Below are 221,953 nucleotides of genomic sequence, written 5' to 3' on the forward strand. Positions count from 1 at the left end.
CCCGAAACGCACAGCGGCGGCTTCGACCTCACCGGCCTCGCGCGCCTGGACGACGCGCTGAAGCGCGCCGACGTCGTGCTCATCGGCCCCGGCATGCAGGACGAAGACGCCGCCATCGCCTTCGCCCAGGCGCTGCGCAAGCGCCACCCCGACGTGCCCACGCTGCTCGACGCGGCGGCGATGGGCGCCGCCACGCGCGAGCCCATCGCCGGCCCTCCGGTGCTCCTCACGCCGCATGCCGGCGAGATGGCGCACCTGAACGGCCAGTCGAAGGACTCGGTGCTGGCCGACGCCGAAGGCGCCGCACGCGAAGCCGCGCGGTGGTGGAACTCGATCGTCGCCCTCAAGGGCGCCACCACCGTGATCGCCGAGCCGCAGGGCGACCTCTGGGTGCACGAAGGTGGCAACCCGGGCCTCGCGACCGCCGGCTCGGGCGACGTGCTGGCCGGGCTCATCGCCGGCTTCGCCGCGCGCGGCGCCTCGCTCGTGCAGGCCGCCGCCTGGGGCGTGGCGGTGCATGCCCGCGCGGGCGATCGCCTGGTCGGCCGCATGGGCGGCATGGGCTTTCTCGCGAGCGAGCTGCTCGCCGAAGTGCCGGCGCTGGTGCAAGGCCTCGCGCCCGCCGGGGCCGGGCGCTCTACGTGGGTCGACCTGCCGGGCGCAATGCCGGCAGCACCCGCTCGCCGAACTGCCGGATGAAGTCGGCCTGGTCGCCCGCGACCTGGTGCAGGTCGAGGGTGTCGATGCCGAGGCTGGCCCACTGACGCAGGTGCTCGACGTGCGCGTCGAGGTCGTGCGAGATGAATACGTGCCGGCGCATGTCCTCCGGCGTGAGCTGCTGCGTCAGCAGGTTGAAGTCTTCCGGATGGCGCGCCTCTTCGTCGGCATCGCCCGGCGCGGCGTTGAAGCGCCACTGCGCATGCGCGGCGTGCAGCGCCTCGTCGTCGCTCGCCGCCCAGCAGACGTCGACCTTCACGTGCACCGGCTTGCCCTCGCCGCCGCCCTCGCGAAACGCCTGCACGATGGCCTGCAGATCGTCGAAGCGCGAAGCCACGGTGAGCAGGCCGTCGGCCCAACTGGCGACCCAGCGTGCGGTGTCGGGGCTCGTGGCCGCGCCGACGAGCGGCACCGGGGCGTCGGGCCGCGTCCACAAGCGGGCGCGGTCGATGGGCAGCGGCGGCGGTTGCGACACCTGCTCGCCCGCCATCAGCGCGCGCATCGCGAGCGCCGCCTTCTGCAAACGCTGCTGCCGCTCCGACTTCACCGGCCAGCCGCTGCCGATGCAGGCCTCGTTGAGCGCCTCGCCGCTGCCGAGCGCCACCCAGGGCAGGCGCCCCGGGTACATCTGCGCCAGCGTGGCGATGGCCTGCGCCAGCACCACCGGGTGGTATCGCCAGCCGCCCGGCACCGTGATGGCCGAGAAACGCAGCCGCTGCGTGGCTTGCAGCGCCGCGCCGAGCCACGACCAAGTGAAGCCGGAGTGGCCCTGCGCCGGGCCCCAGGGCTGCAGGTGGTCGGAGCTGAAGGCGGCATCGAAGCCGGCAGCTTCGGCGAGCTGCACGAGGCGCAGCAGGTCGCGCGGCGAATGCTGCTCGTGCGAGACGTGGTAGCTGAAGCGGGTCATGGCTGCGTGGCGGCAAGCGCCGTTCCTTGCGGTGGCGTGTGACGGCGGCATGAGCCTTGCCGCAATGGCGCAGCACCACCGCACCCGAGGAGCCGCGCATGGCCGAGCACTGGTACAAGAACGCGCTGATCTACTGCCTGGACGTGAAGACCTTCGCCGACGGTAATGGCGACGGCATCGGCGACTTCATCGGCCTGCGCAACAAGCTGCAGTACCTCGCCGGCTTCAACATCGACTGCGTGTGGCTGCAGCCGTTCTTCCCGTCGCCGATGCGCGACAACGGCTACGACATCACCGACTACTACAACGTCGACCCCCGCTTCGGCACGCTGGGCGACTTCGTCGAGTTCTCGCGCACCGCGCGCGACAAGGGCCTGCGCGTCATGATCGACCTCGTGGTCAACCACACCTCGGTCGACCACCCGTGGTTCCAGGCCGCGCGGCGCGATCCGAAGTCGCCCTATCGCGACTACTACGTGTGGTCGGACACGCAGCCCGAGGACGCCGCCGAAGGCACCGTCTTCCCCGGCGAGCAGAACACCACCTGGACCTGGGACCGCGAGGCCAAGGCCTACTACTTCCACCGCTTCTACCCGCACCAGGCCGAGCTCAACATCGCCAACCCGGCGGTGCGCCGCGAGATCGAGAAGATCACCGGCTACTGGCTGCAACTCGGCGTGACGGGCTTCCGCATCGATGCGCTGCCCTTCCTCATCGAGCTGAAGAACCTGCCGACCGAAGGCCAGACCGACCCCCACGATTACCTGCGCGAGCTGCGCCACCACGCGCAGACGCTGTGCGGCGACGTCTGCCTGATGGCCGAGGCCAACCTGCCGCCCGAGGAGGTGCCCGACTACTTCGGCGATGGCGACAAGATCCACATGTCGTTCAACTTCTGGCTCAACCAGCACCTCTTCCTCGCGCTCGCGCGCGGCGAAGCCACGCCGGTGCGCGAGGCGTGGGAGCAGCTGCCGCCCCTGCCCGGCCTGTGCCAGTGGAACAACTTCCTGCGCAGCCATGACGAGGCCGACTTCGGCCGCCTCACCGACGCGCAGCGCGAGGAGGTGTTCCGCGCCTTCGGCCCCGAGCCCGACATGCAGCTCTACGAGCGCGGCGTGCGGCGGCGGCTCGCGCCCATGCTCGGCAACGATCGCCGCAAGCTCGAACTCGCGCACAGCCTGTTGCTCACCCTGCCGGGCACGCCGGTGCTGCGCTACGGCGACGAGATCGGCATGGGCGACGACCTCACGCTGCCGCACCGCGAGGCGGTGCGCACCCCGATGCAGTGGAGTGCGCAACCCAATGCGGGCTTCTCGGCGGCGGCGCGCGAGGCGCTGGTGTTGCCGGTCATCGACGAGGGTGAGTACGGCTACGAGAGGGTCAACGTCGAGCAGCAGCGGCACGACGCCGAGTCGCTGCTCAACTGGCTCGAGCGCATGCTGCGGCGGCGCAAGGAGTGCCCGGCCATTGGCCTCGGCGACTGTGCGTTCTTCGACAGCGGCGCGAAGGAGGTGCTGGCGCACCGCTGCGTGCACGAGAACATCGCGGTGATCGCGGTGCACAACTTCAGCGCCCGGCGCATTGCGCTGCGCCTGCCGGTGCTGGCCGAGGGCATCGAAGGCGCGTGCGTGCACGACATCCTCGCCGGCCGCCGCGACGACCTGCGCGACGACGGCCGCTACGACATCGAGCTGCCGCCGTATGGCTACCGCTGGTTCATGGTCGGTGCCGACGGCGCGTCGGTCACGCTCTGTTGACCGCGGCGCGCTAGCCGTAGCGGGCCGCGATCAGCACGATCACCATCACCGCGAGCACACCCGACACCACCTTCCAGAAGAGAACCGGGTGCCGCTCCACCAGCGGCGCGCGGGTGCGGCTCAGGAAGGCCTGGGTCGGCTGCCGCAAGTCGTGCACGAACTCCGAGAGCGCTTCGTAGCGCTTGTCCGGGTCGGGGTGCACCGCCTTGCGCAGCACGTCGTCGATCCACGCCGGGATCTCGCGGTCGGCCGCCAGCACGCTGTCGTAGCGCAGCTGGCGTTGGGCGCTGGCGCTGCGGGCGCGCGCGACGGTGGCGCCATACGGCAGGCGGCCCGAGAGCATCTGGTAGGCGATCACGCCCAGCGAGAACTGGTCGCTCTGCGCCGTGCCGGCCTCGCCGAGGAAGTATTCCGGCGCGGTGTACTGCGCGGTGCCGAGGATGTCGCCCCGCTCCAGCGGCGTGCCCATTTCGGTGATGCCGGCCACGCGCGTGGCGCCGAAGTCGATGATCTTCACCGTGCCGGTCCGGTCGATCATCACGTTCTCGGGGCGCAGGTCCTGGTGCAGCATCTCCAGCCGGTGGAAGGCCTGCAGCCCGCGCGCGATCTGCTCGACGATGCCGCGCACGGTTTCGACATCAAGCTTCGGGTGGTCGGTCATCCACTGCGCTAGCGTCTGGCCCTCGATGTACTCGGTGACGAGGTAGAGGCAACTGCGCGGGCGCTCGGGCGGGCAGGGCTTGAGCACGTGCGGGCTGTTCACACGCCGGGCCACCCATTCTTCGAGCAGGAAGCGCTCGAGCAGCGCAGGCTCGGCGTGCAGGTCGACCGACGGGGTCTTGAGCACGACGGTGGTGTCGGTCGCCACGTCGACGGCGAGGTAGGTGTGGCTGCGGTGACTCGCGTGCAGCTCGCGCACGATGCGGTAGCCGTCGACCACCGCACGGGCTTCGAAGATCGGGGCCAGTGGCAGCTGCGAGAGCTGCTGCGTCAGCTCGCGTGCGCCGTGCCGGGGCAGCGAGTCGACCGCGACGATCTGCACCGTGAGGTTGTCGGGGCTGCCCTGCTCGAAGGCGAGGCGCACGATCTCGTGCGCCGCGAGGTCGAGGTCGTGGCGGTGCGCAGCGAGCGTCTGCGCCATCGTCGCCGCATCGACATGGCCGTGCACGCCATCGGTGGCGAGCACGAAGACGTCGCCGGCGTCGAGCGGCAGCGCCTGGTAGTCGATGTCGAGCCGCGCGTTGAAGCCCATCGCGCGGCTGAGGTAGCTCTGCTGGCTGGAGACCTGCACGCGGTGGTCGGTGGTCAGCTGCTCCAGGGTGCCGCCCTGCCAACGGTAGACACGCGCGTCGCCCACATGGAACACATGTGCGGTGTGCGCCTTGAGCACCAGCGCGCTCAGGGTGCACACGTAGCCGCGGTCCATGTTGTCGCGGTAGGGGCTCTGCTGCGTGCGCGAGTGCAGCCACGAGTTGGTGGCGGCGAGCACACGTTCCACCGAGCGCTTGACCGACCATGCCTCCGAGGTGCAGTAGTAGTCGTCGAGGAAGCCCATCACGGTGAACTCGGCCGCGACCTGGCTCACCTCGCTGCTGCTGATGCCGTCGGCCAGCGCGATGGCGATGCCCTTCGCGCTCAACTGGGGCTCCTGCGGCGCCGAGACGCCGTAGAAGTCCTGGTTGATGTTTTTTCGGCCCTTGTCGGAATGCTGGCCGACGGTGATCTTCACGCCGGCTTGCGCTTCGCCCCGGTGCGCACGTGGGTCGAGTAGAGCGTGAGGCCGGTGAAGGCGAGGCCGCCCACGACGTTGCCGAGCACGGTGGGGATCTCGTTCCAGATCAGGTAGTCGACGATCGAGAACTTCGCACCCAGCAGCAGGCCCGAGGGGAAGAGGAACATGTTGACGATCGAGTGTTCGAAGGTCATGTAGAAGAACAGCATGATCGGCATCCACATCGCGATCACCTTGCCGGTGACCGAGGTCGACACCATCGCGCCCACCACGCCGGCCGACACCATCCAGTTGCACAGCACGCCGCGGATGAAGAGCGTGAGCATGCCGGCCGCGCCGTACTTCGCATAGCCGAGCGTGCGGTTCTCGCCGATCACGCCGATGGCGTGGCCCACCGCGTTGGGCTCGGTCGAGAAGCCGAAGGTGGTGACGATCGCCATGAAGACGGCCACGGTGAACGCGCCGCCGAAGTTGCCCACGAAGACCAGGCCCCAGTTGCGCAGCACGCCGCCCACGGTGACGCCGGGCCGCTTGTCGAGCAGCGCAAGGGGGCACAGCACGAACACCCCGGTGAGCAGGTCGAAGCCGAAGAGGTACAGCATGCAGAAGCCCACCGGGAACAGCAGCGCGCCGAGCAGCGGCTGGCCGGTGTTGACGGTGATCGTGACCGCGAACCACGCTGCCAGCGCGAGGATCGCGCCGGCCATGTAGGCGCGGATCAGCGTGTCGCGCGTCGACATGAAGATCTTGGATTCGCCCGCGTCGACCATCTTGGTGACGAACTCCTGGGGCACGAGATAGGCCATTTCACATTCCTCGAAAAGGTGCACACGGTTTTGGAAACGGTGCGGTTTCGCAAGAAGTGGGCCAATGATGTGCGTGCTGAGGCTGCGCCTGTGAAGCGCGTGGCCAACGCCTGATTGAAGCGTTGCGGGGTGGCACGCATGGGGTGCAATCCTTGAGCGGCCTTGGTGCCAATGGCACTGCAATGGCGCTTGCAGCACCGAAGTGGGAGCGAGCGCGCCTCAGAGCTCGAAGGGCGCCGGTTGCCGTCCGTCCACGTCGGTGAAGCCGTAGGTGCGGGCCAGGTCGCCCACGCGCAGCGCCTCGCCCGTGCGCTCCATCACCCGCGGGTCGGCGGCCAGCGCCGCCACGGCGCGGCCGAGGTAGCGGGGGGATTCGGTCCGCGCGAGGGGCGGCCGCTCGTGCCAGTGCGCCTCGTCGGTTTCATGGCCGAGCAACACGAACTCGGTGCGCATCCACCCCGGCGACAGCGCGACCGACGCCACGCCGTGCGGCTTGAGCTCCTGCGCAATGTCGAAGGCGAGCCTGACCATCGCCGATTTCGCGAGGTCGTAGAAGAGGTTGCCCTTGAGGTAGTGCCCGCGGTCCCAGTAGGTGGTGGTGACGATGAGGCCGCGCTGCCGTTCGACGAAGCGTGGCGCTGCGCAGCGGCTCGCGATCAGGTGGTTGCGCACGCCGCGGTCCATCATCGAATCCCAGTGCGAGAGCGGGTGCTGCCAGAAGGGGGCGTCGAACACGCCGTTGAAAGTCTCGTGGCCGCCCCAGGCGTTGTTGACGAGCAGGTCGAGCCGGCCCTGCTGCTCGCGCGCGACACGCTCGAAGAGCGCCTCGACCTCGTCTTCGCGCGTGTGGTCGCAGCGCACGGCGATGCCGCGGCCACCGGCACGCGTGACCTCCTCGGCGGTGTCGTCGATGCTGCCGGGCAGCGCCTCGGTCTTCGACAGCGCGAGGATCTGCCCGTAGCCCGCGGCGGCCTGCGTGCGGGTGCTGCGGCCCGTGACATAGACCGTGGCGCCGGCGGCGCCGAGTTCGAGGGCGATGCCACGGCCGGCACCGCGGCTGGCGCCGGTGACCACGGCCACATGGCCCGAGAGGGGCTTGTTCGACATGAAGGACTCCGATCCGAATGAGGTGTTGCCACCTTAGTCCCGGCCCGGGCCTCCTGTATTGGAAGAACCCGCAATCGCGCTGCGCCAGTAGTCGGCCGGGGTCATGCCGCACAAGGCCTGGAACTCGTTGATGAGGTGCGACTGGTCGTAGAAGCCGCATTCGTCGGCCAGTGCCGCCCACGCCGGTGCGCCGCCCGCGCTGCGCAGCCGGCGCAGGCATGCGTGCAGGCGCAGCAGACGGCGCCAGGTGCGGGGTGGCAGGCCCACGTGGGCATGGAAGAGCTGCTGCAGCCTTCGCTCGCTGTAGCCCGCTGCTGCGGCAAGGTCGCGCAGCCGCCCGCCGCCTGCGTGGCGTGCGGCGAGGTCGTGCAGGTGCGTGACCTGCGGTGTGGGCGGCGGCGCAGCCGACAGCCGGGCGAGCAGCTCGGCCTGCAGCAGCGCGGCGCGTGTGCTGTCGTCGGGTGCGCTCGCGAGGCGGTCGAGCAGCAACTCGCCAGCGTGTCCCCAGAGCTCGTGGACGCTCACGCCCTCTGCCGAGAACTCGCCGGCCGGTGCGCCGAGCAGGGCCTGCGCCGCGCCGGGCTTCAGGCCGATGGAGAAGGCGTGCACCCGCCCTTGCAGGCGCACCCGGGCCGGGGCGGCCGAAGCCCCGAGCACGCCGGCCACGAGGCCGGGTGCGTCGTCGCGGGTCGACGGCGCGTCGCCGAGGTTGACGACCAGGCGCATCGCGCCATCGGGCAGCACGTGCTCCACCACCGCCTCGGCGAAGCTCTCGCGGTAGAGCAGCAGGCTGCCGACGAAGGGCCGCAGCGCCTCGCAGGGTTCGAACGCGCGCAGCGTGCCCGCAGGCAGGTCGGCCTCGGGGCCGTGCAGCGGGTCTTCGTCCAGGCGCAGGAACAGGCGCTCGCTCATGCGGCGATCTTCGCTCAGCGTGCGGTGTAGCCCCCGTCCACCGCGTAGAAGGCACCGGTGCAGAACGCCGCCTTGTCGGAGAGCAGGAAGGCCGCCAGCTCCGCCACGTCGTCGCGGCTGGCGAGCCGGCCGAGCGGGTGGGCTGCGGCCAGGCCGTCCAAGGCCTCCTGCGGCATCTGCAGCATGCGAGGCGTGGCCACGTAGCCGGGGCCGATGCAGTTCACGCGGATGCCGTGCTGGGCGTACTCCAGCGCGGCACTGCGCGTGAGGCCCAGCACGCCATGCTTGGCTGCGGTGTAGGCCGAGATGCCCGCCACGCCGACGATGCCGTTCGCCGACGACAGGTTGAGGATGGCACCGCGCCCGGCCTTCAGCATCTGCTGCAGCTCGACCTGGAGGCAGATGAACATGCCGGTGAGGTCGGTGTCGATGACGGTCTTCCAGTCGTCCAGCGACAGCCGGTCGATGGGGGTCTCGTGCGGGCCGGTGAGGCCGGCGTTGTTGACCGCCAGGTGCAGCCCGCCGAAGGCCCGAACGGCCGTGGCCACGGCGCGCTCCATCGCGGCCGGGTCCCGCACGTCGGCCTCCACGGCCTGGCTGCGCTCCCCATGCGGATCGATTTCCTTCAGCAAATTCTTCAGGCCCTGCAGGTCGTGCCCACAGGCCACGAGGCGCGCACCGCCGGCGAAGAGACGCCGTGCGATGGCTTCGCCGATGCCGGTTGCTGCACCGGTGACGAGGGCGGTCTGGTCCTTGAATTCCTGCTGCTGCATGCGACACCTCCGAGTTGGAAAGGGATGTCCTGGCGAGGCAAGGTGTGTTCCGGCTTGCTGTCATCTCCCGCCAGCCGGATTCATGGCAAGCTCGCGCCCCCATGCGTTTCCTTGCCCACCGCTTCCACCGCCAGGCCGCGGTCGGTTTCATCCTCGTGAGCGCAGCGCTCGACATCGTGGCGCTCGGCATCATCATCCCGGTGCTGCCCAAGCTCATCGAGCAATTCGTCGGCTCCAACGCGCGGGCCGGCGTGCTCAACGGGCTCTTCATCGCGCTGTGGGCGCTGATGCAGTTCGTGGCCTCGCCGATCATCGGCTCGCTGTCGGATCGGTATGGCCGGCGGCCGGTGCTGCTGCTCTCGTCGCTGGGCCTCGCGGCCGACTACGTGCTGATGGCGCTCGCGCCCAACCTCTGGTGGCTCGCCGTGGGGCGGCTCATCGCCGGCATCACGACCTCGAGCTTCACGACCGCCTTCGCCTACCTCGCCGACATCACGCCGCCCGAGAAACGCGCGCGGGTCTACGGGCTCGTGGGCGCGGCATTCAGCGGCGGCTTCGTGGCCGGGCCGCTGCTCGGCGGCTTGCTCGGCGAGTGGTCGCCGCGGGCGCCGTTCTGGGCCGCGGCGGCGCTGGGCGGGCTCACCTTTCTCTATGGCCTTTTCGTGTTGCCCGAATCGCTGCCGCGCGAGAAGCGCATGGCCTTCAGCTGGAAGCGCGCCAACCCCTTCGGGGCACTCACGCTGCTGCGATCGCACCCCGAGCTCGCGGGCCTGGCGGGGGTCAACTTCCTGCTGCACTTCGCGCACCACCTGTTCTCCGCGGTGTTCGTGCTCTATGCCGGCTACCGCTACGGCTGGGGCGCGGCGCAGGTGGGTGGCCTGCTCGCCTTCGTGGGCATCCTCGACATGCTGATGCAAGGCGTGATCGTCGGCCCGGTGGTCAAACGCCTGGGCGACGGGCCGACGATGGTGCTCGGCCTCGCGTTCGGTGCAGTGGGCATCGCCTGCATGGGGCTCGCCCCCACGGGCTGGCTCTTCGTGGCGGCGATGCTGCCCAACGGGCTCTGGGGCCTGGCGATGCCCACGCTGCAATCGCTGATGACGCGGCGTGTCTCGGAGTCGGAGCAGGGCCAGTTGCAGGGGGCGAACAACAGCGTGGCGAGCATCGCGGGCGTGCTGTCGCCGCTCTTCTTCGGCGGGGTCTACTCGGTGTCGGTGGGCGAGGCGGCGTGGATGCACCTGCCGGGCCTCGCCTTCCTGCTCGCGGCGGCGGTGTTGGCCTCGGCCGCGCTGCTGGGCTGGCGCACTTCGGGGCGCGCGGCGCGTCATCTCCCTTAGGGATGGCTCCCACCGGGGAGCAGCGCTACACCGTGGGTGTCCCTGCCTACAAGGAGCGCACATGAAAGTCTGCATCGACCCCGGCCACGGCATGAGCAACCGCCAGATGGGGATCTTCGACCCCGGCGCGACCCATGTGGAGAACGGCTTCCTCTTCCGCGAGGCCGACATCGCGCTGCGCTACGGTCTGGCGCTCAAGGACGCGCTGCGCGCAAGCGGCGTCGAGGTGTTCATGACACGCGACGACGCGACCGACCACGCCCCCGTCGGCCGACGCGCCACGATGGCCCGGAACGCGGGCTGCACGGTGCTCGTCTCGCTGCACCTGAACGACTTCGACGACGACAGCGCGAACGGTCTCGAAGTGCTGTTCCGCGATGCCGACGACCGCAGCCTCGCGCAGCGGCTGCAAAGCGAGTTGCTGGAGGTGACCGGCCTGCGCGACCGCAAGATCAAGCAGCGCAACGACCTCGCGGTGCTCAAGTTCGATGGCACGGCGGTGCTGATCGAACTCGGCTTCATCGCCAACGACGGCGACCGCGCCAAGCTGCTCGACGCGCAGATCCGAGACGCCGCGGTGCACCGCATCGCCGCGGTGGTGATGGCGCACGCCGCGGCGCCGGCCTGAGGCCTAGGGCCTTGGCAGGCCCTAGTTCAGCATCGAGCGCGCTCGCTCGAGCAGGAACTCGCGCTCGCGTGCATTGCCCGCCAGCGCCGCGGCGCGCTCGAACTCGGCGCGCGCTTCCTCGCGCCGGTCGAGCTTGGCCAGGAGGTCGCCGCGCACGCTGGGTAGCCACTGGTAGGACCTGAGCGCCGGGTTGTCGCGCATCGTGTCGACGATGGCGAGCGCCTCGGCCGGCCCGTAGGCCATGCTCACCGCGACGGCACGGTTGAGCTCGACCACCGGCGAGGGCTGCACCTGCGCCAGCGCGTCGTAGAGCGCGGCGATCTGCAGCCAGTCGGTCTCGTCGGCCACGTGGGCGCGGGCGTGGCAGGCGGCGATGGCGGCCTGCAGCACGTAGGGGCCGGGCGTGCCCGAGGCGAGCGCCTCGGCGCGCTCGAGCGCCGAGAGGCCGCGGCGGATGAGGAGCTGGTCCCAGCGGCTGCGCTCCTGCGCCATCAGCAGCACCGGCTTGCCTTCGGCGTCGGTGCGGGCAGCGGTGCGCGAGGCCTGCAGCTCCATCAGCGCGATGAGGCCGTGCACCTCGGGCTCGTTCGGTGCCAGGCCCGCGAGGATGCGGCCGAGGCGCACCGCTTCGTCGCACAGGGCCGGGCGCATCCAGTCGTCGCCGGCGGTGGCGGTGTAGCCCTCGTTGAAGACGAGGTAGATCACCTCCAGCACCGAGGCCATGCGCGGGGCGAGCGTGTCGCCGCGCGGCAGCTCGAAGGGCACCTTGGCCGCGCTGAGGGTGCGCTTGGCGCGCACGATGCGCTGCGCGATGGTGGGCTCGGGCACGAGGAACGCGCGCGCGATCTCGGCGGTGGACAGGCCGCCCAGCATCTTGAGCGTGAGTGCCACGCGCGCCTCGGTGCTGAGCACGGGGTGGCAGGCGGTGAAGATCAGGCGCAGCATGTCGTCGCCGATCTCGTCGGCGCGGGCGGCGTCGAGGGCGTCGACGAAGTCCGGCACGATCAGGGCCTCCTGCGCTTCGAGCTCGTGGCCGATCTGCTCATGCTTCTCGGCCGCGAGCTTGTGGTGGCGAAGCTGGTCGAGCGCGCGGCGCTTGGCAGCGGTCATGAGCCAGGCGGCGGGGTTGTCGGGTACGCCGTCCTTCGGCCAGTGCTCCAGCGCGCTCACCAGCGCGTCCTGCGCCAGCTCTTCGGCCAGGCCCACGTCGCGCACCATGCGCGCGACGCTGGCGATGATCTTGGCCGCTTCGATGCGCCAGACGGCCGTGATGGCTTGGTGGGTCGTCTCGGTGGTCATGGCGCAGTGTTGCACGCGCCATCAGGCGTTGGGCGTGGCGCCGGGGACCATGTAGACGAGCCCCCAGCCGTGGCCGTCGAGGTCGTGGAAGCCGTGCGAGTACATGAAGCCGTAGTCCTGCTTCGCGTCGGCCACGCCACCCGCGGCCACGGCCTTGGCCACGATCTCGTCGACCTGCTCGCGGCTCGTGCACGAGAGCGAGATGAGCGTCTCGATGCTCGTGTTCGCATCGGCGATCTGCTTCTTGGTGAAGGTCTTGAAGAAGGGCTCGGTGAGCAGCATCGCGTAGATGTGCTCACTGATCACGCAGCAGGCGCCTTCGCTGTTGCTGAACTCGGGGTTGAAGTGGTAGCCCAGGGCCTCGAAGAAGGCGCGCGAGCGCGGCAGGTCCTTGACGGGCAGGTTGACGAAGATCATGTCGTGGGTCATGGAGGTGCTCCGATGCGGGTGGAAGGGGTCAGGCGCGCCAATCACGCACGTTCAGCCAGCGTCTTCAGGTCGGCCAGGCCCGCCTCGAAATCGGTGCCGAGCATCTTGTCCATGTCGAAGATCGTGTGCATCACCTTCGCGAGGAAGGGCGTGGGCCCGTGCATGGCCCAGGTGACCTGGGTGCCGCTGCCTTGCGGGCGCAGCGTGAAGTCGATCAGGTTGTGGCCTTCCATCGGGGCCAGCATGTCGAGCTTCATCGACACGGTGTTCGGGGCCGAGGGTTCGATGATCGAGATCGTGCCCTTGCCGACGTTGCCGTTGCCGTCGAAGTCGTAGGCCGCGCCCGGGCCGGCCTGCGGGCCGCGGTAGGCGGTCTTCATCGCGGGGTCCTTCTTGTTGTACGGGTTCCAGCTGTTGAAGCGCTGGAGGTCGTTGATCAGCGGGTGGATCTTCTCGGGGCTTGCCGCGATGGTGATCGAGCGTTCGAAGCGGAAGGTGTCGGGCTTGCGCGCGGCGACGGCGAGCAAGGTGCCGAGGGCCAGCACGAGAAGGACGCCGAGGGTGATGAGGATCTTGGCCATGAGAGGGCTCCTGTGGTGCGGGGGCAGTGGTGCGTCAGTGGTGTGTGGTGCGGGCGAGCACGTCGATGGCCTTGAAGCGCTCGACCGCGTCGCCGGGTGTGAAGTCCTCGGCCTCGAAGAGCTGGCGCACTTCGATGTGGCAGTCATGGCCGGGGAAGGGAGACGGGAAGCGGCGCGACCATTCCAGCGCCTCTTCGGCCGAGCGCACCTGGATCAGCGTGTAGCCGGCCACGTGCTCCTTGGTCTCGGCGAAGGGGCCGTCGAGGACCCGCTTGCGGCCCTGTGCGTCGTAGCCCACGCGCCAGCCGCGGGCGGTGGGGTGCAGGCCGGCCGCGTCGAGCAGCACACCGGCCTTCGCCAGCTGCTCGTGGTAGTCGGCCATCGTCGCCATCTCGGCCTCGGTGGGCATCGCGGCCGCGGCGTCGGCCTCCGGTGTGGCCTTGACGATGATCATGAATCGCATGTCGGCTCTCCTGGTTCGGGGAAGGAGCCGCGTGCTTGGCGGCTCTCATTCCCACGACGCCGGAGCCGGCGCGAATTCGACAGGGGTCGGCTAAGTGAAAACCCTAGGCCGCCGTGCCAGAGGCCAGGTCACTCGTAGCAGGGGGCGATGCCGCGCACTTCGACCGTGGCCCACTCGGCGGCGGGGCAGGTGCGGGCGATGGCGAGCGCTTCGTCGCGCGTCGCGACATTCAGCAGGAAGAAGCCGCCGATCATTTCCTTCGCTTCGGCGAAGGGGCCGTCGAGCACCGAGGCCTTGCCGTTGCGCACCTGCAGGCGCGCCGCGCTTTCGTCCAGCGACTTGAGCGACTCGCTCGCGACGAGCACACCGCGCTCCTTGAGCGCAACGCCCCACTTCAGCATGCGGTCGTAGACGATGCGGCCTTCGGCCTCGCCACGCTCCGCGCGCTGGCCGATGGGTTCGTGGATGAGGAGCAAGTAGGACATGGCGGCGAGGTCGTGTGCTGCGAGGCCCCGAAGAATACGGGAAGGCACCTCGCCATGCACACGGCCCGGCCGCCGTTTTGTCCTCACTTCAGCAGCAGGCCGGGGGCGGGCAGCATCGGTCGTCGATGCAGGGCTCGCAGCACTGGCGTGGCGGCTTCGGTGGCTCGCACGGCTTGTCATCGCAAGGCGGCTTGTCGTCGCAGCGCTGGTCGTCATTGCAGGGCTCGGGCTGCGGGCGGCAGCAGTCCTTGGCCGGTGGCCGCTCGCGGGCTGGCGCGTCGAGCTCGGGGTCGAGCCGGTAGCTCATGCCACCGACGACGATGCCGTTGGCCAGCACGAGCACGGTGATCGTGGCCGGGCCTTCGTCGGCCAACTCGCCGGGGCTGAAATCGCGACCGCTCACGAGCACCGGGCGGATCTCCCGTTCGCCGCGTGGGCCGAGCGTGAAGTGGCTGCCGCCGGGGTTGTGGAAGTGCATCGTCCAGCCGCGCGATTCGAGCAGCGCTGGCAGCACCGCGCGGACCTCCATGCGGGCCGTCTTCGCAAACGGGTTGTGCGCCCAGAACTTGCGATTGCAGAACGCCGCTTCGAGCGCACAGCGCCCACCGCCGCCGGGCACCGGGACCAGCGCGCGCATCGCGATGTTGTTGTCGGTGGGCACGAGGCGCCACGCCGGGGTGGGGCCCTTGGCCGCCGGCAGGCCGGTGAGCCGGTCGTTGTTGGCGCGGTCCTGCGGCGCGGTGACGCTCATGAACATCACTTCATGGCCGGGGTGGATCGGTGTCCATTCGAGCGGGCCGATCACCACCTCTTCACCCGGCTTGAGCGGCGGCAGGCTGAGCGAGGCGGTGGTCATCGGCTCGAAGTCGTCGGGCCACACCAGGCCGGCACCGGGGCGTGCATGCCAGCCGTGCACACGCCCGCCCTTGCTGGGCTTCGTGCCGCGGTTCTTCACGCGCACGTAGGCATGGTTCGGGCGGCAGACGATGGGCGTCTGGTGCCTGGTCTCGCCGTCCGTGTCGTGGCGGTTCCAGATGTCGCGCGTCTCCCAGAAGTGCTCTTGGAACTGATATTCGCCGTGGCGGCCGTCGTCGATGTAGAGGTCGACCTCGGGCGGTGGGCCTTCGGTGACCACCGGCTTCGGAGCGCCGGGCGGCTGGTAGGCGCCCTGCTTCTCGAAGGCCCAGCGCACCACCTTGCCGTAGACGCCGCCCACCATGTCTTCGCTCGTCCAGTTGCCGCGCTCGGCGGCGACCATGGCGGTGGCATACGCCTCGGCGTTCGACGGGTTGGTGGCCTGCGTCAGCGAGCCGATGGTGCGCAGCATCAGGTAGGCGGTGTAGCGCGAGGCGTACTCGCGCTGCTTCAGCTCGGCGCCGTCGCCCCCCACCGCGCGGTAGAGGCGGAAGTGGGTGGTGCAGAGGATCTCTTCCGACGAATAGCCGCCGACATCGAACACACCGCCCCAAGCCCAGCCGGCGGTCACGTCGCGGTCGTGTCGGCGGCCGATCACGTTGTAGACCCAGGGGAAGGTCTCGAAGCGGTCGGGCGCGCGCGAGTCGGGGTCGTTGAGCACCGCGGCGAAGCTGTCGCCCGCGCTGTGCGCGAAGCCGAAGTTGGGCGAGTTCACATGGTTGTAGAGGATGCCGTGGCCGCCCAGCTCGTGCAGCACCACGCGCCAGTCGCAGGCCAGGCCGATCGGGTTGGCCACGTCGCCCAGGTCGGCCAGCATGAAGGCGGTGCGCAGGATGCCGTAGCTGCCGTTGCCCGCGCAGTAGGCGTTGATGGTGTTGGTGCTGCCCCAGATGTTGCCGCGGTGGTCCACCGGCGAGGGGAAGGGCGTGCCGGTGAAATAGGTGGGCAGGTCGAAGCCGAGGTCGCGCACCAGGTGGAAGAAGCGGTCGCAGTGGTAGTAGGCGTTGACGGCGGCGAAGTGGTTGCTGCGGGCGTCGTAGCTGAACGGCGAGCCGGCCGGGCGTGTGGGCGGGGCGGCGGCCAGGGCTTCGAGGTCTTGCACCGCGACGTGCGGGCCGGTGAGCGACACGGTGCCCGCCACCGACACCAGCTCGGGCAGCTGCACGGTGGAGCGCAGCGGGTTGAGCTGCGCGCTGGTGGCGCTGGGGAGCGGGCCGCCGTTGAGCGTGATGGGATCGGTCTCGAACACCAGGCCGTTCACGTCGTCGATGAAGGCGCGCAGGTAGAGCACCGAGAGCGTGTCGACGTCGAGCAGCGCGACCCAGGCGAGATCGGCAATGCCGTTCCAGGTGACCGAGAAGGTGAGCTCGATCACCACCTGGTGGCGGCCGGCGCGCACACGCTCGCTGACCGGCGGCAGCGGCAGCGTGGCGTGCAGGTGGCGAGTGGGCGCCGTGACCTGCGCCGCCTGCGCGGTCTGCGCTGCCGTGGGCGCGGGGTCATGGTGCTCGCGGGCGAGCCGCTCGGCGGGGTCGTAGCGGTAGACCATCAGCCGCTGGCGCAGCACCTTGAACGTCGACGGGTCGCAGGCCTTGTCCTGGTCGATGCCGAGCTCCTTGGTGAGCCGCTTCTTGTCGAGCTTGGTGGCGCTCTTGAGCGCATCGGCGCTCGGCATGTCGGCGTCGACCTGCGCATGCCGCTTCGACTGCGCTGCCACCACGACGAAGGGGTCGCGCTGCAGGTGCACCGACACACCGGCCTGCCAGATCGGCAGGCCGAAGAGCGTCTGGTCGAAGACGACGGTGGTCGTGTCGAACTGTGGCTTCTCCTCGCTGTAGCGCAGCTCCACGCCGAGCGCACGCGGCTCGGCCTCGGGCGCTTCACTGAAGTGCGCCAGCTCGGCCGGGCTCACGCCCAGCAGCGCGCCGTGGCGCAGCAGGTACTCGTGCGCCGCGAGCAGCGGGCTGCCCGCGGTGCTGACGAACACCTCTTCGACATGCTGCACGTCGCGCACCGTGCCGTGGGCGTCGCGGGTGACCATCGCCTTCGCGGCGGTGTTGAACTCTTGTGACATGGAACCTCCACTGAACCTGCCGGCACACGCTTGTGCACGGCTTGCAATTCAGTCTAGGAACCGATGTCGGGATTGCCGCCCCCTAAGGTTTGGCTTCTTCCCTAACTCGAAGGCGGCCGCGTGCTATACCGCCAGCCGGGGTACACGGGTTCTGTGGAGTGAGCGGCATGTCCAGTCTGACGCCTTCGGAAATAGCGTTCTTGATGCTCGCGATGGTGCAGGCCGTCGCCGCGGTGATGTGGGGCCTGGGTGCCTGGTGGATCCGAGAGACGCGGGCCGCCGCGTTGCACTGGTCGGGCTACGCGGCGTGCAGCGCCATCGCCTTCGTCTACCTCGGCACCCACCTCGCGGCGCTGCCGATGGCCGGCGTGCTGCTCGCCATCACCGGGCTCGTGCTGCTGCAGCACGGCGTGTGGCACTTCACCGGGCAGAAGCGCCGCTACCTGCCGCATGCCGCGCTGCTGGCCGCCGCCGCGCTGGCCTCGTGGATCGGCGCCGACCCGGCCTGGCGCCGCGAGCAGGCGGTGGTGCACTACACCATCACCATGGTGCTCTACCTCTGGACGGCGTGGGACCTCTACCGCTACGCGCGCCACACGCTCGGCCTGCGCTTCCCGTGGGTGCTGGCCGTGCCGCTGCTGCTGGCGGGCCTGAACTCGGCCGGCCGTGCGCTGCGCACCGCGCTCAAGCCCGATGCGCTGGCCACCGAGATCGCCTCGCACAGCTCGCTCAACGTGGGCACCGCGATGGCGGTGGTGGCGGTGATCGCGATGCTGCACGCCATGCTGATGGCGCTGGTGGTGGCGCGCCTGATTCAGCAGCTGCGCTGGCGTGCGCGGCACGACGGCCTCACCGGCCTCTTGAACCGCCGCGCGATGCAGGAGGCCATCGACGAGCAGCTGCACCGCAGCCGCCGCGTGGGCGACACCTTCGCCGTGGTGATGGTCGACCTCGACCACTTCAAGTCGATCAACGACCGCCACGGCCACGCGGCCGGCGACCAGGCCCTGAAGCACACCGCCGCGCTCTTGCAGACCCATGTGCGCGAGGTTGACCGCGTGGGCCGCTTCGGCGGCGAGGAGTTCATCGTGCTGCTGCCCGGCGTGGGCCTCGCCCAGGCCGCGCAGACCGCCGAGGCGCTGCGCGCGCACTTGGCTGCGCAGCAGGTGCCGCGCGAGGGCGAGCCGCTCGCGCTCTCGGCCAGCTTCGGCGTGGCCGAATGGAAGGGGCCGAGCGAAGAGCCCTCGCGCCTCTTGATGCGCGCCGACGAAGCGCTCTACCGCGCCAAGCGCGCGGGCCGCAACCAGGTGCAGGCGACCAACGACGAGATGCCCAACGTCTTCCACGACGACACCGGCGCGGCGCCGTTCGACCCCGTCGCCGCATGACTTGACGGCTTATCAGTCGACCAGGCCCAGCGCCTTGCGCGCCAGCGCCACGAAGGTGGCCTGCTCGCGCGCGCTGAGCGGCGCGAGGATCTCGGCCTGCAGGCTCTCGATCACCGGCCGCACGGCGGCCAGCAGCTGCTTGCCTTCGCGGGTGAGCCGCAGCAGGCGCGCGCGGCGGTCGTGCGGGCTCACCTCGCGCTGCACCAGGCCCTTCTGCTCCAGGCGATCGACCACGCCGCCGATGGTGGCGCGGTCGAAGCTGATGGTCGCCGCCAGGCTCGCCTGGTCGATGCCAGGCTGCTGCGAGATCGCGTCGAGCGAGGCGAACTGCACCGAGGTCAGGTCGAAGCCCGCGGCCTGCGTCTGCGCCTGAAACACCTGCATCGATTGCTGGTGCAGGCGGCGGATCAGATGCCCCGCCATCTCAATTCGTTCCACCTGGGCCCCCTTGCGTCTTGATCGGCTCGATCGTCTTGGTGATCATCTTGACCAAGATAATATGTATACATATCATATGTGAACTTACAAAGTGGAAGGACACGGCATGCAATTCCACCGCAATGGCTTCCGCCCCGGCGACCCCGATGTTCACCCAGCTGCGGCAGGCCATCGCCGCGCGGGCGACCCGCTGCCCGAGACCGTCGACGTGCTGATCGCCGGCGCTGGACCGGCGGGCCTGTGTCTCGCGGCGCAGCTCGCGCAGGTGCCGCAGATCCGCACGCTGGTGGTCGAGCCCAAGCCGGGGCCGATGGAGAAGGGCCAGGCCGACGGCATCAGCGTACGCACCATGGAGATGTTCCAGGCCTTCGGCTTTGCCGAGAAGGTGCTGCGCGAATCGGTGTGGATCAACGAGACCACGTTCTGGTCGCCTGGCGACGAGGGGCGCCTCACGCGCGTGGCGCGCGTCGACGACGTGCCCGAGGGCACTTCCGAGATGCCGCACGTGCTCATCAACCAGGCGCGCGTGCACGACATGTTCCTCGACCGCATGCGCAACGCCCCCACGCGCCTTGCGCCCGACTACGGCCTGAAAGTGCTCGACCTGCACGTCGACCCGACGGCGCACGACCACCCGGTGCACGTGACGCTCGCGCACACCGCGCCCGAGCGCGAAGGCGAGACGGTGCAGCTGCGCGCCAACTACGTGATCGGCTGCGACGGCGCGCGCTCCAGCGTGCGCCGCGCCATCGGCGGTGCGCTGCACGGCGACGCCGCCCACCAGGCCTGGGGCGTGATGGACCTGCTGGCGGTGACCGACTTCCCCGACTGGCGGAAGAAGTCCTTCGTGCGCTCGCAGGGCGAGGGCACGCTCATGGTGCTGCCGCGCGAAGGCGGCCATCTGGTGCGGCTCTACGTCGAGCTCGACCGCCTCGGCGACGACGAGCGTGTGGCCAGCCGCGGACTGGGTGCCGAGCACATCGTCGCCAAGGCGCAGCGCATCTTCCGCCCCTTCGAGCTCGACGTGAAGGAGGTGGTGTGGTGGTCGATCTACGAGATCGGCCACCGCCTCACCGACAAGTTCGACGACGTGCCCGAGCACGAGGTGGCCACCCGCGCACCGCGCGTCTTGCTGGCGGGCGATGCCTGCCACACCCACAGCCCCAAGGCGGGCCAGGGCATGAACGTCTCGATGGGCGACACCTTCAACCTCGGCTGGAAGCTGATCTCGGTGCTCACCGGCCGCGCGGCGCCGGCGCTGCTGCACAGCTACTCGGGCGAGCGCCGTGCCGCGGCGCAGGCGCTGGTGGCGTTCGACCACACCTGGTCGCGCGTGGTGGGCGAGCGCGCCGAGCCGTGCGCCGCCGGCAGCCTGCCGCGCGTGGCGCGCGAGTTCGTCCACAACCTGCCCTTCACCTGCGGCCTGACGGTCCAGTATCCGGCCGGGGCGCTCACCGGCGCGCCGGCGCACCAGCAGCTCGCGGCAGGCTTCGAGCTGGGCAAGCGCTTCCATTCGGCGCCGGTGGTGCGCCTCGCCGATGCGCGGCCGATGCAGCTCGGCCATTGCATCGACGCCGATGCGCGCTTCCGTGTGTTCATCTTTGCGCCTGCCTCCGACACCGGCGCGCCGGGTGGGCCCGTCGCCTCGCTGTGCCGCTGGCTCGAGCGCGATGCGGCCTCGCCGCTGCGCCGCCACGGCGCGCCGGGCGAAGACCTCGACGCGGTGATCGACACGCGTGCGGTGTTCCCGCACGGCCACCGTGCACTCGAGCACAGTGCCATGCCGCCGCTCCTGCGCCCGCCGGTGGGCCGCCATGGCCTGTGCGACTACGAGAAGGTCTTCTGCGCCGACCCTCGGCCCGGGCAGGACGTCTTCGAGCTGCGCGGCATCGACCGGGCCGAGGGTTGCATGGTGGTCGTGCGGCCGGACCAGTACGTGGGCCACGTGCTGCCGCTGTCGGCGCGCGACGAGCTCGCGGCCTACTTCGCCGGCATCCTGCGCACCCGCGCCTGAGCGTGTCGCGCGACCTCAGGGCCGCGCGAACTCGGGAATGCGGAAGCGCTTGCGATACGCCCCCGGCGCCATGCCGGTGGTGCGCTTGAAGAGGCGGCGGAAGAAGGCCGCGTCTTCGTAGCCCACGCGCCAGCTGATCTCGTCGACCGAGGCATCGGTGCGCTCCAGCCGGCGCTTGGCGTCTTCGATGCGCAGGCGCTGCACGTAGGCGATGGGCGCCACGCCGGTGGCGGCGGTGAAGCGGCGCTTGAAGGTGCGCTCGGCGAGCTTCGAGCGCTTGATCATTTCCTCGACCGGGCTGGCCACCGAGAAGTGCTGCGCGAGCCAGCGCTGCGCGGCTTCGATCTCCGCGTCGCCGTGGTCGCTCTTGCCTTCGAAGGTGATGTAGGGCGTGAGGCCGTCCTGGTGCCACTGCAGCGCGTACATGCGCGCGAGCTCCTGCGCGTCGGTCGCACCGGCGAAGCGCGCGACGAGGTAGAGCACCATGTCGTGCCAGGTGGTCGAGGCGCCCGAGCTGATCAGCTCTTCGCGCCCGCCCGAGATCACGAGAACACGCTCCGGGTGGATGGGCACGCGCGGGTGCGCCTCGGCGAAGTCGCGCGCGTAGCCGAAATGCACCGTCGCGTCCTTGCCGTCGAAGAGGCCGGTCTCGGCGAGCAGGAAGATGCCCGAGCAGGCTGAGCACAGCACCGCGCCGCGCGCGTGCATGCGCTGGATCCATGCCACGAGCGCGGGGTAGCGGCCGAGGGCCCAGCCGCCGTCGCGCAAGAGCACCGAGGGCACGATGACGATGTCGGTGCTGTCGATGTCGGCGATGGCGCGCTGCACCGGCATCGGCACGCCGCTCGCAAGCGTGAGCGGGCCGGTGGCCTCGCCCACGATCTCCACCTGGAAGGGCGCACGCACCGAGTCGCTGGGCGTGCCCATCAGCGAGCGTGCGTTCATCACGTCGTAGATGCCGGCGAGCGTCGACACCACCGCATCGGGCAGCGCCACGAGCGAGACGTGGCGTGCGCCGGGTGTGCGCTGGGTGGGCGGTGCAGCTTTCGGCATGGCGCGCATCTTCGCTGAAGCGCTTGGTGTGTTGCAGCGGGTTGGCACAAACGGACCGTTTTCGGGCGAGGTCGGCACTGCCGCAAAATGCGGCATGCCAAGACGATGGGAACCCTCATCAACAGCTCCAACACGAGCTTGCAAGGAACCCGTCATGAAGCATTTCGACTCGCAGCGCCGCTCGTTTGCCATGCGCCTCGTCAGCACCGCGGTGCTGGTGGGCGCGGCCGCCTCGCTGACCGCCAACCCCCGCCCGGCCGAGGCCCACGCGCCGCAGCAACCCGCCCCTGCCAACGCGGTGCTGCAGTGGAACGCCGTCGCCGAAGCGGCCTTCACGCCCAGCCAGGGCACCAACCCGATGTCGCAGTCGCGCACGCTGGCGATCCTGCATGCCTCGGTGCACGACGCGCTGAACGCGATCGACCGGCGTTACGCGTCATACACGCCGGGCCTGCCCAAGTCACCGAAGGCGATGCCCGAAGCGGCGGTGGCCGCCGCCTCGCGCGAGGTGCTGGTGCGCTTGCTGCCTGAGCAGGCAGCGCTGGTGGAGACGGCCTACGGCCAGGCGCTGAAGGCCCTGCCCGACGGCGCGGCCAAGACCGCCGGCATCGGCCTCGGCCAGGCCGCCGCATGGGCCATGATGAACCGACGCCAGAACGATGGCGCCGACAGCGCGTTCATCCCCTACGTGCCGCGCCCCGGGGCCGGCGAGTACCAGTTCACCGCGCCCTTCGACTTCGCCGGCGCGCCCGGCTGGGGCAAGGTGACGCCTTTCGTCATCAAGCTGCAGGACCATGCACTCGACGGCCCGTTGCCGCTCACCAGCAGCCACTACGCGAAAGACCTGGCCCTCGTGCGCGAGATCGGCGACGTGAACAGCCGCACCCGCACGGCCGAGCAGACCGAGATCGCGAAGTTCTGGTACGAAGACTCGCCGCTCGGCTGGAACCGCATCGCCCACCAGGTGATGCGCGAGCGTCGCGTCGACGCATGGGAGGCCGCGCGTGCCTTCACGCTGCTGCACTTCGCCATGGCCGATGGCTTCATCGCCGGCTTCCACGAGAAGTACGAGCACCGCTTCTGGCGGCCCGTGACCGCGATCCACGCCGCCGAGACCGACGGCAACCCGCAGACGCAGCCCGATGCGAGCTGGCAGCCCCTGCTCGTGACGCCGCCGGTGCCCGACTACCCGTCCACGCACACGGTGCTGGGCTGGAGTGCCGCCGAGGTGCTGATCGAACTCTTCGGCGACCGCCAGCGCTACAGCCTGACCAGCCTCACGCTGCCAAACGTCACACGCCACTTCCGCGGCTTCTCGCAGGCCGCGCATGAGAACGGCAACTCGCGCCTCTACGCCGGCATCCACTTCCCGCATGCCATCAAGGAAGGGCGCCGCCAGGGCCGCAGCATCGGCCAAGCGGTCGCCGAAGCGCTGCCGCGCGTTCGCTGAGGAGCATGGACATGGACACCCCCGTGATCGATCAGGCCAGGCTCGAAGCCTTCGTCGGCCGCGCCATCGCCGACCTCACCACCGGCTACACCGGCGTGATGGTGAGCCTGGGCGCCAAGCTCGGGCTGTACAAGGCGATGGCCGGCGCCGGCCCGATGAGCGCGAAAGAGGTGGCGCAGCGTGCCGGCTGCGCCGAGCGTTACGTGCGCGAGTGGCTCAACGCGCAGGCGGCCGGCGGCTACCTGGCCTACCACCCGCGAAGCGACACCTACGAGCTGCCACCCGAGCATGCGATGGTGCTGGCCGACGACGAGAGCCCCGTCTACGTGCCGCCCGCCTGGGAGGTGCCGGCGGCGATGTGGGCCGACGAGCCCAAGGCGGTCGACGCCTTCCGCACCGGCCGCGGCGTGGCCTGGGGCGAGCACGATGCACGGCTGGCCTGCGGTGTGGCCGCCTTCTACCGCAACGGCTACCGCGCCGCGCTCGTGCCGCAATGGCTGCCCGCGCTCGACGGCGTGGTGGAGCAATTGCGCAACGGCATCGCGGTGGCCGACGTGGGCTGCGGCCACGGGCACTCGACGCTCCTGATGTCGCAGGCGTTTCCGAACTCGCGCTTCTACGGCTTCGACACGCACGCCGAGTCGCTCGCGCAGGCGCAGCACAACGCCGTGGTGGCCGGCGTGGCCGAGCGCACGCGCTACGCCGTCGCCCGCGCCACCGACTACCCCGACGAGCGCTACGGCCTCATCTGCTTCTTCGACACGCTGCACGACCTGGGCGACCCGGTGGCCGCGGCGCGCCACGCCGCCGAGGTGCTGGCGCCGGGCGGCACGGTGCTGCTGGTCGAGCCGTACGCGGCCGACAAGGTGGAAGACAACTTGAACCCCGTCGGCCAGCTCTACTACGCGGGCTCCTCGCTCATCTGCTGCGCGCACGCCATCTCCGAAGGCGGCAAGCTGGTGCTGGGCGCGCAGGCGGGGCCAAAGCGCCTGGCCGACGTGTTCCGCAAGGCAGGCTTCTCGCACTTCCGGCAGGTGGCGCAGACGGCGTTCAACCTCGTCTTCGAGGTGCGGCGCTGATGGCCACGGCGTGCCGCGTCGGGAAGGCTCCCACACAGGAGCCCGCCCGCCTCCTACAGACGACGCCCATCGCCACTTCTAGCCTTGAGCGCTCTGCAACCCCAGGAGCGAGACATGGCTGCACACGCGATACGGCTTTCGAAAGCGCGCCAGGCAGGCGGAGCCCGCTGACGTGTTCGACGCCATCACCACGCCGGTCTCGCTGCCGGCCATCGCGCTGCTCGGGCTGATGCTGCTGCCCGTGCTGCTGGGCCTGGTGATCTGGTCGATCCGCAGCCACCGCGACCCCAGCCTCTCGGTTGACTGCGACAACGCGGTGACCGAGTTGCTGCCGTCGATGGCCGGCCTGAGCCAGGGCACCGTCTACGAAGGCAACTCGGTGGAGTTGTTCGAGAACGGCGCCTTCTTCGACGCGATGTTCGACGAGATCGCCCGCGCCCTCGCCTCGGTCCACTTCGAGACCTTCCTGTGGAAGGAAGGCCGGCTCGGCGCGCGGCTGGTCGACGCCCTCGTCGAACGCCGGCGTGCCGGTGTCGCCGTGCGTGTGATGGTCGACGGCAACGGCGGCAAGAAGATGGGCGACGAGGCGAAGCGGCGCCTGCGCGAGGCCGGCTGCCGGCTGGTCTTCCATCACCCGACCAAGCTGCGGCACATCGGCGTGGTCAACGACCGCGACCACCGCAAGCTGGTCGTGGTGGATGGCCGGGTGGCGCTCGTCGGCGGGCATTGCATCGTCGACGGCTGGCTGGGCAATGCGGAAGACCGCGAGCATGTGCACGACCTCGCCGTGCGCCTGCGTGGCCCGGTGGTGCATGGCGTGCAGGCGGCCTTCAGCGAGAACTGGGTCGAAGACACCGGCGAGCTCTTCGTGGGCGATGCCTTCTTCCCGCCGCTCGAGCGCTGCGGCGAGGTGGCCGCGCATGTGGCGAGCGTGAAGGCCGAGGGCTCGCCGCCGGCGGTGAAGATCCTGCACCACCTCGCCGTGTGCGTGGCGCGGCGCCGCATCCGCATCCAGAACCCGTACTTCCTGCCCGACGACGAAGCCATCGAGGCGCTGTGCACGGCGGTGGCGCGCGGGGTCGACGTGCGGGTGATGGTGCCCTCGACGGATGCGAGCGACATGCCGCTCGTGCAGCACGCCGCTCACCGCAACTTCCACAAGCTGCTGCAGGGCGGCGTGCGCATCTTCGAGTACCAGACCTGCCTCCTGCACCAGAAGGTGATGACCGTGGACGGGAGTTGGTGCGCCATCGGCTCCAGCAACTTCGACGACCGCTCGCTGGAGACCAACGACGAGATCACGCTGAGCCTGTGCGACGAGCGGCTGGCGCGCCAGCTGGAAGAGGTCTTCGAGCGCGACGTGCGCCGATGTGTCGAACTCGATGCCGAGAGCTGGTCACGCCGCGGCCTGTGGCCACGGTGTCGCGACAACGTGCTGCATGTGTTCAACGAAGTGCTGTGACCCCCCGGAACGACGCTTGCCGGTGCCGGGCATGACCACTCGCCTCATTGCCCCATGGCCACCACACCCGAAGTGAACCCGATGCCTCGGCCCGGCCCCGACGTGGTGCCGACGCCTGTCGAGCCCGATGCCACGCCGCCGCACGGCCTGCCCGAAACCGAACCGGGACGCCGCCCGGACGAGGTGCTGGAGCCGGCCGCACCACCCGAGATCCAGCCGACGACACCCGGGCCCGAGGTGGACCCGGGCCGGGTGCACCAGCTCTGATCAGCCTTGCCGCAGGGCGCTGCCGCGCAGGCCGGGCAGCCCGCGTCGGTGGCTGCGTGTCGGGCCTGCGAAGGTCTCGATCTCTTGTTGCAGACGCTGCCGCAGCCCCAGCGCAAAGGCCGCCTCGGCCACGAGAAACAGCGGCCCGATCAGGAAGCCCATCAGGTCGTCGACGAACGCCGGCTTCCGGCCTTCGAAGCGGTGGCCGATGAGCTGGGCGATGAAGCCGAGCACGAGGCTTGCGATGGCGAGCACGAGCCACAGCGGGGTGGAGAGCGCCGCGGCCCAGGCGCCGGCGGCGAGCGATGCCGTCATCACGACCGCCATCGCGAGGCCGAAGCGCAGGTCGAGCACGAGGTAGTAGAGGACGATGCCTGCCGCAATCGGCACGGCGGGCGACAGCGGCCACCCGTCGACCGGAATCGCGGGCCGTGAGAGCAGGGCCGTGACCCCCAGCAGGATGAGCGGGATGCCCAGATAGTGCGTGGCGATGTTAAGCCGGTCGCGGTGGCAGGTGGCGTAGCCCGACAGTTGCTCGGTGAGCGTCTTCATGCGGATCTCCTGACGGCGTGGACGGGGTCGCGCACGCTGCGTGCGAGGCTGCCGGTGGTGTAGCGGCCCTCGAAATCGCGCCAGCGGTGCGTCTCGTAGTCGTAGAGCTTGCAGCGGCGGAACACGCTGCGGATGTTGCCGAGCGTGGGCTTGAGGATGACGGCGCGCGGGCCGATCAGGAGGTTCAGCTCGGCCTGCGCCGCGCGGGCGTGGTAGCAAGGGATGGTGGGCACGATGTGGTGCACCGGGTGCTCGAGCGAGTAGTGCATCACCGAGCCGATCCAGTTCGGCAGCGGCACGTGGGCCACCAGTTCCTCCTGGCCGAAGGCCTGCTCGACCGGGTCGTCTCGCGTGAACCAGGGAATGCGCGGGTGCGTGTGCTGCAGGAAGAGCACGATGGAGGTGAGCGCATGGAACACCAGCAGCGGCAGCACCATCACCAGGAAGACGTCGACGAGCGTGTCGGCCCATTCGAACTGGCGGCGCCAGCCGAGCAGCGCCGCCGTGCCGCCGAGGTAGGCGAGCGTGAGCAGCGTGTAGGGCACGGCCTGGCGCCGCACCGCCGCTGGGTAGACGCGCGAGAAGATCGTGACGCGCGTGAGCCGGTCGTAGATGAAGTAGATCGATTGCGCGAGCAGGCTGGGCGAGCGCGACGCGCGCACGCACAGTCGCTGCCAGGCGGGCATCGCGCGGTACTGCTGCAAGGTGAAAGGCTTGTGGATGTCGGGTGGGGCGCCGTTGGTCCAGGTGTGGTGCAGCGCGTGGTGGGCGTGCAGCCACAGGCGGTAGTTGAAGAGGCAGGGCGTGAACACCGCCACCGCGATCAGCTTGTTGAGGGCGCGCGAGCGGGTGAGCATGTTGTGCGCCGCGTCGTGGCCCAGCACCGAGAAGCCGCAGAGCTTGAGGCCGGCGAGCAGCGCGCCGGCGATGCGCAGCGCGGGGTGGGTGGCCAGTGCGGCGAGCGTCAGGCCGAGCAGGAAGAGCGTGTAGTCGGCCAGGGCGAGGCGCACGCCGGTGGCCGTGTCGGACCGCACATGGCGCGAGAGCGCCCGCACGAGGTTGCGCTGCCGTGCGCGGGCCTCGCCCGAGCGGGCGCGGTCGCGCGGGCCGGTGAAGCTCGTGACGGCGGTCGCGTCGACCGAGCGGGTGGGCGCGACGGCGCCGAGCACGGCAGAGGCCTTCATGCGCGGCGCCTTTCGTCGAGTTGCGTCACGTTCTGCGGCGATGTCTCGTGCCGCTCCGGCAGCGCGGCGAACCAGTCGAGCGCGTCCTGCCACAGCGACTCGGCCCCGGGGCGGAAGTAGCCCATGTGTCCGATGTGGCGCACGCGCAGATCCTGCGGCGTGATGTCGCGGCCCGTCCACGGTGCGTTTACGTAGCCGGCGCTCATGAAGGCGTCGCGCGAGGCGGGTGGCGCCCAGGCGTCGTCGGTCGCGTTGGCGGCGACGATGGGCGTGCGCACGTCCTTGAAGCGCGCGACCGTCTGCGCCATCTGCGGGTCGTCGAAGAAGTAGCGGGGGTTCTGGCACCAGCGGCGCCACTGGCGGTAGACCATCAGCGGCAGGTCTTCGCCCATGCCGATCGCGCTCCAGCCAAGGTAGCCTTTCCAGGCGGCGAGCAGCGGGGCGACGGTGTTCCACATCACGATGGCCTTGAGGCGCTCGACCGGGGTCATCCACCCGTGCCAGCCGGCGCCGGTGGCGAAGGTGTAGACGCCGCTCACCTTGTGGTGATTGGGCAGCAGGCCGAAGGCGTGCCCGCCGAGCGAGTGGCCCACCACGTAGAGCGGCACGCTGCCGTCGCCCATGTGTTCGACACCGGCGGCGAGGTCGCTCACCCAGTCCATCTGGTCGGCCGGGAAGCCCTTGAGCGTGGGCGGCTTCGAGAGGCCGATGCCGCGGTAGTCGAGCGTGAGCACGCTCACGCCGCGCCGCGCCATGTAGTCCGCCATGCGGCGGTAGAAGCGCTGCGGCACGCCGGTCGCGCCGGCCACGACGATGCGGGCCTGCTCGTTGCGGGTGGCGGCATAACGCAGCGCCGTGATGGCGTGGTCGTCGGCGGCGCGCAGGCGCAGGGTCTCGGGCGTGGTCTCGCTCATCGTCGCCTCAGCTGGGTTGGAGCTCGGCCATCTCGAAGCTCGCCTTGCTCACGCCGCAGTCGGGGCAGAGCCAGTCGGCGGGCACGTCGGCCCAGCGGGTGCCGGGCGGGATGCCGTGTTCGGGCATGCCGGCCGCTTCGTCGTAGATCCAGCCGCAGATGGCGCACTGCCAGGTTTTCATGGTCGTTTCCGTGTGGAGAGTGAGGGGTTCAGGCGATGGCGGTTTCGCGCGGCGCCTGGAAGCAGGCGAGGGCTTCGACGTCGCGCAGGCGCATGGGGCGGCCGGTGGCCTTGCTGATGAAGCTCACGCGCACCGAGCCGGTGACGGCGGGGGTGTCGCTGTCGGGCACGAAAACCGATTGCTGGAACTCGGCGGTGTATTGCTTGAGTTCGGCGAGCACGGTCTGCACGCGGATCTGGGTGAGGAAGAGCTCGCGCCGGTAGTTCACCTCGATGCGGGCGACCACGGGTGTCCAGCGCTCGTCGAGCGGGAAGCGGTTTTGCGTGAGCCAGTCAAAGCGGCCGAGCTCGAAATAGTCGATGGGCTTGGCGTGGTTGACGTGGCCGAACATGTCGAGGTCGGACGGGCGCACGTGGTGCGTCATCTCGGTGATGCGGTAGTGCGTGGCCGGCAGCAGGGTCATGCCGGCTCCTCCGCGCTCGCCTCGGCGTGCTCGACGTCGTAGCTGCCCGCCAGGTACTCGCCACGCGCCTTGGCCCGCTGCACCTTGCCGCTCGTCGTCTTGGGAATGCGGCCGGAGGGCAGCACCCGCACGTCGTGCAACGTGAGGCCCATCTCCTCGGCAAGCCGCTCGCGGATGCGCTCTTCGAGGCCGCGCTCCTGACCGCGCGCTTCGAGCAGCACCACCACCTGCTCCGTGGCCGCGCCCGGCACTGCAAACGCGGCGACCGCGCCGCTGCGCACGCCGGGCAGCGTTTCGACCAGCCATTCCACGTCTTGCGGGCAGACGTTGCGGCCGTTGACGATGATGAGGTCCTTCACCCGCCCGCAGATGTAGACCTCGCCGCCGTGCAGGAAGCCCAGGTCACCCGTGCGCAGCCAGCCGTCGACGAAGTTCCCGGCGCTGGCCTCGGGGTTGCGGAAATAGCCGCGGCTAACGCTCGGGCCGCGCACCGCGATCTCACCGATGGCCTCGGCGTCGAGGTGCTGGCCCTGTGCGTCGAGCACGGTGATCGCATGCTCGGGGAAGGCCGGGCCGCAGGAGACGAGGCGCAGCGCGCCGGCCGCCTCGCACGGGAGGGCGCGGCGTTGCGCCTCGCATGCGTGGCGGTCGATGGCCAGCGTGTGCCAGCGGCGGCTGAACGAGACGGCGAGCGTGGCCTCGGCCATGCCGTAGCTCGGCGCGATCACGCCGTCACGCAGGCCGAGCGGCGCGAAGCAGCGGCTGAACTCGGCCAGCACCTCGGGGTTGATCGGCTCGGCACCGCAGCCCAGCACGCGCAGGCTGCCCAGGTGCAGCGGCACCGGGCGGCGCAGATAGTGTTTGGCGACGTAGGCGAAGGCGAAGTTGGGCGCGAAGCTGATCGTGCCGCCGTGGCGCGAGATGGCGTCGAGCCAGAGGTTGGGGTTCTTGATGAAGGCCGAGGTGGAGAGATAGACCATCTCGGTGCGGTGGGCGAGCGGCGCCAGCACCTTGCCGATGAGCCCCATGTCGTGGTGCAGCGGCAGCCAGCTCACGCCCACGTCGCGCGGCGTGATCTGCAGGCCGTGTTCCATGATGGCCCGCGTGTTGGCGGCGAGGTTGCGGTAGCTGACGATCACGCCCTTGGGCGTGCCGGTGGAGCCCGAGGTGAACTGCAGGAAGCAGGTGTCGTCGGGTGTGAGTTCGGCCGGTGCGGGTGTGGGCTGGCCGGTGGGGGTGTGCAGTTCGTCATAGCCGAGCAGCGGCACGCCGGGCATGGCCTCGGCCACCAGGGTATGCAGGCTCTCGGGCGCGACGATCGCGTGCAGCTCGGCCACGCCGGCGATCTGACGCAGCAGCGCGGCGTAGCTCTGCTGGCGCCCGCCGAGGGGGGGCGGCGCGAGCGGCACCAGCACCAAGCCTGCGCGCACGCCGGCCACGAAGGTGGGGATGAAGCTCGACGCGTCGGCCGCGATCACCGCGAGCCGCTGGCCGGCACGCAGGCCACGTGCGTTCAGCTGGCCGTGCACCGTGAGGGCGGTGGCCATCAGCTCGGCGTAGCTGCGCTGGCGGCTCACGCCGCCCGAGGCCAGGTAGGTGTGGCCGCGCTCTTCGCAGCGCTCGATGGCGTCGAGCAATGCGTAGAGCGGCGTCGGCTCGGTGTGTTTCACCGCGCCGATCCCACGGCGCCCACCGCCACCGCAGCCGCTTGTGGCACGCCGCGTTCATCGCTGGAAGCCGGCGCCTGCGGAAGCTCGAAGGGGTCGAAGTCGTCGCCCTTGGCCGTGGGGGCATAGACCTGGAACAGCGGCTTGAAGGACTTGAAGAAGCCGCGCTCCACCGGCACCGGCACCGCCTCGAACACACCCTTCTCGCGCAGGATGCGGTGCACCTGCGGCAGCCGGTAGCAGGGGATGCCGGGGTAGGCGTGGTGCTCGTTGTGGTAGTTCGCGCCGAAGAAGAGGATCGTCATCAGCGGCGAGGTGCGGCTCCACGAATTGCGGAAGAGCCGGTCGTCGTCGAGGCCGCCGTGGTCGATGAAAATCTGGCAGGCGGCGATGAACTTCACGGCGAGCGTGGGGAGCGCCACCACGAAGACACCGGCGCGCCAGTCGATGGTGAAGATCGCGGCGTAGAGCGCGATCCACATCGCGGCAAAGAGGAAGTTGAGCCGCGCGAAGAGGATCTGGTCGGCCTCGGTGAACGCCACCTTGTACTTGAAGGCCGGAATCTTCCCCATCGCCATCGAGAAGGTGTCCTTCAGGTAGACGAGGTTGTAGTTGATGCGAGACATCAGGAGCCGCGACCACCAGGTCTTGAGGTTCTCCACCGGGTAGACGTTGGGGTCGTCCTTCTGGTTGGTGAAGCGGTGGTGGTTCCAGTGGCTGAGCGCGAAGCCCATCTCCATGTAGCTCACCACGGCCGAGGCGCTGAAGATGCCGATCACGGCCGAGAGCCGCCGGTTCTTCACGAAGTTGCCGTGCGTGCCTTCGTGGCCGATCACGCCGAGCAGGTTGAGCCCGTAGCCCGCGAGGATGGTGAGGAGGGCGATGGCCGGGATCTGCGCCCACAGCGGCAGCTCCGAGAGCGCCACCTGGTAGCTCAGGTACCCCGGCACGAAGAAGAGGGCGAGGGCGTAGACGAAGTGGGCCAGGGCCCACAGGTGAGACGGCTCGTACAGCGAACGGTCGAGCGCGGGACGCTGGATGTTGTTCATCGTGGGGCTCCTCAGGCAGCGGCAAGTTCCAGATCGGGCTGGGCGTGGGGGGTGACCACCGGTGGCGTCTGCTTGCGCATCGCGCGCACCATGTCGCGGCGAGTGAGGCCGATGGACTTGAGCGTGGGCATGATCCCGTGCAGCAGGAAGTCCTGCGACGAGATCGCCACGCCCTCGACCTGCAGGCGGCGCTCGAACTCGGGCACGAGCTTCTCGCCCGGCATCTCGAAGTTGGAGATGACGTAGGCGAGGTCTTGCGCGGTGCCCTCGGGGTCTTCTTCGTACTCGAAGCGCATGAAGTTGCGATAGAAGGCCGCGTGCGCTGCTTCGTCGCGCGCCACGAAGTCGAAGAGCTTGGCAAGCACCTCGTTGCCCATCTGCCGGTAGGCGTTGCGCTGCTGGATGTAGATCATGAAGGTGGCGATCTCCTGCAGCGCGCCGTAGCAGGCCATCTGCCGGTTCGACGCGAAGGGCAGCGTCCACTCGGTCTTGAGCACCTCTTCCTCGTAGTCCATGTACTGGTCGAGCGTGCGCAGGCCGGAGCGCAACAGGTACTCGCGGAAGACGAGGGCGTGCTTGCTCTCTTCATAGCCCCACGCGAGGTGGAACCAGGCCTGGCCGAAGATGTCGCGGCTCAAGTTCAAGCCGTTCTTCGTGTAGTCGGGGATGAAGAGCTCGACGCCGCAGAAGGTCTCGAGGCAGGTGGCCAGGCGCGCCTTGGCCTCCGCGCCCATCCTCTGGTCGACCTCGTCGTGGAAGCGCTGCGATTCGAGCTGCTCCCAGGGGATGTCGTGCATCGGGTTCCAGCGGCGGTGCTTCTCGGCGTGCTCGAAGAACGTCATGTATTCGCGGTACATGCGCTCTCGGCGGCGCAGGCGCGGCGATGCGGATTGCAGGGCGGTGGGTGTCATGGCGGTGACTCCTTTGCAGCGTCAATGGCGCCGGTCGAGGTGCTTGCGCATCAGCGTGGCGAGGTCGCGCATGCTGCGGATGGCGACGAGCTCGTCGTCCTGGAAGTGCAGGTCGAGCTCTTCTTCCACGAAGCCCGACATCTCGAGCGCGGCGAGCGAGTCGATGCCCAGCGACTCGACGGTGGAGTCGAGCGTGAGGCGGCCCGCCGCGTCGGCCTGCTCGGGCTTGGCGAATTGATAGGCGCGCTTGAGCAGCGCGACGATGGCCTCGTCGCTGAGCGCTTTGTCGATGACTTGTTCCATGGTGATTCCTTTTGATGCAGTGAAGAGAATTTGGGAGAGGGCTCAGTCGTCGAGCCGGCGCAGCGCGAATTGCGCGAGGGACTGGTAGCCCTCTTCGAAGGCCATCACGCAGGCGCGCAGGTAGCGCTGGTAGTCGATGAAGACCTGCTCGCCGAAGCGCTGGCAGATCGTGTCCTTGTTCTTCTCCAGGCGCAGCAGCCACTCGGCCGTGGTGCGGGCGTAGTGGTCGCGGCGGGTGTGCAGCTCCATCACCTCCCAGTAGGGCGACGCGGCGGCGAAGATGGCCTCGGGCCGCGGCGAGATGGCGCCCGGGAAGATGTGCGTGGTGGTCCACGCGATTTCCTTCAACGCGGTGCCGCGCGGGATGCGCGCGCCGATCACCGACTGCAGGCTGAACCAGGCGCCCGGGCGTGTCCACTCCCAGGCACGACGGAAGTATTCGCGGTAGATGCCGATGTGGTCGCCGCGTTGCGTCTGCTGCGGCGTGGCCACGTGCTCGAACATGCCGATGCTGATGACGGCGTCGAACTTCTTCTCGGGGGCGTAGTCGCGGTAGTCGACGAGCTTGACGGTGGTGTTGGGGATCTTGCGCGCGAGGATCGCGTCGTACTGGTCCTGCGACAGCGTGATGCCCACCGCCTCGCGCACGCCTTTGTGCACGGTGAGGTACTCGAGGTTGGCCCCCCAGCCGCAGCCGATGTCGAGCACGCGCGACTCCGGGCGCACGCGGGCGGCGCGGAAGTGGTGCTCGTGCTTGTTGAGCTGCGCCTGCTCGAGCGTCTCGTCGCCGGTCTGGAAGAGGGCGCAGGTGTAGGCCATCGATTCGTCCAGCCAGAGGCGGAAGAAGTCGTTGTCCACGCCGTAGGTCACATCGATCTCGTCTTTGGTCGACACGGTGGAGTCCTCAGGGTTCGTTGTTGCAGTGCAAGGTCGCGTGCATGATCCCGGCGGCGCGCCGGCAGCGGCAACCCCCTAGACCCCACGTTTGCGATTAGTGCGAAATGGCCCGCCAGCCCGCTCCGGTATGGGGGCTTTCAGAGCGAGTGGCACACTGCGCGACCGATCACCACAGGGGGTTCACATGACTGCGACGACGACGTCTGGCGAGTTGACCGAGGTGCTGGGCCAGCTGATGCAACGTGCCAAACCGGGCCAGCAACAGCTGCTGATGGCCACGGCCGAGCGCATGGCCGCCGCACGCTACCGCGCCTGGGCGGATAACGAGTCAGGCGAGCGTCGCATCGCGCTGCTGGCCTGTGCTGCGCGCGAGGAAGAAGTGGCGCGGCGCATCGAGGGCCTGCACACCGATGCTGACGCGGTGCAGGCACAGATCCGTGAGCAGAACCCCGACCTGGGCACGCTGGCCGGTGAGTTCTTTGCCCGCTTTCCCGTGGAAGAGCAGTACCGCCTGCAGGCGCAGGCCGAGCGCCTGGGCGCGGCCACCTGGCGCTCGCTCGCCAAGCGCGCCGAAGGTGGCGCGCTGCGCGATGTGTTCCTCACCTGCGCCGCGCTCGAGGAAGAGAGCGCGGTGGTGCTGGAGTCGTTCTAAGGCCGCTCGGCCGGCGCCAGCGCCGCATACGACGGCAGGCGGCTGTCGCGGTTGGCCTGCTGGGCCAGTTCGCGCTCGGCGGGCGAGGCGAGTTCGGCGTCCCACCTCGCCAGGCGCGGCGCGGCGAAGCGGCGCCACAGCGGCGGCGCCATCGACAGCAGGATGTGCGCCACGTAGCCGTAGGGCAGGTCGGGCGCTTCCGCGGTGGGCTTCAAGGCCGAGTAGGGCAGGCGTGCGTCGAGGTGGTGGTGCGCGTGCCGCGGCAGGTTGTACATGATGTGCGAGGCGGCACGGCTGCTGCATTCCCAGCTGTGGTGCGACTCGATCTTGCCGCCCGGCGTGCGCACCAGGCCGTAGTGCTGGATGTACTCCACCGCTTCGAGCAGGAACTTCGAGGTGGCGGCCACCATCGCGAACGCCGCCACGCCCCGCCACCCGGCCGCCGCGTAGAAGGCGAGCGCGATCAGGCCGCTCATCGCGACGCCGGTCGTCACCTTGTTCGTCAGCGCCCGCAGCAGCCAGGGCCGCTCGCGCAGGCGACGCATCTCGATCTGCCACGCATCGCGGTACTGGCCGCGCACGCTGCGAAGCGCGAAGGCATAGAGGTTCTCGCCACGCTTGGCGGTCGATGGGTCGTGGGGCGTGCCCACGTGCAGGTGGTGCACGTACACATGCGTGATCGAGTACTGCGCGTCGCCCACGGTGGCGAGGATCCAGCGGCCCAGCCACACGGCGAAGGGGCTCGCGGTGCGGTGCACGAGCTCGTGCGCGGCGATGGTGTTGGTCGACATCACGAAGCCGAGCGTCACCGCCGCGGCCACGAGCGAGCCCCAACCGGCCGGCTCGCTGCGGGTGGCGAGCGAGGCGCCGAGCAGACTGTCGAGCCCCAGGCCATCGAGCAGCTGCCCGATGCCGAGCAGGTCGCCCGGTGCGGCCATCCACGCCAGCATCAGCAGCGCGAACGCCGAGGTCGGGATGTGCACATACGGCACGGCGTTGATGAGCCAGGGGTGTCGGTACTCGGGCACCGCCAGCTCGCGCGGCGTGGCCACGTCGACGGCGATCTGGTAAGCGACCAGAGCCAGCGCGCCGGCCAGGCCCCACATCGGCACCACGGTGGCGAGGATCGCGAACGTGGGCATCACCACGAGGATGAGCGAGTGCTTGAGGTAGTGGGTCATGTCGTCTCCTCGGAGGGCGATTGGTAGCGGTCGAAGCGGATGCGCTCGGCACCGAAGCCCATGTCGTGCAGCACCGGCAGGCAGGCGTCGACGAAGCCGCTGGGTCCGTAGAGCAGCACGCGTGCGTCGTGGGTGGCTTGCGAGGGCGTGTGCGACCACGAGGCGGCCCAGGCGCCGATGGCGTCGAGCCCGAAGGGCGCACGGCCACGTGCGGTGCCGCTCGCGGCGGTGGGCGCGTGTTCGGCCCAGGCGAGGCTCAGGTGGCGTGCGCCGTGTCGCCGCGCGCTGGCGGCGAGCGCGTCGGCGCCGTAGAGGTCTTGCAGTTGCGCGCCGTAGGCGAGCAGCAGGGTGGGGCGCGAGGGCTGCCGGGCGTGGCTTTCCATCAAGGCGCCGCAGGCGGCGCCGATGCCGCTGCCCGCGCCGGCCGCGGCGAGCGGCGCGGCGTCGCTGCCCGCCACGCAGTCGCCGAAGGGGCCGGCGAGCTGCACCGCTTGGCCGATGGCGTCGGCGCTGGTGAGCCAGGTCGACATGCGCCCGCCGGCGTGGCGTGCGACGTCGAGGTGCAGCAGGCTGCCGTCGAGGTGCGGTGCGAGGCTCACGATCGAATAGGGCCGCAGCCACGCCGGGTTCTCGCCCTGCGGCACGCGCACGCCCACGTACTGGCCGGGAGAGGCCTGCAAGGCGCGGGCGGTGATGAGCGAGACGCGCCACACGCGTGGCGTGAGCTGCGCCTGACCGCTCACCTTGGCGGTTATGCCGCTTTCGGGCCGGTGGCCCATCTCCCAGCGCAGCACGAGGTCGGACAAGGGCTGCGTCTGGCACGCGAGGTAGGCGCCGCGCTGCAGGTCGTGCGGCTCGAGCACGTAGGCGCGGTCGACCAGCGAATTCGCCTTGCCTTCCACTACCTCACAGCGGCAGGTGCGGCAAGCACCGACCCGGCAGTTGTAAGGGGCATCGAGGCCCGCGGCGAGCGCGGCGTCCAGCAGTGTTTCCCCGGGGCGCACACGAAAGCGCGTGCCGTCGTGAAGGCGGACTTCGCACTCGGTGCGAGAGCGCGTTTTGAACAGCGACAGCAGCATGCGAAGGGCCGGTCCGGAGGTCGAAAGAGTGGCGGCCATGATCGGCGGCGACGCTCTCGCGCATCAACCCTTCGTGCAGCGCACTTGTATTAGTGACAAGCCATCGTGGCGTGGGGCCCACCATGAGTCGACAAAGTTAGGGGGGCAATGCGCATTAGGGATTTTTTTGCACGACCATTCACCCAATAGTGATGCTTCGGGTGGGGTGGGTCTCGTCCGCGCTCTTGTCCGCATCGAGCTCAAGCTGTACGGGTGTGCCTCATGGATATGTCGATTGCTCCTCTTCCGGCCGAGACTGCCTCGCAGTCGGCCCAAGGGCCCATCGTCACCAAAGGAACGTTCTGCGGCCAGCGCTACCGCGTGCGCTCGCTCGACCTCTCGGCCATTGAGGTGCCGCATGCCGACGACGGCTTCGTCGACACACTCGGGGTGGTGGCCGACCGGCTGCGCACGCGCAAGCTGGCGCCCATCCTCACCGAGCTGGCGCGCCAGCACGGCTTCGACTGCATCAGCTACACCTGCTGGATGCCGCGGCTCGGCGGCGAGTCCACCTACTGGGTCTACGGCCCGCTGCCCAACGAGACGCGCGTGGCCTACCACTCGCGCAACCTGCTCGAAACCGACGAGGTCGTGCGCCACTGCAAGACCTCGCACGTGCCGGCGGTCTGGCGTGTCGACCAGGCGGGCCTGAAGACGCAGGCCCCCGACCTGCACCTGGCCCTGTCCGACAGCTACCGCAGCCGCATCAGCTTCCCGGTGCATGGTCCTTATCGCGAGTGGGGCGCGGTGTCGTTCAACAGCCGCCTGCCCGACGTGTGGGCTGCGTTGCAGGCGCGCCGTTACCAGGTGCTGTGCGAAGGGCAACTGCTCGCGCAGTACATTCACCAGTGGGTCACCGCGAGTGGCCTGCTGTGGGACTTGTCGGAGCTGGGCGCGGTGACGCTCAAGGACAAGGAAAAGGAAGTCCTGCGCCTGGGGGCGCTCGGCTTCGAGTCGCACGAGATCGGGCCGCTGGTGGGCCTGTCCAAACGCTCGGTCGACTATGTGTTCCAGCAGATCTCGCGCAAGCTGCAGGTGACGAACCGGCAGGAATCGATCACCACGGCGCTGGAACTCGGGCTAATTGCCCTCTGACGGTCCTGCGGCGGGATGCCGCTCGGACGAACCCCCTGACCTTTGCTCGCTAACCCGAACCGCCTCGGCCGAGAGCGGCCGGGAAGCTCAGGCATCGCTTTCACTGCCCCTCGCAAGTCCTTATTTCATAAGCAGTTTTTCACACAGTTTCACCCTTTCAACTTCCGTCGCTAAGTCCTTGATTCCATTGATTTTTCTTTGGAATTGCCGTTGACCCTGGCTCTTCTGATGAGCTACAGTGCAGATAAGTGCACTTCAGTGGGTTTTTGTGGCAAACATTGTGTTCCAGGGTCCAGCCGCGCTGACGCTGGACGGCAAAGGGCGTATCGCCATGCCGTCGCGTCATCGCGAGGTCCTGTCCGCGATGGGCGTCAACCAGCTCACCATCACCAAGAACCCCCACGGGGGCTTGCTGGTGTTCCCGCGGCCCACGTGGGAGATCTTTCGCGACAAGCTCGCCGCGCTGCCGATGGAGGCCGCAGGCTGGAAGCGTGTCTATCTCGGCAACGCGATGGACGTGGAAATCGATGGCTCGTCGCGCGTCCTCATTGCACCTGAACTGCGTGCGGCCGCCGGCCTGACGCGCGACGTGATGCTGCTCGGGATGGGCAGCCACTTCGAGCTGTGGGACACGGCCCGCTACGCCGAGCACGAGGCCGAGGTGATGCAGTCACCGATGCCCGAGTCGCTGAAGAGCTTCAGCTTCTGAGCGAGACCTTCATGCCCGCCCCGGCCGCCTCTGCGTTTGAACACACGACGGTGCTTCTTCATGAAGCCGTGGATGCGCTCGTCACCGACACGAGCGGCACCTACCTCGACGGCACCTTCGGCCGCGGCGGCCACTCGCGGCTGCTGCTGTCGCGGCTTTCCGACAAGGGGAGGGTCGTCGCCATCGACAGGGACCTGCAGGCCGTTGCCGCCGCCACGACAGGAGCAACGCGGGTCGAGGACCCGCGTTTTTCCATCCATCACACGAGCTTTGCGCACATGGCCGACGCCTTGGCCGCGCAGGGCATCTCCAAGGTCAATGGGCTCCTGCTCGATCTGGGTGTGTCTTCCCCACAGATCGACGACCCGGATCGCGGGTTCAGCTTCCGCCACGACGGCCCGCTGGACATGCGCATGGACACATCGCGGGGTGAGAGCGCCGCGGATTTCCTGGCCCGCGCCGACGAGCGCCTGATTGCGGAGGTGATCAAGAACTATGGGGAAGAACGGTTTGCTCTACAGGTTGCAAAGGCGCTTGTTGCTCGGCGCCAAAGCGGGAATCCAGTTCGAACCACTCGCGACCTTTCCGAAGTCGTGGCTGGTGCGGTCAAAACCCGCGAGCCGGGCCAGAACCCTGCAACGCGCACATTTCAGGCTCTTCGGATTTTCGTCAACGCCGAGCTTGAGGAACTCGAACAAGCTCTGAACGTGGCGATCGACCTCCTGCTGCCCGGTGGGCGGCTGGTGGTCATCAGCTTCCACTCGCTCGAAGACCGCATCGTGAAGACCTTCATCGCCAAGGAGAGCAAGGAGGTCTACGACCGCCGGGCTCCGTTTGCGGCGCCGAAGGCGATGCGTCTGAAATCGCTCGGACGTGTGAAGCCGTCCGATGAAGAAGTGAACGCCAATCCGCGTGCCCGCTCGGCGGTCATGCGCGTTGCTGAAAGAACGGAGGTCGCAGCATGAAGATCGTGCTGTGGAACAGGAAGGCGGCATGACCCGCCTGAACGTCATCCTGCTGGTGGCGCTGGTGTTGAGCAGCGTCTATCTTGTACGCGTGTCCTACGACTCGCGGCGCCTCTTCGCGCAGCTGGACCGCGCGCAGAGCGAGGCTCGCCAGCTGGAGATCGAACACGAGCGGCTGATCGCCGAGAAGCAGTCGCAGGCCACGCCGCTGCGGGTGGAGAAGGTCGCGCGCGAGCGGCTGGCCATGCGTGGCGCCACGCCCGCGGTGACGCAGTACGTGCCGTATTCGCCGCCGGCGTCGGCCCCTGGGAGCGCGCAATGAAGCTGCCGGGTAGCAAGTCGCAGAAGAACCCGAAGGCCGGCGCCGTCAACGTACGCAGCGTCATGTATTCGACGAGCCCGCTGCTCGCCTCGAAGACGCCGCCGTGGCGCTCGAAATTCCTGGTCGGCCTGGTCGGGCTGGGCTTCTGCGTGCTCGCCGGCCGTGCGGTCTATGTGCAGATCGTCGGCAACGACTTCTTCCTGAAGCAGGGCGAGATCCGCTACGCGCGCACGCTGGAGCTGGCCGCCAGCCGCGGGCGCATCACCGACCGCAGCGGGCTCATCCTCGCCTCCAGCGTGCCTGCACCGTCGCTGTGGGTCATCCCCAAGGACTTCGAGGCCGACAAGCACCAGCGTGCCAACCTCGCCAAGCTCTTGGGCATGACGACCACCGAGCTGGCCAACCGGCTCGACGACAGCCCCAACTTCGTGTGGCTGCGCCGCCAGGTCGACGACGCCGTGGCGAAGAAGGCGCTCTCGCTCGGCATCAAGGGCCTGTATCAGGTGCGCGAGTTCAAGCGCAAATATCCCGAGGGCGAGGCCGCCGCGCATGTGGTTGGCTTCACCAACGTCGAAGAGCGCGGCCAGGAAGGCATCGAGCTCGCGTTCCAGAAGGACCTGCAGGGCCGCAACGGCACGCGCCGTGTGGTGAAGGACCGCCTCGGCCGCGTGGTCGAAGACATCGGCGAGAGCGTGCAGCCGGTCGACGGCCGTGACATCCAGCTCTCCATCGACTCCAAGGTCCAGTTCTACGCCTACCAGCGCATCCGCGACGCGGTGGCGCAGCACAAGGCCAAGGCCGGCAGCGTGGTGGTGCTCGACGTGCAGAGCGGCGAGGTGCTGGCGCTGGCCAACTTCCCGAGCTACTCGCCCAACGACCGGCAGAACCTGACCGGCGGCCAGCTGCGCAACCGCGCGTTGACCGACACCTTCGAGCCCGGCTCGACGATGAAGCCCTTCATCGTGTCGCTCGCGATGGAGACTGGGCGTGTGTCGCCCAAGACCGTGATCGCCACCGCCCCCGGCTCGATCAACATCACCGGCTCCACCATCCGCGATGCCCACCCGCACGGCGACCTGACGGTGGAAGAGGTGATCCAGAAATCGAGCAACGTGGGCACCGTCAAGATGGCGATGCAGATGCAGCCGCGCGAGATGTGGGAGCTGTACACCCAGGTGGGCCTGGGGCAGCGCCCGCAGATCGACTTCCCCGGCGCGGTGAGCGGGCGTCTGCGCCCCTACAAGACCTGGCGGCCGGTCGAGCAGGCGACCATGAGCTACGGCTATGGCCTGTCGGCCAGCCTCTTCCAGCTCGCGCGTGCGTACACCGTGTTCGCGCGCGATGGCGAGCTCGTGCCGACCTCCATCCTCAAGAACCACAACGTGCCGAGCGACGTGCTGGCGCCCGGCGTGCGCGTGATGTCGCCCAAGACGGCGCAGGCCGTGCGCCACATGCTGCAGATGGCGGCCGGCCCCGGCGGCACCGCGCCCAAGGCGCAGACCATCGGCTACTCGGTGGGCGGCAAGTCGGGCACTGCGCACAAGCAGGAAGGCAAGGGCTACGCCGACAAGAAATACCGCTCGTGGTTCGTCGGCATGGCGCCCATCGACAAGCCGCGCATCGTGGTCGCGGTGATGGTCGACGAGCCGAGCGACGGCAAGTATTTCGGTGGCGACGTGGCCGCGCCGGTGTTCAGCGAAGTCGTGCAGCAGACGCTGCGCTCGATGAGCGTGCCGCCCGACATCGAAGTGAAGCAGCAGATCGTGACCAACAAGCTGCCGACGGTGGAGGAGAGCTTCTGATGACGCTCACCACCTTGCATGACGTCGGCAGCGCCATCGCGTGGCTGAAGAGCCGCGGCGTGAAGCAGCTGCGCACCGACAGCCGCCGTGTGCAGCCGGGCGACGCGTTCATCGCATGGCCGGGCTATGCGAACGATGGCCGGCAGTTCGTGCCCGCCGCGCTGGCCAAGGGTGCGGTGGCGTGCCTGGTCGAAGCCAAGGGCGCAGAGGCCTTCCGTTTCGAGGGCGCGAATGTCGGCGCGCTGGCAGGCCTCAAGGCAGCGACCGGGCCGCTCGCGAGCAACTGGTACGAGCAGCCCAGCAAACGCCTCGACGTGGTGGCCGTCACCGGCACCAACGGCAAGACCTCCACTGCCTGGTGGGTGGCGCAGGCGCTGTCACTGCTGGGCAAGCGCTGCGGCGTGGTCGGCACGCTGGGCGTGGGCGAGCCGCCCTCGGCGGCGGCGGCACCGGGGTCGTCGATCCAGTCGACCGGGCTCACCACGCCCGACCCCGTCACGCTTCAGGCAGGCTTCAAGGGCTTCGTCGACCAGGGTTTCAAGGCGTGTGCCATCGAGGCCTCGTCGATCGGCATCGTGGAGCACCGCATGGCGGGCACGCAGGTGGCGGTGGCGCTCTTCACCAACTTCACCCGCGACCACATCGACTACCACGGCAGCATGGAGGCCTACTGGGCCGCCAAGGCCGAACTTTTCAAGTGGCCCGGCCTGCGCGCCGCCGTGCTCAACGTGGACGACGAGCGTGGCGCCACGCTGGCGCCCGGCTTGCAGGCTGCGCTCGACGTGTGGACCTACAGCACCCGCGGCCCGGCGCGCCTGCGCGCGAGCGACATCGCCTACCGCGACGGCGGGCTGATGTTCACCGTGCACGAGGGCGAGTCATCGACCGGCGTGCGCACCGGGCTCATCGGCGACTACAACGTCTCGAACCTGCTGGCCATGATCGGCGGCCTGCGGGCGCTGGGGCTTGCGCTGGCAGACATCGCGCGTGTCTGCGCCCAGCTCACGCCCGTGCCCGGCCGCATGCAGCAGGTGGGCGGCGGCGAGCAGCCGGTGGTGGTGGTCGACTACGCCCACACGCCCGATGCACTGGAAAAAGCACTGCAAGCCGTGCGCCCCTTCGCGCAGGAACGACAGGGCACGCTCTGGTGCGTGTTCGGCTGCGGCGGCAACCGCGACGCGACCAAGCGCCCGCTGATGGGCGCCATCGCCGAGCGCGAGGCCGACCAGGTGGTGGTGACCAGCGACAACCCGCGCCTGGAGCCGCCCGCGCAGATCCTCACGCAGATCACCGCCGGCATGGCGCGCCCCGATCGGGCGCTCGTGATCGAAGACCGCCGCGCGGCCATCGTGCACGCCGTGACGAACGCGAAGCCGCAGGACGTGATCCTCGTGGCCGGTAAGGGCCACGAGGCCGAGCAGGACATCGGCGGTGTGAAGCATCCCTTCTCCGATGTCGACGAGTCGCGCACGGCGCTTGCCGCGAGGGTGTCGACATGATGATGACGCTCGCCCAGGCCCACGCGCTGCTCCCCGGCTCCACGCTGGTGGGCAATGGCGCGCTCGCGCTCGGCCGTGTGCATTCCGACACCCGCTCGCTGCAGGCGGGCGACTTCTTCGTCGCGCTGCGCGGTGAGCGTTTCGACGCGCATGATTTCCTCGCGCAGGCCAAGGCGGCCGGTGCGGTGGCGGCGCTCGCCGAGCGCGGCCTCATCGAAGCCGGTATGCCCGGCCTGCAGGTCGCCGACAGCAAGCAGGCGCTCGGTGCGCTGGCCGCCGCGTGGCGCGCGCGCTTCAACCTGCCGCTGATCGCCATCACCGGCAGCAACGGCAAGACCACCTGCACGCAGATGACCGCTTCGGTGCTGCGCGCCTGGCAAGGCGAGGCTGCGTTCTGGACCGAAGGCAACTTCAACAACGACATCGGCGTGCCGCTCACGCTGCTGCGGCTGCGCGATGCCCACCACGCGGCCGTGATCGAACTCGGCATGAACCACCCGGGCGAGATCGCCGGGCTGGCGACAATGGCCGGCCCCACGGTTGCACTCGTCAACAACGCCCAGCGCGAGCACCAGGAATTCATGGCGACGGTGGAAGCCGTGGCACGCGAGAACGCCACCGTGTTCGACGCGCTCGGCCCGACCGGCACGGCCGTCTTCCCGGCCGACGATGCGTATGCGCCCTTGTGGCACCAGCTCGCCGGCTCGCGCCCCACGCTGACCTTCGCGCTCAAGGGCGCCGCCGACGTGACCGCCGATGCCGAGTGGGCGGTGGACCACTGGTCGCTGATGCTGCACACACCGGCCGGTTTCGCCGCTGTGCAACTGCGCATGCCTGGTTGGCACAACGTGAAGAACGCGTTGGCCGTCACCGCCTGCGCACTCGCCGCCGGCGCGCCGCTCGATGCGATCGTGCGCGGCCTCGAAGCCTTCGAGCCGGTGAAGGGCCGCTCGCAGCTCAAGCGCGCGCAGGTGCAGGGCGTGCCGGTGGCACTCGTCGACGACACCTACAACGCCAACCCCGACTCGGTGCGTGCCGCGGTCGAGGTGCTGTCGCAACTGCCCAGGCCGCATTGGCTGGTGCTGGGCGACATGGGTGAAGTCGGTGACCAGGGCCCGGCCTTCCACCGCGAGGTGGGCGCCTATGCGCGCACCCACGGCATCGATGCGCTGTGGACGGCCGGCGCGCTGTGCCGCTACGCCGCCGATGCCTATGGCCCCGGCGCACGCCACTTCGACACCGTGGCCGAGCTGCTGACCGCGCTGCCCGCCGCGCCCGACTGCGCCTCGGTGCTGGTGAAGGGCTCGCGCTTCATGAAGATGGAACAGGTGGTGGCGGCCTTGACGGCAGCCACTCCTTCAAAACAACAAGGACACTGACCCACCATGCTGCTGAGTCTCACCCAGTGGCTGCAGAGCCTCTACCCGGAACAACTGGGTTTCCTGCGCGTCTTCCAGTACCTCACCTTCCGTGCGGTGCTGGCGGCGATGACCGCCTTGCTGATCGGCCTGGCCTTCGGGCCGTGGGTGATCCGCCGCCTCACCGCGCTCAAGATCGGCCAGCCCATCCGCGAATACGGCGTGCAGCAGCACATCGCCAAGAGCGGCACGCCCACCATGGGCGGCGTGCTGACCCTGATCGGCATCGGTGTCAGCACGCTGCTCTGGTTCGACTGGAGCAACCGCTTCGTCTGGATCGTGATGATCGTGACCATGGGCTTCGGCGCCATCGGCTGGGTCGACGACTGGCGCAAGGTCGTCAAGAAAGACCCGGAAGGCATGCGCTCGCGCGAGAAGTTCTTCTGGCAGTCGCTGATCGGCCTGGTGGCCGCGATCTACCTCGCGTTCAGCGTGTCGGAGACCTCCAACCTGCGCGTGCTCGAGCTCTTCATCCGCTGGGTGCAGAGCGGCTTCTCGAACGACCTGCCGCCCAAGGCCGACCTGATGATCCCGTTCGTCAAGACGATCAGCTACCCGCTGGGTGTCTTCGGTTTCATCATCCTCAGCTACCTCGTGATCGTGGGCGCGAGCAACGCGGTGAACCTGACCGACGGGCTCGATGGCCTCGCGATCATGCCGGTGGTGATGGTGGGCTCGGCGCTCGGTGTGTTCGCCTACGTGGTGGGCAGCTCGGTGTATTCGAAGTACCTGCTGTTCCCGTACATCCCGGGTGCCGGCGAGCTGCTGATCTTCTGCGCCGCGATGGCCGGCGCAGGCCTCGCCTTCCTCTGGTTCAACGCGCACCCGGCGCAGGTCTTCATGGGCGACGTGGGCGCGCTCTCGCTCGGCGGTGCGCTCGGGACGATCGCAGTCATCACCCGCCAGGAGATCGTGCTCGGGATCATGGGCGGCATCTTCGTCGTCGAAGCGCTGTCGGTGATGCTGCAGGTGAGCTGGTTCAAGTACACGAAGAAGAAGACCGGCACCGGCCGGCGCATCCTGAAGATGGCGCCGCTGCACCACCACTTCGAGAAATCGGGATGGAAGGAAACGCAGGTCGTCGTGCGCTTCTGGATCATCACGATGCTGTTGTGCCTGGTCGGTCTGGCCAGCCTGAAGTTGCGTTAGAGAAGAAATGAACCATCTGAAAGACGCTCATGTGCTGGTGCTCGGACTCGGTGAGTCCGGCCTCGCCATGGCGCGCTGGTGTGCGGACCACGGCGCGCGTGTGCGCGTGTGGGATTCGCGCGAAACCGCTCCGCAAGACGCGGCGCTGAAAGAGCAGGTGCCGTCGGCCGAACGCCTGAGCGGCACGCTCGACGCCGCGCTGCTGCGCGAGGGTGTGCAACTGGTGCTGAAGAGCCCGGGCCTGGCGCCGGGCGACGAGCGCATCGCGCCGCTGCTCACGCTCGCGCGCGAGACCGGCGTGCCGGTGCAGGGCGAACTCGACCTTTTTGCGCGCGCGCTGGCCGACCTGAAAGCCGAGCGTGGCTACTCGCCCAAGGTGATCGCCATCACCGGCACCAATGGCAAGACGACCACCACCTCGATGACCGGCCAGCTGGTCGAGCGCACCGGCAAGCGGGTGGCCGTGGCCGGCAACATCGGGCCGACGATGCTGCAGACGCTCGCCGATGCGCTGGCGCTGGAGCCGGCGCCGGCGGCGCCTGTGGCGGAGTCAACCGACGTCGTGCCCAACGAGCCGGTGACCGAGCCCCCCGCGCCGGTGGACGACGACGTGATCGCCGCAGAAACGGAAGCCCTGGGGGCGCAGGAAATCTCGGCCGAGACCGAAGCGGCTGCGATGGCGGCCGAGCCTGCTGCGGCCGCGGCCGAAGTGCCGCCTGCCGACGACGAACCCACCGGCGGCGGCCCGCCGCCCCACCTGATTCCCCCGCCGCCGCCCGGCCCGGTGTTCGAGCACCTGCCTGACGTGTGGGTGCTGGAGTTGTCGAGCTTCCAGCTCGACGGCGTGCAGGGCTTCGAGCCCACCGCCGCCACCGTGCTCAACGTCACGCAAGACCACCTCGACTGGCACGGCTGCCTCGAGTCGTATGCCGCCGCGAAGGCGCGCATCTTCGGCAAGGAAGCGGTGATGGTCATCAACCGTGACGACCCGCTGGTCGAGAAAATGATCCCGCCGCCCGTGCCGGGCAAGGGCCGCTTCGCGAAGCCCGTCGAGCGCCACGTGGTTCGCTTCGGGCTCGATGCGCCGCAGCGCCCGGGTGACTTTGGCCTGATGGTCGAGAACGGCATCGCCTGGCTGGTGCGTGCACTGGAGCCCGATGAATCCGGCGTGAAGAAGCCCAAGAAGGGCGCCGCGGTCGAAGAGGAAGACCTGATGATCCAGCGCCTCATGCCGGCCGATGCGCTGCGCGTGCGGGGCCGCCACAACGCCGCCAACGCCCTGGCCGCACTCGCATTGGCGACGGCTGCAGGTTGCCCGCTGGCACCCATGCTGCACGGCCTGCGCGAGTACGCGGGCGAGCCGCATCGCGTGGAGTTCGTCGCCGCCGTCAACGGCGTGGAGGCCTACGACGACAGCAAGGGCACCAACGTCGGCGCCACCGTAGCCGCGTTGAACGGCCTGGGCGAAGACAAGTCGCCGAGCAAGCTCGTCGTCATCCTCGGCGGTGACGGCAAGGGGCAGGACTTCACCCCGCTCGCCATCCCCGTGCAGCGCCATGTGCGCGCGGTGGCCACCCTCGGCCGCGATGCCGAGGCCATCGAGCAGGTGTTGCTTCATAGCGGCGTGCCAGTGCAGCGGCACGCGTCGCTCGAAGAGGCCACGCGCTGGGCCTTCCAGCGCGCGCATGCAGGCGATGCGGTGCTCTTGAGCCCGGCCTGCGCGAGCCTCGACATGTTCCGCAACTATGCGCACCGCGCCGAGGTCTTCGTGGCCGAAGTGCAGGCCATCGCATCCGCCAGTGGGGAGGTGGTGTGACGACGCTTGCCGGACGCTTCGCCTTCGTCGGTTCGCTGAAAGAGCGGCTGCTGTCGCTCGTCAAGCGCGACGGCAGCAGCAGCGTGCCCATCCGCGACTGGACCGGTGCATCCGGCCAGCCCACCAAGCTGCATGGCTTCGACCTGCAGCTGATCTGGGTCGTGCTGGCCTTGATGGCGCTCGGCCTCGTGATGGTCTATTCGGCCTCGGTCGCGCTGCCAGACAACCCGAAGTTCGCGCGCTATGCGCCCACGCACTTCCTCGTGCGGCATGCGCTGTCCATCCTCGTGGCATTTGTCGCAGCGGTGATCGTGATCCAGGTGCCGGTGAACGTGTGGGAGAAATTCGCGCCCTGGGTGTTCGTGGCGGCACTCCTGCTGCTGGTGCTGGTGCTGATCCCCGGCATCGGCAAGGGCGTGAACGGCGCGCGCCGCTGGATCCCGCTGGGCTTCACCAACTTCCAGCCGTCCGAGCTCGCCAAGCTCGCGATTGCGCTCTACGCCGCCAACTACATGGTGCGCAAGATGGAGGTGAAGGAGAACTTCTTCCGGGCCGTGATGCCGATGGCGGTGAGCGTGGCGGTGGTGGGCCTCCTGCTGCTCGCCGAGCCCGACATGGGCGCCTTCATGGTGATCGCGGCCATCGCGATGGGCATCCTCTTCCTCGGCGGCGTGAACGGGCGCATGTTCTTCCTGATCACCGCCGTGCTGGTGGGCGCCTTCGTGCTGATGATCACCTTCAGCGAATGGCGGCGCGAGCGCATCTTTGCCTACCTCAACCCGTGGGACGAGAAGTACACGCTCGGCAAGGCCTACCAGCTCTCGCACTCGCTGATCGCCTTCGGCCGCGGCGAGATCTTCGGCCAGGGGCTGGGCGGCAGCGTCGAGAAGCTGCACTACCTGCCCGAGGCGCACACCGACTTCCTGCTCGCCGTGATCGGCGAGGAGCTGGGCTTCATCGGCGTGGCGGCCGTGATCTGCGCCTTCTTCTGGCTCGCACGGCGCATCTTCCACATCGGCCGCCAGGCGGTGGCACTCGACCGGGTGTTCGCCGGGCTCTTCGCGCAAGGCATCGGCATCTGGATCGGCGGCCAGGCCTTCATCAACATGGGTGTGAACCTGGGCGTGCTGCCGACCAAGGGGCTGACGCTGCCGCTGATGAGCTTCGGCGGCTCGGGCATCCTGATGAACCTGGTGACGCTTGCGATCGTCTTGCGCATCGACATTGAGAACCGGCAGCTGATGAGAGGGGGCCGCGCATGAGCGCCAAGCACCTCGTCATCATGGCGGCGGGTACGGGGGGGCACGTGATTCCCGGCCTCGCGGTCGCGACCGAAATGCAGAAGCGCGGCTGGACCGTCAGCTGGCTCGGCACCACGCATGGCATGGAGAACAAGCTCGTGCCGCCCTCGGGCATCCCGATGGACAACATCGCCTTCAGCGGCCTGCGCGGCAAGGGCCTGCTGCACACCGCGACCGGCGGCTTCCGGTTGCTGCTGGCGTTCTGGAGCTGCCTGCAGATCCTGCGCAAGCGAAAGGCCAGCGCGGTGCTCGGCATGGGCGGCTACGTGTGCTTCCCGGGCGGCCTGATGGCCTCGCTGCTGAGCAAGCCGCTGATGCTGGTGAACGCCGACGCGTCGCTGCTGATGAGCAACAAGAGCCTGCTGCCGGTGGCCGACAAGGTGGCCTTCGGCTTCGACGGTGAAGCGGCGCACAAGTTCAAGCAGGGCATCGTCACCGGGAACCCGGTGCGACCCGAGATCGAGAGCCTGCCGCCGCCGCTGGAGCGCTTCGAAGGCCGCATCGGCGCGCTGCGCGTGCTGGTGGTGGGCGGCAGCCTCGGCGCGAGCGCGCTCAACGACGCGCTGCCGCGTGCCATCGCGCTGCTGCCGTTGCGCGAGCGGCCGGTGGTGACGCACCAGACCGGCACGGCGAACTTCGAGAAGGCGCGCGCCGACTACGCCGCGCTGCATGTCGATGCCGAGGTGCTGCCCTTCATCCACAACATGAGCGAGCGCCTGGCCGAGTGCGACGTGATCATCTGCCGTGCCGGCGCGGTGACGGTGAGCGAGCTGTGTGCGGCTGGCGTGGCGAGCGTGCTGGTGCCGCTGGTCGTGAGCACGACCAGCCACCAGCGTGACAACGCCGAATGGATGGCGCGGCAAGGCGCCGCGATCCACCTGCCGCAGAGCGAGCTGACGCCGCAGCGATTGGCAGACCTCTTGAAGGGCCTCACGCGCGAAGCGCTGATGAGCATGGCGACCAAGGCGCGTGCCCTGGCGCGTGTGCACGCGGCGGCCCGGGTGGCCGATGAACTTGAAAGATTGGTGGCCGCATGAAGCACGCGGTGAAACACATTCACTTCGTCGGCATCGGTGGTGCCGGCATGAGCGGGATCGCGGAGATCCTGCACAACCTCGGCTACACGGTGTCGGGCTCGGACCAGAGCGACAGCCCGGTCTCGCGCCGGCTCGCGTCACTCGGCATCAAGGTGTTCGTCGGTCACGACGCCAAGAACATCGAAGGCTCGCAGGCCGTGGTGACCTCCACCGCCGTGAAGGGCGACAACCCCGAGGTGCTGGCCGCCCGCGCCAAGCGTGTGCCGCTGGTGCCGCGCGCGGTGATGCTGGCCGAGCTGATGCGCCTGAAGCAGGGCATCGCCATCGCCGGCACGCACGGCAAGACGACGACCACCTCGCTCGTGACGAGCGTGCTGGCCGAAGCGGGCGTCGACCCGACCTTCGTGATCGGCGGGCGGCTCAACGCGGCCGGTGCCAACTCGCGCCTGGGCTCGGGCGACTACATCGTGGTGGAGGCCGACGAGTCGGATGCCTCATTCCTCAACCTGCTGCCGGTGATCAGCGTCGTGACCAACATCGACGCCGACCACATGGACACCTACGGGCACGACCTGACCAAGCTCAAGGGCGCGTTCGTCGAGTTCCTGCACCGCATGCCGTTCTACGGCGCGGCCATCCTGTGTGGCGATGACCCCGGGGTGAAGTCGATCATCCCGATGGTGTCGCGGCCGGTGGTGACCTACGGCTTCGGGCCTGACAACCAGGTGCGTGCGGTCAACGTGAAGGCGCTCGAAGGCGGCCAGATGCGCTTCACCGCGCAGCGCCGCAACGGCGTGGTGATGCCGGATCTCGACATCACGCTCAACCTGCCGGGCGAGCACAACGTGCTGAACGCCTTGGCCGCGGTGGCGGTGGCGACCGAACTGGAATTGCCCGATGCACCGCTGGTGAAGGCACTCGGCGAGTTCCACGGCGTGGGCCGGCGCTTCCAGCGCTATGGCGATTGGCCGGCGAAGGACGGCGGCAAGTTCACGCTGATCGACGACTACGGCCACCACCCGGTCGAGATGGCGGCGGTGATCGCGGCGGCGCGCGGCGCCTTTCCCGGTCGGCGCCTCGTGATCGCCTTCCAGCCGCATCGGTATACGCGCACACGGGATTGCTTCGAAGACTTCGTGAAGGTGATGGGCACGGCCGACGCGGTGCTGCTGGGCGAGGTCTATGCCGCCGGTGAGGCGTCCATCGTCGCGGCCGACGGCCGCTCGCTGGCGCGCGCGCTTCGCGTGGCCGGCAAGGTCGATCCGATCTTCGTCGACGAGATCTCGCAAATGCCGGCGGTGATCGCCGAGCAGGCCAAGGGTGGCGACGTGGTGATCGCGATGGGTGCCGGCACGATCGGTGCGGTCGCAGGGCAGGTGGCGGAGATGTTGAAGGAGGCCACATGAGCAGCATCAACGTGAAGGCGCTGGGGAAGGTCGCGGTGCTGATGGGCGGGACGTCGGCCGAGCGCGACGTGTCGCTGATGTCGGGCGAGGGCGTGTTGCAGGCGCTGCAATCGCAAGGCGTGAACGCGCATGCCTTCGACCCGGCCAAGCAGGACCTCGTCGAACTGAAGAAGCAAGGCTTCGACCGCTGCTTCATCGCGCTGCATGGCCGCCATGGTGAAGACGGCACGGTGCAGGGTGCGCTCGAACTGCTGGGCATCCCCTACACCGGCTCGGGCGTGATGGCCTCGAGCATCGCGATGGACAAGGTGATGACCAAGCGCATCTGGCTGGCCGAAGGCCTGCCGACGCCGCGCTATGTGGTGCTGCCGGCGAACCGCCAATCGCGCGAGGACGTGCGCGCCGTGCCCGACGAGCTGGGCCTGCCGCTCTTCGTGAAGCCGCCGCATGAAGGCTCGTCGATCGGCGTCAGCAAGGTGAGCGGCTATTCCGAGATGGCCGATGCGGTGGCGTTGGCGGCCAAGTACGACCACGAAGTGCTCTGCGAAGAGTTCATCGATGGCGACGAGGTGACCTGCCCGGTGCTGGGCCAGGGTGCAAATGCGGTGGCGCTGCCGGTGGTGCGCATCGCCGCGCCGGAAGGCGACTACGACTACCAGAACAAGTACTTCACCGACGTCGTGAAGTACCACGTGCCGAGCGGCCTACCGGAAGCGGAAGAGCGCGAGATCCAGCGCATCGTCGTCGAGGCCTACCGCACGCTGAACTGCCGCGGCTGGGGCCGTGCCGATCTGATGATCCGCAAGAGCGACCGCAAGCCGTACCTCTTGGAGATGAACACCTCGCCGGGCATGACCTCGCACTCGCTGGTGCCGAAGTCGGCCGCGGCGAACGGCATGCCCTACGAGCAGCTGTGCCTGCACCTGATCGCCAACGCGTCACTCGACAGCAGCAAGACCTGAACATGCGCGCCCAAGCCGCCACGCCTCGCTTCAACCCGGCCGCCGTCGAGCTGCCGGGCGAGGTGCGCCTGGTCAACATCACCGCCTCGATGCTCTTCATCGTGGGCGGCGTGTTGATGGCGGCGCTGGCGCTGATGTGGCTGATCCGCCAGCCGGTGTTCAACATCAAGTCGGTGAAGGTGGAGGGTGAGGTCACGCGCAACAGCGTGTCGACCATCCGCGCCAATGCGCTGCCGCAACTGGCGGGCAACTACTTCACGCTCGACCTGTCTCGCGGCAAGCAGGCCTTCGAGGCGGTGCCATGGGTGAGGCAAGCCATCGTGCAGCGCGTGTGGCCCAACCGCCTGCGCGTGCTGCTCGAAGAGCACCATGCGGTGGCGCTGTGGGCCATGAAGGACGGCGACGACCAGCTCGTGAACCAGCAGGGTGAGGTCTTCCAGGCCAACCTCGGTGACGTGGAAGACGAAGCACTGCCCACGCTCAAGGGACCAGATGGCAGCTCGGCCGAAGTGCTCGCGATGTACCAGCGGCTGGTGCCGGTGTTCGAGACGCTCGAGATGCACATCGACCAACTCTCGATGAGCGGGCGCGGCTCGTGGCATGCCGAGTTCGACAACGGCGCCGAGATCGAACTCGGCCGGGGCACACAAGACGAACTGGTGGCACGCAGCGTTCGCTTCGTCGCCACCGTCACGCAGGTGATCGAGCGCTACCAGCGTCCGCTGGTCTACGCCGATCTGCGACACAACGAAGGTTATGCCGTGCGCTTGAAGGGGATCACCACCACGACGGTGGCCACTCCGCCCGGCAGGAGAAATTGAGGGAACACATGGCCAAGGAATACAAGGACCTGGTCGTCGGCCTGGACATCGGCACCGCGAAGGTGATGGCGGTGGTGGCCGAAGTCTTGCCCGATGGCGAGCTGAGAGTCGCCGGCCTCGGCATCGCGGCGGCACACGGGCTCAAGCGCGGCGTGGTGGTCAACATCGACGCCACGGTGCAGAGCATCCAGCAGGCCTTGAAGGAGGCCGAGATGATGGCCGACTGCAAGATCACGCGCGTCTACACCGGCATCACCGGCAGCCACATCCGCGGGCAGAACTCGACGGGCATGGTGATCGTGCGCGACAAGGAAGTGACGCCGGTCGACGTGACGCGCGTGGTCGAGACGGCCAAGGCGATCAACATCCCGAACGACCAGCGCCTGCTCTTGGTGGAGCCGCAGGAGTTCGTGATCGACGGCCACGAGGTCAAGGAGCCGATCGGCATGAGCGGCGGGCGCCTGGAGGTGAAGGTGCACATCGTGACCGGCGCGCAGAGTGCCGCCGAGAACATCGTGAAGTGCGTGCGCCGCTGCGGGCTCGAAGTCGACCAGCTGGTGCTCAACCCGAGCGCCAGCAGCCATGCGGTGCTGACCGAAGACGAGAAGGACCTGGGCGTGGCCCTCGTCGACATCGGCGCGGGCACGACCGATGTGGCCATCTTCACCGACGGCGCGATCCGCCACACGGCGGTGATCCCGATTGCCGGCGACCTGATCACGAGCGACATCGCGATGGCGCTGCGCACGCCGACGAAAGACGCGGAAGAGATCAAGGTGGAGTACGGCGTGGCCAAGCAACTGCTGGCCGACCCGAGCGAGCAACTCGAAGTGCCGGGCCTGGGCGACCGCGCGCCGCGCATGCTGAGCCGCCAGGCGCTCGCGGGTGTGATCGAGCCGCGTGTGGAAGAGATCTTCTCGCTGGTGCACCAGGTGATCCGTGACAGCGGCTACGAAGAGCTGCTGTCGAGCGGGATCGTGCTCACCGGTGGCGCGGCGGTGATGCCGGGCATGGTGGAACTCGGGGAAGACATCTTCCTGAAGCCGGTGCGCAAGGGCCTCCCCACCTACCACGGCTCGCTCCACGACATGGTGGCCAACCCTCGCTCGGCCACCGTCATGGGCCTGCTCGAAGAAGCGCGCCTCGGCCGTGCGCGTGGCATCAAGGCCGCGCAGCAGGCGGGGTCCGTCAAAACACTGTTCGGCCGGGCCAAAGACTGGTTCCTCGGCAATTTCTAAAGACTGAATCTGGAATACAGGGAGTTCACATGACACGCCATCCACATCTCAACGATCGTCTCCAGCGGGCGCACCACCTGGGCCATGACCCACCAGGCGCTTGGCCACCTCAGACCGCGGGCCCACCCGCAGCACAGCAAGAAGAGAAGACGAGTTTTTCAACACACACGGCAACTGCAAAGAATTGGAGTCAGACATGGCAATCGAAATGATCGAAGAGTTCGACCTGGGCACCCAGATCAAGGTGATCGGCGTGGGCGGCGGCGGCGGCAACGCGGTCGACCACATGATTGCGCAGGGTGTGCAAGGCGTGGAGTTCGTCTGCGCCAACACCGACGCGCAGGCGCTCAACCGCTCGAGCGCGCACCACCTAATCCAGCTCGGCACCACGGGCCTGGGCGCCGGCGCCAAGCCGGAAGCCGGCCGCGCAGCCGCTGAAGAGGCGGTGGACCGCATCCGCGAATCGATCAAGGGCAGCAACATGCTCTTCATCACCGCCGGCATGGGCGGCGGCACCGGCACCGGTGCGGCTCCCGTGATCGCACGTGTGGCGAAGGAGATGGGCATCCTGACGGTGGGCGTGGTCACCAAGCCCTTCGACTTCGAAGGCAACCGCCGCATGAAGGCCGCCGACAACGGCGTGGCCGAGCTCGAAGCCAACGTCGACTCGCTGATCGTGATCCTCAACGACAAGCTGCTCGACGTGCTGGGTGACGACGTGACGCAGGACCAGGCCTTCGCGCACGCCAACGACGTGCTGAAGAACGCCGTGGGCGGCATCAGCGACATCATCCACGTGCCGGGTCTCGTGAACGTCGACTTCGAAGACGTGAAGACGGTGATGAGCGAGCCCGGCAAGGCGATGATGGGCACTGCGATTGCGAGCGGCCCCGACCGTGCGACCAAGGCGGCCGAATCGGCCGTGGCCTGCCCGCTGCTCGAAGGCATCGACCTCTCGGGCGCGCGTGGCGTGCTGGTGCTGATCGCCGCTGGCCGCAGCACCTTCAAGCTGTCGGAAAGCCGCAATGCGATGAACACCATCCGCCGTTACGCGGCCGACGATGCGCACGTGATCTACGGCACCGCCTACGACGAGAGCCTGGGCGACCAGCTGCGCGTGACGGTGATCGCCACCGGCCTGTCGCCCGCCAAGCGCCAGCAACAGGCGCCGATGACCGTCGTGCACAACACCGTGGCGCAACGCACCGGCACCGACAACATCCCGGTGCTGACCCAGCCGGTGCACACCACGCAGACGGCGCACGACTACAGCAGCCTGTCGGTGCCGAGCGTGTGGCGCAACGGCCGCACGGCGGCGGCGAAGGTGGACGCGCTGGCCTCGAACGGGATGGACGAGATCGAGATCCCCGCTTTCCTCCGTAAGCAGGCGGACTGAGTCGCGACGCGAGGGCCGGTGTGAGCCGGCCCTCGCTATCGCCGTGGTAGGCATCCTCAAGCCTGGGGAAAACCCAGGCCACCTAAAATCATGGCCATGCTCGCCCAACGCACTCTCAAGTCCATCACCCGCGCCGTCGGCGTGGGTGTGCACGGCGGCCAGCGGGTCGAGTTGACCCTGCGGCCGGCCGCTGCCGACAGCGGGATCATGTTTCGCCGCGTCGACCTGCCATCGCCGGTCGACATCCCGGTGAAGGTCGAAGCCGTGTGCGACACGCGCATGGCCACGACCATCTCGCCCGCCGGCGACCCGGGTGCGCCCAAGGTCAACACCATCGAGCACCTGCTGTCGGCCTGCGCCGGCCTCGGGCTCGACAACCTGGTGGTGGACATCACCAACGAAGAGGTGCCGATCCTCGACGGCTCGGCCGCCTCGTTCGTGTTCCTGCTGCAGAGCGCCGGCATCGAGGTGCAGAAGGCGCCGAAGCGCTTCCTGCGCATCAGGAAGCCGGTGGAAGTGCGCGAAGGCGAGGGCAACACGCTCAAGTGGGCGCGGCTCGACCCCTACGACGGCTACAAGCTCACCTTCGAGATCGAGTTCAAGCACCCGGCGGTCGACCAGACCGGCCAGCAGTTCACCTTCGACATGGGCTCGGGCCAGTACAAGCGCGACATCGCCCGCGCGCGCACCTTCGGCTTCACGAAGGACGTGGAGATGATGCGCTCGCGCGGCCTGGGTCTGGGCGGCAGCATGGACAACGTGATCGTCGTCGACGACTACCGCGTGCTCAACAGCGAAGGCCTGCGCTACGACGACGAGTTCGTGAAGCACAAGATCCTCGATGCGATCGGCGACATGCACGTGCTCGGCCACCCGCTGATCGCCGCCTACACCGGCTACAAGTCGGGCCACGCGCTCAACAACAAGCTCTTGCGCGCCGTGCTGGCCGATGCCTCGGCCTACGAGATCGTCACCTTCGAAGACGAGCGCCAGGCGCCCGCCGGCCTCGCCGAACTGGCCCCCGCCTGGTGACCGTGCCGCCGGGCGCCTACCAGACATCTGGTAGTTCGTAGAAGTTAGGGGGTGCCCCGGTCTTGGGCTGCCATCCGCCGATGGTATGGTTCGGGGGTCGTCAACCCCCCAATCGCATGGTTATCTTTGGCTGGATCATTGCCGGCATCGTCGGCTTGTTGCTCGCGTTCAGCGCGGTTTGCTGGGGCATCTTCATCGCAGCCGACAACAGCGACTGGAAGCGCCTTGGCGTCAAGGTCTTCCGGATCGCGATGGTTTTCGTGCTGCTGTACATCAACGTGTACGTATACGCCCACATCTTCGGCGTGATGAGCGGCACGCAGAAGCCGGTCACCGAGGTCGTCGCCGAGGAATAGCGGCTGTCAGGGCTGGACCCAGCGGGCGCGGCCGCCTTCGAAGATCGCCCGGCGTTGGCCGTCGGGGTGAAGCTCCAGCCAGTCGAGGGCCTGCACTTGCGCGTCGACCACGGCGAAGTGGGCCAGTGCCTCGGGGTCGCGAGGCGGTGCTTGTTCGCATTCGTCGAGCTCCGTGCCCGGGGGCAGGGGGGAGAGGTAGTCCTGTGCCGCCGGCGAAAGCTTGATCCGCGCCCACCGCGAGGTGACCGACAAGCCCGAGGTGTCCAGGCTCAGCGCCACCCGGCAGCGCAACTGCCAGCCAAGCGCCGGCGACCACATCACGAGCGTGCCCCACGGGTGCAAGGCCAGCTGGGCCGCCTTGGCGCTGCGCCGGTCGGTGTAGACCAGCACACGCTGCTGTTCCGGCACCACCTCGCGCAGCACGACGATGCGGCCATCGCCCAGCTCGCCGTCGGTCGTGGCCAGCACCGGGGTGCGCCAGGGGTGCGCTTGTCGCGTACGCAGGCCGCGAGTTCACGCCACACCGCCGCCTCGATCTCCGTCAAGGACTCGAGCCGCGGCGTGCCCATCTCAGCCTTCCTTGCGCAGCGACGGGAACAGGATCACGTCGCGGATGCTGGGGCTGTCGGTGATCAGCATCATCAGGCGGTCGATGCCGATGCCGCAGCCGCCGGTGGGGGGCATGCCGTACTCGAGCGCGCGGATGAAGTCGGCGTCGTAGTACATCGCCTCTTCGTCGCCCGCTTCCTTGTTGGCGGCCTGCGCCTGGAAGCGCGCGGCCTGGTCTTCGGCGTCGTTCAGCTCGGAGAAGCCATTGGCGTATTCACGGCCGGTGATGAACAGCTCGAAGCGCTCGGTGATCGACGGGTCGGTGTCGGAGGCGCGGGCGAGCGGCGACACCTCGACCGGGTAGTCGATGATGAAGGTCGGGTCCCAGAGCTTTTCTTCCACCGCGGCTTCGAAGAGGCCGAACTGCAGTTCCGGCAGCTTCCAGTGGGCCGGGGCTTCCTCGCCCAGGTGCTTGAGCTTGTCGCGCAGCACCTTCGCATCGCCCGCTTCGGCCTCGCTCAGGCCGGCGAATTCGACCAGCGAATCGCGCACCGTCAGGCGCTTGAAGGGCTTGTCGAGGTCGACCGTCTTGCCGCCGTAGGTGACGACCGCCGAGCCGGTCGCATGGCGCGCGGCATGGCGCAGCACCTGCTCGGTGTAGTCCATCAGGTCGTGGTGGTTCCAGTAGGCCGCGTAGAACTCCATCATCGTGAACTCCGGGTTGTGCCGGACGCTGATGCCTTCGTTGCGGAAGCTGCGGTTGATCTCGAACACACGCTCGAAGCCGCCCACGATCAGGCGCTTGAGGTACAGCTCGGGCGCGATGCGCAGGAACATGTCCTGGTCGAGTGCGTTGTGGTGGGTGACGAAGGGCTTGGCGTTCGCGCCACCGGGGATGGGGTGCAGCATCGGCGTCTCCACTTCCATGAAGTGGTGCTCGACCATGAACTGTCGGATCGACGCGAGCGCACGGCTGCGCGCGGCGAAGCGGGCGCGGGCGTCGTCGTCGGTGATGAGGTCGACATAGCGCTGGCGGTACTTCTGCTCCTGGTCGGTCATGCCGTGGAATTTGTCGGGCAGCGGACGCAGGCTCTTGGTGAGCAGGCGCAGCGTGGTTACGCGCACCGAGAGCTCGCCGGTCTTGGTCTTGAAGAGCGTGCCTTCGGCGCCGAGGATGTCGCCCAGATCCCAGTGCTTGAAGGCGTTGTAGACCTCCTCGCCCAGCGCGTCTTTCGTGACGAAGAGCTGGATGCGCGCGGTGCTGTCTTGCAGCGTGCCGAAGCTCGCCTTGCCCATCACGCGCTTGAGCATCAGCCGGCCGGCCACGCTCACCTGGATGTTCTGCGGCTCCAGCGTTTCGTTGTCGAGGTCGCCGTGCTTGCGCGCCAGGTCCAGCGCGTGGTCCTTGGGCTTGAAGTCGTTGGGGAAGGCCACGCCCTGTTTGCGGATCGCCGCGAGCTTTTCACGTCGTTCGGCGATGAGCTGGTTGTCGTCTTGTTCCATGGCGGGGCGGGGAAATGAAGCGGTTGAGCGAACCGGCAATTCTAAGTGGGCCACCCCTAGAATCGCGGCCCTATGAGGCATGTGGCCGATCAGCTCTATTTCATCGCCTTGGCGCTGATCAACACCGTGCACGGCTGGCTGCCTTTTTTTGCGCGTCCGGTGCTCTACCGCCTGTGCGGTTTTCGCATCCACCGCAGCGCCACGCTGCAGGGCGGCATCCGCTTCTTTCACGTGGGCCGGCTCACGGTGGGGGAAGGGTCGCTCGTCAACCGCGGGGTGTACCTCGACAACCGCGGCGGCATCACCATCGGGCGGCATGTGTCGATTGCCCATGACGCAAAGCTCTACACCATGGGGCACGACCCGCACGACCCGACGTTTGCGACCAAGGCTGCGCCGATCCGTCTCGACGACCACGCCGTGGTGTTTGCCGGTGCCATGCTGATGCCCGGCGTGCACGTGGGGCAGGGCGCGGTGGTGATGGCCGGTGCCGTCGTGACCAAGGATGTGCCGCCCGGGCGCATGGTCGGCGGCAACCCCGCGGTCGACATCGGCGAGCGGGGCTGCGTGCCCGCGTACACGCTCAAGCGCCGCTTCTGGTTCGCGCATTGAAACGCATTGCCATCGTCGACCCGGGCTCCTTCGTGCTGCCCTACGACTTTCACTTGGTGAAGGCCTTGGCGGCGAACGGGCGGCTGGTCGATTTCTATGGCTCGACCACTCGCTACAACGGTGAGTTTCTGGAGGCGATGCGTGCGCTGCCCGGGGTGCAGGTGGTAGCGCGGGCGATCTCCAGCTCGGTCGCGTCCCGCCTCGGGGGCGCGTGGGCCTACGCGCTTCAGCTTGCCAGCGTGCTGCTGCGCGCCGGCCGGTACGGCACGGTGAACCTGCAGTTCAGCGGCTTCTGGCCGTTGGAATGGCTGGTGTTCGCGCTGATGCGCGGCAGGTTCGTCTTCACCGTGCACAACGCAGTGCCGCATGGTTTCAGCGGTGCGCAGCATGCGCCGACGCGGCGCTTGGCGGACATCGCGCGCGAGCTTGTCTTCGTCAGCGAAGCGACGCGCGACGACTTCCTGCAGCGCTACGGCGAGCGTTACCGAGCCAAGTCGACGGTGCTGCCGCATGGACTGTTGCCGGTGACGCCGCAGGCCGAGGCCGTTCCTTACGACCGCCCGCTCCATGCCGAGGCGCTTGTGTTCTGGGGGCGGGTGCAGCCCTACAAGGGCGTGGAGCTGTTCCGTGCGCTGGCGCAGTCCACCGAGATCCGGCGCCGCGGCCTGACGCTGGCGGTCTACGGGGCCTGGTCACCGGAACTGCATGAACTGCAGGCGGAGCTGCGCGGCGCGGGCGTGGCCCTGCACGACGGCTACCTCGACGACGCACAGCTTCTCGCGCTGCTGGCGCAGGACGCCGTCTTCCTCCTCCCCTACCAGCGTGCCTCGCAGTCCGGCGTGCTGTACGCGCTGCTCAACCACGGCCGTGTCTTCTTCTGCACCGACACCGGCGACCTGGGTGCCTTCATGCGCCGCCACGGCCTCGAAGGCTTGCTGCTGCGCGACCGCACGCCCGAAGCCGTGCTCGCCTGCCTCGATTTCCTCGCGGCGCACGGCGACGAGGTGCGGCAGAAACTGGCCGCCGCCCAGGCCGCTTTGCGCTGGGAGCGGCTGGTGGCCGAAGCCGGGCAGGCCTACCGCGTCTAGCGCCAGCCGGGTGCGACAATCCGCCGCTTCGATCCGCGGCCCCTTGCCGCCCTGATCGACCCGCTCACATCCCATGAAAAGACTCCTCAAAGCCGCCCTGGCGCGCGCCGGTTGGGAACTGGCCCGCACCGGCGACCGCGACGCCCAGGCCTTGGCCGACCTGACGCCGGCCGACCGCCAGATCATCCAGCGTGTCTCTCCTTTCACGATGACGAGCCTGGAGCGCCGCGCCAGCCTCATCGGTGCCGTCGACCACATCGTGAAGCACCGCATCGCCGGCGACGTCGTCGAGTGCGGCGTGTGGCGCGGCGGCAGCATGATGGCCATTGCCCTCGCGCTGATGGCGCGCGGCGACACCTCGCGCCACCTCTATCTGTATGACACCTTCGAGGGCATGAGCGAGCCCACCGAGCACGACAAGGCCTTGAGCGGCGAGCTGGCGCAAACCCAGCTGCAGCGCACCGACCGCGAGCACCCGCTGTGGGCCGTGGCCGGGCTGGACGACGTGAAGGCCAACCTTGCCTCCACCGGCTACCCAGCCGAGCGCATCCACTACGTGCAGGGCAAGGTCGAAGACACCATCCCCGCGATGCTGCCGAAGCAGATCGCCCTGCTGCGCCTCGACACCGACTGGTACGAGTCCACCCGCCACGAGCTGCAGCACCTCTACCCGCTGCTTGCCAAACACGGCCCGCTCATCATCGACGACTACGGCCACTGGCAAGGCGCGCGGCAGGCGGTGGACGAGTACTTCGCCAACGCCGCCGAGCCGGTGTTCCTGCACCGCGTGGACTACACCGCGCGCCTGCACATCAAGGCATGACCAGCGCAGCACCGAAGCTCTCGCGAACCCTGCCGGCGGTCTATGCCGCCGCTGCGGTGCGCCTGCTGCTGCCGGTGCTGGTGCTCCCGCTGATGGCCACGCGCATCGGGCCGGAAGAGTTCGGCCGCCTGAGCTTCGTGCTGGTGTGGAGCGCGTTGCTGGCGATGGTGGTCGAGGGGGGCTTTCTCGCTGCCGCCACGCGCCTCGCCGTCAATGCCGATGCGCCGCGCCGCTGGCAGCTGGCCCAGCAGGTGTTCAGCGCGCGCTGCGTGCTGTGCGTGCCGGCGGTGTTGCTCTCCATCGTGGCCGTGCAGCTGGCCGGTCATGGCGGCGAAGCGTGGGCCGACACGCTCGCGATCGCAGCGCTGGCCTGCGCCCTCGGCTGGCCGGCCACCTGGTACCTGCAGGCGACACAGCAACTGGCGCGCTGGGCGCAGGTCGAGCTCTTGGTCTATGCCCTCCTGATCGCAGCGAGCTGGGCGTTCGCCCACAGCGCGATCGTCTACCTCACGCTGCAACTCGTCGCGTCGACCGCGCTGGCCGCGCTCGGCTGGTGGTGGCTGCGCCGCGACCTGCCCGGTGAGCATGGCCTGTGGAGTGCGCCCGCCGTGCGCCCCGGCCTGCGCCTGGGCTGGACCATGATGCCCGTCTCCATCGCCGGGGCCGCCTACTCCTACGCCTTGCCGGCCGCCGCCTCGCTGCAGATGAGCAAGCCCGATCTCGGCACCTACTTCATGGCCGATCGTCTGGTGCGTGCGGTGCTCAACGCCGCGGAGCCGGTGTTCGCGGTGGTCTACCCGCGCATCGTCACGCTCTTCCAGCAGGGCGCGCGTGTGGCCTTGCGCTACGCGACGCGCTGGAGCGTGGGTGGTGTGGCGGTGGGCCTCGTGCTGTATTCGACCGGCGTTGTGGGATGGCAGCTGATCGAGCCGCTGGTGCTGAGCCGTGCCGCCAACATCGACCTCGCGACCTTGCGCGCGACGATGCTGGTGCTGGGTGCCTTGCTGCCGCTGCTGCTCGGCTGGAAATTTATCGGCTACTGGATGCTCGGCAGTGGCCGCTTCGACACCGCCTACCGCAGCTGCGTGGTGATCGGCGGCATTGCCGGCACCCTGGGCGCGGCCACCTGGGGCGGTGCGGCCGGTGCCGTGGGCCTTGCGTGGGTGGCGATCGGTGTCGAACTGCTGGTGATGGCGGTGGCGGTGGGCGGCATGTGGCTCACCGTGCGCCGCTGAAGACGAACGGAACACACGACGTGGGCATCGACATCCACAACCTCAATCTCCTCGCGCACGCGCAAGACCTCGGCGTGCGCTATGAGCGCACGCTGGCCATCGGCCGGCAGGCGCTCTTCATCGAGCCTTTCGAGCTGGAAGACCACCGCCGCCTGCGCGGCCTGCCGCCGCTTGCCGAGCCGGCTCGTGCCGCCGGTGCGCCGCGCTACTTCGAGCCGCTGATGCAGCAGTGGCTCGGGGCACGCGAGGCCGAGTCGGTCGACGCCTCCAGCTACGAGCAAGCCACGCACCTCCACGACATGAACCTGCCCTGGCCCGAGCCGAGCGCGCAGCGCGGCGCCTACGACGCGGTGCTTGACTTCGGCTGCCTCGAGCACGTCTTCAACTTCCCGGTCGCGTGGCGCAACGTCGTCGACCTCTGCAAGGTCGGCGGCCACGTCTTCCATTCGCTGCCGGCCAACAACCTGTCGGGCCACGGCTTCTACCAGTTCTCGCCCGAGCTCTTCTTCAACCTCTACCGGCGGGAGAACGGCTTCGAACTGCTCGGGGTGTGGTTCGCGGTCAAGGGTGATCGCCGCCACTGGTGGAAGGTGGCCAACCCGATGGACGTGAAGCGGCGCGTGAACCTCTGCAACAGCCATGAGGTCTACATGCTGGTGCTCGCGCGCAAGCTGCAAGACATCGGGCCGCTGCCGGCACCGCAGCAGTCGGACTACGCCCAGGACGAGTGGGTCAAGGGCCCGTCGGCCGCGGGTGCTGCCGCGGCGCCCACGACCCGGCAGCGCTTCGTGCGGCAGCTTGCCGAATGGGGGCTGATCGATGCGCTGCGCGCCGGCCGCGAGCGCCTGCGCGCCATGCAGCGTGCCGGCCTCTCGCTCCCCGAGCCCGACTACCAGCAAGTGGACGTGCACGCGCTGATCCGCAAATCACGATGACACGATGAGCCGACCGCTGCGCGTGCTGCTGCTCTGCGACCGCCTGGACATCTCGGGTGGCGTGGAGCGCTTTGTGTGCGCGCTGGCAAACCACCTGTCGCGCGAGGGGATGGACGTGGCCGTGGGCAGTGTCGCGACGCCGCGCGATGCGGTGCGCTACCCGCTTGCGCCGGCCGTGCGCGTGCTGGCCGGCGCCGGTGCGTGGCGGCAACACGAGGCGCGTTCACGGGCCGGGCGGGCCTGGCAACTGCTGCGCAGCCAATGGCGCATCGGCCGGGTGCTGTCGCGCCTCATCCGCGACGACCGGCCCGACGTGGTGCTGCTCAACGGCCTGACCACCGCCTGCTCGACGCTGCTTTTCAGCGGCCGGTACGCGCCGCGCATCGTCTGCTGCGACCACAACCACTTTGCCGCACGCTCCCGGCTGTGGCAGCGTCTGCGCGAGCGTTTGTACCCGAAGGTGGCTGCGGTGGTGAGCCTGACGCAGGCCGATGCCCCGCGCTTTCGCGCCATCAACCCGCGCACCGAGGTGATCTACAACTGCTCCACGCTGCAGGCCGACGCGCCCGCACTGCCGGCGCAACCGGTCGTGCTCGCGGTGGGGCGGCATGTCGCGCAAAAGGGCTTCGACCTGCTGCTGCGCGCCTGGGTCGAGGTGGTGCGACGGCTGCCCGAAGCGCGGCTGCGCATCGTCGGCGACGGCCCGCTGCGCGCCGAACACGAGGCGCTGGCGGCGCAGCTCGGGTTGGCAGGCCGCATCGAATGGCTCGCGCCCACGCCGCAGATCGAGCGGCTCTACCGCGAGGCTGCCGTCTTCGTGCTGTCCTCGCGCTACGAAGGCATGCCGCTCGCACTGCTGGAAGCGCAGGCGCTGGGCGTGCCGGCCGTCGCCTTCGACTGCCCGACCGGGCCGGCGGAGATCCTGGGTGATGACACCGGCCGCCTGGTGCCGGCGGAGGACACGGCCGGGCTTGCTGCCGCGTTGACCGAGCTGCTGTCGTCCGCACCGCTGCGCGCTGCCATGGGCCGCGCGGCCATTGCGCGTAGCCGCGCTCTTTTCAGCCCGCAGGAGCACGAGCGGCGGTGGGCGATGCTGCTGCGTGAAGTCGGCGTCAAACAGGCCTACAGCCAGGCGGTGGCGGCATGAGCGAGCGTGTGGTTTCGGTGATCGTTCCGTGCCGCAACGAGCGGCGCTACATCGAGCGTTTCTGCGCGGGCGTGTTGAGCCAGCAGGTGCCGTCGGGCTGGCGCTTGCAGCTGGTGATCGCCGACGGTGACAGCGACGACGGCACGCGCGAACTGCTGCAGCAGCTGAACGCGAGCGACTCGCGCATCACCTGGATCGCCAACCCGGCACGCATCGTCTCCCCCGGTCTCAACGCTGCCCTGAAGGTCGCCGCCGGCGAGATCATCGTGCGCATGGACGTGCACACCGACTACGCACCCGACTACATCGCGCAGTGCCTCGCGCTTCACGCCGAGACCGGCGCCGACAACGTGGGCGGCCCGTGGCACGCCGTGCCCGACGCCGATGCCGGCGCCATGCAGCACGCCGTGGCCGCCGCATTTCAGTCGCGCTGGGTCGCGGGTGGGGCCTCGTCGCGCCGGCTCGACTTCAATGGCTGGGTCGACACCGTCTACCTCGGCAGCTGGCCGCGCCAGACCTTCGAGCGCTTCGGCGGGTTCGACGAGCAGCTCGTGCGCAACCAGGACGACGAGCACAACCTGCGCATCGTCAAGGGCGGCGGCAAGGTCTGGCAGTCGTCGCGCATCCGCAGCACCTACCGGCCGCGTGCGACGCTGTCGCAGGTGTTCCGGCAGTACCTGCAGTACGGCTACTGGAAGCCGTTCGTGATGAAGAAGCATGGGCAGGCGGCGTCGCTTCGCCATCTGGTGCCGAGCCTGTTCGTGGCGGCGCTCGCCGTGCTGGCGGTTCCGGCCTTGTTCGGGGTCGTGTGGCCGTTGCTGGGCTTGCTTGCGCTGTATGGCGCCGCCGTGCTGGCGATGACCCTCGCCGTCTGGCAACAGCAGGCCAGCCCGGTGCCCGTGGTGCTGCGCATCCCGGCGGTGATCGCGGCGTATCACCTGGGCTACGGGATCGGCTCGCTGGCCGGCTGGTGGGACGTGCTGCGCGGCGCCACTGGCCGTGCGCGGTTTGCCACCTTGACGAGGTGAACATGGACGACACCTCCAAGGAATCGGCGGAAGCCCAGGCGGTGCGCGAGCGCTACGCGAGGCGCACGGCGCAGGATCCGCGCTACAGCCTGCTCAACCCGGCCGCGCTGTGGCCGATGCAGGAGCGGCAGCGCGCGATGCTGGCCTTGTTTCGCCGGCTCGGGTGGCACGACCTCGCGGCCTTGCGCCTGCACGAAGTCGGCTGTGGCAGTGGCAGCAACCTGGTCGAGCTCGTCCAGCTGGGCTTCGACCCGGCCAGACTGTCTGGCGTGGAACTGCTGCCCGAGCGGCATGCGCAGGCCCGCGAACGCCTGCCGCAGGCCGTGTCTTTGTCGCAGGGCGACGCGCTCGGGCTCAGCCCGGCAGCCTCGAGCGTGGACATCGTGCTGCAGTCCACCGTGTTCTCGTCGCTGCTGGACGATGCCTTCCAGCAGCGCCTGGCCGACGCCATGTGGGCCGCCGTCAAGCCCGGCGGCGGGGTGCTCTGGTACGACTTCACCGTCGACAACCCGCGCAACCGCGACGTGCGCGGCGTGCCGCTCTCACGCGTGCGACGGCTCTTCCCGCAGGCCCGCGTGACGGCGCAGAAGCTGACGCTCGCGCCACCCATCGCCCGCGCGGTCGTCCGGATCCACCCTGCGCTCTACACTCTGTTCAACACCGTGCCGCTGCTGCGCACCCACGTGCTGTGCTGGCTCGCCAAGCCCTGAACCCATGACATCCGAGAAGCTGCCGTTCCTGCCGTTCGCCTTGCCCGACATCGGCGAAGAAGAGATCGCCGAGGTGGTGGACACGCTGCGCTCGGGCTGGGTCACCACCGGCCCGAAGACCAAGCGCTTCGAAGAGGATTTCACGGCGTTTCTCGGGGACCCGTCGTTGCAGTCGCTGGCCGTCAACTCGGCCACCGCCGGCCTGCACCTCGCACTCGAAGCGCTGGGCATCGGCCCGGGCGACGAGGTGATCACCACCACGCACACCTTCACGGCCACCGCCGAAGTCGTGCGCTACCTCGGCGCCGATGTGGTGCTGGTCGACATCGACCCCGCCACGCTGTGCATAGATCCCCAGGCCGTGGAGGCCGCCATCACGCCACGCACCAAGGCCATCATGCCGGTCCACTACGCGGGACTTGCGGCCGACATGCCGGCGCTGCTGGCCATCGCGAAGAAGCACGGCCTCAAGGTGGTGGAAGACGCTGCGCATGCGTTGCCCACCACCTGCGGCGGCAAGCTCGTCGGCACGCTCGATTCCGACGTCACGGTCTTCAGCTTTTACGCCAACAAGACCATCACCACCGGCGAAGGCGGCATGGTTGTCACGCGTCATGCGGAGTTGGCCAGCCGCATGAAGGTGATGCGCCTGCACGGCATGAGCCGCGATGCGTTCGACCGTTTCACCGCCAAGGTGCCGAGCTGGTACTACGAGATCGTGGCGCCGGGGTTCAAGTACAACTTGACGGACATTGCGGCGGCGTTGGGGTTGCAGCAGTTGAAGCGGGCCCGCGCGTTCCAGCAGAAGCGCGAAACGTTGGCGCAGCAGTTCAACGCGGCCTTGGCCGACCTGCCGCTGATCACGCCGCCGCTTCCGGCACAGGGCGACCTGCACGCCTGGCATCTGTATGTGGTGCGCCTCGCGGACGGTGTGGCGCTGCACCGTGACCGCTTCATCGAAGCGCTTTACGAGGCTGGCATTGGCTGCAGCGTGCACTACATCCCGCTGCATCTGCAGCCGTATTGGCGAGACCGCTACAAGCTCAAACCGACGGACTTTCCGCATTCGCAGAAAGCCTTCGAACGCATGGTGAGTCTTCCGCTGTACACGCGCATGACCGAAGCCGATGCGGACCGGGTCGTGCAGGCGGTGCGCCGCGCGCTGGGTTGAAGACGGTCACGATGGCCAAGCGTCTCTTCGACCTCGTGCTGTCGGCCTGCGGCCTGCTGCTGTTGTCGCCCCTGCTGCTAGCCATCGCGGTGTGGGTCAAGCTCGATTCGCCGGGGCCAGTGTTCTTCCGCCAGGAGCGCATCGGTCGTCATGGCGTGCCGTTCCGCATCCACAAGTTCCGGACCATGGCGCATGGCGGGCAAGGGGCGCTGATCACCGTCGGCGCGGATCGAAGGATCACGCGTGCGGGCGCCTTCCTGCGGCGCGCCAAGCTCGATGAGCTTCCGCAACTGATCGACGTGCTGCTCGGCGAAATGAGCCTCGTCGGCCCTCGCCCTGAGGTGCCGCGTTATGTGGCGATGTATCCGGCGGGGCTGCGCGACAAGGTGCTCAGCGTGCGCCCTGGCATCACCGATGTGGCGTCGCTCGAGTATCGCGATGAAAGCGAGCGTCTGTCGAAGGCTGACGACCCTGAGCAGGAGTATGTGAACGTCGTGATGCCGGCGAAGCTGAGACTGGCGGCCCAATACGTGGACCGGGCGTCGCTCGCGTTCGACCTGCAGCTGATCCTGCGCACCATGAAGTTGGTGTGGTGGCGATGAAGCAGGACCACGCTGATCGCGGCCTCACCGTCTGGCACAAGCTCGACCGGGTGTTGGCCCGCATCCGCCCGCGGCGCCAGCCGCTGTCGCTGGTGATCGACGGGCTCGTCATCGCGCTGTGCTGGAACATCACCTACCTCTTCCGCCTGGGCTTCGAGCGCTGGATCAGCGCGCGGCCTTCCTACGATCCGTATGTGATGGTGGGCGTGGTGGCGGTCTACCTGCTGGCGTTCCTGCTCGGCGGGATTCCGCGCGGCATGTGGCGCTTCTCAGGCTTCGAAGAGGTGAAGCGCCTCACCATCGCTTGCCTCGGCGCCGGCGCGGCCTGCGCGGTGATGGTGTCAATGGCGCGCCTGGCCGAGGTGCCGCGTGCCGTGCTGGCCTTGCACCCGTTCATCGCCTTGATGGGTGTGTGTGTGGTGCGAATTGCCTACCGCATGCTCTACGAACATGCGCGGTCGCGGATCACCGGCAGCGACGTCGAGGTGCGCCGGGCGATCGTGATGGGCGCGGGCGAGGCGGCTAAGCGCCTGCTGGCCACCATCCACCAGCAGGGCTGGATCGTGCTCGGTTTGCTGGACGACGACAAAGCCAAGCAGGGCGGCCGCATTGGCGGTGTGCAGGTCCTGGGCTCACTGGCCGATGTGGCGCGCGAGGATGTGCGCGCCGGTGCCACGCATGTGATCGTCGCGCTGCCCGGCGCGACCGCGGCGCAGAGGCGGCGTGCGGTCGACCTCGCGTCGACCGTGGGCCTGCCGGTGCTCACCGTGCCTTCTGCCAGCGAACTGCAGAACGGGCGAGCACACATCGAGCGCGTGCGCAGCATCGAGCCCGAGGATCTGCTGGGGCGAGAGCCCGTGGTGCTCGACGAGCCTGGGATCGCCGAGCTGATCTCGGGCAAGACGGTGCTTGTGACGGGGGCGGGTGGGTCGATCGGCTCGGAGCTGTGTCGGCAAGTCGCCCGGTATGGACCCTCGCGCATGGTGCTCTTCGAATTGAGCGAGTTGGCGCTTTATCAGATTGAACAGAGCCTGTCCGAGGCCTATCCTCATTTGCAGCTGATCCGTTTGATCGGTGACGTGAAAAGCCCGCAGCAGATCGAACACGCCTGCATGACCTACCGGCCGCAGATCATTTTTCACGCTGCCGCGTACAAGCATGTGCCGCTCATGGAGGAAGAGAACGCCTGGGTGGCCCTCCGCAACAATGCGCTGGGAACCTGGCACGCGGCCAACGCCGCCGCGCGGTGTGGGGCAGAGCGTTTTGTCCTGATCAGCACCGACAAGGCGGTGAATCCGACCAATGTGATGGGCGCCAGCAAGCGGGCTGCCGAAATGCTCATCTCCCACTTGGCGGCACAGACCTTCTCCACGCAGTTCGTGGCCGTGCGATTCGGCAACGTTCTGGGATCGAGCGGCAGCGTGATCCCGAAGTTCAAGGAGCAGATCGCAAAGGGTGGCCCGCTGACGGTGACCCACCCCGACATCGTTCGATACTTCATGACCATTCCTGAGGCTGCGCAACTCGTGCTGCAGGCAGCCGCCCTTGCCGACAGTGGGCAGGTCTACGTGCTCGACATGGGCGAGCCGGTGAAGATCGTGGATTTGGCGCGTGACTTGATTCGTCTCTCCGGCCACGGTGAAGGTGAGATTCCGATCGTCTTCACAGGCTTGCGCCCGGGAGAGAAGCTGTTTGAAGAGGTGCTCGCCGATCAAGACGCCACCGTGGCATCCCGGCATCCGCGATTGAGGATCGCGAAGCTGCAGACGCAGGTCGACCCGGATTGGACGTCGAGGCTGCTGTCTTGGCTGAATGGGATCGAGGTCGGGGAGTCGTCGCTGTCTCAACGGCGTACCCTTCAGGAATTCATTCCGGAGTACCGGCCTTCTGGCTCGCGCTCTGCTGCTCAATAGCCGTTCATCTATTTCGGATCTGCAATGCCACGCATTCTCCTCACGGGCGCTACTGGCTACATCGGGTCTCACACCTGGCTCGCCTTGCTGGCTGCAGGCCACCGCGTGATCGGTGTCGACAACTTTGCGAACAGCTCGCCCAAGGTGCTGGAGAGGCTTCACAAGCTGTCGGGTCAGGCTCCGGTGTTCATCAAGGCTGACGTGTGCGATGGTGTCGCGATGCGACAGGTGTTCGACGAGCATCGCATCGACGCAGTCGTGCATTTCGCGGCCTACAAGGCGGTGGGGGAGTCCACCGAGAAGCCGCTGGAGTACTACCGCAACAACCTTCAAGGCTTGATCAATGTGGCGGCGGCGATGCAGGTGCATGGGGTGCAGCGCCTCGTCTTCAGTTCGTCCGCCACGGTGTACGGCCGGCCGCAGAGCCTGCCGCTGACCGAGGACGCACCGCTATCGTCGACGAACCCCTATGGCACGACCAAGCTCGTCGGCGAACAGTTGTTGCGTGAGATGGAGGCCTGTACGCCCGGCTGGTCGTTGGCTTACCTGCGGTACTTCAACCCGGTGGGTGCTCACCCGAGTGGAGAGATCGGCGAGGACCCGAGGGGCACCCCGAACAACCTGATGCCTTACGTGGCACAGGTGGCATCGGGAGCGCGCCCTGAGCTGCAGATCTTTGGCAACGACTACGACACGCCTGACGGAACCGGCGTGCGCGACTACATCCACGTGATGGACTTGGCCGCCGGGCACGTTGCAGCCCTGTCGCATCTGCTGGGGGGGAGCGCCTCGTTCACCGTGAACCTGGGAACGGGCCGCGGTTACAGCGTGCTCGAGGTCGTTCGGGCTTTCGAGCGCGCGAGCGGTCGCCCCGTACCTTTCAAGGTAGTTGCTCGGCGCGAGGGCGATGTTGCAGCCTGCTACGCCGACCCGACGCTGGCCCGTGATCTCATCGGCTGGTCAGCCCAGAGGGGCCTCGATGAAATGTGCGACGACACCTGGAGATGGCAGCGGCTCAATCCGCGCGGCTTCGGCTAGTAGGGGTCCGCGGGAAGACCAGCCACTTGGGCGTCTTGAACCTCACGATGCTCCGGTAGAGCAGGATGTACATGAGCATGAACGCCAGGATGAACCAGCCAAGAACCCGGCTGTTGTCCCACCAAAGCACGGCCGGGATCACCGACAGCAAGCACAGCACCCACAGGTACGGAGACGTCATCGAGTTGCGTGAGGTCTTCCGACGGTCGGGTGTGGCACCGAGCATCACCCGCATCAGGCGTTTGTAGACCAGCATGTGGAGGTGCACGCCGTCTGGCACCCCCGGCGACATGCCTCGAAGCCACCGCTTTCTGTAGATCGAGAAGATGGTTTCGAACACTGGATAGCCGCAAAGCAGCAGCGCGAACAAGGGCGATACCTGCGGGTTGCGATGGACCAGCAGGATGCCCAGTTCTCCCAGAAGGAAGCCGAGAAGATACGCGCCGCCGTCACCCAGGAAGATCAAGCCAGCGGGAAAGTTCCAGACGAAGAATCCGAGGATGGCTCCGGCGACGACGAGCGTGGCCGTGAAGACGAACGTGTCGCCGACCTGGAAGGCCACGTAGCTCAGCCCGAGCAGCATCATGAGCACGCACATGGACGCGAGGCCATTGAAGCCGTCGATGATGTTGACCGCGTTGGCCACGCCCGTGACGATGAAGATCGTGAGCGCCACCGAGAACGGCGTCCACACGATGAGCTGCTCGAAACCGGGAACGTGCGTGCGGGAGACCACGGCACCCAGCAGCCAGATGCCGATGGCCGCCGAGATGGCGGTGGTCAGGAGCCGGCGGCGGGGAGAAACATTCTTCGTGAGGTCTTCTGCAATTCCGCCCACGAATGCGGGCAGGCTGCATAGGAGCAGCAGCCAGAGCGAGCTGGCTTCTTTCGCGTGTGTGAACTGGGCGAGTGCCGTGCCCGCGACGAGCGCCACCATGATGCCGATGCCACCGACCCTCGGCACCGGCCGGGAATGGAATTTCTGCACGCCTTCCAGGTCGTGGTCTCCCATCAGCTTGGTGTGCCGGATGGAGACGCGCAGGATGAACGCCGTGGCCACGAGCGCGGTCAGGAAGGCGACGACAAGGTAGGTCATTGCAAGAGGGTGAACGGGAAAACACGAGTACGTCGGTCTATCATCGCCGACCTCTGCTACGAAGCGATCGACAATCAGCGCGACCCTGCAGATTACAACGGCGAAGTGTCCAGCATGCATGCATCGAAAACTCTTACTCAATGCTTGGCGTTCGCCACCGTTCTGCTCGGTGCGATTGTCTCGCAGGTGGCCGTCGCTCAGGCTCCGCAAGGCTCGCTGTCGCCGGCGCAGCGGCTCTTCGGTGCGCCCGGGCTTGCTGGTGACGAAGGCGACGACGAGCGGCAGTCCAGGGGGGCGTCAAGGCCTCGTGATCGCGACTTCAACTTCAAGCGACGCCTGGACGGTTCTAACTGGACCGAATCAGGGGATCAGCGCCCGGAAGATATCCCGGACGACGCCCACGAGTTCGAGGACGATGCGCCGCTCTACGAGGACTTTTCGCGCTACATCCGTGACACGACCGGCAAGCAGGTGAGCGATGCCCTGCCCCTTGCCCGGAGCAAGGCGCGCAGCCCCAAGTTGCCCGAGACCTATGTCATCGGGCCCGGAGACGAAATCGAAGTCCAGGTGTGGGGGTCACTCAGCGCGCGTTACAAGTTGCGGGTTGACGAGGCGGGAAGGGTGTTCGTTCCTGAAGTCGGCAGCGTGCAGCTCGAAGGGGTGCGCGCCAGTGACCTTACCAACGTCATGACCGGCCAGTTCAGGCGACTTTTCAAAGGGTTCGAGCTGCGAGCCTTCATCGTGAGTTCCCGAGGCGTGATGATCCTGGTGACGGGTCACGCCGCCAGTGTGGGCCTCAAGAACATCAGCGCCACGCACACCCTGCTGAGCGCCACGCTCAGCCAGGCTCGGCCCTCTCCGGGTGGCAGCCGTCGCTTTGTCGAATTCAGGCGCGACGGCAGCCCTGCGAAGCTGATCGACCTGTATTGCTTCTTCCGCACCGAGTGCGAAGCGATGCCGGGGGCCCTCAAGGACAACGACGTCATTCGGGTTCCTCCGCGCGGCAAACTGGTGGCCGTGAGCGGGGGCGTGTCCCGGCCGGGCATCTACGAGCTGACCGAGTCTGAAGGCGTCAACGATCTCCTTCGGTATGCCGGCGGGCTGTCGGTGGTGGCCGATGCCAACCGCATCAACCTGTATTCGTTTGCGGAGTCGACGCGGGGAGACCGCACGCTCCAGACCACCGCGGTGGGTGGCATATGCCCCGGCCGCGGCGGCGTGGCCCCCGTGTCGTGCACGTCGCTGCGCGATGGCGATTACCTCGACGTCCAGTTGCACCTGGCGTTGGTACGAGGCTCCATCACGATCGTGGCGCCCGGCGTCGACCCCATCAAGCTGGAGCATCGGCCTGGTATGAAGCTGCTGGACGTGCTGTCTCCACCGTTCGACCGGCTCATTCCGCGCAAGACGCTCAGCACGATGAACGCCGGTGCTTTTGCGACGCTGCAGGACCTGGACGACCGTCTGCGCAGGCTCGACCTGGAGGCCTTGACCCTCTACCGCCGAGATTCGGACAAGCGTGAATACGCCCCCATCTCCGTCAACTACCGCGCCGCTGCCACGGATGGCCGCACAGGTGCAAGCAACATCGAGCTGCAGGAGGGTGACGTCCTGGTGATCGAGGACCAGAGCGAATGGAAAGCCCGGCGCAGCGAATTGCCGATGTCGGTGCGTGTGCTGGGAGAAGTAGGCAAGCCCGGCCGGTACAGGTTCGTGGGCCTCAAGACACTGGAAGACGTGCTTATCATGGCCGGGGGGGTGACGCCGGATGCTGCTGTCTGGAACGCGGTGATCCTGCGGCAGAGCGACGGCCGCACGTCGGTTGGCCGAGAAGTGCTGGATCAAGCCCTGAAGACCATCACGGCGCATCAGCTCAGACAGGAAGCCATGAACAGCGACAGGGTCGTCGGCGCGACCGCGATCACCAAGGACGACAGGAAGTCCGGGACGGTGCAGACGCTCGGCAACCGAGCAAAGGCCGAGGTGCTCGAGCTGATGAAGGATCGAGAGCTGATCTACCTGTCATCGCGAGGGGATCCGGTCTCGCGAGACATCAAGCTGGCGCCGAACGACATCGTGCTCATCCCGCCGGTGCAGGACACCTATTCATGCCAGGGCGCATTCTTCAAACCTGGCGAGTTCATGATCGGCAAGGGGGCCGTTTCGGTGAGCGGCGCCGTCAAGCGTTGCGGCCTGATCGACGAGATGAGCCCGAACATCTATCACTTCGTGTCGCGTCAGAACCGCATCTGCCGTGTGGGCTGGTTCAGCTCCTGCCCGGACGTGGAAAGCGGCGATGTGGTGGTGGCCGTCCCTGAGGTCGTCACCAAGCGCGGAGCGGCTGCCTTCCTCGAATGGATGGACATCGTCATCAAGCCGCTGACGGCGCTCGCCACGCTCAAGGTTCTGACCGATTGAACAACAACGTGCGGGGCAGCTTGTTGCAGCTCTTTGGAGCGCGCGTGGGCGTTGCTGCACGATGGGCGGTGCTCAGGGCACTGCCCTTGATGCTGCTCCTGCAGCTCGACATCGGGCATGCGCAACAGCTTTCCAGGCCCTCGAGCATCCTGAGCCAAGAGGTGAGTTTCAAGCGCTTCGACAAGGTTGAACTGGGGCCTCGTGAACCATGCCCCGCGTGGCTCGCCGTCGGAGACGAGGCGGTCTGCCGGCTCCTGCAAGTGGTTTATCGAGATGTCTACCTGTCCGGTTTCTTGCTGACTCGGGCCGTGCCTAGCGATCAGCTCGTGATCTACCACGCCGGGCACGAGGCCGGGGCGGCATTGGAGGGGTTGGCACGGTCCGATGAACTGCTCATCCTGCCGGATGCTGCGTCGTTCGTGGGGCGCCTGTTCGCACAGGACGCCGATGTGCTGGTTCTGTTCATGCCCGGGACTGGCTTTGCACCGCGCGACCAGCCTCCTTCGGTGCAGCGGATATTTCAGGTCGTGAGCAACCACAGCGCTTTCGCCTTGCTGGATTCTCAGGGTGACAGCGCTGCGGCCTATTTCATTGCACATGTGCGCGGGTTTCTCGACCGGTTTGCCGCTCCTTATCGATCGATCGTGATGGTCGGCCGCAGCGGGGGGGGCTACAGCACGACGCTCGCCGCGGCTCACGACACGCGAATCATGTGCTCCGTGTCGTTCTTCGGCAGCCTCCCCATCCGGCTTCGTCTTCCGACCGAAGCAGACCTGCGCGATGACCTGGGTGACTTCGAGCAATACGGCCTGTACCTCTTCAAGCGCATGGACTACACGGACCTCTATGCGCTGGCCACCCAGCCGAGACGCAGGCACGTGCAGGTCTACAACGAAGAGGACAACTGCTGCTTCTCGGGGTTTGACAAGGGTCGTCGTGTGGCAGAGCTGTTCCGGCGCCAGTACCCTGCGGTGCGAGGGTTCGACGTGGAGTTCCTGCCGAAGCGCTCCGAGGCGGATCACTACAACCTTGATGAGAGCGCCTTCTCCGTGCTGCAGAGCAAGTGCAACCTGCGTTAGGGAACGAGCCGGTCGATGGTTGAAAGATAGTTCTGCACCACGACACGCTCGTCGAACGTCTTGGCGACGTGGTCCAGGCCTTGAAGGCCCATTGCCGTGAAGGCTTCGTCGGCCAGCGTTGCCGCGTGGAGCATGGCGTCCGCAAGCGACTGCGCATTCCTCGCCTCGCACAGAAAACCCGATACCTCCGGCAAGACCACATCGCGGCACCCCGGCACGTTGGTGGCGACCAGCGGCCTGCCCATCGAGGCCGCTTCGAGCAGGCTGCGGGGGGCGCCCTCGCGGTACGACGGCAGCACCACACAGTCGGCCGCTGCGATGCTGGGCCGCACGTCTCTGACCACCCCCAGGTACTCGACCACTCCCTCCGCCACCCACTCGTCGACCTGCTTCCGGGAAATGGCCGTCGGATTCTCATCGTCAGCGGCGCCCAGCAGCTGGAACCTGGTAGTGGGGCAGGCCTTGTGGACACGGCGTGCCGCCTCGACGAACTCAAGCACGCCCTTGTCGCGCAGCAGGCGCCCGATCATGAGGAAGGTACGTCCGGCTGCCAAACTTCCGGGCAGGGGCTGCAGCGCGAAGTGATTCATGTTGACACCTTCGCCGGGCAATCGGCGAACGCGGGTGCCCTCCACGAGGCCGAGCGACTGGAAGGTTTCTTCGTCGTCGGCGTTGAGAAACCAGACCTCTCTCGACCAACGCAGCGTCCGCGCGTAGAGCGCTCTGGCAATCGAACTCACCCAGCCTCGATTGAGAAAGACGTAGCCCAGCCCGGTGATGACCGACACCGTGGGCACACCGGTGCGGCGGGCTGCGATGGCGCCGTAGATCACCGACTTGATCGTGTAGTTGAAGGCCAGATTCGGCTTGACCTTGCGGTAGATCGCGGTCAGCTCGTTCAGGGCCGACCACTCGCGCAAGGGCTGCGTGCTTCGGCCTGAGAGCGACCAAGCGATGCACTCGGCACCCATGTCGCGAAGCACGCCCATGTAGACACCATCGTCAGGGGCGACCACCACCACACGATGGCCTTGCTGGATCAGCGTGCGAATGACGCCGGCTCGGAAATTGGCAATCGCGAATGCGGTGTTGCAGCAGAAGGTGATCGTCAGGCTTCGGCTCATGGGCGATGCTCCAGCCAGGCCTGAAGCATGAGAACCGTCCACAGGTGCTGCTGCCAGTTGCGCTCTCCGCTCACATGCTCGTGCCACCGGCGGCGGATGAGGTCGACGTTGAGGACGCCCGCCCCGCGCAACGCTTCCGGCGCCAGCAGCGCTTCGGCCCAGGCGCGCAGCGGCCCCTGGAGCCAGCCGTCCACCGGCAGCCCGAAGCCCTGCTTGGGCCTGTCGAAGAGGGGGCGCGGCACGTAGCGCTCAAGGACCTGCTTCAGCAGGCCCTTGCCTTCCGCCAAGGGTGCCTTCTGGCTGAGGCTCAGCCCCCACGCGTACTCCACCACCCGGTGATCGAGAAAGGGCGCACGGCATTCCAGGCTGTAGGCCATGGCAGCACGATCCACCTTCACGAGCAGGTCGTCGGGCAGGTAGCACAGGGTGTCGGCCAGCATCATCTGTTCTACGAGCGTGGGGGCAGGTGGAAGCTCCTGGCTGAAGATCGATTCGTTTTCGCGGACGGAGGGCATCACCTGGGTAGGCTCCCACAAGGTGATCAGCCCCCGGTGCAAGGCTGAGGCATCGGGGCTGGCCAGCACTTCGGCGATTTTGCGCAGCCGGTCGGCGGGGTTGCGCAAGCCGCCTGGGTTGCCGGCCAGCCGCATGGCGCCGTTCAAGAGGCTCAGCGGCATGTGTCTCAGCAGGGCAGTGGCAGCTCTCCGCGCGGGCATCGGAATCCTGCCGATGCGGGCCTGGCCTTGTGCGACACGTTGGTAGCGGTCATAGCCTGCAAACAGCTCGTCACCCCCATCGCCCGTGAGCGCCACCGTCACCTGTTGACGGGCAAGTTTCGACACCAGCAGGGTGGGCACTTGTGAAGAGTCGGCAAAGGGCTCACAGAAGACTTCGGGTAGTCGAGGCACGAGATCGAGTGCATCTTGCGCCGTGACATACAACTCGGTGTGCTGTGTGCCCAGGTGCGCTGCGACACGCCGCGCATGGGGCGCTTCGTCGGTGGCCGCGCCGGCAAAGCCGATGGAAAAGGTGCGCACAGGCTGTGTCGCCTGTGCCTGCATGAGGCTCACGATCAGTGACGAGTCGATGCCGCCCGACAGCAGTGCGCCGAGCGGCACGTCGGCCACCATCTGGCCTTTGACAGCCGTTCGCATCACGGCGTCAAGGCCGTCGGCCGCCTCCCGCATGCTGAGCGTCGCCGCGTGGCCAGCGCGCACTTGCACGATGCGGCCCAAGTCCCAGTAGGGCTCGGGCTGCGGCAATTGCGCCTGCGAAAGGCTTGCCTGCGAAACCGTGATCAGCGTGCCCGGGGGCAGGCGCAGGATGCCGTCATACACCGATTGGGGCCCGGGGATGTAGCCCAGCCGCATGTAAGCCGCCAGTGCTCCGCGATGAAGCGGGAGGGGGCTGGGTGCCACGGCGCGCAGGGCCTTCAGTTCAGACGCGAAACACAGCGCCCCGGCGATGTAGCCGAAGTACAGGGGCTTCTCGCCCAGCCGGTCGCGCGCAAAGCTCAGGCTCTGCTCGGCGCGGTCGTAGAGCGCCAACGCAAACATGCCGGCACAGGCTTCGATGGCCGCGCGCAACCCCCAGGCCGAGATGGCCGCGAGCAGCGTCTCGGTGTCGGAATGCCCGCGCCACGACGGCGCCACGCCTTCCGCAGCCAGTCGTGAACGCAACTCCAGGTGGTTGTAGATCTCGCCGTTGAATGCCACGGTGTAGCGGCCATCGGCGGAGTGCATGGGCTGTGCGCCGGCGGGCGAGAGGTCCACGATGGCGAGCCGGTAGTGCTGCAGACCGACGCGGCCGTCTGGGCTCGACCAGGTGTCGAAGCGGTCAGGCCCGCGGTGCGTGAGCAGGCCACCCTGCGCGAGCCGGTGGGCTGGATGGGTTTCGGTGGGCCGAGGGAGGGCGAAGCCGGTGATGCCGCACATGACGCGTCAGAGGATGGGAGTCAACGGGAGGCGCCGGTTCTCTGCGGTGACGAACGCAGTAATGCTTTCGCGGTAGTGATCACCGCCGCCAGCGCCCACTTGGCACCAGCACCCGCCACGAAGTTGCGGTACTGCGAAGCGGCCATCGAGGCGTAAGCCCATCGCGCCTTGCGCGCGGTGCCGACGCCGATCACTCGGTATCGAAGGCACACATGGGGCAGGTTGGCGAAGACGACACGCGGGTCGACCGCCAGCCGGGCCCAGAGGTCATAGTCCTGCGCATAGATGCCGCCCAGGTAGCCGCCGACTGCCAGCACTGCGTCGCGCCTGAACATCACGCTTGGATGGCAGAGGGGGTTGCCGCGCAGCAATGCTTTGCGAATGTCTGCATCATCTGTGGGTAGGCTGACGGTCGCGAGGGGATTCCCGGCTGCGTCGATGCGCTCGTAGTGGCTGCCCAGCACCACGACGTCCGCGTGTGACTGCATGAATTCGACCTGACGCGCCAAGCGGTCGGGTGTGGCGATGTCGTCGCCGTCCATTCGCGCCACCAGCGGGGCGCGGGCATGGTGCAGCCCGAGGGCGAGGCTGAAGGTGAGGTGTCTAACGTCGGTGGTGTAGACGCGCAGCCGCTCTTCTTGACCGTGCCAGTTTCGGATGGTGTCAGCGACTGCGCTGGCGTCTTTGCCGTTGGCGACAACCACGCACTCGAAGTCAGCATGGGTTTGGGCAAAGCATGAAGCGAGGGCCTCGCGTAGCTGCTCATCGGCGACGTGTGTGCAGAGGAGCCAGCTCACTGCCGGGGTGGGGCGCCCGATCATGGCTGAACAATCCAATGGGCCGGGAATCGATCGCGATGGTCATGCTCGGGCTGCCCGGCGAACCATCGGGCGGGTGCGATGACCAGATGACCGGCCTCGCCTTGGTGCTGATCCGCGAGCCATGCACCCCACCAGCTGAATGAGCTGTTCGCGATGATGTGGTGTTTGCACTTCGCCATGAGGACCAAGTCTTGCCACGCGTCGAGCCCAGTGTTGTGGTCAACGAAAACAGTCTCGGCGTGGTGCAGTGGCAGGTTCGCTCGGCACCACGCGATATCGTCCGAAAAAACAAAGTAGCGCGCATTGCCAACCTGCTTGTTGACCCGATCCAGCGCGGAGGCATAGAACTCGCGGTCGAGTGTGCCGTGCAGATTGGCCGCGGCAGGCAGCGTGACGTAGTCGCCACGCCTCACGTGTACGGACACGCTCATCCCTTGGGCTGCAGATCTGGCAACTTGTTCGCTCGCCGCCGACAACGGTCGCATAGGGGTCAGTTCATCAGCGATGGTCTGCGCCATGTGAGAAAAGTAGCGGTGGCTTTGCCAGTAGCCAACGAGATAGGTCTGATCTGGCAGGCTCGCCACGCTCGCGTGGTACCCCGGCCCGCGCTCCACGAACGTTCGCCAGGGGCTCACCCAATGAGACGCGGGTGCCACCCTCGGCAACCACGACAAGCGTTTCCGTTCGAGGCTGCTCGCCAGCCTGCCTTGGTGCCGAAAGTGATCGAGCTCGAACGTGCGCGGCGTAACCTTGCGAGCAGCCCCATCAAGCCTATTGGAGTCCAGTAACAAGGCGCAGCCATGACGAAATGCAAGTGCGCGGCCTGTCGCGTATTGGAAGAGCTGGTTGCCAAGGCCCCCGTCGAGTCTCACGCAAATCATGCCGTGGGCGCTTGCTCTAGGCCTTGCGTGCGACGACCTGCCACCCGAAGGTCAGCAGCTCGGAGCTTCCACGGTCGGTGCTCTTCATGAGCCGCATGACCCCAAGCATCGGTACCGCCGCCAGCAGCGCGACCCAGCCCAACGCCTTGCTCGAATAGGTTCGCCCAATCCAGGGGAGGCGCCAGACCTCCTGCGCAAGATAGTCCATCCAGCCGCCGTTGGGCGTCGCCTGAATGGACGTGAACCCCAGGTCGGCCAAGTGCTTCTCAAACCAGTATCGCGACAGGCCTGATGCGTAGTGATACGGCGCAAAGTGCGTGAGGCTGCAAAAGGGCGCCGTGAGAACCACCGTTCCGCCAGGCCGCACAAGCCTGGCCAGCTCACGCAGCGCGGCCAACGGATCTGGAACGTGTTCAAGTACCTCGGTACACAGGACCACATCGAAAGTGGAATCCGGTGACGGGATAGCCGTGATGTCCGAAATGATGTCAATGCGGGCGGTGTCCCATTTACCGGTCTGCAGCGCCACACCGTCACCCGTGCCTTCGTATTGGCAAAAGTCCTGGGACACGTAGACGAGATGCTCGCAAAAGGCCCTGTTGCGCTGCTCACCCGCTCCAGCATCCAGCACACGGGAGCCAGGCGGCAGCGTGGCGAGGTGGCTGCGCAACCACTCGAGTCGTTGCGCCTCGTTGCTTCTCCCAAACTTCAAAAAGCCAAATCTCATAGTTGTTGATTCAAACGATGTTTGTACGCCGACTCACGAACTGGCGAGCCGCGGGATGGTGTTGCGGCGGTTCGAATTCTGATACGACCGAATAGAAGTACGAGGCTGGCAACAGTGAAGACGAAAAAGGTGGGAGGCAGAGTGGTAAGGCGCGAAAAGTTACCAGCGACCCAGACCTCAATTCCCGGGAAGACAAAGCTGGCAACGATCAGGTAGCTCAGGAGGGAATACCCAGCTTGCACCGCCAATCGGAGCAAGGTTGTTCCCACACCGAACAACACGCCGGCAATGACGGAGGCAACCGGAAGAAGAACCCAGCCGAACGCGTGAAGCAGCGAGGGCAAGTGGGACCCCGTCATTGCCGCCGTCTCGTACTCCAGCAGTAGTTGCGCAGGCATGACGATTTCCATCATGGCTCGGAGCGTGTCCACTCCGCTTGCACCGAACAGGAAACGAAGGCCAGCGAAGATGGGCTGGATGGCAGGCGCTTCGAGGTAGAAGTAGTACCAGAGTTGACCCTGCATTGCAGCGCGTGCTGCGAGCATCAGGAGCGGGTCCTCATCCCGCAGCGCGTATTGGAGAAGCGTTAGCGAAGTCACGACGAAACCAGCCACGACCAGTGGCCATTTCGTCCGCTTCCAGTCGACGGCCGCCCGGTGCAACCACGGCAGCGCCGCGCAAAACAGAATGAAGAGCAGATAGCCCATCTTTTCGCCAGCCAGTATCCACATGCACCCCGGTAGCAAGGTGGCGAAGGTGGCAGCAGGCCCGGCCCACTCCTTGGCCAGATACTTCTGACGCGCCAAGCTAGACAAAGGCAACGCGCATATGGATAGAGAGACGAACGAAAACTTTTGGACTGAATTCAGCGTGGCCAAGTACTCCGACACAGGCGTCCCACTCAAAAGCGGTGGTGCGGGCATCAGGGACGCCGCCGCGATCAACAGAGTGACTACGAGAAGTCCGCTCAGTAGTTGCTGTTCGATTTTTTCTGTGGAAGGTTTGCGGTGGCGCCGGGACGTCAGGCACACAAGTCGCAGCTTTCTGTAGGTGTGTGCCGCTGAAAAAAGAAACAGCGCCAGGAACAGATTGAAGACTGGGGCCGCCTGGTTCGCCTCTGCAGTCGTTCCCAACTCCACCAACTCCGCGTTCGCAAGAGACGAGATCAATACGCTCGCAGAGATCGCAAGCCAATTGATGATGAAGTACGCCGACAGGACCGAGAACTCGGTGTGCCGTCTTGCCAAAAGAAGCAAGGGAATCAGGCTGAACAAAAAATACAGCACCATGAGAACGATTCCTTGAGCCTCTCTTGATTGGAGTCAACCGGGCAAGCGCCCTAGACCGTGGTCGATGCCGGCTTCTCGCACAGATACAGCCCGAGCGAATGTTGGGGGCCATGCGCGAGCGCCGCATGGTCCATCGAAACGACTTCGAACGCCTTTGTGGAGGAGTTGAACAGTCTGCATTGAACCATCCGTAGCCCTGCGCCTTCTATCGCCGCTTTCACGGTGTTCGGCCGCAGTGCCCGATGTGCGTTGAAGAAGACTTCGTCTTCGCCGACCGGACACGAAAGATAGAGCGTTCCGCCTGGGCGGAGCAGCCTGGCCAGGTTGGCGATTCCCAGCATGGAGCCTTGCGCGTTGAGTGGGTCACCGTAGCGCCCAAGCCCAAAATGCTCCACCGCATGCAGACATGAGAGCGAATCCGTGATCTCGCGCCCCAGGCTGTTCTCGCTCATCATGTCTGCTTGCCGGAACACGACACCTGGGATTGTCGATTCAAGTGGCCGGACGTCGAAGACTTCGATTTCTCGAAAGCTCGCGACATGGGCGACAAACCCGTCGAGACGCGAACCGACATCGATATGGCGAACAGGCGCCGCGTCGTGAATCATCCGCGCCACCACCAGGTCCTGCCAGAAGTATTCAGTTCCCACTGCCCCAGCCTGCTGCCACCAATCATGGAGACAGGGTTGAAACCTGAGCTTGAGGGCATTCGTGCGCCTGAACCTCATCAGATCGCGTATGTAGAGCGCCATGCCCCAAGGAGCACGTAGCAAGGTCCTCAGGTCGATGCCGAGTTGCTGACTCAGGAACCAGTTCGCTTTGGCCAGGGTTCGCATGTTCTGTCTTTTCCGAAGCGCGGTGCTTCAGTTGTTCAAGCCGTGCACTCGCGCTCTTCCGTCGGTTCGTATCGCATGATCGATCGCCTTCAGGAATACTTCACCGCAAGCCTTGCGTCGCTCGCGGCCTTGAATGATCAAGTCGCTGCGAGAGATCGTCGGGGGGGCGCTCCTGAGTGCGTCGCGCATCTGCTCAGCCAACGATGCGTCGTCTCCGACCTTGAAGAAGCGCACCGTGGGCTCATGGAGCTCCAGGTTGACGGCCAGATCCGAAACCAGTGACCGCACTCCCATGCCCACGGCGTCGAAGACCGCACCGCCACCCGGGCCCCCCTCGCTAAGGGTGGGCTGTATGACCGCTATACAGGAACTCATCAGGCCCAGCTGATCCGCTTTTGGAATGACGCCAAGGATGCGGAGCTTGTCTTGAATGTGCAGCGATTCGGCGAGTTGCTTCATGCGGCCGAAGTGCTCGGGGTCGCGCGGGTCGCTCGGCTCTCCGGTGCAGACGAGCATGAGGTTGGGGTGCTCTTGGGCGATCGAGGCGAATGCCCGGAATGCAGTGGCGTGGTCCTTGTGCACCCAAAACTGATTGCACACCATGAAGAACGGCTCCGAGATGCCAAACTTCCCTTTCACGTCTCGGCCATCGCTGGGGTTGATGCGTGGCACATCGGCGCTGAAAGGAAGAGAGAAGACCTTGGATCTATGGCCGGGGTAGAACTGTCCAGCCTCTCCCTCAACGGTTTTGGAATTCACGATGACGGCAGGGGCTACATCCAGTATGTTCGCGAAGTGTTGATCGCGAAAGGCTCTTTCCTGACTGGTGAAGAAGTGCGGCAAGTGCTTGTGTTGGAAGTCACCGACATACGCGATCCATGGCGTGCCGACAGACGCAGGTAGCTCGTAGGTCGAGGGCAGCAACACGTCGATCTCGTACTGACGGCAATAGCGCTTCAATGATGGAATGCCGCGATCGATGACTGCACGTTTGACCCGGGGTGCCAGTTCATTGCAGGCCGACAGGACGGCCGAAGGACTTGGATAGTTTGGGCCGCGCCTCAGGGCCATCGCCCTCAGGCGACGAGCCAGCAGCCGGGCCGCGACCCTAGGCCCACGCACAGGCAACAGGAGGTGGATTTCCACATTGTCGTCAGACGCAGCCACCAGGCTGTCGATCGTCATCCGCAAGAAATCGAAGCCACCCGTCCACTCGACGAAGTAGTGGCCCATCACGCCAATCTTCATGTTGCGTTGAGTGGCTTCGCCGGGATGCCGACCAGTGTCAGATTCTCCCTGTCGACATCTTTCACAACGACGGCGCCAGCACCGATCGTCGAGCCATTCGCAATCGAGATGCCTTCCAGTACCTGTGATCCGGTACCAAACAGGCATCGGTCGCCGATGCTCACCCCGCCGGACACATTGGTCCCGGGGTTGATGACGTTGAATGAACCAATTGTCGTGTCGTGGCCCACCGTCGAGTTGAGGTTGAACACGTTCAGATCGCCGACCTTGATGTCGCAGGTGAACACTGCGCCCCTCGTCACGATGTTGCCCACGCCGAGCAGCACGTGGTCCGCGTTGATCGGGTTTGCTGGATGGATGAGGTTGGGAAAGCGCAGCGATGGCAGAGGCATCAGGCTCGAGCCTAACTTGGCGCGCAGGCGAGGGCTTCCGATGCCCACGGCGACGTCGGCCGGGGTGGAGAGGTCCTTCAGAATGTCATCGGTGCCGACCACTGAGCCGAAGGGCATCGGCTTGCCCACTTCCGCCGGGGTCTCGCTCAGATATGCGAGGGCATCCCAGTGCGCAAAGGCGAGGTTGATCTCATGGGCGAGCTGCGCCACTTCCTTTGCGAAGCCGCCGGTCCCGATGATGTAAAGCGTGCGCATCTCGCCTACTTGCTGAAGTAGCGGCGAATCGACGCCGCGACGGTCTGGACATCCTCGTCGCTCATGTCCGGCCAACTCGGCAGGTTGATGCCACGCCATGCCAGATCCTCGGCCACAGGATGACGGCGGTACGACTTGGCATACATCGGCATCGTATGGACGGGGAAGAACAGAGGCCTCGTCTCGATGCCGTCCTGCGAGAGATGGGCTCGCAATGGGTCGCGGTGCTCCGGCGTCTCGACGAGGATCGACACCATCCAGTAGCTGTGAACCGTATCGGGCTGTTCAGCATGCAAGGCGACCGGTAAGCCGGCGAGGGCTTGGCGATATCGCTCGGCGAGCCGGCGCTTGCGTGAGATGACGTCGGCCGCGTTTTCAAGCTGAGCCAACCCGATCGCGGCGGCGATGTTCGTCATGCGGTAGTTGTAGCCCACCACATCGTGCCAGTACTCGCGATGGTCGGCGAGGCCCTGGCCTTTGTAGTGACGGGCTCGCGTGGCGAGGGTCTTGTCGTTGGTGACGACCATGCCGCCCTCGCCTGTGGTGATGGTCTTGTTGCCGAAAAAGCTGAAGGTGGAGATGTCGCCGAAGGTGCCGACATGACGGCCCTTGTAGAGCGTGCCGAAGGCCTCGGCGCAGTCTTCCACCACGAAGAGGCGATGTTCGCGAGCGATGGCCATCAAGGCGTCCATGTCGCACGCTTGGCCGTACAGGTGGACCGGCATGATGGCGCGGGTACGTGGGGTGATGTGGCGTCGCACGTCTTCCGGGTCGATCTGCCAGCTGTCGCGACAAGAATCGACGAATACCGGAGTCGCGCCGGTGTACGCAATCGCGTTGGCCGATGCGATGTAGGTGAGGGTCGGAACGATCACCTCGTCGCCCTCGCCGATGCCGAGCGCCAGCAGTGCGAGGTGGATGGCGACGGTGCCGTTGCAGACCGATGCTGCGTGCTCGATGCCGATGGTGCGAGCGAACTGGCTTTCGAATTCACCGACGAACCGGCCGCGAGACGAGATCCAGGTCGTGTCGAGGCACTCGTTGACGTACTTCTTTTCGTTGCCGCGCAGGCTGGGGCGGTAAACGGGGATCTTGATCGCACTCATGTCTGTGCTCCTGCTCGAGGATTAGAGAGCTTGGGTTTCGCCGGTGGTCACGTCGACCACTGGCAAGCCTCGGATCGCTTCCAGACGGGCCTGCCCCGCCAAGAGGGTGAGGTTACCTCCTGGGTCCTTGCCTTCGCGCACCAGCGATTCGACGTAGGCCTCGGCGACGGCGAGCGCCGGAAAAGGGCAGTTTGCCATCTGGTCGTTGCGCACGAAGAAGGCGTTGCTCCCCGTTGAGTTGCTGCCCACCAGCGAATAGCCGCGCGCGGTGGCCAGGTGGTGAAACGCCGCCAGCGACGCACCGAAGTAAAGGTTGGAGTGATGCTTTTCCGTGCGGACGAACCGTGGATCGTAGGGCACGGTGATGGCGCGGTCCGGGCCGAAGACGCTGTTGTATTCGACGATCAGGATGCGGGGCGAGCATTCCTTGATGGCTTCGAGGATCCAGTAGTCCACACCATCGATGTCGACCGACAGAATGCCGATGTCGTTGCCAAACTTGCCGCGGGCGAGCAGCTCGTTGATGTTGTCGCGGTCGATGAATTCGCAGATCGCGTCGAGGTGATGCCGCCATCCCATCGGGGACTTGCGGATGCTGTCGATGTGCGGCTTGCTCGCGTCGATCACCAGGCCACGCCAGTTGTCGTGCATCAACAGGAACCGGCAATTCGACTCGCGGAAATCCTGCACGCCAAATTCGATGAAGGCCTTGTTCGGAATGTCAATGTGCCGGATGAGCTTCTGGATCATTCCGTCCTCGCCCCATTGCGAGAACACCTTGAACTCGAAGTCGGACAGCTTGTTCCCCTGGCGAGACCGGGCCAGCTGGGCCAGGATCGCGCCTTGGCTGAACTGGATCTCATCGAGCCTGTTGTCCAGGTTGGCTTGCGTGCGCAGGAGCGACATCGCCTTGGCGTATGCCCACCTCACCGTTCCGATCATGTCTGCTTCTCTCCGGAAGAGTTTTATGGTCCGCGTGTGACGACTGCGGAAGCTTGCGATTTCTGGCCTGCGTCGCGGAAGAGGCGCCGCACGAGCACGATTTGCGCTGGCACCGAAATGCAGCAGTAGGCGATTATCGTGGCGAGCACGGCGCCTTCGACGCCGATGCAGCCGACCAGCACCCATTTGGCGCCGAAGGAGATCGCGGCCATGGTCAGCGCCAGCACCGCCTGTGCCCGAAGAACCCCGGCACCGTTGAGCAGGCTGCCTGCGACCATGCCCAGCGCCTCGATGAGCGCCCACAGCGACAGCGATGAAGTCAAGAGCAGCGAGGGCGCGTGCGAGGTTCCGAGCCAGAGCTTCGTGATCATTCCCATCGAGAGTGCAAGCAGCAGGCACAAGCCACCCATCACGAGCAGCGTCATGCCCAGCGCGCGACGCAGCGCCTGGCGTACCCAGGCCACTTCTCCCCTGGCGAGCGCGTCCCCGAAGGCAGGCCATAGCCCGGCAAGTGCCGCGCTGATCAGCATCGACGCGAAGACGTAGAGGCGCTGGACTGCCGCGTAGTCACCGTAGGGCGCTTGCCCGAGCGTCTGCGTGATGACGATCGCGTCGGACTGAAACGCGAAGGCCGACGCCAATTGAACGGCGAGAAAGAGCGTGCCGGCCTTGAAAAGGCTGCCGATGTCGCCGACCGTGGGATGCCCTGCGCGAGGGCCTTTGTTGCTCCGACCGCGAAGCCACCAGACCAGGGTGTTGGCCAAGTTCGCCAGTACCAGGATGCCGAGCGATGAGAGCACCAAGGACGGCAACTTGCCCCCGAAATGCAGGACGGTCGGTATGGCTGCCAGCGTGCCAGCCGACGCAATCAGTTGGGTGCCACCAACCCAGTGTCCTTCCTGTGTGCCGAGCTGGATCTTCTGAACAAGGCTCGCAGGAATATTGAGCGCAAGCAGCACAACGAAAATGTGCAAGGCCGTCATGATCTGGCCCTTGTCGGCAGCGCCGACGGTGCCGACGACCGTGCTGGGATCGCTGGAAAATGCGCACCAGCCTAGCCACGTCAACACGATCACGATGCCGACGGCTGCAGTGGAGACGTACCCGCCTGCGATAGCCCTCGCAGCGTCAGTCCGGTTGCCCAAGGCTCGCGCTGCCGTGATCCGGTTGAGGACCACGTTTCCCACGCCCAGGTCGGCGAACGCGAAAAAGCTGAGCATCGTCGACAGCAGCATCCAGACGCCGAACAGCTGAGGCCCCAGTTCATGCCTGGCCATCGGGATCGTGACCAGCAGGCTCACAGCAGTTCCGAAGCGCCCCGCATAGAAAGCGCCCGCCGTGATGACGACGCGACGGGTTCTCTCGTCGATCCTCACAAACCGGCTCATCGGCAGGGGCGCAGCGCGCGAAGGCTCATGAGCGGCGCGACGGCGCCGGTGCGTACTCGCTGCAGTACCAGTCAATGAATCGCGCTATCCCCGTCGACAGCGGTGTGGAGGGCTTGAACCCTACCCACGCATCCAGTGCGCTCACGTCTGCATAGGTCGCTTTGACGTCGCCATCCTGCATCGGCAGGAGTTCCTTCTTTGCGTCGCGATTCAGGCTGCGCTCCAGGCAGGCGATGAATTCGAGCAGCTGCACGGGAGCGTGATTGCCGATGTTGAAAAGACGATAGGGCACCGTCGACGGCAGTTCGGGGGTCGCCACTTTGTCGAGCACGCGCAACACACCTTCCACGATGTCGTCGACATAGGTGAAATCACGTGCCATGTCGCCGTGGTTGAACACCTTGATGGGCTCGCCGGCGAGGATCGCCTTGGTGAAGAGGAAGTACGCCATGTCTGGGCGACCCCACGGGCCATACACCGTGAAGAAACGCAGCCCGGTGGTGGGCAGGCCGTAGAGGTGGCTGTAGGTGTGAGCCATCAGCTCGTTGGCCTTTTTCGTGGCCGCATACAGGCTGATGGGGTGGTCAACCGTGTCGGTCTCGACAAATGGCATCTTGGTGTTGCCGCCATAGACGCTGGAGCTGCTGGCATACACCAGGTGCGCCACCCGGTGGTAGCGGCAGCCCTCGAGCACGTTGAGAAACCCGCTCACGTTGCTGTCCACATAGGCGTGTGGGTTCTGAAGCGAGTAGCGCACGCCCGCTTGCGCTGCCAGGTGCACGACGCGGTCGAACTTTTCCGCGGCGAACAACGCTGCCATGGCATCTCGGTTGGAAACGTCTATGCGCACGAAGCGGAAGCTGGCGTAGGGCTGCAGCTGGGCCAGGCGGTCGAGTTTGAGCTGCGGGTCGTAGTAGTCGCCGAGGTTGTCGATGCCGACGACCTCATCTCCGCGCTCGAGCAGTCGAATCGCGGTGTGCATGCCGATGAAGCCCGCGGCTCCCGTCACAAGTACCTTCATGCGGTCGACCTCGCGATGACAGGGTGCTGGAAGGTCCTACTCATGTGCATGGTTCGTACTTGCTACCGCGCACTCGCGGCTGGACTGGGATGCGGGAAGAGGCGTGCGCCCCGAAGGACGCGGGAGTTTATCGAAGGAAATTGCGCCGCCTCCGCGTGCTGCGGGCTAATCGAAAGTGGTCGCCGCGTCGAAGCTGGGTGCGCCGGCATCCTTGTCGGAAAGTTGGGGCTCCACACCGTTGTTCGGCCATTCGATGCCGATTGCCGGGTCGTTCCAGCGCAGCGCTCCCTCGGCTTGAGGTGTGTAGTACGAGCTGGTCTTGTAGAGAAAGTCTGCGCTTTCGCTCAGCACCAGGAAGCCATGTGCCATGCCGGGTGGGAGCCACAACTGCCGGTGGTTTTCACCGCTGAGCTCCACGCCGGCCCATTTGCCAAATGTGGGGCTCGAACGGCGCATGTCGACGGCGACATCGAACACGCGGCCCTGCGTCACCCTCACGAGCTTGCCCTGGGCATGAGGTGGCAACTGGTAGTGCATGCCCCGCAAGACGCCGCGGCCTGAACGGGAATGGTTGTCTTGCACGAACTCGATGTGTTTGCCGACGGCGGCGTCGAATGCCTTCTGGTTGAAGCTCTCCATGAAGAAGCCCCGGGCGTCGCCAAACACCTTGGGTTCGAGGATGAGCACGCCTTCGATGGCTGTCTTGATGACGTTCATCTCAGAAGACTTGGCTGTTCACGATCTGCATCAGGTATTGGCCGTAGCCGTTCTTCAGCATCGGCTGCGCCATGGCTTCCAGCTGCTGCGCGCTGATCCAGCCTGAGCGGTAAGCGATTTCCTCGGGGCACGCAACCTTGAGCCCCTGGCGCTTCTCAAGCGTGGCAATGAACTGCCCCGCCTCCATCAGGCTGTCGTGCGTGCCGGTGTCGAGCCACGCATACCCACGCCCCATGATTTCGACGTTGAGCTGATCCTGCTGCAGGTAGCGGGCATTGACCTCGGTGATCTCGAGTTCGCCGCGTGCCGAGGGTTTGATGCTCGCGGCGATGTCGCACACCTGCTCGTCGTAGAAGTACAAGCCGGTGACCGCGTACTTGCTCTTCGGCGCTTTGGGCTTCTCTTCGATGCTCAATGCGCGTTTGTGGTCATCAAACGCAACCACGCCGTAACGTTCGGGATCCTGCACGTGATAAGCGAACACAGAGGCGCCGGTGTCACGCGCCGCCGCCGACTGCAGCAGCCGTTGCAGGTCATGCCCATAGAAGATGTTGTCCCCCAGCACCAGCGCACTCGGCTGCCCGTTCACGAACTGCTTGCCGAGGATGAACGCCTGCGCCAGCCCATCGGGGCTTGGCTGCACGCAGTAGCTGATGTTGATGCCCCACTTGGCGCCGTCGCCCAGCAGCGCCTCGAAGCGCGGTGTGTCTTGCGGCGTGCTGATGAGCAGGATGTCGCGGATGCCGGCCAGCATCAGCGTGGCCAGCGGGTAGTACACCATCGGCTTGTCGTAAACCGGCAGCAGCTGTTTGCTGATGGCCAAAGTGGCCGGGTGCAGGCGGGTGCCGGATCCTCCGGCGAGGATGATGCCCTTGCGTTGCGATGCAGTGCTCATGGTGCTGTTCCGGAGGGAGATCAGGCGAGGGTTTCAGTCAGCATTCGCTCGACGCCCGTCTGCCAGTGCGGCAGGGTCAGCCCGAAGGTCTGTTGCAGCTTCGAGGTGTTCATGCGCGAGTTGCCCGGGCGTTTGGCGGGGGTCGGGAAGGCGCTGGTGGGCACGGGCTCGATGGCGTCGAGCGACACCTTGATCGGCTGGCCGGCGCGCCGGGCGAACTCGATCACGTGGCGTGCGTAGTCGTGCCAATGGGTCTCGCCCGCGGCGACGGCGTGGTACGTGCCCGACAACACCGGCTGCTGCTGCGCGGCGCGCAGGGCATGGGCGGTGACGTCGGCCAGCAACTCGGCGCCCGTCGGAGCGCCGAACTGGTCGTTGATGACGGTGAGCCTGTCGCGCTCCTTCGCGAGTTTCAGCATCGTCTTGGCGAAGTTGCCGCCGCGTGCGGCGTACACCCAGCTCGTGCGGAATATGAGGTGCTTCACCCCGCTCGCGCGGATGGCCTCTTCACCTTCGAGCTTGGTCCGGCCGTAGACGCTCAAGGGGCCGGTAGGCGAGTCTTCGACCCAGGGAGTGCTGCCGCTGCCGTCGAAGACGTAGTCGGTGCTGTAGTGCGCCAGCCAAGCGCCGAGCAATGCCGCCTCACGGGCGATCACGCCCACGGCCGACGCGTTGATCGTGCGCGCCAGTTCAGGCTCGCTCTCGGCCTTGTCGACGGCGGTGTGGGCCGCCGCATTGACGATGATCTGCGGGGCCACGGCACGCACGGTGGCGGCCAGCGATTCGGGCTTGGAGAAGTCGGCGGTGAGCGGGCCAGGGCTGTCGAAATCGAGTGCCACCACCTCGCCCAGCGGCGCCAGCGAGCGCTGCAGTTCCCAGCCGACTTGGCCGTTCTTCCCCAGCAGCAGGATCTTCATGCGGTCGACCGATCGGCGTAGTTGCGTGCGACCCACTCGCGGTAGGCGCCGCTTTGTACTTGTGACACCCACTCGGCGTTGTCGAGGTACCACTGCACCGTCTTCCGGATGCCGGTCTCGAAGGTCTCGGCCGGCTTCCAGCCGAGCTCGCGTTCGAGCTTGCGGGCGTCGATCGCGTAGCGTCGGTCATGGCCGGGGCGGTCGGTCACATAGGTGATGTGGCGCGCATACGAGCCGCCTGCGTCGGGCCGCAACTCGTCAAGCAGCCCACAGATCGTTTTCACGATCTCGATGTTGGGTTTCTCGTTCCAGCCGCCGATGTTGTAGGTCTCGCCGACCTTGCCGCGTGCCAGCACTTCACGGATGGCCGAGCAGTGGTCTTTCACGTAGAGCCAGTCGCGCACCTGCATGCCGTCGCCGTAGACCGGCAGTGGCTTGCCGGCCAGCGCGTTGACGATCATGAGCGGGATCAGCTTCTCGGGGAAGTGATAGGGCCCGTAGTTGTTGCTGCAGTTGGTGGTGATGACCGGCAGGCCGTAGGTGTGGTGCCAGGCGCGCACCATGTGGTCGCTGGCGGCCTTGGAGGCCGAGTAGGGGCTGTTGGGCTCGTAGGGGTGGGTTTCGGTGAACGGCGGGTCGGTGGGCTTGAGCGAGCCGTAGACCTCGTCGGTGGAAACGTGGTGGAAGCGGAAAGCGTCCTTCGCGGAGCCCTGCAGCGACATCCAGTGGCCCCGCGCCGCTTCGAGCAGCGTGAAGGTGCCGTTGACGTTGGTCTGGATGAAGGCGCCGGGGCCGTGGATGCTGCGGTCGACGTGGCTCTCGGCCGCGAAGTGCACGATGGCGCGCGGCTGGTGGTCCTTGAGCAGCTTGTCCACCAGGGGGCGGTCGCCGATGTCGCCCTGGACGAAGATGTGCCGGCTGTCCTGCGCGAGGGACTTCAGGTTGGCCAGGTTGCCGGCGTAGGTGAGGGCGTCGAGGTTGACGACTGGCTCGCCGGTGGCCTCGATCCAGTCGAGCACAAAGTTCGCGCCGATGAAGCCGGCGCCGCCGGTGACAAGAATCATGGGTTGCCAGTGATGGTGTGAGGTGCGGTGCTGCACCGGCCAGGAACGAGGCGATTCTAGGGCCGGCCCGCCGACGAAAAAGGGGGCTTCGGAGGTACGGGAGATAATCCCCGGATGACTCAGACAGCCGTTGAACCCGTCGGTACCGCGCCTTCACAAGAGGCGCCTGCCATTGCGCCACCTCCAGAGAACATGGAGTTCTCGTCATTGGGACTGGACCCTGTGCTGGAGAGGGCCGTCGCCGAATCGGGCTACACGACGATGACCCCCATTCAAGCCAAGGCGATCCCCATCGTTCTGGCGGGCCGTGACGTGATGGGCGCCGCTCAGACCGGCACGGGCAAGACCGCGGCGTTCTCGCTGCCCCTGCTTCACAAGATGATGAAGCACGAGAACAGCAGCGCGTCTCCGGCTCGCCACCCGGTGAGGGCGCTGGTGCTGGCCCCCACGCGTGAGCTGGCCGACCAGGTCGCCAAGAACATCCAGACCTATTCCAAGCACACCAAGCTGCGCGCGATGGTGGTCTTTGGCGGCATCGACATGAAGCCGCAGACGCTGGAACTCAAGAAGGGCGTGGAGGTGCTGATCGCCACGCCGGGGCGCCTGCTCGACCACATCGAGGCCAAGAACTGCGTACTCAACCAGGTCGAATACGTGGTGCTCGACGAGGCTGACCGCATGCTCGACATCGGCTTCCTGCCCGACCTGCAACGCATCCTGAGCTACCTGCCCAAGCAGCGCCAGACGCTGCTGTTTTCGGCCACCTTCTCGCCCGAGATCAAGCGCCTGGCCGAGAGCTACCTGCAGGACCCGATCCTGGTCGAGGTGGCGCGCCCGAATGCCACTGCGTCCACGGTGGAGCAGCGCTTCTTCAGCGTCGCCACCGACGACAAACGCGCCGCGGTCCGCAAGCTCCTGAAGGACCGTGAGATCACGCAGGCGATCGTCTTCGTCAACTCCAAGCTGGGCTGCGCGCGGCTGGCGCGGTCGCTGGAGCGCGATGGTCTGCGCACCAACGCGCTGCACGGCGACAAGTCGCAAGACGAGCGGCTGAAGGCGCTCGATGCTTTCAAGCGCGGCGAGGTCGACGTGCTCGTGTGCACGGACGTGGCCGCCCGGGGCCTCGACATCGCCGACCTCCCGGCGGTCTTCAACTTCGACGTGCCGTTCAACGCAGAGGACTATGTGCACCGTATCGGCCGCACTGGCCGCGCAGGGGCCTCGGGCCTGGCGATGACGCTGGTGACGCGCGAAGACACCCGCCTGGTCGCCGACATCGAGAAGCTGATCAAGAAGAAGATCGATTTGGAGCCCCTGGAGTTGGATGAGGGCCGGCCCCCGCGCGAGCGTGAGCGCGAGGATCGGCGCCGCTCGCGGGACGATGATGCCGCGCCGCGGCCGGCGCGTAGCAGCTACAGCGCGCCCCGGCCCGCGCCGCGCGATCCGTTCTTCGACAAGCCGTATGAGGCCAGCCCGGCCTCCGATGAGGCCCCGGCGTGGGAAAGCAGCAAGTCGGCCCAGGTGTCTGCGGCGCGCGGCTTGTCGCCCAACATCAAGCCGAAGAAGAAGGTTGCCGCTCTGTTCGGCGCGAAGCCGCCGGCGCCGTCGGGCAACTGAGGCGCTTCAGCGCGCGAGAAACGAGAACACCGCCGGCACGTCAGCCGGCATGTGGGCAGGCGCCGACTTCCATCGCCCCACAGTGTCGGTGCGGGTCCAGCCCGAGGCGAGCGTGAGGCCGCAGCTGACCGACAACCAAGTCTCGGCCTTCAAATGGGACACGAGGGCGTCGAGCAGGGCCTCGTTCCGATAGGGTGTCTCGATGACGAGTTGCGTCTGGCCCGCACGCCGTGACGCGGCTTCCAGCTCGCGGATGCGGCTGGCGCGCTCGCCGGATTCGACCGGCAGGTAGCCGACGAAGGCGAAGCTCTGGCCGTTCAGGCCGCTGGCCGCCAGCGCCAGCATCAGCGAACTCGGGCCGCTCAGTGCCTGAACCGGGATCTCGAGTGCGTGGGCGGCCTGCACCAGCCCCGCGCCGGGGTCGGCCACGGCGGGCAGGCCAGCTTCTGAAATGAGGCCCACGTCATGCCCTTGCAGCGCAGGCGCCAGCAAGGGCCGCCAGTCGGCCGAGGGGGGCGATTTGGCGCCTTTGGGTGGCCGCGGCAGCTCCACGATGGACAAGGCTTGCAGCGGCTGCGCCAGGGGCACGAGGGCGTCGACGCGCTTGAGGAAGGCACGCGTTGTCTTGGCGTTCTCGGCCACCCAGTGCGTCAGGCGCGCTGCGGTTTCCAGTACGCCGAGGGGTAACACCTGCCGCAGGTCGGTGTCGGACCCGCTGCCCAGGTCGAGAGTGTTAGGGACCAGGATCAGCCGGCCGGGTGGCGCACTCATGCGATCAACGGATCGACGCCAGCGCCGCGCAGCAGCTCGCAGGTCTTGATGAGCGGGAGGCCCACGAGCGCCGTGGGGTCGTCGGACTCGATCGCGCGCAGCAGGGCGATGCCCAGGGCTTCCGATTTGGCGCTGCCGGCGCAGTCATAGGGTTGTTCCGCCCGCAAGTAATGCTCGATCTCGGCATCGCTGAGGTCGCGAAAGCGCACCGTCACGGGCACCAGCGCGCTGGCTTCGTATTGCTTCGCCAGGCAGACCACTGCAACCGCTGTCTGGAACACGACCGCCTGGCCGCGCATGGCCCTCAGCTGCTCGGTGGCGCGGGCATGGTCGCCGGGTTTGCCGATGGGGCGGCCGGCGAGGTCGGCCACCTGGTCGGAGCCGATCACGGCGGCATGGGGGAAGCGGGCTGCCACCTCGTTCGCCTTGGCCAGCGCCAGGCGAAGCGCGAGCGCCGACGGGGCCTCGCTGGCCCCCGGCGTTTCATCGACTTGTGGCGATTGCACGTCAAAGGGCAGCCGCAGGCGCTGCAGCATCTCGCGCCGGTAGCGCGAGGTCGAACCCAGGATGAGCGGAGGGCGTTCAGTCATGAGATGGGATTGTCGAGGCAGGCGGCCGCATAAACTGCCGGCATGAAAGCGCGCGATTTTGATCCTTCCAAGCTCGATGTCGAAGCTCTGGCCAAAGCTGGGGCTTCACTTGACGGTGCGTGGCCTGTGGCGGAACTTGAGCGCTTGGCGGCTTCTACGGTCGCAGGCGCTGTGCCCGGCGCGGTCACCTGGCGGGCGGCAGGTGAGCACCGTGTTGTGCGGGGCGGCGAGCCTCAGGTTTGGCTCCATTTGAAGGCCGACACGCAGGTGATGCTGGAGTGCCAGCGCTGCCTGAAGCCGGTGGCGGCCGATGTACACGCCGAGCGCTCGTTCCTCTTCGTGCAGGGTGAGAGTGCTGCTGCCGAACTGGATGCCGACAGTGAAGACGACGTGCTCGCCCTGACCCGGGCTCTGGATCTGCGCGCCTTGGTCGAAGACGAACTCCTCCTGGAACTGCCGCTGGTTCCCCGCCACGAGGTTTGTCCGGAGCCGTTGCAGACGGCGAATGAGGAACCGCCGGTTCTGGAGGAAAAGCCCAACCCGTTCGCGGTCCTGGCCTCGCTGAAACGGGGCAGTCTGCCCAATTAGCCATGGCTGCCGGCCCCATGCTAGAATCACGGGCTTTCCGTTCGGGTGTCCACCCACGGCACCAAACCCTGGCTCCTGTGCTCTGCCAGAGCATGAGCAGCAGGAGATCTAAGGAGCAATTCCATGGCTGTCCAGCAAAACAAGAAGTCGCCCTCCAAGCGCGGCATGCACCGTTCGCACAATGCCCTCACCAACCCGGGCACCGCGATCGAGCCCACCACCGGCGAGACGCATCTGCGTCACCACATCAGCCCCAACGGTTTCTACCGTGGGCGCAAGGTGCTCAAGAGCAAGGCAGACGCCTGACCTCCAGCGGCTCGTGGCGCCACCTGGCGCCTGTTCGCGTCGAACCGCGTTCACCGCTGATGCTCGAAGACCCCTCCCCACCCGGCCTGCGCGGCGACGCAGCGTCGGGTGTTTGCTTTTCTGTGTGACGTTTCCATGAATCCTCCTGTGGCGCATCCGGTCAATGACGCGGTTCGTCTCTCCGTCGATTGCATGGGTGGTGACCACGGTCCGTCAGTCACCTTGCCGGCCTGCCGAGCATTTCTAAATGCGCACCCGCAGGCGCAGTTGATCCTCGTCGGCAAGGCCGACGCGCTCGCCGAGGCGGCGCAGTGGGAGCGCTGTACCGTTGTTGCGGCCAGTGAAGTCGTCGAGATGGACGACCCCATCGAAGTGGCGTTGCGCAAGAAGAAGGACTCTTCCTTGCGCGTGGCGCTGAGCCAGCTCAAGGCCGGGCCCGACGGCCAGGCGCCGAAGGCGCACGTGTGCGTGTCGGCCGGCAACACCGGCGCCTTGATGGCCGTTGCCCGCTACCTGCTCAAGACGATGGAAGGCATCGATCGCCCCGCGATTGCCACGGTGATGCCCAACGAGCGCGATGGCTTCACGACCGTCCTCGACCTGGGGGCGAATGTCGATTGCTCGCCCGAGCATCTGCTGCAGTTCGCCGTGATGGGCAGTGCGCTCGTGTCTGCCGTTGAAGGCAAGGACAACCCGACCGTGGGCCTGCTCAACATCGGCGAAGAAGTCATCAAGGGCAGCGAAACCATCAAGAAGGCCGGTGAGTTGCTCCGTGCTGCGGCCGAGGGCGATCACATCAACTTCTACGGCAACGTCGAGGGCAACGACATCTTCAAGGGCACGACCGACATCGTCGTGTGCGACGGCTTTGTCGGCAACGTGGCGCTCAAGACTGCTGAAGGCCTGATTGCCACGCTGGTCGGCTTCATCAAGCAGGAATTCAGTCGCAACCTCTTCACCAAGATGGCGGCGGTGGCGGCATTGCCCGTCCTCAACAGCCTCAAGCGGCGCATCGACCCCCGGCGATTCAATGGCGCGGCGCTGTTGGGCCTGCGTGGGCTCGTCTTCAAGAGCCATGGGTCGGCCGACGCCTTCGCCTTCGAGGGGGCCCTCAATCGGGCTTATGATGCGGCCCGCAATTGTTTGCTTGACCGGGTGCACGACCAGATTCAAGAGACGCTCCAGGCGATGCCCCCGGGCCTCACCGCTGAGGAGTCTGCGAATTCCGGTGACGCCGCCCTCGCTGCATGACCTCACCTCTTTCTGCCGGCTATTCACGCATCGCGGGCACTGGCAGTTTCCTGCCGCCCAAGCGCGTGAGCAACGCCGACCTCGCCGCCCGCCTGGCGGGCCAGGGCATCGAGACGTCCGACGACTGGATCATCGCCCGCACGGGCATCCATGCACGCCACTTCGCCGACGCTGACGTCGCCTGCAGCGACCTTGCCGTCGAAGCCGCACGCAACGCGCTCGTCGCGGCCAAGGTGGATGCGTCGGAAGTCGATCTCATCATCCTCGCCACGTCGACGCCCGACATGGTGTTCCCGTCGACCGCCTGCATCGTGCAACGCAAGCTGGGCATCCAGGGCTGTGCGGCCTTTGACGTGCAAGCCGTTTGTTCGGGCTTCGTCTACGCCTTGACCATCGCCGACTCGATGATCCGCACCGGCGCCGCGCGCAAGGCGCTGATCATCGGCTCGGAAGTGTTTTCCCGCCTGCTCGACTTCACCGACCGCACGACCTGCGTGCTCTTCGGCGATGGTGCCGGCGCCGTCGTGCTCGAGGCGAGCGATACGCCAGGCATTCTGGCGTCCGAACTGCATGCCGATGGCCGTCATGTCGACATCCTCTGCACGCCTGGCGCTGTCTCGAACGGCCAGGTGATGGGCGTGCCATTCCTCAAGATGGACGGCCAGGCGGTGTTCAAGCTGGCGGTCGGGGTGCTGGAAGATGTGGCCCGCTCGGTGCTGCAAAAGGCTCAGCGCGAGGCGTCCGACATCGACTGGCTGATCCCGCACCAAGCCAACATCCGCATCATGCATGGCACGGCCAAGAAGCTGAAGCTGCCATTGGAGAAGGTCATCGTCACCGTTGACGAGCATGGCAACACGTCGGCGGCCTCGATCCCGCTGGCAATGGATGCGGGCGTGCGCTCGGGGTCCATCAAGCGCGGCGACACGCTGATGCTTGAAGGTGTGGGTGGCGGCTTCACCTGGGGCGCCGTGCTGCTGGATTTCTGAGCCACGGCTCGAGGCGGGCCGCTGAATGCGGCCGCAGACAACCGACAAAGAAGGCGTTGTGATGACTCCGTTTGCTTTTGTGTTTCCGGGGCAAGGTTCGCAGTCCGTGGGCATGCTCAATGCCTGGGGCGGCCACGCCGCCGTGCGTGACACGCTCGCTGAGGCTTCCGAGGTGCTCGGCGAAGACGTCGCCGGCATCATCCGGGCCGGGCCGAAAGAAACGCTCGACCTGACCACCAACACCCAGCCCTACATGCTGACCGCTGGTGTGGCGTGCTACCGCGCCTGGCTGGCCGAAACGGGCGCACAGCCAGCCGTGGTGGCGGGGCATTCGTTGGGCGAGTACAGCGCCCTCGTGGCCGCGGGGAGTTTGACCCTGGCACAGGCGTTGCCACTGGTGCGCTTCCGTGCCCAGGCGATGCAGCAAGCGGTGCCAGTGGGGCAGGGTGGCATGGCCGCCATCCTCGGCCTGGACGCCGCACAAGTCATCGAAGGCTGCGCCGAAGTCACCGCCGAAGTCGGCCAGCCGGTGGAAGCTGCCAACTTCAACGACCCCAAGCAGACGGTCATCGCCGGCACCAAGGCCGCAGTCGACCGCGCCTGTGAGGTGCTCAAGGCCAAGGGCGCGAAGCGCGCCTTGCCGCTTGCGGTGTCCGCACCGTTTCATTCCAGCCTGATGAAGCCGGCCGGGGAGCAACTGAAGTCGCGCTTGGCCGACACCGCGCTGGCAGTCCCGCAGATTCCGCTGATCAACAACATCGACGTCGCTGTGCAGACCGAACCGGCGGCAATCCGCGAAGCGCTGTACCGCCAGTCGTTTGGCGCGGTGCGCTGGGTCGAGACGATCCAGGCCATCCGGGCTCGCGGCATTTCGCACATCGTCGAATGCGGCCCGGGCAAGGTGCTGGCTGGCATGGTCAAGCGAATCGACGCCGAGGCCACTGGCCTTGCGATGTACGACCCGGCCACCCTGGCTGAAGTGAAAGGGGCGCTGGCATGAGCGAGTTTCAATTCGCTGGGCAGGTGGCGCTGGTCACCGGCGCGTCACGCGGCATCGGCCGGGCGATTGCGGTGCAGCTGGCATCGCAGGGCCTGAAGGTGATCGGCACGGCCACCACCGATGCTGGCGCACAGGCCATCACCGAGGGCTTGGCGGGCCATGCCGGCAGCCGCGGCATCTGTCTCAACGTGAACGACGGCCAGGCGCTCGAGGCGGCCATCGAGACCATCGTCAAGGAGCACGGCGCCTTGCATGTGCTCGTCAACAACGCAGGCATCACCCGCGACATGCTGTCGATGCGCATGAAAGACGAAGACTGGGACGCGGTGATCGACACCAACCTCAAGGCCGTCTTCCGTGCCAGCCGCGCGGTCACCAAACCGATGATGAAGCAGCGTTATGGCCGCATCATCAACATCACGAGCGTGGTCGGTGCCAGCGGCAACCCAGGCCAGGCCAACTACGCCGCGGCCAAGGCCGGCGTGGCCGGCATGACCCGATCGCTCGCGCGGGAATTGGGCAGCCGCGGCATCACGGTCAACTGTGTCGCGCCGGGCTTCATCGAGACCGACATGACCAAGAAGCTGTCGGAGCAGCAGACCAACGCCCTGATGACGCAAATCCCGCTCGGCCGTCTGGGCCAGGCCTCGGACATCGCTAACGCCGTCGCGTTTCTCGCCTCGCCGCAAGCCGGCTACATCACCGGCACCGAACTGCACGTCAACGGCGGCATGTTCATGAACTGAGCGCCACGCCTTTCGACCAAATCACCCCGGTTTCTTGCCCGCCGGATGTGCCTTGGGTGTGTCTTAGAGCACCCACCCTACAGGCCGTAGAATCTCGGGCTGTTTACGTAAACCCTCCTGGAGGAGTCATGAGCGATATCGAAGCACGTGTGAAGAAGATCATTGCCGAACAACTCGGCGTGCCTGAGGCCGATGTGTCCAATGAAAAGGCTTTCGTGGCCGACCTGGGCGCGGACTCGCTTGACACGGTGGAACTGGTGATGGCGCTGGAAGACGAATTCGGCATCGAGATCCCCGACGAAGAAGCCGAGAAGATCACCACCGTCCAGCTGGCGATCGATTACGCGCTGAAGCACCAGAAGGCCTGATTCGTCCCGGAGCTGTATCCATGTCACGTCGCCGCGTCGTCATCACCGGCCTCGGGCTCATCAGCCCCGTGGGCAACACGGTGGAAGAGGGCTGGGCCAATCTCGTGGCCGGCAAGTCCGGCATCGACACGATCACGAGGTTCGATGCCTCGGGCTTCAGCTGCCAGTTCGCCGGCGAGGTGAAGGGCTTCAAGGTCGAGGATTACATCCCCGGCAAGGAAGCTCGCCACATGGACACCTTCATCCACTACGGCATCGCGGCCTCGGCGCAGGCGATCCAGGATGCGGGGCTTCCCACGGGTGACCAGCTCACCGAAGAGCAGGCCGAGCGCATCGGCTGCCTCGTGGGCTCGGGCATCGGCGGCCTGCCGATGATCGAAGAGACGCACGGCGAATACACCAGCCGCGGGCCGCGTCGCATCTCGCCGTTCTTCGTGCCGGCCTCGATCATCAACATGATCTCGGGCCATGTGTCGATCCGCTTCGGCTTCACCGGGCCGAACCTTGCGATCGTCACGGCGTGCACGACCGGGCTGCATTCCATCGGCCAGGCCGCACGCCTCATCGAGTACGGCGATGCCGACGTCATGATCGCCGGCGGCTCGGAGTCGACCATCTCGCCGCTGGGCATCGGCGGCTTCACGGCACCGCGTGCCTTGTCGTCGCGCAACGACGATCCGAAGACGGCTTCTCGCCCATGGGACAAGGACCGTGACGGTTTTGTCCTTGGTGAAGGGGCGGGTGTGCTGGTGCTCGAAGAGTACGAACACGCCAAGAAGCGCGGCGCCAAGATCTACGCCGAACTGGCCGGTTTCGGCATGGGCGCCGACGCGTACCACATGACCGCGCCCAACGTGGACGGCCCCAAGCGCTCCATCCGCGCCGCGCTGCGCAATGCCGGCATCGATGGCAGCCAGGTGCAATATCTCAACGCGCACGGCACGTCCACGCCGCTCGGCGACGTGAACGAAACCAACGCGATCAAGCTCGCGTTCGGCGACCACGCGAAGAAGCTGGTCGTCAACTCGACCAAATCCATGACCGGCCACTTGCTGGGCGGCGCGGGCGGCATCGAGTCGGTGTTCACCACGCTGGCCGTGCAGCGCCAGATCTCGCCGCCGACCATCAACATCTTCAACCAGGATCCGGAGTGCGACCTGGACTACTGCGCCAACACCGCGCGGGACCTGAAGATCGAGTACGCCGTGAAGAACAACTTCGGCTTCGGCGGAACCAACGGCACGCTGGTGTTCAAGCGCATCTGAGCACCCCGTCGCGATCCGGCTTCGGCGCCGCCCGTCATGCATGCGCCCCCACCGTTCCAGATCACCGTGTGCCGGTTCGGTGTGTGGCGTGCCGCGTGCGCCAGTCTTGTTGTGATCGCCTGGGCGCTGACGGTCGCCTGGGCGTCGAGTGCTTGGGGTGCCCATCCGGCGTGGCTCGCGCTCACCCTGCTGGTGCTCGCCGTGGCGACTGGCAGCTTGTGGCTGCAAGCTTGGCGGCTCGCGCCGATGAGCTTGCGGTGGGATGGTCAACTTTGGCACCTCGGCCCACAGGACACGATGGGCCAGGAACCGCTCGCGGGCCGAGTGGACGTGGCCGTGGACCTCGGTGGGTGCATCCTGCTGCGTTTCACGGCCGAAGGCGCTCGGCGCGGGCGATGGTTGCCGGTGCAGCGCCGAGGGCACGAGCTGGCGTGGCACCCCCTGCGGGCTACGGTATATTGCGCGCGGTCTGTCTCTCCGCCTGCCGCCGCATCGTTTTGAACCTCTCCGATGACCGCCACTGACGCCGATGCACCGCTGATCGAACGCGTCAAGCAAGGCGACGTGAAGGCGTTCGAGATGCTGGTCGTGAAGTACCAGCGGCGCATCGAGCGCCTGATCGGTCGCATGGTGCGAGACGTCGATCTTGTGCCCGACATCGCCCAGGAAACCTTCATCCGCGCCTACCGGGCGATCCCGCAGTTCCGTGGTGAGAGTGCGTTCTACACCTGGCTGTACCGCATCGCCGTGAACACCGCCAAGAAGGCGCTGGTCGACCTCAAACGCGACCCGATCGTGACGGAATCCGCACGATCTGCGCGCGACGAAGAGGACGAAACTTCCCGCGTTGAATCCGAACTAAGCCACGGCGAAACCCCGGATGCAATGCTGGCGAGCAAGGAAATTGCCGCCGCCGTCAATGCCTCCATCGAAGCGCTGTCCGAGGACTTGCGGCAGGCCATCACGCTGCGCGAAATCGAAGGGCTCAGCTATGAAGAGATCGCTGAGGTGATGAATTGCCCGATCGGCACGGTTCGGTCGCGGATCTTTCGCGCGCGCGAAGCGATTGCCCAGCGCTTGCGGCCTTTGCTCGACACCCGAGAGGGTGAGCGCTGGTAGCGCCCTGGCATGACGATGGTTTTGAGAGTTGGAGGTTGTGATGTCTCAACGGTCTGAAGCTGAAAGGCTCGCGACGGAAGAAGATTTGTCGGCGTTGATGGATGGCGAGTTGGACTCGTCCGCCGTCGCCGGTGCGTGCCGCGCCTGGCGCGACGATGCGCGACTGCGCAGCCAGTGGCACGTGCATCACCTCATCGGCGACGTGATGCGCTCCGAGGATCTGGTTTCAGATGCGAAGCGCGATGCCCGGTTTCTGGAAGCCCTGCGCTCGCGCTTGGCCGAGGAGCCCGTGGTGCTGGCGCCTTCGGGCGCTGCCACTGTGGCGGTCTCGGTGCCGGCCCGGGTACGCCGTTCGTGGATGGCGCCCGCAGCGGTCGCCGCAGGTTTTGCGGTGGTGGCGGGGACCTTGGTCGTCACGCAGATGGCAGGCGGGCTGGGCTCGCGCGACGTGGGCGCCGAACAGGCGCTTGCGCAGGCCACGACGTCGGTGCAGGCGGTCGCCTTGAGCGACAAGCCTGCGTCGGGCGTCAGCGAAATGCCCAACGCGGTGATCAACGGTCAGTTGGTGCGCGATGCACGCCTTGACGAATATCTTGCAGCCCACAAGAAGTTTGGTGGCAGCTCGCTTCCTGGGGGGCCGTCCGGCTTCCTGCGCAACGCTTCCGTCGAAGTGCCAGCGCGCTGACCCGCCATGCTGTTTCGCCTGCCTGCGTTCGTTGTCGTCTGTGCCGCCGCTGCTTCTCTCCCGCTGGCCCATGCGCAAAGCGCGCTGGCAAGCGGTGACCCGCTTGTCGAAGCGCGCGAGACACGGGCTTGGCTGACCCGCATCCAAGACGCCGCCAACAAGCGCAATTTTGTGGGCACCGTGGTGTTCAGCGCCGGTGGCACCGTCGCCAGCACGCGCATCGCGCACTACGGCGAAGGCCGGGATCAGTTCGAGCGCATCGACTCACTCGATGGACAGGTGCGCAGCGTGTACCGGCACAACGACTTGGTTCACACGGTGTGGCCGCAGCGCCGCGTCGCCGTGGTCGAGCAGCGCGATCAGATGAGTTCCTTCCCTGGGCTGCTGCAGGCCGGCCACGACCGGGTGCAGGAGTTCTACGACCTCAAGCCGATCGCCGTCGAGCGTGTCGCCGGGCATGAAGCCAATGTGTTGCTGCTGAAGCCTCGCGACAAGCTGCGCTTCGGCTATCGGCTCTGGGCCGAGAAGGCGTCTGGCCTGTTGCTGCGGGCCGAGGTGCTGGGCGAGCGTGGCGAGGTGCTGGAGTCATCCGCCTTTTCCGAGGTGTCGATCGGTGTGCGGGCCCAGCCCGAGAACGTGATGCAGGCCGTCAAGAAGCTCGACGGCTACAAGGTCATCAAGCAGCACCAGCAGTCGACCCGACCGGAAGGCGAGGGCTGGACGCTCAAGGCGTCGGTGCCCGGCTTCAAGCTCGTGAGCTGCGTGAAACGCCAACTCGACATTCCGGGGCCCGCGTCAGGAACTGGCGAGCAGGCCTTGCAGACCGTCTACTCCGACGGGTTGACCTACGTTTCCATCTTCATCGAACCCTACAGTGCGGAGCGTCATCTGAAGCCCATCGTGACGGCCATCGGCGCGACCCAGACCATGATGCGCCGGGACGGCGATTGGTGGATCACGGCGATGGGCGATGTGCCGGCGGGCACTTTGCGGCAGTTCGCAAACGGGTTCGAACGCAAGAAGTAGTCTCTCGATGGGCAGCATGGCCGTGGTGGCTTGTGCTGGAGAAGGGTTGATTCGGGGAGTTTCCATGCGGTGCAGCATTTCGATGGCGAACGCGCGTTCGTGGCAGCAGCTTGGGCGGTCGATCGCCCTGGGGGTCTTCATCTCGCTCGGCGTGGGGCTTGCACCGCAGCTCGGGCATGCGCAGGCCAGGGAGTTGCCTGACTTCGCCGACCTGGTGGAGCGGGTGGGCCCGGCCGTGGTCAACATCCGCACCACTGAGCGGGCTGCCGAAGGGCCGCGGTCACCGTTTCGGCGCCGGTCTCCGTCGCTTCAAGGCAGCGACGAGGTGCCGCGCGGCGAAGGCTCGGGCTTCATCATCAGCGGCGATGGTTTCGTGCTGACCAACGCGCATGTTGTCGAGGGGGCCAACGAGGTCTACGTGACCCTGACCGACAAGCGCGAGTTCAGGGCCAAGATCATCGGCGCCGATGAGCGCACCGACGTGGCGCTGGTCAAGATCGAGGCGACCAGCCTGCCGGTGCTGCGCATCGGCGACGCAAACCGCCTGCGGGTGGGCGAATGGGTGGTGGCCATCGGCTCGCCCTTCGGCCTGGAAAACAGCGTGACGGCGGGCATCGTCAGCGCGAAGCAGCGCGAGACCGGGTCTGATATCCCTCTGATCCAGACCGACGTGGCCGTGAACCCCGGCAACTCCGGCGGGCCGCTGATCAACATCCGCGGTGAGGCGGTGGGCATCAACTCGCAGATCCTGAGTCCGGTCGGCAGCTTCATCGGCATCTCGTTTGCGATCCCGATCGATGAGGCGATGCGCATTGCCGATCAGCTCAAGACGGGAGGGCGCGTGGTGCGGGGCTACCTTGGCATCCTGCCGACGGATGTGCCTCGCGAGATGGCCGAGGAGTACGGCCTGTCCAAGGGCAAGGCCAAGGGGGCCTTCGTGCGGCAGGTGGTGGCCGGTGGGCCTGCAGAGAAGGCCGGCATTCAGCCCGGTGACGTCGTGCTCTCCGTGAATGGCAAGCCGATCGATGGTGCCGTTGATTTGCGCCGCACTTTGGGCGCCATCAAGCCGGGGTCGACCGTCACGCTGCAGATCAACCGTCGTGGCAAGCCGATGGAGTTCAAGCCGGCGTTGGGTGAGATGAGCCCGCAGGTGGCGACGCCCGAACGCCCCGAGCCTGAGCCCCGCGGCTCGAGTGCCGGAGGCAAGCCATGGGGCCTGACGGTTGCCAATCTCACCGAAGCGGAACGACAAGCTGCGCGTGGCGTGTCGGGTGTGCGTGTGAGCGCGGTCACGGGTGGTGCCGAGGCCGTCGGTCTGCGAGCGGGCGATGTCATCCTGGCCGTGGGAACCACGGATGTGGCCGACCTCAAGCAGTTCGAGGCGGTCGTGGCCAGGTTCGACAAGACGAAGTCCTTGCCGGTCACGGTATTGCGCGGCGAGTGGGCGCAGTTCCTTCGGATCCCGGCTTCGAAGTGACGCCTCGCGAAAGCCGACCAAGGTCGAGGGGCATCGGAGAAGAAATTTTTTTGTGCGTCGGTGAAGAGATCAGTCGAAATTGGTGTGCGCACACTTACGGCGTTTATTCCTCCACCCTCGGCATAGAATCCGGTTTTGGCGGGGGCGTTTATCGCTGCCTGAGGCAATGACTCTGGCAGCCAAAAACTATCCCCAAGCTGCCCACAACACTTTGTGGATAAATTGTGCATAGATTTCCGTGTTGGAACCCTGCAACGAGAACAAATCCAGCAATGGCGCGGTTTCCAGCGGGGTGCTTTTGGCTACAATGAAGGCCCAACAAGCAGTTGCCATACGTTTTGTTGGAAGGCGCGTCACTCATTCGACGTGCCTTTTTTTTAGCCTCTTCTTGTTCAGCGCGAGACACTTTCGCGCCACCTTCCCACTCACGATCGATCGCTCGTCGCAACTGTTTGGTTGTCGATCACGAGCGGTTCGAGCACTGAGCGCTTCCCATGGATCACATCCGTAATTTCTCCATCATTGCCCACATCGACCACGGCAAGTCGACACTCGCCGACCGCCTCATTCAGCGCTGCGGCGGCCTGAGTGACCGCGAGATGGAGGCCCAGGTGCTGGATTCGATGGACATCGAACGCGAGCGCGGCATCACCATCAAGGCGCAGACCGCCGCCCTGACGTACACCGCGCGAGACGGCAAGACCTACCAACTCAACCTGATCGACACCCCGGGCCACGTCGACTTCTCATATGAAGTGAGCCGCTCGCTCTCGGCCTGCGAAGGCGCGCTGCTGGTGGTGGATGCCAGCCAGGGGGTGGAAGCCCAGACGGTGGCCAACTGCTACACCGCCCTCGACCTGGGCGTTGAAGTGGTGCCGGTGCTGAACAAGATGGACCTGCCGCAGGCGGACCCCGAGCGCGCCAAGGCCGAGATCGAAGACGTGATCGGCATTGATGCCGAGCACGCCATCCCTTGCAGTGCCAAGACCGGCGAGGGCATTGACGACATCCTGGAAGCGGTGATCGCCCGCATGCCGGCCCCGCGCGGCAAGGCCGATGCGCCGCTGCGCGCCATGATCATCGACTCCTGGTTCGACAACTACGTTGGCGTCGTGATGCTGGTGCGCGTGGTCGACGGCGAACTCAAGAAGGGCGAGCGCTTCAAGATGATGGCGACCGAGGCGGCGTATGCGGCCGAGCAGCTGGGCGTCTTCACGCCGAAGTCGGTTTCGCGCGATGCCTTGAAGGCTGGCGAAGTCGGCTTCGTGATCGCCGGCATCAAGGAACTGCAGCATGCCAAGGTCGGCGACACCCTCACGATCGAGAAGAAGCTGCCGAACAACCTGGGGCCGGCCACCGAAGCGCTGCCGGGCTTCAAGGAGATTCAGCCCCAGGTTTTCGCCGGCCTCTATCCCACCGAGGCGAGCGAATACGACCAGCTCCGCGACGCCCTGGAAAAGCTGAAGCTCAACGATTCCTCGTTGCGCTACGAGCCCGAGGTGTCGCAGGCGCTGGGCTTCGGCTTCCGCTGCGGGTTCCTGGGGCTACTGCACATGGAGATCGTGCAGGAGCGGCTGGAGCGCGAGTTCGACCAGGACCTCATCACCACGGCCCCGTCGGTCGTCTATGAGGTCGAACTCAACAGCGGCGAGGTGCTCAAGGTCGAGAACCCCTCCAAGATGCCCGACCTCGGTCGCATCCGCGAGATCCGTGAGCCGATCGTGACGGTGCACCTGTACATGCCGCAGGACTACGTCGGCCCGGTCATGACGCTGGCCAACCTCAAGCGCGGCACGCAGATCAACATGGCGTACCACGGCCGTCAGGTGATGCTCACCTACGAGATGCCGCTGGCGGAGATCGTGCTCGACTTCTTCGACAAGCTGAAGAGCGTGTCGCGCGGCTACGCGTCGATGGACTACGAGTTCAAGGAGTACCGCGGCTCCGATGTCGTGAAGGTCGACATCCTGCTCAATGGCGACAAGGTCGACGCGTTGTCGATCATCGTGCACCGCGCGCAGAGCCAGTTCCGAAGTCGCGCCGTCGTCGCCAAGATGCGCGAGCTCATTTCCCGTCAGCAGTACGACGTGGCGGTGCAGGCTGCTATCGGGGCCAACATCATTGCGCGTGAGACAATCAAAGCCCTGCGCAAGAACGTCATCGCCAAGTGCTACGGCGGCGACATCACCCGCAAGCGCAAGTTGCTCGAGAAACAAAAGGCCGGCAAGAAACGCATGAAGCAGATCGGCTCTGTCGAAGTGCCGCAGGAAGCGTTTCTCGCCATCCTCCAAGTGGACGATTGATGGGTTCTCTCACAGGTTTGCTGTATGCGTGCCTCGCCGTTTATCTGGGAGGCTGGTATCTGGGCAAGTGGACGGGCAACTTCTCGCTGCTGCTCTTCATCCTCACCTTGGTGACGCTGGCGTACTGGCTGGCCGAGCGCTTCCATTTCGCCCCGGCGCGCGCCAAGGCGGCACGCACCCTCGAGCAGCAGGACCAGGCTCGCCGCGAAGAGCTGGCAAGCAAAGGCATCGCCAAGGTCGATGGCGACATCGCCCCGGCGCGCGAAGCCTTGTTGATGCAGCCGTGGTGGCTCGATTGGACGGCCGGGCTCTTCCCGGTGATCCTGATCGTGTTCCTGTTGCGCTCGTTCCTTTTCGAGCCTTTCAAGATCCCGTCGGGCTCCATGGTCCCGACGCTCCTGGTGGGCGACCTGATCCTCGTCAACAAGTACCACTACGGCGTGCGCCTGCCCGTCATCAACAAGAAGATCATCGAGCTGAACAAGCCCGAGCGTGGTGACGTGATGGTGTTCCGCTACCCGGCCAACCCCAGCATCGACTACATCAAGCGTGTGGTCGGTGTGCCGGGCGACGAGGTGTCGTACCGGAATCAGCGGCTCTATTTGAATGGCCAGCAGGTCGAGACGACGGCGTTGCCCGAGTTCTACGACGACGACAGCACGCGCTACTTCAAGCAGTACAGCGAAAAGCTCGGCTCGGTTGAGCACAACATCCTGGTCGATGTGCAACGGCCTTCTTACATCCGCCCGACGGACCCGTTCCCCTACAAGGAAAACTGCAGCTACAGTGCCGAGGGAGTGACGTGCAAGGTGCCGGCCGGCCACTATTTCATGATGGGCGACAACCGAGACAACTCCGAAGATTCGCGCTTCTGGGGCTTCGTGCCCGACGAGAACATCGTCGGCAAGGCCTTTTTTGTGTGGATGAATTTCGGTAACCTCCGCCGCATCGGCTCATTCCATTGACCACGCCAACACGAGGAGCAAGAGGCCATGACCGTTGAACATCGCACGCTGCGTTCGCAACGCGGCATCACGCTGTTCGGCTTGCTGTTCTGGGCCATCGTGATCGGCTTCGTGGCGTTGCTCGGCCTGCGTGTGCTGCCCACCGTCAACGAATACTTCACCATCAAGCGTGCGGTCGAGCAGATCGCTGCGAGCGGGCAAACCACCGTGCCCGAGATCCGCGCGGCTTTCGACAAGCAGCAGCAGATCGAGTATTCGATCCAGTCCATCACCAGCAAGGACCTCGAGATCACGAAGGTCAACGAGAAGGTGGTGATCAGCTTTGCCTACGGCAAGGAGATCGAGATCATGAGCCCGGTCTACCTGCTCATCAAATACGAAGGACGGTCGAAGTAGGCCGCGTGCCGCCTGCTTTGTCCGATGTACCGTGGACGCCCGTCTCACCGCACTGCAACAACGCCTGGGTCACCGGTTTGCACAGCCTGAGCTCCTGAGCCGGGCGGTCACGCACCGCAGCTTCGGGGCCGATCACAACGAGCGGCTCGAGTTTCTCGGCGATGCGGTCCTGAGCTTGGCGGTCAGCGCGCTGCTGTTCGAGCGTTTCGGCATGTCTGACGAAGGGGACCTCACGCGCGTGCGGGCCCACCTGGTCCGTGAAGACACCCTCCACCGCGTGGCCCTCTCGCTTGGCCTGCCCGAAGTGCTGCGCCTGAGCGAAGGCGAGGCCCGCGGCGGCGGTGCGCAGCGGGCGTCCATCCTGGCCGACGCGCTCGAAGCCATCATCGGCGCTACCTTTCTCGACGGCGGTTTCGAACCCGCCCAGGCCCTCGTGCAGCGACTCTTCGGCGAGGTCATCCTCAACACCGACATCGACAGCTGGACGAAAGACGCCAAGACCGAACTGCAGGAATGGCTGCAGGCCCGCCGCCTGCCCGTGCCGACCTACCGCATCCTGAACACCCGTGGCCAGGCCCACGCGCAGACCTTCGAAGTCGAGTGCGCCGTGCCGGCCCTGAGCCTCACCGAGACGGGTGAAGGCCGCTCGCGCCGCATGGCCGAGCAGGAAGCGGCCCGCCGCATGCTCGTCACGCTGAAGGCCAGCGACGACAAACCCGGCAGCGCCCTGCGCTCCTGATGGCATGACCGACGAACCCGAAGACAGCCCGCAGCGCTGCGGCCTCGTCGCCATCGTCGGCCGGCCCAACGTGGGCAAGTCCACGTTGCTCAATGCGCTCGTCGGCCAGAAGGTGAGCATCACCTCGGCCAAGGCCCAGACCACCCGCCACCGCATCACCGGCATCCGCACGGTGGGTGTGACCCAGTTCGTGTTCGTCGACACCCCCGGCTTCCAGACGCGCCACAGCGCCGCCCTCAACCGCACGCTCAACCGCACGGTGCAAGGTGTGCTGTTCGACGTCGACGTGGTGCTCTTCGTTGTCGAAGCCGGGCGCTTCGGCCTCGACGATGCCAAGGTGCTGGCGCTGCTGCCGCCTGGCAAGCCGGCCATCCTCGTGGCCAACAAGCTCGATGCCGTGCACCGCCGCGCCGAGCTCGTGCCCTGGCTCAAGGGCATGCAGGACCGCCATGCCTTCGCCGAGTTCGTGCCGCTGTCGGCCAAGAAAGAGGCCGACGTGAAGCGCCTGCTCGACATCGTGCAGCCCTACTTGCCCGAGCAGCCCTGGTTCTACGAAGAAGACGCACTCACCGACCGCAGTGACCGTTTCCTCGCGAGCGAACTCATCCGCGAGAAGCTCTTCCGCCTGACAGGTGACGAGCTGCCCTACGCCTCGACCGTCGTCATCGACAAGTTCGAGGAAGAGGGCAACCTGCGCCGCATCGCCGCCACCATCGTCGTCGAGCGCGACGCTCACAAGGGCATGGTGATCGGCCACGAGGGCGAGCGCCTGAAGCGCATCGGCTCCGAAGCCCGACAGGAGCTCGAGCACCTGATGGGTGCCAAGGTCTTCCTGGAGCTGTGGGTGAAGGTGCGCTCCGGCTGGGCCGACAACGAAGAGCACCTGCGCAGCTACGGCTACGAGTGAGCCGGATGGCCACGCGCGCCACGCGCCCTGCGACCCAGCTCGCCGCCTTCGTGCTGCACCACTACGACTGGAGTGAATCCAGTCTGATCCTCGACCTCTTCACCCGCGAGCAGGGGCGGCAGGCCGTCGTCGCCAAGGGTGCGAAGCGGCCGTACTCGCAGATGCGCGCCGTGCTGCTGCCCTTCCAGCGACTGCAGGTCTCGCTGGGCAAGCCGCCCAAGGCGGAAGCGGGCGAGGGGGCCGGCGAGGTGCAGACCCTGCGCGCCGCCGAATGGGCTGGCGGCCAGGCCATGCTCACCGGCGCGGCGCTCTTCAGCGGCTTCTACCTCAACGAGTTGCTGATGAAGCTGCTGGCGCGTGGCGACCCGCACCCTGCCCTCTTCGACCTCTACGCCCAGACCCTGCCGGCCCTCGCGTCCGCCGACGAGAACGACACCCAGGCGGCCTTGCGCGCCTTCGAGGTGCTGCTGCTGAAGGCCATCGGCCTGCTGCCCGACCTGGGTCTCGTGACGCTGACGCAGGAGGACATCCGGCTCGACCAGCACTACGCCATTCGCTCCGAAGCCGGTGTCACGGCGCCACGGGCCGGCGATGCCGCCCTGTCGGGGCCGCAGTTGATCGGCCTGCAGGCTGCGCTGGAACACGGCAGCCTCGCCGCGCTGCAACAGGCCTGTGCCCCTGCGCTGCCCGAGCTCAAGGCCATCTTGCGCGGCCTGCTTCACTATCATCTCGGCTCGCCCGTGTTGCGCACCCGCCAGGTGATGCTCGACGTTCAGTCTCTTGACCGCCAGCTCGATCGATAGCCCCACATGAACCCCCTGCTCACCAGCGGTCTCGATGCGCACCGAGGCCTCACCGCCCTGTCGGTCAACGTGAACCTGGTCGCGCAGATCCGCAATCGCCGCCCGCTGCCGTTCCCGAGCGTGACGGGGCTGTCGACGACCGCCCTGGAGGCCGGCGCCCAAGGCATCACGATCCACCCCCGGCCCGACCAGCGCCACATTCGGACGCACGATGTCTTCGACCTCGCCGAGCTGATGACGAAGTGGCCGCAGGCCGAGTTCAACATCGAAGGCAACCCGCTGCACAACCTGATGGACCTGCTGCGGCAGCTCGCCGCGCAAGGCCGCGCGCCGCAGCAATGCACCTTCGTGCCCGACAGCGAAAGCCAGCCGACTTCCGACCACGGCTGGCGTTTCCCGGAAGACGCCGCGACCCTGAAGCCGCTCATTGCCGAAGCCAAGTCGCTCGGCATCCGCGTCAGCCTCTTCATGGACCCGCTGCCCGAGATGATGGCCGCCGTGCGCGACGTGGGGGCCGACCGGGTCGAGCTCTACACCGAGTCGTATGCGCGCGCGCACGGCACGCCCGAGCAGGCTCAGGTGCTCGCGCGCTTCGCCGCCACAGCCGAGGCCGCGCTGCGCGTGGGCCTCGGCATCAATGCCGGCCACGACCTCAATCGCACCAATCTCGCCGATTTCCTGCGCGCCGTGCCCGGTGTGCAGGAGGTGTCGATCGGCCATGCGCTGATCGCCGACACGCTCGAACTCGGCATGTCCGAAACCGTGCGCGCCTACCTGCGCTGCATCCACGCTGCTGCTGCCCCATGACATCACATGCTCCCGTCGTGCTCGACGTTGCCGGCACCACCCTCAACGACGACGACCGTCGCCGCCTCCGACACCCGCTGACGGGCGGCCTGATCTTCTTTGCCCGCAACTGGCAGAGCCGCCAGCAGCTCACCGAGCTGGCGGCCGAGATCAAGTCCATCCGGCCCGACGTGCTCATCAGCGTCGACCACGAAGGCGGGCGCGTGCAGCGCTTCCGCACCGACGGCTTCACCCACCTGCCGCCGATGCGCGCCTTGGGCGAGCTGTGGATGCGCGATGCGCTCACGGCCACCGATGCGGCGACTGCCGCCGGCTACGTGCTCGGTGCCGAGCTGCGCAGCTGCGGCGTCGACCTGAGCTTCACGCCCGTGCTCGACCTCGACCACGGCGGCTCCAGCGTCATCGGCGACCGTGCCTTCCACCGCGACGCGCGCGTGACCACGATGCTGGCCAAGAGCCTGATGCACGGGCTGCTGCAAGCGGGCATGGCCAACTGCGGCAAGCACTTCCCGGGGCACGGCTTCGTCAAGGGCGACAGTCACACCGAGGTGCCGGTCGACAAGCGATCGCTGAAGGCCATCCTCGCCGACGACGCCAAACCCTACGAATGGCTCAGCACCAGCCTCACGAGCGTGATGCCGGCGCACGTGATCTACCCCAAGGTCGACGACCACCCGGCCGGTTTCTCGCCGCGCTGGCTGAAGGAGATCCTGCGCCAGCAGCTCGGTTTCACCGGCGCGATCTTCAGCGACGACCTCAGCATGGAAGGCGCCAAGGTCGCGGGCTCCGCCGTCGACGGCGCAGTGGCCGCGCTGCAAGCGGGCTGCGACATGGTGCTCTTGTGCAACCAGTCGCTCGACGGCGGCCATGCGGTCGACGAACTGCTCGATGGCCTGCAGGCGGCGGCCGAGCAGGGCCAGTGGGCGCCTGATGCGGACAGCGAGATGCGCCGGCTCCGTCTTCTGCCGCAGTCCGCGCCGCTGACCTGGGACGAGCTGATGCACGACCCCGTCTACCAGCGCGCGCTGGAGCGCCTGCCCTGATCCATTGCCACTGACAAAAGAAAAAGGGCGCACCGCGGTGCGCCCTTTTCATTGGAGCCGGCCCGATCAGGCAGACGGCTGGGAGGGCGTCTGCGACTCGAAGGGGAGGCGGATCTGGGACAGGTCCTTGCGCGTCTCCACCAGCACCAGCGGGCCTTCGTCGATCTGCACCACCGGCTTGATCTCGCGCGGCACGTGCACAGGCTTGGGCTCGCGTGCCATCGCCTCCTGCACCGCGCGGATCTTGTCGGCGTCGGAGTTCACCCATTGCAGGCCGGCCGACTCGGCGACGGACTGCAGCTGCTGGGTGTTGAGCACGTAGGGCTCGACGACCGCCGCGGCAGCGGCCGAGGCCACCACCGGCTCCGGCTCGTTGGCGAGCGCTTCGACGACGGGTGCGATGGCTGCAGCAGCAGCCTCTGCCGTGATGGCCTGCGGCTCGGTTGCCGGCGCAAGCGCGGCTTCTGTCGGCACTGCGGTGGACAGCGTGGCCGCTTCCGCATCAGCGGTGATCGGCTCCGAGCCGCCTTCGGCTGCCGCGGCGCCTTCACCGGTTTCTTCACGGCGCTGGCGATCACGCCCGCCGCGACCACGGCGACGACGGCCGCCTTCGCGTTCACCTCGCTCCTGGCCCTCGCCTTGCGGCGCGCCTTCTGCATCGGCCGTCAGGGCTTCGCCCGACGCGTCGGGTGCCGGTTCCGGTGACAGCGCGCTTTGCGACTCGTCCCCAGCGACGGCATCCGTCACCTCGGTGTTGCGGGCCTCGTCACGGTCACGTCCACGGCCGCCACGGCGGCGACGGCGGCCCTGGCGCTCGCCCTGGGCTTCACTGCCCGGGCCTTCGGCGGCATCGCCGGGTACGGTGTCGACGAAGGCGCGGGCCTGTGCGTCTTCGCTGCCGGCGACGGCTTCAACGGGCGCTGGGCGGGGTTGTCCACCACGGCGCTGGTCGCGGCGGTGGTCGTTGCGGGCCTCGGCGCCTTCTTCACCCGCCTCGGGGCGGCGGCCGCCCTCGGCCTGGGCTTCTTCCGGACGCTCGCTGCGCTCGTTGCGACGACCGCGGTTGCCGCGCTCACCACGCTCGTTGCGCTCACCGCGCTGTTCGGAACGTTCACCACGCTCACCCCCGCGCTCGCCACGCTCGGCGCTGCGCTCACCGCGCTCGCTACGTTCTCCGCGACGCCCGTCTCGGCCACCACGGCCGCCTCGGTTGTTGCGGTCACCGCGGCCTTCACGGCGTTGTTCGCTGCTCGCGTCGGCGGCAGGTGCCGCCGGGGCGGGCGCTGCGGCCGGCGTGCTGTCCGCGCCGCCGAAGAGTTTCTTCACCCAGGCGAAGAAGCCACCACCGGAAGCCGCCGGCGGGGCGGGGGCCACCGGGGCCGGCGCGGGCACCGGTGCGGCCGCCACTGGCTCGGGCTTGGGCGGTGCAATCGGCGCGGCCGTGTCGGGCAAGATGCCCTTGATCACCGGCTCCTGCTTGGCCTTGGCCTTCTCGCGGCGCGTGATGGCGACCTCGTCGTCCGGCTCCTCGATCATCGAGTAGCTGACCTGCAGGTTTTCCAGGCGCGGATCATCGTGACGCAGGCGCTCGAGCTTGTAGTTGGGCGTCTCGAGGTGCTTGTTGGGCACGAGCAGCACGGTCACGCGCTGCTTGAGTTCGATCTTGGTGATCTCGGGGCGCTTCTCGTTCAGCAGGAACGAGGTCACCTCCACCGGCACCTGCACATGCACGGCGGCGGTGTTGTCCTTCATGGCCTCTTCCTGGACCATGCGCAGGATCTGCAGCGCCGACGATTCGGTGTCGCGGATGTGGCCGGTGCCGTTGCAGCGCGGGCAGGTGATGTGGCTGCCTTCGCTGAGCGCCGGGCGCAGGCGCTGGCGGCTCAGCTCCAGCAGGCCGAACTTGCTGATCGACGAGAACTGCACACGCGCGCGGTCTTGCCGCAGCGCGTCGCGCAGGCGGCTCTCCACCTCGCGGCGGTTCTTCGACTCTTCCATGTCGATGAAGTCGACGACGATCAGGCCGCCCAGGTCGCGCAGGCGCATCTGGCGCGCGATCTCATCGGCGGCTTCGAGGTTGGTGCGGGTGGCAGTCTCTTCGATGTCGGAGCCGCGCGTGGAGCGCGCGGAGTTCACGTCGACCGACACGAGGGCTTCGGTGTGGTCGATCACGATGGCGCCGCCCGAGGGCAGGTTCACGGTGCGCGAGAACGCGGTCTCGATCTGGTGCTCGATCTGGAAGCGGCTGAACAGCGGCGCATCGTCGCGGTAGCGCTTCACCTTCGGTGCGGCCTCCGGCATGACGTGCGTCATGAACTGGTGGGCCTGTTCGTAGATGTCGTCGGTGTCGATCAGGATCTCGCCGATGTCGGCGGTGAAGTAGTCGCGGATCGCGCGGATCACGAGCGACGACTCCTGGTAGATCAGGAAGGCACCCTTGCCCTCTTTGGACGCAGCGTCGATCGCGGTCCAGAGCTTGAGCATGTAGTTCAGGTCCCACTGCAGCTCGGGCGCGGTGCGGCCGATGCCGGCGGTGCGGGCGATCAGGCTCATGCCCTTGGGGTACTCGAGCTGGTCGAGGTTTTCCTTCAGCTCTTCGCGGTCTTCGCCCTCGATGCGGCGCGACACACCACCGCCGCGCGGGTTGTTGGGCATCAGCACCAGGTAGCGGCCGGCCAGCGAGACGAAGGTGGTGAGCGCCGCGCCCTTGTTGCCGCGCTCTTCCTTCTCGACCTGCACCAGCAGGGAGTCGCCTTCCTTGATGGCGTCCTGGATGCGTGCGTTGCGCACGTCGGTGCCGTCGCGGAAGTAGTTCTTCGAGATTTCCTTGAAGGGCAGGAAGCCGTGGCGCTCTTCGCCGTAGTCGACGAAACAGGCTTCGAGCGAGGGCTCGACGCGGGTCACGACCGCCTTGTAGATGTTGCCCTTGCGTTGCTCGCGGCCTTCGATTTCGGTCTCGAAGTCCATGAGCTTCTGGCCATCGACGATGGCCAGGCGACGTTCTTCTTGCTGCGTCGCGTTGATCAGCATGCGTTTCATGTGCGCTCCTACGCTGCGCTGCCACCAGCAGGTGGTCAGGTGCAGCTCATCCAACACGTCACCACCGGGAAGACCCGAGGGCGACTCTTCGATGCACGAGGAACGTGAATGAACCGGAAGGAATCGCCCTGGACTGCGGTGACGTTGGCCGATCAGCGAAAGATCGGTGGCCCGTCAGGCAGCGTTGGCGCGTGCGTGGCAGTGGGCAAAGGGCAGGGCCGTGAGGCATGGGGTGTGCGCCATTCGGCCACGGCGCTGCCGGCGCGACATTTGCGCAAGGGCAGCGTGGGGTGGGAGATGGGGCACGTCATCCGCTTTGATCACTGGACGCGGGCCAGAGCCTTGCACGTGAGGCCGGCGCGGTGCGCGTCGGCGAGTTGCTTGTCTCTGGCTTGGAAACCTTTTGGAGAGGGTTCGTTCTTGTTTCTCTGCCGCACCGGGCTGACTGCCGCCGGGTCACTTGGGGACTCGGCCTGCTGCATGCCGGGGTGCGTTGCATCACCTTTTGGCCACAACTTCTTCTCGTGGCCGGCCGCGTTGTGCTGGGTGACTGGCTGAGTGGGAGGCCGCTCGCGGCGTAAACTCAGAAAAATCAATCACTTACAGCGGAAACGTGGTGCAGCGCATTATAAGGGGCAAAGCGGAATCACCGGCAAGTCCGAGGCCTTCCGCCACGCTGCCAGCGGTGCAGACGGTCGAGATCGACGAGGCCTCCGAAGGCCAGCGGCTCGACAACTTCCTGGTGAAGCTGCTGAAGGGTGTGCCCAAGACCCACGTCTACCGGGTGATCCGCTCCGGCGAGGTGCGGGTCAACAAGGGCCGGGCGTCGGCCGACACCAAGCTCGCCCTCGGCGACAAGGTGCGGGTGCCCCCCGTGCGCATGGCCGACCCGAAGGCGGCGCCGGCCGCACCGGCACGCGAATTCCCCATCGTCCACGAAGACGAGCACCTGATTGCCGTCAACAAGCCGGCTGGGGTGGCCGTGCACGGCGGCAGCGGTGTGAGTTCGGGCGTGATCGAACAGTTGCGCCAGGCGCGGCCGACGGCCAAGTTCCTCGAACTCGTGCACCGGCTCGACAAGGAAACCTCGGGCCTCCTGTTGATCGCCAAGAAGCGCTCGGCGCTCGTCGCACTGCAAGACCAGTTCCGCGGCCGCGAAACCGGCAAGACCTACGCCGCGCTGGTGGTCGGCGCCTGGCCGGCCAAGAAGAAGGTCATCGACGTGGCCCTGCACAAGTTCCTCACCGCCGAAGGTGAGCGCCGCGTGCGCACCGTGGAAGACGACCACGACGAGGGCCGCCGCTCCATCACCCTCGTGAGCGTGGCCCAGGCCTATGCCGGCTTCACGCTGCTCGACGTGACCATCAAGACCGGCCGCACCCATCAGATCCGGGTGCACCTGGCCCATGAGGGCCATCCGATCGTGGGCGACGAGAAGTACGGCGACTTCGGGCTCAACAAGGCCGTGGCCAAGGGCGAGGCGGTGAAGGGCCACCGCTTTGAGCGCATGTTCCTGCACGCGCGCCGGCTGCGCTTCCAGCACCCTGCCAGCGGCGAGGCGATCGAACTGCTCGCGCCCCTGCCCGCAGAATGCGAGGCATTCCTCCACGCCTTGACTCCCGCCAAGACCCCATGACCCGACCGCGCCGTTTCGACCTCATCGCCTTCGACTGGGACGGCACCCTGTTCGACTCGACGGCGCTCATCGCTCGCTCCATCCAGGCCGCCTGCGCCGACCTCGGCGTGGCCGTGCCGAGCGACAAGGACGCGAGCTACGTGATCGGCATGGGCCTCATCGACGCCCTGCAGCACGCCGCGCCCGGCCTGCCGCGCGAGCGTTACCCCGAACTCGGCCAGCGCTACCGCCACCACTACTTCGCCAAGCAGCACGAGATCGTGCTGTTCAAGGGCACGCTCGACATGCTCAAGGCGCTGAAGGCGCGCAACCACTGGCTGGCGGTGGCCACCGGCAAGTCGCGCATGGGGCTGAACGAAGCGCTCACGACCGTCGAGCTGCACGGCGTCTTCGACGGCACCCGCACCGCGGACGAGACCGCCTCCAAACCCAACCCGCTGATGCTGCAGGAGCTGATGCGCGAGTTCGGCGTCGACCCCGAACGCACGCTCATGATCGGCGACACCACACACGACCTGCAGCTGGCGATGAACGCCGGGGCTGCCAGCGTGGGCGTGAGCTATGGGGCGCACACGCCGGAAAGTTTCGGCCAGTACAGGCCGCTGCACATCGCGCATTCGGTGGCCGACCTCGACGACTGGCTGGCCCGCCATGCCTGAGCTCGAACCCGACGCGCCGGCCGTGCGCCTGTGCGCGTCGAGCGAGCTGGCCGAGCGCGGCAAGGCCATGCTCTTCGACGTGATGCACTTTCACGAGAAGCTGCGAGGCTTCGCTCTGCGCCACGACGGCCAGGTGGTCGCCTACCTCAACCGCTGCCTGCACGTGCCGACCGAACTCGACTGGCAACCTGGCGAGTTTCTCGACGCCGAGCGCGAGTTCATCATCTGCTCGATCCACGGGGCGAGTTATGCGCCGCGGGACGGGCGCTGCGTCGGCGGGCCTTGCGGGCGGGGCAAGTTGACACGGCTCAAGGTCATCGAGCTTGACGGCGAGGTGTATTGGTATCCTTCCCGCGAGACCCGTCCCGTTCCGACTCCGCAGTCCCCCGCATGAATCCCGAAGACCCCACCCCGCCGGCCGCCGCGCCGGCTGAAGCCCTTTCTGCGCCTGTTTCCACTTCGGCTCCTGCCGCCACGCCTGCCCCGGCACCCGCGGCTGCCGTGGCCCCAAGCGCACTCGAGCAGACGGTCGCCCTCTTTGCACGCGACTACCTCGCCGACCGCCGCGCCGAGCGCCGGTGGCGGGTGTTCTTCCGCCTGTCGTGGCTGATCTTCTTCCTGCTCGTCGTGTGGCTGGCGCTGAGCGCGCGCACCACCTCCACGGCGCCCAGCACGCCGCACACCGCGCTCATCGAAGTGCGCGGCGAGATCGCGGCCGACACCGAGGCCAGCGCCGAGCTGCTCGTGGCCGCGCTGAAGAACGCCTTCCAGGACGAAGGCGCGCAGGCCGTGGTGCTGCGCTTCAACTCGCCCGGCGGCAGCCCGGTGCAGGCCGGCATCATCAACGACGAGATCAAGCGCCTGAAGGCGCTCTACAAGAAGAAGGTCTACGCGGTGATCGAAGAGGAGTGCGCCTCGGGTGCGTACTACATCGCCGTCGCGGCCGACGAGATCTACACCGACAAGGCCAGCATCGTCGGCTCGATCGGTGTGCTGATGGACGGCTTCGGCTTCACCGGCACGATGGAAAAACTCGGCGTCGAGCGTCGCCTCATCACCGCGGGTGAAAACAAGGGCATCGGTGACCCGTTCACGCCGCTGTCGGAGAAGCACCGTGCCTACACGCAGGCCATGATCGACCAGATCCACCAGCAGTTCATCAAGGTGGTGAAAGAAGGCCGCGGGAAGCGGCTCAAGATGAACGGCGAGACCTTCTCCGGCCTCTTCTGGAACGGCGAAGAAGCCGTCCGGCTTGGCCTGGCCGACCACCTTGGCAACCTCGACTACGTGGCGCGCGAGGTGGTGAAGGCCGAAGAGATCATCGACTACACCCCGAAGGAAAACGTGGCCGAGCGTCTGGCCAAGCGCTTCGGTGCGTCTGTGGGCGAAGGCGCCGTGAAGGCGATGCGCGGGCTGCCGTCGCTGCGCTGATGTCAGGCGCCGGTCTGCTCCAGGGCGAGCAGCTCGGCCACCGTTTGGCGGCGGCGGACGAGGCGGACCTGGCCCGCATCGACTAGCACCTCGGGGATGAACGGCCGCGTGTTGTAGTTCGAGGACATCGAGGCGCCATACGCCCCGGCATCGTGGAACACGAGCAGGTCGCCCACCTTCGCCTGTGGCAACGCACGCGTCTGCACCACGCCGCCTTCGCCTTGTGTGAACACATCGCCTGATTCGCACAGCGGCCCGGCGACCACGGTGGGTTGCACCGCGCGCGGCGTGTCGTCCGCGGGCAGCACGTCGATGCGGTGGAAACTGCCGTACATCGAAGGACGCATCAGCTCGTTGAAGCCGGCGTCAACCAGCACGAATCGATTGCCGCCCATCTGCTTGGTGGCGCGCACCTCGGCGATCAGCACGCCCGACTCGGCGACGAGGTAACGACCGGGCTCGAGTTCCAGGTGGATCGCGTGGCCTTGCTGCTTCGCAATCTCGCGCCGCGCCGCGTCCCACAGGCTGAAGTAGTGCGCGGTGTCGATCTGCGGGTCGCCGTCGCGATACGGAATCGACAGGCCACCTCCGGCGGAGATCGCCTCGATGGGCATGTCGACCTTGGCCACCAGCTCGACCATCGCATGGCACACCTGCTCCAGGTGCGAGTAGTCCACACCCGAGCCGATGTGCATGTGCAGGCCCACGAGCTTCAGGCCATGCTGGCGGATGGCGGCCAGCGCGTCGGCCAAGTCGCTGTGCCAGATGCCGTGCTTGCTGTGCTCGCCGCCGGTGTTGGTCTTGTTGCTGTGGCCGTGGCCGAAGCCGGGGTTGATGCGCAGCCACACGCGGTGCCCCGGCGAGCTTTCGCCCAGCTGGTGAAGCATGTCGATCGAGCCTGCGTTCACCGGCACCTTCAGCTCCACGACCCGCGCGAGCGTGGCGCGGTCGAAGAGGTCGGCGGTGAACACGATCTCGTCGCCGCCGGCCACGTAGCCCGCCGCGAGCGCCCGTTCGATCTCGCCCAGCGACACCGCATCGACCTTCACGCCCTCGGCGCGCATCAGCCGCAGCAGGTGGGTGTTGGAGTTGGCCTTCTGCGCGAAGCGGATGGTGTCGAAGGCCTTGAGCGCGGCGATGCGCTGGCGGATGGTGGCGGCGTCATAGGCCCAGCAAGGCGTGCCGTGGGTGCGCGCGATTTCGCGCAGGGTGGAGGTGGAAAACGGGTTCATGGGGCGCATCGTGCGCCAGGCCATGCATTCTGAAAAGTACTTGTTTGTCGATCATCGATTCATAATGGATATGCTCTGCACATGAAGTTGACCCACCGCCAGATCGAGGTCTTCCGTGCCGTCATGCACACCGGCAACGTGACGCAGGCCGCGCAATCGCTGCACACCTCGCAGCCGACCGTCAGTCGCGAGCTGGCCCGCCTGGAGCAAGTACTGCAGATGAACCTCTTCGACCGCGTGCGTGGCCGCCTCCGGCCCACGGCGCGGGCGCTGGCGCTGCTCGAAGAAGTGCAGCGCTCCTACCTCGGGCTCGACCGCATCGCCGCCGCCGCGCGCTCGCTGCGCGAGTTCACGCAGGGCCGCCTCGGCATCGCCTGCCTGCCGGCGCTGGCACATGGGCTGTTGCCGCTCGCGGTGCAGCAGTTCGCGGCGAGCCACCCGCAGGTGGGCGTGTCCATCACGCCGCAGGAATCGCCGCTGCTCGAAGAGTGGCTCACCGAGCAGCGCTTCGACCTCGGCCTGTGCGAGCGCATCCACGCGCCGGCCGCCACGTCGATCTCGACGCTGCTGCAGGCCGACGAGGTGTGCGTGCTGCCCGACGGCCACCCGTTGCTCGCGCGCCGGGTGCTGAAGCCAAAAGACTTCGCCGGCCAGGCCTTCGTGAGCTTTGCCCCCGCCGACCCCTATCGTGAGCTTGTCGACGCCCTCTTCGAGCGCGAAGGCGTACAGCGCCGCCTGGCCGTCGAAACGGCGAGCGCGGCCTCGGTGTGCGCGCTGGTGCGGCAGGGCCTTGGCGTGGCCATCGTCAACCCGCTCACGGCGATGGAGCTGGCGGGGGCGGGCCTGCAGGTGCGCCCGCTGTCGTTCTCCATCCCGTTCGCGGTGACGCTGGTGCTGCCGCAGTTGCGGCCGGCGAGCCCCTTGCGCGACGCCTTCGTCACCGGCTTGCAGCAGGCCGCGGGCCTCTTGCAGACACGCCTGCGCCAGTTGGCCAAGCGTTGAGCTTCAGCGCTGGAACGACCACTCGATGCGTGCCGTCTCCTGCGTCGTCTGGCCGCTGAAGCTGCTGTCGCCGAGCACACCTTGCACGTCCCAGCCATAGCCAAGCAGCGAGTCGCGCGATTCGCTGGCCCGTGGGCAGACGGCGAAGATGTTGCCGTTCCAGAAGGTGATGAGCCGCAGGCGGTAGCGCGCCGGGGTCACGCCGCGGTTGATCTCCAGCGACACGAAAATGCGGTCGGTCGAGACCTCGTGCACCGACGGCGTGATGGTCACGGTGCAGTTGTCGTCGGTCACCGTCACGCCCACCGTGCCTTCGGCGCGGTAGACCTCGGTGGTGGTGCTGCCGGCGGTGAGGTCGCGCCGCCAGGTGACGTGGGCGACTTGGATGGCGGTGGTGCCCGCGATCGACGGGCCATCGGTGGCGCTGATCGTGCCGACCCAGCGGTCCTCGGTGATGGTCACCGGCGAGGCCAGCACCACGGTGCGGCCGGTGCGGGTGTGCGTGCTCTGGAAGCTCACGACCACGGTCTCGGGGTCGGGCACCTGCTGCGGCGCGGTGTAGGTGGCGCCGACGTCGCCGCTCGGCACGATGGTGCCGTCGGTGGCGTTGCCGCCGGGTGAGAGGAACACGTACCAGCCGCGGGTGTAGCCCGGCTTGGTGTTGAGGAAGGGCAACTGGCGTGTTTCGAGCACCGGCTGGTAGATGCAGGCGCGCTGATCGTCGTTGATCGGCTCGCAGATGCCGATCTCGACCTCGTAGCCGCGCACGCGGGCGTAGGGCACGAACTGCAGGCTGCCGCCCACCGCGACGCTGGCCTGGCGCGGCGCGAGGTGGAAGGCGAGGTAGCGCACGACGGTGAACTCGACGCTCACATCGTTCGGGCCGTGTGGCTGCGCACGGTCGCGTTGGGCCTGTGCCGTCTGCGGCGTGAGCAAGCCGACCGGCAGCGGTGCGCTCAGCGTGCGCGTGGTCTTGTCGATCTGCGTGAGCGGCAGCGAGAGCCAGCTGCCGTCACCCCGCTGCACCGCGATGCGCAGGCCGTCGGCGAGTGGCGCCTCGGCGTCGTCGTAGCGCACGCGCAGCGTGGCGGTTCCGCCCGGCACGGCCGACAGGCGCACGCGCAGCGCGTTGCCTCGGCCATCGGGCGCGGTGTTGCTCACGGCCTGCGTCTCGACCGTCGTGCCCGTGTCCACGCTGCGCTCGGGCAGCTCGAGCGTGATGCCGCCATCGGGCGACACGATGCTCGCGGCGGCGCTGCCGAGGGTCGCCTGCGTGCTGGCGCCGAGTGCGGTGCCGGGGGCGGTGATGAGCGCCGCATCGTCGCCCGTGGTCGCACTGCTGGCGGCGAGCGGGCTGGCCGCCGCGTCGGTGCTGACGAGGCGGTAGCTGTAGGCCGTGCCCTGGGTCAGCCCGTCGTCCACATAGGCGCCGCTCGCAGCGTCGACCGTCGCGATGCGGGTGTAGGGGCCGGTCGTGCCGGTGCGGCGCTCCACGGCGTAGGTGGTGGCGGTGGCCGGTGGCGTCCAGGCCAGGCTGACCGTGTGGGCCGAGGTGCCCACGGCGGTGAGCTGCTGCCCGCTCGCGGGCGTGGTCGGCGTGCTGGGGCCGCTGTCGGAGCCCCCGCCGCCGCAGGCGGACAGGGCAAGGGTGAGGGCCATGGCAAGGGCCAGGCCGAGGCGATTGAAGGTCATGGGGACTCCCGGTATGAGGATCTGGCGCGGCGTGGTGGCCGCATGTCGCCAGTGTTCCGGGAGGGGCCCCACGCCACATCGCTCGGAGGAGCCATCGGGCGGCCCGCGATGGGCCACCCCGTTCAGGGGGAGGGCCAGGAGAAGAGGTCAGGCCTCGGCGGCCAGCACCTTCTGCACCGCCGGCAGCGCGGCCATGCGGCTGCGGTGCTCGGCCACCTTCGGGAAGCGCGCCGGGTCCACGCCATCGCCTTCCATCCAGGTGGCCAGGGTGTAGAGGTAGGGGTCGGCAAGGGTGTAGCGCTCGCCCATCACCCACGGGCCCTTGAAGAACTCGGTCTCGATCATCGCGAAGCCGTCGCCCACCGTTTGCGGCACCTTGGCCTTCATGGCCTCCCAGGCGGCCGGGTCGTCGGCCCAGCGCGCGCCGCGCCGGCCGTGGGCGTGGGCCACGTGCACCGTCGAGCAGAGGTAGCTGCAGAAGGCGTTGAGCTGGCCGAGCGCCCACGGGTCGTCGAAGGGCGCGAGCCGGGCCTCGGGGAAGCGCTGCGCGATGTAGAGCAGGATCGCCGGTGTCTCGGTCAGCACGCCGTGCTCGGTCACGAGCGCGGGCACGCGACCACGCGGGTTGAGCTTCAGGTATTCGGGTGAGCGCTGCTGCGAGCTCTTGAAGTCGACGCGCTCGACGCGGTAGTCGGCGCCGGCCTGTTCGAGCGCGATGTGCGAGGCGAGGGCGCAGGTGGCGGGGGCGGAATAGAGGGTCAGCATGGCGTTCAGGTCTTCAGCATGCCCTTGGTCTCGATGAAGGCGATCACCTCTTTCAACCCAGCCTGGGTCTTGAGGTTGCTCATCACGAAGGGCTTGTTGGGCCGCATGCGCTTCGTGTCGGCTTCCATCACCTCGAGGTTGGCGCCGACGTAGGGCGCGAGGTCGGTCTTGTTGATGACGAAGAGATCGCTCTTGGTGATGCCGGGGCCGCCCTTGCGGGGGATTTTCTCGCCAGCCGCCACGTCGATCACGTAGATCGTGAGGTCGCTCAACTCAGGGCTGAAGGTGGCGGCGAGGTTGTCGCCGCCCGACTCGATGAAGACGACGTCGGCGTTCGGGTACTTCTCCAGCATGCGGTCGACGGCTTCGAGGTTGATCGAGGCGTCTTCGCGGATGGCGGTGTGCGGGCAGCCGCCGGTTTCCACGCCCATGATGCGGTCGGCCTCCAGCGCGCCGGCCACGGTGAGCAGGCGCTGGTCTTCCTTGGTGTAGATGTCGTTGGTGACGACCACCAGGTCGTACTGCTCGCGCATGGTCTTGCACAGCATCTCGACCAGCGTTGTCTTGCCCGAGCCCACCGGCCCGCCCACGCCCACGCGCAGGGGAGGCAGTTTCTTGGTGCGGCCGGGAATGGAATGGAGGGTGCTCATGATCGGAAGAGGCGTGAGTACTGGGTTTCGTGTTGTGCCGACAGGATTGCCAGCATCGGGGTGAAGGCCTGGCGCTCGCTGTCGGCCAGGGCCAGGGCGTGGTCCACCGCATCGGGAATCGCGGCGCTCAGGCGGGCGAGCACCCGCTGCCCGCCGCTCTGGCCGAGCGGCACGGCCTTGAGGGCCGCCTGCATCATGTTCTCGGCCCAGCCGAAGCAGAAGCTCAGCATGGCCTCGCGCAGCGGTGCGCCGGTCTGCGCAGCGGCGAGTGCGAAGGCCACGGGCCAGGTGGGGGCGGGGGTGAGTGCGGCCAGGGTGGTGACGCGCGCGTCCTCCACGCCGCGGTTCTTCACCCATTCGACGAGCGAGCGGCCCATCTGCTCGGTCTGCAGCCGCAACTCGGCGGATTCGCGGGTGGTGGTGACCCAGGCGTTCAGCTCGGCCACGGTGGCGTTGTCACCGCGCTGCCAGGCCTTGAAGGCCTTGCCGGCGACGGCCAGGTCGGCGCGGGCGAGCGCGAGGGTGAGCTGGTCGAGCAGCCAGTCGCCGGCTTGCGCTTCTTTCGTCACCAGGCCAGCTTCGACCGCCGATTCGAGCCCTTCGGAATAGCTGAAGCCGCCCACCGGCAAGGCCGGCGAGGCCAGCCACATCAGCTGCAGCAGCGAGGGCGCGCTGAGCGGGGCGGCCCGGGTCGAGCGGGGCGACGCGCGCATGTCAGTGGTCGTGCCCGCAGCCGGGCCCGTGGACGTGGCCGTGGTCATGCGCGTGGCCGTGACCGTGACCGTGATCGTGCTGGTGGCGGTGGTCGTGCTCGTGAGCATGACCGTGTCCACCATGCCCACCCGCCGCATACGCGCCGCCCTCGGGCTCGAACGGCGCCAGCTCCTCGGTCACGATCAGGTGCATGTGCCGCAGCATGTCGGCCAGCACATGGTCGGGCTCCAGGTGCAGGTGGTCGGGTTGCACTTCGAGCTGCACGTGGCGGTTGCCCAGGTGGTAGGCCGCGCGCAGCAGGTCGAGCGGCGTGCCGTGTTCGGGGCAGGTGCGCACCACCAGCACCGGCTGCGGCGTGGCGATCACCTTGATGAGCGAGCCGTCTTCGGCCACCAGCACGTCGCCACCGCGCACCACGCTGCCGCGCGGCAGGAAGACGCCGAGCGTGCGGCCCTGCGAGTCTTCGGTGTCGAAGCGGCTCTTCTGGCGGGTGTCCCAGTCGAGCACCGCGGTGGCGGCGCGCTTGAGCAGCACGGGGGCAAGGCCGTGGCCCTGCGAGATGAGTTTGTTGACGGTGAGCATGGCGGGCAGTGTGTCAGCAATTGCCGGGCCGGGCAGGTGGCCGGGCGGCTCGTGAATGAGAATCGTTCCTGATACGATCCTTCGTTCCGGGGTCCACCAAGACCCACCGCCACTTCCAGGACACGCCATGACGACTTCCTTCCTCCGCACGCTTGCGGCGGCTCTGCTGGCCACCGGCGCGCTCGGCGCGCAGGCCCAGGTGCTCAACCTCTACACCGCCCGCCACTACCAGACCGACGAGGCGCTGTACGCCAACTTCACCAAAGAAACCGGCATCAAGATCAACCGCATCGAGGGCAAGGAAGACGAGTTGCTCGAGCGCATCAAGAACGAAGGCGCCAGCTCCCCGGCCGACGTGTTCATCACCGTCGACGCCTCGCGCCTGGAGATCGCCGACAAGGCCGGCGTGTTCGCCCCCGTGCAGAGCAAGCTGCTCGACGCGCGTGTGCCCGCGCACCTGCGCACCGCCAACTGGCTGGCCTTCTCGACCCGCGCCCGTGTGATCGTCTACAACGCCAAGACGATCAAGCCCGAGTGGGTGCAGACCTACGAAGACCTGGCCGACCCGCGCCTGAAGGGCCAGATCTGCGTGCGCTCCGGCTCGCACCCCTACAACCTCTCGCTGGGCGCCGCGCTGATCGCGCACCACGGCGAAGCCAAGACCGAAGAGTGGGCCAAGGGCGTGGTGGCGAACCTCGCCCGCGCACCCAAGGGCGGCGACACCGACCAGCTGCGCGCCGTGGCCGCCGGCGAGTGCGGCGTGGCGATCTCCAACAGCTACTACGTCGCCCGCCTGATGCGCTCGACCAAGCCCGAAGACGTGAAGGACATGGCCGCGCTCACCGTCGTGTGGCCCAACCAGAAGACCTGGGGCACGCACGTCAACGTGTCGGGTGGCGGCCTCGTGAAGACCTCGCCCAACAAGGCCAACGCGGTCAAGTTCCTCGAATACCTGGCGAGCGATTCGGCGCAGACCTATTTCGCCGATGGCAACAACGAATGGCCGGTGGTGAAGAGCGCCTCGGTGAAGAACCCGGCGCTCGACAAGCTCGGGCCGTTCAAGGCCGACGAGACGCCTCTCGCGAAGTGGGCGCCGAACACGGCTGCAGCGCAGAAGGTGTTCGACCGCGCGGGGTGGCGCTGAGCGGAAATTGAGCGAGCCCTCGGCGGTGGGGTATCGCATTCCGCTCATGTCCCCCGACGTGGACCACTCTCGTGGTCCACGTCTCCTCCTTTACTTCGCTCCATGCGACACCCCACCACCGAGGGCCGGTACGACCTGAGCACTTCCTTCCTCGTGTGGCAGTGTGTGTCGCAACGCGGGCTCAGGGGGAGGGGCGCAGTGAAGTAAAGGAAGAAATTGATGAACGCGGTAGCGTTCATCAAGGAGGGACATGAACGGAGCCCCTCCCCCTGAGCCCGCGTTGTGGCTCAGACCGCGACACGAAATTCACCCGCGATCCTTCGCGATCTGCCGACACAGCACGATCATCGGCAGCAGCCCCACCACGACGATCGCGAGCGACGCCGTCGAGGCTTCCGCCAGCCGCTCGTCCGACGCGAGCCGATAGGCCTGCGTCGCCAGCGTGTCGAAGTTGAAGGGCCTCATCACGAGCGTAGCCGGGAGCTCCTTCATCACGTCGATGAAGACCAGCAGCCCCGCCGTGAGCAGGCCGCGCCGCAGCAGCGGCACGTGCACCCGCATCAGCGTGCGCGCCGGGGTGAGGCCGAGGCTGCGGGCGGCGTCGTCCATGTGCGGCGTGACGCGGTGCAGGGCCGAGTCGACCGTCTGCAGCGCGGCGGTGAGAAAGCGCACCACGCAGGCGAACACCAGTGCGGCGATGCTGCCGGTGATGAGCAGGCCGACCTGCCAGCCGAAGCTCTCGCGCAGCCAGAGGGCGAGTGCGTTGTCGAGCCGCGCCACCGGGATCAACACCCCCACCGCGATCACCGAGCCGGGCAGCGCATAGCCCATGCCGGCCGCCCAATGCGCGCTGCGGGCGATGGGGCCGGGGTCGAGCCGGCGTGCGTAGGCCACGAGCAGGGCGAGGGTCACCGCGATGGCGGCGGTGAGACCCGACACCACCAGGCTGTTGCGTGCGAGTTCGAAGAAGCGTGCACCGAACTGCGCGTCGCCGTCGGTGAGCGCCATGTGCAGCAGCACGCCGCTCGGCAGGAGAAAGCCCATCAGCAGCGGCACGCAGCAGGCCGCGAACGCCAGTGCCGCGCGCCAGCCGCGCAAGCGCGCGCCGCGCGGCGGCTGCGGGCGCAGGCCCGGCCCGTGGTAGCGGGCACGCCCGCGCGACAGCCGCTCCAGCGCCAGCACCAGCAGCACGAAGCCCAGCAGGCACATGGAGAGCTGGGCCGCGGCGGCGCGGTCGCCGAGCGAGAACCAGGCGCGGTAGATGCCGGTGGTGAAGGTCTGCACGGCGAAGTACGACACCGTGCCGTAGTCGGCCAGCGTCTCCATCAGCGAGAGGGCCACGCCCGCGGCGATGGCCGGCCGCGCCATCGGGACCGACAGCCGCAGGAAGCTCTGCCACGGCGTGAGGCCGAGCGAGCGGCCGGCCTCCATCACGCCGCCGCCGCGCTCGAGGAAAGCCGTGCGCGCCAGCATGTAGACGTAGGGGTAGAGCACGCAGATGAACATCGCCACCGCGCCGCCGGTGCTGCGCACGTCGGGGAACCAGTAGTCGGCGCGGCTCCAGCCGAACGCGTCGCGCAGGCCGCGTTGCACGGGGCCTGCGAACTGCAGCAGGTCGGTGTAGGTGTAGGCCATCACGTAGGCCGGCATCGCCAGCGGCAGCACCAGCAGCCATTCGAAGTGGCGGCGGCCGAAGAAGTCGAGGTGCGTCACCAGCCAGGCAGCACCCACGCCGAGCAGCGCCACGCCGACGCCCACGCCCACGCAAAGCACGAGGCTCGTCATCAGGTATTCGGGCAGCAGCGTGGCCACGAGGTGGGCCCAGGTGCCGCCGGTGCCGGCGTTGAAGAGGCTGGTGGCCACCGACACCACCGGCACCGCCACGACGGCGGCGATGACGAGGCTCCACCAGGTCAGCCAGCGGGTGGGATGCAGGGCGTTGGAGATCGGAAGCGAGGTCATGGCGGGCCGCGGGCAGTGTAAGGTGCGCCCCTGTCCTCGCTCCTTGCCTCATGTCGACCACGCCGCCCCCCGTTCTCGAACTCCGCCGTCTCGGCCACCGCTACGGCACGCAGCCGACCTTTGCCGGACTCGACCTCACGCTCCCGGCTGGCACGGTGTGCTGCCTGCTCGGCCCCTCAGGGTGCGGCAAGACGACGGTGCTGCGCTGCGTGGCCGGCTTCGAGCGGGTGAGCGAGGGCGAAGTGCGCATCGACGGCCAGACGGTCGGCAGCGCGCAGCAGCATGTGCCGCCTGAAGCGCGGCGCATCGGCATGGTGTTCCAGGACTACGCGCTCTTCCCCCACCTCACGGTGCTGCGCAACGTGGGCTTCGGCGTGGCCGACAAGCGGGCTGCCGACGACCGCGCGATGGAGTTGCTGCACACGGTGGGCCTGGCCTCGGCCGCCCAGCGCTACCCGCACGAACTCTCGGGTGGGCAGCAGCAACGGGTAGCGCTGGCCCGTGCGCTCGCGCCGCGCCCGCGCCTGCTGCTGCTCGACGAGCCCTTCTCCAACCTCGATGTCGAGCTGCGCGAGCAACTGGCCGGCGAGGTGCGCGCGATCCTCAAGGCGGCCGGCACCACCGCGGTCTTCGTCACGCACGACCAGAACGAAGCCTTCGCGATGGCCGACGAGATCGCCGTCATGCACCAAGGGCGCATCCAGCAGATCGCCGGCGCCTACGAGCTCTACCACCGGCCAAACAGCCGCTTCGTGGCCGATTTCATCGGCCAGGGGGTCTTCGTCGATGCCGAGGTCGTCTCGCCGCAGCGTGTGCGCTTCGAGCTGGGCGAGGTGGCCTCACCCGAGCCGCTGCGCTACGCCGACACCGGCCAGCCCTGCGTGCCGGGCGAGCGGGTGCAGGTGCTGATGCGGCCCGACGACGTGCTGCACGACGACGCCAGCCCGCTGCGTGCGACCGTGCAGCACAAGGCCTTCCGCGGGGCCGAGATCCTCTACACGCTGCAACTGGCCAGCGGCACGCGCGTGCTCGCGCTCGTGCCCTCGCACCACAACCACGCCTTGCAGGAAGCCATCGGCGTGCGGCTCGACATGGACCACGTGATCGCCTTCGCGCCCCAGCGCTGAAGGCTCACTTCGTGGCGGGTCGGCTGGAGAAGGCGGTCAGCAAGCCGAGGCCGATGAACGATGCCCCCGCGGCACGCTGGCCCCAGCGTGCGTGCTTGCCGAGCTGGCCGATGCGAGGCGCCACGAGGCTCGCAGCGAGCACGTAGAAGAGATCGGTGCACGCGGCCACCGCCACGAAGCTTGCGCCGAGCGCCAGGCTTTGCGCGAGCGGCGACGCCTGGGCGGTCATGAACTGCGGCAGGAAGGCGGCGAAGAAAAGCGCCGTCTTCGGGTTCAGCAGCGCGACGACAAAGCCATCGCGAAAGATGCGCCAGCGTTTCAGCGGCTCGACATGCGTATTGCTCGCGGTGGTTGCGCTGCCAGCCGAGCGCAGCATCTTCACGCCCATCACGATGAGGTAGGCGGCGCCGGCCCACTTCACCACCGTGAATGCCGCCGACGAGACGGCGAAGAGCGCGGCGAGGCCCACCGCCGCGCCGATGGCGTTGCCTAGGTTGCCAAGCGCCACGCCGGCCACCGAGGCGAGCCCCGAGCTGCGCCCTTGCGAGAGCGTGCGCGCGAGGATGTAGACCACCGCCGGGCCGGGCGTGATCGCGAGGATGAAGCTGGCCGTGAGGAAGGCCAGCAGCAGCGGCAGCGGGGGCAGCAGGTCGTGCAGCATGGGGGATCTCCGAGGGGCGGATGGCACGAGTATCGCCCGCTGTGCCGCGCTTGTTTCGCCGCGCGGAACAGCTGCGGGGAAGCACTCACTGGCGTGCCGATCGTTGGGTGTGAAGATGCAGCGCATCCCCCTCACTGGAGAGCCTTCCATGCAACGCCGAGACTTCATTCGTTTTGCCGGTGCCGCGGCCGCGACCAGCAGCATCGCCGGCCCGCTGCACGCGCAGGCGAGCTTCCCCAGCCAGCCCATCAAGCTGCTGCTCGCCTTTGCGGCCGGTGGCTCCACCGACGCGATGTTCCGCGTGATGGCCGACAACGCCTCGCCCCTCTTCGGCCAGACCGTGATCGTGGAGGCGAAGCCGGGTGGCGGCGGCACGATGGCCGGCCAGCTGCTGCTGCAGGCCAAGCCCGATGGCTACACGCTCGCGCAGCTGCCGATCAGCGTCTTCCGCCTGCCGTACACGCAGAAGATCACCTGGAACCCGGTCACCGAGTTCAGCTACGTGATCGGCATCACCGGCTACTCGTTTGGCATCGCGGTGCCGGCCGATTCGCCGATCAAGACCTGGGCCGACCTGGTGGCGTGGGCCAAGGCCAACCCCGGCAAGCTCACCTACGCCACGAGCGGCATCTACACCACGCCACACCTGACGATGGAAGACATCTCGCACCGCCTCGGCATCGAGATGAATCACATCCCGTACAAGGGCATGGCCGAGATCATCCCCGCCATCCTCGGCGGGCAGGTGATGGCAGTGGCCGACAGCATCGGCTTCGGCCCGCACGTGGTGAGCGGCAAGCTGCGCCTCCTGTGCACCTGGGGCGCGACGCGGGCGAAGAAGTTTCCGGATGCGCCGACGCTCACCGAACTCGGCGTCCCCATCGTGCAGAACTCGCCCTACGGGCTGGTCGGCCCCAAGGGCATGGACCCGGCCGTCGTGAAGAAGCTGCACGACACCTTCAAGCGCGCGATCGAGATGAACAACCACATCGAGGTGATGGGCCGCTACGACCAGGAGCTGCTGTACATGTCGCCCGAGCAATACCGCAAGTTCGCCGAAGACACGATGGCGCGCGAGAAGGTGGTGATCGAGCGGCTGAAGGCGACGGGGAAGGTGACCTGAGTCAGAGACCAACGGCGCGCGGCTCGGCTATTCTTCTGTCTGCCTTGCCGTTTTCGAGAGCAGGTATTCAGGGGGAATCATGAGCCGTCGCGTCGTCATCGTTGTTTCGAGTTTGCTGTTGAGCCTGGGGCTGACCGGCTGCCTGTTCTTCGGCTTTGCCACAGTGGGCGGCACGCTGACCGGCCTGCCCAGCGGCACGAGCGTGGTCCTGCAGAACAATGGCAAGGACAACCTCACGCTCACGCAGAACGGCCGCTTCACTTTCAACAACACGCTGGATGATGGGGATGACTACAACGTCACCGTGCTGACCGATCCGGCGGGTGCTCAATGCACACCGTCCAACAACACCGGGACGATCAACTCCAAGGGCGATGACGTCGAGAACGTGCTGGTGACTTGCACCGCTACCGGAAACATCACTGGGACAGTCACAGGAGTGCCCGCAGGCACCGCGGCCACGTTGCTGTTGACCCTGCCGAGCAGCACTGCCACCTTGGTGGTTTCGGCCGACGGCAACTTTGCTTTCTCGGGCATCCAGCCGAATGGCACTCACTACGTCGTGACGGTGCAAACGCCTCCTGCCGGCCGGACCTGCACCGTTCAGAATGGCGACGCGAATATCGCCACGGGCACGCCGACCAACATCATCATCACCTGCAGCTGATCAGAAGAGAAAGTACTTCTGCGCCATCGGCAGCACCGTGGCCGGCTCGCAGGTGAGCAGCTGGCCATCGGCGCGCACCTCGTAGGTCTGGGCGTCGACCTCGATCTTCGGCGTGCCGCTGTTGTGGACCATGTCGGCCTTGCCGATCTTGCGGGTGTTCTTCACCGCGACGGCACGGCGCTGCAAGCCGAGCTTCTCCGGCACACCGAGGTCGAGCGCGGCCTGTGACACGAAGGTCACGCTGGTCGCGTTCATCGCGCTGCCGAAGCTTGCAAACATCGGCCGGTAGTGCACCGGCTGAGGCGTGGGGATCGACGCGTTCGGGTCGCCCATCGCCGCTGCTGCAATCGCGCCACCTTTCAGGATGAGCGACGGCTTCACACCGAAGAACGCCGGCTTCCACACCACCAGGTCGGCCAGCTTGCCCACTTCCACCGAGCCCACCTCGTGCGAGATGCCCTGCGTGATGGCCGGGTTGATCGTGTACTTGGCGATGTAGCGCTTGACGCGGAAGTTGTCGTGCCGCGCGTTGTCTTCGGGCAGCGTGCCGCGCTGCTGCTTCATCTTGTCGGCCGTCTGCCAGGTGCGGATGATGACCTCGCCCACGCGGCCCATCGCCTGGCTGTCGCTCGACATCATCGAGAACACGCCCACGTCGTGCAGGATGTCTTCGGCCGCAATCGTCTCGCGGCGGATGCGGCTCTCGGCAAACGCCAGGTCTTCGGCGATGCTCGCATCGAGGTGGTGGCACACCATCAGCATGTCGAGGTGCTCGTCGATGGTGTTCACCGTGTACGGCATCGTCGGGTTGGTCGACGAGGGCAGCACGTTGGGCAAGCCCGCGCACTTGATGATGTCGGGCGCGTGGCCGCCACCCGCGCCTTCGGTGTGGAAGGTCGCAATCGTGCGGCCCTTGAAGGCGGCGATGGTGTCTTCGACGAAGCCCGATTCGTTGAGCGTGTCGGTGTGGATGGTGATCTGCACGTCGTGCCGCTCGGCCACGCTCAGGCAATTGTCGATGGCCGCGGGCGTGGTGCCCCAGTCCTCGTGCAGCTTCAGCCCATAGGCGCCGGCTTCGATCTGCTCGTCGAGCGCGCCCGGCAGGCTCGCATTGCCCTTGCCCTGGAAACCCAGGTTCATCGGGAAGCTCTCGGCCGCCTTGAGCATCTGGTGGATGTGCCACGGGCCGGGCGTGCAGGTGGTGGCGAAGGTGCCGGTGGCGGGGCCGGTGCCACCGCCGAGCATCGTCGTCACGCCGCTCATCAGCGCTTCTTCGATCTGCTGCGGGCAGATGAAGTGGATGTGCGTGTCGATGCCGCCAGCGGTGACGATATTGCCTTCGCCCGCGATGATCTCGGTGCCCGGGCCGATGATGATGTCGACCCCCGGCTGCACGTCGGGGTTGCCGGCCTTGCCGATGCCGCTGATGCGGCCGTGCTTCAGGCCGATGTCGGCCTTCACGATGCCCCAGTGGTCGATGATCAGCGCATTGGTGATCACGGTGTCGGCCACGTCCTTGGCGAGCCGCTGGCTCTGGCCCATGCCGTCGCGGATGGTCTTGCCGCCGCCGAACTTCACCTCTTCGCCGTAGGTGCCGGCGGCGAGGGTGAAGTCCTTTTCCACTTCGACGATGAGGCCGGTGTCGGCCAGGCGCACGCGGTCACCCGTGGTGGGGCCGAACATCTCGGCATAGGCGCGTCTTGTGATGGTTGCCATGTCGGAGTCTTGTTCGTTGAGGAAGAAGGATCAGAGCGCGCCCTGCACCAGGCCGCGAAAGCCATACACCTTGCGTTCGCCCGCAAAGTCCACCAGCTCCACCGTGCGCTGCTGCCCCGGCTCGAAGCGCACCGCGGTGCCTGAGGCGATGTTGAGCCGCATGCCGTGCGCCGCTTTGCGGTCGAACCTCAGCGCGGCGTTGGTCTCGGCGAAGTGGTAGTGCGACCCGACCTGGATCGGCCGGTCGCCGGTGTTCTCGATCACGAGCGTGGCGGTGCGGCGGCCGGCGTTGAGCACGTGGTCGGGCCCGTCGGTGAAGAGCTCGCCGGGCGTCATCACTTTCTCCGGCTGAACCAGACCGCCGCGCCCACGAGCGCGAGCGTGACGACGAAGCCCCAGGTGTCGGTGGCGTGCCAGTGGGTGCTGGGCGCGCCGTGGCCTTCGTGCGCGAAGGCGGGGGCCGCGAGGGCCAGCGAAATCAAAGCAGCAAGACGGCTCATGTCGGTTGCTCCAGCAGTTATGCAATAGGTTGGTGCACGGTCACCAATTTGGTGCCGTCGGGAAAGGTCGCTTCGACCTGGATCTCGGGGATCAGCTCGGGGATGCCGTCCATCACGTCGTCGCGCGTGAGGATCGTCTTGCCCTCGCTCATCAGCGCTGCGACGGTCTTGCCGTCTCGCGCGCCTTCCATGATGGCGGCGCTGATCATCGCCACGGCTTCGGGGTAGTTGAGCTTGAGCCCCCGGGCCTTGCGGCGCTCGGCGAGCAGCGACGCGGTGAAGATCAGGAGCTTGTCTTTTTCGCGTGGAGTCAGTTCCATGATGGTGCGCAGGGCGAGCAGAGACCGGAAAAGTGCCGCATCTTAGGGCGCACCTTGCCTCGGTGGCATGGTGCTTGCGCTGAGACCACGCATGAACCTTGCCACCCCGCCGGACCCGCCTGTGCCGTCGCATCTGCCTGCGCTCGGGCCGGCCGTAGCGCCCAGCGCTCGCACCGAATCAGTGCAGCAAGGCGACGCCGTGCAGCGGGTGGTGAAGGTGCGCCGCGACTACAACAGCTGGGTCGCCCGCGAGACGATGGAGGACTACGCACTGCGCTTCACGCCGCGCGCCTTCCGCAAGTGGTCGGAGATGCGCGTGGCCAACACGGCCTTCGGCGCCGCCTCGTTCCTCATCCTCGAAGCGGTGGGCGCGACGCTGCTCGTGCAATACGGCTTCCTCAACGCCTTCTGGGCTGTGCTCGCCACTGGCCTGATCATCTTCCTGGCCGGCCTGCCCATCAGCACCTACGCCGCGAAGCACGGTCTCGACATGGACCTGCTGACGCGCGGCGCGGGCTTCGGCTACATCGGCTCCACCATCACCTCGCTCATCTACGCGAGCTTCACCTTCATCTTCTTCGCGCTCGAGGCGGCGGTGATGGCCTATGCGCTGGAGCTGGCGTTCGACATCCCGCCCGCCTGGGGTTACCTGATCTGCGCGGTGGTGGTGATCCCGCTCGTCACGCACGGGGTCACCGCGATCAGCCGCCTGCAGGTGTGGACGCAGCCGCTCTGGCTCGTGATGCTGGTGGTGCCGTACTGCTTCGTCTTCTGGCACAACCCCGGCGTGCTCGACGACATCGCCCACTACGGCGGCGCGCCGGCGGGCGGTGCCGATGGCACGAAGTTCAACGTCTACCTCTTCGGCGCCGCGATGACGGTGGGCATCGCGCTCATGACGCAGATGGGCGAGCAGGTCGACTACCTGCGCTTCATGCCCGAGAAGACGGCGAAGAACCGCAAGCGCTGGTGGGCCGGGGTGTTGATTGGCGGGCCGGGCTGGGTGATCCCGGGTGTCGTCAAGATGCTGGGCGGCATGGTGCTCGCCTACCTCGCGATCAGCCACTCGGTGCCCACCGACCGCGCGGTCGACCCCAATCAGATGTACCTCGCCGCCTACGAGTACGTGTTCTCGCGCCCAGGGTGGGCGGTGGCGGCGGTGATGGTGTTCGTCGTGATCTCGCAGCTCAAGATCAACGTCACCAACGCCTATGCCGGCTCGCTCGCGTGGAGCAACTTCTTCGCGCGCCTCACGCACAGCCACCCGGGGCGTGTGGTGTGGGTGGTGTTCAACACGCTCATCGCGCTGATGCTGATGGAGTTGGACGTGTTTCGCGCGCTGGGCGGCGTGCTGGGCCTGTACTCCAACATCGCGATCAGCTGGATCATGGCCGTGGTGGCCGACCTCGTGATCAACAAGCCGCTCGGTCTCTCGCCCCCCGGCATCGAATTCAAGCGCGCACATCTCTACGACGTGAACCCGGTCGGCGTGGGCGCGATGGGCGCCGCCTCGGTGCTCTCGATCGCGGCCTACCTCGGCATGTTCGGGCCCCTGGCCGAAGCCTTCTCGGCGTTGATCGCGCTCATCACCGCGATGGTGGTGTCACCGCTGATCGCCTGGTACACCAAGGGCCGCTACTACATCGCCCGCCAATCGAAAGGCCTCTTCACCGGCCTGCAGCAGTGCGTGATCTGCGAGCGCGAATACGAGGTCGACGACCTCGCGCATTGCCTCGCCTACCTCGGCAACATCTGCTCGCTGTGCTGCTCGCTCGACGCGCGCTGCAACGACCTCTGCAAGCCCGAAGCGCGCCTGTCGTCGCAGTGGTCGCGCGCCCTGCGCAAGCTCCTGCCGCAACGTGTGTGGCCCTACATCGACACCGGCCTCGGCCACTACCTGCTGGTGATGGCCATCGTGGTGCCGCTGCTGGCGGGTGTGTTCGCGCTGCTCTACCAGCAGGAGCTGCGCAACCTCGGCGAGATGGTCGACACGCTCGGCCCCGCCTTGAAGCTCGGCTTCATCAAAGCCTTCGCTGCACTGTTGCTCGTGAGTGGCATCGTCGCCTGGTGGCTGGTGCTGACGCACAAGAGCCGCCAGGTCGCACAGGAAGAGTCCAACCGCCAGACGCAGGCCGCCCACGAGCAGACGCTCGCGCTGCGCCGCGAGATCGACTCGCACCGCCAGACCGACCTGGCGCTCCAGGAAGCCAAGCTCGCCGCCGACCTCGCCAACCAGGCCAAGAGCCGCTACATCACGACCGTGAGCCATGAGCTGCGCACGCCGCTCAACAGCATCCTCGGCTATGCGCAGCTGCTGGAGGAAGACCCCTCCATCCCCGGCCACCGCCGGCAGGCGGTGAGCGTGATCCGCCGTGGCGGCGACCACCTGCTCTCGCTCATCGAGCACACGCTTGACATCGCCCGCATCGAAGGCGGCAAGCTGCGCCTGGAGCCGCGCCCGCTGCGCTTCCGCGAGGCGGTGCAGCAGCTGGTGCACATGTTCGAGCTGCAGGCGGCGGGCAAGGGCATCGAGTTCCGCGCCGACCTCGGCGAGGTGATGCCCGAGGTCGTGCGCGCCGATGAAAAGCGCCTGCGCCAGATCCTCATCAACGTGCTGGGCAACGCAGTCAAGTTCACGCAGGCGGGGCGCGTGGTCTTCCGCCTGCGCTATGCGCGCGAGATGGCCGTCTTCGAGATCGAAGACACCGGACCCGGCATTGCGCCCGACGAGCTGACGCACATCTTCGAGCCCTTCGCCCGCGGCAGCGAGACCACCAGCGGTGGCACGGGCCTCGGCCTCACCATCGCGAAGATGCTCACCGACCTGATGGGCGGTGAGCTGACGGTGACGAGCACGGTGGGCGTGGGCACCGTCTTCCGCATCAGGCTCTTCCTGCCCGAAGCGCGCGGCGCCGTGGCCGCGCTCGAAGTGCCACGCACCACGCGCACCGGCTACCGCGGCGAGCGCCGCCGCATCCTCATCGTCGACAACGAAGAGGTCGACCGCTCCTTGCTCGTCACCGTGCTGCAGCCGCTCGGCTTCGAGCTCATGCAGGCGGCGTCCGGCCACGAGGCGCTGGAGGTGGTGGCCGGCTTCGGGCCGCACGCGATCCTCATGGACCTCGCCATGCCTGGCATCGATGGCTGGGCCACCATCCGCGCCATCCGCGCACAGCACCTGAGCGACGCGCCCATCGCCATCGTCTCCGGCAACGCCTTCGACAAGGACCTGGAGAACGACGTCGGCATCACCCCGCAAGACTTCGTGCTGAAGCCCGTGCGCGTGCACGAGCTGCTCGACTGGCTGGGCTCTCGCCTGAAGCTCGAGTGGCTCGAAGCGCCGCGCGAAGCCGCGCCCGGTGCGGCACCCGCGCCCGTGCGCTGGGTGCTGCCAGACGAAGCACAACTCAAGGCGCTCGACGAGCTGATCCACCTCGGCTACTTCCGCGGCATCGTGAAGAAGCTCGACGAGATCGAGCGCGACAATGCCGCCTGCGCGAGCTTCGTGGCCCACCTGCGCGGCCAGGCGCGCAACTTCCAACTCGATGCCATGAGCACCCTGGTGCGCCGAGCCCTCAATGACCCCGCGACCCTCTGACGCATCCCGCCTGCCCGACCGCACCGCCAGCGACGTGGTGCTGATCGTCGACGACGTGCCCGACAACCTCTCGCTGCTGCACGACGCGCTCGACGAAGCCGGCTACACCGTGCTCGTGGCCACCAGCGGCGAGACCGCGCTGCAGCGCGCCGCCCAGGCGGTGCCCGACGTGGTGCTGCTCGACGCCGTGATGCCCGGCATGGACGGCTTCGAGGTCGCACGCCGCCTGAAGGCCGACCCCGACACCGCACACATCCCCATCCTCTTCATGACCGGCCTCACCGACACCGAGCACGTGGTGGCGGCCTTCGGCGCGGGCGGGGCCGACTACGTGACCAAGCCCATCCGCCCGCAGGAGGTGCTGGCACGCATGGCGGTGCACATGCAGAGCGCGCGCCAGGCCCGGCAGGCGCGCAACGCGCTCGATGCCTTCGGCCACGCCACGATGGCGGTGCACGTGAGCAACGACCGGATGAGCGGCAAGGCCGTGTGGCAGACGCCGCTTGCGCGCCAGCTGATGCACACCTACTTCGGCGTCGACCCCGGCCAGGTGCCCGCCGAGCTGCTGGAGTGGCTGCGCGAGCAGTCGGCCCTCGCCGACGAAGGCCGCGAAGGCCGGCCGCTCACCGTGACCCGGGAATCCCGCCAGCTCGTTTTCTCGCTGCAGGAACGCACGAGCGACGACGACTGGCTGATGGTGCTGCGCGAGGTCTCCGACGCGGCCGTGGTCGAAGCGCTGCTGCAGGCCTTCAAGCTCACGATGAAGGAGGCCGAGGTGCTGTACTGGGTGGTCAAGGGCAAGACCAACCGCGACATCGGCGACATCCTCGGCAGCAGCCCGGCTACGGTGAAGAAGCACCTGGAGCATGTGTTCGAGAAGCTCGGCGTCGAGACCCGCAACGCGGCGGCGTCGCTTGCGATGAAGAAGGTGCGCATGCTGGCGGGGTGAGGCGGGCGTGCCAGCGCGCATGCGAACATTGATCGATGGAACTGCGCCAACTTCGCTACTTCATCCGCGTCGTCGAACTCGGCAGCATGGGCCGTGCGGCGGCCGACCTGGGCGTCGTCACCTCGGCACTCAGCCAGCAGATCAGCCGGCTGGAAAGCGAGCTGGCCACCCGGCTGCTTCAACGCAGCCCGACCGGCGTGGTGCCCACCGACGCGGGTGTGGCTTTCTGGCGCCAGGCGCAGCTCGCCGTGCGCCATGCCGACGAGGCGGCGCAGGCCGCGCAGCAGCAGCGCCTCGCCGGGCGCGTGAGCGTGGGCCTCGCGCCGTCGACCGCCTCCGTGCTCGCGCTGCCGCTGATGCAGGCAATGCGTGAGCGCTACCCCGAGATTCGCCTGCACCTGGTGGAGAGCCTCTCGGGCAACCTGTCGGCCATGCTCAACGCGCGCCAGCTCGACCTGGCGGTGCTTTTCGAGACTGATGCGGAGCAGCGCTTCAGCGTGGGCCCGCTGCTCGACGAGGGCCTGTACCTGATCGGTGCTGCCAGCCTGCCCGGCATGCCGCGCGGCAAGCAGGTGCGCCTGAAAGACCTGGCGAACCTGCCGCTCGTGATGCCCAGCGGAACGCACGGCCTGCGTGCGGTGGTGGACCAGGCTTTCGCCCGCGCGAAGTGCAGGCCGCGCATCGTGGCCGACATCGACGGGCTGGCGATCCTCATGGATGCCGTGCGCGCCGGCTGGGCGGCCACGGTGCAGCCCGGCGCCGCCACGGCCCGCCTGCCCGGCGAGAACCTGCAGGTGGTGAAGGTGGCCGACGCCGGTGCGCAGCGCCGCAACCTGCTGGCAAGCCTGTCGGACGACGAGCTCTCGCCGGTGGCGCTGGCCACGCGCGTGGTGATCGGTGACGTGGTGCGCGAGTTGGTCGGCGCCGGGCTGTGGGCCGGTGCGAGGCTTCGCTAGCGAACCGGTCGCATCAGCTCGCGCAGCACCGCCTTCGCGCCGCCGCTCAGGTAGCCGCCCTGGCGTGTGACCAGCACCACCGGCACCGCCACGTCGAGATCGCCCACCTTCAGCACGGCGAGTTCGCGCTTCGCCAGCTCTTCGTCGACCGCGCTCGCCTGCAGCAGCGCGAGGCCGAAGCCGGCCTGCACCAGGCGCTTCTGCGCGGTCAGGCTGTCGATCGCGATCCAGTCGAGCCGGTCGATGCCACGGGTGGTGAACTGGGCGAAAACGGTGGTCGCAAACGCTTCCGAGCGCCGCTCCGGCGCGGGAAAGGCCAGCCAGCGCTCACCGGCCAGTTGCGATAGCGTCTTCACTCGCTTGCCTGCGAGCGGATGCGAGGGTGAGCACACGACCACCAGGCGCTCGGTGTGCACCGTGCGGCACTCCAGGCCGGCGCCGGCGTCGTCGAAGTAGCGCAGGCCGATCGAGGCCGCTCCCGAGCGCACCTGCGCGCTCACCTCGGCGCTGGTCGCGGTCTGCAGGCGCAGGTCCAGCCCCGGCTGGCGGGCCCGCGCGCGCTGCAAGGCCGACGCGAGCGCGGCGTTGGCGAGCGTGCCCACGGTCACCACCTGCACCGTGCCGCCAGCGCCGGTGCGCGCTGCCTCGGCGGCAGCCTGAGCGTCGCCGATGGCCGCGGCCACTCGCTCAGCGTAGGGCAGCAGGGCGGCGCCGACCTCGCTCAGCACCAGCCCGCGGCCGATGCGCTCAAAGAGCGGGGCGCCCACCTCCTGTTCCAGCAGCGCAAGGCGGCGGCTGATGGCCGACTGCGTGCGCGCCAGTTCATCGGCCGCCGCCGAGACGCCGCCGCGTCGGTGCACGGCGAGAAAGGTGGCCAGGGCCTCGGAATCCATGTATGCATATTGTCGATCGATCGGAGGAATATTATGCGTTTGACGCACGCATGCCCAGCCCCGACGATGCTGCCAATCCGTCACCCAAGGAGCCCGCCATGACCCGACCCGACCCCGGCCTCGCCTTCCTGAACCTGCACCGTGCCGAGCGCGGCTTCGTGATGCCCAACGCGTGGGACGCGGGCACTGCCGTGCTGCTGGCCGAGGCCGGCTTCGCCGCCATCGGCACCACCAGTGCCGGCATTGCGTTCTCGCTCGGCAAGCCCGACTTCAACGTGCGCAACGCGACCCTCGCCGTCACCCGCGAGGAGACGCTCGACGCCGTGCGCCGCATCGCCGCTGCCGTGGCACTGCCTGTCAACGCCGACCTGGAAGCCGGCTACGGCGACACGCCCGAGCAGGTGGCCGAGTCGGTGCGTCTGGCGATGGCCACCGGCGCGGCGGGCTGCAACATCGAAGACACCGACCGCGCCACCGGCCGGCTCTTCGACGAGGCCGAGGCCGTTGCGCGCATCGCAGCGGCACACGCGGCGGTGCGGGCCTCCGGCAAGGCCTTCGTGCTGAATGCGCGCACCGATGCCGTCCAGCATGGCGGCGACCAGGGGCTGTGGACCGCCATCGAGCGCTGCAACCGCTTCCTCGCGGCTGGTGCCGACTGTGTGTTCACCCCCGGCGTGGCCGATGCCGAGCGTGCCCGCACGCTGGTGCGCGAGATCGTGGGCCCGCTCAACCTGGTGGTGGGGCTCAACGAATCGGCCTCCAGCGCCAGGGCCTTGATCGACGTGGGCGTGAAGCGCATCAGCGTGGGCGGCTCCATCGCACGCGCGGCCCTCGGCCTCGTGCGGCGGGCGGCCCTCGAGCTGCGCGAGCAGGGCACCGTGGGCTATGCCGAAGGGCAGCTGCCGCAGGGCGAACTGAATGCCCTCTTCGAGCGCGCGTGGGCGCAGCGGCCTAGACTCATTGAATGAGACAACCCGTCGACCTGCACCATGCCTCCGGCCTCATCAACCACGGCCCGACCGTGCTCGTGGGCAGTGCCCACGGGGGCCGGCGCAATCTGATGGCCGCGGCGTGGTCGATGCCGGTGGAATTCACACCGCCGCGCATCGCCATCGTCATCGACAAGACGACGTACACCCGTGAGCTGATTTCGGCCAGCGGCGGCTTCAGCGTGAGCCTCCCAGGGCGCGCGCTGTTGAGCGAGACCTATGCGGTGGGCACCGTTTCTGGCCGCGAGGTGAGCGACAAGTTCGATCAATACGGCATCGCGAGCTTCAACGGCCCCGTGCTGGGCCTGCCACTCGCAGCCGATGCGGTCGCCTGGATGGAGTGCCGCCTGATCCCTGAGGCGCACACCGAAGACGCCTACGACACCTGCTTCGCCGAAGTGGTGTGGGCGGCGGCCGATGCGCGGGTGTTCGAGCGTGGTCGCTGGTCGTTCCGTGACGACAACACCGAGCTGCACACGCTGCACCACCTGGGTGGTGGCAATTTCGCGTGGCTGCAGCGCAGCGAGCAGGCCCTGCCGCTCACACCCAAGCCGCTCACGCCAAAAACTTAGCCGATGTGGAAACCGTCTTGCGCCATTCCGGCAAGAGGCCTATAGTTTCCTAATCAGGAAACTATCAAGGCGTCGCCGCATGGCCCTCACGCTGCATTACCACCCGCTCTCGTCCTATTGCCACAAGGTTCTGATCGCCCTCGACGAGCTGGGCATCGAGGTCGACAAACGCCTGCTCAACCTCGGCGACCCGGCCGAGCGCAGCGCCTTTCTCGAACTCTGGCCCACCGGCAAGATGCCGCTGCTGGTGGACGACGGCCGCGTGGTGCCCGAGACCAGCATCGCCATCGAGTACCTGCAGCGCTACTCGCAACATCGCCTCATCCCCGACGAGGCCGACGCCGCACTCGACGTGCGCCTCTGGGACCGCCTCTTCGACCTCTACGTCATGACGCCGATGCAGGCCCGCACCAGCGACCTGCTGCGTCCCGAGGCCGATCGTGACCCGATCAACGTGGCCGAGGCGAATGCCAAGCTGCTGATGGCCTACGGGATGATCGACCACCAGCTCGCCGGCCGCACCTGGGTGACGGGCGAAGCCTTCACGCTGGCCGACTGCGCCGCCGCGCCGTCGCTCTTCTACGCCGTGACCTACGTCGCGCCGCCGCCTGAGCTCCGTCACTTGGCCGCGTATGTCGAGCGCCTGATGGCGCGCCCGTCGGTCGCCCGCACCATCGAGCAGGCGAAGCCCTTCTTCAAGTACTACCCCGGCCGCGCCGGCCTGGCCAAGCGCTTCTACGACCCGGCCACCGCCTGAGATGCGCGCCATCACCGACCCCGCGCGGCTCGACCGCATGTTCTTCGCGCTGGCCGACGCCAGCCGCCGCGGCATGCTCGACCGCCTGAGCCGCGGGCCCGCGTCGGTGTCGGAGCTGGCCGAGCCGCTCGGCCTCGCCTTGCCTTCGGTGGTCAAGCACCTGGCCGTGCTCGAGCGCGGCGGCTTCGTCGCGTCCGAGAAGACCGGCCGTGTGCGCACCTATGCCATCGAGCCCAAGGCGCTCGACGCGATGGAAGCCTGGGTCACCCGGCGCAAGACGCAGCTCAACGCCCAGTTCGACCGGCTCGACGCCTACCTCGCGGCCCAGAAGGACAAGGAAAAGCGATGAAGCACATTCCCGCGACCCACACCGACTTCATCCTCGAACGCGAATTCGCCGCCACGCCCGAGGCGGTGTTCCGCGCCTGGGCCGACCCCGAGGTGAAACGTGCCTGGTCCGATTGCCACGCCGAGCACACCACCGCCTACAGCCTCGACTTCCGTCCGCTTGGCCGCGAGCACCACGAGGTGGCCTATCCCGACGGCCGTGTGCAGGTCATCGACAAGGTGTTCTTCGACATCACCGAGCCGCGCCGCATCGTCTTCGCCTACGACATCGGCGTCGATGGGCGCCGGCTTTCGGTTTCGCTCGTGACGGTGGAGTTCTCGCCGGTCCAGCGCGGCACCCGCATGGTCTACACCGAGCAGCTCGCCTACCTCGATGGCCACGAAGACCGCGCCCAGCGCCTGCGTGGCACCGAGGAAGGCCTGGATCGACTCGCCGGGGTGCTCTGAGCCATGATGGCAGCCCCGCCGGCCTACAGGAGATTCGCATGAAGACGCTGTTCATCGCTGCCGCCGCCCTCGGCGCTGCCACGCTGGCCCACGCGCAGGCGTCGGGCCCTTCCGTGTCGGTGGGTTTGCGCGCCTGGCACACCCAGTGGGACACCTTCAGCTACGCTGGAGGCAACGTGATCCAGGCGCCTGCCGACGACGAGCTCGTCTGGCTGCCGGTGATCAGCGCGCGCTGGCACAACTTCACCGGCTCGATGAGCCTCTACCCGAACACCGAATACACCTTCTTCGACGGCGGCCGCGGCAAGCGCAAGGAGTTCGACGTGAACTTCGGCTACTACCTCACCCCCGGCGTGGCGGTGACGGCGGGCTACAAGAAGATCGAGCAGGCCGGCGCGACCGACGTCTACCGCCTGAGCGGCCCGGTGCTCGGCCTGAGCGGCACCGCGCCGCTCGGCCGCGACTTCTCGCTCTACGGCTCCTTCGGCATGGGCTGGATGAAGAGCACCGGCGACAGCACGGTGAAGTTCGATGCCGACTACCGCCTGAGCGAGCTCGGCCTCGCCTACACGCTGCCCACGGCCACCTTCGTCAAGGCGGTGACCTTCACCCTCGGCTACCGCACCCAGGTGCTCACTTCCAAAGACGCGCTGCCCGGCCAGGACGGCCGCGACCTCACGCAGGGCTTCACCTTCGGCGCGCTCGCCTCGTTCTGATTCGCGTTGTGCGATCAGAAGGCGGGCGGCACCGGCACGTCGTGGTCGCCCGGGCAGCCGGCAAAGCAGAACTTGCCGCTGAACGATCCGTAGATGAAGGGCGTCTGGCGCTTCCGGTACTTGCGCAAGGTCTCCTGCTCCACGCCGAGCGTCACCCGCTTGATGAATTCTTCGACGTAGATGCCGCGGGTCTCGATGTGTTCGAGGATGTGCTTGGTGAGCGGCCCGTTGCGGCCGTCGCCGTCGAACGCGAGGTCTTTCGACGCCGTGGCGTAGAGCACCATGGTGCCGGGCGGTGCGTCTTTGATGGGGGCGAGGCCGTTGCTTGCGCGGGCCACCGTTTCGAGGGCGCGCACGAGGTTGGAGCGGGGTGCGGCCGCGCTGCGCGAGCCGGGCTTGTGCTCGGCCTGGGCGAAGAGGTCGGCCCGGCAGGCGTCGAGCACCACCAGCTGGAAGCGCGCGCGGCGCTGGCGCAGGCGGTCGAACAGGTCGTCGACCGCATAGAGCACGCGTGTCGGGTCTTCGGCGGCTGATTTCAACTGCACCTGCGTCGGGATGAGGTAGTTGCCGTGGCCGGCCTGCACGCCGTGCCCCGAGTAGTAGAAGACCCCCACCGCGCCGGCATCGAGCGTGGCCACGTAAGCCTTCACCAGTTGGTCGAACTCGGCGCGGTCGCGCACGTCGGTCGCGCAGGTGGCCTTGAAGCCGAGCTTCTTCAGCGAGGTGAACATGTCGGCGGCGTCGTTCGTGGGGTTCACGAGCTTCACCACGTTGTCGTAGCCGGCGTTGCCGATCACGAGCGCCACCTTGTCGGCCTTGGGCGATGGGCTCGCGCAACCGCCGAGCAAGCCGGCTGCAAGCACGGCGAGGGCCATGAACTGGAAGAGTCTCATGCTGGCTTTCACGTCCCGAAGTGGCAACCATGATATCGATCGAGGGACATACTGCGGCCCATGAAAACGCCCCCCTTTTCCCCGCAGCGGCGACGCGCCGTAGCGCTGCTGGGTGCCGCTGCGGCACTGCCACGCTTCGTGCGCGCGCAGGCCAGGTTTCCAGACAAGCCGATCACGCTGATCGTGCCGTTCGCTCCCGGTGGCATCGCCGACATCACGGCCCGTGCGGTGGCCGAGTCGATGGCGCTGCAACTCGGGCAGCCGGTGGTCGTCGACAACCGGCCGAGCGCCGGCAGCATCGTGGCCAGCCAGGTGGTGGCGTCGGCCCGGCCCGACGGTCACACGCTGCTCCTCATGAGCAACGGCAACGCGGTGAGCGTGGGCCTCTTCCGGAAGCTGCCCTACGACACGAAGAAGAGTTTCGTCGGCATCAGCACGCTCGGCTACTTCGACCTCGGCCTTTTCGTGGCCACGGGTTCGCGCTTCGCGTCGCTTCAAGACGTGCTCGCCTTCGCCCGAGCCCACAAAGGCCGGCTCAACGTCGGCACCATCACGGCCGGCAGCACGCAGCACCTCGCGGCCAAGATGTTCGAGACGGTGGCGGGGCTCGAATTCACGCTCGTGCCGTACAAGGGCAGCCCCGCGGTGCTGGCCGCGCTGCGCGGCGGCGAGATCGACCTCGCCTTCGAGATCCTCGGGCCGATGCTGCCGCAGGTGCAGGCCGGCGTGGTGAAGGCGCTGGCCGTGTCGTCCGACCGGCGCAACCCGGCGCTGCTCGCGGTGCCCACCGCCATCGAAGCCGGCGTGGCCGGCTACAACGTGGCCTCGTGGAATGCGCTGGCCGCACCGGCCGGCACGCCGGCCGCGGTGGTCGACGTGCTCAACCGCGCGGCGCGTGAAGCGCTGGCCTCGCCGGCGGTGCGCGACAAGCTGGCGAAGCTCGGCATGCGTGTGGCCGCCAGCTCGCCGGCGGAGCTCGAGCGGCTGCTCGCGAGCGAGATCGACCGCTGGGGGGCGGTGATCCGCGCCGCGAAGATCGAGCCGGAGTGAGCCTGCCCACTTCCGGTCTTCACGAACGCTGAAGGGGCCTTGCCGCCGGTCCGTCTAGCGCTGCTCTGCCGTGCCGCCTAGAGTGCGGGCCGATATGGTCGATGTGCTCGTGATCGGCGGCGGTAACGCCGCCCTGTGTGCCGCGCTGATGGCGCGTGAGGCCGGCGCCTCGGTGCTGATGCTCGAATCCGCGCCGCGCGAATGGCGTGGTGGCAACTCGCCGCACGTGCGCAACCTGCGCTGCATGCACGACGCGCCGCAAGACGTGCTGGTCGACGCCTACCCCGAAGAGGAGTTCTGGCAAGACCTGCTCAAGGTCACCGGCGGCAAGACCGACGAGCGCCTGGCGCGCCTGGTGATCCGCGCCTCGTCGACCTGCCGCGACTGGATGCGCTCGCACGGCGTGCGCTTCCAGCCCTCGCTCTCGGGCGCGCTGCACACCGCACGCACCAACGCGTTTTTCATGGGCGGCGGCAAGGCGCTCGTCAACGCCTACTACCGCAGCGCCGAAGCGCTTGGCGTGAAGGTCCGCTACGAGACGCCGGTCGACCGCATCGAACTGCAGGAGGGCCGCTTCGTCGCCGCGCACTCGGGCGAGCGCCGCTTCGCCGCCAAGGCCTGCGTGCTGGCGGCGGGCGGCTTCGAGTCCAACCGCGAATGGCTGCGCGAAGCCTGGGGCCGCAACGAGCGCGGCGAGTGGCCGGCCGACAACTTCCTCATCCGCGGCTCGCGCTTCAACCGCGGCGTGCTGCTCAAGCACCTGATCGACAGCGGCGCCGATGCCATCGGCGACCCGACGCAGGCGCACATGGTCGCCATCGACGCGCGCGCACCGCTCTACGACGGCGGCATCTGCACCCGCATCGACTGCGTTTCGCTCGGGGTGGTGGTCAACCGCGAGGCGAAGCGCTTTTACGACGAAGGCGAAGACTTCTGGCCCAAGCGTTACGCGATCTGGGGCCGGCTCGTGGCCCAGCAGCCGGGGCAGATCGCGTGGTCGATCATCGATGCGAAGGCGGTGGGGCGTTTCATGCCGCCGGTGTTTCCCGGCACACAGGCCGACTCGCTCGCCGAACTGGCGCACAAGCTCGGGCTCGACGAGGCCACCTTCATGCACACGCTCGACCGCTACAACGCCGCCTGCCGCCCCGGCCACTTCGACCACACCGTGCTCGACGATTGCGCAACCTCGGGCGTCGCCCCCGCCAAGACGCACTGGGCGCTGCCGCTCACCACGCCGCCTTTCTTCGGCTACGCGCTCAAGCCCGGCGTGACCTTCACCTACCTCGGCTTGAAGACCGACGAGCACGCCGCGGTGCACTTCAACGGCGTGCCGAGCGACAACCTCTTCGTGGCCGGCGAGATGATGGCCGGCAACGTGCTCGGCCAGGGCTACACCGCGGGTGTGGGCATGAGCATCGGCACGGCCTTCGGGCGCATCGCCGGCACGAGCGCGGCACGTGCCGCCTTGAGAGAAGGCCAGCATGTCTGAGGCGCGCGTCATTCCCATCGTGCCGCTCGGCGCGGCGCAAGCCGAGGTCGAGCGCGTGCTGACCATCTGCAACGCCTGCCGTTACTGCGAAGGCTTCTGCGCCGTCTTCCCCGCGATGACGCGCCGCCTCTCGTTCCCTGCGGCCGACGTCGACTACCTCGCCAACCTCTGCCACAACTGCGGCGCCTGCCTGCACGCCTGCCAGTACGCTGCGCCGCACGAGTTCGCCGTCAATGTGCCGCAGGCCATGGCGCGCGTGCGCGGCGAGACGTATGCCGACCATGCGTGGCCCGCCGCGCTCGGGGCGCTCTACAAGCGCAACGGGCTGGTGCTGTCGCTTGCGCTGGCGGCCGGGCTCGCGCTCTTCCTCCTGCTGGCCGTGGCGCGGCAGGGCAGCCTCTGGCAAGCCGTGGAGGGCGGCAACTTCTACGCGGTGTTTCCGCATGGCCTGATGGTGAGCCTCTTCGCGCCCGTGTTCCTCTTCGTCGTCTTCGCACTGGCGATGGCCGTGCGGCGCTTCTGGCGCGGCATCTCGCCCGGCGCCGCATCGGCCGAGGCCGTGGGGGAGGCGGCCCACGATGCGCTGCGCCTGCGCTACCTCGACGGGGGCCACGGCGAGGGCTGCAACGAAGCCGACGACCGCTACACGCTCGCGCGCCGCCGCTTCCACCACTTCACCTTCTACGGCTTCATGCTGTGCTTTGCGGCCACCTGCATGGCCACGCTCTACCACTACCTGCTCGGCTGGCAGGCGCCGTACGGCGTCACGAGTATCCCGAAGCTGCTGGGCATCTCAGGCGGTGTGTCGCTCGTGATCGGCACGCTGGGCCTGTGGCGCCTTAACGTGAAGCGCCACCCCGCACAGGGCGATGCGGCCCAGCGCCCGATGGACCGCGGCTTCATCGCGCTGCTCTTCCTCACCGCCGCCAGCGGCCTGGTGCTGATGCTGCTGCGCGGCACGCCGGCCTTGCCGTTGGCGCTGTGCGTGCATCTCGGGGCGGTGATGGCGCTCTTTCTCACGCTGCCGTATGGCAAGTTCGCGCACGGTGTCTTCCGCGTCGCGGCGCTGTTGAAGTGGGCCATCGAGAAACGCCAGCCCAACACGCTGGGCGTGGGCGAGTAGGGTGGTTCAGCCGGCCTGCACGCGGTTGCGCCCGGCGTGCTTGGCGGCGTAGAGCGCACCGTCGGCCCGCGCCAGCAGTTGCGCGGTGGTCTCACCCGGCCGCTGGGTCGCCACACCCGCCGAGACGGTGATCGCCAGCGCCTCGGCCACCTCGTGCCACGGATGCTGCGCGGTCAGCAGGCGCAGCCGGTCGGCCACCTGCAGGGCACCGTGCACCTGAGGCTGGTCGGGCATCAGCAGCAGGAACTCCTCGCCGCCGTAGCGCGCAAAGCGGTCGGCTGCGCGTGTGGCGCCGAGCATGGCGGCAGCGTAGCGGCGCAGCACCTCGTCGCCCGTGGCGTGGCCCAGCGTGTCGTTGACCTGCTTGAAATGGTCGATGTCGAAAAGCGCCACGCTGAAGGCCTGCCCGCTGCGGTCTGCGCGCTGTGCCTCGTTCGCCAGCATCGCCATCGCGGCGCGGCGGTTGAGCAGGCCGGTCAGCTCGTCGTGGGTGGCGATGGCCTCCAGCTTCTGCAGGGCTTCGGCCAGATCTGCGCTCTTTTGCGTGAGCGCATTTCGCAGCTGCGTGCCGCGCACGCTGAGCGTTGCCACGCGGCCGAGCAGCATGGTGAACCAGATGGCGGTGAGCGCCGCCTCGGCGCCTGCCTGCATCGGCAGGCTGAGGGCAGCGCCGTGCGTGGCCACCAGCATGGCGCTGCACGCGCCCAGCAGGAGGCACAGCGCTCCGAGGTAGCGCGTGGGGAGGATGAGCGCCGTCATCGCGACGGTCGGGATGAGGGTCATCAACATCAGCAGGCCGACCTGCGGCACCCAGAACGCCGTGCCCAGCAGCTGCAGCGACACCAGCGGCGTCATGACGAGGGTCAGCAGCATGCCGCGCAACCGCTGGTGCCAGCCGAGGGCGATGCCCAGGCGGTAGGTGCCGAAGAGACCGAGGCCCGCGAGCGCATACATCAGCACCGCGTGGGCCGACACGTGCCCGAGCAGCGCGTAGCCGGCGAGCAGCGCCGTGTCGCTCGCGATGAACCCGAGCACGCCCCAGGAGGCCCGCACATGCCCACGCGTCGAGGTGCCACGGGCGTCGAGCCGCGGGCGTTCGCCGGCCGGGGTGGCGGGCACGACGGGAAGGGTGGTGTTCATGCCGAAGTCGAGAACGCAGAGGCCTCCGCTCAGACTGCTTTCAGAGCGGGGCATGCGTGCTGCTGTGATCGGCAACTGCTCGCCATTCCTGAGCGGCGGCAGGTGGGCGGCGTGATGCAGGTCACGCCGATACCCGCGCGTCAGTCGGGGTTGTGGCGCCGCACGAGCGAAAAGCGCTCGTCTTCGGTCGTGAGAAACGGCAGCGTGCGGCTCGCCGTGAGCCACGAAACGCCGAAGGCCACGAGCCCGAGGGCCTCGCCGTAGAACACGAAGCGGCTGTGCACGTGCTGCGTCATGCCGCCCTGCGTGAAGGTCTCGATGGCGAGCGCCCCGATCGACACGAGCATCGCGATGCCGCACACCGCGTAGATCCAGGAGCGCACGTTGGCGCGCTTGTGGTGCTTGGCCCGCGCGCGGCGGAAGAAGCCCCAGCAGAGATACGCGAGGATCAGGAACAGCACGATCGCCGCGCCGCCGTGCACGCCCTTGATGATCTCTTCGCGGTCGACGCAGCGGCAGGGAAACATCGCGATGACGATGCCGCACAGCGCCGCCACCTTGCACAGCACCATTTCCAGCTTGCTGTAGCCGTTGTACGCCAGCATCAGCGCCGAGATGGCAAACAGGAAGCCGATGAAGATCACCTGCGACCAGCCGCTCTCGAAGTAGGCGGCGCTGATGGAGGTGAGCGTGTTGTTGGCAAACGCACTCGTCAGCCACGACAGCGTGATCGCGATCACGCCGACGAGCAGCTTGATGGTGCGGTGGTCGATCTGGTGGTGTTCGGGCGGAAGGGCGGGCATGGGTGTGCTCCGGGGCGGGGGTGAAACGACGTAGACGCCGCGCGCCTATTTCCGGTTGGCCATGAAGGCCCTCAAGGTGACGCTCGCCTCCTTCTTGCCCAACTCGCATTCGATGTCGGTGGGGTTGGGTGCGAACTGATCGCGGTGGTAGCTGCGGATGCGGATGATCGAATCGAAGTCGTCCTTCCTCGCGGCCTTGACCATCACGCCGAGCGTCTTGAGCGCGGCCTGCCGGCAAGCCTCTTCAGGGGCAAGCGTGCCGATCGTGACCTCTTCCGAGTAGTCGTCCGGATTGAGGCTGCGCTCGTCGTACTCGGGCGCCTCCGTGCCCCAATAGGCGCGCACGTGGCGGCCCAGGATCTTCTTGAGCTCCGGGCTTGCGACGACGGAGGCCACCGGCATGAAGATCGCGCCCTTCGCGGGCTCTCGCGCGGGCAGGCTGGCTTGCTTCAGCTGCGCCTGCGCGAAGCGTTGGGCCGCATCCGGCGTCATCGCGAACGAGGCCCACAGGCGAACGTCGGTGGCGGTGTAGGCGGGCGTGCACTGGAAGCTTTCGAAGTCGTTCGTGGGCGTCCGGCCTTGCCCGACGCGGATGTCGAAAGCGGCATCGAAGCCGCCGCTGCGGGCGGTCTTGACCAGCGTGTCGAGTGCATTCTCGAAGGCCGCGATGCAATGCTCCTTCGAGCCGCGGGAGAACAGCCCCGAGTTCATGCTGAGCCCGGTGTTGATGTCCTGCCGCGTGATCTCGGGGAAGGGGGGTGTGGGTGCGTCACCCCAATACAGCTTGATGCTGGGGTCGAGAAACTTCTGGGCACGCTCCGATTGCAGCAGCTCGCTGACCTTCAACTGGAACGGCTCCGCCGCATGGGCGCACAGGGCCAGGGAGGCCAGGACGAGGGTGAGCAGGTGTCGTGGGGTCATGTGGGGTTGGCAATTCACTTGCGTGCAAACAGAGGCCTAGATTTTCCTGCGAACCACCAGCTCCATGAAGCCGGTGGCCGGGTCGGGCTCGCGCGCGAGCGACCAGCCCGGCAGCGGCGCCAGCAGGATCTCGGCCGTCGTCCTGACGATGCTGCCGTGGCCCAGGTGGCCCCCGAGCACCCGGCCCGAAGCGTCGGAGACCGACACATGAAGGTGCGCGCCCGATGCGCTGAGGCTGCCGCTCAGGCTCAGGATCTCAAGCGGGCCTGCGAGGTCGGTTTCGGCGGGTTCGCCTGCATATCGAAGCCGGGCGTTGACGAGGCTGCCGATGCCCGCCACCACAAACGCGGCATCGGCCCCAGATGCGGTGGCGAGCGCTTCCAACGCGCGGCGGAGGTCGGCGCCGGGTGTCAGGCGAACGGGGTGAAGGTCCAATGCAAGAGCTCCGGGGGAACGACGCTTGCCCGCATCTGCCTCTGGGCAACAGGAGCCGAGCATGGCGAAGTTCATCACAGTGGGCTACGGAGACTCGCAAGGTTACGAGAGAACCGACCCGCCCGTTCGAGAGGCCGCGCATGCGCACGACGCCCGGCTCAAGGCCGGCGGTGCGCTGCGTGGTGGAGGTGTGGCCGCTGCAAGAGGCGCCGTGAGGGCGACGAAGATCGGGCGCCTCGTGCCCCCGCGACGGCGGCTCAGCCCTTCCGGTTGAACACCACGGGGCGGGTGGTCGAGGCCTTGGCGCGCACCACCACGGTCTTGGCCAGCTTGTCGTGCCAGCCTTGCTTGCGGGCGTCGATGCCGACCCAGATGATGCCGAGGCCCAGGGGAATCATCGAGACGAAATAGGCGAGGTAGCGGCCGATCGACTGGCCCACCGAGAGGGTGTCGCCGGACCGTGCGTCGACGACGCGCAGCGAGAGCGCCAGCTTGCCCGGCGTGCCCTGCTTGCTGAGCCAGAACACGATGGAGGCGATGGCCGGCGCCACGTACGTGAGCAGGAAGTCGGCCGGGCCGGCGATGAAGCCCTTCTTCTCGTCGTCGAAGTAGTCGGCGCCGTAGAGGGCGTAGAGGATGGGATAGGTGATCGCGACGATCAAGACCGCATCGATCAACGCGGCGCCGGTGCGAATCCAGAAGCCGGCGTATTCGAGTTGGGTGGCGGCCGGGTCGGCGACTTCGGAGGAGGGGGGTGCGTAGCGGTTGGTGGTCATGGTGGAAGTAGGCGGGTGGTATTGGAAGTGTTGGGCGTCACTTCGGCTCCAGGTAGATGACGTCATGGTCGGAACCGGAGAGGTTGCGTCTTACCCTGAACACCGACTTGGCCTTGGGGTGCCCTTCGTCGCCGATCTGCATGTCGAAGCGCCCGTTGTCGAGAGCGTGCAGCTCGATGTGCGTGAGCTGCCCGTTGAGGCCGAACAGCAGGTAGACGTGATCGTCTGGCGCCTTCTCGATCCGGATGATCCGGCCGCAGACGTTTCTGCCGGCGTTGATGAGCTTGCAGACTTCTTCGCGGGTGACGCCGGGTTTGGAGACGTAGAAGTACTCCCACCCGAAAGTCGTGAGTTTGCTCAAGTCGACTTCCGTGGCGCCAGGGGTGTGCACGACTTCGCCGATGCGCTTGCTGATCGTGCCGGTGCTGTTGCGCATCTCGGAGCAGCCGAGGGAGAGGGCTGCGATGATCGCGGCCAAGAGGAGCTTCGGCGTGCGGGCGTCCTGTGAGTTCCAGCTTGTGACACGAATGCCTCGCCGCGACTTGCAGGACGGCGTTCTGTCGGGGGAAGCGTTAGCCAGCACCCGCGGCAACCATCTGGTAGTAGCTGAAATAGATATTGCCGGTCTGTGCCGCATGCCTCTTTTTGCGAAGAAGCAAGCTCGTGAAGTCAATTCGTTCCTCAAAGACGGCCATGAGGTCACCTCCATCTACCAAAAGGATCGACGCCCCGCCAGCCTGATGAGCTGTGACACCGTCTACCGAGAAACCGTTGATCGACAAGAAGACCCCAAGCGTGTTTTCCAGCTTAGTTCTGACCTTGTCAGAGAACACGGCCAAGTCGGCCTTGTTTATGAGTTCCTTCTGCCATTTAGCTTCGAAGAGGTACTCAGTGCCTTCGAGCGAGAAAGCGCCGTCAAGCTGTTCACCTAGGTTCTTGAATGAGGCCTTTGGATCTAGGTCAAAGAGCTCGAAGAGTTCGTACATCACGCGTTCTAGCTCGAAGCCACGACTTTGAGCGTTCTCTGATCCCACCAAAGCCATGTAGCGGGCCTTGATGGTTTCCAGCTTCTGCCGTACCGCGGCGTTTTCCCGAAGCTTCTTTGCGGCAAGCGCTTGCCGCTGCTTGATATCGTCCTGCTCCTTCTGAAATTCCTGATGTGGCTGAACCAGCTGCTTCAGCTGATTGACCGCATTTCTTGCCTTTTCGACTTTCTGTGGACCGTCGTCCAGGGGCTTCAGATGCGAAAAGTCTGTGAGCTTGCAAAGCTCATAGCAAATCTTCGTTAGATCACCAAGATGAGCTTCCGGGTTAGCGACCAGATGATCGACCACATCCGATGCAATTTGTCGCTTGTAGTTTTCCCAGTTGAAATTGTTGAGAAGGCCTGGCTTCGAGAGGCAAAGTTGTAAGAAGCCCCTAAGTTCCGACTTGTACCAGTAGACGGAGCAGAGAGCCTCCTTGAGGGCCATGATGCCTGCCGGTGAAAGTTGCTTTGCCATGAGGTGCGCTCTGTTCAGTGATTGCTAACGTTTGACATGAGAGGCGCTGACCGGCTTGCCGGGCAGCGCCTCTCACTGGAAGGGTTAGGCGCCACCGTTCTTGCGTTCGTAAGCTCGGGCTTGCATAGCGCAGGCGACGCGCACCCGTTCTTCCAATTCATTGAGGCGAGCCGTACCACCAGGGGCGTGCGCGACAAAGTTGCTTCTCACGTTCTCGATCTGAAGCCAGACCTTGATCACGCCAGCAAAGATTCCTTTGGTCGCGAGGTGGAGCTCCTGAGCGTCTTCAATAAAGCCCGCTTTCCACTGATCAATTGCGAGCTGGTGCTCTGTTGAGGTTGCGCGTGCCTCGGCAGATTTGATTTGGTTATAAACATTTGCGACGTAGGTCCATTGCGACGCGAATCTTGAGTACAGGGCCAAATAGATTGCTCCGAAGAGAGCGCCGAACCAAGGCAGCTTCTCTGCAAACGCCTCTAGGAGGTTTGGCGATTGGTATCCACCTACGGCGTATCTAAGAAGGACTGCCAGCACGTAGAGAACGAAGCTTGTAAGAAGCGCTCGCAGGAAGACAATCGCGCCGCCATTGGATCGCTTGGCCCTCGTCAAAAGCCATTCGAAGGACAGCTGACTGACCACGAAGCTAGTGGCATTAAGAATCGTGTCTGCTAAGGTCGTCTTCATGCGTTCTCTCCCTGTTTAATTGACTGTCGCGCCTAACGTGACATGAACGGCGCACGGGTAATGCGCATGTCGCCGCAAAGTCCTATCCCTAACCATAAATGGTTAGATCTTCAGTCCACATCAAGTCATACCCCGACCACATGGTTCAGCACGGTGTCGGACCCTCTCGGTCTAGTCGGAGTGTCGAGGTCGCCCGATGAGCTTGGACGCCATCACTCCAGAGTGCACAGATCAAGGCAACCCCAGCAACGCCGCCGCCATCACCCCCAGCCCCACGATGCCCACCGCCCACACCGCCGTCCGCACCCCCTGGATGCCGAAGTAGTACACCGGCAGGTACACCACCCGCGCCCAGAAGAAGATCTGCGCGCCGAGCAGCACCTGCGCATTGGCCGGCGCCACGGCCAGCGCGGCGGCGGCCAGCGCGGTGAAGAGGATGAAGTTCTCCTTCGTGTTCTGCGCCGCCCGGTCGGCGCGCGCCGCCAGCGGGGAGGGTTCGGGCAGGTGGTCTCGGTTGCTCAGGGCGAGCTTCATGTCGCCCTTCGAGCGCAGCATGCTGGCCACGATGATGGCGAGCCAGGTCAGCACGGTCATGGCGACGACGAGGGTGAGCAGTCGGGTCACGTGGGGCTCCTTGGTGGTGTTGGGCAGGCGCGATCATGCCTGCCCGGCCGGGCAGGGCGCCAGCTTCGGCTCTCGACCGGGTTGTCGTCAGCGCGTCGGCGGCCGATGCAGGAGCGCCGTCCCGACCGCGTCGCCCTCGACGCGGGGGTAGCGCGCCAGCACCTCGGGGTCGTGGCCGGGCACGAGCATCGTGGGCGAGCCGGCGAGCGACATGAGGCGGCGGTGGCCCTCGAGCATGTCGGCCACGTTGAAGACGATGGGGAAGGGCCGCAGGCCCTCGATGTTCTCGTAGTAGTGGCTGGCGTCGGACGCGAGCACCACCCAGCCACGCTCGGTGTGCACGCGCACGGCTTGCAGGCCCTTGGTGTGGCCGCCGACCAGCAGCAGCTCCACACCGGGTGCGACGCTGCTGTCGCCGGCGTGGAAGCTCACGCGCTCAGCGTAGACCTTGCGCACGAGCTCCACCACGTCGTCGACGGCATAGGCGTGGCGCATCGTGGCGTGGCACATGCAGCGGCCGGTGGCGTAGTCGAGTTCGCTGTCCTGTACGTGGAAGCGTGCATTCGGCAGCAGCGGCAGGTTGCCGGCGTGGTCGTAGTGCAGGTGGGTGAGGATCACGTCACCGATGGTTGCCGGGTCGACACCAAGCGAGCGGCAGGCCTCGATGGGGCAGCGCAGCCACTGGCGGTTGCGCTTCACGCCGGTGGCCTGGCTGAAGCCGGTGTCGACGAGGATGTTTCTCGTCTTGCCCTTCAGCAGCCAGACGAAGAAGTCCATCGGCATCGGGCCGTCGTGGTCGTCGGCCGGGAGGAAGTTGTCACGCCGACGGCGCGGCATGCTGGCGTACTTGATCGCGTAGACCTCGTAGGTGTCCATGTCGTGTGTCTCAGAGACCGAGGTACGCAGTCTGCACGAACGGGTCGGCCAGCAGCTGAGCCCCGGGGCCCGAGCGGATCACCTGGCCTTGCTCGTACACATGGCCCTGGTGCGCGAGGCGCAGCGCCATGCGGGCGTTCTGCTCGACCAGGATCACCGCGAGCTTCGCCTCCTGGTTGATGCGCTGGATGGCGCCTGCGATCTCGGCCACGATCTTCGGCGCGAGGCCGAGCGAGGGCTCGTCGAGCATCAGCACCTGCGGCTCGGCCATCATCGCGCGGCCGATGGCGACCATCTGCTGCTCGCCGCCCGAGAGCGAGCCGGCGAGCTGGTGCCGCCGCTCGGCCACGCGCGGGAAGAGCGCGTGCACCCGCTCCAGGCTGCGCCGCACGCTGGCGCGCGAACGCACGGTGTGCGCGCCGACGAGCAGGTTGTCTTGAACCGTCATGCGCGGGAAGAGGCGCCGGCCTTCGGGCGACAGGGCCAGGCCGCGCACCACGCGCTGGTCGGCGGGCAGGCGCTCGATCGGGTCGCCCTGCCAGCGCACGCTGCCACGCGCCAGCGGCAGCATGCCCATCAGCGCCTTGAGCGTGGTGCTCTTGCCGGCGCCGTTGGCCCCGACGAGCGCCACGATCTGGCCCGGCTCGACGGTGAACGACACGTCGCGCACGGCTTCGAGCGCACCGTAGCGCACGGCGATGCCTTGCACCTCAAGCATGGAATTCCTCCGGCGCGCCGAGGTAGGCCTCGATCACCTGCGGGTTGTCGCGAACGGCTTGTGGCGTGCCTTCGGCAATCTTCTGGCCTTGCACCAGCACCACGATGTGCTCGCACAGCCCCATGACGAGAGCCATGTGGTGCTCCACCAGCAGCAGGGTGAGCTGGCGTTGCGTCCGCAGCGAGCGCAGCAGCTCGCCGAAGGCGGCCGACTCTTCGGGGTTGAGGCCGGCGGCGGGCTCGTCGAGGAGCAGCATCTCAGGCTGCGTGGCCAGGCCGATGGCGACACCCAGGCGCTTCTGGTGGCCGTAGGAGAGGTTGCCGGCGAGCGCGTCGCGCTGCGAGGCAAGCCCCAGCAGCGTGAGCACCTCGTCGACCTGCTCGTGGAGTCGGGCGAGCGCGGTGCGTGTCGCGCCGTCACTGAAGAGCTGGTTGGGCAGCGACGTGCCCAGCCGCGCCAACGCGCCGCGGTACACGTTCTGCGCGACGGTGGCCTTGGGGTAGATCGAAGTGTTTTGAAACGTGCGCGCGAGGCCGAGCTTCACCACGCGGCTCGGGGGCCCACCGGTGATGTCATGCCCCTTGAAGCGCACGGTGCCGGCGCTCGGCGGCAGCGTGCCGCTGATGAGGTTGAAGGCCGTGGTCTTGCCGGCACCGTTGGGCCCGATCAGGCCGACGATCTGGCCGGGCTGCACCGAGAAGCTCAGGTCCTTCAGTGCGGCGAGGCCGCCGAAGGTCTTGGAGAGGCCGTGCACTTCCAGCATCTCAGCGGCCTTTCGCGAAGCGCCCGGGCAACGACGCCAGCCCACCCGGCATGAAATGCAGGATGAGGATCAGCGCCGCGCCGTAGAAGATGTGCTGCGTCTGCACGGCACCGCGCAGCAGTTCAGGCAATGGCGTGAGGATGGCCGCCCCGATGAGCGGGCCCCACACGCTCTGCCGCCCGCCGATCACGAGCATCACGATCACGTTGATGGAGAGCGTGGTGTTGAACGACTCGGGCGACACGAAGCCCACGTAGTGCGCCAGCAGCACGCCGCCCAGGCCGGCGATGGCGCAGCCGATCACGAAGGCCTGCAGTTGCAGGCGATGCACGTTGAGGCCGCTGGCCTCGGCGAGCGCCGGGTTCTCGGACACGGCGTCGTAGGCGTGGCCGGTGGGGGTGGTGGCCAGCCGCTTGAGGAAGAAAGCGCTGGCGGCGGCGACGCCGAGCGCAAGCACCAGGAACCGCGCCTTGGTGTCGAACGCCACGCCGAAGAGCGTGGCCGGTGGAATGCCGGCAATGCCGTTGGCACCGCCCGTGAGGGCCGACCAGTCGAGCAGGGCCAGGCGCACGAGTTCGGCAAAGGCGAAGGTGACGAGCACGAAGTACACACCACGCAGCCGCAGGATCACCCAGCCCAGCACGAGTGCGACCAGCGCAGCGGCCGCGATGCCCCCGAGCGCCGAGAGCCAGAAGGGCCAGCCTGCTTTCATGTGGGCGAGCACGGCGGCATAGGCCGCGATGCCGACGAAGGCACCGTGGCCGAGCGAGAGCTGGCCGGTGCGGCTGATGAGCGCGAGCCCGCTCACGATGACGACGTTGAGGCAGACGAGCACCGCGAGGTGGACGTGGAAGTCGGTCATTCCGGCCGCCCCAGCAGGCCGCTCGGCCGCACGACCAGCATGCCGATCACCAGCGCGAAGATGAGGATGTCGGCCGTGCTGGTGCTGAGGAAGGTGCCGGCCACGCTCTCGGTGATGCCGAGCAGCAGACTGGCGAGCGCCGCTCCCGGAATGCTGCCGAGCCCACCGAGGATGACGACGATGAAGGCCTTAAGCATCGGCCCCGCGCCGATGAAGGGCGACACCGAGAAGAGCGGCGCCATCAGCCCCCCGGCCACGGCGGCGAGCCCCACGCCGAGGCCGAAGCCCAGCGGGTAGATGAGCCGCGCCTTGATCCCCTGGATCTGCGCGATCTCGATGTCTTGCACCACCGCGCGCAGCGCTCGGCCGGTGCGCGAGTAGCGAAGGAAGAGCCACATCGCCAGCAGCACGGCCGCGGAGCACAGCACCACGTAGACGCGCGAGTTGGGCACGAGCAGGTCACCCAGGCGCAGCACGCCCGTGGCCACGCTCGGCATGCTCTGCGGGTCGGGCCCGAAGAGCATCAGCGCACCGTTCTGCAGGATCATCGCGAGGCCAATGGTGGCGATCATTCCGTTGAGCTCGTCGTGGCGGAAGGGCTTGAGCACCGCCCACTCGATGACCCACCCCACCAGCACCGCGATCACTAAGGTGAGCGCCACGCTCGGCAGGAAGGGCAACTCGAAGCGGGTCACGCAGATGAAGGTGACGAAGGCGCCGAGCATGTAGAACTCGGCGTGCGCGAAGTTCACGATGCGCATCACGCCGAAGACGAGCGTGAAGCCCACCGCCATCAGCAGGTAGAGCAGACCGACGACCAGGCCGTTGACCACGGCCTGGCCGATGAGCAGGGACAGGTCCACCGGATTACTTGCAGCCGCTCGCGGTGCAACGCGCGCGGATCACTTCCTGCCCATCCTTCACCTCGGCCACGTAGAACGGCGCGTCGAGCTGGTGGTCGACACCATAGGCGGCCTTGCCCGTCCACGACGATTCACCCAAGGCGCCCTTGTGGCCCTTGATCTTCTCCAGCTCGGCCACGACCTTGGCGGTGTCGCTCACGGTGCCGGCCTTGCGCATGGCTTCGAAGAGCAGGTGCGTGCCGTCGTAGAACGCCGGGCTGAAGCCGTTCATCGCGCGCTTGTACTTGGCGGCGTAGGCCTGCGCGTAGGCGGCGGTGCTGGGCAGCTTGGGGTCGATGGGCGTGTGAACCAGCAGGCCCTCGGTGGCCTGCTTGCCGGCCACGTTGACGATGTCCTGCGTGGCGGGGCCGCCGGTGCGGATGATGGTGCCGGTGAAGCCGAGCTCGCGCGCCTGCTTGGTGATGAGGCCGGCGGTGCTGGGCGAGTTGCCGTCGAGTTCGATGGCGTCGACCTTGGCGGCGAGGATGCGGGTAATCAGCGGCACGAAGTCCACGCGGTCGCGTTCGAAGAATTCTTTCGCCGCGAGGTCGGCGCCGACCTTGCCGTAGGCGGTGGTCAGGTCTTTCGCGATCTGCTGGCCGGTTTCGTCGTTGGGGAAGAGGGCGCCCACGCGCTTCACGTTGCGCGTCTTCACCACCCACTCGATCTGCGGGCCAGCCACTTCGGCGGTGGTCACGTTGGGGCGGAAGGTGTAGAGCTTGTCCGTGCCCAGCGCCTTGGCGGTGAAGCCGAGCGTCATCACGACGACCTGGTTCTTCTCGGTGATGGGCTGGATGGCCAGCACCGGCGCCGAGCCCACCGGGCCGATGATGTACTTGACCTTGTCGTCGTAGACGAGTCGGTTGGCCACCGTCACCGCTTCGTTGGCCTGGTACTTGTCGTCGTAGGCGATGACCTGCACCTTGTACTTCTTGCCGCCCACGTCGAGCCCGCCCTTGGCGTTGACGTCGTCGGCGGCGAGCTCGGCCGCGTGTTGCATGCCAGTGCCCCAGGCGGCGCCGGCCCCCGAGAGGGTGACGAGGGCGCCGATCTTGAGCGTCTCCTGAGCGAAGGGCGCGCTGCTGAACGCGATGAGGGCCGCGAGGGCCAGGGGCTTGAGCAGGGTCATGGGTTGTCTCCGTCTGATGTGTGGGTGGGGGACTACTCGATCGAAGCGCCCGAGAGGCGCACCACCTCGCGCCACTTGCGGCTTTCGGCCTGCATGAAGGCCTCGAACTCGGCGGGCTTGTTGTTCACCACCTCGCCGCCGAGGTCGACGAGGCGCTGGTGCATCGCGGGCTCGGCCACGAGCTTGACGATCTGCTCGCTGATCTGCGTGCGCAGCGCAGGTGGCAGCGAGGCCGGTGCCAGCACGCCGAACCAGGTGGCCGCCTCGAAGCCGGCAAGACCCGCTTCGGTGAAGGTGCGCAGCTCGGGCACCCGCTCGACGCGCTTGGCGTTCGCCAGCGCCACCGCGTGCAGCTTGCCGCTCGCCAAGTGCGGCAGCACGGAGGTGAGCGTGACGAACATCGTGTCGACCTGGCCCGCGAGCAGGTCGGTGAGGGCCGGCGCGTCGCCCTTGTAGGGCACGTGCGTCATCGGGACTTGTGCCTGCACCTTGAACATCTCGCCGGCCAGGTGCTGCGCGGTGCCGTTGCCGGGCGAGGCGAAGGTGAGGCCGTTGGGGCGACCCTTGGCGAGCGCCATCAGCTCGGGCAGCGTCTTCGCCGGCAGCGCCGGGTTCGTCACCAGCACGATGGGCACCTTCACCAGCAGCGAGAGCGTGGCGAAGTCTTTGACAGGATCGAAATCGATCTTCTTGTAGATGCTCGCGGCGATGGTGTGCGCCGAGGTCGTCATGTAGAGCGTGTGGCCGTCGCCCGGGGCACGCGCGACCTGCGAAGCGGCGAGCGTGGTGCCGGCGCCGGGCTTGTTGTCGACGATGACCTGCTGGCCCCAGGTGGCGCTCAGGCGCTCGGCGAGGGCGCGGGCCACCACGTCGGTGGCGCCGCCGGCGGGGTAGGGCACGACGAGCCTGACGGGCTTGGTGGGGAATCCTTGCGCGTGCAGCGCCAGCGGCGACAGCAACGCGGGGGTGACGATGAACTGGCGGCGCTTCATGTCTTGCCTCCGAGCAGTCGGCTCACGACCGGGTGGTACTGGTCGCCGAGACCGGCGTCAATGGCGGCCTGGTACCACTCGTCGACGATGCGGGCGCTCTTGGCGTCGACCCCCGTTTCCTGCGCGAGCTTCAACGCATAGGCCAGGTCCTTGCGGGCGTAGCGCACCGAGAACGCCCGCTCGGGGAAGGCGCCCGGCAGCATGGCCTTCATGCCGTGGCTGCGCAGGGCGAAGCTGTCGGCGCTGCCCTTGCTCAGGGTCTCGAAGAGCAGCGTGGGGTCGACACCGGCGCGCTCGCCGATGGCCTTGGCTTCGCTCAAGGCGACAACGGTTTCGAAGAGCACCATGTTGTTGAGGATCTTCACCACCTGGCCGCAGCCGACGGGGCCGCAGAGCGCGATGTCGGTGGCAAAGGTGGCGATGAGCGGCTTCACGCGCTCGAAGGTGGCCGCGTCGGCGCCGACCATCACCGAGAGCGTGCCGGCCTCGGCGGCGGCCCGGGTGCGGGCCACGGGGGCGTCGATGAAGGTCACACCCTTGTCCGCAAAGGCCTTCGCGAGCGCGCGTGTCGTGTCGACGGGCGAGGTGCTGAGGTCGATCACGATCTGCCCGGCGCGTGTGTTGGCGAGCAGGCCGTCGGGCTGCTGCGCGAGCTGCTGCACCACCTCGCCGGAGGGCAGCGAGAGCAGCACGATGTCGGCGTGCTTCATCACCGCGGCGATGGAGCCGGCGCTCTGCACGCCGTCAGCGGCGAGGCGCTGCAGCGCGGCGCTGTCGAGGTCGTGTGCATGCACGGCGCTGCCCGACTTGCGCGCGAGGTTGCGGCACATGGGCTCACCCATCACACCCAGGCCGATGAATCCGAGAGAGTTGGTCGTCATGAATCAGAGGCCGAGGTAGATGCCCTTGGCTTGTTGGTAGAGGCGCAGGCCGGTGAGGCCTTTTTCGCGGCCGAGGCCGCTGTCCTTGAAGCCGCCGAACGGCGTGGCGATGGAGAGCTGCTTGTAGGTGTTGATCCACACCGTGCCGGCTTCGAGCGCACGGGCGATGCGCAGGGCGCGCTTGTAGTCGGCCGTCCAGATGCCGGAGGCCAGGCCGTAGGCGCTGTCGTTGGCTTGCGCGATGAGGTCGTCTTCGTCGTCGAAGGGCAGGGCGCAGAGCACCGGGCCGAAGACTTCCTGCTGCGCGATGGCGGCGCGGTTGTCGATGCCGGCGATGACGGTGGGCAGGTAGAAGGCCCCGGCATCCAGGCGGGCATCGCTCGGACGTGCGCCACCGGCCACGATCTCGGCGCCGCCCGCGCGGGCCGCGTCGACCATGCCTTCGATGCGCTCGCGCTGGGCGAACGAGGCAATGGGGCCCATCTCGGCGCCGCTGGCGTCGGGCAAGTCGACACGCAGGCGCCGTGCCTTGTCGGCGATCATCTTCAGCACCCGATCGAACACGCTGCGCTGCACGAAGAGCCGCGAGCCCGCCACGCACGACTGGCCGCTGCCTTCGAAGATGCCGCCGGCCACGCCTTCGACGGCCGCGTCGAGGTCGGCATCGGCGAAGAGGATGTGCGGCGACTTGCCGCCGAGTTCCAGCGCGACCGGCATCAGCTTGCGCGCTGCTGCTTCGGCGATGCGCCGGCCGCTCGCCGTGCCGCCGGTGAACGACACCATCTTCACGCCCGGGTGCTCGACGAGCGCCGCGCCCACCGTGGCGCCGGTGCCCGGCAGCACGTTGAGCAGCCCGGGGGGCAGGCCCGCTTCGAGCGCGATGCGGCCGAGTTCGAGCGCGGTCGAGGGCGTGATCTCCGATGGTTTCAGGATCACCGCGTTGCCGGCGGCGAGTGCGGGTGCGACCTTCTGCGCCTCCATCGTCATCGGCGAGTTCCACGGCGTGATGGCGGCGACCACGCCATAGGGCTCGTGCACCGTCATCGAGAGGTAGTTACCGCGTGAAGGTGTGAGCTCGGAGACTAGCGTCTCGCACACGGAAGCGTAGTAGCGGAAGGTGGTGGCTGCGCTCTTGACCTGCGCCACGCACTCGGCCCAGACCTTGCCGTTCTCGAGCATCTGCAGGCGCGCGAAGCGCTCGCTGTCGCGCAGCATCAGCTCGCCGATGCGGTGCAGGAGCCCGGCGCGCTGCGGCGGGAGCATCTCCCGCCAGGCCTTGTGGCGGGCGGCGTCGGTGGCGCAGGCCACGGCGTCGTTCACCTCGTCGGCTCCCGCGGCAGCCACGCGGTGGTTCAGCTGACCGGTGGCCGGGTTGATGGAATCGAGCGGCGGCGCCGTGCCGCCGGGCCGGAACTCGCCGCCGATCAGCAGCGGGCGTGGGGTGTCGTTTGTGGTGCCGGTGGGCATTCGGGTCTTGTGCGGAGTTTGTTCTGTTAAACAGAATCAAGGTTCTGTCATATGGGGAGTGTCGCGCTCACCCAAGACGGGCGTCAAGGCGTGAACGGGGCGGTGTTATCCCTGAGGGCCTGCCGAGGCGCCAATGCGACGACTGCAAAATCGCGCGCCCCGGAACATCCCGGGAACAACTCAAGGAGGAAGTTGATGAAGAGGCTTTTGCTGGTACTTGCAGCGCTCGCGCTGTCTGGCTGCGCGGCGCAGGTGGCAAACCTGAACGTTGCTGGCGCGGAACGTTCGGAGCAGTTGCGTGTACAGGACCTGCGCCCGGCGATCGAGAAGGAGGGTGAAATCTTCAGCATCTCCATCACGAGCGAGCAGTACGCGCTCTATCGGGTGGCTGAAAGCGTGACGGTTCCGAGCGGCGTGCGCCTGCTGCAGCATCGTGCGTTCGAAACCCTGCAGAAGCCGGGCGAAGCGCCGCTCGACCTCAAGGTGCACCACTTCGTCGTCTACCGCAACATGCAAGCCGAGCTTCGCCGCAGCTCAATCGGCATCGCGCTTGGAGGTGTGATGGGCGCAGTGATCGCGGGCAACATGGTCGTCGACGCCTCGGGTGCGGCACACTCGCTCGTGGACGGCAAGGCCTTCGAAGCACTGGCTGCCACCGAATTCAAGCGGGCGCTCTACTCCGAGGCCGAGAACGCCGGCAAAGGCAGCGTGCACATCGTCTACATCGACACCGAGATCAACGGCAAGCGTGTCTTCACGCGCACGCTGGTGCCCATGAAGGTGCCCGAAGGCCAGACACCGATCGGCGTGGCGCTCGAATCTGCGATCAAGTACCAGCTGGCGCAGTACTGACGATCAACGGGCCCGCCGTGTGGCGGGCCAGACGCCGCCCAGGTTGCGCGTGGCCGTCTCGCAGGCTTCGAGCAGCGGCTTCACCATCTTCTTCACCGCCGATTCGGTGAACCGATCGAGCGGACCCGAGAGCGACAACGCCCCGAGCAACTGGCCTCCGGGCCCGAACACCGGCCCGGCGACGGCGCCGCACAGCGGGTCTCGCTCGCCGAAGGAGTATTCGGCGAGTTCGCCACCGAAGGCCGCGGCGTCGCCCGTGCCGAAGCGCAGCAGCACCTTGCCCGCGGCACCGCGCTTGAGCGGCAGCAGGTCACCCGCGCGCACACGGTCGAGCGTGGAATGGTGCGAGTCGAACCGCAGCAGGCACAGGCGCGTCTCGTCGTCTTGCCGCACGTGGAACGACGGGCTTTCCGTGCCGCGCTCCACCAGCGCCTGCATCAGCGGCGCGAGTTGCTCTTCCACGCGGTTGCTGCGCTCATAGGCGCGCCCGAGACGAAACGCGAGCGGCCCCAGCACGTAGCGCTGGTCCTGCTGGCGCAGCACCAGGCCGCGCCGCTCGAGCGTGACCATCATGCGCAGCACCGCGCTCTTGTAGAGGCCGGTGGCCTCGGCGATGCCGGTGAGGGTGAGCGGCTGTTCGGCGCGTTCGATCGCCTCGACGATGGCGAGCGCGCGCTCGACGGCGGCCACGCCTTCCATGTTGGCGGCGTAGCCGGGAGACAGTTTGGGGGTGGAAGCGGAGCGAGACGGCATGGGTGAGGGCGACCTGGTGCGCGGGTGCGCGCGCGTGGAGCCGCAGTATGGCGCAGCGTGCGCGGGCTCACCCCCACCGATGGGGGGAAGGGCTGCCTTCCCCTGGCGTGATGCAATACGCGGATGAACGAGGAAGTCCAGTCGCTGCGCAAACGCCTGCAGGATCTGCACGAGCAGCACATCGCCGGGTTCGCGAACGACCAGCAGTACGCGGAAGCTCGCGCGCTGCTCGAGCGCAAGCTGGTCGATGCGGTGATGCGCAGCCCCGACCCCGACGAAGAGTGGCCCGAGACCGTGATGATGGGCGACATGCGGCCCGATGCGGCGTTGCTGCCGCCGTTGCCCATGCCGGCGGCGCCGCAGAAGTCGGATGCGCTGCGGTGGGTGGTTGGCGCGGGCGTGGCCGCCGTGGCGGCGGCGTTGCTGACCTACGGCTGGGCGGTGTCGTCGCGCAGCAGCGCAACCCCGGCCCGCGCCACGTCTGCATCCGACGAGGCGCCCGTGTTGCACGGCACGGCGGGCGCCTCGGCGCCGGCCGCGCTCGTCGATGCGGCGGCCCCGGTGGGGCAATCCATCAGTGGCACGGTGGACCTGTCGCCGAGCGTCGCGCAACAGGCACGCCCGACCGACACGGTCTTCATCTTCGCCCGCGCGGTGGAAGGGCCACCGATGCCGCTGGCGGTGATTCGCAAGCAGGTGAAGGACCTGCCGCTGCAGTTCAAGCTCGACGACAGCATGGCGATGTGGCCGGACGCGCGGGTGTCGGCCTTTCCGCGCGTGGTGGTCACGGCACGCGTGAGCAAGAGCGGCGAAGGCCAGCCGCGCCCTGGCGACCTGGAAGGCCACTCGCCGCCCGTGGCCGCGGGGGCCACGGGGTTGCAGATCGCCATCTCCAACGTGGTGGGTGCTGGCGCGGCGGGGCCTTAGCCTGCCCCCTCAGATCGGCGCGAAGACGAAGTCGCCCGCTTCGTGGCCGGCAAAGCCGATCGGCGCGTACTGCGGCTGCTGCGGGATCTTGAGGCGGCGCGCGAGGTGCGCAAAACGTGCGGCCACCGCGCCATGCAACTCCTGCGCGGCCATCGGCGAGCGCACCTGACCCAGCACATCGAGCAGGCTGCGCGCGAAGAGCGAGTGGTTGATGCTGCCGCCGTCGACCACCGGCTCCATGCCGCCCGAGGTCATGGCCACGCGTGCTCGCTGCTGGCTGAGCTGGCGCAGCGGCCCCAGTCGTTGCTCGAGCGTCAAGGCCTGGTCGACGGCGGGCACGAGCGAGCGGGTGAGCGTGCCCGAGTAGCACGAGTCGGCGATCACGAGCACATGGCGCGCGCTCATGGCCGAGAGTTGGTCGGTCACGTCGATCACCGACACCCATTGCGCGATGTCCTTCTCGTCGCCATCGACGGGGATCCAGTAGCCACGCGCAGTGACGGTGTCCATCTGGCCGTGGCCGGCGTAATAGACGACCACCTGGTCTTGCGGGCCGACCTGCTGGCGCAGCTTGCTTAAGCCCGACAGCAACTGCTGGCGCGTCACGTCTTGCAGCAGCGTCACCTCGAAGCCGAAGCGCTGCTTGAGCACGGTGGCCACGGCATGTGCATCGGCGCGGGGCGTGTCGAGCTTGGTCCAGTGCTTGTACTGCTGGTTGGCGATGACGAGCGCGTGGCGCTTTCCGCCGAGCAGCGGGGCGAGCGGTGGCGCTTCGACCGGCGCGGTGGCCAGCGCCGCACTGGCGGGTGACGCAACGGCGGGCGCCGCACTCGCCGCGAGCGGCGCCGAGCGCTGCACGAGCCTCAGCTCGGCCTGTGCCTGCGCGCCCACTTCGTCTTCGGCCTGCACAAGCACGGTCGATGGGGTGTCGCCCACGGTGAGCGGAATGCTCAACAGACCTTGTGCATCGGTGGCCTGCGGCTGGCCGTTGACCCGCACGGACTTCACACCATTGGCGCTCGCCACACGCACCACCACCTCCAGCGGGCCGGGGGCGCTTTCGAGCGTGATGGGGGCACCGGCCATGCGCGGCAACGGCACAGCGCCGAGCGGCGAGACCACGTCGACCCGCAGCCGCTCCGCACGCTGGATCGACAGGCCTGCCACCAGGCCGCCGGTCGCCTTCTGCACGAGATCGCCGATGCGGCGGTAGGCGTCAAGCGAGCTGAGGCCTTGCGCGGCGGCCAGCATGGCGCTTTTTTCGAGGAAGCCGGCCAAGCCGATCAGGGCGCGGGCCGAGCCCTGCGCGGCGGCCTTCTCGTACCACGACTGTGCTTCGGCGCGGTCGCCACGCTGGTCGAGCAGCTCGGCCATCGAGGTCTGCGCCATCGGCACGCCCTGGGTGGCGGCCGGCAGCAATGCGGTGAGCGTCGCCGCCCGGTCTGGCACTGCGGCCACGTTGGTGCCGGAGCCCGTGCCACCGGTCGCAGCCTGTGCTTGCGCCTGCGGCTGTGGCTCGCTGTATTCACCGCCCGCCGCTTGGCATTGCGTGGGCGAGAGCCGCGTTGCACGGCGTGGCATCACGGTGGTGCTCAGTCCCAGCCGGCGCACCTGGCCGGGCAACAGGCAATGCACGAGGCCATCGGCCGGCTCGGCTTGCGTGCCGGGCTGGTCGGCACTCCTCGCGTGGGAGCCCCACACCAGACCCAGAACCAATGCGGCGCTGGCGAGCGCCAGTTGCCGCGGGCGCGGCGTGGACATCGATCGCATGACAGACCTCAGCCGGCGCGGAACTGCACGCGGCGGTTGCTGCCGTTGAAAGGGTCGCTCTTGTCGAGCAGCTTGTGCGGGCCCTTGCCTTCCACGCCGAGTTGCGTGACGGGCAGCTTCTTCACGTTGACGAGGTAGCTGCGCACCGCGGCGGCGCGGCGCAGCGACAGGCTCTCGTTGTAGGCCACGCTGCCCTTGGCGTCGGTGTGACCTTCGACGACCACCTTCACCGTGCCTTCGGTCAGGCGGATGCCTTCGGCAATGACGTCGAGCTGCTGGCGAGCCTTGGGGGTGAGCGTGGCGGAATCGAAATCGAAGGGCACGGGCACCGAAACGGCGCTCGCTTCGACGGGGTTCCGCGTGGGCGTCTGCTCGAGCAGCGCAAACGGCGAGCGGCCGTTGATGGGCGCCTGGCCACGCAGCTTGGTGGCTTCGCTCGCGCCGCGGAAGAGGATGTCGGCCACTTCCTGCGGGGTGGGTTGCTGGCCTTCGCCGTAGACCATCACGGTCTGTGCCTGCACGAGCAGCGGCGTGGCGAGCAGCGCCAGCATGGCGGCGCCGATTCTGATGTTCATTCGTTTTCTCCCTGTGAACGCAACCGGCGATTTTTCCATGCGGTCTGCGCGCAAGAGCCCCCACATCGGAGGGTGCGCCACACACCCAAATGCAACCAACGGAAACGTTGCGCCGAATGACGTGGCATCCACCCGCAAAGGGGATGGGCGCTTGCAGGTGATGTCGGGATGATCGCGGCTTTTTTGCTCGGGCGCGCGGCATCGGAGAGGGGCCGCACGCGAGATCTCACACAACTACATCATGAAGAAATCCAACATCACATCGCTGTCATCACTGGCCGTGTTGCCGTGTCTCCTGTCGATGGCGGCCGATGCGTCGGCGGCCATCGAGTGCTCGCCGAATGCCATGGTCTCGGGCAGCACGGTGGCCCTCGTCGGCAACTGCATCGACACCGACACCAGCATGCCCATCACCTCCGGCGCCGAGGTCTGGCACATCGGCCCGCCGGGAAGTTCGTCTCCGCTTGGAACGCGCAACGTGGGCGGTGGCGCACTCACCGTGCCGGCCTTGCCGGGTGAGCACACCTACTACATCTCGGCCATCGACATGGGCTACGGCGGCTTGGTGAGCGTGGCGGGCGAGGGTGGTTACCCGACCACCGTCGTCAACCTGCCGTGCCCTGGCGAGGTGCTGGCCGGTGCGGCGGCGCGCGCTCGCGCGACCCGTGTGCGCCGCCACGACCACGACTGCGCCACTCCCACCACCAACGCGGCCGAACTGGCCACACCGCTCATGGCCGTGCAAGGCCAGCGCCTCAAGAGCAACCTCGACCACGCGCAGTCGCGCATGCGCACGCTGCGCGCCAACCGCAACGTGCCGGCGTTCGAGATGCAAGGCGTGCCGCTGCCCGTCAAGAAGACCGACGACCCCGCAAGCGCTGCACGCGAGACGCGCCGACTGGGTGTGTACGTGCTCGGCCTCGGCGACTACCTGCGGCAGAACCGCAGCGACACGCAGTCCGAATTCAAGCTGCGCAGCACCGCGCTGTCGGTCGGTGCCGACTATCGACTCAGCGACGAATGGGTGTTCGGCGCCAACGCCGGGGGCTCGCATGCCCGCATCGATTTCGCCGAGACGCTCAGCGAGCAGAAGAGCAAGGGCGGCCAGGTGACCGCGTACACCAACTGGAGCATCACGCCGTCGGCCTACGTGAGCGCCACGGTGAGCTATGAAGCCACGCGCTATGCACTGCAGCGCGACGACGGCCTCGGCGGCGTGGCCGAGGCGAAGCCCGGCGGCCGTGGCCTCGGCCTGAGCCTGTCGGCCGGGCGCGACATGAACTTCGGCGCCTGGAGCGTCGGCCCCTACGTGCGCATCGACAGCGTCACCTCGCGCGTCGAGGCCTTCGAGGAAAGCGGCAGCACCGAGGCGATCAGCGTGAGCCGCCAGACCGTGCGCTCCACCAGCTACAACCTCGGCGCGCAGGTGCAGATGAGCGTGCCGGTGTCGTGGGGCCTGGTGCTGCCCTATGTGCGCGTCGAAGCCACCCACCGCAAGCAGCGCACGCGAGACGCGGCCAGTGCGAGCCTCGTCAACGGCAACACCACCGTGCTGATTCCGAACACGGCCGACACCAGCGCCGGCTACGGCAACGTGGCGCTCGGTGTGTCGAGCGTGCACCAGGGCGGCATGAGCTGGTATGCCGACTACGAGACCGGCGTGGCGCAGAAGGGCTACCGCAGCCAGCGCCTCGGGCTCGGCCTGCGTTTCGAACTCTGATCGGCGAGCCCGTGGCCCAGGTGCTGATGGCGTGGGAGCTGGGGGGCCACCTGGGCCACCTCACGCGCCTGCGGCCGGTGGCCACAGCCCTCAAGGCGCGTGGCCACACCGTGAGCTTCGCGCTGCGCGACGTGATGGGCGGCCGCGCGGTGCTGCCCCCCGCACTCGGCCGCGTGTACCAGGCGCCGGTGGCGATCAACACTGCACCCCGGCCCGCCTGGACCATGGCCGATGTGCTGCTGGCCTGTGGCTACGGCCACGCGCCCGGGCTGGCCGGGCTGGTGGCGGCTTGGCAGTCGCTCATCGAGGCGAGTGGCTGCGGCATGGTGATCGCCGACCACGCCCCCACCGCGCTGCTCGCCGCACGCGTGATGGGGGTGCCGGCCGTGCACATCGGGCACGGCTTCACGGTGCCACCGCGGCTTTCGCCGCTGCCGGTGTTCCGCGACTGGGCGCCGCCGCCCGACACGCACGCGGCCGAGGTCGACGCGCAGGTTCTGCGCTGTGTGAACACCGTGCTCGGCGAGGCCGGTGCCGCACCGCTCGAGCGTCTCTGCGATCTCTTCTACCCCGAGCGCACGCTGCTGTGCACTTGGCCGGAACTCGACCACTACGGCGGCCTTGGCCGCCGCGCAGAAGACGCCATCGGGCCCGATTGCGAATACGCCCCTGGCGTCGAGCCCGTGTGGCCCACCGGCAGTGGCCCGCATGTGCTGGCCTACCTGCGCCGATCGCACCCGGGGCATGCCGAGGTGCTTCACGCCCTCGCCAACATGGGCGTGCCCACGCTGTGCTACCTGCCGGGCGAAGGCCCCGAGCCGGTGAGCGCGCCCACGTTGCACTACAGCCGCCAGCCGATCGATCTGCAGCGCGCCTTGCCGCGCTGCTCACTCGTGGTCTGCCACGCCGGCCAGGCCTCCGTCGCCCAGGCGCTGAGGCTCGGCATCCCGGTGCTGATGCTGCCCGAGCACGCCGAGCAGCACCTGCTCGCACGCCAACTGGAGCGCAGTGGCGCTGGTGTCAACGCCGCGATGCAGGCGCAGCCAGTCGCGTATGCGGCGCTCATCGCAGCCATGCTGCGCGCCGACGGCCCGCACGCCGCGGCGGCACGCGCGGTGGCCGCGCGTCATGCGGCGTTCGACCCGGCGATGCTCACCGCCCGCGTGGTGGAAGCCGCGGAGTCCGTGCTCACCTGAACGACGCCTCGGCCGTCGCGGCAGGGCTCTACGCCATCTGTCGTATATGCCGAACGAGGGGCGCTCCTTAACCTGCGTTCTGTCCAACCCCAGGAGGGGACCGTGAGACACAACCCCAAGGAGCTTCCCTACATGACTTCCACCCGTCGCACTTTCGCGAAAGCCCTCAGCGCCGTGTCGCTGGGTGTGGCTGCACTCGGCCTGCCTGCCTTTGCCCAAGCCCAGACCATCAAGGTCGGTGTGCTGCACTCGCTGTCGGGCACGATGGCCATTTCCGAGACCGTGCTGAAGGACGTGGCCTTGATGGCCATCGACGAGATCAACGCCAAGGGCGGCGTGCTCGGCAAGAAGCTCGAGCCCGTGGTCGTCGACCCGGCGTCGAACTGGCCGCTCTTCGCCGAAAAGGCCAAGCAGCTGATCTCGCAGGACAAGGTCGCCGTGGTCTTCGGCTGCTGGACCAGCGTGTCGCGCAAGTCGGTGCTGCCGGTGTTCGAGCAGAACAACTCGCTGCTTTTCTACCCCGTGCAGTACGAAGGTGAAGAGCTCTCGAAGAACGTGTTCTACACGGGTGCCGCGCCCAACCAGCAAGCGATTCCTGCCGTCGAATACCTGATGAGCAAGGACGGCGGCTCGGCCAAGCGTTTCGTGCTGCTGGGCACCGACTATGTGTACCCCCGCACCACCAACAAGATCCTGCGCGCCTTCCTGAAGAGCAAGGGCGTCGCCGAGGCCGACATCATGGAGGAGTACACCCCCTTCGGCCACGCTGACTACCAGAGCATCATCGCCAAGATCAAGAAGTTCTCGTCCGAAGGCAAGAAGACGGCTGTGGTGTCGACCATCAACGGCGACTCCAACGTGCCCTTCTACAAGGAACTCGGCAACCAGGGCCTGAAGGCGACCGACGTGCCGGTGGTGGCCTTCTCGGTGGGTGAAGAAGAGCTGCGCGGTGTCGACACCAAGCCGCTGGTCGGCCACCTGGCCGCCTGGAACTACTTCATGTCGGTGAAGAACCCGACGAATGACGCGTTCATCAAGTCGTGGTCCGCCTACGCCAAGGCCAAGAACATCCCCGGCCACAAGGACAAGCCGCTCACCAACGACCCGATGGAAGCCACCTACATCGGCATCCACATGTGGGCGCAGGCGGTCGAGAAGGCCAAGTCGACCGACACCGACAAGGTCATCGCCGCGATGGCTGGCCAGACCTTCAAGGCCCCGGGTGGTTTCACCTCCACGATGGACAAGGAAAACCACCACCTGCACAAGCCGGTGTTCATCGGTGAAGTCAAGGCCGACGGCCAGTTCAACGTGGTGTGGAAGACCAAGGGCCCGGTGGTTGCCGACCCGTGGAGCGACTACATCCCCGAGAACAAGGGCAAGAAGAACGTTCCGGAAAAGAAGTGAGCTTGAGAAGAGCTTTCTTCTGATTCTCTGAACGGAGGTCCTGCCTGCGAGGGCAGGGCCTCTTCGTGTTTGGTCCCCGCGGAGGGCGGGGCAACCCACAAGAGCCATGCCTCTTTCCACAAGACTTTTCGCGCTGGCGCTCCTGGCATTGCTGTTGGGCTTCGGCCCTGCCCATGCGCTCACACCGCAGCAGGCCAAGGCCATCGCCGAAGGCGACAGCGACGAGCGCATTGCCGCACTCAACAAGGCCGTGGCCGACGGCACCGCCGACCTCGCACCGTTCGTGCAGGCGTTGCTCGACGACGCGGTGAAGATCGCCGGCGACAAGGTCTTCGTCGTGCGCGACGACAAGGCCGTCGATGCCGCCACTGGCGCAGCCGCCACCGTGCCCGAGAACGCCGAAGACGTGGTCAGCAACAACCGCATGAAGGGCGCGCTGCAAGCCGCCCAGGCCGCGTTGCAGCTCGTCTCGCCCGACGTGGAGACCCGCCGCACCGCCATCACCGAGATGGCCAAGCAGACCATCGACGAATCGCAGCTCGTGCTGCTGGAAAAGGCCGTGGCCGCCGAGACCGACGCCGGCCTCAAGCACTCGCTCGAGCGCATGCGCGCGGCCATCCTCGTGTCGTCGTCCGACAAGGCCAAGCGCCTCGCGGCGGTGAAGTCGCTCGCCGAGAGCAGCGAGCCCACCGTGGCCAGCCTGCTCCAGGAGCGTCTCGCGCCCGATGCCGAGACCGACCCCGAAGTGCGGGCCGCCCTCACGCAGGCGCTCGACGGCATCCGCGGCAAGCTCGCCTGGGGCGAACGCGCCGGCGTGGTGTTCACCGGCATCAGCCTCGGCTCCATCCTGCTGCTCGCGGCCCTCGGCCTCGCCATCACCTATGGCTTGATGGGCGTGATCAACATGGCGCACGGCGAGCTGATCATGATCGGCGCCTATGCGGCCTACGTGACGCAGAACCTCTTCCGCAACTACCTGCCGGGATTGTTCGACTACTACATCCTCGCGGCCATCCCGATCTCGTTTTTCGCGTCGGCCCTCGTCGGCGCGGCGATGGAGCGCAGCGTGATCCGCTGGCTCTACGGCCGCCCCCTCGAGACGCTGCTGGCCACCTGGGGCATCAGCCTCGTGCTGATGCAGTCGGTGCGCACGCTCTTCGGCGCCCAGAACGTGCCGGTCGAAAACCCGGCCTGGCTGTCGGGCGGCGTCTCGGTGCTGAGCAACCTTACGCTGCCCTTCAACCGCATCGCCATCATCGTCTTCGCAATGCTGGTGCTCGGCGGCCTGGCGTACCTCGTGGCACGCACCCGCCTCGGCCTCTTCGTGCGCGGCGTCACGCAGAACCGCCGCATGGCCTCTTGCGTGGGCGTCAACACCGCCAAGGTCGACACCTATGCCTTCGCGCTCGGCTCCGGCATCGCCGGCCTCGCGGGCTGCGCGCTCTCGCAGGTGGGCAACGTGGGCCCCGACCTCGGCCAAAGCTACATCGTCGACAGCTTCCTCGTCGTCGTGCTGGGCGGCGTGGGTCAGCTCGCGGGCACCGTCTACGCGGCGCTCGGCCTGGGTGTGATCAACAAGCTCCTCGAAGGCTGGGCCGGTGCGGTGCTGGCCAAGATCATGGTGCTGGTCTTCATCGTCGTGTTCATACAGAAACGTCCGCAAGGCATCTTTGCCATGAAGGGCCGGAGCGCCGAAGCATGAGTGCAGTGATTCCTTCCATTCCGACGATCCCGACCGTGTCATCGCCGACCCGTCTGATGTCGCTCAAGAGCTGGTTCGGCGTGCTGGCCTCGCTGCTCGCGGTGCTGGTGGTCGCCCCGGTGCTCAACCTGATGGTGCCGCCCGACAGCGTCTTCCACATGAGCGACTTCGCCGTGCTGCTCATCGGCAAGATCATGTGCTACGCCATCTGCGCGCTGGCGATGGACCTGATCTGGGGCTACACCGGCATCCTCTCGCTGGGCCACGGCCTTTTCTTCGCGCTCGGCGGCTACGCGATGGGCATGTACCTCATGCGCCAGATCGGCCGCGACGGGCAGTACCAGAGCGACATGCCCGACTTCATGGTGTTCCTCAACTGGAAGGAATTCCCGTGGCACTGGGCCGGCAGCGACAGCTTCCTGTTCCAGGCGGCGATGGTGGTGCTGGTGCCGGGCCTGCTCGCCTTCATCTTCGGCTACTTCGCTTTCCGCTCGCGCATCAAGGGCGTGTACTTCTCGATCATCACGCAGGCAATGACCTTCGCAGCGATGCTGCTTTTCTTCCGCAACGAGACGGGCTTCGGCGGCAACAACGGCTTCACCGATTTCAAGCGCATCCTCGGCATCACGATCACCACGCCGCAGATGAAGATGTTCCTCTTCGTGCTGACGGGGCTCACGCTGATCGGCTTCTTCGTCTTCGCGCGCTGGCTGATCGCGAGCAAGTTCGGCCGGGTGCTGCAGGCCATCCGCGACGCCGAAGGCCGCGTGATGTTCACCGGCTACGACCCGCTGCGCTACAAGCTCACCATCTGGGTGATCTCGGCGGTGATGTGCGGCATTGCCGGCGCGCTCTACGTGCCGCAGGTGGGCATCATCAACCCGAGCGAGATGTCGCCCGCGGCCAGCATCGAGATGGCGATCTGGGCGGCGGTGGGTGGCCGTGCCACGCTGATCGGCCCGATCGTCGGCGCCTTCTTCGTCAACGGCGCCAAGAGCTGGTTCACGCAGGCCTTCCCCGAGTTCTGGCTCTACTTCCTGGGTGCGCTCTTCATCGCGGTGACGCTCTTCCTGCCGCAGGGGATCATCGGCCTCGTGCGCAAGTTCACGGGTCATAAAGACGGAGAGAAGGCATGACCCCGGAGCTGATGCAGGCCGGCGCGCGCACGCGCCAGGCCATGGAAGAAAAGAAGAACGCGGGCGCCGGCTCGTCGGGCGGGCGCCAGCACAGTTACAGCCGGGTCGTGACGCCAGGCGAGCTCGACGTGGCTCACGGCGCCATCCTCTACCTCGACGACATCACGGTGAGCTTCGACGGCTTCAAGGCGCTCAATGCCTTGAGCCTCAACATCAGCGCGGGCGAGCTGCGCTGCATCATCGGCCCCAACGGCGCGGGCAAGACCACGATGATGGACGTGATCACTGGCAAGACCCGGCCCGACGTGGGCAAGGCCTTCTTCGGCTCGACCATCGACCTCCTGCGCATGCGCGAGAACGAGATCGCCTCGGTGGGCATCGGGCGCAAATTCCAGAAGCCCACCGTCTTCGAGCAGCTGTCGGTGTTCGAGAACCTGGAGCTGGCGCTCAAGGGCGACCGCGGCGTCAAGCAGTCGATGTTCTTCCGGCTCAACAGCGAGCAGGCCGATCGCATCGGCGACATGCTCAAGCTCATCCACCTCAAGGACAGCGCACAGCGCACCGCGGGCCTCTTGAGCCACGGCCAGAAGCAGTGGCTGGAGATCGGCATGCTCTTGATGCAGGACCCGAAGCTCTTGCTGCTCGACGAGCCGGTCGCCGGCATGACCGACGAAGAAACCGAGCGCACCGCGGAGCTCTTCCTCTCGCTCGAAGGCAACCACTCGCTGGTGGTGGTGGAGCACGACATGAAGTTCATCCACGAGCTCACCCGCGACAACCCGGCGAAGAAGGTGACGGTGCTGCACGAAGGCAGCGTGCTGGCGGAGGGTTCGCTGGCGGATGTTCAAGCCAACGAAAAGGTGGTCGAGGTTTATCTCGGCCGGTGACGCACATGCTCAAAGTCGAAGGCATCAACCAGTTCTACGGCGGCTCGCACATCCTGCGCAACCTGTCGTTCGAAGCCCGCCTGGGCGAAGTGACCGTGATCCTCGGGCGCAACGGTGTGGGCAAGACCACGCTCTTGAAGAGCCTGATGGGCGTGGTGCCGGTGAAGACCGGCACCATCCAGCTCGATGGCGTGGACATCACCCGCGACACCTCCTACGACCGTGTGCGCAAGGGCGTGGGCTACGTGCCGCAGGGGCGCGAGATCTTCAGCCGCCTGACGGTGGAAGAAAACCTGCGCATGGGCCTGGCCTACAAGAAGGGCAGTACGCCGATCCCCAACGAGATGTTCGAGCTCTTCCCGGTGCTCAAGCAGATGCTCCACCGCCGTGGCGGTGACCTGTCGGGCGGCCAGCAGCAACAGCTCGCGATCGCACGCGCGCTCGCCGCCGGCCCGAAGCTGCTCATCCTCGACGAGCCGACCGAAGGCATCCAGCCCAGCATCATCAAGGACATCGGCCGCGTGATCCGCATGCTGGCCGACCGCCGCACGATGGCCATCGTGCTGGTGGAGCAGTACTACGACTTCGCCGCCGAACTGGCCGACCAGTACCTGGTCATGGAGCGCGGCGAGATCGTGCAGCGCGGCCACGGCGACCACATGGAAGCCGAAGGCGTGCGCGAGCGCATGTCGATCTAGAGGGTGTTGGCGATCTCCTGCGTCGCGGAGCTGTCGTCCGACTTCACGATCAGCACACGCAGATCGTTGGGCGCGATCGAATCGGCCAACACCGTCACCAGCCAATCGGCGTTGTTGGCCAACGAGACCGGCGCCTGGAAGATCGGCGATTTCGACCCCGCTGGCGTGATCGTCAACGTGTAGGTGCCGCTGCCGACCGCGAAGTCCAGCGAGTTCGCGCCCGAGGCCGGGTTGGCCGTCTTGTAGCCCACGCCCGAGAAGTTGGGCGTGCGGGTGCTGATGTCGCTGCTGTTCTGCGTGAGGTAGACGTCGAGCGCGCCCGTCGTGTTGGCCGCCGCGTGCAACACCCTCACCCGGCCGCTGGCGGCGGTGAGGCCCCAGTCGTACGGGTCGGTGATGGCGAGCAGCTCGGCCTGCGAGCCGAACAGCGACAGGTTCGGAACAGCGACGAACATGTAGCGGTTGCCGCGGTTCGTCGACAAGGTCGAGGTGCCGACCTCGGCGTTGGTGTCGGTCGCCACGCGCCACTCGGCGCTGCCGGTCGGCACGTCGACATAGTTCGACGCATTGGCGTAGGCGACGTTGCTGGCACCGGAGACCGCCGTGCCGTTGCGCGTGAGCGTGAGCGGCCTCGTGAACACACCTGCGTGCACGAGCCTCACCTTGGGCTCGGCATTGGCGAGGCGGTCACTGATGTCGTCTGCATCGTCGCCGCCCCCGCAGGCGGCGACGATCAGGAGCGAGGCGAGGGCGGGCAGGAGCTGGGTGAAGACCTTCTTCATGGCCACCGGTCAGGGCACGGTGGTCAGCTCGGGGGCCGTGACGCCGGAGTCGGCCGTCACCGCGAGGATCTTGATCTGCCCCGCTGCAACGCCGCTCGGCACGGTGATCAGCAACAGGTCGGCGTTTTGCGACAGGCTTAGCGGCGCGTTGAAGACCAGGTTCTTGGTGCCCGCGGTGGTGATGCGCAGCTGGTAGTTGTTGGCGCCGAACTCATGCGAATCGGCACCGGTGCCCGGCACCGCGCTGCCGAGGGCCACGTTGGCGAAATTCGGCGAGACGGTGTTGATGTCGACCGTGGGTGCGGTGAGGTAGACGTCGACATTGGGCGTGTTGTTCGAGCCATTGACCACGCGCACGCGCGCGTCGTTGCTGGTGAGCGACTTGTTGTACGGGTCTTCGATCAGCAGCGTGCTGGGGGCGCCGAGCGTGCCCGCGTAGGCGACGAAGGTGTACTTGTCGCCCTGGTGCGGGTTGAGGTTGACGTTGCTGAGCTGCACATTGCCGGCGGTGGTGCGCACGCTGTAGTCGGCCGCGGTGCTGCTCACGTCGAAGTAGTTCGAGGCGAAGCGGTAGTTCACGCCGTTGACGCCGCCGATGGTGCCGCCGTCGCGGTAGAGGCCGACCGCCGGGCCGCCTTCGATGGCGTGGACGAAGCGCACCTTCGGGTCGGCCAGGCTCAGCCGGTCATCGACGCTGTCGTCACCGCCGCCACAGGCGGCCACGAGCATCAGAGGGGCGCAGGCAAGCAGGATCTTGTGGAGTGTCTTCATGTCAACCTCGTTGTAGTCAGTGCTCGGTGAATCTACGGTCGAGGCTGGTTTCTCCGTGTGGGAGAGGGCTGAGTTACGTGTCAGACAACGCCGATCCTGCAGGGTCGGGCACTTGTGGCCACAATGCGACCTTCCTCAGCGCCCGGCCCATCCATGATCACTGTCCATCACCTCAACAACTCCCGCTCGCAACGCGTGCTCTGGCTGCTGGAAGAGCTGGGCCTGCCCTACGAGATCAAGCACTACCAGCGCGACGCGAAGACGATGCTTGCGCCGCCTGAGCTTGTGAAGGTGCACCCGCTGGGCAAGTCGCCGGTGATCACCGACGACGGGGTGACGGTGGCCGAGTCGGGCGCGATCATCGAGTACCTCGTCGAGCGCTACGGCAATGGCCGGCTGGTGCCGCCGGCCGGCTCACCCGAGAAGCTGCGCTGGCGCTACTGGATGCATTTCGCCGAAGGCTCGGCCATGCCGCCGCTCCTGATGAAGCTCGTCTTCACCACCATCGAGCGCACGAAGATGCCGTTCTTCATCAAGCCCATCGCCAAGGGCATCTCGCAGAAGGTGCAAGGCACGCTGGTCGAGCCGAACCTGAAACGCCAGCTCGACTTCATGGAGGCCGAGCTCGGCAAGAGCGAATGGTTCGCCGGCAACGAGTTCAGCGCGGCCGACATCCAGATGAGCTTCCCGCTCGAAGCCGCGGCGCAGCGTGCGGGGCTCGACGCCTCGCGGCCGAAGCTGATGGCTTTCCTGAAGCGCATCCATGCGCGGCCGGCCTACAAGAAGGCCCTGGAGCGCGGCGGGCCCTACAGCTTCGCGAACGACTGATCAGCCGAGCTGCTTGAGCCGCGCGTCGACGTAGCCGGCCGCGCCCTCGGGCAGGCCGATGCTCTTGGCGCGCTGGAACGCGGCGCGGGCCGTGTCGGCCTGGCCGATCTCTTCGAGCGAGATCGCAAGGCCCATCCACCACACGCCGCGGTTGGGTGCCAAGCGCAAGGCGACGCCGTACTTTTCGACCGCCTCGTCGTGGCGGCCCGCGCGCTGCAGGATGGCGGCGTGGAAGCCGTGGAATTCGGCGCTCTCGGCAGCGTTCAGTGACGCGGTGTTGCCAACTGCCTTCAGCGTCTCGGCGGCGGTGGCCCAGTCCTGTCGCTCGGCCTGCAGCCGCGCCAGCATCAACGCGACTTGTGGCTGGGCCGGGGTGAGGGCGAGGCCCTCCTTGAGCAGGGCCGTCGCGTCATCGGGTCGCGACAGGCCGACGAGCATGCCGGCCTGGGCCACGCGGGCGGCGGCATGGCGCGGGTCTTCGCGCAGCGCGGCGGTGAAGGCGGCGGCCGAGTCGTTGAGCTGGCCGGCCTGATGTGCGGTCACGCCGCGCTGGTACAGCGCTTCGGCACGCTCTTGCGGCGAGCGGGCCGCGCTGCGCAGCTCGATGCGGGGCTCGGGCTTGGCCGCGGCCATCGCAGGGGCGTCGTCGGTGGGCTGGGGTCTGGCAGGTTTATGGCGCGCGGTGGGGGCGGCGATGGCCACCTGCGCGGCGGGGGGCGCAGGCGGGGCGACGGTCGAAGGCTCGGGCGTTGCCGGAGCCGCTGTGGGCGCCACCACCACGGGCGCAGGAGCGGGCGGGGCCGCCGTGGGTGTCACGGGCCGGGGTGCGGCCACCGGGGCCGCAGCCACCGCGGTGTCGGCCGCCTTCGCAGGCCAGCGGATGCTGCCTTGCGCCCAGCCACCGGCCGCGATGGCGACGAGCGTGGCGACGAGGCCCAGGCCCCAGCGCATCGCCCGTTGGCTGGCACTCGGTGCGAGCGGGCGCGGCGCGGCCGGCTTGGCGGCCGCTGGCGCGCCGGGCGCCTGGCGTTGGTCGAGGTCGCGCAGGACCTGGTTCAAGAGGCTCATCGTGCGCTCCAACCGAGCTTGTGCCACCAGCCCAGGCCGAAGGGCGAGCAGGGCAGCGCCCCATCGGTGTCGCGGGCGGCGGCGCGCACATGCGCGGCGTCGACGGTGTCGGCACCCGCGCCGTAGACGGCCATCAGCGCCTTGTGCGCGAGGATGTTGACGAGCCGCGGCGTGCCGCCGGTCGCGCGCTGCAGCGCGGCGATGGCGCCGGGGCTGAAGAGTTCGACGCCGCTGCGGCCGGCCACGTGCAGGCGGTGGTGCAGGTAGTGGCGCAGCTCCTGGCGGTCCATGCCCGTCAGGCGGTAGTGGAAGGCGATGCGCTGGCGCAGCTGGCGCATCGAGGTGAGTGCGAGGCGTGCGTCGAGCTCGGGCTGGCCGAGCAGCACCACCTGCAGCAGCTTGCGCTTCTCGGTCTCGAGGTTGGACAAGAGGCGCAGCGTCTCCAGGCTCTTGAGCGGCAGGGCCTGCGCTTCGTCGACGCAGAAGATCACACGCTTGCCTTCGGCGGCGAGTGCGAGCAGCTCTTCGTTGATCGCCTTGAGCAGCTCGTATTCGCTGCCCTGCGGCGAGAGTTTCAGCTCCAGCTCGTCGGCCAGCGCCAGCAGCAGCGTGGCCGGCGTGAGCAGCGGGTTGGGCAGGTAGCAGGTCACGACCTCGTCGCCTTGCGAGGCGAGGAAGCGGCGGCACAGGAGCGTCTTGCCGGTGCCGACTTCGCCGGTGATCTTGATGAAGCCTTCGCCATGGGCCGAGGCGATCAGCAGCGTGTTGAGCGCCTCCTGGTGCGCGCGGGTGGCGTACGCATAGGCAGTGTCGGGCGTCAGCCCGAAGGGCAGTTCACGCAGGCCGAAGTGGGCGAGGTACATGGTGGTCTCTCAGCGAGTCCGCGTCTGGAACTGGTTGAGCCGGTCCTGCGTGTCGGCAGCATCCGCCTGCCAGCTGCGCTCGTTGCGGATGATGGTTGGCTTGAGCAGGATCACGAGTTCGCTCTTCATGCCGCTCTTGGCGCGCATGCCCACCGCCGTGCCGAGCACCGAATCGGTGGTGCCGGGCAGGCCCGAGGCGGCGTTCGATTGCGCCTGCTTCATCAGGCCGCCGATGGCGACGATGTTGCCGTCCTGCACGCGCACGACCGAGTCGCTTTCGCTCACGGTGCTCGACGCGAGCGGCAGTTGGAAGGTGCCGATCTGCGAGCCGAGGTTGAGGTTCTTCTGCTTCTCGGCGACCACGCTCACCGACGGGTGCAGGTGCAGGATGACCTGGTCGTTCTCGTCGATCTGCGGCGTGATGTCGAGCGCGATGCCCGAGAAGAAAGGTTGCACCGTGACGGTGGGCGTGACGATCGGGTTGCCCGTGCCGCTGGTCGTGACGGTGGTGGTGATGCCGGTGACGAAGAACTCGTCGGTGCCGACCTTGAGCACCGCCTTCTGGTTGTTGACGCTGGCGATGCGGGGGCTGGAGAGCACCTGCACGTTGCCCTGCGTTTCCAGGAACTGCAGCATCGCCGCGAAGTTCGGGCTCTGGAAGGCGAGGCCGAAGAGGCTGCTGGCGTTGGTGCTGTCGGTGAGCAGCGTGGCGCCCGGCAGCGAGCCGAAGGCCGCTCCGGCGATGGCGCTCGTCACCAGCGCCGGCAGGGTCGGTGGTGTGGTGGCGCTCGGCGTCTGCAAGGTCGTGCCCGGCCCGATGGGGCCCATCGACAGGTGGCTCGACGCATTGCGGAACGCCGACCAGTTCACGCCGGTGCTGGAGCTGTCGGATAGCTGCACCTCGATGATCTTGGCTTCGATCATGACTTGGCGCTCGACGATGAGCTGCGTCATGCGCAGGTAGTTCTCGGTGGTGCGCAGGTCCTGCGGGAAGCCGCGGACGGCGATCACGCCCGACAGCGGGTTGACGATCACGCGGCGGCCGTTGTCGGCGCCGATCAGGCCGGTGAGCGTGGTGCGCAGCTCGGCCCAGAAGTCGTTGTCGGAGTCGGTGGTGATGTGGCTGCCGTTGACCTTGGTCGCGGTGCCGTTGTTGCCCGAGCCCGGCGTCGAGTTGTTGTTCGACGGGGTGTTGCTGTTGTTGTTGCTGCCGCCGCCCCCACCGGTGTTGTTGACGTTGCTCGACGAGATGGAGCCCGAGGTCACGCGCGTGTCGCTCGTGCCGTTGCGCTTGGCGGCGAGGTAGTTGACCTGGTAGATGCGCGTCTGCAGCGTGTTGGGCTGGATGTGGATGCGGTTGCCCTGCATCGTGTACTCGTAGCCGTAGAGGTCGCGCATCGCGTCGAGCGCTTCGCGCACGGTCACGTTCTTGAGATTCAGCGCGACCACGCCGGTCACCTCGGGGGCCACGAGCATGCTGTAGCGCGTGCCGGTCACGATCTGCAGGAAGACCTGCTGCGCCGGGGCGTTGGAGACGGCCAGGTCGAAGCGAGGCTCGCTCGGCGCCGGCAGCTTCACCGGCTCGGTGGCCAGGAGCGGCAGCAGCGCGCGGTTCACCGCGTCCGGCGGCGGCGTGGTGGGCTTGGCGGCTTCGCGTGCGGAGGCGCGGGCCATCTCTTCCTTGATGCGGTCGAGGGTGGCCTGCTGGGGGATCTTCTCGGTGGCGCAGCCGGCAAGGGCCAGCAGGGCGGTGCCTGCGATGGCCGCGAGGGCGTGGCGGGGGGTGTTCATTTCAGCGACTCCGTGCGCGAGGCGCGCTTGGTTTTCTGGCCTTCGGGCACCAGGGTGAGCGTGGTCGTGCCTTGCGAGCTGTCGAGCCGCACGCTGTGCGGCGTGATGCGGGCGAGGCGGGCATCGCCCACGCTGCCGCCAAGGGCGACGAGCTTGCCGCTGATCACCGCGGCAGGCGTGCGCCCGGGGCCGAGCAGCACCGACTGCAGCACCAGGGTCTCCGGCGTCACCGGGTCGGCGGTGCCGGCGGCCTGCAGGCCGGGGGGCGGGCGTGTCGGGTCGGGCAGCACCGTCTGGGCGCCCGCCGAGACCGTGGCGAGCAGGCAGAAGAAGGCGAAAGTCCGGCTCATATCACCCACCAGGTCTTTTCCACGCTCAAGGTGTAAACGACGAGCGTCATCACCACCGCGGGGCTTTGTTGTGCATCGAGTTTCAGCTCGCCCCAGTAGACGCGGCGCGGCATGCGTTCCAGCGTCTGCAGGTAGGCGACGAGTTCGGGGTAGCTGCCGCGCACGGTGATCTCGACGCCGTGGCGGTAGAGCCAGCCGTCGGGGGTGGCTGCGTCCGCGGCCGGCGCGGAGGCGGCAGTTGCGGCCGTGGCCGCGGCGGCGGGCGAGGCAGGCTTGCCGCCATCGACCAGCTCCGTCACCGAGGTGACCGGCAGCGTGCGCAGGCCCACCAGTTGCAGGCCGCGTTGTGCCTGCAGCAGGCCCGAGAGCCAGTCGCTCATGTCTTGCGCCGGTACCAGCGAACCCTGCAGCTTCTTGAACTGGTCGTCGGCGTTGCGCGCCTGCAGGCGCAGCGCTTCGAGCTGCGCGCGCACCTCGGCGTCGGGGTTCTTCAGCTTGGCCTGCAGCACCGTGAGCTGCGCTTGTGCGACGGTGAGGTCGTTCGTCTCCTGCGCGAGGCGCTGCTGCAGCAGGCGGCGCTCCTTCGTGGCCGGCTCGATGACGAGCAGATGGCCGAGCATCAGGATGGCGAAGCACACCGCGCCGGGCAGCAGGGCCCGTTCGCGCGGCGCGAGCGCGGCGTAGCGCGCGCTGAGCTGCTTCCAGCGGTCCTTCATCGTCATCGCCGGGCCTCCGGTGAGGGTGTCTTGGCGGGCGCTTCGGTGCCGTGCGCGCTCACGAGCGAGAACTCGACGAACGGTGCACTGCGCGCCGGTGCCGAGGCCGCGGCCTCCTGCTCGGGGCGCGCGATGCTGAGCGCGCGGAACGAGCGGCCTTGCAGCGCCGCTTCCTTGTTGAGCCGGTTCACGTAGCTCGGGATCAGATCAGGGCTCGTCGTGCGGCCGCGCAGGGCGAGCTGCTGGTTGTCGAGCGTCACGCCGGTCAGCCACAGGCCGTTGATCGACTGGCGGGCAAAGGCGTTGAGCGCATTGGCGTGGCCGGTCTCGTTGCCCAGGCCGCCGGCCTGCAGCAGGCTGAACGCCGACTGGCGCTGCGTCACCGCGGCCTGGATGGCGCGAAGCTCGCCTTGCAAGCGCACATCGGGCTTGGTCTGCGCGAGGCGCTGGGTGAGCTCGACCAGGTCTTTCTGTGCGGCTTCGAGCGCGGTGTGGGTCTGGGTGGCCGGCTCGCGCAGCGTGCGCACGTCATGCACGGCCCAGGCGCCGGCGAGCACCACCGCGAGCGTGCACACGCCCACGGCGGTCGCCGCGTTCACGGCCGTCAGCCACTCGCGCTTGGCGCGCAGCGACGGGTCGTAGAGGTTGATGTTCTGCGTCATGCTGCAGCGCCTTCTTCGCGCAGCGCCATGCCGATGGGCACGTACCACGCGTGTTGCTGCGTCACGTCCTGCAGGGCGTTGGCGTGGCGGCCGAGGTCGAGCACGCTCGAGAGGTCGGCCACTTCCACCGGCAGGTAGAGGTTGTCTTTCAGGAAATTCGAGAAGCTCTCGGCGGCGGGGTGGCCTGCGATCAGCAGGCGCGACAGCGGCACCTGGCTGAACTGGCGGTCGAAGCCGTCGAGCGAGCGTTGCAGCTCCAGGCCCACACGTTCGAAGACGGTTGCGCGTTGCTCGGTGTCGGCGAGCGCCGCAAGGTTCATGTCGATGTGGCGCAGGCCGTAGAGCTCACCGGCGCGGCTGAAGGTGAGCAGGGCGCCGTTGTCGTGCAGGCCCAGCATGGCGATGCCGCGGCCGGGCGTTTCGAAGAGGGCGGCAATGTTGCGCTGGGCGGCTTCGACCACGTCGATCACCGAAAGCTTGAGGTTGGCGGCCTGAAAGGCCTGCACACGCTCCTGCAGCTTGTCGCGCTTGGCGGCCACGACGAGGGCGAGCGGGTCGCGGCCGGCGGGCATGCCGTCGGTCGGGATGGGCAGCACGTCGACCATCGCCTGTTCGACCGGGAAGTCGAGCGAATCCTTGATGCTCCAGCGCAGCGCCGCGCGCAGCTCGGTGGCCTCGACCTTGGGCTGGGTGACTTGCACCATCTGGTAGGCGCTCGGGTCGATCCAGGTGGTGCAACGGTAGCGCTGCAGGTTGTGCGTGCGGCGGGCCTGCTGCAGGGCCTGGGCTTCGCTGCCGCCGCGTGGCGCGCTGTCGAGCAGCGTGAGTGTCGGGCGCTCGCCGCCGCGCACGACGTGGGCGAAGTCCACGCTCTGCTTGCGCGGCACCACTGCCATCCAGCCAGGTTGTTCTCGTCGATTGAACATCACACTCGCACCATCAACGGCCGCCGACATGGCGGTCCGAGGGTCAGGGTGATGCTAGGGATGGAGGGTTTTGGCAGTGCCTCGATAAGGCAGGCTTTTCCGGGTGACTTGCGTTGCAAGTGAGTCCTATTTCACGGACTCACTTGCGCTTCACTTCAGCGCGGCTTTGCCCAAGTCCCAGATCGGGAGGAAGACACCGAGCGCGAGGATCAACACCAGCACGCCGAGGAAGATGATGAGGATCGGCTCGATCTGCGCCGAGAGCGACTTCAGCTCGTATTCCACTTCCTGCTGGTAGAAGTCGGCCACCTCGCCCAGCATCTCGTCGAGCGTGCCTGACTCCTCGCCCACGGCGATCATCTGCAGCACGACCGGCGTGAAGATGCCGCTCGCGGCGGCGGTGCGCAGGAGGCTGTCGCCGCGCTCCACGCCTTCGCGCATCTTCTCGATGGCGCGCGCATAGAAGTGGTTGTCGACCGTGTTGGCCACGACCATCATCGACTGCACCACCGGCACGCCGCTCTTGAGCGCGAGCGCGAAGCTGCGCGAGAAGCGCGCGAGCGTCGCCTTGCGGATGATCTTGCCGGCGATGGGGAACTTGAGCTTGAACTTGTCCCACGCGTAGCCGCCGTCTTCGGTGCTCGTCCAGCGCTTGAAGCCGAAGAAGCCGCCGACGGCCGCCACCAGCAGGTAGGGCCAGGCCACGATGGTGAAGCGGGAGAAGCCGACGAGGATGCGCGTCATGAACGGCAGGTCGGAGCCGAGGCCATCGAACACCCGCTGGAAGGCCGGGATCACGAACACGTTGACCACGCCGACGGCGATGATCATCACCGCGATCACGAAGCTCGGGTAGCGCAGCGCCGACTTCACCTGGTCGCGCATCAGCTTCTCGAATTCGAGGTGATGGAAGAGGCGCAGGAAGACTTCGTCGAGCCGGCCCGTCATTTCGCCCACGCGCACCATCGCGACGTAGAAGGCGCTGAAGACACCCGTCTGCTTGGCGAGCGAGGTCGACATCTCGTTGCCCGACTCCAGGCTCTCGCGCGTCTGGCGGATCACCTCTTTCATCGCGGGCGAGGCCGATTCCTGCAGCCCGCCGAGCGCACGCGTGAGCGCAATGCCCGATTTGAGGAGCGTGTGCAGCTGGCGGCTGAACATCAGCAGGTCTTCGTGCTTGACCTTCTCGCGCTTGCCGAAGCCGATCTGCTTCGAGGCCATCGAGGCGCCCACCGCGGTGGCGAGCACGATCTCGAGCGGTGTGCTGCCGGCACGCTGCAGCTCGGCCGCCACGGCGCCGGCACTGTCGCCTTCGAGCACGCCTTGCAGCAGGCCGCCGCTGGCGTCACGCGCCGTGTAGGTGAACTGGGGCATCAGCCGTCACCGCTGGCGGCGAGCGCCATGGCTTCCGAGATCGTGGAGCGCCCTGCATGGGCCAGCGCCAGGGCATTGCGCAGCAGCGTCTTGGTGCCGATCTGTGCCCGCGCGATGCGCACGAATTCGATCGGCGAGCCGTGGTTGGCGGTCTGCACTAGCTCGGGGGTCATCTCCAGCATCTCGTAGACGGCGGTGCGGCCGATGAAGCCGGTGCCGTTGCAGCGCGAGCAGCCCATGCCACGCATGTACTTGCCGTCCTTGCCCTCGGGGCCGATGTAGTGGTCGAGCCAGCCGAGTTCCTGCGGGGTGGGAGAGTGCGGCGCGATGCAGTTTTCGCACAAGAGGCGCACCAGGCGCTGTGCGATCACGAGGTTGAGCGACATGGCCACCATGTAGGGCGGCACGCCCATGTCGAGCAGGCGGATCGGGGTCGTGGCCGCGTCGTTGGTGTGCAGCGTGGAGAGCACCATGTGACCGGTCATCGCGGCGCGCAGGCCGATCTCGGCGGTGGTCTTGTCGCGCATTTCGCCGACGAGGATCACGTCCGGGTCCTGCCGCAGCGCGGCGCGCAGCACACGCTCGAACGAGAGGTCGATCTTGTCGTGCACCTGCACCTGGTTGATGCCGGGCAGCCGGTATTCGACCGGGTCTTCGACGGTGATGATCTTGCGGTCGGGCGAGTTGATCTCGTTGAGCGACGCATAGAGCGCGGTGGTCTTGCCGCTGCCAGTCGGGCCGGTCACTAGGATCATGCCGCTCGTGCGCTGCAGGGCGCCGCGCACCTTGGCCAGCATCTCGTCGCCCATGCCGAGGCGGTCGAGCCGCAGCAGGCCGCCGCTCTGGTTGAGCAGACGCATCACGACCGATTCGCCGCATTGCGTGGGCATGGTGGAGATGCGCACGTCGAGCGGGTTGCCGCGGATGTCGACGTGGAAGCGGCCGTCCTGCGGCAGGCGTTTCTCGGAGATGTCGAGGCCCGACATCAGCTTCAGGCGCAGCACCAGCGCCGGCGCGATCTTCAGGTCGGATTCGGTCTGCAGGTGCAGCACGCCGTCGATGCGGAAGCGCACATGCAGCTTGTGCTGCTGCGGTTCGATGTGGATGTCGGAGGCGCGCACCTGGGCGGCGTCTTCGAAGAGCGTCTGCAGCAGCTTGACGACCGGCGCGTCTTTCACCGCCGCTTCGGTGCCGAGCAGGTTGCCGAAGTCGGCCTCGGTCTGCGCCAGTTCGGCGGTCAGCTCCTGCGACAGCGCGGTGATTTCACCGGTGCGGCGGTACACGCGGTCGATGGTGGCGAGCAGCTGCGTCTCGGTGACGGCGGCGAGCTCGATCTCGCGCTTCAGGATGCGGGTGAGCTCGTCGTAGGCGAAGAGGTCGCTCGGGTCGGCCATGCCGACACGCAGCACGCCGTTGTTCTCTTCCAGCACCAGCGCGCGAAAGCGGCGGGCCTGGGCCTCGGTGAGCAGGTTCACCAGCGCGGGCGCCGGGTTGGTCTGCTTGAGGTTGATGTAGGGGATCTTCAGCTGGCCGGCGAGTGCCCCCGAGATCTGCTCTTCGGTGACGACGCCGCTGTCGACCAGGATGCGGCCGAGCTTGCGGCCGCTCGAGCGCTGCTGCTCCAGCGTGGCGGTGAGCTGCTCCTGGGTGATGAGGTTCTGCTGAACCAGCAGGTCACCCAGGCGGATTTTCTGGGGTGGCGGCATGCGCGGTCCTGACGACAAAGGCCATGGGTCAGGCCATTGTCGAAGTCAGTACCGGCTTGCGATGGATGGAAGTGGCGTGTCTTCCGGCCTCAATTCGGCACGCCGATGTCGCCCAGCGCCTTGCGGATCACCGGGGCGTGTGCGCCCTGGGCCTTGCCTTCCTCGATCTCGGCAGCGCGCTCGAAGAGCGGCACGAAGAGGCCGAGCTTGTCGACCGGGCCCTTGAGCGTGAGCGTGCCGTGCTTCACGAACGCGGCGTCCCAGGTGGCCAGCACTTCGTGCCAGAACGATTTCGTGGCGGCGTAGTAGCGGTCGGCGGCGGCGAAGTCGGGGTCTTTCAATCGCTCGTAGCGCGCCATGCCGACTTCGCGGCCGAGGTAGGGGAAAGCGGCGTCGGGCTGGCGTGTGGCGTCGAGCCGCGCCTTGAGGTTGTGTTCCTCCTGCGTCCAGCCGGTGGGATTCACGGTGTGGCGGTTGGTGCCGATGAGGGTGTCGTAGTCCTTGCGCACGCTCCACTCGCGGCGTGGCAGCGGGCGCCAGGTCTCGCCGCTGATCCAGGTGGAGAAGCTCGCGTTGTGCTGCCAGCGGCCGAGGCTTGCGTAGCGCGGCGACTCGTCCACCTGGTAGACCGTCTGCACCCAGGCCCCGCGGCGGGCCGCTTCGGGCACGGGGCGGCGCTGCCAGCGGTCGCGCCCCAGGTACTCGACGATGGCCTCGGGCTCGAAAGCCCAGTCCTGCCGCCAGTGCTTGGTGACGATGGGCTCGCCGGGCTTCCCGTCTTTGCCGGCGATGCGCATCTCGAGGATGTGCACCAGGCTCACGAAACCGGGCTCGTTGCGGTCGACGTAGACCTTCTCGGTGCCCCACGACTGGTACGGGCCGAGCTTCACTGGGTCGTCGGCCGCGGTATACGACGCGATCTCCAGGAAGTCGAAGCTCACGCGGTAGCTGCCGGCCATGGCGAGGATGGCGCGGCGGTCGCGCTCTTGCGGACTCAGGCCCGCAGCCTGCAGGGCCTTCCACTCGGGCGAGGGCGCGAGGTCAAGGGTGACCGGCGCGCCTTGCGTGCTGCCGCCGCGCGGCTTGAGGCCTTCCGCGTCGAGCGGCCATGAAAAGGTGTAGCGCAGCGGGGTGCCAGCGTTCGCCGGCTTGTCGGCGGCCCACGCGACGGGCGCCAGAAGGAAAGCGAGGCAGAGCAGCAAAGGCTTGGTCATCGTGAGGCACCTTGGCGGTCAGGTGCGCCACACACGCGGTTGCGCTGCGGAGAGCGACCACGCGGTCTGGCGCCAACGTTTCCAGACTTCGGTCAGCAATTGCATCGCAGGTTCCACACGATGGGCCAGCGCGCGCAGCACCACCACGCTGGCGTGCGCCGAGGTGCAGCCGGCGGTGGTGCGAAGGGCGCTGGTGGAGACGGCCTCGCGGGCGGCATCGAGCAGGGTGTCGCGGCGCGGCGCCGCGAGCGCGCCGCCGGCGGCAAACCACATCGTCGCCAGAACGCTGTGCCCGGCCCAGCCGAGCGGCGATTGCAGCAGGCGGGTGTCGTGCCCATCGATGCGGCCACGCTCCAGCCACACGCCGGGCAGCTCGATGCTCTGCGTGTAGCGGCCACTGTCGTAGGGCTGGTCGCTGGCAGGCAGGCCGAGGGCGAGCACGTCCCAGCCCATCATTTCGGCGCCAGGGGCCAGTTCGAAGCGCATCCGGTTCTCGGCCAGCGTGTCGGGGTAGAGGATGGTCTCGAGCGGCAGCCACTCGAAGCGCGAACCTTCGGCCACACGCGTGGTCAGGGTCTGCAGTCCCGGATCGCCCAGGCTGCGGTAGAAGCGCGTGGCGCCCGGCGTGGTGATGAGCGCGTGGCTGCCGGCCTGCACGTTGACGTCGATCGCCAGCACGTCACCGCTGACGATGCCGCCGGGCGGGTGCACCAGCACGTTGTGGCAGATCGCGTCGCCCTCGGGGTAGAGGCTTTGCAGCACGCGCAACGGGCCGTTGTGCTGGTCGAGGACCGTGGTGCGCTGATGGGTGCGGCGATAGTCGAGCTTCAGGTGGCCGTGCCAGCCCATGAGCGAATGCGCGAAGTGAGGGAGGCCTGAAGTGTATTCAGGCCGCGTTCGAGCCCCGGTGTGCCCAGGCCGTGGTGCGCTTCTCCACCACTGCGAAGAGCTCGTACATCGCCATTGCCATCACGCCGATCACCACCAAGCCGGCGAAGGCCAGGCCCATCTGCATCGACGAGCCGGCCGAGATGAGCAGGTAGCCGATGCCTTCGTTGGCGGCGGTCATCTCCGACACGGTCGTGCCGACGAAGGCCAGCGTGATTGCCACTTTCAGCGAGCCGTAGAAGTAGGGCAGTGAGCGCGGCAGGCCGACCTTGATGAGCACGTCCCAGCGCTTCGCACCGAGCACGCGCAGCACGTCTTCGAGTTCGGGCTCCAGCGTGGCGAGGCCTGTCGCGATGTTGACGGTGATGGGGAAGAACGAGATGAGGAATGCGGTGAGCACGGCCGGCCCCACGCCGATGCCGAACCACACCACGAGGATGGGCACGAAGGCCGCTTTGGGCAGCGCGTTGAAGGCGGTCATCAGCGGGTACATCGCCGCATAGGCCATGCGCGAGCTGCCGATGAGGAAGCCGAGGAGTGTGCCCACGACGATCGAGAGCCCGAAGCCCGCCATCGTGACCCAGAAAGTGCGCCAGGCATGGCCGGCGATCACGCCGCGGAACTCGACCAGCTGCGTCGCAATGCGCGAGGGCGAGGGGAAGACGAAGTCCGACACGTTGAAGCCGCGGCACAGCAGCTCCCACAACAACAGCACGCCGATGAGCAGCAGCCACGGCGCCAGGGCCTCTTTCTGCTTCTTGGTCATTGCGGCACCTCCACCGAGCCGGCCGGCTTGCCGCTCTTTTGGCGAATGGCCCCGATGTGCTCGCGCAGCTCCAGCACGAGGTCGGTGAAGCCCTTGGTGTAGGTCAGCTCCAGCTCGCGCGGGCGTGGCAACTCGATGGTCTTGCGCACCAGCATGCGCCCCGGGCTGCGGCTCATCACGTACACCGTGTCGGCGAGGAACACCGCCTCGCGCAGGTCGTGGGTGACGAGGATGACGTTGAACTTCTGCGCGGCCTGCAGATCACGCAGGATGCACCACAGCTCCTCGCGGGTGAACGCATCGAGCGCGCCGAAGGGCTCGTCGAGCAGCAGCATCTTGGGTTCGTGGATCAGCGCGCGGCAGATCGACGCGCGCTGCTGCATGCCACCCGAGAGCTGCCACGGAAACTTGTCTTCGTAGCCGGCGAGGCCGACGCTGGCGAGCAGCTTCTTCGCCTTCTCGGCGTACTCGCTGCGCCGGGCGCGGAAGTTCGAGCGGTAGGGTTCGACGATCTCCAGCGGCAGCAGCACGTTGTCCAAGGTGGTGCGCCACGGGAGCAACGATGGTGCCTGGAAGGCCATCCCGGTGATCTTGAGCGGGCCGGTGACCTCGCGCCCGTCGATGAGGATGCTGCCCTGCGACGGCCGCTTGAGGCCGGTCGCGAGTTTCATGAAGGTCGACTTGCCGCAGCCCGAAGGCCCCACGATGGCGATGAATTCGCCGGTGCCGACTTGCAGCGAGATGTCTTCGACCGCGTATTGCCGTTTGGCGAGCAGCTCGTCGTTGTAGGCGAGCCAGACGTTCCGGAAGTCGACGAACGAGGTCATTGGGGCAATTGGTGGAGGATGGATCGCACGGCCTCTCGGTAGATCCCCGGCGCCTCCCTGTGCAACTGGCTGTGGGAGCCGCCCGAGATCTCGACCCAGCGCACGCTGCCGGGTCGGGCGGCATCACGCAATTTCCGGCCCAGCTCCACCGGCACCGTCTTGTCGCGGTCGCCGTGCATCATGAGGATGGGCGCGTCGACCTTGGCGATCTTCTGGTCGGAGTAGAAGCGCTGGCGGGTGATCCACGACGCCACCACGCCATAGGCGCCCACCGAGGCGGCCACGTCGGGCAGGCTGGTGAAGCTCGACTCGACGATCAGCGCGCCGTAGTCGGCGTGGTAGTGTTTGCGGCTCGCGAGGTCGATGGCCACGCCGCCACCCATCGAGTGGCCGAAGATGATGCGCTTCTTCGGGTCGGGCTGGCGCTGCATCAGCTCGGCCCAGGCCACGTCGGCATCGGCGAGGATGGATTCTTCCGACGGGATGATGGGCTCGCTGTCGCCCCAGCCGCGGTAGTCGACCGCGAGCACCGACACACCGGCGTCACGCAGCGCCTCCATCTTCGGGTGGTTCTTGTAGAGGCTGCGGAAGGTGCCGTGCAGGTAGAGCAGGGTCGGGGCTTGCGGGTCGGCGGCCGGCATCCACCACAGGGCCAGCGTTTCGGGCTTGCCCGGCTGCTCGCCGCGCACCTTGAGCGTGTACATCGAGTCGCCCGGCTTGAGGCCGGCGAAGTCGGCCGGGCGGCCGGGCGCGGGGCGGTAGACGAGCTCGCGCTCCTTGGCGTCCCACCAGGCGCAGCCGCTGGTGAGCATCAAGAGGGAAAGCGTCACACACAGCGTTACCCCTGGCCGCCGCAGGGCGGCGTGAGTGCTCAAAAACATGGCGACAATTGAACGCATGAAAGTCCTTGTATCCGCGCTGGCGATGGCCGCGGCCGGCATGGCGTTGCCTGCCCTGGCCCAGACCAGCCCCACGCCCATCGATTCTGCGAAGCCCGCCACGGCAGTGACCACCCGCGCGCCGACGGCCACGCCGTCGGGCAGCAACGGGACGTGGCGCCTGATGGCCTCGCCCTACACGATCCATTATTCACGCGACCCCAATCACCGCCCGGTGTGGATGCTCGGCTTCGAGCGCGAGCGGCTCGACGGCCTGCTGTGGGGCGCCTGCTATTTCAGCAACTCGTTCGGCCAGCCGAGCGGCATGGTCTACGGCGGGCAGCGGCTGTACGACTTCAGCCCCTACCCGGAGCTCTTCGCGCAGTGGACGGCCGGCATCATGTACGGCTACAAGGGCGAGTTCCAGGACAAGGTGCCCTTCAACCACCGGGGCTTCTCGCCCGGGGTCGTGCTGGCGCTGGGTTGGCAGTTCACGCCGCGCTACTCGGTGCAGGCCAACATCCTCGGCAACTCGGCCATGATGTTCCAGTTCTCGGTGGACCTGCCCTGAACGCTGGCGCGTGAGCGTTACTTCTTCGGCGCGGCCTTGAAGATGTCGCGCTCGGCGGCGGACGGCAGGTAGCCGCCGTTCCACACCGCCGCGGCGCTCACGCGTTCCTTGGTGCCGAAGGCATCGGACACCTGGCTCGCCATCAGCGAGAGGCGGCCCGGGTTGGTGGCCCCGAAGGTGTCGGCCTTCGCGTCGGCGGTGAGCACGCTCGCATCGAGCGCGAGCTTCAGGCGGCGCAGCTCCAGTGCTTCGTTGATGATGCCGTCGCGGGCCTTGACGGTGGCGATGCCGCCGGCCGGGTCGGCGATCACGTCCTTCATGCCTTTGGTGAAGGCGCGCAGGAAGGCTTTCACCGCCTCGGGGTTCTTCTTGAGGAATTCCTCGCCCGCAATGATCGCGTTGCCGTAGAGCTTCACGCCGTGTTGCGGGTAAGGAAGTATCACCACCTCCTCGGTCTTCACGCCGCGGGCTTCGAGGTTGAGCAGCGAGGTGAACGAGAAGCCGGTGATGGCGTCGATGTCGCCGCGCACGAGCATGGTCTCGCGCAGTGGCGGGTCCATCGCCGTCCAGGCCACGTTGCTGATGTTGTTGGCCTTCGCGAAGATGGGCCAGGCCTTGCGGCCGGCGTCGAACACCGGGGCGCCGAGCTTCTTGCCGTTCAGGTCGGCCGGGGTCTTGATGCCACTCTTCTTGAGCGCGAGCACCGCGGCCGGTGTGTTGTTGTAGACCATCATCACCGCCACCGGCTTGTTGGGGGCGGTCGGGTTGTTGGCGTGGAATTCCATCAACGCCGCGAGGTCGGCGAAGCCCATGTCGTAGGTGCCCGAGGCCACGCGCGTGACGGTGCCGCCCGAGCCGTTGCCGGCGTCGACGGTGACGTTGAGCTTCTCGGCCTTGAAGTGGCCCTTGGCGGCCGGCACGAGGAAGAGCGCGGCCGGGCCTTCGAAGCGCCAGTCGAGTTGGAACTTGATCGGGGTTTCCTGGGCCTGCGCGGTGAAGCACACGGTGGCGGAGACGGCGGCGGCGACGAAGCGTGAGATGAGGTTCATGGTGGCGTGGGATGAGGACGAAGGGCCGGGTGCAAGAACCGTGCTCGGGCTCAGACCGGCACGCGCAGGCCTGCGACGTAGGTGGCGACGAGGTTGCGCTCATCGCCCAAGGTCATCCATGCGAACACTTTTTCATGCAGATCGCGCGCCACCGAAAGGCGGCGCCGCGCCACCGGGCCGCTGGCCCAGTCCCACACGCAGACGTCGGCCATGCGGCCGGGCTCGAGCGAGCCGATCTCGTCGGCCAGCAGCAGCGACTCGGCCGCGCCGAGCGTGGCGGCGTGCAGGCCCTTCCAGGCGGTGAGCCGCTCGCCGGCCAGCGCCTGCACCTTGTAGGCGTCTTGCAGGCTGCACAGCTGGCACAGGCTCGTGCCGCCGCCCACGTCGGTGGCCATGCTGACGTGCACACCCGCGCGCTCCGCGGCGCGCCAGCCGAAGAGGCCGCTGCCGAGGAAGAGGTTGGAGCTCGGGCTGTGCGCGATCTGCGCGCCGCAGCGGCAGAGCAGGGCGCGGTCTTCGTCGTCGAGCCAGATCCCGTGGGCGAGCACGCTGCGCCGGTGCAGCAGGCCGGCGCGCGCGTAGACGTCCAGGTAGCTGCGCGCCTCGGGGAAGAGCTCGCGCACCCACTGCACCTCGGCGCGGTTCTCGGCCAGGTGGGTGTGCATGTAGAGGCTCTCGTCGGCGCGGCACAGGGCGCCGGCCATCGCCAGCTGCGCGGGCGTGCTGGTGGGGGCGAAGCGCACGGTCACGGCATAACTCAGGCGGCCGGTGCCGTGCCAGCGGTCGATGAGGTCGACGCAGTCGCGCTCGGCTTGCGTCACGTCGTCGCGCAGGCCGTCGGGCGCGTTCCGGTCCATCAGGACCTTGCCGGTGATGAGCCGCATGCCCCTTGCCTGGGCGGCGGCAAAGAGCGCCTCGGTGCTGGCCTTGTGCACGGTGGGGAAGACCACCGCACTGGTGGTGCCGTGGGCCAGCAGCGCATCGAGGAAGCGCGCGGCGCCGGCTTCGGCCTCGGCGGGCTCGGCGTAGCGCTGCTCGGCGGGGAAGGTGTAGGTGTCGAGCCAGTCGAGCAGCTCGGTGCCGTAGCTGGCGATCACGTCGAGTTGCGGGCTGTGCACGTGGGTGTCGATGAAGCCGGGCAGGATGAGCTGGCCGCTGTGGTCGTGGCGCGGCCAGCTGCTGTCGGGCGCTTCAGCCTGCGCGCCGACGATGCGGCCGCCTTCGATCAGCAGCCAGTGGTCGGGGCGGAAGCGCACCACGGGCGATTCGGTGGCGCCCCATTCGGGCGCGCCGGTGAAGTCGAGCAGGTCGCCGCGCAGCGCGAGGCGCAGGGCGAGGCCGGGGGTGGTGGTGGGCGTCATGACATCACCGCAGCAAGGCCTGTACCGCCGCAGGGGCCGGCGGCATGGCGCATGCTATGCATGTTCGACACTGAAAAACCGCGCGCTCTGGCATAAGCTGTCCTCAACATGAACCCGCAACCGATCCGTTTCTACCACCGAGGGGCCGTCGTCGAGGTGAATGGCCCGCACCCCACCCGCTCGGTGCTGGAGTGGCTGCGCGAAGACGCCCGTTGCACCGGCACCAAGGAAGGCTGCAATGAAGGCGACTGCGGCGCGTGCACGGTGGTGGTGGGCGAGCTGGCCGAGTCGGGCGACGGGTTTTCGCTGAAGACGGTGAATGCCTGTCTGCAGTTCCTGCCCACGCTTGACGGCAAGGCGCTGTTCACGGTCGAAGACCTGAAGGGGCCCGAGGGCCTGCACCCCACGCAGCAGGCGATGGTCGAGTGTCACGGCTCGCAATGCGGCTTCTGCACGCCGGGCTTCGTGATGAGCCTGTGGTCGTGCTACGAGCGGCATCGGTCGGCGGCGACGCGGCCCACGCGGCAGGAGCTGGCCGATGAGCTCTCGGGCAACCTGTGCCGCTGCACCGGCTACCGCCCCATCCTCGATGCGGGGCAGCGCATGTTCGAGCTGCCGCCGCGCACGCTCGACACGGCGCCGGTCGTGAAAGTGCTGCAGGGCCTGCAGCGCGCCGATGGCCTGCACTACACCGCCTTCAACCGCCAGATGGGCGGCGGCGAGCGGGTCGACCACTTCCGCGCACCGCGCACGCTCGACGCACTTGCCGGCCTGCGCGAATACCACCCCGATGCGACGCTGCTGGCCGGCGCCACCGACATCGGCCTCTGGGTCAACAAGCAATTCCGCCCGCTCGGCGACATCCTCTACCTCGGCGAGGTGAAGGAGCTGCAGCGCATCGAGGACGTGAACGGTGAACTCGTGATCGGCGCCGGTGTGCCGCTCGAAGCGGCCTGGCAGGCGCTCGCGCAACGCGTGCCCACGCTCACCGAGGTGTGGCTTCGCTTTGCCTCGCCGCCGATCCGCCATGCCGGCACGATGGGCGGTAACGTGGCCAACGGCTCGCCCATCGGCGATTCGGCGCCGGTCCTGATGGCGCTCGATGCGCAACTCGTGCTGCGCAAGGGCACGCGGGTGCGGCGGGTGGCGCTGGCCGACTTCTACGTCGACTACATGAAGAACCAGCTGCACGCGGGCGAACTGGTGCAGGCCATCGCGGTGCCGCTGCCGGCGCTGCAGCGCCAGCTGCGCGCCTACAAGATCAGCAAGCGTTTCGACAGCGACATCTCCGCGATCTGTGCGGGTCTGGCCATCGAATTGAATGGCGACAGGGTGCACGCGGTGCGCATCGCGCTCGGCGGCATGGCGGCGACGGTGAAGCGCGCGGCCGCCGCCGAAGCGGCGCTCACCGGCCAGCCGTGGACGCAGGCGAGCGTGCAGTCGGCCCAGGCCGCGTTGGCGCAGGACTTCAAGCCGCTCACCGACCTGCGCGCGAGTGCCGCGTATCGATTGCAGGTGGCGCAGAACCTGTTGCAGCGCTTCTGGCTCGAAACCCGGGTGAACGATCCACTGCCACCGGCGGCCACCACGGTGTGGGCACGCGTGGAGGCCGTCTGATGAACAAGCCGCTCGACAGCTTTCTGCAAGCACCTTCCGAGGCCCAGGCCCTGCGGGAAGGGCAGCGGGTGGGCATCAGCCGGCCGCACGAGTCGGCACACCTGCACGTGGCGGGTGAGGCGGCCTACATCGACGACCTGCCCGAACTCGCGGGCACGTTGCACGCGGCGCTGGGCCTTTCGCCGGTGGCGCACGGCAGGCTGAACGCCATCGACCTCGACGCGGTGCGCGCCATGCCCGGCGTGGTGGACGTGCTGACCGCGGCCGACATGCCCGGCGGCAACGACTGCGGCCCCATCGTTCACGACGACCCCATCCTTGCCGAGGGCGAACTGCGTTACCTGGGGCAGCCGGTGTTTGCGGTGATCGCCACCAGCCGCGATGCCGCTCGGCGCGCGGCCGGCCGGGCGAAGAGCGTGCTCACGGTGGAGGCGTCGCCGCCGGTGCTGTCGCATCAGGAGGCCCATCGACTCGGCCAGTACGTGCTGCCGCCCATGCACCTTACGCGTGGCGATGCCGCCGCCGCCATCGCTGCGGCGCCGCACCGGCTGACAGGCACGCTCGATGTCGGTGGGCAGGAGCAGTTCTACCTCGAAGGCCAGATCAGCTACGCCATCCCGAAAGAGAACGACGGCATGCTGGTGCACTGCTCCACCCAGCACCCGAGCGAGATGCAGCACGTGGTGGCGCATGTGCTGAAGCTGCAGGCGCACCACGTGCAGGTGGAGTGCCGGCGCATGGGCGGTGGCTTCGGCGGCAAGGAGTCGCAGTCGGCGCTCTTCGCCTGCGTGGCCGCGGTGGCGGCGCGCCGCCTCAAGCGGCCGGTGAAGCTCAGGCTCGACCGCGACGACGACTTCCTCATCACCGGCCGGCGCCACTGCTTCCGGTACGAGTACGAGGTGGGCTACGACGACGAAGGCCGCGTGCTCGGCGCCGAGGTCACGATGGTCTCGCGTGCCGGCCATTCGGCCGACCTGTCGGGCCCGGTGATGACGCGTGCGCTGTGCCACTTCGACAACGCCTACTGGCTGCCCGACGTCGCGATGCACGGCTTCTCGGCCAGGACCAACACGCAGTCGAACACCGCCTTCCGCGGCTTTGGCGGGCCGCAGGGCGCGATCGCGATCGAGAACATCCTCGACACCATCGCACGCAATTTGGGCAAGGATCCGCTCGACGTGCGCACGCTCAACTACTACGGCCCGAGCGACGGTGACGAGCGGGTGATGACACCCTACGGCCAGAAGGTCGAAGACAACATCCTGCAGCCGCTCACGGCACAGCTCGAGGTCACGAGCGACTACCGTGCGCGTCGCAAGGCGGTGGCGGAGTTCAATGCCACGAGCCCGGTGCTCAAGCGCGGCATCGCGTTCACGCCGGTGAAGTTCGGCATCTCGTTCAACGTGGCGCACTTCAACCAGGCGGGGGCGCTGGTGCACGTCTACAACGACGGCTCCATCCTCGTGAACCACGGCGGCACCGAGATGGGCCAGGGGCTCAACACCAAGGTGGCCCAGGTGGTGGCGCACGAGTTGGGTGTGGAGTTCGAGCGGGTGCGCGTGACGGCGACCGACACGCAGAAGGTCGTCAACACCTCGGCGACCGCCGCTTCGACCGGCAGCGACCTCAACGGCAAGGCGGCGCAGGACGCGGCGCGTCAGATCCGCGAGCGGCTCGCGGCATTCGCCGCCGAGCAGGCCGGTGTGGACCCGAGCGAGGTCCGTTTTGCCAACGACAGGGTCTTCATTGGCAAGAAGGCGCCGCACGAAGTCCCGTTCTGCGAACTCGTGACGCAGGCCTACCTCGCGCGCGTGCAGCTCTGGTCCGACGGTCACTACGCGACGCCCGGTCTGCACTGGAGCCGCGAAACGATGCAGGGCAAGCCCTTCTTCTACTTTGCCTACGGCGCCGCCGTGAGCGAAGTGCTGGTGGACACGCTCACCGGCGAATGGAAGCTGCTGCGCGCCGACCTGCTGCACGACGTGGGCCGCTCGCTCAACCCGGCGGTCGACATCGGCCAGGTCGAAGGCGCGTTCATCCAGGGCATGGGCTGGCTCACGATGGAAGAGCTGGTGTGGCACCCGCAGACGGGGCTGCTCGCCACGCATGCGCCGAGCACCTACAAGATCCCCACCGCCAACGATTGCCCGCCGGTGCTCAACGTCAAGCTCTACGAAGGCGACAACCCGGCCGACACCATCCACCGCAGCAAGGCGGTGGGCGAGCCGCCGCTGCTGCTGCCGTTCTCGGTGTTCTTTGCGATCCGCGATGCGATCTCGTCGGTGGGCGGCCACCGGGTCGACCCGCCGTTGTCGGCCCCGGCGACGAGCGAGGCCATCTTGCGCGCGATCCAGGCGGTGCAGGCCGGCTGACATGGATGCGGTGCGCAACACCGCCGAAGCCTGGCTCGCCGCCGGCCAGGGTGCGGTGCTGGTGGAGGTGAGTGACGCGCGTGGCTCGGTGCCCCGCGAGGCCGGCACACGCATGCTGGTGGCGGCCGATGCGGTGAGCGGCACCATCGGCGGCGGGCACCTGGAGTGGCAGGCCATCGCGCGTGCGCGCGAGATGCTGGCGAGCAATGCGCCGCCGCAGTCGATCCACTATCCGCTCGGCCCGTCTCTGGGCCAGTGCTGCGGCGGGGCGGTGACCTTGTCGTTCGAGCGCCTGCAGGCCACTCATCTCGCCGAGTGGCCACGTGAGCCTGCGCGATTTCACCTTCAGCTGTATGGCGCCGGCCACGTGGGCCGGGCGATTGCGCGGCTGCTCGCCACGCTGCCGGTGCAGGTGGACTGGATCGACGAGCGCGACGATGCGTTTCCCCCGACCGTGCACGAAGGCCCGTGGCCCGCGCACGTCCGCCCCCTGGCGGTGGACGCGGTGGAAGGCGAAGTGCGCCATGCCCCGAGCGGCGCCTTCTACCTCGTCCTCACGCACCAGCATGAGCTCGACCTGCGCATCACCGAGGCCATCCTGCGCCGCAACGACTTCGCCTTCTTCGGCCTGATCGGCTCGAAGACGAAGAAGCAGCGTTTCATCCACCGGCTGGAAGAGCGCGGTGTGCCCCATGCGGCCATCGACCGCATGGTGTGCCCGATCGGCCTGCCGGGCGTTGCCGGCAAGGAGCCCGAGCTGATCGCGGTGGCCGTGGTGGCGCAGCTGTTGCGCGAGTCCAGCGGCCGATGGGCCCGCTGAGCCCCAGCGTCAGGCTGCGTGCTCCAGCGTGGGCGGCGCGAGGTTGGTCGGCTGGATCGTGAAGGCCTTCGGGTTGAGGAAGCGGGTGGGTGGCCCGCCGAAGGCCTTGGTCCACACCCGCGACAGGTGGGCCGAATCGGTGAAGCCGGCTTCGTGCGCGGTGGCGGTGAGCGACAAGCCCTGGCCGATGCAGCGCGCGGCCGCATGGATCTTCAGCGACAGCACGTACTGGCGCAGCGACAGCCCCATCTCGTTGGAGAAGAGGTGCGACATGCGGTAGTACGACAGGCAGGCCTTGTCGGCCAGCGCTTCGAGCGGCTGGCGCGGGTTGTGCGCGAGCGAGGCGGTCACGCGATCGATGCGCGGGTCCATCGGGCGCAGCGGCGGCAGCATCTGCGTCACTTCGTCGATGGCGTCTTCGAAGACCCGGCGTGCCTGGGGGATGTCGAGGTGCCCGGCCCAGAGCGCCTGCAGCCGGTCCGTCAGGGCCGGAAACAGGCTGCGCGGCATGGTCACGTAGCCGGGCTCTTCGAGCCGTGTGTAGGCGCGGTACTTCGGGTGCGTGGGGTTGAGACCGATGCTGACGAAGGGCTGCGCGGCCGCGTTCATCGCCTTGGGCACGAAGGGCTTGAGCAGCGCCATCTGCACCCGCTGCGGGCGGCCGGCGACTTCGATGTCGATGCCTTCGTCTCGGATGGCGAAGAGCATGGTGCCGGTGTAGCGCTCGGTGCGCGGTGCGACCATGCCGTCGCACGAGGCCATGAAGCCGTCGACGTAGACGAAGACCTTCGATTGGCGTGGCGCCTGTGCGGGCGTCGTGTCAGGGTTTGGAGCCGACATTGCCGTCCTCCAGCTTGGCCAGGTTCGTGTGCAGGCGGGTGAGCGCGCCGTTGCGGTAGACCTCGAGCGACAGCTCGGTCTGTTGCATCAGCGCGACCATCGAGTTCTCGTCGACCGGGGGCGTGCCCGGTGTGTCGAGCGTGTAGATCACGTCACCCGGCTTGAGGCCCATGCGTTCGTAGCGGCTTTCCGGCAGAACCTCGGCCACCACGAAGCCCGAGGGCGAGCCTTCGGTGAGCAGCACTTCGCTCAGGAAGCTGCGTGCAGTCTGGTGCCGCAGCAGGGTGAGACGGTGCACGTCGATGCCGGCATTGCGGGCGGCGTAGTCGTCGTCATCGTGGGTGTCGGTGCCGAGGCTTGCGGCTGCTTTTGCGGGCTGGCGCTCCGCTTGTGCGTCGTCTTTGTCGGCCGCCATCGCCGTGGGGGGCGGTGCCGGCAGCGGCTGGGCCTTCACGAACGGCGCCTTCGCATCGGCGGTGGTTGCGTTCATGGGCAACCCTTCGTCACTGAGCACGTACCAGGCAAAGCCGCCCACCACGACCGCCAGGCCGGACGCCGTGCGCAGCAGCTTTTGCCAGGCGGGCGTCTTGTGGGTGATGTGGATGAATCCGCTCATACAACAACCTCGATGTGGACCAAGAATGCCGCGTTCGCCCTTGTGTGCCAACGAGGTCAACCCTAGCGTGCAGATTGCTCAAGGGATGTCCGCGTACGAAACGTGTCAGCACGGGCGAGCGGTGTGCCGAAGCACAAAGCCCCACGGGCCCAAGTGGGCCCGCGAGGCTTGCTCTTCAGTGGGCGGCGATCAGGACGTCGCCGCCGCGCCGAACGTCACGGCGTGACGAAGCTCTTGAGCCAGTTGGTGGTGGCCGGCAGCGCCCAGGCGCCGGAGCCGTAGCGGTAGTTGGTGTCCACGGCCAGGATGCCCGTGCACTGCGCGCCGTAGGTGCCCAGGCCCATGAAGCAGTGGTCGGCATACAGGTCGTTGACCTGGTAGTCCTTCACCACGGCCCAGCCGGAACCGTTGGAGCGGAAGCACTCGGTCGGAGACAGGCCCGAGCACTTCAGGCCCGTCACCAGCTCGGCTTGCGAGCGGGCAATCGACTCGGTGCCGCCGACGAACATGTCGCGCTCGCCGTTGATGATGCGCAGGCGGTCGCCCGGCTGGGTGTGCTTGCCGTTGGCCATGCACGACTCGAGGTTGTAGGCCACGGTGTAGGTCGAGCCGGTGCCCTGGCCCATCGAGGCGCGGATGCGGCTGTCGAAGTTGCGCGAGAGCACCGAGATGATCGAGCCCTGGCTCAGGCCGCCGGTGACCACGCCCTTGGAGCAGTCCGCCTTGGCGCGGGCGCACAGCTTGGCGATGGCGCTGTTGGCGTTGGCGCCGTTGAAGATGCACTTGGCGCGCGTGCTGATCGTGGTGCAGGTGCCGAAGCTTCCGTTGTCGTACTCGACGGTCGCAGCCACGAAGCCTTTGGCGGCCATCGCGTCAACGGCGGCCGAGGCCCATGCGCCGTTGTAGGGCTCCCCCGTGCCGCCGATGTGGATGTAGACCGGGTACTTGCCGGAGGCGGTGGGCTCCTTGCCGCTGATGTTGAAGGTGGTGCCGCACGAGGAGGTGCTGCCGCCCTTGTAGGTGGCGGAGAAGCTGGTTTGTGCGAAGGCGGCGGTGGTGAGGGTGGTGACAACCAGCGCAAAACCGGCGCGCAGGATGTGGCGGGTGAGAAGTCTCATGTTTGTCTCCAAGAGGTGTGATGCAACCGGGGTCGATCGGCTTCTTGGCTCCTGAACTGCTGGAGCTGTTTGACTTGCCGTCGCGTCTCTTAAAGTGGACGCGCGTGCATCATTCCTTGGATTTTGAGGCCCTCACTTGTACGGAATTGCTGAATTGCCCTGGGAAAACCTCGGGTGATTTGTGAGGCGAAGGCACTTTGTGAGAATTTTTTACATGCCTGTCCAGAATTACCCGAGCAAGCGTTTACCCGGTATTCCGCAACCCTGCCGCCACCCCGTTGATGGAGATGTGGATGCCGCGCTTCACCCGCTCGATGGCCGGGTCGTCATCTCGCTGCTGGCGATAGCGCCGCATCAGCTCCACCTGCAGGTGATTGAGCGGGTCGAGATACGGGAAGCGATGCTCGATCGAGCGCGCGAGCGACGGGTTCGTGGCCAGCCGCTTCTTCTCCCCGGTGATGAGCGAGAGCGCCTCCGAGGTGGCGCGCCATTCGGCCTCGATCGCCGCGAAGATCTTCTTGCCCAGCCGCCTGTCTTCCACCAACTCGACGTAGCGCGCCGCGATCGCCAGATCCGTCTTCGCCAGCACCATGTCCAGGTTCGACAGCAGCGTGCGGAAAAACGGCCACTGCTTGTGCATGCGCTGCAACAGCAGCAGCCGCTCCCGGCGCTCCTTCGCATTCGAGCCCAGGAACGCATTGATCGCCGAGCCGAAGCCGCACCAGCCCGGCAGCGCCACCCGGCACTGCCCCCAGCTGAAGCTCCAGGGGATCGCCCGCAGGTCCTCGATCGCCCGTGTCGCCTTGCGCGAGGCCGGGCGCGAGCCGATGTTCAGCTCCGCGATCTCGCGGATCGGCGTGGCCGCGAAGAAGTAGTCCGTGAAACCCGGCGTCTCGTACACCAGCTTGCGGTAAGCCGCCATGCTCGCCGTGCTGATCGCATCGGCCGCCTCCAGGAAGGCCTTGGTGGCCGGCTTGGTCGGGTGCAGCAGCGTCGCCTCCAGCGTGGCCGCCACCAGCGTCTCCAGGTTGCGCAACCCGATCTCCGGGTTCGCGTACTTCGAGTTGATCACCTCGCCCTGCTCGGTCAGGCGGATCTGCCCGTTCACCGTGCCCGGCGGCTGCGCCAGGATCGCCTGGAAGCTCGGGCCGCCGCCACGCCCCACCGTGCCCCCGCGACCGTGGAAGAGCCGCAGCACGATGCCATGCGCCGTCTTCAGCTCATCGAAGAGCTTCACCAGCGCCGTCTCCGCCCGGTACAGCTCCCAGTTGCTCGTGAAAAACCCCCCGTCCTTGTTGCTATCGCTGTAGCCCAGCATCACGTCCTGCTCGCGGCCCGAGCGCACCATCATCTGCGCGATGCCCGGCAACGCGTAGTACTCGCGCATGATCGGGCCGGCCCGGCGCAGGTCGCCGATGGTCTCGAAGAGTGGCGAGACGATGAGGTCGCAGCTTGCCGAATCGTCCAGCGTGCCGCGCAAGAGGCCCGCCTCCTTCTGCAGCAGCAGCACCTCCAGCAGGTCGCTCACGTCCTCGGTGTGCGAGATGATGTAGTGGCGCAGCGCCTCGCGCCCATAGGCCTGGCGCATCCGAAGCGCCGCCTCGAAGATCGCCACCTCGCCCTGCGTGTGCTCCGAATACTCCGCCCCGTGCACCCGCAGCGGCCGGGCGTCGTTCAAGAGCCGCACCAGCAGCTCGCGGCGGGCCGGCTCGTTGAGCGCTGAGTAGTCCGCCTCGAGGCGCGCCACGCGCAGCAGCTCGGCCACCACCGCCTCGTGCTTGTCGGAGCTCTGGCGCAGGTCCACGGTCGCCAGGTGGAAGCCGAACACCTGCACCGCACGCATCAGCGGCTTCAGGCGCGGGGCGATCAAGGCCTGCGCATGGTGCGAGCGCAAGGACGCCTCGATCACCTGCAGGTTCTGCAGGAACTCGTCGCTGCTCGCATACGGCGACTGCGGCGCCACCGCGTGGCGCAGCGCCTCGGTGCCGGTGAGTTCGTGCAGCGTGGCCGCCAGGCGGGCGTACATGCCGATCAAGGCACGCCGATAGGGTTCATCCTCGCGGTGTGCGCCCTGGTCGGGCGAGGCGGCGGCCAGCGCCTGCATCTCGGGCGTGACGGGTGAGAGCAGGGCCGAGATCGACAGTTCGGCCCCCAGCTCGTGCACCTCGGTCAGGTAGTAGCGCAGTGCCGTCTCGCTCTGGCGGCGCAGCGCCATCTGCAGCGTCTCGGCCGTCACGTTGGGGTTGCCGTCGCGGTCACCGCCGATCCAGTTGCCCATGCGGAAGAAGGGTGCGATGGGGTGGCCGGGCAGTGCCTCTTCCAGCTCGCGGTACAGGCGCGGGATCTGGCGCAGGAAGGTGCTCTGGTAGTAGCTGAGCGCGTTCTCGATCTCGTCGGCCACGGTGAGCTTGGTGTAGCGCAGCATGCGGGTCTGCCACAGCTGGGTCACACGCGCGCGCAGGAGCGCCTCGTTCTGCTCGAGCTCGCGGGTGGTGGCGAGCTTGTCGCGCTGGCTCACCAGTTCGGCGATGGCCCGCTCGGCGTCGAGGATGCTCTTGCGCTGCACTTCGGTCGGGTGGGCGGTGAGCACGGGGGAGATGAAGGCGTGCTGCAGCGTGCGTGCGATCTCGGTGGCGCGGATGTCGGCATCGGCCAGGCGCGACAGGCTCATGGCGAGCGAGCCTTCCTGCAGGTGGCCGGCGCGCTCGTGGTGCTCGCGGCGGCGCACGTGGTGGCGGTCTTCGGCGATGTTGGCCAGGTGGCTGAAGTAGCTGAAGGCGCGGATGACGCTCACGGTCTGGTCGGCCGAGAGGTTCTTGAGCAGGCGGTCGAGCGCCTTGCCGGCTTGCGCGTCGTGCTTGAGGCGGTAGGCCACCGAGAGACGGCGCACATGCTCGATGAGCTCGAACGCCGGCTTGCCCTCCTGCTCGCGGATCACGTCGCCCAGGATGCGGCCGAGGAGGCGGATGTCGGTGACCAGGGGCAGGTTCTTGTCGTCGTCGGGCCGGGCGCGGGGCATGGGAGCTCTCTGCAAGAGGAGTGGAGGGGTGCGCGCAATGTAAGGGCTGGCGGGTTACCTGCGGGTTACCAACGTGCGCTGCGGGGGCGGGGCTCGAGGGGCCCCTGATAGCATCGCCCGATGTCGCACGTCGCTCCCGCTCCCCTCCTGATCGCCACCCGTGAAAGCCGCCTCGCCCTCTGGCAGGCCGAGCATGTGCAGGCACTGCTGAAGCAACGCTTCGGGCTCGACGTGGGCCTGCTGGGCATGACGACGCGCGGTGACCAGATCCTCGACCGCACGCTCTCGAAGGTTGGCGGCAAGGGCCTTTTCGTGAAGGAGCTGGAAACGGCGCTCGAAGAAGGCCGTGCGCACCTTGCGGTGCATTCGCTCAAGGATGTGCCGATGGACCTGCCCGACGGCTTCGCGCTCGCCGCGGTTCTGGAACGCGAAGACCCGCGCGACGCCCTTGTCTCCAACACCTACGCCTCGCTTGCCGAGCTGCCGCAGGGCGCGAAGGTGGGCACCTCCAGCCTGCGGCGCGTGGTGCTGCTGCGTTCGCTGCGGCCCGACCTCCAGATCGAACCCCTGCGCGGCAATCTCGACACCCGGCTGCGCAAGCTCGACGACGGCCAGTACGACGCCATCGTGCTGGCTGCGGCCGGCCTCAAGCGCCTGGGGCTGGCCAGCCGCATCCGCGCCACCTTCGACACGAGCGAGATGCTGCCGGCCGCGGGCCAGGGCGCGCTCGGCATCGAGGTGCTGGCCGATGCCGGCCCGCTGCGGGCACAACTGGCCGACCTGATCCACCGCCCCACCTGGCTCTCGGTGCATGCGGAGCGCGCGGTCTCGCGCGCCCTTGGCGGCAGCTGCAGCATGCCGCTCGCGGCGCACGCGGTGTGGCACGGCGACACGCTGCACCTCAATGCCGCCTTGGGTCACGGGCAGGAGACGACACGGCCGCTGCTGCGGGTGTCGGTGGAAGCGTCCGTTGCCGATGCAGACGCTGCCAGTGCCCTGGGCGAAGAAGCCGCGGCGCGCCTGCGAGCGCTTGGCGCCGACGGCTATCTCGCGACGCCCTGAACCCCATGCGTGTGCTCGTCACCCGGCCTGCGGCCCAAGCCGACGAGTGGGTGCAGCTGTTGCGTGATGCAGGGTTGCAGGCCGAGGCCCTGCCGCTGATCGAGATCGCACCCAGCGGCGATGCTCGAGCGCTCGCCGAGGCCTGGCAGGGCCTGCATCGCGTGGCCCTGGTCGTCTTCGTGAGCCCCAATGCGGCGACCTGCTTCTTCGATGGCAGACCCGAGGGCGCGGTCTGGCCCGATGCGTTGGTGGCCGCGTCGCCGGGCCCGGGCACGACACGCGTGTTGCGTGCGCTGGGCGTGTCGACGGTGGTCGAGCCAGCGGCCGACTCGCCGCAGTTCGACTCCGAAGCGCTGTGGCTGCAGCTGGCCCAGCGTGACTGGCAAGGCCGCCAGGTGCTGGTCGTGCGCGGTGCGAGCGGCCGTGATTGGCTGGCCGAGCGTCTGCGTGAGCGCGGCGCGGTCCTGCAGTTCGTGGCGGCGTATGGCCGCGCGGTGCCGGCCCTGTCGACCGAAGCGCAGGCGCTGCTGCAGGCCGCACTGGCTGCGCCCGACCAGCACCTGTGGCTCTTCAGCAGTTCGGAGGCCGTCACGAACCTGCAGACGCTCGCACCGCACGCATCGTGGTCGGGCACGACCGCGCTCGCCACGCACCCACGCATCGCACAGACCGCGCGCAGCCTCGGCATCGGGCGCGTGCTCGAAGCCCGTCCCAGCGCAGAGGCCGTGGTGGCCTGCATACAATCGATCGCACTGTGAACGACGTCACGCATACCCCTCTGCCACCTGCGGCCAGCGAGCCTGTCGTGCCCGCGGCGGCGCCGCGCCGCAGCCGCTGGGTGCTGGCGCTCGTGGCACTGCTCGCGTTGGTGGTCGCCGTGAGCCTCGGGCTCGCGTGGTCGGCCCAGCAACGGGTGCGCAAGCTGGAGCAGGAACTCGTGCGCCGCCAGCAAGACAGCCAGACCCAATCGGCCGAAGCCCGCCTGCTCGCCAAGCGCGCCGACGAGACGGCCCGCGAAAGCGCGGCCAAGGTGACGCTGCTCGAAGCGCGCCTGGCCGAGGTGTCGATCCAGCGCACGCAGCTCGAAGACCTGATCCAGTCGCTGTCGCGCTCCCGCGATGAAAACGTGCTGGTCGACATCGACTCCGGCCTGCGCGTGGCGCAGCAGCAGGCCACCATCACCGGCAGTGCCGAGCCGCTGGTCGCGGCGCTCAAGCAGGCCGACGATCGCCTCGCACGGTATGCACAGCCGCGGCTCGAAGGTGTGCGCCGCGCCATCGCCCGCGACATCGACCGCGTGAAGGCGGTGGGCGTGCCCGACATCGCGGCGCTGTCGATCAAGCTCGACGAAGCGATTCGGCTCGTCGACGAACTGCCGCTGCTGTCGCAGGCCGAGCCGCGCAAGGAGACGAGGCCCGCCGCCAGTGCACCCAAGGCCTCGGCGAAGAGCGCATCGGCACCGGCATCTGCACCGGCGGGTTGGACCACCGCCGTGTCCGACCGCTGGCACGGCCTGATGCAGACCTTGTGGGGCGAGACGCGCACGCTGGTGCGTGTGACCCGCATCGACCATCCCGAGGCCATGCTCGTGGCGCCCGAGCAGGCCTTCTTCCTGCGCGAGAACCTCAAGCTTCGCTTGCTCAACGCACGTCTTGCAGTGCTCAGCCGCCAGTTCGACACCGTGCAGACCGACGTGCAAAGCGCCCAGCAGGCGCTCGAGCGCTACTTCGATCGCAGCTCGCGCCGGACCGGCGTGGCCGGCGACCTGCTCAAGCAGGTGGCGGCCGGCTCGCGCCAGGTGGGGCTGCCGCGGCCCGATGACACGCTGGCCGCATTGGCAGCCGCTACCGCGGGGCGTTGACCGTCTTCATGCGCGCGGTCGTCTGGTTCATCCTGCTCTTCGTGGTCGCCGTCGTGGCGGCTGCCACCTTCGGCGCCAACGATGGGCTGGTGTCGCTCTACTGGGGCGGCTGGCGCATGGACGTGTCGATGAATCTCTTCCTGCTGGCGTTGCTGCTCACCTGCCTGGCGCTGGTGACCATCTTCCAGGCGGTGAACGCACTCGTGGGCCTGCCGCGCAAGGCGCATGAGTGGCGCGTGGCGCGCCGCGACCGCACGGCGCAGGCTGCGTTGCGCGATGCGCTCGCGCAGTTCTTCGGCGGCCGCTACAGCCGCGCCCAGAAGGCGGCGCAGCGCGCCCTGCTGATCCAGGCCGAGACACCCGACCTCGCACAAGACAACGAGTTCACCGTGCTCGGTCACCTGCTGGCAGCCGGCAGTGCCCACAAGTTGCAAGACCGCGTGCGCCGCGACGAAGAACTCGAAAAGGCGCTCGAACTCAGCAGCCGCAGCAGCGCTGCCCGCTCGGCCGAAGAAGGCGCGCGGTTGCTCGCTGCCGAGTGGGCACTCGACGACCGCGATGCAGCGCGCGCGCTGAGCCTGCTCTCGGTCCTGCCCCCCGGCGTGGCGCGCCGCACCCACGCATTGCGTCTCAAGCTGCAAGCGTGTCGCCTCGCGCAGCAGCCGCACGAGGCACTGAAGACGGCGCGCCTCTTGGCCAAGCATCAAGCCTTCTCCAAGGTGGCAGCGCAAGGTCTCTTGCGCTCCCTGGCCTTCGAATCGCTCGATGGCGCGCGCGATGCCGACCAGGTGCGCCGCACTTGGTTCGCCCTCGACGCGGCCGACCGCCGCGACCCGCTGGTCGTGGCGCGGGCCGCCGAGCGCATGGCGGCGTTCGGTGCGCAAGCCGAAGGTCGCGCATGGCTGCGGCCCTTCTGGGATCGGCTGGCCGACTTCACCGAAGACGACCGTGTCGCCCTCGCCGACGGCCTCGTCGCCTGCATGGACGGTCTGGCACCCGACTGGCTCGCCCGCCTGGAGGCTGCGGCGCTGGCCCACCCCCGAGAAGCGGCCGTGGCCTATGCGGTGGGCTGCGCGCTGGCTGAGCGCGAGTTGTGGGGCAAGGCGCGTCTGCTGCTGGAGCAAGCCGCCTTGGCGCCTGGGCTGCACAAGGCCTCGCGCCGCCGCGCCTGGCTGCTGCTGGCGAAGCTGGCCGATCAGCAGTCCGATGTCGAACGCGCAGCTTCTTGTTATCGCGAGGCAGCCGCTTTGTAGACGGCCTCGAAGTTGGTGTTATAGTTCAAGGCTTCGCGGCTGTAGCTCAGTTGGATAGAGTACTTGGCTACGAACCAAGGGGTCGTGGGTTCGAATCCTGCCAGCCGCGCCAGAACAATCGTTCTAGACCAACGCCTTAGAGGTTAGCGCCTCTAGGGCGTTTGTCTTTGTGCTCCGCTCCGCCACGTCGCGCCAGAGACACCGATTTCCGTGGTTCACGATCGGCCAAGTCTCTGCGAACATCGCACACTGCGATCCACCGACCAGCGCTGCGACATGCACTCCTTGATCCGCTTCCTCGCCATCGCGTTGCCCTGGCTGTTCTTCCTCGTGGGAATGGACGTGTTGCTGGACACGCGCAGCTCGGGTGAATTCGTGTTCGTGCCGAATCGGCTCTTCTACCTGCTGCTGCCGGTGTACGCCGGTGTCGTGGTCGCCGTCTTTCGGTTCACCCGCAAGCAAGACTGAGCCCACTCAGCTCGCGACGAAGGGAAGTGGGTTCTTGGTGACCGCCACCGAGACGATGTAGGCGAGCGTCGCAAACGCCGCAAGCATCGCCATCGACCGCTGTGGCGCAGGCCGCGATGGCTTCAATGCCACCATGCCGAGGCCGATGTAGACCAGGAGCGCCACGATCTTGGCGGCCAGCCAAGCCGTCGTGAGCGGGTTGAGGTGCAACCACACCGCCAAGGTGACTGCGCTTGCGAGTAGCACGGTGTCGATCACATGCGGCAGCGTCTTCGCCGCGCGGCCTTTGACCCATCGTGCCCCCATCAGCGACGCGAAGGCGCGCAGCACAAAGCCGCCGATCGAGAGCACCACCGCGCTCTGGTGGATCAGCTTGACGGTTGCGTAATCCACGCGGTCAGCCGGGTTGCCCATCGAGCCGCGGGCGGCTCAGCACCGGCCAGTAGCGCAGGGCATAGAGGCCGAACCCGGCCGACCAGAAGACAGCGGACAGCACGATGGCGGGCAGTGTCCATGCCGGCCAGGCCAGGGGCAGGAAGACGCGCACGAGCGCTGCGCAGGCCACGAGCAGGTAGGCGCTGGTGTCGGCGCCATCTGCCTTCAACGGCCGCGCCGTGTGGCCCCGTGCGGTGCGGGTCATCATGCCGATCACGAGGCCGCCGATCGCACCCACCGTCAGTGCGTGGGTGGCCATCGACGCGGGCACCCAGCCGAGTGCTGCGGCCGCCCGAAGGATGAGGTGCAGCACGATCCACGCATAACCCAGATGCAGCACCCACACCAGCGGCTTACGAAGGGTGGCCCTGGGTTGCCACAGCACGAGGCGCGTGCCGTTCGCCAGTGCGGCCAGCGCCGCGATCAGCGCCATCGCGGCCGCCGGCAAAGGCAGCAGATCGGCGACGAGCAGCACCAGCACGCTGCCGAGGGCCAACTTCTCCACCCCGGGGTGGCGCTTGGCATTGGCGTTGGGCACGCCGTTGTTGGTGAACATCGGGATGACCCGCCCGCCCATCACCGTCATGATGAAGAGCACCACGTCGAGCGCGAGTTGCACCCCGAGCCATCCCGGCAGGTCGAGTGCGCCGAGCTGTGACAGGTGCAAGATGAGATTGGCCAGCCCCATCAGCATGAGCAGGCCGACGAAGAAGTAGTTGCGTTGGTTGCGTGAGCGCCAGAACGGAATCGCGAGCCCCGCTGCGGCCGCCAGCGGAAAGGCCGCGTTGACGAGGGCCGAGGCCAGGCCCCACGGCGACAGCACCAGCACACGCCCCGCGAGCCACAGCGCAGCCAGGGCCATCAAGGTGCGGCCAGTGGGTGTGGGCCGACCCGACCAGTTGCGCCCGGCGGTGAACAGGAAACCGACCACCACGGCCAGCGTGAAGCCGAACACCATCTCATGCGCATGCCACAGCGGCCCGGCGAGATAGGGCCGCGGCAACCAGCCGGTGAACTGCAGCGACCACAGCAGGATCGACAGCGCCGCGAAGCCGCTCGCCAGGAGGTAGAACGGGCGAAAGCCCAGGGCCCACAGCGCGAAGCCGCGCGGCGCGGCACCCGGGCGAGGGGGCTCATCGAGCTGCAGCAGGACCGCCGTCACGGCGCCGCCTGCAGAAACAGCACCCGCGAGAGCGCATGGCGGTTGCGGGCGATGTCGGCGAGCGTGCAGCCATCGAGAACCCGATAGAAGGCGTCGACCGCCTCCTGCAGCACGCCGCGCAACTGGCACAGGTGCTCGATGCGGCAGCGGCGTTCGGTGGGGCCGAAACATTCCGCCGGGGTGTCGATGCCTTCCGTGCGGCGCACGACCTCACCCACGACGATCTGCTCCGGCGGCTGTGCGAGGCTGAAGCCGCCGCCCTTGCCACGCACGGTGTTCAGCCAACCTTGCTTGCCGAGAAAGTGCACGACCTTGGTCAAGTGGTTCTCCGAGATCTCGAAGCAGTTCGCGATCTCGGTCACGGTGGCGCGTCGGCCGGGCTGCGCCGCAAGGTAGATCAGCACGCGCAGGCTGTAGTCGGTGAAGCTGGTGAGTTTCATGCGGAACTGGGCACGCACCACGAAGATGCATTCGAGATGCACCTATCGTAGGGAGCGGGTGTCATGCGGCGCTTGATCCAGGTCAAGCGCCGCCCGGCGGCTACCCGCATCGACGGGTCGAATCGGTGAATCCAAGACAATGCACCCATGAACAAGGCTTTCACCAAGGAGCCGGAAGGCGACGACGACGATGACGACAGCCCCGGCCTGCCGCCATTGCCGGCCGGCACGAAAAACTACGTCACGCCCGAGGGCTACAAGCGGCTGCGCGAAGAGCTGATGACCTTGCTCGACGTGGAGCGGCCGAAGGTGGTCGAGGTGGTGTCGTGGGCCGCAAAGAACGGCGACCGCTCGGAGAACGGCGATTACCTCTACGGCAAGAAGCGCCTGCGCGAGATCGACCGCCGCATCCGCTTCCTCACCAAGCGGCTCGACATCGCCGAGGTGGCCGACCCGTCCGCCCACTTCGGCAACGACCAGATCTTCTTCGGCGCGACGGTGACCTACGCCAACGCAGACGGCGACGAGCGCACCATCACCATCAAGGGCATCGACGAGACCGACAACCTGAAAGGCGAGGTGAGCTGGATTTCGCCGATCGCGCGCGCCCTGCTGAAGGCGAGGGTGGGTGACGAGGTGTCGCTCGTCACGCCGGGTGGGCTGGAGAAGCTGGAAGTGGTGGACGTCGTGTACCCGAAGCCCGAGCCCAAGGCATGACTCAGGGCTTCAGCCGCAACACCTTCAGCACCGCCGGCGCGCGGCGCAGCGTGCGCATCACGTCGGCCAGGTGCTGGCGGTCGCGCACGCTGATGAGCAGGCGCAGCTCGGTGGTCTCGGCGGCGGCTTCGTCGTCCATGTCGATGTGGGAGATGTCGGCCTCGACCGAACTGACCGCCTGCGCCACCTGGGCCAGCACGCCCTTGCCGTTCTTCAGCAGGATGGTGATGCTGGTCTCGAAGGAGCGCACCGGCTCCTCGGCCCAGTCGACGGTGATCCAACGTTCGCTGTCGCGCTCGAAGAGGCGCTTGCCGACGCTGCACTCGGCGGTGTGCACCAAAAGGCCTTCGCCGCGGCCCAGGTAGCCGACGATGTCGTCGCCCGGGATGGGGCGGCAGCAGGTCGCCATCTGCACCGAGGCACCTTCGCTGCCGTCGATCACCACCAGGCCCTGGCTCGGTGTGAGGTCGTCTTGGGCGGCGTAGCGGCCCATCGTCAGCGTGAGCGCGTCGGGCTTGGCGCCACGCTCCAGCATCAGCTGCGACAGGCGCTTGGCCACGATGATCGCGATCTTGCGGCCGAGGCCGATGTCGGTGAGCAGGTCGGCGCGGTTGCGGTTGCCGCTCCAGCGCGTGAGTGCCTGCCACAACGCGGACGCAGCGGCGTCGTTGGGGTCGGTGTCGGGCAGGGTCATGCCCTCGGCACGCAGGGCTTGCGCGAGCAGCTTCTCGCCTAGCTGCTGCGACTCCTCCTGCTCCATGTTCTTCAGGTAGTGGCGGATCTTCGAGCGCGCACGGCCGGTGCGCACGAAGTTCAGCCAGCCCGGGTTCGGCCGGGCGCCCGGCGCGGTGACGATCTCGACCACGTCGCCACTGCGCAGCTCGGTGCGCAAGGCCACCGGGTCGCCGTTGACCTTGGCGGCCACGCAATGGTCACCCACGTCGGAGTGGATGGCGTAGGCGAAGTCGACCGGCGTCGCACCACGCGGCAGCGCCATGATCTTCGACTTGGGCGTGAACACGTAGACCGCATCGGGGAAGAGGTCGATCTTCACGTGCTCGAGGAACTCGCTCGCGTCGCGCGTCTCGTCCTGGATGTCGACCAGCGACTGCAGCCAAAGCGCGCCCAGGCGCTGCGCGTCCTGCGGCTGGGCCGAGCCGCCGATCTTGTACATCCAGTGCGCGGCAATGCCCTTTTCGGCCACGGCGTGCATCGGCTCGGTGCGGATCTGGAACTCCACCGCCGTGCCCAGCGGGCTCACCAGTGTGGTGTGCAGCGACTGGTAGCCGTTGGCCTTGGGGATCGCGATGTAGTCCTTGAAGCGGCCGGGCAGCGGCTTGTAGAGCTGGTGCAGCACGCCGAGCGCGAGGTAACACTCGGGCAGGGTGCTGACGACGATGCGGAAGCCGAAGATGTCGTTCACCTGCGCGAAGGTCAGGTGCTTCTCGCGCATCTTGGCGTAGATGGAAAAGAGCGTCTTCTCGCGGCCGTACACCTGCACCTTCTGCTTGGCGTCGCCGAAGGCCTTCTCCACTTCCTTCTGGATGCGCTCGACGATGTCGCGCCGGTAGCCGCGCGCGCGGTTGATGGCCTTCGACAGCGCCGCGTGGCGCCAGGGGCGCAGGTACTGGAACGACAGCTCCTGCAGCTCGCGGTAGGTCTGGTTCAGACCCAGGCGGTGGGCGATGGGGGCGAAGATGTCGAGCGTTTCGCGCGCGATGCGCACACGCTTGGTGGCAGCCATCGCCTCCATCGTGCGCATGTTGTGCAGGCGGTCAGCGAGCTTGATGAGGATCACGCGCACATCGCGCGCCATCGCCAGCAGCATCTTGCGGAAGGACTCCGCCTGTGACTCTTCCTTGGTCGAGAACTGGATCTTGTCCAGCTTCGTGAGGCCGTCGACCAGGTCGGCGGTGGCGCCGCCGAAGCGCTCGATCAGCTCGACCTTGGTGACGCCGCAGTCTTCCATCGCGTCGTGCATGAGCGCGGCCATGATGGCCTGCGCATCGAGCTTCCAGTCGGCGCATAGGCCGGCCACGGCGATGGGGTGGGTGATGTAGGGCTCGCCGCTCGCCCGGAACTGGCCCAGGTGGGCTTCGTCGGCGAAACGATAGGCCTCGCGCACCCGCTTGATGTCGGCGGCATCGAGGTAGTCGAGCTTCTTGACCAGCGTGGCGAAGGAGGCCGCAGCGGCATCGCTCACCGTGGGCGGCGGCGCTTCGCGCGCACGCCGACCCACGCCGGTGGCGGCGTCGCGGATCCAGGTGATGGGGCTGGCCATGCCCCGAATTTATCGCGGATTGCCGGGCGTCGCCCCGGGCGGCACAAATGGAAACGGCCCCGAAGGGCCGTTGTCTTCAAAGCTGCCGAATCTGACTCAGACCGGCACCTTGCGCAGCATCTCGACGCCCACCTCGCCTGCGGCGATTTCGCGCAGGGCGGTCACGCCGGGCTTGTTCTTCGTCTCGATCTTGGGGGCGTGACCCTGGCTCAGCATGCGGGCGCGGTAGGTCGCGGCGAGCACC

216 protein-coding genes and 1 tRNA gene (2 of these 217 cut by a window edge) are annotated in these 221,953 nt (G+C 67.5%); 106 read left to right on the forward strand and 111 right to left on the reverse strand.

The features are described from left to right. Nucleotides 1–699, forward strand: the 3' portion of a protein-coding gene (locus RXV79_RS04775; protein ID WP_316702330.1) for an NAD(P)H-hydrate dehydratase. Its footprint begins 252 nt before the window's first position; only the last 699 of its 951 coding nucleotides appear in the window; the start codon falls outside the window, past its left edge; its stop codon occupies nt 697–699. Here RXV79_RS04775 and RXV79_RS04780 read toward each other — a convergent pair. Next, on the reverse strand, nt 638–1,624 hold the full coding sequence (locus RXV79_RS04780; protein WP_316702331.1) for a TIGR03885 family FMN-dependent LLM class oxidoreductase: 987 nt from the start codon (nt 1,622–1,624) through the stop codon (nt 638–640). The two genes, RXV79_RS04775 and RXV79_RS04780, sit on opposite strands and share 62 nt — an antisense overlap. A 98-nt stretch (nt 1,625–1,722) precedes the next feature. Here RXV79_RS04780 and RXV79_RS04785 point away from each other — a divergent pair, with 98 nt between their 5' ends. Next, nucleotides 1,723–3,381: an alpha-amylase family protein gene (locus RXV79_RS04785; RefSeq protein WP_316702332.1), complete on the forward strand. Its 1,659-nt coding sequence runs from the start codon at nt 1,723–1,725 to the stop codon at nt 3,379–3,381. A gap of 10 nt (nt 3,382–3,391) precedes the next feature. Here RXV79_RS04785 and RXV79_RS04790 read toward each other — a convergent pair whose 3' ends face one another. From RXV79_RS04790 to RXV79_RS04810, 5 genes are all read right to left on the reverse strand, one after another. Further along, a complete protein-coding gene (locus RXV79_RS04790; protein WP_316702333.1) occupies nt 3,392–5,110 on the reverse strand; it encodes a bifunctional protein-serine/threonine kinase/phosphatase in 1,719 nt (572 codons plus the stop codon). Next, on the reverse strand, nt 5,107–5,919 hold the full coding sequence (locus RXV79_RS04795) for a formate/nitrite transporter family protein (protein ID WP_316702334.1): 813 nt from the start codon (nt 5,917–5,919) through the stop codon (nt 5,107–5,109). Before RXV79_RS04795 ends, RXV79_RS04790 begins: the two co-directional genes overlap by 4 nt. 219 nt (nt 5,920–6,138) lie before the next feature. After that, the gene (locus tag RXV79_RS04800; RefSeq protein WP_316702335.1) at nt 6,139–7,026 is read right to left on the reverse strand and encodes an SDR family NAD(P)-dependent oxidoreductase; all 888 of its coding nucleotides are present in this window, start codon (nt 7,024–7,026) and stop codon (nt 6,139–6,141) included. Nucleotides 7,027–7,059: 33 nt separating this feature from the next. Further along, the gene (locus RXV79_RS04805; RefSeq protein ID WP_316702336.1) at nt 7,060–7,938 is read right to left on the reverse strand and encodes a helix-turn-helix domain-containing protein; all 879 of its coding nucleotides are present in this window, start codon (nt 7,936–7,938) and stop codon (nt 7,060–7,062) included. Between the two features lie 14 nt (nt 7,939–7,952). After that, nucleotides 7,953–8,711, reverse strand: a complete 759-nt coding sequence (locus RXV79_RS04810; protein WP_316702337.1) for an SDR family NAD(P)-dependent oxidoreductase — start codon at nt 8,709–8,711, stop codon at nt 7,953–7,955. Between the two features lie 101 nt (nt 8,712–8,812). On the opposite strand from RXV79_RS04810, the gene RXV79_RS04815 reads away from it, so the two are divergent. Further along, entirely contained in the window at nt 8,813–10,048 is a 1,236-nt protein-coding gene (locus tag RXV79_RS04815; protein ID WP_316702338.1) for a TCR/Tet family MFS transporter, read from the forward strand. Between the two features lie 61 nt (nt 10,049–10,109). Continuing rightward, a complete protein-coding gene (locus RXV79_RS04820) occupies nt 10,110–10,676 on the forward strand; it encodes an N-acetylmuramoyl-L-alanine amidase (RefSeq protein ID WP_316702339.1) in 567 nt (188 codons plus the stop codon). A gap of 21 nt (nt 10,677–10,697) precedes the next feature. Here RXV79_RS04820 and RXV79_RS04825 read toward each other — a convergent pair whose 3' ends face one another. From RXV79_RS04825 to RXV79_RS04850, 6 genes are all read right to left on the reverse strand, one after another. After that, nucleotides 10,698–11,975 (reverse strand): RNA polymerase sigma factor, encoded by a 1,278-nt coding sequence (locus RXV79_RS04825; RefSeq protein ID WP_316702340.1) that lies wholly within the window; start codon nt 11,973–11,975, stop codon nt 10,698–10,700. Between the two features lie 21 nt (nt 11,976–11,996). Next, nucleotides 11,997–12,404 carry a VOC family protein gene (locus RXV79_RS04830; protein ID WP_316702341.1) on the reverse strand — a complete coding sequence of 136 codons (408 nt, stop codon included), beginning with the start codon at nt 12,402–12,404 and terminating at the stop codon, nt 11,997–11,999. A gap of 41 nt (nt 12,405–12,445) precedes the next feature. Beyond that, nucleotides 12,446–12,985: an SRPBCC family protein gene (locus RXV79_RS04835; RefSeq protein ID WP_316702342.1), complete on the reverse strand. Its 540-nt coding sequence runs from the start codon at nt 12,983–12,985 to the stop codon at nt 12,446–12,448. 34 nt (nt 12,986–13,019) lie between these two features. Beyond that, complete coding sequence (locus RXV79_RS04840) at nt 13,020–13,448, reverse strand: YciI family protein (RefSeq protein WP_316702343.1); 429 nt, start codon at nt 13,446–13,448, stop codon at nt 13,020–13,022. Nucleotides 13,449–13,576: 128 nt separating this feature from the next. After that, nucleotides 13,577–13,933, reverse strand: a complete 357-nt coding sequence (locus tag RXV79_RS04845) for a YciI family protein (RefSeq protein WP_316702344.1) — start codon at nt 13,931–13,933, stop codon at nt 13,577–13,579. A gap of 88 nt (nt 13,934–14,021) precedes the next feature. Continuing rightward, nucleotides 14,022–16,922: a hypothetical protein gene (locus RXV79_RS04850; RefSeq protein WP_316702345.1), complete on the reverse strand. Its 2,901-nt coding sequence runs from the start codon at nt 16,920–16,922 to the stop codon at nt 14,022–14,024. Nucleotides 16,923–17,089: 167 nt separating this feature from the next. On the opposite strand from RXV79_RS04850, the gene RXV79_RS04855 reads away from it, so the two are divergent. Beyond that, on the forward strand, nt 17,090–18,310 hold the full coding sequence (locus RXV79_RS04855) for a GGDEF domain-containing protein (protein ID WP_316702346.1): 1,221 nt from the start codon (nt 17,090–17,092) through the stop codon (nt 18,308–18,310). A 12-nt stretch (nt 18,311–18,322) separates the two neighbouring features. On the opposite strand, the gene RXV79_RS04860 is transcribed toward RXV79_RS04855, so the two are convergent. Next, nucleotides 18,323–18,748: a MarR family winged helix-turn-helix transcriptional regulator gene (locus RXV79_RS04860; RefSeq protein ID WP_316702347.1), complete on the reverse strand. Its 426-nt coding sequence runs from the start codon at nt 18,746–18,748 to the stop codon at nt 18,323–18,325. A 106-nt stretch (nt 18,749–18,854) separates the two neighbouring features. Between RXV79_RS04860 and RXV79_RS04865 the strand changes: the two genes are divergently transcribed. Then, the gene (locus RXV79_RS04865; RefSeq protein WP_316702348.1) at nt 18,855–20,762 is read left to right on the forward strand and encodes an FAD-dependent monooxygenase; all 1,908 of its coding nucleotides are present in this window, start codon (nt 18,855–18,857) and stop codon (nt 20,760–20,762) included. A 15-nt stretch (nt 20,763–20,777) separates the two neighbouring features. Here RXV79_RS04865 and RXV79_RS04870 read toward each other — a convergent pair whose 3' ends face one another. Continuing rightward, a complete protein-coding gene (locus RXV79_RS04870; RefSeq protein WP_316702349.1) occupies nt 20,778–21,815 on the reverse strand; it encodes a GlxA family transcriptional regulator in 1,038 nt (345 codons plus the stop codon). A 154-nt stretch (nt 21,816–21,969) separates the two neighbouring features. Between RXV79_RS04870 and RXV79_RS04875 the strand changes: the two genes are divergently transcribed. The 4 genes from RXV79_RS04875 to RXV79_RS04890 all read left to right on the forward strand — a co-directional run bounded on the left by RXV79_RS04875 (nt 21,970) and on the right by RXV79_RS04890 (nt 26,073). Next, nucleotides 21,970–23,265: a vanadium-dependent haloperoxidase gene (locus tag RXV79_RS04875; protein ID WP_316702350.1), complete on the forward strand. Its 1,296-nt coding sequence runs from the start codon at nt 21,970–21,972 to the stop codon at nt 23,263–23,265. An 11-nt stretch (nt 23,266–23,276) separates the two neighbouring features. Next, nucleotides 23,277–24,344 (forward strand): class I SAM-dependent methyltransferase, encoded by a 1,068-nt coding sequence (locus RXV79_RS04880; RefSeq protein WP_316702351.1) that lies wholly within the window; start codon nt 23,277–23,279, stop codon nt 24,342–24,344. A 172-nt stretch (nt 24,345–24,516) separates the two neighbouring features. Then, entirely contained in the window at nt 24,517–25,806 is a 1,290-nt protein-coding gene (locus RXV79_RS04885; RefSeq protein WP_316702352.1) for a phospholipase D-like domain-containing protein, read from the forward strand. Nucleotides 25,807–25,860: 54 nt separating this feature from the next. Then, nucleotides 25,861–26,073, forward strand: a complete 213-nt coding sequence (locus RXV79_RS04890) for a hypothetical protein (protein WP_316702353.1) — start codon at nt 25,861–25,863, stop codon at nt 26,071–26,073. Here the strand turns inward: RXV79_RS04890 and RXV79_RS04895 are convergent, their stop codons facing one another. From RXV79_RS04895 to RXV79_RS04940, 10 genes are read right to left on the reverse strand one after another with little or no spacing between them, the layout of a single operon-like run. After that, nucleotides 26,074–26,625 (reverse strand): Mpo1 family 2-hydroxy fatty acid dioxygenase, encoded by a 552-nt coding sequence (locus RXV79_RS04895; RefSeq protein WP_316702354.1) that lies wholly within the window; start codon nt 26,623–26,625, stop codon nt 26,074–26,076. Beyond that, a complete protein-coding gene (locus RXV79_RS04900; protein WP_316702355.1) occupies nt 26,622–27,809 on the reverse strand; it encodes a fatty acid desaturase in 1,188 nt (395 codons plus the stop codon). Before RXV79_RS04900 ends, RXV79_RS04895 begins: the two co-directional genes overlap by 4 nt. Further along, on the reverse strand, nt 27,806–28,723 hold the full coding sequence (locus RXV79_RS04905) for an alpha/beta hydrolase family protein (protein ID WP_316702356.1): 918 nt from the start codon (nt 28,721–28,723) through the stop codon (nt 27,806–27,808). Before RXV79_RS04905 ends, RXV79_RS04900 begins: the two co-directional genes overlap by 4 nt. A gap of 7 nt (nt 28,724–28,730) precedes the next feature. Beyond that, on the reverse strand, nt 28,731–28,904 hold the full coding sequence (locus RXV79_RS04910; RefSeq protein ID WP_316702357.1) for a rubredoxin: 174 nt from the start codon (nt 28,902–28,904) through the stop codon (nt 28,731–28,733). 28 nt (nt 28,905–28,932) lie between these two features. After that, nucleotides 28,933–29,367, reverse strand: coding sequence for an acyl-CoA thioesterase (locus RXV79_RS04915; RefSeq protein WP_316702358.1), 435 nt, complete (start codon nt 29,365–29,367; stop codon nt 28,933–28,935). After that, entirely contained in the window at nt 29,364–31,037 is a 1,674-nt protein-coding gene (locus RXV79_RS04920; RefSeq protein WP_316702359.1) for a fatty acyl-AMP ligase, read from the reverse strand. The genes RXV79_RS04915 and RXV79_RS04920 overlap by 4 nt, the downstream gene beginning before the upstream one ends. Then, a complete protein-coding gene (locus tag RXV79_RS04925; RefSeq protein WP_316702360.1) occupies nt 31,034–32,083 on the reverse strand; it encodes a fatty acid desaturase family protein in 1,050 nt (349 codons plus the stop codon). Before RXV79_RS04925 ends, RXV79_RS04920 begins: the two co-directional genes overlap by 4 nt. A gap of 11 nt (nt 32,084–32,094) precedes the next feature. Then, the gene (locus tag RXV79_RS04930; protein WP_316702361.1) at nt 32,095–32,994 is read right to left on the reverse strand and encodes an acyl-ACP desaturase; all 900 of its coding nucleotides are present in this window, start codon (nt 32,992–32,994) and stop codon (nt 32,095–32,097) included. A gap of 21 nt (nt 32,995–33,015) precedes the next feature. After that, nucleotides 33,016–33,297, reverse strand: a complete 282-nt coding sequence (locus RXV79_RS04935; RefSeq protein ID WP_316702362.1) for an acyl carrier protein — start codon at nt 33,295–33,297, stop codon at nt 33,016–33,018. Nucleotides 33,298–33,339: 42 nt separating this feature from the next. After that, the gene (locus RXV79_RS04940; RefSeq protein ID WP_316702363.1) at nt 33,340–34,191 is read right to left on the reverse strand and encodes a class I SAM-dependent methyltransferase; all 852 of its coding nucleotides are present in this window, start codon (nt 34,189–34,191) and stop codon (nt 33,340–33,342) included. Nucleotides 34,192–34,378: 187 nt separating this feature from the next. On the opposite strand from RXV79_RS04940, the gene RXV79_RS04945 reads away from it, so the two are divergent. Next, nucleotides 34,379–34,846, forward strand: coding sequence for a hypothetical protein (locus RXV79_RS04945; protein WP_316702364.1), 468 nt, complete (start codon nt 34,379–34,381; stop codon nt 34,844–34,846). Here the strand turns inward: RXV79_RS04945 and RXV79_RS04950 are convergent. Both RXV79_RS04950 and RXV79_RS04955 read right to left on the reverse strand, forming a co-directional pair. Then, nucleotides 34,843–36,027: an alkane 1-monooxygenase gene (locus tag RXV79_RS04950; protein ID WP_316702365.1), complete on the reverse strand. Its 1,185-nt coding sequence runs from the start codon at nt 36,025–36,027 to the stop codon at nt 34,843–34,845. The genes RXV79_RS04945 and RXV79_RS04950 overlap by 4 nt on opposite strands. After that, nucleotides 36,024–37,106: a 2Fe-2S iron-sulfur cluster-binding protein gene (locus tag RXV79_RS04955; protein ID WP_316702366.1), complete on the reverse strand. Its 1,083-nt coding sequence runs from the start codon at nt 37,104–37,106 to the stop codon at nt 36,024–36,026. The genes RXV79_RS04950 and RXV79_RS04955 overlap by 4 nt, the downstream gene beginning before the upstream one ends. A 261-nt stretch (nt 37,107–37,367) precedes the next feature. Here RXV79_RS04955 and RXV79_RS04960 point away from each other — a divergent pair, with 261 nt between their 5' ends. The 18 genes from RXV79_RS04960 (at nt 37,368) to RXV79_RS05045 (ending at nt 57,469) form a co-directional block, all read left to right on the forward strand. Continuing rightward, nucleotides 37,368–38,240 (forward strand): autoinducer binding domain-containing protein, encoded by an 873-nt coding sequence (locus tag RXV79_RS04960; RefSeq protein ID WP_316702367.1) that lies wholly within the window; start codon nt 37,368–37,370, stop codon nt 38,238–38,240. A gap of 280 nt (nt 38,241–38,520) precedes the next feature. Next, on the forward strand, nt 38,521–38,949 hold the full coding sequence (locus RXV79_RS04965) for a division/cell wall cluster transcriptional repressor MraZ (protein ID WP_316702368.1): 429 nt from the start codon (nt 38,521–38,523) through the stop codon (nt 38,947–38,949). Between the two features lie 11 nt (nt 38,950–38,960). Next, nucleotides 38,961–39,914, forward strand: coding sequence for a 16S rRNA (cytosine(1402)-N(4))-methyltransferase RsmH (gene rsmH / locus RXV79_RS04970; protein ID WP_316702369.1), 954 nt, complete (start codon nt 38,961–38,963; stop codon nt 39,912–39,914). 28 nt (nt 39,915–39,942) lie between these two features. Beyond that, nucleotides 39,943–40,236: a cell division protein FtsL gene (gene ftsL, locus RXV79_RS04975; RefSeq protein WP_316702370.1), complete on the forward strand. Its 294-nt coding sequence runs from the start codon at nt 39,943–39,945 to the stop codon at nt 40,234–40,236. After that, a complete protein-coding gene (locus RXV79_RS04980; RefSeq protein ID WP_316702371.1) occupies nt 40,233–42,038 on the forward strand; it encodes a peptidoglycan D,D-transpeptidase FtsI family protein in 1,806 nt (601 codons plus the stop codon). The genes ftsL and RXV79_RS04980 overlap by 4 nt, the downstream gene beginning before the upstream one ends. After that, a complete protein-coding gene (locus tag RXV79_RS04985; RefSeq protein WP_316702372.1) occupies nt 42,038–43,537 on the forward strand; it encodes a UDP-N-acetylmuramoyl-L-alanyl-D-glutamate--2,6-diaminopimelate ligase in 1,500 nt (499 codons plus the stop codon). Before RXV79_RS04980 ends, RXV79_RS04985 begins: the two co-directional genes overlap by 1 nt. Further along, nucleotides 43,534–44,916, forward strand: coding sequence for a UDP-N-acetylmuramoyl-tripeptide--D-alanyl-D-alanine ligase (locus tag RXV79_RS04990; protein ID WP_316702373.1), 1,383 nt, complete (start codon nt 43,534–43,536; stop codon nt 44,914–44,916). Before RXV79_RS04985 ends, RXV79_RS04990 begins: the two co-directional genes overlap by 4 nt. A 6-nt stretch (nt 44,917–44,922) precedes the next feature. Further along, complete coding sequence (mraY, locus tag RXV79_RS04995; protein ID WP_316702374.1) at nt 44,923–46,104, forward strand: phospho-N-acetylmuramoyl-pentapeptide-transferase; 1,182 nt, start codon at nt 44,923–44,925, stop codon at nt 46,102–46,104. Nucleotides 46,105–46,111: 7 nt separating this feature from the next. Then, the gene (gene murD / locus RXV79_RS05000) at nt 46,112–47,920 is read left to right on the forward strand and encodes a UDP-N-acetylmuramoyl-L-alanine--D-glutamate ligase (RefSeq protein WP_316702375.1); all 1,809 of its coding nucleotides are present in this window, start codon (nt 46,112–46,114) and stop codon (nt 47,918–47,920) included. 83 nt (nt 47,921–48,003) lie between these two features. Then, nucleotides 48,004–49,182: a putative lipid II flippase FtsW gene (gene ftsW, locus RXV79_RS05005; RefSeq protein WP_413816689.1), complete on the forward strand. Its 1,179-nt coding sequence runs from the start codon at nt 48,004–48,006 to the stop codon at nt 49,180–49,182. Continuing rightward, nucleotides 49,179–50,258: an undecaprenyldiphospho-muramoylpentapeptide beta-N-acetylglucosaminyltransferase gene (gene murG, locus RXV79_RS05010; RefSeq protein WP_316702376.1), complete on the forward strand. Its 1,080-nt coding sequence runs from the start codon at nt 49,179–49,181 to the stop codon at nt 50,256–50,258. The genes ftsW and murG overlap by 4 nt, the downstream gene beginning before the upstream one ends. Further along, complete coding sequence (gene murC / locus RXV79_RS05015; protein WP_316702377.1) at nt 50,255–51,664, forward strand: UDP-N-acetylmuramate--L-alanine ligase; 1,410 nt, start codon at nt 50,255–50,257, stop codon at nt 51,662–51,664. The genes murG and murC overlap by 4 nt, the downstream gene beginning before the upstream one ends. Beyond that, a complete protein-coding gene (locus RXV79_RS05020; protein ID WP_316702378.1) occupies nt 51,661–52,626 on the forward strand; it encodes a D-alanine--D-alanine ligase in 966 nt (321 codons plus the stop codon). The genes murC and RXV79_RS05020 overlap by 4 nt, the downstream gene beginning before the upstream one ends. 2 nt (nt 52,627–52,628) lie before the next feature. Then, complete coding sequence (locus RXV79_RS05025) at nt 52,629–53,447, forward strand: cell division protein FtsQ/DivIB (protein ID WP_316702379.1); 819 nt, start codon at nt 52,629–52,631, stop codon at nt 53,445–53,447. A gap of 8 nt (nt 53,448–53,455) precedes the next feature. Further along, the gene (gene ftsA, locus RXV79_RS05030) at nt 53,456–54,685 is read left to right on the forward strand and encodes a cell division protein FtsA (protein WP_316702380.1); all 1,230 of its coding nucleotides are present in this window, start codon (nt 53,456–53,458) and stop codon (nt 54,683–54,685) included. Between the two features lie 196 nt (nt 54,686–54,881). Next, nucleotides 54,882–56,081 carry a cell division protein FtsZ gene (ftsZ, locus tag RXV79_RS05035; RefSeq protein ID WP_316702381.1) on the forward strand — a complete coding sequence of 400 codons (1,200 nt, stop codon included), beginning with the start codon at nt 54,882–54,884 and terminating at the stop codon, nt 56,079–56,081. A 96-nt stretch (nt 56,082–56,177) separates the two neighbouring features. Then, entirely contained in the window at nt 56,178–57,113 is a 936-nt protein-coding gene (lpxC, locus tag RXV79_RS05040) for a UDP-3-O-acyl-N-acetylglucosamine deacetylase (protein ID WP_316702382.1), read from the forward strand. Nucleotides 57,114–57,229: 116 nt separating this feature from the next. Continuing rightward, on the forward strand, nt 57,230–57,469 hold the full coding sequence (locus tag RXV79_RS05045; RefSeq protein ID WP_296722722.1) for a hypothetical protein: 240 nt from the start codon (nt 57,230–57,232) through the stop codon (nt 57,467–57,469). A gap of 6 nt (nt 57,470–57,475) precedes the next feature. On the opposite strand, the gene RXV79_RS05050 is transcribed toward RXV79_RS05045, so the two are convergent. Both RXV79_RS05050 and lysS read right to left on the reverse strand, forming a co-directional pair. Further along, on the reverse strand, nt 57,476–57,937 hold the full coding sequence (locus tag RXV79_RS05050; RefSeq protein WP_316702383.1) for a pyridoxamine 5'-phosphate oxidase: 462 nt from the start codon (nt 57,935–57,937) through the stop codon (nt 57,476–57,478). A 102-nt stretch (nt 57,938–58,039) separates the two neighbouring features. Continuing rightward, nucleotides 58,040–59,521, reverse strand: coding sequence for a lysine--tRNA ligase (gene lysS / locus RXV79_RS05055; protein ID WP_316702384.1), 1,482 nt, complete (start codon nt 59,519–59,521; stop codon nt 58,040–58,042). 72 nt (nt 59,522–59,593) lie between these two features. Between lysS and RXV79_RS05060 the strand changes: the two genes are divergently transcribed. The 12 genes from RXV79_RS05060 to galE all read left to right on the forward strand — a co-directional run bounded on the left by RXV79_RS05060 (nt 59,594) and on the right by galE (nt 71,823). Continuing rightward, nucleotides 59,594–60,133, forward strand: coding sequence for an acyltransferase (locus RXV79_RS05060; protein WP_316702385.1), 540 nt, complete (start codon nt 59,594–59,596; stop codon nt 60,131–60,133). Continuing rightward, complete coding sequence (locus RXV79_RS05065; RefSeq protein WP_316702386.1) at nt 60,130–61,221, forward strand: glycosyltransferase; 1,092 nt, start codon at nt 60,130–60,132, stop codon at nt 61,219–61,221. Before RXV79_RS05060 ends, RXV79_RS05065 begins: the two co-directional genes overlap by 4 nt. 73 nt (nt 61,222–61,294) lie before the next feature. Further along, nucleotides 61,295–62,044, forward strand: coding sequence for a TylF/MycF/NovP-related O-methyltransferase (locus RXV79_RS05070; RefSeq protein WP_316702387.1), 750 nt, complete (start codon nt 61,295–61,297; stop codon nt 62,042–62,044). Then, nucleotides 62,041–63,279, forward strand: a complete 1,239-nt coding sequence (locus RXV79_RS05075) for an oligosaccharide flippase family protein (protein WP_316702388.1) — start codon at nt 62,041–62,043, stop codon at nt 63,277–63,279. Before RXV79_RS05070 ends, RXV79_RS05075 begins: the two co-directional genes overlap by 4 nt. A 20-nt stretch (nt 63,280–63,299) precedes the next feature. After that, complete coding sequence (locus RXV79_RS05080; protein ID WP_316702389.1) at nt 63,300–64,214, forward strand: class I SAM-dependent methyltransferase; 915 nt, start codon at nt 63,300–63,302, stop codon at nt 64,212–64,214. Nucleotides 64,215–64,218: 4 nt separating this feature from the next. Continuing rightward, nucleotides 64,219–65,361, forward strand: coding sequence for a glycosyltransferase family 4 protein (locus tag RXV79_RS05085; protein WP_316702390.1), 1,143 nt, complete (start codon nt 64,219–64,221; stop codon nt 65,359–65,361). Further along, nucleotides 65,358–66,389, forward strand: coding sequence for a glycosyltransferase family 2 protein (locus tag RXV79_RS05090; RefSeq protein ID WP_316702391.1), 1,032 nt, complete (start codon nt 65,358–65,360; stop codon nt 66,387–66,389). Before RXV79_RS05085 ends, RXV79_RS05090 begins: the two co-directional genes overlap by 4 nt. Nucleotides 66,390–66,391: 2 nt before the next feature. Beyond that, complete coding sequence (locus RXV79_RS05095; RefSeq protein ID WP_316702392.1) at nt 66,392–67,099, forward strand: class I SAM-dependent methyltransferase; 708 nt, start codon at nt 66,392–66,394, stop codon at nt 67,097–67,099. Between the two features lie 4 nt (nt 67,100–67,103). Further along, nucleotides 67,104–68,270, forward strand: a complete 1,167-nt coding sequence (locus tag RXV79_RS05100; protein ID WP_316702393.1) for a DegT/DnrJ/EryC1/StrS family aminotransferase — start codon at nt 67,104–67,106, stop codon at nt 68,268–68,270. A gap of 11 nt (nt 68,271–68,281) precedes the next feature. Continuing rightward, nucleotides 68,282–68,872, forward strand: a complete 591-nt coding sequence (locus RXV79_RS05105) for a sugar transferase (RefSeq protein ID WP_316702394.1) — start codon at nt 68,282–68,284, stop codon at nt 68,870–68,872. After that, the gene (locus tag RXV79_RS05110; RefSeq protein WP_316702395.1) at nt 68,869–70,785 is read left to right on the forward strand and encodes a polysaccharide biosynthesis protein; all 1,917 of its coding nucleotides are present in this window, start codon (nt 68,869–68,871) and stop codon (nt 70,783–70,785) included. Before RXV79_RS05105 ends, RXV79_RS05110 begins: the two co-directional genes overlap by 4 nt. 24 nt (nt 70,786–70,809) lie before the next feature. Then, nucleotides 70,810–71,823: a UDP-glucose 4-epimerase GalE gene (gene galE / locus RXV79_RS05115; RefSeq protein ID WP_316702396.1), complete on the forward strand. Its 1,014-nt coding sequence runs from the start codon at nt 70,810–70,812 to the stop codon at nt 71,821–71,823. On the opposite strand, the gene RXV79_RS05120 is transcribed toward galE, so the two are convergent. After that, nucleotides 71,801–72,919 (reverse strand): MraY family glycosyltransferase, encoded by a 1,119-nt coding sequence (locus RXV79_RS05120; RefSeq protein ID WP_316702397.1) that lies wholly within the window; start codon nt 72,917–72,919, stop codon nt 71,801–71,803. The genes galE and RXV79_RS05120 overlap by 23 nt on opposite strands. Nucleotides 72,920–73,063: 144 nt before the next feature. On the opposite strand from RXV79_RS05120, the gene RXV79_RS05125 reads away from it, so the two are divergent. Continuing rightward, the gene (locus RXV79_RS05125; protein ID WP_316702398.1) at nt 73,064–75,337 is read left to right on the forward strand and encodes an SLBB domain-containing protein; all 2,274 of its coding nucleotides are present in this window, start codon (nt 73,064–73,066) and stop codon (nt 75,335–75,337) included. Beyond that, nucleotides 75,334–76,416: a hypothetical protein gene (locus RXV79_RS05130; protein WP_316702399.1), complete on the forward strand. Its 1,083-nt coding sequence runs from the start codon at nt 75,334–75,336 to the stop codon at nt 76,414–76,416. Before RXV79_RS05125 ends, RXV79_RS05130 begins: the two co-directional genes overlap by 4 nt. Here RXV79_RS05130 and RXV79_RS05135 read toward each other — a convergent pair. The 17 genes from RXV79_RS05135 to rfbB all read right to left on the reverse strand — a co-directional run bounded on the left by RXV79_RS05135 (nt 76,413) and on the right by rfbB (nt 93,973). Further along, nucleotides 76,413–77,540 carry a glycosyltransferase family 4 protein gene (locus RXV79_RS05135; RefSeq protein WP_316702400.1) on the reverse strand — a complete coding sequence of 376 codons (1,128 nt, stop codon included), beginning with the start codon at nt 77,538–77,540 and terminating at the stop codon, nt 76,413–76,415. The two genes, RXV79_RS05130 and RXV79_RS05135, sit on opposite strands and share 4 nt — an antisense overlap. Then, entirely contained in the window at nt 77,537–79,474 is a 1,938-nt protein-coding gene (gene asnB / locus RXV79_RS05140) for an asparagine synthase (glutamine-hydrolyzing) (RefSeq protein WP_316702401.1), read from the reverse strand. Before asnB ends, RXV79_RS05135 begins: the two co-directional genes overlap by 4 nt. A 20-nt stretch (nt 79,475–79,494) precedes the next feature. Next, the gene (locus RXV79_RS05145) at nt 79,495–80,295 is read right to left on the reverse strand and encodes a glycosyltransferase (RefSeq protein WP_316702402.1); all 801 of its coding nucleotides are present in this window, start codon (nt 80,293–80,295) and stop codon (nt 79,495–79,497) included. Beyond that, complete coding sequence (locus RXV79_RS05150) at nt 80,292–81,176, reverse strand: alpha-1,2-fucosyltransferase (protein ID WP_316702403.1); 885 nt, start codon at nt 81,174–81,176, stop codon at nt 80,292–80,294. The genes RXV79_RS05145 and RXV79_RS05150 overlap by 4 nt, the downstream gene beginning before the upstream one ends. Nucleotides 81,177–81,192: 16 nt before the next feature. Then, complete coding sequence (locus RXV79_RS05155; protein ID WP_316702404.1) at nt 81,193–81,846, reverse strand: class I SAM-dependent methyltransferase; 654 nt, start codon at nt 81,844–81,846, stop codon at nt 81,193–81,195. Nucleotides 81,847–81,899: 53 nt separating this feature from the next. Continuing rightward, the gene (locus RXV79_RS05160) at nt 81,900–83,192 is read right to left on the reverse strand and encodes a hypothetical protein (protein WP_316702405.1); all 1,293 of its coding nucleotides are present in this window, start codon (nt 83,190–83,192) and stop codon (nt 81,900–81,902) included. 50 nt (nt 83,193–83,242) lie between these two features. Continuing rightward, nucleotides 83,243–84,028: a DUF268 domain-containing protein gene (locus RXV79_RS05165; RefSeq protein WP_316702406.1), complete on the reverse strand. Its 786-nt coding sequence runs from the start codon at nt 84,026–84,028 to the stop codon at nt 83,243–83,245. Between the two features lie 27 nt (nt 84,029–84,055). Next, nucleotides 84,056–85,276, reverse strand: coding sequence for a glycosyltransferase (locus RXV79_RS05170; RefSeq protein WP_316702407.1), 1,221 nt, complete (start codon nt 85,274–85,276; stop codon nt 84,056–84,058). Then, nucleotides 85,273–85,923, reverse strand: coding sequence for a PglD-related sugar-binding protein (locus RXV79_RS05175; protein ID WP_316702408.1), 651 nt, complete (start codon nt 85,921–85,923; stop codon nt 85,273–85,275). Before RXV79_RS05175 ends, RXV79_RS05170 begins: the two co-directional genes overlap by 4 nt. 5 nt (nt 85,924–85,928) lie before the next feature. Further along, the gene (locus RXV79_RS05180; RefSeq protein ID WP_316702409.1) at nt 85,929–87,029 is read right to left on the reverse strand and encodes a DegT/DnrJ/EryC1/StrS family aminotransferase; all 1,101 of its coding nucleotides are present in this window, start codon (nt 87,027–87,029) and stop codon (nt 85,929–85,931) included. 21 nt (nt 87,030–87,050) lie between these two features. Beyond that, nucleotides 87,051–87,971: a hypothetical protein gene (locus RXV79_RS05185; RefSeq protein WP_316702410.1), complete on the reverse strand. Its 921-nt coding sequence runs from the start codon at nt 87,969–87,971 to the stop codon at nt 87,051–87,053. Between the two features lie 23 nt (nt 87,972–87,994). After that, nucleotides 87,995–89,347 carry a lipopolysaccharide biosynthesis protein gene (locus RXV79_RS05190; protein ID WP_316702411.1) on the reverse strand — a complete coding sequence of 451 codons (1,353 nt, stop codon included), beginning with the start codon at nt 89,345–89,347 and terminating at the stop codon, nt 87,995–87,997. A 37-nt stretch (nt 89,348–89,384) separates the two neighbouring features. Further along, nucleotides 89,385–90,380, reverse strand: coding sequence for an NAD-dependent epimerase (locus RXV79_RS05195; protein WP_316702412.1), 996 nt, complete (start codon nt 90,378–90,380; stop codon nt 89,385–89,387). A gap of 165 nt (nt 90,381–90,545) precedes the next feature. Next, nucleotides 90,546–91,097, reverse strand: a complete 552-nt coding sequence (gene rfbC / locus RXV79_RS05200; protein WP_316702413.1) for a dTDP-4-dehydrorhamnose 3,5-epimerase — start codon at nt 91,095–91,097, stop codon at nt 90,546–90,548. Nucleotide 91,098: 1 nt separating this feature from the next. Further along, complete coding sequence (rfbA, locus tag RXV79_RS05205) at nt 91,099–91,992, reverse strand: glucose-1-phosphate thymidylyltransferase RfbA (protein ID WP_316702414.1); 894 nt, start codon at nt 91,990–91,992, stop codon at nt 91,099–91,101. A gap of 20 nt (nt 91,993–92,012) precedes the next feature. Continuing rightward, the gene (gene rfbD, locus RXV79_RS05210) at nt 92,013–92,909 is read right to left on the reverse strand and encodes a dTDP-4-dehydrorhamnose reductase (protein ID WP_316702415.1); all 897 of its coding nucleotides are present in this window, start codon (nt 92,907–92,909) and stop codon (nt 92,013–92,015) included. Then, entirely contained in the window at nt 92,906–93,973 is a 1,068-nt protein-coding gene (gene rfbB / locus RXV79_RS05215; RefSeq protein WP_316702416.1) for a dTDP-glucose 4,6-dehydratase, read from the reverse strand. Before rfbB ends, rfbD begins: the two co-directional genes overlap by 4 nt. A gap of 192 nt (nt 93,974–94,165) precedes the next feature. On the opposite strand from rfbB, the gene RXV79_RS05220 reads away from it, so the two are divergent. Continuing rightward, nucleotides 94,166–95,590 carry a DEAD/DEAH box helicase gene (locus RXV79_RS05220; RefSeq protein ID WP_316703985.1) on the forward strand — a complete coding sequence of 475 codons (1,425 nt, stop codon included), beginning with the start codon at nt 94,166–94,168 and terminating at the stop codon, nt 95,588–95,590. Between the two features lie 6 nt (nt 95,591–95,596). Here RXV79_RS05220 and RXV79_RS05225 read toward each other — a convergent pair whose 3' ends face one another. Together RXV79_RS05225 and RXV79_RS05230 are read right to left on the reverse strand one after the other, a co-directional pair. Further along, the gene (locus tag RXV79_RS05225; RefSeq protein ID WP_316702417.1) at nt 95,597–96,361 is read right to left on the reverse strand and encodes an SAM-dependent methyltransferase; all 765 of its coding nucleotides are present in this window, start codon (nt 96,359–96,361) and stop codon (nt 95,597–95,599) included. Beyond that, on the reverse strand, nt 96,358–96,951 hold the full coding sequence (locus tag RXV79_RS05230) for a Maf family nucleotide pyrophosphatase (RefSeq protein WP_316702418.1): 594 nt from the start codon (nt 96,949–96,951) through the stop codon (nt 96,358–96,360). Before RXV79_RS05230 ends, RXV79_RS05225 begins: the two co-directional genes overlap by 4 nt. A gap of 42 nt (nt 96,952–96,993) precedes the next feature. Between RXV79_RS05230 and RXV79_RS05235 the strand changes: the two genes are divergently transcribed. The 20 genes from RXV79_RS05235 to nagZ all read left to right on the forward strand — a co-directional run bounded on the left by RXV79_RS05235 (nt 96,994) and on the right by nagZ (nt 115,734). After that, complete coding sequence (locus RXV79_RS05235) at nt 96,994–97,539, forward strand: YceD family protein (protein WP_316702419.1); 546 nt, start codon at nt 96,994–96,996, stop codon at nt 97,537–97,539. A gap of 123 nt (nt 97,540–97,662) precedes the next feature. Beyond that, nucleotides 97,663–97,845, forward strand: a complete 183-nt coding sequence (rpmF, locus tag RXV79_RS05240) for a 50S ribosomal protein L32 (protein ID WP_257828747.1) — start codon at nt 97,663–97,665, stop codon at nt 97,843–97,845. A gap of 135 nt (nt 97,846–97,980) precedes the next feature. Next, the gene (gene plsX / locus RXV79_RS05245) at nt 97,981–99,096 is read left to right on the forward strand and encodes a phosphate acyltransferase PlsX (RefSeq protein ID WP_316702420.1); all 1,116 of its coding nucleotides are present in this window, start codon (nt 97,981–97,983) and stop codon (nt 99,094–99,096) included. Continuing rightward, nucleotides 99,093–100,085: a beta-ketoacyl-ACP synthase III gene (locus tag RXV79_RS05250; RefSeq protein ID WP_316702421.1), complete on the forward strand. Its 993-nt coding sequence runs from the start codon at nt 99,093–99,095 to the stop codon at nt 100,083–100,085. Before plsX ends, RXV79_RS05250 begins: the two co-directional genes overlap by 4 nt. A gap of 61 nt (nt 100,086–100,146) precedes the next feature. Next, on the forward strand, nt 100,147–101,085 hold the full coding sequence (gene fabD / locus RXV79_RS05255; RefSeq protein ID WP_316703987.1) for an ACP S-malonyltransferase: 939 nt from the start codon (nt 100,147–100,149) through the stop codon (nt 101,083–101,085). After that, on the forward strand, nt 101,082–101,831 hold the full coding sequence (gene fabG, locus RXV79_RS05260) for a 3-oxoacyl-ACP reductase FabG (protein ID WP_316702422.1): 750 nt from the start codon (nt 101,082–101,084) through the stop codon (nt 101,829–101,831). The genes fabD and fabG overlap by 4 nt, the downstream gene beginning before the upstream one ends. Nucleotides 101,832–101,959: 128 nt before the next feature. Next, entirely contained in the window at nt 101,960–102,199 is a 240-nt protein-coding gene (acpP, locus tag RXV79_RS05265; RefSeq protein WP_201805636.1) for an acyl carrier protein, read from the forward strand. A 20-nt stretch (nt 102,200–102,219) separates the two neighbouring features. After that, nucleotides 102,220–103,464, forward strand: a complete 1,245-nt coding sequence (gene fabF, locus RXV79_RS05270; protein WP_316702423.1) for a beta-ketoacyl-ACP synthase II — start codon at nt 102,220–102,222, stop codon at nt 103,462–103,464. 510 nt (nt 103,465–103,974) lie between these two features. After that, nucleotides 103,975–104,583, forward strand: a complete 609-nt coding sequence (rpoE, locus tag RXV79_RS05275; RefSeq protein WP_201805631.1) for an RNA polymerase sigma factor RpoE — start codon at nt 103,975–103,977, stop codon at nt 104,581–104,583. Nucleotides 104,584–104,623: 40 nt separating this feature from the next. Further along, nucleotides 104,624–105,268: a sigma-E factor negative regulatory protein gene (locus RXV79_RS05280; RefSeq protein WP_316702424.1), complete on the forward strand. Its 645-nt coding sequence runs from the start codon at nt 104,624–104,626 to the stop codon at nt 105,266–105,268. A gap of 6 nt (nt 105,269–105,274) precedes the next feature. Beyond that, nucleotides 105,275–106,294, forward strand: coding sequence for a MucB/RseB C-terminal domain-containing protein (locus RXV79_RS05285; RefSeq protein ID WP_316702425.1), 1,020 nt, complete (start codon nt 105,275–105,277; stop codon nt 106,292–106,294). Nucleotides 106,295–106,301: 7 nt separating this feature from the next. Then, nucleotides 106,302–107,771 carry a Do family serine endopeptidase gene (locus RXV79_RS05290; protein WP_316702426.1) on the forward strand — a complete coding sequence of 490 codons (1,470 nt, stop codon included), beginning with the start codon at nt 106,302–106,304 and terminating at the stop codon, nt 107,769–107,771. A 494-nt stretch (nt 107,772–108,265) separates the two neighbouring features. Further along, nucleotides 108,266–110,074 (forward strand): translation elongation factor 4, encoded by a 1,809-nt coding sequence (lepA, locus tag RXV79_RS05295; RefSeq protein WP_316702427.1) that lies wholly within the window; start codon nt 108,266–108,268, stop codon nt 110,072–110,074. Beyond that, on the forward strand, nt 110,074–111,039 hold the full coding sequence (lepB, locus tag RXV79_RS05300) for a signal peptidase I (protein ID WP_316702428.1): 966 nt from the start codon (nt 110,074–110,076) through the stop codon (nt 111,037–111,039). Before lepA ends, lepB begins: the two co-directional genes overlap by 1 nt. Before the next feature lie 27 nt (nt 111,040–111,066). Further along, nucleotides 111,067–111,435, forward strand: a complete 369-nt coding sequence (locus RXV79_RS05305) for a DUF4845 domain-containing protein (RefSeq protein WP_316702429.1) — start codon at nt 111,067–111,069, stop codon at nt 111,433–111,435. A 31-nt stretch (nt 111,436–111,466) separates the two neighbouring features. Continuing rightward, nucleotides 111,467–112,174 carry a ribonuclease III gene (gene rnc / locus RXV79_RS05310; RefSeq protein ID WP_316702430.1) on the forward strand — a complete coding sequence of 236 codons (708 nt, stop codon included), beginning with the start codon at nt 111,467–111,469 and terminating at the stop codon, nt 112,172–112,174. Between the two features lie 4 nt (nt 112,175–112,178). Further along, nucleotides 112,179–113,081 carry a GTPase Era gene (gene era / locus RXV79_RS05315; protein ID WP_316702431.1) on the forward strand — a complete coding sequence of 301 codons (903 nt, stop codon included), beginning with the start codon at nt 112,179–112,181 and terminating at the stop codon, nt 113,079–113,081. A 5-nt stretch (nt 113,082–113,086) separates the two neighbouring features. After that, the gene (gene recO, locus RXV79_RS05320) at nt 113,087–113,884 is read left to right on the forward strand and encodes a DNA repair protein RecO (RefSeq protein WP_316702432.1); all 798 of its coding nucleotides are present in this window, start codon (nt 113,087–113,089) and stop codon (nt 113,882–113,884) included. Nucleotides 113,885–113,890: 6 nt separating this feature from the next. Further along, entirely contained in the window at nt 113,891–114,691 is an 801-nt protein-coding gene (locus RXV79_RS05325) for a pyridoxine 5'-phosphate synthase (protein ID WP_316702433.1), read from the forward strand. After that, nucleotides 114,688–115,734: a beta-N-acetylhexosaminidase gene (gene nagZ / locus RXV79_RS05330; protein WP_316702434.1), complete on the forward strand. Its 1,047-nt coding sequence runs from the start codon at nt 114,688–114,690 to the stop codon at nt 115,732–115,734. Before RXV79_RS05325 ends, nagZ begins: the two co-directional genes overlap by 4 nt. A gap of 66 nt (nt 115,735–115,800) precedes the next feature. Here nagZ and RXV79_RS05335 read toward each other — a convergent pair whose 3' ends face one another. Continuing rightward, nucleotides 115,801–118,773, reverse strand: a complete 2,973-nt coding sequence (locus RXV79_RS05335; protein WP_316702435.1) for an Rne/Rng family ribonuclease — start codon at nt 118,771–118,773, stop codon at nt 115,801–115,803. Nucleotides 118,774–119,449: 676 nt separating this feature from the next. Between RXV79_RS05335 and RXV79_RS05340 the strand changes: the two genes are divergently transcribed. The 4 genes from RXV79_RS05340 to RXV79_RS05355 are packed head-to-tail and all read left to right on the forward strand — an operon-like array spanning nt 119,450 to nt 122,499. Next, on the forward strand, nt 119,450–120,409 hold the full coding sequence (locus RXV79_RS05340) for an RluA family pseudouridine synthase (RefSeq protein WP_316703990.1): 960 nt from the start codon (nt 119,450–119,452) through the stop codon (nt 120,407–120,409). After that, nucleotides 120,406–121,068 (forward strand): HAD family hydrolase, encoded by a 663-nt coding sequence (locus RXV79_RS05345; RefSeq protein ID WP_316702436.1) that lies wholly within the window; start codon nt 120,406–120,408, stop codon nt 121,066–121,068. The genes RXV79_RS05340 and RXV79_RS05345 overlap by 4 nt, the downstream gene beginning before the upstream one ends. Beyond that, on the forward strand, nt 121,061–121,462 hold the full coding sequence (locus tag RXV79_RS05350) for a Rieske (2Fe-2S) protein (protein ID WP_316702437.1): 402 nt from the start codon (nt 121,061–121,063) through the stop codon (nt 121,460–121,462). The genes RXV79_RS05345 and RXV79_RS05350 overlap by 8 nt, the downstream gene beginning before the upstream one ends. Next, the gene (locus RXV79_RS05355) at nt 121,459–122,499 is read left to right on the forward strand and encodes a S49 family peptidase (RefSeq protein ID WP_316702438.1); all 1,041 of its coding nucleotides are present in this window, start codon (nt 121,459–121,461) and stop codon (nt 122,497–122,499) included. The genes RXV79_RS05350 and RXV79_RS05355 overlap by 4 nt, the downstream gene beginning before the upstream one ends. A gap of 2 nt (nt 122,500–122,501) precedes the next feature. Here the strand turns inward: RXV79_RS05355 and lysA are convergent, their stop codons facing one another. Continuing rightward, nucleotides 122,502–123,731: a diaminopimelate decarboxylase gene (lysA, locus tag RXV79_RS05360; protein WP_316702439.1), complete on the reverse strand. Its 1,230-nt coding sequence runs from the start codon at nt 123,729–123,731 to the stop codon at nt 122,502–122,504. 81 nt (nt 123,732–123,812) lie between these two features. On the opposite strand from lysA, the gene RXV79_RS05365 reads away from it, so the two are divergent. Further along, entirely contained in the window at nt 123,813–124,733 is a 921-nt protein-coding gene (locus RXV79_RS05365; RefSeq protein ID WP_316702440.1) for a LysR family transcriptional regulator, read from the forward strand. A 3-nt stretch (nt 124,734–124,736) separates the two neighbouring features. On the opposite strand, the gene RXV79_RS05370 is transcribed toward RXV79_RS05365, so the two are convergent. From RXV79_RS05370 to ureE, 5 genes are all read right to left on the reverse strand, one after another. Beyond that, nucleotides 124,737–126,425, reverse strand: a complete 1,689-nt coding sequence (locus RXV79_RS05370) for a fibronectin type III domain-containing protein (RefSeq protein WP_316702441.1) — start codon at nt 126,423–126,425, stop codon at nt 124,737–124,739. A gap of 147 nt (nt 126,426–126,572) precedes the next feature. Next, on the reverse strand, nt 126,573–127,190 hold the full coding sequence (locus tag RXV79_RS05375) for a glutathione S-transferase family protein (protein ID WP_316702442.1): 618 nt from the start codon (nt 127,188–127,190) through the stop codon (nt 126,573–126,575). Nucleotides 127,191–127,195: 5 nt separating this feature from the next. Continuing rightward, the gene (gene ureG / locus RXV79_RS05380) at nt 127,196–127,840 is read right to left on the reverse strand and encodes an urease accessory protein UreG (RefSeq protein WP_316702443.1); all 645 of its coding nucleotides are present in this window, start codon (nt 127,838–127,840) and stop codon (nt 127,196–127,198) included. Continuing rightward, nucleotides 127,837–128,553: an urease accessory protein UreF gene (locus RXV79_RS05385; protein ID WP_316703993.1), complete on the reverse strand. Its 717-nt coding sequence runs from the start codon at nt 128,551–128,553 to the stop codon at nt 127,837–127,839. The genes ureG and RXV79_RS05385 overlap by 4 nt, the downstream gene beginning before the upstream one ends. A gap of 1 nt (nt 128,554) precedes the next feature. Further along, nucleotides 128,555–129,136, reverse strand: a complete 582-nt coding sequence (ureE, locus tag RXV79_RS05390) for an urease accessory protein UreE (RefSeq protein WP_316702444.1) — start codon at nt 129,134–129,136, stop codon at nt 128,555–128,557. A gap of 127 nt (nt 129,137–129,263) precedes the next feature. Here ureE and RXV79_RS05395 point away from each other — a divergent pair, with 127 nt between their 5' ends. Further along, nucleotides 129,264–130,280: a Fe(3+) ABC transporter substrate-binding protein gene (locus RXV79_RS05395; RefSeq protein ID WP_316702445.1), complete on the forward strand. Its 1,017-nt coding sequence runs from the start codon at nt 129,264–129,266 to the stop codon at nt 130,278–130,280. 306 nt (nt 130,281–130,586) lie between these two features. On the opposite strand, the gene RXV79_RS05400 is transcribed toward RXV79_RS05395, so the two are convergent. Next, nucleotides 130,587–132,242, reverse strand: a complete 1,656-nt coding sequence (locus RXV79_RS05400) for an ABC transporter permease (RefSeq protein WP_316702446.1) — start codon at nt 132,240–132,242, stop codon at nt 130,587–130,589. Nucleotides 132,243–132,292: 50 nt separating this feature from the next. Here RXV79_RS05400 and RXV79_RS05405 point away from each other — a divergent pair, with 50 nt between their 5' ends. Then, nucleotides 132,293–133,369, forward strand: a complete 1,077-nt coding sequence (locus tag RXV79_RS05405) for an ABC transporter ATP-binding protein (protein WP_316702447.1) — start codon at nt 132,293–132,295, stop codon at nt 133,367–133,369. A 4-nt stretch (nt 133,370–133,373) separates the two neighbouring features. Here the strand turns inward: RXV79_RS05405 and RXV79_RS05410 are convergent, their stop codons facing one another. Continuing rightward, complete coding sequence (locus tag RXV79_RS05410) at nt 133,374–134,027, reverse strand: LysE family translocator (RefSeq protein ID WP_316703996.1); 654 nt, start codon at nt 134,025–134,027, stop codon at nt 133,374–133,376. Between the two features lie 151 nt (nt 134,028–134,178). On the opposite strand from RXV79_RS05410, the gene RXV79_RS05415 reads away from it, so the two are divergent. Both RXV79_RS05415 and RXV79_RS05420 read left to right on the forward strand, forming a co-directional pair. Continuing rightward, nucleotides 134,179–135,153: a Bug family tripartite tricarboxylate transporter substrate binding protein gene (locus RXV79_RS05415; RefSeq protein WP_316702448.1), complete on the forward strand. Its 975-nt coding sequence runs from the start codon at nt 134,179–134,181 to the stop codon at nt 135,151–135,153. 79 nt (nt 135,154–135,232) lie between these two features. After that, nucleotides 135,233–135,820 carry a hypothetical protein gene (locus RXV79_RS05420; protein ID WP_316702449.1) on the forward strand — a complete coding sequence of 196 codons (588 nt, stop codon included), beginning with the start codon at nt 135,233–135,235 and terminating at the stop codon, nt 135,818–135,820. Here the strand turns inward: RXV79_RS05420 and ureC are convergent, their stop codons facing one another. From ureC to ureA, 4 genes are read right to left on the reverse strand one after another with little or no spacing between them, the layout of a single operon-like run. After that, the gene (gene ureC / locus RXV79_RS05425; RefSeq protein ID WP_316702450.1) at nt 135,821–137,536 is read right to left on the reverse strand and encodes an urease subunit alpha; all 1,716 of its coding nucleotides are present in this window, start codon (nt 137,534–137,536) and stop codon (nt 135,821–135,823) included. Nucleotides 137,537–137,566: 30 nt separating this feature from the next. After that, on the reverse strand, nt 137,567–137,872 hold the full coding sequence (locus tag RXV79_RS05430; protein ID WP_316702451.1) for an urease subunit beta: 306 nt from the start codon (nt 137,870–137,872) through the stop codon (nt 137,567–137,569). Beyond that, nucleotides 137,872–138,036 carry a hypothetical protein gene (locus tag RXV79_RS05435; RefSeq protein ID WP_316702452.1) on the reverse strand — a complete coding sequence of 55 codons (165 nt, stop codon included), beginning with the start codon at nt 138,034–138,036 and terminating at the stop codon, nt 137,872–137,874. The genes RXV79_RS05430 and RXV79_RS05435 overlap by 1 nt, the downstream gene beginning before the upstream one ends. A gap of 17 nt (nt 138,037–138,053) precedes the next feature. After that, entirely contained in the window at nt 138,054–138,356 is a 303-nt protein-coding gene (gene ureA / locus RXV79_RS05440) for an urease subunit gamma (RefSeq protein ID WP_201805588.1), read from the reverse strand. Between the two features lie 91 nt (nt 138,357–138,447). Here ureA and RXV79_RS05445 point away from each other — a divergent pair, with 91 nt between their 5' ends. The 3 genes from RXV79_RS05445 to RXV79_RS05455 are packed head-to-tail and all read left to right on the forward strand — an operon-like array spanning nt 138,448 to nt 143,859. Continuing rightward, nucleotides 138,448–141,954 carry a hybrid sensor histidine kinase/response regulator gene (locus tag RXV79_RS05445; protein WP_316702453.1) on the forward strand — a complete coding sequence of 1,169 codons (3,507 nt, stop codon included), beginning with the start codon at nt 138,448–138,450 and terminating at the stop codon, nt 141,952–141,954. Continuing rightward, nucleotides 141,935–142,903, forward strand: a complete 969-nt coding sequence (locus RXV79_RS05450; RefSeq protein ID WP_316702454.1) for a response regulator — start codon at nt 141,935–141,937, stop codon at nt 142,901–142,903. The genes RXV79_RS05445 and RXV79_RS05450 overlap by 20 nt, the downstream gene beginning before the upstream one ends. A gap of 35 nt (nt 142,904–142,938) precedes the next feature. Continuing rightward, on the forward strand, nt 142,939–143,859 hold the full coding sequence (locus RXV79_RS05455) for a LysR substrate-binding domain-containing protein (RefSeq protein ID WP_316702455.1): 921 nt from the start codon (nt 142,939–142,941) through the stop codon (nt 143,857–143,859). Here the strand turns inward: RXV79_RS05455 and RXV79_RS05460 are convergent. Further along, complete coding sequence (locus RXV79_RS05460; protein ID WP_316702456.1) at nt 143,856–144,752, reverse strand: LysR family transcriptional regulator; 897 nt, start codon at nt 144,750–144,752, stop codon at nt 143,856–143,858. The genes RXV79_RS05455 and RXV79_RS05460 overlap by 4 nt on opposite strands. A gap of 98 nt (nt 144,753–144,850) precedes the next feature. Here RXV79_RS05460 and RXV79_RS05465 point away from each other — a divergent pair, with 98 nt between their 5' ends. The 6 genes from RXV79_RS05465 (at nt 144,851) to RXV79_RS05490 (ending at nt 148,581) form a co-directional block, all read left to right on the forward strand. Next, on the forward strand, nt 144,851–145,720 hold the full coding sequence (locus RXV79_RS05465; protein ID WP_316702457.1) for an isocitrate lyase/PEP mutase family protein: 870 nt from the start codon (nt 144,851–144,853) through the stop codon (nt 145,718–145,720). Further along, a complete protein-coding gene (locus tag RXV79_RS05470) occupies nt 145,717–146,313 on the forward strand; it encodes a flavin reductase family protein (RefSeq protein ID WP_316702458.1) in 597 nt (198 codons plus the stop codon). Before RXV79_RS05465 ends, RXV79_RS05470 begins: the two co-directional genes overlap by 4 nt. Nucleotides 146,314–146,392: 79 nt before the next feature. Then, a complete protein-coding gene (locus RXV79_RS05475; protein WP_316702459.1) occupies nt 146,393–147,070 on the forward strand; it encodes a glutathione S-transferase family protein in 678 nt (225 codons plus the stop codon). A 1-nt stretch (nt 147,071) separates the two neighbouring features. Continuing rightward, complete coding sequence (locus RXV79_RS05480; protein ID WP_316702460.1) at nt 147,072–147,419, forward strand: ArsR/SmtB family transcription factor; 348 nt, start codon at nt 147,072–147,074, stop codon at nt 147,417–147,419. Further along, nucleotides 147,416–147,865: an SRPBCC family protein gene (locus RXV79_RS05485; RefSeq protein WP_316702461.1), complete on the forward strand. Its 450-nt coding sequence runs from the start codon at nt 147,416–147,418 to the stop codon at nt 147,863–147,865. Before RXV79_RS05480 ends, RXV79_RS05485 begins: the two co-directional genes overlap by 4 nt. Before the next feature lie 38 nt (nt 147,866–147,903). Next, nucleotides 147,904–148,581 carry a hypothetical protein gene (locus RXV79_RS05490; protein ID WP_316702462.1) on the forward strand — a complete coding sequence of 226 codons (678 nt, stop codon included), beginning with the start codon at nt 147,904–147,906 and terminating at the stop codon, nt 148,579–148,581. Nucleotides 148,582–148,595: 14 nt separating this feature from the next. Here the strand turns inward: RXV79_RS05490 and RXV79_RS05495 are convergent, their stop codons facing one another. Continuing rightward, nucleotides 148,596–149,474 carry a caspase family protein gene (locus RXV79_RS05495; RefSeq protein ID WP_316702463.1) on the reverse strand — a complete coding sequence of 293 codons (879 nt, stop codon included), beginning with the start codon at nt 149,472–149,474 and terminating at the stop codon, nt 148,596–148,598. A gap of 60 nt (nt 149,475–149,534) precedes the next feature. On the opposite strand from RXV79_RS05495, the gene RXV79_RS05500 reads away from it, so the two are divergent. The 3 genes from RXV79_RS05500 to tcuB all read left to right on the forward strand — a co-directional run bounded on the left by RXV79_RS05500 (nt 149,535) and on the right by tcuB (nt 153,139). Beyond that, complete coding sequence (locus RXV79_RS05500) at nt 149,535–150,524, forward strand: Bug family tripartite tricarboxylate transporter substrate binding protein (protein WP_316702464.1); 990 nt, start codon at nt 149,535–149,537, stop codon at nt 150,522–150,524. Between the two features lie 94 nt (nt 150,525–150,618). Further along, a complete protein-coding gene (tcuA, locus tag RXV79_RS05505; RefSeq protein ID WP_316702465.1) occupies nt 150,619–152,016 on the forward strand; it encodes an FAD-dependent tricarballylate dehydrogenase TcuA in 1,398 nt (465 codons plus the stop codon). Beyond that, nucleotides 152,009–153,139: a tricarballylate utilization 4Fe-4S protein TcuB gene (tcuB, locus tag RXV79_RS05510; protein WP_316702466.1), complete on the forward strand. Its 1,131-nt coding sequence runs from the start codon at nt 152,009–152,011 to the stop codon at nt 153,137–153,139. Before tcuA ends, tcuB begins: the two co-directional genes overlap by 8 nt. 6 nt (nt 153,140–153,145) lie before the next feature. Here tcuB and RXV79_RS05515 read toward each other — a convergent pair whose 3' ends face one another. From RXV79_RS05515 to RXV79_RS05600, 18 genes are all read right to left on the reverse strand, one after another. Next, a complete protein-coding gene (locus RXV79_RS05515; protein WP_316702467.1) occupies nt 153,146–154,279 on the reverse strand; it encodes a GGDEF domain-containing protein in 1,134 nt (377 codons plus the stop codon). Nucleotides 154,280–154,419: 140 nt separating this feature from the next. Beyond that, nucleotides 154,420–155,082, reverse strand: coding sequence for a hypothetical protein (locus tag RXV79_RS05520; RefSeq protein WP_316702468.1), 663 nt, complete (start codon nt 155,080–155,082; stop codon nt 154,420–154,422). 45 nt (nt 155,083–155,127) lie between these two features. After that, nucleotides 155,128–156,003 (reverse strand): hypothetical protein, encoded by an 876-nt coding sequence (locus tag RXV79_RS05525; RefSeq protein ID WP_316702469.1) that lies wholly within the window; start codon nt 156,001–156,003, stop codon nt 155,128–155,130. A gap of 36 nt (nt 156,004–156,039) precedes the next feature. Next, entirely contained in the window at nt 156,040–156,438 is a 399-nt protein-coding gene (locus tag RXV79_RS05530; protein WP_316702470.1) for a PPC domain-containing DNA-binding protein, read from the reverse strand. A gap of 257 nt (nt 156,439–156,695) precedes the next feature. Continuing rightward, complete coding sequence (locus RXV79_RS05535) at nt 156,696–157,214, reverse strand: RDD family protein (protein ID WP_316702471.1); 519 nt, start codon at nt 157,212–157,214, stop codon at nt 156,696–156,698. Nucleotides 157,215–157,251: 37 nt separating this feature from the next. After that, the gene (locus RXV79_RS05540) at nt 157,252–157,692 is read right to left on the reverse strand and encodes a hypothetical protein (RefSeq protein WP_316702472.1); all 441 of its coding nucleotides are present in this window, start codon (nt 157,690–157,692) and stop codon (nt 157,252–157,254) included. 94 nt (nt 157,693–157,786) lie between these two features. Beyond that, nucleotides 157,787–158,716, reverse strand: coding sequence for a hypothetical protein (locus tag RXV79_RS05545; protein WP_316702473.1), 930 nt, complete (start codon nt 158,714–158,716; stop codon nt 157,787–157,789). Nucleotides 158,717–158,800: 84 nt separating this feature from the next. Beyond that, the gene (locus tag RXV79_RS05550) at nt 158,801–159,400 is read right to left on the reverse strand and encodes a hypothetical protein (protein ID WP_316702474.1); all 600 of its coding nucleotides are present in this window, start codon (nt 159,398–159,400) and stop codon (nt 158,801–158,803) included. A gap of 231 nt (nt 159,401–159,631) precedes the next feature. Continuing rightward, nucleotides 159,632–160,024 (reverse strand): MAPEG family protein, encoded by a 393-nt coding sequence (locus tag RXV79_RS05555; protein ID WP_316702475.1) that lies wholly within the window; start codon nt 160,022–160,024, stop codon nt 159,632–159,634. Nucleotides 160,025–160,111: 87 nt separating this feature from the next. Continuing rightward, nucleotides 160,112–160,900 carry an N-acyl homoserine lactonase family protein gene (locus tag RXV79_RS05560; protein ID WP_316702476.1) on the reverse strand — a complete coding sequence of 263 codons (789 nt, stop codon included), beginning with the start codon at nt 160,898–160,900 and terminating at the stop codon, nt 160,112–160,114. 10 nt (nt 160,901–160,910) lie between these two features. Then, complete coding sequence (locus RXV79_RS05565) at nt 160,911–161,618, reverse strand: ABC transporter ATP-binding protein (RefSeq protein WP_316702477.1); 708 nt, start codon at nt 161,616–161,618, stop codon at nt 160,911–160,913. Further along, the gene (locus RXV79_RS05570; protein WP_316702478.1) at nt 161,611–162,381 is read right to left on the reverse strand and encodes an ABC transporter ATP-binding protein; all 771 of its coding nucleotides are present in this window, start codon (nt 162,379–162,381) and stop codon (nt 161,611–161,613) included. The genes RXV79_RS05565 and RXV79_RS05570 overlap by 8 nt, the downstream gene beginning before the upstream one ends. Nucleotide 162,382: 1 nt before the next feature. Further along, the gene (locus tag RXV79_RS05575) at nt 162,383–163,243 is read right to left on the reverse strand and encodes a branched-chain amino acid ABC transporter permease (protein WP_316702479.1); all 861 of its coding nucleotides are present in this window, start codon (nt 163,241–163,243) and stop codon (nt 162,383–162,385) included. Beyond that, nucleotides 163,240–164,106: a branched-chain amino acid ABC transporter permease gene (locus RXV79_RS05580; protein WP_316702480.1), complete on the reverse strand. Its 867-nt coding sequence runs from the start codon at nt 164,104–164,106 to the stop codon at nt 163,240–163,242. The genes RXV79_RS05575 and RXV79_RS05580 overlap by 4 nt, the downstream gene beginning before the upstream one ends. A 4-nt stretch (nt 164,107–164,110) precedes the next feature. Continuing rightward, nucleotides 164,111–165,274, reverse strand: coding sequence for an ABC transporter substrate-binding protein (locus tag RXV79_RS05585; RefSeq protein ID WP_316702481.1), 1,164 nt, complete (start codon nt 165,272–165,274; stop codon nt 164,111–164,113). Between the two features lie 32 nt (nt 165,275–165,306). Continuing rightward, entirely contained in the window at nt 165,307–166,266 is a 960-nt protein-coding gene (locus tag RXV79_RS05590; RefSeq protein ID WP_316702482.1) for a tripartite tricarboxylate transporter substrate binding protein, read from the reverse strand. After that, the gene (locus RXV79_RS05595) at nt 166,263–167,147 is read right to left on the reverse strand and encodes an NAD(P)-dependent oxidoreductase (RefSeq protein WP_316702483.1); all 885 of its coding nucleotides are present in this window, start codon (nt 167,145–167,147) and stop codon (nt 166,263–166,265) included. Before RXV79_RS05595 ends, RXV79_RS05590 begins: the two co-directional genes overlap by 4 nt. A 3-nt stretch (nt 167,148–167,150) precedes the next feature. Next, a complete protein-coding gene (locus tag RXV79_RS05600; RefSeq protein WP_316702484.1) occupies nt 167,151–168,614 on the reverse strand; it encodes an aldehyde dehydrogenase in 1,464 nt (487 codons plus the stop codon). Between the two features lie 195 nt (nt 168,615–168,809). On the opposite strand from RXV79_RS05600, the gene RXV79_RS05605 reads away from it, so the two are divergent. Beyond that, a complete protein-coding gene (locus RXV79_RS05605) occupies nt 168,810–169,466 on the forward strand; it encodes a hypothetical protein (RefSeq protein WP_316702485.1) in 657 nt (218 codons plus the stop codon). Between the two features lie 3 nt (nt 169,467–169,469). Here RXV79_RS05605 and RXV79_RS05610 read toward each other — a convergent pair whose 3' ends face one another. Beyond that, on the reverse strand, nt 169,470–170,219 hold the full coding sequence (locus RXV79_RS05610; protein WP_316702486.1) for an IclR family transcriptional regulator: 750 nt from the start codon (nt 170,217–170,219) through the stop codon (nt 169,470–169,472). A gap of 123 nt (nt 170,220–170,342) precedes the next feature. On the opposite strand from RXV79_RS05610, the gene RXV79_RS05615 reads away from it, so the two are divergent. Further along, nucleotides 170,343–171,146 (forward strand): c-type cytochrome biogenesis protein CcmI/CycH, encoded by an 804-nt coding sequence (locus tag RXV79_RS05615; RefSeq protein WP_316702487.1) that lies wholly within the window; start codon nt 170,343–170,345, stop codon nt 171,144–171,146. Between the two features lie 9 nt (nt 171,147–171,155). Here RXV79_RS05615 and RXV79_RS05620 read toward each other — a convergent pair whose 3' ends face one another. Both RXV79_RS05620 and RXV79_RS05625 read right to left on the reverse strand, forming a co-directional pair. Further along, entirely contained in the window at nt 171,156–172,916 is a 1,761-nt protein-coding gene (locus RXV79_RS05620) for a caspase family protein (RefSeq protein WP_316702488.1), read from the reverse strand. A gap of 8 nt (nt 172,917–172,924) precedes the next feature. Next, nucleotides 172,925–173,491, reverse strand: coding sequence for an OmpA family protein (locus RXV79_RS05625; protein WP_316702489.1), 567 nt, complete (start codon nt 173,489–173,491; stop codon nt 172,925–172,927). Between the two features lie 241 nt (nt 173,492–173,732). Between RXV79_RS05625 and RXV79_RS05630 the strand changes: the two genes are divergently transcribed. The 7 genes from RXV79_RS05630 to urtE all read left to right on the forward strand — a co-directional run bounded on the left by RXV79_RS05630 (nt 173,733) and on the right by urtE (nt 182,237). Further along, the gene (locus RXV79_RS05630) at nt 173,733–175,211 is read left to right on the forward strand and encodes an autotransporter outer membrane beta-barrel domain-containing protein (RefSeq protein ID WP_316702490.1); all 1,479 of its coding nucleotides are present in this window, start codon (nt 173,733–173,735) and stop codon (nt 175,209–175,211) included. 11 nt (nt 175,212–175,222) lie between these two features. Further along, entirely contained in the window at nt 175,223–176,407 is a 1,185-nt protein-coding gene (locus RXV79_RS05635; RefSeq protein ID WP_316702491.1) for a glycosyltransferase, read from the forward strand. 132 nt (nt 176,408–176,539) lie between these two features. Next, nucleotides 176,540–177,814, forward strand: a complete 1,275-nt coding sequence (urtA, locus tag RXV79_RS05640) for an urea ABC transporter substrate-binding protein (RefSeq protein WP_316702492.1) — start codon at nt 176,540–176,542, stop codon at nt 177,812–177,814. A gap of 106 nt (nt 177,815–177,920) precedes the next feature. After that, nucleotides 177,921–179,516, forward strand: a complete 1,596-nt coding sequence (gene urtB / locus RXV79_RS05645) for an urea ABC transporter permease subunit UrtB (protein ID WP_316702493.1) — start codon at nt 177,921–177,923, stop codon at nt 179,514–179,516. 56 nt (nt 179,517–179,572) lie between these two features. Continuing rightward, nucleotides 179,573–180,652 (forward strand): urea ABC transporter permease subunit UrtC, encoded by a 1,080-nt coding sequence (gene urtC, locus RXV79_RS05650; protein WP_316704000.1) that lies wholly within the window; start codon nt 179,573–179,575, stop codon nt 180,650–180,652. Then, nucleotides 180,649–181,539 (forward strand): urea ABC transporter ATP-binding protein UrtD, encoded by an 891-nt coding sequence (urtD, locus tag RXV79_RS05655; protein WP_316702494.1) that lies wholly within the window; start codon nt 180,649–180,651, stop codon nt 181,537–181,539. The genes urtC and urtD overlap by 4 nt, the downstream gene beginning before the upstream one ends. 5 nt (nt 181,540–181,544) lie before the next feature. Beyond that, nucleotides 181,545–182,237 (forward strand): urea ABC transporter ATP-binding subunit UrtE, encoded by a 693-nt coding sequence (urtE, locus tag RXV79_RS05660; RefSeq protein WP_257828809.1) that lies wholly within the window; start codon nt 181,545–181,547, stop codon nt 182,235–182,237. Here the strand turns inward: urtE and RXV79_RS05665 are convergent. Next, a complete protein-coding gene (locus RXV79_RS05665) occupies nt 182,234–183,019 on the reverse strand; it encodes a DUF4397 domain-containing protein (RefSeq protein WP_316702495.1) in 786 nt (261 codons plus the stop codon). The two genes, urtE and RXV79_RS05665, sit on opposite strands and share 4 nt — an antisense overlap. A 9-nt stretch (nt 183,020–183,028) precedes the next feature. Further along, nucleotides 183,029–183,790, reverse strand: a complete 762-nt coding sequence (locus tag RXV79_RS05670; RefSeq protein WP_316702496.1) for a DUF4397 domain-containing protein — start codon at nt 183,788–183,790, stop codon at nt 183,029–183,031. A 153-nt stretch (nt 183,791–183,943) separates the two neighbouring features. Here RXV79_RS05670 and RXV79_RS05675 point away from each other — a divergent pair, with 153 nt between their 5' ends. Beyond that, nucleotides 183,944–184,618: a glutathione S-transferase family protein gene (locus RXV79_RS05675; protein WP_316702497.1), complete on the forward strand. Its 675-nt coding sequence runs from the start codon at nt 183,944–183,946 to the stop codon at nt 184,616–184,618. On the opposite strand, the gene RXV79_RS05680 is transcribed toward RXV79_RS05675, so the two are convergent. The 14 genes from RXV79_RS05680 to RXV79_RS05745 all read right to left on the reverse strand — a co-directional run bounded on the left by RXV79_RS05680 (nt 184,619) and on the right by RXV79_RS05745 (nt 198,599). Then, a complete protein-coding gene (locus tag RXV79_RS05680) occupies nt 184,619–185,686 on the reverse strand; it encodes a tetratricopeptide repeat protein (protein ID WP_316702498.1) in 1,068 nt (355 codons plus the stop codon). Continuing rightward, on the reverse strand, nt 185,683–186,549 hold the full coding sequence (locus tag RXV79_RS05685) for an ExeA family protein (protein ID WP_316702499.1): 867 nt from the start codon (nt 186,547–186,549) through the stop codon (nt 185,683–185,685). The genes RXV79_RS05680 and RXV79_RS05685 overlap by 4 nt, the downstream gene beginning before the upstream one ends. Nucleotides 186,550–186,558: 9 nt before the next feature. Then, nucleotides 186,559–188,340: a secretin N-terminal domain-containing protein gene (locus RXV79_RS05690; protein WP_316702500.1), complete on the reverse strand. Its 1,782-nt coding sequence runs from the start codon at nt 188,338–188,340 to the stop codon at nt 186,559–186,561. Next, nucleotides 188,337–188,690 (reverse strand): MSHA biogenesis protein MshK, encoded by a 354-nt coding sequence (locus RXV79_RS05695; protein WP_316702501.1) that lies wholly within the window; start codon nt 188,688–188,690, stop codon nt 188,337–188,339. The genes RXV79_RS05690 and RXV79_RS05695 overlap by 4 nt, the downstream gene beginning before the upstream one ends. Then, a complete protein-coding gene (gspM, locus tag RXV79_RS05700) occupies nt 188,687–189,412 on the reverse strand; it encodes a type II secretion system protein GspM (protein WP_316702502.1) in 726 nt (241 codons plus the stop codon). The genes RXV79_RS05695 and gspM overlap by 4 nt, the downstream gene beginning before the upstream one ends. Next, nucleotides 189,409–190,068, reverse strand: coding sequence for a PilN domain-containing protein (locus RXV79_RS05705; RefSeq protein WP_316702503.1), 660 nt, complete (start codon nt 190,066–190,068; stop codon nt 189,409–189,411). The genes gspM and RXV79_RS05705 overlap by 4 nt, the downstream gene beginning before the upstream one ends. Then, on the reverse strand, nt 190,065–190,994 hold the full coding sequence (gene pilM, locus RXV79_RS05710; RefSeq protein ID WP_316702504.1) for a type IV pilus biogenesis protein PilM: 930 nt from the start codon (nt 190,992–190,994) through the stop codon (nt 190,065–190,067). Before pilM ends, RXV79_RS05705 begins: the two co-directional genes overlap by 4 nt. Nucleotides 190,995–191,144: 150 nt before the next feature. Then, on the reverse strand, nt 191,145–192,368 hold the full coding sequence (locus RXV79_RS05715; protein WP_316702505.1) for a type II secretion system F family protein: 1,224 nt from the start codon (nt 192,366–192,368) through the stop codon (nt 191,145–191,147). After that, a complete protein-coding gene (locus RXV79_RS05720; protein WP_316702506.1) occupies nt 192,368–194,074 on the reverse strand; it encodes a GspE/PulE family protein in 1,707 nt (568 codons plus the stop codon). The genes RXV79_RS05715 and RXV79_RS05720 overlap by 1 nt, the downstream gene beginning before the upstream one ends. An 89-nt stretch (nt 194,075–194,163) precedes the next feature. Further along, on the reverse strand, nt 194,164–195,288 hold the full coding sequence (locus tag RXV79_RS05725) for a DUF6607 family protein (RefSeq protein WP_316702507.1): 1,125 nt from the start codon (nt 195,286–195,288) through the stop codon (nt 194,164–194,166). Between the two features lie 18 nt (nt 195,289–195,306). Continuing rightward, the gene (locus RXV79_RS05730) at nt 195,307–196,137 is read right to left on the reverse strand and encodes an urease accessory protein UreD (RefSeq protein ID WP_316702508.1); all 831 of its coding nucleotides are present in this window, start codon (nt 196,135–196,137) and stop codon (nt 195,307–195,309) included. A gap of 37 nt (nt 196,138–196,174) precedes the next feature. Beyond that, complete coding sequence (locus tag RXV79_RS05735; protein ID WP_316702509.1) at nt 196,175–196,942, reverse strand: ABC transporter permease; 768 nt, start codon at nt 196,940–196,942, stop codon at nt 196,175–196,177. Beyond that, nucleotides 196,939–197,769 carry an ABC transporter ATP-binding protein gene (locus RXV79_RS05740; RefSeq protein ID WP_316702510.1) on the reverse strand — a complete coding sequence of 277 codons (831 nt, stop codon included), beginning with the start codon at nt 197,767–197,769 and terminating at the stop codon, nt 196,939–196,941. The genes RXV79_RS05735 and RXV79_RS05740 overlap by 4 nt, the downstream gene beginning before the upstream one ends. After that, entirely contained in the window at nt 197,766–198,599 is an 834-nt protein-coding gene (locus tag RXV79_RS05745) for an alpha/beta hydrolase (RefSeq protein WP_316702511.1), read from the reverse strand. The genes RXV79_RS05740 and RXV79_RS05745 overlap by 4 nt, the downstream gene beginning before the upstream one ends. Nucleotides 198,600–198,666: 67 nt before the next feature. Here RXV79_RS05745 and RXV79_RS05750 point away from each other — a divergent pair, with 67 nt between their 5' ends. Continuing rightward, entirely contained in the window at nt 198,667–199,218 is a 552-nt protein-coding gene (locus tag RXV79_RS05750; protein WP_316702512.1) for an ABC transporter ATP-binding protein, read from the forward strand. Between the two features lie 17 nt (nt 199,219–199,235). Here the strand turns inward: RXV79_RS05750 and RXV79_RS05755 are convergent, their stop codons facing one another. Next, nucleotides 199,236–200,267, reverse strand: a complete 1,032-nt coding sequence (locus tag RXV79_RS05755) for an ABC transporter substrate-binding protein (RefSeq protein WP_316702513.1) — start codon at nt 200,265–200,267, stop codon at nt 199,236–199,238. 50 nt (nt 200,268–200,317) lie between these two features. Beyond that, the gene (gene guaD, locus RXV79_RS05760) at nt 200,318–201,628 is read right to left on the reverse strand and encodes a guanine deaminase (protein WP_316702514.1); all 1,311 of its coding nucleotides are present in this window, start codon (nt 201,626–201,628) and stop codon (nt 200,318–200,320) included. A 108-nt stretch (nt 201,629–201,736) separates the two neighbouring features. Here guaD and xdhA point away from each other — a divergent pair, with 108 nt between their 5' ends. Genes xdhA through xdhC form a run of 3 tightly spaced genes read left to right on the forward strand, consistent with a single transcriptional unit; the run spans nt 201,737 to nt 206,437 of the window. Then, entirely contained in the window at nt 201,737–203,245 is a 1,509-nt protein-coding gene (gene xdhA, locus RXV79_RS05765; protein WP_316702515.1) for a xanthine dehydrogenase small subunit, read from the forward strand. Further along, the gene (xdhB, locus tag RXV79_RS05770; protein ID WP_316702516.1) at nt 203,245–205,617 is read left to right on the forward strand and encodes a xanthine dehydrogenase molybdopterin binding subunit; all 2,373 of its coding nucleotides are present in this window, start codon (nt 203,245–203,247) and stop codon (nt 205,615–205,617) included. The genes xdhA and xdhB overlap by 1 nt, the downstream gene beginning before the upstream one ends. 1 nt (nt 205,618) lies before the next feature. Next, nucleotides 205,619–206,437, forward strand: a complete 819-nt coding sequence (xdhC, locus tag RXV79_RS05775) for a xanthine dehydrogenase accessory protein XdhC (RefSeq protein ID WP_316702517.1) — start codon at nt 205,619–205,621, stop codon at nt 206,435–206,437. A 9-nt stretch (nt 206,438–206,446) separates the two neighbouring features. On the opposite strand, the gene RXV79_RS05780 is transcribed toward xdhC, so the two are convergent. From RXV79_RS05780 to ppc, 4 genes are all read right to left on the reverse strand, one after another. After that, nucleotides 206,447–207,277 (reverse strand): helix-turn-helix domain-containing protein, encoded by an 831-nt coding sequence (locus RXV79_RS05780; RefSeq protein ID WP_316702518.1) that lies wholly within the window; start codon nt 207,275–207,277, stop codon nt 206,447–206,449. Beyond that, on the reverse strand, nt 207,258–207,893 hold the full coding sequence (locus RXV79_RS05785; RefSeq protein ID WP_316702519.1) for a hypothetical protein: 636 nt from the start codon (nt 207,891–207,893) through the stop codon (nt 207,258–207,260). Before RXV79_RS05785 ends, RXV79_RS05780 begins: the two co-directional genes overlap by 20 nt. A gap of 215 nt (nt 207,894–208,108) precedes the next feature. Continuing rightward, nucleotides 208,109–209,011 (reverse strand): hypothetical protein, encoded by a 903-nt coding sequence (locus RXV79_RS05790; protein WP_316702520.1) that lies wholly within the window; start codon nt 209,009–209,011, stop codon nt 208,109–208,111. A gap of 244 nt (nt 209,012–209,255) precedes the next feature. Continuing rightward, nucleotides 209,256–212,030: a phosphoenolpyruvate carboxylase gene (gene ppc / locus RXV79_RS05795; RefSeq protein ID WP_316702521.1), complete on the reverse strand. Its 2,775-nt coding sequence runs from the start codon at nt 212,028–212,030 to the stop codon at nt 209,256–209,258. 120 nt (nt 212,031–212,150) lie between these two features. Between ppc and hemC the strand changes: the two genes are divergently transcribed. From hemC to RXV79_RS05825, 6 genes are all read left to right on the forward strand, one after another. Continuing rightward, entirely contained in the window at nt 212,151–213,092 is a 942-nt protein-coding gene (gene hemC, locus RXV79_RS05800) for a hydroxymethylbilane synthase (RefSeq protein WP_316702522.1), read from the forward strand. 5 nt (nt 213,093–213,097) lie between these two features. Then, complete coding sequence (locus tag RXV79_RS05805) at nt 213,098–213,850, forward strand: uroporphyrinogen-III synthase (protein WP_316702523.1); 753 nt, start codon at nt 213,098–213,100, stop codon at nt 213,848–213,850. After that, nucleotides 213,847–214,953, forward strand: coding sequence for a uroporphyrinogen-III C-methyltransferase (locus RXV79_RS05810; protein WP_316702524.1), 1,107 nt, complete (start codon nt 213,847–213,849; stop codon nt 214,951–214,953). Before RXV79_RS05805 ends, RXV79_RS05810 begins: the two co-directional genes overlap by 4 nt. Before the next feature lie 8 nt (nt 214,954–214,961). Then, nucleotides 214,962–216,206: a heme biosynthesis HemY N-terminal domain-containing protein gene (locus tag RXV79_RS05815; RefSeq protein ID WP_316702525.1), complete on the forward strand. Its 1,245-nt coding sequence runs from the start codon at nt 214,962–214,964 to the stop codon at nt 216,204–216,206. Between the two features lie 35 nt (nt 216,207–216,241). Next, nucleotides 216,242–216,318, forward strand: a tRNA-Arg gene (locus RXV79_RS05820). 164 nt (nt 216,319–216,482) lie between these two features. Continuing rightward, nucleotides 216,483–216,674: a hypothetical protein gene (locus tag RXV79_RS05825; RefSeq protein WP_316702526.1), complete on the forward strand. Its 192-nt coding sequence runs from the start codon at nt 216,483–216,485 to the stop codon at nt 216,672–216,674. 6 nt (nt 216,675–216,680) lie between these two features. On the opposite strand, the gene RXV79_RS05830 is transcribed toward RXV79_RS05825, so the two are convergent. Genes RXV79_RS05830 through RXV79_RS05840 form a run of 3 tightly spaced genes read right to left on the reverse strand, consistent with a single transcriptional unit; the run spans nt 216,681 to nt 218,711 of the window. Then, nucleotides 216,681–217,067: a SirB2 family protein gene (locus RXV79_RS05830; RefSeq protein WP_316702527.1), complete on the reverse strand. Its 387-nt coding sequence runs from the start codon at nt 217,065–217,067 to the stop codon at nt 216,681–216,683. Between the two features lie 4 nt (nt 217,068–217,071). Next, nucleotides 217,072–218,271 carry an NnrS family protein gene (locus tag RXV79_RS05835; protein ID WP_316702528.1) on the reverse strand — a complete coding sequence of 400 codons (1,200 nt, stop codon included), beginning with the start codon at nt 218,269–218,271 and terminating at the stop codon, nt 217,072–217,074. Next, nucleotides 218,268–218,711 (reverse strand): RrF2 family transcriptional regulator, encoded by a 444-nt coding sequence (locus tag RXV79_RS05840; RefSeq protein WP_316702529.1) that lies wholly within the window; start codon nt 218,709–218,711, stop codon nt 218,268–218,270. The genes RXV79_RS05835 and RXV79_RS05840 overlap by 4 nt, the downstream gene beginning before the upstream one ends. Nucleotides 218,712–218,858: 147 nt before the next feature. Here RXV79_RS05840 and greB point away from each other — a divergent pair, with 147 nt between their 5' ends. Next, nucleotides 218,859–219,428 (forward strand): transcription elongation factor GreB, encoded by a 570-nt coding sequence (gene greB / locus RXV79_RS05845; protein WP_316702530.1) that lies wholly within the window; start codon nt 218,859–218,861, stop codon nt 219,426–219,428. A 1-nt stretch (nt 219,429) separates the two neighbouring features. Here the strand turns inward: greB and RXV79_RS05850 are convergent, their stop codons facing one another. Both RXV79_RS05850 and rpoZ read right to left on the reverse strand, forming a co-directional pair. After that, nucleotides 219,430–221,709 carry a RelA/SpoT family protein gene (locus RXV79_RS05850; RefSeq protein ID WP_316702531.1) on the reverse strand — a complete coding sequence of 760 codons (2,280 nt, stop codon included), beginning with the start codon at nt 221,707–221,709 and terminating at the stop codon, nt 219,430–219,432. Nucleotides 221,710–221,805: 96 nt separating this feature from the next. Next, nucleotides 221,806–221,953, reverse strand: the 3' portion of a protein-coding gene (rpoZ, locus tag RXV79_RS05855) for a DNA-directed RNA polymerase subunit omega (protein ID WP_201805499.1). It continues 56 nt past the right edge of the window; 148 of the gene's 204 nt are visible here — the last part of the coding sequence; the start codon falls outside the window, past its right edge; the stop codon is at nt 221,806–221,808.

The sequence above is a fragment of the Piscinibacter gummiphilus genome (assembly GCF_032681285.1).
Taxonomy (GTDB): Bacteria; Pseudomonadota; Gammaproteobacteria; order Burkholderiales; family Burkholderiaceae_C; genus Rhizobacter; species Rhizobacter gummiphilus_A.

Excerpts from the sequence above, each read along its gene's own strand:
- gspM (WP_316702502.1), bottom strand. The coding sequence starts at position 189,412 with ATGACGATGAAGGACCGCTGGAAGCAGCTCAGCGCGCGCTACGCCGCG.
- ureA (WP_201805588.1), bottom strand. The coding sequence starts at position 138,356 with ATGGAACTGACTCCACGCGAAAAAGACAAGCTCCTGATCTTCACCGCG.
- RXV79_RS05305 (WP_316702429.1), top strand. The coding sequence starts at position 111,067 with ATGACCGTTGAACATCGCACGCTGCGTTCGCAACGCGGCATCACGCTG.
- urtD (WP_316702494.1), top strand. The coding sequence starts at position 180,649 with ATGACCCCGGAGCTGATGCAGGCCGGCGCGCGCACGCGCCAGGCCATG.
- RXV79_RS05350 (WP_316702437.1), top strand. The coding sequence starts at position 121,061 with ATGCCTGAGCTCGAACCCGACGCGCCGGCCGTGCGCCTGTGCGCGTCG.
- RXV79_RS05345 (WP_316702436.1), top strand. The coding sequence starts at position 120,406 with ATGACCCGACCGCGCCGTTTCGACCTCATCGCCTTCGACTGGGACGGC.
- RXV79_RS05725 (WP_316702507.1), bottom strand. The coding sequence starts at position 195,288 with ATGACCAAGCCTTTGCTGCTCTGCCTCGCTTTCCTTCTGGCGCCCGTC.
- asnB (WP_316702401.1), bottom strand. The coding sequence starts at position 79,474 with ATGTGCGGCATCACCGGCTTCGCCCTCCCTCGGCCCACCGAAACCCAT.
- lysS (WP_316702384.1), bottom strand. The coding sequence starts at position 59,521 with ATGGAACAAGACGACAACCAGCTCATCGCCGAACGACGTGAAAAGCTC.
- RXV79_RS04815 (WP_316702338.1), top strand. The coding sequence starts at position 8,813 with ATGCGTTTCCTTGCCCACCGCTTCCACCGCCAGGCCGCGGTCGGTTTC.
- RXV79_RS05850 (WP_316702531.1), bottom strand. The coding sequence starts at position 221,709 with ATGGCCAGCCCCATCACCTGGATCCGCGACGCCGCCACCGGCGTGGGT.
- RXV79_RS05615 (WP_316702487.1), top strand. The coding sequence starts at position 170,343 with ATGAACGAGGAAGTCCAGTCGCTGCGCAAACGCCTGCAGGATCTGCAC.
- RXV79_RS05735 (WP_316702509.1), bottom strand. The coding sequence starts at position 196,942 with ATGACCAAGAAGCAGAAAGAGGCCCTGGCGCCGTGGCTGCTGCTCATC.
- RXV79_RS05805 (WP_316702523.1), top strand. The coding sequence starts at position 213,098 with ATGCGTGTGCTCGTCACCCGGCCTGCGGCCCAAGCCGACGAGTGGGTG.
- tcuA (WP_316702465.1), top strand. The coding sequence starts at position 150,619 with ATGGTCGATGTGCTCGTGATCGGCGGCGGTAACGCCGCCCTGTGTGCC.
- RXV79_RS05695 (WP_316702501.1), bottom strand. The coding sequence starts at position 188,690 with ATGAGCCGGACTTTCGCCTTCTTCTGCCTGCTCGCCACGGTCTCGGCG.
- RXV79_RS04950 (WP_316702365.1), bottom strand. The coding sequence starts at position 36,027 with ATGACCCACTACCTCAAGCACTCGCTCATCCTCGTGGTGATGCCCACG.
- RXV79_RS05415 (WP_316702448.1), top strand. The coding sequence starts at position 134,179 with ATGCAACGCCGAGACTTCATTCGTTTTGCCGGTGCCGCGGCCGCGACC.
- rpmF (WP_257828747.1), top strand. The coding sequence starts at position 97,663 with ATGGCTGTCCAGCAAAACAAGAAGTCGCCCTCCAAGCGCGGCATGCAC.
- rfbC (WP_316702413.1), bottom strand. The coding sequence starts at position 91,097 with ATGAACGTCATCAAGACAGCCATCGAAGGCGTGCTCATCCTCGAACCC.
- RXV79_RS05450 (WP_316702454.1), top strand. The coding sequence starts at position 141,935 with ATGACCCCGCGACCCTCTGACGCATCCCGCCTGCCCGACCGCACCGCC.
- RXV79_RS05730 (WP_316702508.1), bottom strand. The coding sequence starts at position 196,137 with ATGGGCTGGCACGGCCACCTGAAGCTCGACTATCGCCGCACCCATCAG.
- RXV79_RS05045 (WP_296722722.1), top strand. The coding sequence starts at position 57,230 with ATGGTTATCTTTGGCTGGATCATTGCCGGCATCGTCGGCTTGTTGCTC.
- RXV79_RS05280 (WP_316702424.1), top strand. The coding sequence starts at position 104,624 with ATGTCTCAACGGTCTGAAGCTGAAAGGCTCGCGACGGAAGAAGATTTG.
- RXV79_RS04955 (WP_316702366.1), bottom strand. The coding sequence starts at position 37,106 with ATGCTGCTGTCGCTGTTCAAAACGCGCTCTCGCACCGAGTGCGAAGTC.
- RXV79_RS04925 (WP_316702360.1), bottom strand. The coding sequence starts at position 32,083 with ATGAACAACATCCAGCGTCCCGCGCTCGACCGTTCGCTGTACGAGCCG.
- lpxC (WP_316702382.1), top strand. The coding sequence starts at position 56,178 with ATGCTCGCCCAACGCACTCTCAAGTCCATCACCCGCGCCGTCGGCGTG.
- lepA (WP_316702427.1), top strand. The coding sequence starts at position 108,266 with ATGGATCACATCCGTAATTTCTCCATCATTGCCCACATCGACCACGGC.
- RXV79_RS05755 (WP_316702513.1), bottom strand. The coding sequence starts at position 200,267 with ATGAACCTCATCTCACGCTTCGTCGCCGCCGCCGTCTCCGCCACCGTG.
- RXV79_RS04835 (WP_316702342.1), bottom strand. The coding sequence starts at position 12,985 with ATGGCCAAGATCCTCATCACCCTCGGCGTCCTTCTCGTGCTGGCCCTC.
- RXV79_RS05670 (WP_316702496.1), bottom strand. The coding sequence starts at position 183,790 with ATGAAGACACTCCACAAGATCCTGCTTGCCTGCGCCCCTCTGATGCTC.
- RXV79_RS05370 (WP_316702441.1), bottom strand. The coding sequence starts at position 126,425 with ATGACCTTCAATCGCCTCGGCCTGGCCCTTGCCATGGCCCTCACCCTT.
- RXV79_RS05375 (WP_316702442.1), bottom strand. The coding sequence starts at position 127,190 with ATGCTGACCCTCTATTCCGCCCCCGCCACCTGCGCCCTCGCCTCGCAC.
- murD (WP_316702375.1), top strand. The coding sequence starts at position 46,112 with ATGAACCATCTGAAAGACGCTCATGTGCTGGTGCTCGGACTCGGTGAG.
- lepB (WP_316702428.1), top strand. The coding sequence starts at position 110,074 with ATGGGTTCTCTCACAGGTTTGCTGTATGCGTGCCTCGCCGTTTATCTG.
- RXV79_RS05515 (WP_316702467.1), bottom strand. The coding sequence starts at position 154,279 with ATGAACACCACCCTTCCCGTCGTGCCCGCCACCCCGGCCGGCGAACGC.
- greB (WP_316702530.1), top strand. The coding sequence starts at position 218,859 with ATGAACAAGGCTTTCACCAAGGAGCCGGAAGGCGACGACGACGATGAC.
- RXV79_RS04910 (WP_316702357.1), bottom strand. The coding sequence starts at position 28,904 with ATGAAAACCTGGCAGTGCGCCATCTGCGGCTGGATCTACGACGAAGCG.
- RXV79_RS05520 (WP_316702468.1), bottom strand. The coding sequence starts at position 155,082 with ATGCCCGCCCTTCCGCCCGAACACCACCAGATCGACCACCGCACCATC.
- murG (WP_316702376.1), top strand. The coding sequence starts at position 49,179 with ATGAGCGCCAAGCACCTCGTCATCATGGCGGCGGGTACGGGGGGGCAC.
- RXV79_RS05120 (WP_316702397.1), bottom strand. The coding sequence starts at position 72,919 with ATGACCTACCTTGTCGTCGCCTTCCTGACCGCGCTCGTGGCCACGGCG.
- RXV79_RS05195 (WP_316702412.1), bottom strand. The coding sequence starts at position 90,380 with ATGAAGGTACTTGTGACGGGAGCCGCGGGCTTCATCGGCATGCACACC.
- fabD (WP_316703987.1), top strand. The coding sequence starts at position 100,147 with ATGACTCCGTTTGCTTTTGTGTTTCCGGGGCAAGGTTCGCAGTCCGTG.
- RXV79_RS05020 (WP_316702378.1), top strand. The coding sequence starts at position 51,661 with ATGAGCAGCATCAACGTGAAGGCGCTGGGGAAGGTCGCGGTGCTGATG.
- RXV79_RS05565 (WP_316702477.1), bottom strand. The coding sequence starts at position 161,618 with ATGCTTGAGGTGCAAGGCATCGCCGTGCGCTACGGTGCGCTCGAAGCC.
- RXV79_RS05630 (WP_316702490.1), top strand. The coding sequence starts at position 173,733 with ATGAAGAAATCCAACATCACATCGCTGTCATCACTGGCCGTGTTGCCG.
- galE (WP_316702396.1), top strand. The coding sequence starts at position 70,810 with ATGCCACGCATTCTCCTCACGGGCGCTACTGGCTACATCGGGTCTCAC.
- RXV79_RS04850 (WP_316702345.1), bottom strand. The coding sequence starts at position 16,922 with ATGTCACAAGAGTTCAACACCGCCGCGAAGGCGATGGTCACCCGCGAC.
- RXV79_RS05075 (WP_316702388.1), top strand. The coding sequence starts at position 62,041 with ATGACCAGCGCAGCACCGAAGCTCTCGCGAACCCTGCCGGCGGTCTAT.
- RXV79_RS05110 (WP_316702395.1), top strand. The coding sequence starts at position 68,869 with ATGAAGCAGGACCACGCTGATCGCGGCCTCACCGTCTGGCACAAGCTC.
- rfbA (WP_316702414.1), bottom strand. The coding sequence starts at position 91,992 with ATGAGCACTGCATCGCAACGCAAGGGCATCATCCTCGCCGGAGGATCC.
- RXV79_RS05105 (WP_316702394.1), top strand. The coding sequence starts at position 68,282 with ATGGCCAAGCGTCTCTTCGACCTCGTGCTGTCGGCCTGCGGCCTGCTG.
- RXV79_RS04805 (WP_316702336.1), bottom strand. The coding sequence starts at position 7,938 with ATGAGCGAGCGCCTGTTCCTGCGCCTGGACGAAGACCCGCTGCACGGC.
- RXV79_RS04855 (WP_316702346.1), top strand. The coding sequence starts at position 17,090 with ATGTCCAGTCTGACGCCTTCGGAAATAGCGTTCTTGATGCTCGCGATG.
- fabG (WP_316702422.1), top strand. The coding sequence starts at position 101,082 with ATGAGCGAGTTTCAATTCGCTGGGCAGGTGGCGCTGGTCACCGGCGCG.
- RXV79_RS05460 (WP_316702456.1), bottom strand. The coding sequence starts at position 144,752 with ATGGATTCCGAGGCCCTGGCCACCTTTCTCGCCGTGCACCGACGCGGC.
- RXV79_RS05025 (WP_316702379.1), top strand. The coding sequence starts at position 52,629 with ATGCGCGCCCAAGCCGCCACGCCTCGCTTCAACCCGGCCGCCGTCGAG.
- RXV79_RS05100 (WP_316702393.1), top strand. The coding sequence starts at position 67,104 with ATGACATCCGAGAAGCTGCCGTTCCTGCCGTTCGCCTTGCCCGACATC.
- acpP (WP_201805636.1), top strand. The coding sequence starts at position 101,960 with ATGAGCGATATCGAAGCACGTGTGAAGAAGATCATTGCCGAACAACTC.
- RXV79_RS05620 (WP_316702488.1), bottom strand. The coding sequence starts at position 172,916 with ATGCGATCGATGTCCACGCCGCGCCCGCGGCAACTGGCGCTCGCCAGC.
- RXV79_RS04810 (WP_316702337.1), bottom strand. The coding sequence starts at position 8,711 with ATGCAGCAGCAGGAATTCAAGGACCAGACCGCCCTCGTCACCGGTGCA.
- RXV79_RS05780 (WP_316702518.1), bottom strand. The coding sequence starts at position 207,277 with ATGTCGGCTCCAAACCCTGACACGACGCCCGCACAGGCGCCACGCCAA.
- xdhC (WP_316702517.1), top strand. The coding sequence starts at position 205,619 with ATGGATGCGGTGCGCAACACCGCCGAAGCCTGGCTCGCCGCCGGCCAG.
- RXV79_RS05485 (WP_316702461.1), top strand. The coding sequence starts at position 147,416 with ATGAAGCACATTCCCGCGACCCACACCGACTTCATCCTCGAACGCGAA.
- RXV79_RS05090 (WP_316702391.1), top strand. The coding sequence starts at position 65,358 with ATGAGCGAGCGTGTGGTTTCGGTGATCGTTCCGTGCCGCAACGAGCGG.
- RXV79_RS05435 (WP_316702452.1), bottom strand. The coding sequence starts at position 138,036 with ATGAGCCGTCTTGCTGCTTTGATTTCGCTGGCCCTCGCGGCCCCCGCC.
- RXV79_RS05675 (WP_316702497.1), top strand. The coding sequence starts at position 183,944 with ATGATCACTGTCCATCACCTCAACAACTCCCGCTCGCAACGCGTGCTC.
- RXV79_RS04905 (WP_316702356.1), bottom strand. The coding sequence starts at position 28,723 with ATGAGCGAGACCACGCCCGAGACCCTGCGCCTGCGCGCCGCCGACGAC.
- RXV79_RS04800 (WP_316702335.1), bottom strand. The coding sequence starts at position 7,026 with ATGTCGAACAAGCCCCTCTCGGGCCATGTGGCCGTGGTCACCGGCGCC.
- RXV79_RS05160 (WP_316702405.1), bottom strand. The coding sequence starts at position 83,192 with ATGGTGCTGTATTTTTTGTTCAGCCTGATTCCCTTGCTTCTTTTGGCA.
- RXV79_RS05185 (WP_316702410.1), bottom strand. The coding sequence starts at position 87,971 with ATGATCGGAACGGTGAGGTGGGCATACGCCAAGGCGATGTCGCTCCTG.
- ureE (WP_316702444.1), bottom strand. The coding sequence starts at position 129,136 with ATGCTCACCGTCAACAAACTCATCTCGCAGGGCCACGGCCTTGCCCCC.
- RXV79_RS04980 (WP_316702371.1), top strand. The coding sequence starts at position 40,233 with ATGAAGCTGCCGGGTAGCAAGTCGCAGAAGAACCCGAAGGCCGGCGCC.
- xdhA (WP_316702515.1), top strand. The coding sequence starts at position 201,737 with ATGAACCCGCAACCGATCCGTTTCTACCACCGAGGGGCCGTCGTCGAG.
- RXV79_RS05175 (WP_316702408.1), bottom strand. The coding sequence starts at position 85,923 with ATGCGCACGCTTTACATCATCGGGACCGGCGGCTTCGCAAAGGAAGTG.
- RXV79_RS05840 (WP_316702529.1), bottom strand. The coding sequence starts at position 218,711 with ATGAAACTCACCAGCTTCACCGACTACAGCCTGCGCGTGCTGATCTAC.
- RXV79_RS05815 (WP_316702525.1), top strand. The coding sequence starts at position 214,962 with ATGCGCGCGGTCGTCTGGTTCATCCTGCTCTTCGTGGTCGCCGTCGTG.
- RXV79_RS04820 (WP_316702339.1), top strand. The coding sequence starts at position 10,110 with ATGAAAGTCTGCATCGACCCCGGCCACGGCATGAGCAACCGCCAGATG.
- RXV79_RS05445 (WP_316702453.1), top strand. The coding sequence starts at position 138,448 with ATGAACCTTGCCACCCCGCCGGACCCGCCTGTGCCGTCGCATCTGCCT.
- rfbB (WP_316702416.1), bottom strand. The coding sequence starts at position 93,973 with ATGATTCTTGTCACCGGCGGCGCCGGCTTCATCGGCGCGAACTTTGTG.
- pilM (WP_316702504.1), bottom strand. The coding sequence starts at position 190,994 with ATGTTCAATCGACGAGAACAACCTGGCTGGATGGCAGTGGTGCCGCGC.
- RXV79_RS05405 (WP_316702447.1), top strand. The coding sequence starts at position 132,293 with ATGTCGACCACGCCGCCCCCCGTTCTCGAACTCCGCCGTCTCGGCCAC.
- rpoE (WP_201805631.1), top strand. The coding sequence starts at position 103,975 with ATGACCGCCACTGACGCCGATGCACCGCTGATCGAACGCGTCAAGCAA.
- lysA (WP_316702439.1), bottom strand. The coding sequence starts at position 123,731 with ATGAACCCGTTTTCCACCTCCACCCTGCGCGAAATCGCGCGCACCCAC.
- RXV79_RS05060 (WP_316702385.1), top strand. The coding sequence starts at position 59,594 with ATGAGGCATGTGGCCGATCAGCTCTATTTCATCGCCTTGGCGCTGATC.
- RXV79_RS05135 (WP_316702400.1), bottom strand. The coding sequence starts at position 77,540 with ATGAGCCGAAGCCTGACGATCACCTTCTGCTGCAACACCGCATTCGCG.
- RXV79_RS05170 (WP_316702407.1), bottom strand. The coding sequence starts at position 85,276 with ATGAAGATTGGCGTGATGGGCCACTACTTCGTCGAGTGGACGGGTGGC.
- RXV79_RS05235 (WP_316702419.1), top strand. The coding sequence starts at position 96,994 with ATGAAAGCGCGCGATTTTGATCCTTCCAAGCTCGATGTCGAAGCTCTG.
- RXV79_RS05790 (WP_316702520.1), bottom strand. The coding sequence starts at position 209,011 with ATGAGACTTCTCACCCGCCACATCCTGCGCGCCGGTTTTGCGCTGGTT.
- RXV79_RS05145 (WP_316702402.1), bottom strand. The coding sequence starts at position 80,295 with ATGATCGGGCGCCCCACCCCGGCAGTGAGCTGGCTCCTCTGCACACAC.
- RXV79_RS04780 (WP_316702331.1), bottom strand. The coding sequence starts at position 1,624 with ATGACCCGCTTCAGCTACCACGTCTCGCACGAGCAGCATTCGCCGCGC.
- RXV79_RS05600 (WP_316702484.1), bottom strand. The coding sequence starts at position 168,614 with ATGCCCACCGGCACCACAAACGACACCCCACGCCCGCTGCTGATCGGC.
- RXV79_RS05285 (WP_316702425.1), top strand. The coding sequence starts at position 105,275 with ATGCTGTTTCGCCTGCCTGCGTTCGTTGTCGTCTGTGCCGCCGCTGCT.
- RXV79_RS05595 (WP_316702483.1), bottom strand. The coding sequence starts at position 167,147 with ATGACGACCAACTCTCTCGGATTCATCGGCCTGGGTGTGATGGGTGAG.
- RXV79_RS05400 (WP_316702446.1), bottom strand. The coding sequence starts at position 132,242 with ATGACCTCGCTTCCGATCTCCAACGCCCTGCATCCCACCCGCTGGCTG.
- ureC (WP_316702450.1), bottom strand. The coding sequence starts at position 137,536 with ATGGCAACCATCACAAGACGCGCCTATGCCGAGATGTTCGGCCCCACC.
- RXV79_RS05495 (WP_316702463.1), bottom strand. The coding sequence starts at position 149,474 with ATGAGACTCTTCCAGTTCATGGCCCTCGCCGTGCTTGCAGCCGGCTTG.
- RXV79_RS04960 (WP_316702367.1), top strand. The coding sequence starts at position 37,368 with ATGGATATGTCGATTGCTCCTCTTCCGGCCGAGACTGCCTCGCAGTCG.
- RXV79_RS05750 (WP_316702512.1), top strand. The coding sequence starts at position 198,667 with ATGAAAGTCCTTGTATCCGCGCTGGCGATGGCCGCGGCCGGCATGGCG.
- RXV79_RS05230 (WP_316702418.1), bottom strand. The coding sequence starts at position 96,951 with ATGACTGAACGCCCTCCGCTCATCCTGGGTTCGACCTCGCGCTACCGG.
- RXV79_RS04890 (WP_316702353.1), top strand. The coding sequence starts at position 25,861 with ATGGCCACCACACCCGAAGTGAACCCGATGCCTCGGCCCGGCCCCGAC.
- RXV79_RS04990 (WP_316702373.1), top strand. The coding sequence starts at position 43,534 with ATGATGATGACGCTCGCCCAGGCCCACGCGCTGCTCCCCGGCTCCACG.
- hemC (WP_316702522.1), top strand. The coding sequence starts at position 212,151 with ATGTCGCACGTCGCTCCCGCTCCCCTCCTGATCGCCACCCGTGAAAGC.
- rfbD (WP_316702415.1), bottom strand. The coding sequence starts at position 92,909 with ATGAAGATCCTGCTGCTGGGGAAGAACGGCCAAGTCGGCTGGGAACTG.
- era (WP_316702431.1), top strand. The coding sequence starts at position 112,179 with ATGACCGACGAACCCGAAGACAGCCCGCAGCGCTGCGGCCTCGTCGCC.
- RXV79_RS05570 (WP_316702478.1), bottom strand. The coding sequence starts at position 162,381 with ATGCTGGAAGTGCACGGCCTCTCCAAGACCTTCGGCGGCCTCGCCGCA.
- RXV79_RS05690 (WP_316702500.1), bottom strand. The coding sequence starts at position 188,340 with ATGAACACCCCCCGCCACGCCCTCGCGGCCATCGCAGGCACCGCCCTG.
- tcuB (WP_316702466.1), top strand. The coding sequence starts at position 152,009 with ATGTCTGAGGCGCGCGTCATTCCCATCGTGCCGCTCGGCGCGGCGCAA.
- RXV79_RS05550 (WP_316702474.1), bottom strand. The coding sequence starts at position 159,400 with ATGAAGACGACCTTAGCAGACACGATTCTTAATGCCACTAGCTTCGTG.
- RXV79_RS05480 (WP_316702460.1), top strand. The coding sequence starts at position 147,072 with ATGCGCGCCATCACCGACCCCGCGCGGCTCGACCGCATGTTCTTCGCG.
- rsmH (WP_316702369.1), top strand. The coding sequence starts at position 38,961 with ATGCCCGCCCCGGCCGCCTCTGCGTTTGAACACACGACGGTGCTTCTT.
- RXV79_RS04985 (WP_316702372.1), top strand. The coding sequence starts at position 42,038 with ATGACGCTCACCACCTTGCATGACGTCGGCAGCGCCATCGCGTGGCTG.
- nagZ (WP_316702434.1), top strand. The coding sequence starts at position 114,688 with ATGACATCACATGCTCCCGTCGTGCTCGACGTTGCCGGCACCACCCTC.
- RXV79_RS05785 (WP_316702519.1), bottom strand. The coding sequence starts at position 207,893 with ATGAGCGGATTCATCCACATCACCCACAAGACGCCCGCCTGGCAAAAG.
- RXV79_RS05585 (WP_316702481.1), bottom strand. The coding sequence starts at position 165,274 with ATGACCCTGCTCAAGCCCCTGGCCCTCGCGGCCCTCATCGCGTTCAGC.
- RXV79_RS05385 (WP_316703993.1), bottom strand. The coding sequence starts at position 128,553 with ATGCGCGCGTCGCCCCGCTCGACCCGGGCCGCCCCGCTCAGCGCGCCC.
- RXV79_RS05465 (WP_316702457.1), top strand. The coding sequence starts at position 144,851 with ATGACCCGACCCGACCCCGGCCTCGCCTTCCTGAACCTGCACCGTGCC.
- urtE (WP_257828809.1), top strand. The coding sequence starts at position 181,545 with ATGCTCAAAGTCGAAGGCATCAACCAGTTCTACGGCGGCTCGCACATC.
- RXV79_RS05625 (WP_316702489.1), bottom strand. The coding sequence starts at position 173,491 with ATGAACATCAGAATCGGCGCCGCCATGCTGGCGCTGCTCGCCACGCCG.
- RXV79_RS04875 (WP_316702350.1), top strand. The coding sequence starts at position 21,970 with ATGAAGCATTTCGACTCGCAGCGCCGCTCGTTTGCCATGCGCCTCGTC.
- RXV79_RS05605 (WP_316702485.1), top strand. The coding sequence starts at position 168,810 with ATGAAGAGGCTTTTGCTGGTACTTGCAGCGCTCGCGCTGTCTGGCTGC.
- RXV79_RS05525 (WP_316702469.1), bottom strand. The coding sequence starts at position 156,003 with ATGACCCCACGACACCTGCTCACCCTCGTCCTGGCCTCCCTGGCCCTG.
- RXV79_RS05705 (WP_316702503.1), bottom strand. The coding sequence starts at position 190,068 with ATGACGCAGAACATCAACCTCTACGACCCGTCGCTGCGCGCCAAGCGC.
- RXV79_RS05575 (WP_316702479.1), bottom strand. The coding sequence starts at position 163,243 with ATGACCGACTTCCACGTCCACCTCGCGGTGCTCGTCTGCCTCAACGTC.
- urtC (WP_316704000.1), top strand. The coding sequence starts at position 179,573 with ATGTCGCTCAAGAGCTGGTTCGGCGTGCTGGCCTCGCTGCTCGCGGTG.
- RXV79_RS05470 (WP_316702458.1), top strand. The coding sequence starts at position 145,717 with ATGAGACAACCCGTCGACCTGCACCATGCCTCCGGCCTCATCAACCAC.
- RXV79_RS05720 (WP_316702506.1), bottom strand. The coding sequence starts at position 194,074 with ATGCCGCCACCCCAGAAAATCCGCCTGGGTGACCTGCTGGTTCAGCAG.
- RXV79_RS05490 (WP_316702462.1), top strand. The coding sequence starts at position 147,904 with ATGAAGACGCTGTTCATCGCTGCCGCCGCCCTCGGCGCTGCCACGCTG.
- RXV79_RS05545 (WP_316702473.1), bottom strand. The coding sequence starts at position 158,716 with ATGGCAAAGCAACTTTCACCGGCAGGCATCATGGCCCTCAAGGAGGCT.
- plsX (WP_316702420.1), top strand. The coding sequence starts at position 97,981 with ATGAATCCTCCTGTGGCGCATCCGGTCAATGACGCGGTTCGTCTCTCC.
- RXV79_RS05420 (WP_316702449.1), top strand. The coding sequence starts at position 135,233 with ATGAGCCGTCGCGTCGTCATCGTTGTTTCGAGTTTGCTGTTGAGCCTG.
- RXV79_RS05355 (WP_316702438.1), top strand. The coding sequence starts at position 121,459 with ATGAATCCCGAAGACCCCACCCCGCCGGCCGCCGCGCCGGCTGAAGCC.
- RXV79_RS04795 (WP_316702334.1), bottom strand. The coding sequence starts at position 5,919 with ATGGCCTATCTCGTGCCCCAGGAGTTCGTCACCAAGATGGTCGACGCG.
- RXV79_RS05395 (WP_316702445.1), top strand. The coding sequence starts at position 129,264 with ATGACGACTTCCTTCCTCCGCACGCTTGCGGCGGCTCTGCTGGCCACC.
- RXV79_RS05180 (WP_316702409.1), bottom strand. The coding sequence starts at position 87,029 with ATGAGTGCGATCAAGATCCCCGTTTACCGCCCCAGCCTGCGCGGCAAC.
- RXV79_RS05335 (WP_316702435.1), bottom strand. The coding sequence starts at position 118,773 with ATGAAACGCATGCTGATCAACGCGACGCAGCAAGAAGAACGTCGCCTG.
- RXV79_RS04830 (WP_316702341.1), bottom strand. The coding sequence starts at position 12,404 with ATGACCCACGACATGATCTTCGTCAACCTGCCCGTCAAGGACCTGCCG.
- RXV79_RS04785 (WP_316702332.1), top strand. The coding sequence starts at position 1,723 with ATGGCCGAGCACTGGTACAAGAACGCGCTGATCTACTGCCTGGACGTG.
- ureG (WP_316702443.1), bottom strand. The coding sequence starts at position 127,840 with ATGAGCACCCTCCATTCCATTCCCGGCCGCACCAAGAAACTGCCTCCC.
- RXV79_RS05680 (WP_316702498.1), bottom strand. The coding sequence starts at position 185,686 with ATGAGCCTCTTGAACCAGGTCCTGCGCGACCTCGACCAACGCCAGGCG.
- RXV79_RS05535 (WP_316702471.1), bottom strand. The coding sequence starts at position 157,214 with ATGACCACCAACCGCTACGCACCCCCCTCCTCCGAAGTCGCCGACCCG.
- ppc (WP_316702521.1), bottom strand. The coding sequence starts at position 212,030 with ATGCCCCGCGCCCGGCCCGACGACGACAAGAACCTGCCCCTGGTCACC.
- RXV79_RS04870 (WP_316702349.1), bottom strand. The coding sequence starts at position 21,815 with ATGCCGAAAGCTGCACCGCCCACCCAGCGCACACCCGGCGCACGCCAC.
- RXV79_RS05250 (WP_316702421.1), top strand. The coding sequence starts at position 99,093 with ATGACCTCACCTCTTTCTGCCGGCTATTCACGCATCGCGGGCACTGGC.
- RXV79_RS05070 (WP_316702387.1), top strand. The coding sequence starts at position 61,295 with ATGAAAAGACTCCTCAAAGCCGCCCTGGCGCGCGCCGGTTGGGAACTG.
- RXV79_RS04935 (WP_316702362.1), bottom strand. The coding sequence starts at position 33,297 with ATGGAACAAGTCATCGACAAAGCGCTCAGCGACGAGGCCATCGTCGCG.
- RXV79_RS04840 (WP_316702343.1), bottom strand. The coding sequence starts at position 13,448 with ATGCGATTCATGATCATCGTCAAGGCCACACCGGAGGCCGACGCCGCG.
- RXV79_RS04930 (WP_316702361.1), bottom strand. The coding sequence starts at position 32,994 with ATGACACCCACCGCCCTGCAATCCGCATCGCCGCGCCTGCGCCGCCGA.
- ftsZ (WP_316702381.1), top strand. The coding sequence starts at position 54,882 with ATGGCAATCGAAATGATCGAAGAGTTCGACCTGGGCACCCAGATCAAG.
- mraY (WP_316702374.1), top strand. The coding sequence starts at position 44,923 with ATGCTGCTGAGTCTCACCCAGTGGCTGCAGAGCCTCTACCCGGAACAA.
- RXV79_RS05740 (WP_316702510.1), bottom strand. The coding sequence starts at position 197,769 with ATGACCTCGTTCGTCGACTTCCGGAACGTCTGGCTCGCCTACAACGAC.
- RXV79_RS05085 (WP_316702390.1), top strand. The coding sequence starts at position 64,219 with ATGAGCCGACCGCTGCGCGTGCTGCTGCTCTGCGACCGCCTGGACATC.
- ftsL (WP_316702370.1), top strand. The coding sequence starts at position 39,943 with ATGACCCGCCTGAACGTCATCCTGCTGGTGGCGCTGGTGTTGAGCAGC.
- RXV79_RS05365 (WP_316702440.1), top strand. The coding sequence starts at position 123,813 with ATGAAGTTGACCCACCGCCAGATCGAGGTCTTCCGTGCCGTCATGCAC.
- xdhB (WP_316702516.1), top strand. The coding sequence starts at position 203,245 with ATGAACAAGCCGCTCGACAGCTTTCTGCAAGCACCTTCCGAGGCCCAG.
- guaD (WP_316702514.1), bottom strand. The coding sequence starts at position 201,628 with ATGACGCCCACCACCACCCCCGGCCTCGCCCTGCGCCTCGCGCTGCGC.
- RXV79_RS04865 (WP_316702348.1), top strand. The coding sequence starts at position 18,855 with ATGCAATTCCACCGCAATGGCTTCCGCCCCGGCGACCCCGATGTTCAC.
- RXV79_RS05825 (WP_316702526.1), top strand. The coding sequence starts at position 216,483 with ATGCACTCCTTGATCCGCTTCCTCGCCATCGCGTTGCCCTGGCTGTTC.
- RXV79_RS05455 (WP_316702455.1), top strand. The coding sequence starts at position 142,939 with ATGGAACTGCGCCAACTTCGCTACTTCATCCGCGTCGTCGAACTCGGC.
- RXV79_RS04915 (WP_316702358.1), bottom strand. The coding sequence starts at position 29,367 with ATGACCCTGCTGCCGGCCACGCACTACCGCATCACCGAGATGACGCAC.
- RXV79_RS05475 (WP_316702459.1), top strand. The coding sequence starts at position 146,393 with ATGGCCCTCACGCTGCATTACCACCCGCTCTCGTCCTATTGCCACAAG.
- urtB (WP_316702493.1), top strand. The coding sequence starts at position 177,921 with ATGCCTCTTTCCACAAGACTTTTCGCGCTGGCGCTCCTGGCATTGCTG.
- RXV79_RS05165 (WP_316702406.1), bottom strand. The coding sequence starts at position 84,028 with ATGCGAACCCTGGCCAAAGCGAACTGGTTCCTGAGTCAGCAACTCGGC.
- murC (WP_316702377.1), top strand. The coding sequence starts at position 50,255 with ATGAAGCACGCGGTGAAACACATTCACTTCGTCGGCATCGGTGGTGCC.
- RXV79_RS05590 (WP_316702482.1), bottom strand. The coding sequence starts at position 166,266 with ATGAAGCGCCGCCAGTTCATCGTCACCCCCGCGTTGCTGTCGCCGCTG.
- urtA (WP_316702492.1), top strand. The coding sequence starts at position 176,540 with ATGACTTCCACCCGTCGCACTTTCGCGAAAGCCCTCAGCGCCGTGTCG.
- RXV79_RS04845 (WP_316702344.1), bottom strand. The coding sequence starts at position 13,933 with ATGTCCTACTTGCTCCTCATCCACGAACCCATCGGCCAGCGCGCGGAG.
- recO (WP_316702432.1), top strand. The coding sequence starts at position 113,087 with ATGGCCACGCGCGCCACGCGCCCTGCGACCCAGCTCGCCGCCTTCGTG.
- RXV79_RS04895 (WP_316702354.1), bottom strand. The coding sequence starts at position 26,625 with ATGAAGACGCTCACCGAGCAACTGTCGGGCTACGCCACCTGCCACCGC.
- RXV79_RS05610 (WP_316702486.1), bottom strand. The coding sequence starts at position 170,219 with ATGCCGTCTCGCTCCGCTTCCACCCCCAAACTGTCTCCCGGCTACGCC.
- fabF (WP_316702423.1), top strand. The coding sequence starts at position 102,220 with ATGTCACGTCGCCGCGTCGTCATCACCGGCCTCGGGCTCATCAGCCCC.
- RXV79_RS05715 (WP_316702505.1), bottom strand. The coding sequence starts at position 192,368 with ATGCCCCAGTTCACCTACACGGCGCGTGACGCCAGCGGCGGCCTGCTG.
- RXV79_RS05095 (WP_316702392.1), top strand. The coding sequence starts at position 66,392 with ATGGACGACACCTCCAAGGAATCGGCGGAAGCCCAGGCGGTGCGCGAG.
- RXV79_RS05325 (WP_316702433.1), top strand. The coding sequence starts at position 113,891 with ATGAACCCCCTGCTCACCAGCGGTCTCGATGCGCACCGAGGCCTCACC.
- RXV79_RS05290 (WP_316702426.1), top strand. The coding sequence starts at position 106,302 with ATGGGCAGCATGGCCGTGGTGGCTTGTGCTGGAGAAGGGTTGATTCGG.
- RXV79_RS05150 (WP_316702403.1), bottom strand. The coding sequence starts at position 81,176 with ATGATTTGCGTGAGACTCGACGGGGGCCTTGGCAACCAGCTCTTCCAA.
- RXV79_RS05430 (WP_316702451.1), bottom strand. The coding sequence starts at position 137,872 with ATGACGCCCGGCGAGCTCTTCACCGACGGGCCCGACCACGTGCTCAAC.
- RXV79_RS04945 (WP_316702364.1), top strand. The coding sequence starts at position 34,379 with ATGACTGCGACGACGACGTCTGGCGAGTTGACCGAGGTGCTGGGCCAG.
- RXV79_RS05500 (WP_316702464.1), top strand. The coding sequence starts at position 149,535 with ATGAAAACGCCCCCCTTTTCCCCGCAGCGGCGACGCGCCGTAGCGCTG.
- RXV79_RS05685 (WP_316702499.1), bottom strand. The coding sequence starts at position 186,549 with ATGTACCTCGCCCACTTCGGCCTGCGTGAACTGCCCTTCGGGCTGACG.
- RXV79_RS04880 (WP_316702351.1), top strand. The coding sequence starts at position 23,277 with ATGGACACCCCCGTGATCGATCAGGCCAGGCTCGAAGCCTTCGTCGGC.
- RXV79_RS05665 (WP_316702495.1), bottom strand. The coding sequence starts at position 183,019 with ATGAAGAAGGTCTTCACCCAGCTCCTGCCCGCCCTCGCCTCGCTCCTG.
- ftsA (WP_316702380.1), top strand. The coding sequence starts at position 53,456 with ATGGCCAAGGAATACAAGGACCTGGTCGTCGGCCTGGACATCGGCACC.
- RXV79_RS05220 (WP_316703985.1), top strand. The coding sequence starts at position 94,166 with ATGGAGTTCTCGTCATTGGGACTGGACCCTGTGCTGGAGAGGGCCGTC.
- RXV79_RS05225 (WP_316702417.1), bottom strand. The coding sequence starts at position 96,361 with ATGAGTGCGCCACCCGGCCGGCTGATCCTGGTCCCTAACACTCTCGAC.
- RXV79_RS05560 (WP_316702476.1), bottom strand. The coding sequence starts at position 160,900 with ATGGACACCTACGAGGTCTACGCGATCAAGTACGCCAGCATGCCGCGC.
- RXV79_RS04900 (WP_316702355.1), bottom strand. The coding sequence starts at position 27,809 with ATGAAGGCCTCTGCCGTGCTCGGCGCCGTCGCGCCCACCCGCTCGGTC.
- RXV79_RS04825 (WP_316702340.1), bottom strand. The coding sequence starts at position 11,975 with ATGACCACCGAGACGACCCACCAAGCCATCACGGCCGTCTGGCGCATC.